This window comes from Clostridium carnis (genome assembly GCF_054657435.1).
Genome location: NZ_BAAHYS010000001.1, coordinates 230,686 through 461,371 on the forward strand (window position 1 = coordinate 230,686; position 230,686 = coordinate 461,371).

Below are 230,686 nucleotides of genomic sequence, written 5' to 3' on the forward strand. Positions count from 1 at the left end.
TATTCCAACACCTTCTGCTCTCCTCATATTCAAAATCTTCTCTTGTAATAATTTTACCAGTTAATCTATCGTAATTGAAATCTATCATTTTATTCACCTTCTTATAATTACTTTATATCTTATTAATACTTAATTAATTACTTAACTATTATATTTGTTTTATGTCCACATATCTTACATTTATAATATTTATTCCCATATTGTTTATTATCATAAGCATAAACATACTCTTCCATTACTTCTCCACAAATAGGGCACTTTATACCTTCGTGATTATTCAAAATACTTCCTCCCCTATATAAAAACTATATTTTAAATTTATTATATCACTATTAAAAATCTTGTTAAATTATAAATTACATAATAATATACAACTTATGTTAATGTGATATAAAATTCTTATATTTAATAAGTTGTTAAAGCTTTAAATAATAAAATAATTCCTATTAAAATTTATTTTTAATAGGAATTATTTTAAATTTATATATTATTTTTCTTTCCAAATATCATTTATTACTTCGTCTATTTTTTCTATAGCTTTTTCTATAGCTACAGTTTTTTCCCCTTCTGTTGTACCTGTTCCATCAACTAATAACTCTTCAAATTTCTTTATCCCCATAAACTTCATTATATCTTCTATATAATTTAGTCCTTTATTAAGTACCATTTTCATAATCCAAGGAATTTTTCCACCTGATGATTGTATATATACCATCCCTCTTGGTTTATCATCTAATAAGCCTTCTATTTTATCTTCATTTATACTAACTGTTTTTCCATCCATAACAATACAATCAATATATTCTTTTAACGGTGCTGGAAATGATAAACTCCACATAGGTGCTGCTATTACATATACATCCGCTTCTTTAAATTGATCCGTAAGCTTAATAATTTTATGAATTTCCTCTTGTTGTTTACTATCTAAATTATTAAATGCTTCTTGTTCTATCATACAGTTTCTTTTATTAAAATATGTATACTCTAATCTTGGTATATAACATTCATACAAATCTAATTCTTCTAACTTAAAATTATCATACTTTTCTAAGAACTTATTTATAAATGCTCTACCAACCGTTTTACTTGCAGATAAATTTTCCGGTTTTGAATTTACTGTTATATACAACAACTTTTTCATAAAAACACTTCCTTTATAATTAGCTTTATACTAATTATTATCCGCTTAATTATTTTTTTTACTTACGTTTTTTAAAATAATTCATTAATTTTATGTTAACCATACTCTTTTATGTACTATATTTATTCCATACTTCTATATCTATATTAAATTCCAATTCATTACATTACTTTTTTAGATGTTAATTTAACTTTTAAAACACTAACTATAGGCGGTAAAATTGATATAATTATAATTGCTATTATTACAGTAGAAAAATTATTTGCTACTACTGGAATATTACCAAAAAAGAATCCAAGTAAAGAAACTGAAAATACCCAAAGTACTCCACCGATTGCATTATAAGTTAAAAACTCTTTATATTTCATTGAACCTATTCCTGCTACAAAAGGGGCAAAAGTACGAACTATAGGAATAAACCTTGCTATAATAATAGTTTTTCCACCATATTTATCATAATATGAGTTTGTTTTATCTATATATTCTTTTTTTATTAATTTTGAATCTTCTTTTCCTAAAAGCTTTCCTCCAAAATATTTTCCTATATTATAATTTATAGTATCTCCTAAAATTGCTGCTACTAATAGTATTACTACTAATACATATATATTAAGTACACCTAATGCTGCAAATGTAGCTGCTGCAAAAATTAAAGAATCACCTGGCAAAAATGGTGTAACAACTAATCCTGTTTCAAAAAGTATTATAAAAAATAATATAATATAAGTTAACATTCCATAATTAAGTATAAGCATTCCTAAATGCTTATCTAAGTGTATCATTATATCTACAAATTGATTTAAAAATCCCATTTTTATTCACTCCTATTTTAAATTACTGTTAATATTTTTTTCTTTTCCCTTACTCATTATAGAATTATATTTAATAAATCCTTTTATTTATATTTGTATAAATTCTAACACTAGTTTGTTAATTTTATGTTAATAAAAATAACAATTTAATTATTATTTTAACTTATATAAATAACATTTTCTACTCCTATAAAATAATAATACTAAAGTAAATTTCTTATATTAACAAATACACCATTTTAATTCATTAATTGTATTTTAATTTCAAAAAGCATTATATAAATCAAATCATCTTATTATTTTTCTAATTAAAACTTTTTTATCTTCTCATAGCATTTCCATGCATATTAGACTCTAGTAGCCTTCACATCACCTTAAACGATAATATAGTACTCTTGTACTTTGACTTTATCATAATATAAAGTTATACTTAGAATACAAGTTAGCAAAGGCGACTTGAAAACTTAATATCGCGGGATGGAGCAGTTGGCAGCTCGTTGGGCTCATAACCCAAAGGTCGTAGGTTCAAGTCCTGCTCCCGCAACCAAAAACCTTACTCTTACTGTAAGGTTTTTTATTATTTTATATTCATATTTATAAATATAAAATAATAAGAGCCAGTTTCCTAGCTCCTACTTTATAATATTATACTATTTTAAAGGTTAGTACTCTTTTTAATTATGACCCTACCTTCTCAGTAAAGCCTAACAAATCCATCTGTAACATAAAAATATCATTTGCAGTAAGATTGTTTAGACTACCTGACATAAACTGAGATTCACCAGCAGAATTAACACTATCTTTTCTAACATCTCCACCAGCAATAATTGTTGGAACTCCATCACCCGTATGATCTCTTACTTCACAAGGGGTAGAGTGATCAGCTGTAACTGCTATATAACATTTATTAAGGTCAATTTTCTTTAGAATATATCCAATTATGCTGTCCACTTTTTCAATCATATCTTTCTTTGCAATTGGAAGATTATCATGTCCTGCTAAATCTGTAGCTTTAATATGCATTACAACCCAATGGTACTTCTTCTCATTGAGAAGATTAATAGCCATATCTGCTTTACCTGTTAGATTGGTGTCAAAGCTTCCAGTAAAACTCTCATGAGAGAAGTAGTCAATACCTACAAGTTGCGCTATGCCTCCAACAGTTATATCACCTGCTACACATGCTGCTTTTATATTATAAAGTTCCTTTATAGATGGCATATATTTCTTTTGACCTGCACCTCTAGTTATTATAGCGTTGGCTACATATAATTCTTTAGAAAGACGTTGCTTGTTTATAGGATGCTCCTTCAAAATTTCATAAGAACGGATTGTGAATTCCCATAAGTTTTTTGCTGTTTTAGCAGCACTGCTTGTGTCATCTAACGGACTTGGAACAACAAGCTTCTCCCCTTCTACTGCTGTACCTGGATCAGTACAGGATATTTTATCACTTAAATTATTACCTCTTAATACAATTGCAACTCTATGTTCCGTAAGCTCTTTAACAATTACTTGTGTGCCATCAGATAATATTAAACCATTAATGGCAGCTGCTAATTCTTTTGTACCTTCACGAATTCTACCAGCACGTCTATCAATAACTGTATACTTATCATCAATAGTTCCAAAATTACCTCTGAAGGCAACATCTCCTGGCATCAATTCTATTCCCGCACTATAGGCTTCAATGGGGCCTCTTCCAGAGTATACCTTATTGCTGTCGCACCCAAATATATGGAGATGACCAACATCAGTACCTACTCTTAACCCTGGGGCTATTGGATAAACATTACCACACATTCCCTGTGAAGCAAGAAAATCTAGGTTTGGAGTTTTTGCTCTCTCAAGTGGCGTCATTCCATTTAACTCCAGATTAGGACGGTCTCCTAATCCATCTAATATCATAAGTAATCCTTGTTTCTTTCTCAACTGATTCATCTCCTATTTTACAGTGTTAGCCTTTTTCTCTTTAGTTAATTCTTTAGCTTGTTTTAGCATTTCTTTATTTTTATACATAAAGAATGAAGAAATTAAAACAACAACTCCCCAAAGTATGAAAGTAAAAGACTTTCCTGTCTTATATATATTAATTGAAAACTTACTCTCTTTCCCTGCAGATAGTTTTCCAAATTCGAAGGCTCCGTACTTGCTACCATCTTTTGAAAACATACTATATGCCTTCTCTGGATTGTAGCCTACTATATTATAAAGTTCATACTCCTCAGGGATAGCCATTTCTAAAGCATATTTTTCTATTTCAACAGGCGTGTTATTTGTCATCTTATATGTAACCATTTTAACATTACCTGGAAATGTGTCTTTTTGCTTTGATGCATTAATTTCAAAAGTATTCTTTTGAGCTTGAGAAATAACTAACTCAACTTTATCTTCCTTTTCTTCAAATTTTGCAATATAGTATTCAAGACTTCCGTTTTTTTCTTTTTTCAACTCTTCTATTAATTTACCAGTTTTTATATCAATCTTTTTAATATCAGCATTTTTATAACAAGGTATTCTTAAAACACCTTCACTATCTGTAGTACCTTTGATAGTTGTAGTAATAACACCATCCTGTCCATTAGGTACAACAACATCCTTCACATATTCCAACTCTTCTATACTGCTTGCAAAAGCTACAGTTGAAAATGAAAAACACATTATAAAAATAGATAATATTGTTAATAATTTTTTCATACAATTTGCCTCCTTACACTAATCCGATTACTTTGAACCATGTAAATGATGCAACTAACATGATTCCCCATTTTGCAAGAAGAACCGCTACTCCATAAACAAACTGCTCAAGAACTGTGAAGTTACCTGTACCGTAATATATAAGGTTAACTTTGCTATGAGGTGGTAATGTAATACAATCTGCAATCATAATTGAAGCTGGAAGTGCAAGCGCCACTGGATTAACCCCTGCAGTCTTTGCAATTGCGATAATCGCAGGAATAAGTATTATAGTTCTAACAGTTTTACTTGTAAATACTATATGTGAAAAACTAGCTATAAATATAACTATTGCATACAGAGTGAAAAAGCTCAGATTTTCAACTCCTAGACTTGAAAACATTTTGTTCAATGCCCAAGATGCAACTCCTGAAGAATCAAGTGCTAAACCACCTGCATAAGCACCACAGCTAAATACCAAAAGGTTCCAAGATATTTTAGCTTCCTTCCATTCCAATATACCTATATGAGGTAAAAAGAACATAATAGCCGAAAGTATAGAAACCATAACAAGACTAAGCTGGAATCCAAATACTTCAAGTTGTGCACTATCCATACACCAAAGTAATATTGTAATAACAAACATAATAAGCGCCTTAATTTCGATAGCATTCATTTTACCTAAATCTTTATATTGTTTTTCAAGAGCAGCTATCTTTTCTTTAGATGCCGATTTATTATCAGTCTTAAACATTACTTTACCAATTAAAAATGAAGCAATCAGTGTAATTATAGTAATTGGTGCAGCAGCAATAAACCAGTCCATCCATGAAACATTATTTCCTGTAAGATCCTTAATAAAACTCACGGCAAGTATCTGTGATGAAGTTGCTGTTACAATGGCAGCAGTAGAAAGATTATTAGCTTGAATTCCTTGAAGAGCCAGTAATTTTGCAAAATTTCTATCACTTTTATTCCCATGATTAATCTCAAATACTTCAGCAATCATCATAACAATTGGTAATAGCATAGCAGCCCTTGCAGTTGTCGATGGAACAACAAACGAAATTAAAAAGTTAGTAATCATTAATACAATAAGTACTGAGTTAGTACTCTTTCCTAGCTTTGTAATAAGAAATAGTGCAAGTCTTCTAGCAAGTCCGCTTTTTTCCATACCGGAAGCGATTACAAAAGCTGCAATCATCAACCATATAACATCATAGCCAAATACCCCCAGCACCTCTCGTTCTGTCCAAGCTCCTGTAACTGGCAAAAGAACTAATACTAAAAGTGATGTTACATAGTTTGGAATTCCATTAGTAACCCAAAGAATTAGTGCGAATGCAAATATACCCATAGACATTTTTGCATTATATGCTAATCCTTGTGGTGTTTCCATGGTCCAAATAAGAGCCAAAACAATTAATGCAATTGGCAATCCAAAGTAAGCCATTCTTATCTCAAATGGACTTTTCACTTTTTTAACCTTAACACTTTCGGTCATAATTTAAATCTCTCCTTTACTAAATAAAAACTCTATCAAAAGTTAACTATCTGATACTTTAATAATACTGAAAAAAATATAAATTAACCAATAACCTTTATTTATCATAATGATAAATAAAATTTATAGTTATTAAAAATTGTTATAATCATAAATTATATTTATAACTCTGGTAAAAAACTGCTATAATGGAATTTATTTATGTACTTTATATAAAAAATTATCTATAATATAATAAATAATATTTATATATAAGTGAATTAACACTCTAAAGAGGAGGATAAGAAATGGACTTAGAAACACTTGAAACCTTTCTACTTATAGCAAAAAATAACAGTTTTACAAAAACAGCAGAAGCAATGTTCTGTACACAAGCTGCAATTTCACTGAGGATTCGTCGCTTAGAAAACTATCTTGGCTGTAGTTTATTTAATCGTAAAACAAAAAAAGCTGAATTAACTAAAGACGGCCTCCTTTTTTTACCCTATGCTCAGCAGATAGCCAATACTTTTATAAATGCAAAAGAACACTTACTGCAAGCAAAATTGATGGAACAATCTGAGATATCTATTACATCCTCTAACACACCTGGAACATACATGTTACCAAATATAATGTTCTTGTTCAGACAAAAATATCCTTTTATCACAGTAGTTAATCATGTGCAGTACACTAAAAACGTAATTAATAGTGTATTAAATAAAAACTATGACCTTGGAATAATTTCACAACCCTATCTCTCTGATACCCAGGACATATTATGCGAACCTCTATTAGAAGATCCCCTTGTTGTAGTTGTGAATAACAATCATCCATGGGCCACACAAAAAAGAATATTTATCAATGATATAAAAAACGAAACTTTCTTAATATCCAACCCAAATACCTCATTAATATCTTATTTAGAGAAAGTAGGTAACTTTAAATTTGTTTCAAATAATATATGCGCAGTTGGAAGCATTGAAGCAATAAAACAGAGCATATATGATAACTTAGGAATATCCATAATATCGGAAAATGCTGTAAAACAAGAACTTAAACTAGGATTGCTCAGTAAGATTGACATAATTGATGACATAAAGTTAATACGCCATATATATTATATAAAACATAAAGATATCAATCTGCCCCTTTCAACGGAACTATTTTTAAAATTTATAAAAGAACTTATGATTTCCAAAAGTAAAGAGCATATAAAATAAATCCAAGAGCATGTAAATAATTTTGTGTAAACTGAATAAGGGAGACTTCTTCTTGGCGATAATTAAGATAATAATTAATTACCAGGAAGGAGTCTTTTATTATGTCAGATTTATCAAAAGAATTATTAAGAGCTTATATTAATGAACAAAATTTCACTAATCCTAACGAGGTTCTATCTTCATTAAAAGAATTATTTAAGGATGTATTACAAGAAGCTTTAGAAGCTGAGTTAGATGAAACTCTTGGGTACGGAAAGCATGAAGTAAGTGAAAAAGTGAATAGTAGAAACGGATACTCCAAGAAAACAATTAAGACAGAACTAGGAGAAATAGCATTAAATATACCTCGCGACCGCAACGGCGAATTTGAACCACAAATAGTACCAAAGCATCAAAGAAACGTTAATGGCATAGAAGATAAGATATTATCTCTTTATTCTAAAGGAATGACTACTAGAGACATATCAGAGCAAATAAAGGAACTATATGATGTTGAAATAAGTGCTGAAACAGTATCTAATATAACTAATAGAATTTTACCATTAGTGTCTGAATGGCAGAATAGACCATTAGAAAAGACTTATTCATTTATTTTTATGGATGCTATTCATTATAAGGTTAGAGATGATAAACGCGTCTGCATATGTAGTTATAGGCGTTGATTTAGACGGAAATAAAGAAGTTTTAGGAATATGGATAGGCGCTAATGAAAGTAGTAAATTTTGGCTTTCAATACTTAATGACCTTAAGAATAGAGGAGTTCAAGATGTTTTAATATTCTGTGTAGATGGGTTAAATGGCTTCAAAGAAGCTATCGGAGCTACTTTCCCATTTGCTAAAATTCAAAGATGCATAATACATCAAATAAGATCAAGTATGAAGTATGTACCTTATAAAGATAAAAAAGCTTTTGTTGCTGATTTAAAAACTATTTATACAGCTGTAACCGAAAGCGAAGCTATGGAAAATCTTATAGATGTAAAAGAAAAATGGGTTAACAAATATCCTAATGCAATAAAAAGTTGGGAAGACTGGAGTGTTCTGAGTAGATTAGACATATAGAATATACGATTTTTTTCTGATTTTCTTAGGATTTCTCAATTTTCTATTTTTTTATATATTTATAACTTTTTGTAAGTGTAGTGTGCATTTTATACAAGTACCACATAATTAAATTTTAAGCAACTTCTTTTAAATTATTATAATAACTTTTTCTATACTCCCTTGGTGACTTATACCCTAAGGTAGAGTGTAATCTTTTTGCATTATAAAATAATTCAATATATTCAACTACAGCTTGCTTTGCTTCCGCTCTCGTTTTAAATTTTCTTCCATAAAGAAAGTCCTTCTTTAAAGATGAGAAGAAGGATTCTGCACAAGCATTATCATAACAACATCCTTTAGCACTCATACTTTGGATACATCCATTCTCTCTTAATAAATCCTGATAATCATAAGATGCATACTGAACCCCTCTATCAGAGTGAAAAATAAAACCTTCATTTGGCTGTTCTTTTAGTATAGCAGTATTAAACGCATCTATAACTAACTTTCTAGTCATAGTAGAATCCATTGACCAACCAACAACTTCTCTATCAAACAGATCAATTACAGTCGCTAAATATAGCCATCCTTCTTCAGTTCCTATATAAGTAATATCACCAACATAAGCCTTTTTAGGTGCTTCTACGTTAAAGTCTTGTTTTAACAAATTAGGTGCAACAGCATAATTGTGATCTGAATAAGTAGTAGCTTTGTATTTTCTAGTAATCTTGCTAGAAATATTATTTTCCTTCATTAATTTAGAAATCTTATTTTTACCACATTCTATTCCATAATACTTAAGTTGAGCCTTTATCCGTCTAGCACCATAGGTGCCATAAGATTCTTTATGAACTCTCTTTATTTCTAAAACGAGCTTTTCATCATTAATTGTCCTTTCAGATGGCGGTCTTTTTAACCATGCATAATATGAGCTCCTCTTTATATCTAATATATTACACATCTTCTCCACTCGAAATACGGAGCTATTATCAAGAATAAATTTATATTTTATTTCTCTGGCTTTGTGAAGATGCGTATAGCTTTTTTTAGTATTTCATTTTCCTCTTGAATATCTGCTAATTTCTTTTTTAATATTCTTAATTTTTCATCTTCTGGTCTTAGTTTTCCGCTACCTGGAAAGGCAGTTTCTCCATGCTCTTTATATTTTTTAACCCACCCTCTAACAGTTGCTTCACTAACACCTATATCTCTTGCAACATGAGTTGCTTTTTTACCTTGATCTATTACCAACTTAATAATTTCTTCTTTATATTCCTTAGTAAATCTTCTTTGGTTTCCCATTTAATAAACACATCCTTCTTAATTCTTATTATACGTACTTTCTATGTGTCTATCAAATTGGGTATACTCCAGACAATTGGGATAACTTGAGTACGTTCTTCGAATTTTCACCATATATAAGAAAAATAATTTATACAACTAACGTTATCGAAAGTTTAAATAGCCAATTTAGAAAAGTTACCAAGACTAAACTAATATTTCCTACTGATGAAAGCCTATTAAAAATGTTATATTTAGCTACTGAAAGAGTTCATGCTAAATAGACTAGAAGTTATGCAAACTGAGATTTAGTTATCAATGAATTAAAAATAATATTCTCCGATACTTTTTCAAAAGGAGCATAAAAAAACTTCAACAAAGGTTTCCCAATGTCAAAGTTCTTTTAAAAGAAATCTTCTATCTACGTATATTATTCACCTTAATTGGTGAATATATACAATGACTTGAAGACACAATATAAATCAAAATTTCTTTAATTATTTCTAAGAAGAAATTTCAGATACACAAATTTTTTTACAGTCTCTGATGGTAAAACAAATTATGTAAGCCTTAATATCAATTACACTCTTTTTAGGTTAATAGGATAGAAGGATATGCCATCTATCCTATTAATCATAAATTTTCTCATTAGCTAATATGCTATCTGAATTAATCTTTCAAAAATATTTCTTCTTTCTCCATTATCCTTTTTGGCAAAAATAACATTTTGATACCATTCAATTACTTTTGACTTTTGAACATCCATTAGTTCATTTTCATCTAAATAAACAAATAGTCCTAACAAATAAGTTACATAATCTATCCTCTCTGGTTCTAGAAGATTATTATCTTCAATAAACTCAATAGCTCTATCTAATGCTTTTAATGTTATTGAAAACACTTCACGTATTTCTTCCTTTTTGCCAACACATCTAAAGGAGCTATCTGTAGTGCTCTAATTTATAGCATAATAGAAACAGCAAAGTCAAATAATTTAATTATAGAAAAGTATTTAGTATACTTATTTGAAAATCTAGTTGGCTTAGATCCAACCCATAGCGAATGCTTAGAGAATTTAATGCCTTGGTCAAGCACCCTTCCAGATACATTGAAAATTAAAGAAATAATTAAGTCCCAGTGAAGCAAATTAATTTGCCTTACTGGGACATTTTAATATATTTTAAAAATAAATAAAATACGCTAAATCTTTTACGCTTACAAAAAAAGAGATAGATTTTCTCCATCTCTCTTCTAAAAATTTGTCTATATCAAATGAGTAGGCCTTACAACTTCATCATTATCATCTATCAATTTTCCATTTAAGTATTTTTCAAAAATATTTAAACATAAAAATGTAACTACTTTATCATCATCTTGAAATTCAAGTTCTAATGGTTTGGATGATATAAATAATAAATGTACTTTAATATCTCCTTCAACACCTATAAAACTTTTAATTTTATCTACCTCATCTAATACAATATCATATCTTCTCCTACATTTAAAATAATATCCGTCGTCCTTAAACATTTTTTCATGATCATTTACTATACCGCTACAATTTAATGAATCTGAAAAATATTTAGCTTCAATTAAAAATAATTCTCTAGTCTTTTCTGTGTAAAATATTAAATCAAAATCTCCATAGTCTATATCTCTATATCCATAAATCTTGTGATATTTTACTTCAATTACATCAAATGTTGCATAATAGTGCTTCCTTAATTTTTCTCTTATTTTATCAACAAGTATATGTGATAATTCATCATTTCTTTTTTCAACAGCTACTTTTAAATAATCAACACAATTACTATATACACTTCCGCCATTACTTAATATCGAAACCCATAATTGTTTTGATTGTTCTAATCCTGAATAAGTAAATATCAACATATTGTTTTCTAATAGTACAAACGGGCATAGTTCATGTCTTATTTTGTTAACTCCAATAGTCCATATTATAGGATCTCTACCATTTAATTGTGACTTAACTCTATTCTTTGTTAATGTAAAATTCTTTATTATGTCATCACCTTTAATTTGATTATTAGTATAACTTTCAATTAAATCGATGAATCTTTGTTTGTCAACAATCAATACACCTGACTTATCATTTCTTAATTCATTGGCTTGAAATGTGCTAATTAACCTTAAGTAGAGAATAAAATCTACATTAAATTGTTTATTAAATCCAATCCCAAATTCAGTCTTATTCGACTCTTTTGTTATTGGTATGGGTGATAAAACATTTTGGTTACCAGTCATTAATGTATTAAAGTAAATTATAGGCTTATATTTCAATATTTCAATTGGTATATCTTCATCATAGTTAATACTTATACCATAATACAATTCCTTATCATCAAATTTTTTACTTAACTGAAGTAATGATATAGCTTGAGATGCTAATCCATAAACATACATATCTACCATTACCATAGGATCAAACTTTATAGTTCCGTCTATATTCTTATTGCAATTTTGTAGCAAAACATAATTCTCAATCCATAGGTTTGTTGCATCAATTATATTCCTACAAATATTCCTATTTTGCTCTAGTACATCTGTTATTGCAACAGATTGAGCATTTAAATTTATTAAATCATTTCTCATTTCCTTTTGTATCATATAGAATAAACTAGATTCATTCAAAACGGCATATAAATTTTTTATAACAAAATATGATTCATCTTTTAAAATTTTATCAACCATTTCTGATTGAATTCTATTTGTAACACCAATTAATACTTTTATTGCTTCTTTCCTATTTTCAATATCCAACTTTTTACTACCAAAATAATCTTTAAATTTATTTTCTATAACCTTCTTAGGAATATTAAACTCTTTCCAAATTATTCTACTACAAAACATATTCATCAAACTTATCACCTCTCAACTATGATACTTTAATTATACATTTATTAACATATTTATTGAATAGACAATATTAAAATATATATACTGTATTTATCTTGATTTTAAAGTGAATCTCAAATTCAATTTTTATTAATACTATTTTTATTTTATATTTTTGATCAACTCTACCATCTTATATCTACCAATTAAGGCATAAAAAAACAGATAGCCACTCTAACTGAAGCTACCCGTCCTAAAATACTATATTTTAATATACATACTTGTGTAATTTCTTATAAAACCAATCATTTCACTGACTTGTCTAACAAAGTTTAGTTGTCCAATCCTCACAGTTCCATATTTCTGTTACAACATCTTTATAGAATTCTGGTTCATGGGATACTAATAGTATAGATCCTTTATATTCTTTTAAGGCTCTTTTTAATTCTTCCTTTGCATCTACATCTAAATGGTTTGTAGGCTCATCTAGTATTAGTATATTTGTTTCTGTATTTAATATTTTACATAATCTTACCTTTGCTGCTTCTCCACCTGATAAAACCATTATTTTTGATTCTAGTTGCTTTGTTGTAAGACCGCATTTTGCTAGTGCTGCTCTTATTTCGTATTGTGTTTTACTTGGGAATTCTTGCCATACTTCTTCTATACAAGTATTTGTATTTCCTGATCTATCTTCTTGTTCAAAGTATCCTATATGTTGATAGTCTCCTCTATAAACCTCTCCAGATAGTGGTTTTTGTATTCCAAGTAAGCTCTTTAGTAGTGTTGATTTACCAAGACCATTTGCCCCTACTAAAGCTATTTTTTGTCCTCTTTCCATATAAAGATTTAATGGTTTTGTTAATGGTGAATCATATCCTATTACTAAGTCTTTAGTTTCGAATATAGCTTTTCCTGCAGTTCTTGCAATTTTAAAGCTAAATTCTGGCTTTGGTTTTTCCTTTGAAAGTTCTATTACTTCCATTTTATCAAGTTTCTTTTGTCTTGATTTAGCCATATTTGCTGTAGCTACATTTGCTTTATTTCTAGCAACAAAATCTTCAAGTCTAGCTATTTCTTTTTGTTGCTTTTCGTATGCTTGTTCTAGTCTCTTTTTATTTTCTTCATATAATCTTTTAAACTCGTAGTAATCTCCAACATATCTTGTAAGCTTTCTCTCTTCCACATGATAAATTAAGTTAACTACAGAATTTAAAAATGGTATATCATGAGATATTAGTATAAATGCATTTTCATAGTTTTTAAGGTATCTCTTTAACCATTCTATGTGTTCTTCATCTAGATAGTTAGTAGGCTCATCTAAAAGTAATATATCTGGGTTTTGAAGTAATAATTTTCCTAGAAGTATTTTTGTTCTTTGTCCACCTGATAAATCATCTACATCTCTATCTAAACCTAGGTCTAAAAGACCAAGCCCTTTAGCTACTTCTTCTACTTTAGGATCTATTACATAAAATCCATTATGATCTAAAAGATCTTGAATTACAGCTGTTCTTTCTAGCATTTTTTCTAATTCTTCTGGAGTAACTTCTCCCATTTTTTCATATAGAGAGTTCATTTCCGCTTCTAAATCAAATAGATATTTAAATGCATCTCTAAGAGCATCTCTAATACTTTGTCCTTTTGTTAATGCTGCATGTTGATCCATATATCCAACTCTAACATTATTTGACCAAACAACTTTTCCTTCATCTGGCATAAGTTTATTTGTAACTATATTCATAAATGTAGATTTACCTTCTCCATTAGCTCCAATTAATCCAACATGCTCTCCCTTTAATAATCTAAAAGAAACATCTTCAAATATAGCTCTATCTCCAAATCCATGATTCATGTCTTTAACTAATAAAACACTCATTTAATATCCTCCGTAGTTATGTATTTATAATTAATTTTTTAACTTCATATAAAAATAAGATGTGAAAATAATCACACCTTATTTATTATAAACTATAATTCTACAAAATAAAGAGAATTTTTTTAGCAATTTTTATTTAATATACTAATACTCATAATCTTTAGCTTCTTCACAAATAGAAATATTAAGTTGTTTATTATCAACTACCTTTTTATATGAACATAAAAACTCGTTTAACTCTAAATCACCTAAATCTATTTTGGAAAAACTTTTTAAAATTACATTTTCCCCTTCAACTATAATGTCTACATTATTTTTATCATTTTTAATAAAATAAGTATTAATAGTCTTTACTTCAATTCTATCTTTATATTTTTCTTGAAAACTCATAGTTTTTCTTGCTTGATCTATATCTCCAAAAGATGAATTAATTTTATCAAGTCCCATAGCCTTTATTTGAGCTTCTAAGCTTGATGCATCAAATCCATATCTTTCCATCAATTTAGTTTGCATTTTTAAAAATTTATCTTGAGATATATTGTTATTTTGCATATAAGCTGTCATTTCCTTACTAAAGTCAGCCATTGAAAGCTTACCTGCTGTTACATCATAATATAATGAATATATATATGATTCAAATTTATCTATATCTTTATCAAAGCCTTTTTCTTCAGCTTTATTTTTTAACTCATTAAAATCTATTATTCTATCCATACAATTCACCCTCCTACTACCTTAAATATATTGTTATTATTATACTATAACAGTATATTTTATTCTATACTTTTAGGATATTGCATTTAAACTTAATTATATTTTAATAGTTAATCTACTTTTATTGCTTTTACTTCATTCCATATATCTTCATATAATCTTAATTTATCCTGTGGTAGATATTTATATACTTCACATTTATCCATTACTTCCTTTGGCATATATGCACCTTTATTATTTCTAACTTCTTCAGGTTGTTCTTCCATTGCAAGTTTATGTGGAGTTGTATATCCTATTTCTTCTGCTATTTTAAGTGCATTTTCCTTTTCACTTAAAAAATTTATAAAAGCTTCTGCACTTTCTTTATCATTTGCATTCTTTGGAATTGCCCATGAATCTAGCCAAAAATTAGCACCTTCCTTTGGGACTACATACTCTAAATTATCATTTTCATCAGCTAATGTTAATCCTTCTCCAGACCAAATCATTGCAATTGAAGCCTCTCCCGAAGTCATTAAATCCTTAACTTCATCTGCTCCATACTTTAAAACTAATGGTTTTTGAGCTATTAAAGCTTGTTTTGCCTCTTCTAATTCCTTAGGATTAGTGCTGTTTAAAGAATATCCTAACTTTTTAAGTGCCATACCTATTACATCTCTTTGGGCATCTAAAACAAATATTTGTTTTGAGTATTTTTCATTCCACATTATATTCCAGCTATCTACTTTATCCTTGACTAAATCTTTATTATAGACTATTCCAATTGTTCCATTCATATATGGAACAGTATAATCATTATTTGGATCAAAAGCTTGACCTAAATCATCTTCATTCATGTCTTTAATATTTGGTATATTATCTTTATTTATTTTTTGTAATAAGTCCTCATTTATCATTCTATCTGCCATATAATCGGCAACTAAAATTGCATCCCATTTTGTTTTTCCTGATGTTACTTCTATATACATAGTTTCCATATCATCAAAAGTTTTATAGTTTACTTTAATATTATACTTTTCCTCAAATTCCTTTAATAAACCTTCTGCTATATTTTCTCCATAGTTTAAAACATTTATTGTTTTCTTATTTTCTCTTTTGCCACATCCAACAAATAAAGAAATAACTAAAGTTATACTACATATTAATGCAATATATTTAATTGATCTTTTCATTATTTACATCCTTTCTTTTTAATATTAATTATTATATAAACATAAATATTATATATTTATTATTTAATGTTGAAAAGAAAAATTTATTAAATAGATAATATTTTATTATTAGAAAAAATAAAAATCCCATAAAATATGAGATTTTTAAAATACTACAATATACTTTTTAAACTTCAACTAACTTTGCAGTAACCCCTTTAATTTCATTTAATTCATTGTTAAGTTTAGCTATCTCTTCTTTTTCCTCATGGATTAAATTTAAAATTACTAATCCAGAATTAGAGCATGTATTCTTACTTGCCTCATGTAAACCTAATCTAGTTTGAATTATACACCCATACTTTGTAAGGATTTCTTGCACTTTTGGTGCAGATATATTTCTTGGATCAATTTTTATAGCCATAATTGTAAACATATAATAACCTCCTTATATATTAAGTTTTAATAATAACCTAATAAAATCTTTATTTCTTTTCTATAATCTCCCTTTTTCCCTTGCTTTATTCATTTAGTAATAAAGAAGCTCATCACTTCCATTTAATACATTTTTACACTTTTTGTATATCTTATAATATCCAATACATGAAATTGGAACAATAAATGCCCCTATAACAAACCACTCAACATTTATTTCATATCTTTTTGATATTTCTATAAATGTTATCATTTTAAATACTATAAACCAAGCTATGTATAATGCCATTGCCAATATAATAGCTTGTATAGATACTACTATAGGTAAAAAAGCTGTACTTAATTCTACAACCGTTGCTGCAACTAGAATAAAAATTAAATCTGAATTTTTTCTTCCTATTTTTAATGTTAACCACGAATTTGCATATGGTATAAATGCAATCCATGGATTATCATATTCCTCTACTTTGGCAGCACTATACATTGCAATTGATTTAAAAATATATTCTAAAATATTACATACTGTTTTTATAAAGATAAAAGTTTTAAATAACATATGTAAGAATTCCATTTTTATCCTCCATTTCTTTATATAAATAATTTTACCATTTACATATTATATATTCTACATAAATTTATATACCCCCTTGCAATACGAACATTTGTTCTGTATAATTTATCTAAAGCTTTAAAATTTATAATAATAAGGTGATATTAATGGATATAAAAGAAAAGTTAAATATCTTATCTGCAGCTGCGAAATATGATGTGTCTTGTTCATCCTCTGGCTCTAAAAGAAAAAATAAAAATCATGGTTTAGGTAATTCACAAAATAGTGGTATATGTCATAGCTTCACTCCTGACGGAAGATGTATTTCACTACTTAAAATATTACTAACAAATTATTGTATTTATAATTGTCGATATTGTGTAAATGCCTCGACAAAAGATATTCCTAGAGCTTTTTTTACTCCGGACGAAGTAGTTGATTTAACTATTAATTTTTATAAACGTAATTATATAGAAGGTTTATTTTTGAGTTCTGCTGTTTTTAAATCTCCTAACTATACAATGGAATTACTTTTAATGGTTGTAAAAAAACTTCGATTAGAAGAAAACTTTAATGGTTATATTCACTTAAAAGGAATTCCAGGCGCTGATGAGCTTTTAATAAAAGAAGCTGGTAAATATGTAGATAGAATGAGTGTAAATATAGAACTACCTTCTTCTAATAGTCTTAAACTTCTTGCTCCTCAAAAAAATAAGGAAACTATTCTTACACCTATGAAAATTATTAAAAATTCAATAATTGAAAATAAAGAACTTAAAAGTAAATTTAAATCTACTCCGTTATTTGTTCCTGGTGGGCAAAGTACACAATTAATTGTTGGAGCTACTCCAGAAAGTGACTATAAAATCCTAAATTTATCTGAAAATCTTTATAATACATTTAATTTAAAAAGAGTATATTATTCTGCTTATGTTCCAGTTGTAAAGGATAATAAATATTTACCAGATATAACTCATCCCCCTTTAATTAGAGAACATAGACTTTATCAAGCAGATTGGCTTTTAAGATTTTATGGCTTTAAAGCAAAAGAACTTTTAGCCAATGAAAATGATAATTTTGATTTAAATTTCGATCCTAAAACTTCTTGGGCTTTAAATAATATAGATAATTTTCCTGTAGAAATAAATAAAGCTTCATATGATATACTTTTGAGAATTCCTGGAATAGGAGTTAAATCAGCAAGACGTATTTTAATAGCAAGAAAAGTTCATACCTTAACATTTTTAGATTTAAAAACTCTTGGAGTTGTTTTAAAAAGAGCTAAATATTTTATAACCTGCAAGGGAAAATATTATGGAGATGTTTCCTTTGATAATGAAAAAATACGAAATAGATTGCTTTATATTGATAATGTAAAAAATGAAAAACAAAATTCAATGCAATTATCTTTTTTTGATAATGAAAAAATAAATAGTGAGATATTTATTCCAAACTCTAATAAAATAATTTTACCTAGTGATTCTATTACTTCCTTAACGGGACAACTATAAGAGGAGATGTTTAACAAATGATAGTATATATTTATAATGGATCTTTTGAAGGCTTATTAACTTGTATATATGATAGTTTCTATTCTAAAACTCCACCCTTTTCAATTTGTACAGAAACAGAGGAAACTTATAATTTATTAAATGAAACTGTATATGTACATAATAATATTGATAAATTTAAGAAAGTAAAAAGAGCTATAATCACTAAAATTGATCCTTTAGCTTTAACTAAAGTTTATACCGTTTACTTATCTAATCACAAGAATAAAGGTATTTTAATATATAATTATTTAAAACTGGCCTTTTCTAGAGGCTCTGATATACACAAGCATCTTTATATTGATGTTGTTAAAACCGTAGATTTAATAAATAGACAAGTGAATTTAGAAGCTCATAGATTTACGGGTTTTGTACGTTTTAAAAATATATCCAATAAGTTTCTATACTCTTCAATTGAACCAGATAATGATATTTTAGAAATAATATCTCCTCATTTTCAGAGAAGATTTTCTAATGAATATTGGATAATTCATGATATTAAAAGAGGTTTAGCATCAGTTTATAATAGAATTTCCTGGGAAATCATCGAAATAGATAATAATTTGTATAATAATACCAAAAATTATAATGATGATTTTGAAGATTTATGGAGAGAATATTTTAATTCTACTACTATAAAAGAAAGAATTAATTTTAAACTTCAAAAAAGATCTATGCCAAAAAGATATTGGAAAAATCTTATTGAAACTAGTAATTAAAATTAATAAAGTGATTATGTTCTAAAGCTTTGTATTATATTGTTAAGGGTTTATAATACGACTTTCACATAATCACTTTATTTTTAAACTTATTTAATTTATATTATTAGTGTATATCCACTTTTTAAAAAAAGTATTACTTTTCTTATTTTAGACTTCGAATATCCAACCTTCTGGTGCTTCAACATCACCAAATTGTATTCCACAAAGTATTCTATATAATTCCTTTGTTACAGGTCCAACTTCTGTTTCACTATGGAATACATGAAGATTATTTTTATATTCTATTCCACCGATTGGCGTAATAACTGCTGCTGTTCCACATGCTCCAGCTTCTTTAAATTCATCTAGATTTTCTATAAAAACATCTCTTTCAAAAACAGGCATTTTTAAATAATCTCTAGCTATATCCATAAGAGAGTATTTTGTTATACTCGGTAATATAGATGGTGAATTTGGTGTAACAAACTCATTATTTTTAGTTATTCCAAAGAAATTAGCAGCTCCAACTTCCTCTATTTTAGTATGAGTTGCAGGATCTAAATATATACAATCTGCAAATCCTCTATCTGCTGCAATTTGATGTGGATGTAATGATGCAGCATAATTTCCTCCAACTTTTTGTCCACCAGTTCCATGTGGTGCAGCTCTATCATAATCTGCTATCATAAAGTTACAAGGAGTTAATCCTTCTTTAAAATATGGTCCTACTGGAACTGCAAATACAGAAAAGATATATTCTGGTGCTGGTTTAACACCTATATTATTTCCTACCCCTATCATAAAAGGTCTTAAATATAATGTTGCACCTGTTCCATATGGCGGAACAAAATGCTCATTAGCTTTCACTACTGCTTTACATGCTTCTATAAATTTTTCTTCTGGTATTTCTGGCATTAGAAGTCTTCTATTACTGTTATTCATTCTTGCAGCATTTCTATCTACTCTAAATAACTGTATTTTTCCATCCTTTCTCCTATATGCTTTTAAACCTTCAAAGCATTGTTGACCATAGTGAAGTGCTGTAGATGCCTCACTTATAGTTAACATATTATCTTCTACTAATTTACCTTCATCCCAATTTCCATCTTTCCAAACTGAAATATATCTATAATCAGTTTTTATGTAGCTGAAACCAAGATTGTTCCAATCAATGTTTACATTTTTACTCATACAAATACCTCCATTCATGGTTTCTATAATACCTAATTGTACCATTATTAATGCAAACCTTAAAGAGAAAGTTTATAATTTGTTTTAAATTAAAATTATTTGAAGTTATTTTCGAAAAGGTGTATATTAATGTTATGTGAAAAAGACAGAAAATTAGGATGATTAAAAGCTTAAGAGATATTTGAACCAAAATATTAGCTTTTAACCATCCTTACTGATTATTAGAGGACTGAATTAAAGGTCGCAGTTATCTACTTCTTCTCCATAACGTACAGTGCCCTCTGAAGAAAAATCCTTTGTATTATTATCAATAAAAACACCATCGTTATTTTTAGGAGAATTATTTTTGCAGTACTTATTATTTATTTTTGTATTTAACTTGTTTTTAGAATTATTTTTACCCATAATATTTCCTCCAAATAAGATTATTTGTAGTTAGTATGAGTAAAAATTTTTTTTATATACTATTACTTTAAAAGGATGTGTAGAAATGAAAAAGGAAATTATATCAACTAATAATGCTCCACAAGCAATTGGCCCATATTCACAAGGAATTAAAATGGGAGATCTTGTATTTACATCAGGACAAATCCCTATAAATCCAGCTACTGGTGAACTTGTAAGTGAAATAAAAGCTGCAACAAAACAATCTCTTGAAAATGTTAAAGCTATTTTAGAAGCTGCTGGAAGTAGTTTAGATAAAGTTATAAAGGTTTCTGTCTTTGTAAAAGATATGAATGATTTTGCTAAAGTAAATTCAATTTATGCTGAATACTTTAAAGAAAATGCACCTGCAAGAAGTTGTGTAGAAGTTGCTAGATTACCAAAAGACTCAATAATTGAAATAGAAGCTATTGCAACAATTTAAAATTTTTTTAAATTTAAATAAACCTACTATAATGAATTTTTATAAAAATCATTATAGTAGGTTTATAAGTTTTTAAATATATTTTACTTGTTTTTTCTATTATCCATAGTTATGTAATAATATGGTAATCCTAAAAATAATGCTCCACCTATAAAGTTTCCTAGGGAGACTAATACTATATTATACATATACCCACCTATTGTTATTGTAGATGGATCAATCATATATCCCATTGCTAAAAATCCCATATTGGCAACACTATGCTCAAAACCTGCTGTTATAAATGTAAATAAACACCAGAATATCATTAAAATCTTTGCTGTTTCTTCCTTTAATTTATAGCACATCCAAACTGCTAAACATACTAATATATTACATAATATCCCCTTTAATACTAGTTGAGTAGCTGGAGTATCTATTTTTGCAAGTGCATTACTAACTATAAATTCCCCTATATAATCACCTTTTCCTGATGTTAAACCAGCCTGTACAAATAAAGCTGCTCCTACAATTCCACCAAGTATATTCCCAATCCAACTTGCAAACCATATCTTTATTGCATCTACCCATGTTACTGTTTTTTCTAATGCTCCCATTGTCATTATTAATGCATTGCTTGTAAATAAGTCTCCACCAGCCATTAATACTAAACTTAAAGCAACACCAAATGATACTCCCATCATTATTTTATAATATGGAGAACCACCATGATGCATTATTCCTCCAATAGAATAAATAAGCATAATACCTAAACTAATAAAAAGACTACCTAACATAGCACTAATTATGTACCTTGATTTGCTTCTTCTTAATAAATTGCTTTTAACTTCTGCCGAATGAGCTAAATTATGAATTTCTTTACTATACATTTTCCACCCCGTCTTCAATTATACTTTATTGTTATTTTTTTAACAACTTTTCCCCTATGAATAGGATTTTTCTATTCACAATAATATATTCTACAACCAAATTAATATTATTTCAATGTTTTTCTATTTATTAAAGAAATAAATTGAGCCTATATAAATAAACTTTTAAAAATTCTATTTATATAGGCTCTATTTTATTAATATATTATTTAACTAACTACATTTTTTATTTGATTTATATAAATTTCTCTAACCTTTTCATATTCTAAAAGAGATTTTAAATTTAGTTCTACTTTAATATCATTTTCTTCAAAAAACTTCTTCCAAGATTTTTCTTCTCCTCCAAGATCTCTTTGAACATGATTTCCTGATAAAATTAACAACGGCATTAAAAGTACTTCATCTATATTTTCCTTTTTAATATGTTTAAGTACCTCTTCTTTTTTTTGCATACCTTCTAATGTACCAATAACTAAATTGCTGTAACCTCTTTCTCTAAACTTTTTTTCTAGTATATTATAAGATTCAGTATTTATGGTTTTTGATCCATGACCAACTAATACTATATTCTTATCCTTTGGCAATTCACTTTCCATTGCATCTACTAATCTATTACATGCTTCATTAAGTTCTTCACCTATATAACCTAATAATGTTTTTAAAAATCTTACTTTTTTAAAAGAATAATAGTACTCATTTACACTTTGCTCTAAACCAATATATTCAGTTCCTTCAATTACATGAATTGGTTGAATATATACCTCTTCAAAACCATCATTTACTAAATTAAAAAGCACCTCATCAATTCTTGGAATAGAGATACCATGTTTGCTATTTAATAAATTTACAATAACTTTAGATGTAAATGCCCGCACAACAAGGTATTTATTGTTAAATGTATTTCTTACTTCCTCTTCTATTTTATCTAATTCTCTTAACGCGTTTAAATTTGTAGTTCCAAATGAAACCATAATTATTGCTTTTGACATAATAACCCTTTCTTATACCACATTTGTATTTAAGTATTTTTAATTTATATTATAAATTCGTTAAATGCCTCTAAGAACTTATCTATATGTTCTTCTTTATGAGTTGTTGATAAAAATAATGCTTCATATTGAGATGGAGGTAAATTAAATCCATGCTTTAACATATGAATAAAATACTTTTTAAACATTTCTGAATCGCACTTCTTAACATCTTCATAAGATTTAACTTCTTTTAATTTTGTAAAGAATATAGTCATCATTCCACCATATCTATTAATTACTAGTGGAATACCTTTTTGTTTTGCTATTTCAAGCATTCCCTTTTCAAACTTTTCACCTAATTTGTTTATATAATCATAATACTCAACATTTTCCTTTAATTTATTTAATGTTGCAAGACCAGCTGCCATTACAATTGGATTCCCAGACATTGTACCTGCTTGATATACTCCTCCTAATGGAGATAATTTTTCCATTATCTCTTTTTTTCCACCATAAGCTCCACAAGGAAGACCTCCTCCAATTATTTTGGCATATGTTACTAAATCAGGATTAATATTGAATAAGCTTTGTGCACCTTTAAATGCTACTCTAAATCCGCTCATTACCTCATCAAATATAAGTAATGAACCATATTTATCACAAAGTTCTCTTAATGTTTTCATAAAGTCATCTTCTGCTTTTATAACTCCCATATTACCTGCTACTGGCTCTATTATAATTGCTGCAATATCTTCTCCATATTTTTCAAAAAGTTCAGTTACTTGTTTTTTATCATTATAAACTCCTATAAGAGTATTTTTAACACTATCCTCTGGTATTCCTAAAGAACCTGGTATTCCTTCTGTTAATACTCCTGAACCTGCTTCAACTAAAAATCCATCAAAGTGACCATGATAACAACCTGCAAACTTTATAATTTTATTTTTCTTTGTATATCCTCTGGCAAGCTTTATGGCACTCATAGTAGCTTCTGTACCCGAATTAACCATTCTTATCATATCTATATTATCTAAGTTATCACATAAGAATTTTGCCATTAATAATTCAAGTTCTGTTGGTGCTCCAAATGCAATTGCACTTTCTGATATTTCTTTTATACATGTAACAACATCTGCATCACAATGCCCTAATATCATTGGACCCCAAGCTAATACAAAATCTATATACTCTTTACCTTCTTCATCCTTTATTATAGCACCTTTTCCACTTTTTATAACTGGAGGGGTTATTCCCATATCCTTATATGCTCTAACTGGCGAGTTAACACCACCTGGCATATATTTTTTAGATTCATGAAATATAACTTGATTTTCCACTTTTAAACCTCCTCAATCCATTTAGCTGCTTGTAGTGCATAATAAGTTATTATCATATCTGCACCTGCTCTTTTCATTGAAAGTAACATCTCTAAAACAACTGATTTCTCATTTATAAGATTAGCCTTAGCTGCTGCTTTTACCATTGCAAACTCTCCACTTACACTATAAGCACAAATAGGAACAGAAGTATTTTCTTTTGCAGATTTTATAATATCTAAATATGATAAGGCTGGCTTAACCATTATTATATCCGCACCTTCTTCAATATCCATATCTATTTCTTTTAAGGCTTCTCTACTATTTGCTGGGTCCATTTGATAAGTTTTTCTATCTCCAAATTGAGGTGCTGAATGTGCTGCTTCTCTAAACGGCCCGTAAAAAGCAGAGCAGTATTTTGCTGCATAGCTCATAATTGCAACATCTTTAAATCCATTTTCATCTAATGCATTTCTCATATACAAAATTCTTCCATCCATCATATCTGATGGTGCTACCATATCTGCACCTGCTTTTGCATGTGAAACTGCTATTTCAGCTAACTTTTCTAAAGTAGCATCATTATCAACTTTAGTACCATTTAGTATTCCACAATGGCCATGACTTGTGTACTGACACATACATACATCAGTTATTATATATAAATCTTTTGAAAGTTCTTTTATTTTTCTAACTGCTTTTTGAACAATTCCATTATGATTATAGCTTTCAGATCCACATTCATCCTTCACATTTGGAAGCCCAAATACTATTACACCTCTTATTCCTAAGGTTTCTATTTCAGAAATTATTTCTTCTAACCTATCTAATGACCAATGATAATTCCCATCTAGTGAGGATATTTCTTCTTTTATATTTTCCCCTTCAACTACAAATATAGGAAATATAAAATCATTTTTACTTAAAGTATTTTCCCTAACTAAACTTCTTATAGAAGAATTTTCTCTTAACCTTCTACCTCTTTTTATCATATTATTCACCCTTACTTTCTTTATTAAAAATATCTATTTTATTTCAGCTATCTCTTTTAAGAATCCATCTTCTGAATGTTTTTTACACATATATGAATCTATGTTTCTTTCTGTTAAAGCATTAAATGTTTGAGGCCCTATTGCTATATTTCTCTTTTCCTTTATTTTATCTACTCCAAACATATCAACCATATTATTTACTGTACTTGGACTTGTATATAAAATTATATCAACTTCTTCAAAAGCCTTATGGTTTTTTACAGTTCCACATACTGTATTATATGTATGAACTCTATCTACCTCTAAACCTAATTTTTCAATTTCATCTTTTAGATACTCTCTACTTGATGATGAACATGGAATTAATACTTTTTCTGAAGTTTTAAGATTAGGTTTTAATACTTCAAATAAGCCTTCTCCAACAAACTCTTTAGCCATAATAAAAGGAACTATTCCCCTTTTTTCTAATGCTTTTCTCGTTGCTTTTCCTATTACAGAAAATTTAGCCTTTATATTTCTTATATCATACTTTATATATATTAAATAATCAAAGAACATATTAACTCCATTTACAGACGTTAATATTATATGATCATAACTGTTTAATTTATCTATATAATCCTTTAAATTTTCTTTAGTACTCTCTATTTTTATAGAGTTTATTTCTGTAACCTCTGCACCCATTTCTCTTAATTTATTTTTTAAATTAGAGGATTGCTCTCTTGATCTTGTTACACAAATATTTTTCCCAAATAAGGGCTTATTCTCATACCATGATAAATCTTCACTTAAATTTACCACTTCGCCAACAACAATAATACAAGGTGATACTAAATTTGCCTCTCTAACTTTTTCTTCAATATCTTCTAATGTTCCAATAACTTTTCTTTGCTTTGAAGAGGTTCCTCTCATAATAACTGCTGCTGGTGTATTAATATCTTTACCATTAGTTACTAAATTGCAAATAATTTTATTTAAATTAGAAAGCCCCATCATAAATACTAAGGTACCTTTTTCTTTTGAAAGTGCTTCCCAATTTATATTTAAAGTTCCAGCTGTCATTCCTGTAACTATATGAAAGCTTTGCGCAATTTTTCTATGAGTTATTGGTATTCCTGCATAGTTAAGAACTGATATAGGTGAAGTTACACCTGGAATTACTTCAAAATCTATATTTTCTTCAACTAGTGAAAGAACCTCTTCTCCACCTCTTCCAAAAACATATGGATCTCCACCTTTAATTCTTCCTACAACATTTCCTTCCTTAGCTAATTTTACAAGCATTTCATTAATCTCTTCTTGTGTTTTGTAATGACATCCTGGCTCTTTTCCACAATAATAAATTTTACAATCATCTTTTAAATAATTTAATATATTATTAGACACCAGTCTATCATAAAGAACTGCTGTACATTTTTCTAACGCTTTAGCAGCCTTAATTGTTAATAATTCTTCATCTCCTGGACCTGTTCCAATTATATAAACCTTACACATTTTACATTCACCTATACTCCTAATATTTTATTAGCTAGTTTAATACCAAGTTCTATATTATCCTCTTTACTTCCAATTATATCTTTTTTAATTATCCTTCCATTAACTTCAAAGGTTCCTATGATATACAAATCATTTCCACAAATCTCTGAATATGCACCTATAAGGGTATGACATCCCCCATTTAACTCTCTCATGAAACTTCTCTCAGCTTCAACCATTATTCTTACTTCTTTATTATCTAACTTTTTAAAATAGATATTCTCTAAAGATCCCTTTAAACATTCAATTCCAAGTGCTCCTTGACCAATAGCAGGAATAAATATTTTAGGATCAAAATAATCTGTAATTATATCCTCTAAGCCTAATCTTTTAAGACCTGCCGCTGCAAGTATTATTCCATCTAATGATTCACTTTTCATTTTTTCAAGTCGTGTTTGAACATTTCCTCTTATAGGTATAATATCTAAATCTGGTCTAAGTTCTTTTAATTGTCCAGCCCTTCTAATGCTACTTGTTCCTATTTTTGCTCCTAGCTTTAAATCCTTTATTTTCGTTCCATCTATAGATATAAAGGCATCTCTTATATCTTCTCTTTCTGGCATAGCTATTAATTCGAACTCATTTGGAAGTTCAAATGGAACATCTTTCATACTATGTACAGCTGCATGAGCTTCACCATTTAATATTGCAAGCTCTATTTCTTTTACAAATAAGCCTTTTCCACCTATTTTATTTAAAGAAACATCTAATCGTCTATCTCCTTCAGTAACAACAAGTAATTTTTTCGAATCTATATTTTGACTCTCTTTTATTAACTTCATAACCTTATCAGCTTGAACTTGTGCAAGCTTGCTTTTTCTTGTAGCAATTATTAATTCCATTTCCTTTACCTCATAAATAACTTATCTATAAATTTTTTCTACTATTTCTTTACCAAAAAACATTTCTAATATTAGCTTATCTTTTCCTTTTTCATTTATAAATTTAAAATCTTCAGAACAAATAAAATTTATAATATCATTTTTATATTTACTAATATTTTTAGAGTTTTTTCTCATTTTTCCTGTTTTAAATATAAAATCATCATATTCTTCTAATATTTTCAAAACATTTTTAGCTACCATCATAGCACCCTTAGGATTTCCAACTGATGTACTAATAGCTAAATTTAAATATTTACTACTTCTTTGTACTGGAACAATTGCCATACCATCTTCAAAAGAAGCTGAGTTTATATATATTTTATATTCTTCTTTACAATGACTAATAATCTTATTTACTAATATTTCATTATCAATAGCTATAATAATAATATGCTTATCTTTAATAAACTTCTTATTATATTCTCCTTCTAAAAGTACTATGTCATTTGATAAATTAATTAGTTCATTACTAAATTCTTTTGATAATACTTCAACATAACATTCATTATTTATAAAATTTCTTGCTTTAATAAAAGCTGCTTTTCCTCCGCCTATTATGCCAACTCTTAGTTTCTTTGATTCTAATGCTAAATATGTATAGTTTATTGATTTATTTGAAATATCTTTTGAAGCATTCTTATACATTCATCTTCACAACCCTTTAGTTTTTCTTCCTTTAAAACTTCTATAGCTTTATTTATATAAGCATCTGAAGTACTCTTAATTAATATTTTAGCAAGATCTATATCATCAGGATTTTTACATTTATCTGAAAACTTTTTACATCTTTCATCTACTACTTTGCTTCCTGCACGTTTTAACTCCTGAATATTATCCGATAAACCTCTAAGCTTTTTCCAAGTTATAAATTCAGATTTATATTTATCTGGTATATATTTAAAATCTTGCATTCTTTTAATTCTTAAACTTTTATTTTTATCATCTAAAACACTTATATCATCTATATCTAATAATGTAATTCTATCAATTGTTCCTATTTCAACATCTATATCTCTAGGCACTGCTAAATCAAACATTTTTATAGGTTTTCCTTCTTTTGATATATGTTTTTTTTCTATAATTAAGTGTGGTGCTGAAGTACATGATATTACTGCATCCATATCATTAATAACATTTCTTCCATCTTCATAATTCATAACTTTTATTTTGTTATCATTTAAATATTTAAGTTTATTTATATCTCTTACAACAATTATTAACTCCTCTATTTCATTTGTATAACAATATTTATATACAAGCTTACCAACATCACCATATCCTATTAACATTATCTTTTTAGCTCCTGACTTTATTGCAGCATTTGCAGCAATTGATGCCGATGATACTGGTATTTCATATAATTTCCCCTCTGTTCTAAACTTTTTTCCGCAGGAAATTGCTTCTTGAAATAGTCTCTGTAATTCTGATTTTACTGAATTACTTTTTAAGGCTTGTTGATATGCATATTTGATTTGCCCCAATATTTGATCTTCCCCTAATATTCTTGAGTGAAATCCACAAACAACTTCCATTAAGTGCTTTATTGTCTCTTCTTCTTCTAAATAAAAGCAAGATTCTATTAATTCTATATCCCAGTTTAAAACTTCAAAAATCTTTTTTAATCCTTCTTCCTTTGATAAAGAACCATTAAAATAAATTTCTGTTCTATTACAAGTACTTATTATAACTACCTCTTTAAAAATTTTTAAAAGCTCTCCTCTATAAATATCTTGCTTTTTAGGATGTAATGATAGCCTTTCTCTTATCTCTATCCCTATATTCTTTTTTATTCCAAGTAGCTGTATCATAAGGTCAACTCCTAATTATTATTTATAACGAATTTATTATATACCATTATTATATCATTCTAATACATTTTTCATAATCCCATAATACATTTTAGCGGAGGTCTCTATAAAATAATAAAAACCTCCGCTAAAAAGAATTATTAATGATAGTTTATATATCATATATTTTAAAACATTAAGTCTATTATGTCTAATATACTTAACTTATTATTATAATAGGTAAAATATTATATATTAATATCTTATCCCACTCCAATAAACATTTTCCTTTAAAATAGCTTTATCTGAAAGATTAACTCCTTCTAAAGCCCATTTTTTAAATTCCATAAATCCTGTTCTATCTACTATATATCCTATATGCTCTTTTCCACCTGGAGCAGTTCTATCTATATAATTTTCAACATATTTATACGTATTTAATATAATTTTTATAATACTTTCTTCATCAACCCAAATAATAAAATCTTCTGCAAGTCTTGGATTTTTCTTTCCTGATCTTCCCATTATAGCTAATCTATAATATTTCTCCTTGCTTCTAGTCCATGCACCTGTTGGGCAATTGATTACACATTCTCCACAACCTATACACTTACTATGATCTCTTACTGGTTTATAATTTTCAGCATGTAATGCTTCTGTAGATTTTCTTCTACAAGCTTTAACACAAGCTCCACAAGATACACATTTATCTTTATCAAATTGAGGTTCTGTCATTCCTATAATTCCAAAATCATGCATTCTAGCCTTTATACAATCATTTGGACATCCTGTTAATGCTACTTTAAAATGTAAATCATTTGGGAAAATTGCCTTTTCTACTTTCTTTGCAAAATTAGTAGTATTATAATTTCCAAATGGACATACATTGTTTCCAATACATGCTGATACATTTCTAGTTCCTGCTGATGTATATCCTTTTCCAGGTATTTCTTGATTTATTTCAAGACCTTCTATAATTGGTTGAATAAGATCATTTACAATCTCCATATTTTGCATTGCTATCCCTGGTATTTCAAAACCTTGTCTTGTAGTTATATGAACTGATCCATTACCATACTTTTCTGCAATTTCTTGAATGAGACCTAAATATTCAGCCTTTAGGAATCCACCTGGAACTCTTATTCTTGAAGCTGTTAGTCCTCTTTTTTTGGTAACTCTAAAAGCATTCTTTTTAAGCTTTTTAGTATTAATATCCATAGTAAATTCCTCCTAATCTAATAATTCTTTACCTTTTGAGTAATTAAATACTGGTCCATCTAAACAAATATAAGTATCATCTATCTTACAGTGTCCACATTTACCTATTCCACAACACATTTTTCTTTCTTGTGATATCCAAATGTTTTCTTCTTTTATTCCAAGTTTTAAGAACTCTAAAACTGTGAATTTCATCATCATAGGAGGTCCTACTACTATAATTTGTACATTTTCTTTATCTTTTATATTAATTTCTGGAACATATTTTGTTACTAATCCAGTATTACCTTTATATTCTTCTTTTGCACTATCTACCGTTATAATAACATTAGATGTTTTCTTCCAATTTTCTATATCATCTTTAAATAATATATCCTCAGGAGATTTAAATCCTGATATTAATGTAAATCCATTTGAATCATTTATATTTTTAGCAAAGTGATCTACCACTGCTTTAACTGGTGAAAGTCCTGTTCCTCCAGCTACAATTATAAGCTCTTTATTCTTATAATTTTCTATATCAAAACCATTTCCGTATGGTCCTCTTAAAAACAGTTTATCTCCTACATAATTATTAAATACTTCGTCTGTAACTTTTCCTACTTTTCTTATTGTTAAATCTACAGAACCTTCTCCTATTCCACTAACTGAAATAGGGGCTTCACCATACTTTGGAATTGAAACTTCAAAGAATTGTCCTGGTTTAACATCTCCCTCAAAATCCATTCTAAAGGTATATTCTATTTCTGTATGTTTAATAACTTCTAATATTTCTGATATAAATGGTATATATTCGTTTTTACTCATTTATTTCACCTCTTCCATAGCTTTTTCTAGTTTATTTATACAATTTGAAAATGAAATATACTCTGGACATATATCATCACATCTTCCACATCCAACGCACATATTATAGCCCCATCTTTTTTTATAATCATAAACCTTATGAAGCACCTTAAATCTCATTCTTTGTCCCTTAGAATTTCTAAAGCTATGTCCACCTGCCATATCAGTATATCCATCTACTTGACATGATGCCCATACTCTTCTTCTTTCTCCAGCCTTTTTATTATCTTTATAGAATAAATCTTGCATAGTAAAGCATGTACAAGTTGGGCAAACAAAGTTACATCTTCCGCATGCAATACATCTTTCTGAGTATTCGTCCCATACACAAGAATCCATAACTTTAAGTTCTAAATTATTAGGAATATTAACCTTAACTTCATTTTCTATAACATAGTCAGGCTTGACATTATATTCTTCATTTTTAAAACTAGTAAATACTTTTTCTAGTTCACAATTCTTTATATCCATTACAACGCTATTTCCTTCTACTTTTAAATAAGCGTCATATTCTTCTGTTTTGTTAGTTCCCATATTTACACAGAAGCAATTTTCATAGCTTTCTTTACATCCTATTAATACAAATTTTGCTTTTTCTCTTAGCTTTTTATAGTATGGATCTTCGAATCCATTTCTTAAATATATATCATCTATTCTTTTTAATGAATGCATATCACAGCTTCTTAAGAATATAAGTAATGATTTTTCTTCTACATCTGCTTCTTTTACTTCATTTTCAGTAAAGAAAAATAATGTTTGTGTTATTGGAAGTAATACTTCTTTATATGAAAACTGAGATTTTTTATTAAATTCTATCTCTTCAACTGATGATACTTCTCCGTATCTTACTATATCTGTATCTGAAAATGTTCCTTTTCCTTCTAGAACTTTAGGGGCATATATTTTATATTCCTTTGAAAGTTCTAAAAGTGCAAGATTTAAATCCTGTATATTAAATTTATATCCCATTTTAAACACCTCTTAGTTTGATTTCTTTTTTCTTGATATTAAATAATATGGAACAGCCATAAATAAAACTCCACCTATCATATTTCCCAAAGTAACAAGTAAAATATTATATATATATCCTGATACGCTAACTGCTGCAGTATGAGGTGCAAGTACTCCTATTGTAAGTAATGTCATATTTGCTACACTATGTTCAAATCCAGCTGTTATAAATACAAATAAACACCAGAATATCATTATAAGTTTTGAAGATTCTTCTTTACATTTAAATGTACACCAAACTGCTAAACATACTAACATATTACATAAAATACCTTTAAATATTAACTCTGGTGCAGGTGCTCCCATTTTTGCTGCTGATGTATTTGCAATAAATTCACCAACTGGTCCTTTTGCAAGTCCTGACATAAAGAACATTGATCCTGCTAATATTGATCCAACTAAATTACCAAAAAAGCTTACTATCCAAACTTTTGTTGTATCCATCCATGATACCGTTTTATTTAAAGACCCTACTGCCATAACAAAATTATTTCCTGTAAATAATTCTGCCCCTGCAAATACTACAAGACTTAATGCAACACCAAATGATGCTCCCATAACAACTTTAGTAGCTGGAGAACTTGCTGAATTTAGTAATCCACCTATAGTAAATATAAGCATTATTCCAAAACCTATAAATACCCCTGCAAGCATTGAACTTACAAAATATCCTAATTTGTTTTCTTTTAAAAGTGATACCTTTGCCTTTGCTGCTGTCGCAACTTTGTTAAACTCTTCATTAAACATTAAAATCTCTCCCTTATTTGTTATTATAATAACAATCTTTATATCGTTATTATAATAACAATCTAAAAAAAAGACTGTGATAATTATCACAGTCCTTTAAAAAACTTAGCAAGTTCTTCTTTGTCTTTAACTACTATTTTTTTGTTTTTATATACTATAAGCTTTTCATTTTGTAGTTTTTTTATAGCTCTTGATATGGTTTCTCTAGGCATTCCAAACATATCTGCTAAATAAGTTATACTAATAGTTAAGTCTATTAAAACTCCTTCTTTATTTTCTATACCATAATCTTTGCATAGCTTCCACAGCTTAGCTGCCACTCTTTTTTCAATTTTTATAGGAGTTGAATTTTTCATTTGTCTATATAATCTTCTTACCTTCATACTCAAAGAAATAATTACTATTTTTGTTAATTCAAAGTCCTTCTCCATAAGCTTTGAAAATTTCTCTCTATCTATAGATAAAATTTCTGCATTTTCAAATATTTCACAATTTATAGATGCTAGTAATTCATCTAATATTACTGCATTTATTATCTTATTTTTCCCTAATATAAATATAACCTTTTTTTGAGCTGATTCATTTAATTTATATAAAGCTACCTTCCCACTACAAATTATATGTACTTTTTTTACTTCATCTTTATCTCTAAATAAATGTTTTCCTTTTATATAACAATTTATCTCACCAAACTCTAATAATCCACTTATTGTTTCCTCTGAAACATCTTTAAATAATTCCATTTGTCTAATTATACTTTCCATACTCCACCTTAAAACTATAATTATTTATTTTTACTATATTATATTTTATTAAATAAGTACACCTTATAATTTAAATATATAAAATTTAAGACTGCCAGTTTAAAATGACAGTCCTAAATTTATTAATAATTTAATTATACTCTCTAGTAAAGTATATATTTTTTATTTTTTTATTAATTTTCACCTCTAATTCCTAAAGCTTTGTCTATTTCTGATAATTTGAAACGGACACCCATAATATATGTTTTATTGTTAGTATTTTCATCAAAATTACCATATGCATTTAAGAAATATGTTCCATCCTTCATAACAACATTTCCAGCATATCCGCAATCCCCTGCACGTGCTGACTTAGTATAATCTTTTCCTAATATAATTCGATATTGCCCTTCATTTCCATTCATTAAATCATCGTAAGTTCCTACCCAGCCTACCCAATCGCCTGCCATCCAATCATTGTCTGAAGTACTTCCATTATTATTAGTATCTAATTTAATCTCTCTAAAGCTTATTAATAATCTACCACTTATTGGATCATAAGTAGCCTTATGTCTCTCACCATTTAATGAGCCTTGTACTTGTCTTGGTCTGCTCCATGTCTTACCCTCATCATCAGAATAAAAAATCATTGATGTATGCTTATGTGATTGGCTTCTAGCTAAAGCTACAATACGACTTTCATCTGGTGATCTGAACATACCAACTTCACATATTTGAGCTTCTTTTTCAATATCTCTAAACTCACTTAAATACGGAACTGCTGTTGACCATTGTTCTTGTCCATTATCATCAAAAGTTAAATAAGTTTTATAGTTTACATAATTATAATCGTGGTATATTCCCATCCATTTATCTATATAATTACCATTTTCATCTTTTAATTGAACTAGACTTGCCATAGCAACTATAGTTTCTGTTGGAACTGACCATTTTTTATAATCACTCCATGTGTTACCTTCATCTTCTGATATGGATGTTTTAAAGCCCTTAAAAGTACTTCCATGCCAACCTGGACCACCAGAAATAGATATTATCTTTTTACTACCATTTGTAAAATTCAATTTAAAAATTGTAGGGGTTTCTTCTGATAACTTCCAAGTTTCATTAGTTGCTAATCTCTTTTCCCATGTTAATCCACCATCTGTACTTTTACTCAGTAGAGCTTCTCCAAAGCCATGTCCCTTTGGATAAACTGTTAATATAGTTTTATTATCATCTAATAGAATACTATCTGGTTGTCCTAAATATTGTTCAGCCTCTCTATCTACAACTATTTGCTTATTTCTATCAATTTCATGAGTTTTTAAAGTATTATGAAGATTAATTTTTTTATTAACACGTATATTCACTTTTTCTAAGTATCCAGAAGCTTTGTTTTCAACAGTAATAACTGTATCTCCATATGCAACTCCTGTAAAAGTACCATCTGAATCTACTGTTGCAATATTAGGATTACTACTTGTAAATTCAACAGTTTTATTATCTTTATCAGTGATTAATTCAGCAATTATTTTAGTTTTTTCACCAACTAAAACTTCTTTATAATTACTATCTACATTTAAACCATTTATAGCTTTAACTTCACTTATTTCTGATAATGTTAGTGCTCTATTATATATCTTTACCTCATCTAACTCTCCAATAAATCCTCTTCCACCTATAATTTTTAATGGAGCTTTAAAATGATTTGTTTTAGTATATGCATTAGTATCTCCTATTTTATTCCCATCTACAAATAATGATAATCCTTCATTTGTAGAATTAGTAACTGTCATATGAACCCACTTATTAGTTGGAACTTGATATTTAAAGGATAAAGTCCCATTATTAACATGAACTCCTGCATTATTACTATTTAATCCAACACCTAATGTTAAATCAATAGACTCTGAATTCTTTTGTGCTGATTCTGTATAGTTACGTCCATTCCACATAACTGAAGATATTCCCGTACTATTACCTTTCTTAACCCAGAAAGCAATTGTCCAATCATTAGCTAATTCTGCTGGTGAATCAATAACTACTTCATCACTATCCTTATTAAACTTAAGAGCCTTTCCTGATTTACCATCAACAACTTCTGCTCCTATTAATTTACCATTATAAGCTTTTCCATTAGTGAATATATCATTTACTAATGTTCCCTTAATATCATCAAAGCTATAATATGCTACTTTAGCAGAATCTTCTATAACTTTTTTATTAACGACTATGTTTATAGTTGAAGTTTTTGTGATATCCTTAACTGATGTTGCTGTAATTTTTGCAACTCCTATCTTAACACCAGTTACCACTCCATCACTATCTACTGTTGCAATATTAGTATTACTAGATGTCCATTTCACATCTGGATTTAATGTATTTTTTGGTAAAACACTTACTGTTAAATTACTTTTATCTCCAACAAATATGTTTTTATCTCCTTCATTTATTTTAACTGATTCTATTGTATTTGAACCTGAACTTCTTAATGAAATATATTTTTTACTTATATTTTTTATCTCATTTCTAATGCTTTTCATATCTTCATTTATTTTTACTATTGTTTCTGGTGTTGCATATTTTGCTCCTCCATGTTGTCCAATACCATTTTTTACTGCTGTATAATTTAATTCAACTGTTTTAAATAAATTATCTATATCTGCTTTTAAAGCTGGTATTTCCTTTTTCATTAAATATAATTTATTAACATCTCTTACACCTTCTGATATTTTTTCTAATCTTACTGATGTTTTAGAAACTTTATTAGCAGAATCTTTTTCATCAGGATAAATTAGAAATGGATCTCCCGCTTCAAAAGCCCAATGTGTTGTATCTCTTAATGGATCTTTAACCCATGCATCATATGCCCAACGTAAATAACCAGTAGATCCTTGTGCTGCCGTAAACATCATAGTCCAATAACTTTCTCCTGGTGTGCTTAATACTAGTGAATTGGGGAAGTGTTCTGTACATGTATAAATTGTAGTTTTATATTCTTTATCTGAATTTTTTCTTTCTTGTACAAAATCTCTATAACCTTCTAATGATTGTTTTGCAGCTGTAGAACCAACACTTAAATCATCTACTCTATCAGTTATATACTTTTTACTTGCATCAAAATGATCCATTGCTGCTGATTTTTTTAATGATTTATCATGTCTATTTTTTACTTTATCGATTACATCAAAGGCCTTATCCATATTACTTCTTTCATCGATTCCTATATAAGTATAATCAAACCATGCCTTTTCATCTAAATGTGAAACAAACTTATTTAAAAATTGTAACCAAACTTCTTCATATCTACCTGATCCTGGTGTTAATGTTTCTGATTTCTTTTGATTGCTTGCTTCATCATAATATGATACTTTATTTCCCCAAGGTATCATACTGTATGCTATAATTTTATCTCCAATTCCCAAATCTCTATTAAATTGAACCCATTTATCAAAATCAGTAAAATCAAAAGTGAATTTACCATCAGATTTTCTTGTCCACTTTACCATAGATGGATATCTAACACTGTTTTCACTATAAGTTTGTCCTCCCCAAGCTTCTTCAACTATTGAAGTTGTAATAGCATGTCCACCTAATTCCTTATACTTTTCCATATGAGGTCTTAAAATATTGAAATGTTCTTCTGAGAAAGGTTCTACTCCATAATATTCTGCTGAACTATATGGATATTGCCATAACTCAATATCAAAATCATATTTATTACTTTTTGGCATAGATATATCTAAAACCTCTAATGAATATTTAAAATTAAGATTATCTATTCCATCTGCACTTACTGTTATTGTACCAGTGTACACTCCTGGTAATGCATTTTCTGGAATATTCATTTCAACCCATACTGGTTGAACTTTATTTGCTTCAATATTCATTGGTTCTGATGAATATAATATATCTGGAATATCTTTTTTTAAATTATCATCATTTGGCGTTTGGCTTGGACCTGAATTAGGACTATTATGATATCCTGCATCACCAATATATGCTTTTGTTTCTTTAATGAAAGTAGTTACTATACTATCTTTAGAAATTACATTTTCTCCTGATATAAAATCACTAGATGATATACTAACATTATTTAATCTTCCATCTTTAGAGGCTAAAGCTATTTCTGAAATAACCTTATCTGCCTTCCAACCATATAAATCTTCGCTTACTGTACCAAGCTTCATAACTTCATTATATCTATCTTGAGTATAATGAGTATTAGTATCTACAATAGATCCATGAAGTAATCCATTAGATTTTTTAACTGTTATCGTTGTAGATGCTGATTTATTAAATTCGCTAGAAGTAACAGTAATTTTAGCAATTCCTTCTGAAACCGATGTTATTAATCCTGAGGATGAAACTTTAACAACACTTTCATTATCACTTGAATATACTAGATCCGTTACTTTAGCATAACTAGGAGTAACTGTCGTTTCTAATTGTTTAGTTGCTCCTTCTATTAACTCTATATTAGATTCTAAATTGATTGAATTTACTGAATATTTTTTATGTGAAATTTTTACTTTATCAACTTGAATAACAGCTTGACTATGACTTGTATTAGAGTTAATTCCTGTAGCTTCTGCCTTTAAGACATATTTCCCTTCTGGTAGTCCTCCCCATGCATACATTGGGTTTGTATTATCAACTCTAGCATCAACTATAACATCACTTTTAGGTATAAGCTCACCACCTTCATTAAAGATAGAAAATTTTATTTTACCATTTTGAGCAGTTTTATTTCCATAAACCTCAATACGATTTCCTATAAAATCTACTGTATAGTACTTTTCTTGTGGATTTTTTTCGCCATTTTTAAGAACATTATAATGTTCTGTTCCATTACCAGAACCAGACGCAACCCATCCTTCTCCATAATATCTAAAATAGTTACTATCCCCAATAGTTACTGTATCATCAATAATAGTCTCAATATTACTACTTAACTCTGCTGCATAGGAAACTATAGCTCCATTTTGGATACTATTTACTAGAAATAAAAAACTTAACATTAATACTTTAAAACTTCTTATTAACTTTTTCTCCATTTCTTTACTCCTAACATCTTAAAATTTATTTTCTTGACAATATTTTTTCTTCCCTCCTTTCAACATTTTTTGTAAACTTTTCCATCCACTTTATTTTAACATTTTTCTTATATTTTTTCTATATTTTAAATTAAAAATTTATTTTTATTAAATTTACTATTTAATTATTTTATTAAGCATAAAAAATAGAGTTCTTAGAATACTATACTTCCAAAAACTCTAAAAATATTTACATTTATTATTCTAATTTTAAAGACTTATTGACAATAACTACAAACCATATAAGCGCAACTCCTAACATTGCATGTCCTAAACCTGCTATATGGCTTAATCCTGCAAAATTCTTTGAAGTTACTTGGAATATTCCTCTTGCTGTTAATGCAAAAATAACATAAATCAATGATATATTATAAAATACCACCCATTTATTAAAATGCTTTGAATTTGATAATTTAAAATTCTTTTCTAATAATAATACAATTATAAAAAATAAAAATCCTAATACTAATGTATGAGAATGTACAGCACCTAAAACTGTTACTCCCTCAAATTCATTAAACTTTGTAAACTCTCTATAAAATACTCCTATAGCTAGTCCTAATATCAAATACACTACTGATAAATTAAAAAGTTTTTTCATAAATCTATCTCCCCTTACTTTAATAATAATTATTACTAAATGATAATTACAATATAATATTAAGGCTTTTTTATAAAATAATCAATATTTTTTTAAAAGTTATTTATAACCTTATGTATTATATAAATAATCCTAGGTAATACTCTAAATATATCAATTTACAGGGAGATGAATTTATGAGAATACCAAACCACATAGGGATTATCCCAGATGGTAATAGACGTTGGGCTGTAGATAATGGTTTATCAAAAGATAAGGGATATATATCGGGAATAAATCCTGGTCTATCACTTTTTAAATTATGTCAAAAAATAGGTGTCAAAGAAATAACTTATTATGGCTTTACTACCGATAATACCAAAAGGCCATCAGTACAAAAGTATGCATTTATCAAAGCATGTATAGACGCAGTAAAACTTTTATCTAAAGAAGATGCTGAATTGCTTGTTATTGGTAATGTAGACTCTAAAAGTTTCCCAAAGGAACTTATTCCATATACTAAGAGAACTATATTCGGTAAAGGCGGTATTAAAGTAAATTTTTTAGTTAACTATGGATGGGAATGGGATTTAAACTCCTTAAAAGAATCTGATTTAAAAAGAAAAAATATAACAAATAATATTAAGTCAAATGATATATCTCGTATAGATTTAATTATTCGTTGGGGAGGTAGAAGAAGACTTAGCGGTTTTTTACCTGTTCAATCTGTATATTCAGACTTTTATGTTATCGATGATTTTTGGCCAGATTTTAATGAAGCTCACTTTTATAAAGCCATTAATTGGTATAATCAACAGGATATTACTTTAGGTGGATAATTTATATATTATCTTCTAATTAAAAAGCACCATAATAATTGTGAAAATAATTATTATGGTACTTCTATTTTCTTAAACTTTTAATTTCTCTTTATTTAATATTGTGAATATTAAAAGGAGTGTTTTGATATATACAATAATTCAACCAATTTCCAAATACAATATTTGCACTTCCTCTCCACTTAACCATTGGATTATTTTTTATATTGTTATCTGGAAAATAATTTTTAGGCATATTTACTTTTATTCCTTTTTCAACATCTCGAATATATTCATTCTTTAAAGTATCTCTATCATATTCTAAATGACCAGTTATAAAAATTTGCCTTCTATCTTTTGTAGCAACTATAAACACTCCTGCTTCTTCAGATTCTGATAATATTTCTAGTTCATTTACTTTTTCTATTTCTTCTTTAGAAACTTCTGTATGCCTTGAATGTGGTGCATAAAATATATCATCTAAGCCTCTAGTTAAATCTGAATTAACATTGTTTACCCAATGTTTAAATACCCCAAACATTTTGTTTTCTAAAGGCAATTTATTAATATTATAATGATAATATAATGCCGCTTGAGCTCCCCAACATATATGTAGTGTTGAAAAAACATTTTTCTTTGTCCACTCCATAATTTCTTTTAACTCACTCCAATATGCTACCTCTTCAAAATTTAAATTTTCTACAGGTGCTCCAGTAATTATTAAACCATCAAATTTAGTGTCCTTTACTTCCGAGAAATAACTATAAAATCTTTTTAAATGATTAATAGAAGTATTTTTAGAAGTATAACTTTCTGTTTGAATTAAAGTTATTTCTACTTGAATTGGTGTATTTGATAAATATCTCAGCAACTGGTTTTCTGCTTGAATTTTAATTGGCATTAAATTTAATATTGCAATTTTCAACGGCCTTATATCTTGTTCTTTAGCTCTCTCTATATTCATAACAAATATATTTTCATCTGATAAAACTTTAAAAGCCGGTAATTCTACTGGAATTTTAATTGGCAAAGATCCCCCCTCCTTATATAAATATTAAATCACATATTATGGAAATTTAAAACACCTATCTATTAAACACTTTTACATTTAATAGATAGGCATTAAACTATTATTTATTTTTTACTATTCATATATAAAAGATATAAAAATGTTGCTTCTTTAAAGTTTCTTATATCTAAACCGGTTTCTTTCTTTATCTTTTCTACTCTGTACATTAATGTATTTCTATGTACATACAACTTTTTTGATGCTTTTGTTAAAGAAAGATTACATTTTAATATTTCTTCTAAAGTTAATATTAATTCATGATTAAAACCCTTGAATATTTCTTCATATTGCTCTTTAAGTTCCATAGAATACTCATCTTTTAAATTAAATATAGCTTTTTCTAAAACCATTTCTGATAGTAAATATACCTCCGGTTTTATCTTAAAATTCAATCCTATTTCTATTGCTTTTGTAGCCTCTTTATATCCTCTTAAAAACCCTTTATATTCTCCATCTAAACTACTTATTCCTATATATATAGTTATACCCAGAGTTTGTAATACAGTTTCCTTTAAAGAAAATGCATATTCTTTTTCTTCCTCTATATCTCCTATTATAAGTATTTGTCCATATATTTCCCCAATAAAAATTTCATTATCAGAATAGCTGTTTTGTATTATTTCCATAACTTCTTCTTTATTAGTACATTTAACTACTAAAATACTTCCTTTACTGGTTAAAGGTCCTTCTTCTAACCTATCCCATGTCTGCCTTCCATTTAATAATTCTTCAATAATATTTTCCTTTCCATTAAGTTTATTTAAAGTAAACTCTAAAAACTCTATTAATTTTATATCTTCAGCTCTTAATTCCACTCTATATTCATCTTTACCTACTTTTAATTTTTTCATTATTTTTTTTTCATCTAAAACTAAATTATTAAAGATTTCTCTACCTAATTTATCACTTAATTTTAATTTTAAAGATGTTTTACTACATATTTCTTTTATTAAATCTAGCGTTTCTCCCATATAATCCTCCTAAGTTACCCTTAAATAATTAAACTAATATCTATATTATATATGAAAATTCAGATAATTATATATAATATAATAAAAAAATAGGCTAAGATATATCTTTAAACTACTCTCTGTCTACTTAACAGAAATCAATCATACCTTGACCTATTTTTTAATTATTTATTTTCATTTAAATATTTTTCAATTTCCTCTGCAACTAACTTTGCATGTGCAGCTGCTTTAACTACAGTTTTAGCTCCTGTTACTACATCACCTGATGCAAATACACCATCTCTAGTAGTATGTCCACATTTATCTGTCACTAATAATCCCCATCTATTTGTTTCTAATCCAGTAGTATTTGAAACAATATTATTTTTAGGTGATTGACTAACTGCAATAATTATTGAATCACAACTAAATATTCCTTCGCTTCCTTCTATTGTAACTGTATTTACTATTTCATTTTCTCCAATTTCATTTTTAGTTTCAATATATTTTACTCCCTCTTCTGTTAACTCAAGGGGTGCTTTAAATAACTCAAATTTCACACCGTCTTCAATTGCCTCATTTAACTCTACTTTTGTTGCTGGTATGTTTTCAAATCCTTTTCTATAAAGAATATAAACTTCCTCTGCTCCATTTTTCTTTGCAGTTCTTGCTGCATCCATAGCAACATCTCCAGCTCCTATTACACAAACTTTTTTCCCTAAGTTATAAACATTAGGAGCTTTTAAATAATCTATTGCATAATGAACATTACCTAGACTTTCGCCTTTTATATTTAAAGTTTTAGGGTTCCATACACCTGTACCTATAAATATAGCTTTATATCCATCATAAAATAGCTTATCTAAAGTAATTACAGGACCTATTAATGTGTTTGGCCTTATTTTTACTCCTAATTGAAGTAATCTTTTTTCATAATTATCTAATATACTCTTTGGTAATCTAAATTCAGGAATACCATATCTTAAAACTCCACCTATTTTTTCATGAGAATCAAATATAGTAACTTTATATCCTTTCTTAGCTAATATAAATGCAATAGTTATACCTGCAGGTCCACCACCAATTATTGCTATATTTTCTTTATCTCTATTTCCAATTTCAAAATTAGTGTTTTCTAAATAATAATTTGAAAGATAACTTTCTATTTCACAGAATCTAACCGGTTCACCTTTTATTCCTCTTATACAATTACCTTTACATTGATCTTCATGAGGACAAACAATAGCGCATACTGCTGATAACGGATTATTATTAAATAATGTCTCTCCTGCTTCTAGCATTTTTTCATCTTTAAATAAATTTATTATTTCTGGTATTGGTGTATCTATAGGACAATTGGTTCTACATCTTGGATTTTTACACATAAGACATCTATCTGCCTCTAATTTTAATTCTTTCATTTGTACCCCTCCACATTTCTTTAACTTATCTAATCTCTATATTTTCTATCTATAATACATTTTTAATAGTAATTTATCAAGCTATTTTTTTAGTTTTAAAGTATTCCACGCAATATTATCCCCTCTTGTAACTTCAACTTCAAAACCAGCTCTTCTTATTCTACCTTCTATACACATTCTACATTCCGCTGCTTCATCTCCAGTACATATTTTCCCATCATATAATGAATATTTTTCTCTTACACTAGTTGGTGAGAGATTAGGCATTACAACATTTCCACCTGCTTTAATACCTTTTTCTCTTCCTAACTTATCAATACTTCCTAATGCTGTTGTTGATGGAAGTAATATATTAGGAAGCATTAACCTTATTAGTGATAACATTATAGTTGTCTTCTCTACTGTTCCAGCTTTTTCATCTTTTAATGGCGTATCTTTATGAGGAATAAACGGTCCTATTCCACACATATGAGGTTCTAGTTCTTTAACAAATATTAAATCATTTGCTAGATCTTCATTTGTTTGCCCTGGTATCCCTACCATAAAACCTGCACCTACTTGATACCCTATTTCCTTTAAGTTTTTTAAGCAATCTCTTCTATTTTCAAAGCTTGCACCTGGATGAAGTGATTCGTAAAGTTTTTTTGTTGCTGTTTCATGTCTTAATAAATATCTATCTGCTCCAGCCTCAAACATCTTTTTATAAGATTCAAAGCTTCTCTCCCCTAGTGATAGTGTTATAGCATTATTAGGATATTTATTTTTTATTCCCTTTATAATTTTAATCATTACATCATCAGTGAAATAATCATCTTCTCCGCCTTGAAGTACATAGGTTTTATATCCAAGCCTATCTCCAATATCAGCACACTCCATAATATCTTCAAATGAAAGTCTATATCTATCTGCATTTTTATTACTTCTTCTTATTCCACAATAAGTACAGTCTTTTTTACAAAAGTTTGTAAATTCAATTAAGCCTCTCATATATACTTTGTTTCCATAAGATTTCATTCTTGTTTCATGTGCCTTTTCAGTTAAATATTCTATATCCTCTTTACTTATATTATCTAATAAAAATATAAGTTCCTCTTTGCTTGCATTATTAGTTGTATATAACTTGTTAATAATATCTTTTATATTCATTATTTTAAACTCCTTATATTTACTTAACTACACTAACTCCTTTTTAGCAATTGCAGTTTTCACTGTTACTCCTTCTATATTTCCAAGCTTTCCTGTCAAACTATTTATATCATTTAATTCACCAGTTACAGTTATAGAGATAACTGATATCCCCTCTTCAAAAGGAATACCCATTCTTCCTCTTATACTTCCTCTAAAGCTTGAGACTATATCATTAAATTCTGTATTACATTTATGTGGTTCTTCTAAAATTGCGCTTATAACAGCTATCTTTTTCAACTTAATTCATCTCCTTAAAAAAGCCTAGCTTCTTTATATAAAAGAAACTAGGCATATAAAATATTGATAATACCTGTAAGATATTATCATCCTTTACTATTACTAATTTTCTTTCAAATAAGATTTCTCTACATTGTTAGAATTTTTAAAGATATTTATAAACAAATAATTAAAGATATTCTCTAAAACTATTTGAGTATTTTTCTTTAAGTATATGATAATTATTTTTATCATATACTGTCAAGAAGTTTATATTATTAAAGTAATAGTTTATAAAAAGTAAAGAAGTCATAAAATTTTATGACTTCCTAAATTTAATTATTATAATAGCTTATTATCTTTTCTTTTTCCCCTTGTGCAAAATCATAATCATCTAAATTTCTTTCCGATACCCACTTACATTCAACTATGTCTGCATGTGTAGTTACTCTTTCTTTAATTGAACCAGTATATAGTAAATATGAGTCTAAAGTTGTTTCATCAACTACATATTCTTTTAAAGGCGCTAAATCAAATATTATAGATTTTAAATCTTCTTTAATAGCACGATTAATACATTTTTCTGTTGTTTCTTTTCCTCTTAAAGTTCTTCCAAATATATACCATAATTTAGGTTCATTTTTCTTTACTTTTTTCCTTGCAATTAAAACATTATTGAAGTCATCCTTAATAATTATAGAACATCCTATTATTTTAGCCATTTGTAAGTCCCCCTTATAGTAAAAAAACTAGAATAAAATTTAAATATATTGCTAAATTTATAAACTTTTCTTAATATTTAATATTCTATTATATTCGCTTATTTCCTCTAACATAATTTTACAAATAGCTATTTTTTATTTTTTAAATATATCTACTACATCGTCTCTAAATTTATCTATTCCTATTCTATCTATAAAGAAACTTAGTTTCTCTCCTTCTTCAGCCTTTTCTTTATAATAATCAAAAATACAATCTACTAATAAAAGTGCTTCTTTTTCATTTAAATCTTTCTCAATAATATCTGCTATTCTTGGATTGTAACCAGCTGATCCACCTGCCACAACCATAATTCCATTTTTATCAGCTATAATTCCAATATCTTTAGCATAAATACTTCCACAAGCATTTCTACATCCTGCTACCCCTATTTTAGTTCTACAAGGCATTTCCATCCACTGATACTTTTTAGATAGCTTTGTTCCCATACCTATAGTATTATATTTAGATCTTTTACAAAATCCTGCTGGACAAATTTCAACATTTTTAACTGAATTTTGTGATTTAACTGCTGGTTCCATATTAAGTTCTTTCCAAATATCTTCTAGGTCTTCTTGTTGCAAATTTGTTATAAGTATTCTTTGTCCTGATGTAATCTTTAAAACTCCATTATATTTTCTTGCAACTTTAGCTATTTTTTCTAAAGTATCTGGTGTTACGAATCCCCCTCTTATATGAGGTGTTATTGCATAAGTTCTTTTTCCATCATAAATCTTTTGAAGATTTCCATATGTATTTATAGTAATCCACTCCTTTTTATTAATAGGTGTATTTTATATCTACATTTTACTATATAGTAATTATTTATGCAAAATTAATGAATAAATTAAATTTAATAAAAGGTAAAGCTCTTTGCTTTACCTTTTATTAAATTTATATAATATCATACCCATTTTTAACAATATCTAATTTACCAGTCTTAGGATCCATAACTAATCCATGTATTACTATATTTTTAGGCATTAATGGATGATTTTTTATTGATTCTACACTATGCATTATGGATTCTTCAACTGAATCAAAACCATGTAACCATTGCCTTACATCTATTCCTGAATTAAATAAAACTTCTATAATATCTTGTGAAATTCCTCTATCTACAATTTTCTTTAAAAGATCCTCTGTATTTAAATTACACATTCCACATCCATGATGCCCTACAACTATAACTTCATCTGCCTCAAACTCATATATTGCAACAATAATACTTCTAACTATACTACCAAATGGATGCATAACTGTAGCTCCTGCATTTTTAACGATTTTAACATCACCATTTTTTAAATTCATAGCTTTAGGTAATAGTTCTGTAAGTCTTGTATCCATACATGATAATATAACCATTTTTTTGTTAGGATGCTTTGTTGCAATATACTTTTCATATTCCTTATTCTCAACAAAATTACTATTAAATTCTAATATTTCTTCTAGTTTATTCATATTATACCCCATATTTTTTGAAATTTTTTAATATTATATCATATATATATATTGAAATACTAGCTAAAATGAAAAAACTCTAAAATCATTATAATTCTAGAGTTTTCTTTATTAAACATTTAAAATAAACTTTTCTATTGCTGTTGCCACACCATCATTTTCATTAGAATCTGTTATATAATCTGCAATTTCTTTTACTTCATCAAAAGCATTCTCCATAGCAACACCTAATCCTGCATATTCTATCATATGAATATCATTTCCAGCATCACCAAATGTAATAATTTCTTCTCTTTTTATTCCTAAGTGTTTTGCTAAAAGTTCTACACCAGTTCCTTTATTTGCACTACTATTTAAAAATTCTAAGAAATACGGAGTACTTTTTACTACGGTATACTTATCATAAACCTCTTTAGGAAGCTTTTCTATCGCTGGTCCTAATACTTCAGGTTCATCTATCATCATAATCTTTATCATATTTTCATCATTACTTATTGTTGAGAAATCTATCTCTGTAACTTTTATATTATTAATTTCTGCTTCTACTTTTGTATATTTACTATTTTTCGGAGTAATAAGCCCTTTCTTTTCCCAAAAAGCATGTATATTTACTCCTAATTTATCACTTAAATCTTTTAAATAGTGTAAATCGCTTCCCTTTAATGTAACTTTTGATACAATTTCTTTAGTCTTTGTTTTTTGAACTAATGAACCATTATAGCTTAATACATAATCTTCTTCTCCAAGCATATTAAGCTCCTCTAAATATCTTAACACACCTTCTATTGGTCTTCCTGTTGCTAATACAACAGTTACTCCTTTATCTTTAGCAGCTTGGATTGCTTTTTTAGTTCTTTCTGATACACTCTTATCTTCTCTTAATAAAGTACCATCCATATCTATTGCAACTAATTTGTACATACTTAATCCTCCGTAAATTAAATTCAGTAAGATTATATCATAAATCTTTATATTATGTCATTAATGTGCTTTTACTTCCTCTTTATCATATTAGTTTATTTATCATGTTCTATATATGCTCTTAATACATTGTTAAATCCATCTCTTTTTAAAATTTCAAATACGACACCTACAACTTCATAACTTGATGTAGCACTTAAATCTTTTCTTGTATTTTCTAATGTCCTTTTAATATCCTCCACTAATATCTTTAAATCTGATTCATTAAGTATAGTTTCTGAATCTCTAGCTGCATTTTCTAAGCTTGTAAATATCTTCTTTGCTTCAAACTCTTGTAGTCTTCCATCTTTCTTTATTACTTTCATTTTTTCCACCGTCCTTCACTTATATTATATGGTAAATTTAAATTTGTTATTAAAACCTGTAAAAAGTTTTATTTTTTAAGCATAAGTAATACCTATTTTTATGATTTTTTCTTCTATTTTATTAAAGTTAATTACAAATTCATCAAAATGCTTTACTCTTAAAGGTCTACTAATATAATAACCTTGAACTTTATCACAATTTATTTCTTTTAATAAATTTAGTTGACTTTTTATTTCAACACCTTCACATATAACATCTAAGTTTAGTGTATGACATAATTTTATTAAAGTCTCTATTATTGCAACAGTTTTTTTATCTTTTTCTAAACTCATTAATAAACTTCTATCTATTTTTATTGTATCTAATGGCAATATTTTTATATGATTAAAAGAAGAATATCCAACACCAAAATCATCTAAAGATATTTTTATTCCAAATTTTCTAATTTTATTTAATATCTCTATTGTATATTTTGTATCATCTATTATCTCATCTTCTGTTATTTCAAGTTTTATTGCTTTAGGCTCTACTCCTACTTCATTTATTATTGTCATTACCCTATCTATAAAATTGGGTTGCTTTAAAAAAATATATGATATATTAACTGAAATCTTAAAATCCTCTTCGCCTTTTTCTATCCACTTTTTGCAATACTTGCAAGCTTCTCTTAATACAAATTCATCTATTTTAATTATTTCACCATTTCTTTTTGCTATTTTTATAAATTTATCTGGTGGTATAATTTCTCCATCTTTTATCCATCTAATTAAAGCCTCAGCACCTACAATTTTTTTATTATTTACATCATAAATTGGCTGATAATATACTTCAAACTCATTATTTTCTATAGCCGATATTAAATTACCTTCTAAAATTACACTTTCTAACATTTCTTTGGCAAATATTCTAAATCCATTTCCTCCACTATTTTTCACTTCGTACATTGATATATCTGCATATTGTAACAATGTAAAAATATCATCTGTATGTTGTGGATAATAGCTTATTCCTAAACTTGCTTTTAACTCAAAACTAATATTATTAAATTTAAAAATTCCATTTAGAGATTTTAAAGTTTTATTGGCTAATAATTTAATATCTTCATCATCATTTTCACCTATTCTAACAATAATAAACTCATCTCCACCTAATCTTCCAACTAAAATGTTATCACTTTCTAAATCTGTAAGTTTATCTGCTGTAATTCTTAATATTTCATCTCCTGTATTATGACCTAATGTATCATTTATATTTTTAAAATTATCTAAATCTATAAAAAAAACACTAAATTCCTTACCTATACTTATTAATTCAATTAAATATTCAAATAAGTTATGTCTATTAATAAGATTTGTTAAAGTATCATACCTAGCTAAATGTTCCATATCATCTGAATATCTTTTTATATCTGTTACATCATTTATTATAATAGAAAAATATCCATCTTGAAGAAAGTATATAGATATTATCCCCCATTTATCTTTTGTTATATTAACCTCCTTAGCAATACATTCTGCCTTAGATATTTTAATTCTTTTTAATATATCTTTTATTTCGCACTCAAACTCCTGATAATTTTTATAAACTTCTGACAACTTTTTATTTATTATGTTGCTTTTATCTACTTCAAATAAATCAATTGCAGCTTCATTAACATCAACTATTACTCCATCTATAAAATTTCCACTATTATTTTCTATAGCTTTTAAATGAATAAATGAATTTGACATTGCATTTAATATATTAGTATAGTTTCTTTCTTCTTGTTTTAAATGACTTTCTGTACTTTTAATTTTATTTATTAATACTTTTATCTTTTCACATATATTAGAAATTTCATCAGAGTTGTTTAAATTAATTTTATTGTCCTCTTCTGAAGTTTCAACAAAGTTTTTTATAGATTTATCAACTATACTTAATCTATTTATAATTCTATTATTTATATATAAATATATTCCTATATTTATAATACCAATAATCATGCTAGCTATTATAATTGAAGTTCTAATATTAGTAGTATAAATACCTGTTTCTAAATAAATTATTTTTGTTATTGCATTTATAAGAATTATAATAATCAATAATATAGTAAGTGTGGAAGTTAAAAGTATTATAGCCATTTTTTTTGAAAGTTTCATTTTCCATCACCTCAAATTTAATGAAATAAAATTTCAATATATAATAATATTATATATTCACTTTGATATCTTTGGCAAGTTATCCATATTTTTCTTAATAAAAATCTACCAGCTTAGCTGGTGGTATTTCCTAAGCCCTATAAGGGCCTCTTACCTGCATTGCGCCTTAAGGCGCTTAAATTGGTTCGCCAGCCGCATACTATGTTACTTGCTACCCTTAAAAGGGTCCATATATTCTTTCATACTTATTTGATCTGAAATCATATCTTCTTTTTCTTGATTTCTTATATATTCTTCAATTGCCTTTCTATTTCTTCCTACTGTATCCACATAAAATCCACGACACCAAAAATGTCTATTTCCATACTTATACTTCAAGTTTGCAAATCTTTCAAAAATCATAAGACTACTTTTTCCTTTTAAAAATCCTACAAAGCCTGATACACTCATCTTTGGTGGTATCTCAACCAACATATGTATATGATCAACGCATACATGCGCCTCGATTATAGTTACACCTTTCCACTCACATAACTGTCTTAATATTTTACCTATTTCTTTTTTCTTTTCTCCATATAGCTCTTTCCTCCTATACTTAGGCGCGAATACTATATGATATTTACAATTCCATTTTGTATGTGATAAACTATTACTATCCATTACGGATGCCTCCTTTGGTTATTAAATTTGGCTGTCGAACCTAGTTTAATTATACCAAAGGAGGTTTTTATTTCCTACTGACCGCTAAAGCTTTTCGGAACTCACCTGCATAGCAGGTGGTTTTCATTAAACAACAAAAATGTAACTCACCCTTTAACTAGGTGAGTTACATTCTTAATCTATAATTTTGAAATCTTTATTTAAAAAATTTTTATCTTTTATAAAAACACTGTTGTCTAATGGCTCATCTCCATTATTTTCTCTTTCTGCACACCAAATAGTTAAATTATTTATATCTCCCTTGATTTCTATTTCATATATTTTCGGTGGTGAAGTTACCATATATCCAACATCTTTCCCAAAAGCTAATGTTTTACTACAGGTAACCTCTTCATAGGGCTCTGAAGATAAATCTCTCATTGTTACTTTTACATAGCTAATTGCCATATTAGAATTTTTAATAATAATAACTATACTTTTTGTATTTATATCTTTATATATTGGTACTGTTTTAATAAGTTCTACTTTCTCAACTTCTTTAGTATTATTATCCTCTAATAAATCATTAATCTCTATTTCAATACCAATTGATGATATATTATAGTTACTTCTATTTCCTGGCATAACAAGTAATAAATTTTCCTGTCCATTAGATAATATTCCTGAAATGTTTGTATTTAAAATTCCCCAAAAGGTTTCTCCCTCATCATATATACTTATATTATTATAAGAGCTTTCTAATATATATTTATTTTCATCTACATCTATGTTCCATGTTAATTTATCCTTTGTATTTTTCCATAATCCTATTGCTAATTTACCTTTTACCTCACTATTATAAGGTGTAATAAATTTATCTAAATATATTCTTTGATTTTCCTCGTCATTCTCTTCTATACTATATACATTTATAAATTTTTTACTTTCTTCTATTTGATTACAAACACTTATAATATTCCATCCACCAAATAAACTTATAGGAATATTTAATCCTAGCAATTTAACTTCTACTAAAAATTTCTCTTCATTTAAATTTATATTTGATAAAATATTTGTTATATCTATGCTTTCACTATATACTTTATTTTTATTACAAATTAATATTTTATTTTTATAAACTTCAAAACTTTTATTTTTTAAACGTATAATAATTTCACATTCTACTAATTCTTCTATTTCTTCATTTTTCAAATTTTTATTCTCTACTACTTGACAAAGGGAAAATGTAAATTGAGAATAAACTATTTTACTATCCTTAGTAATTTTAAAATTTCCTTTTGATATTGATTTATAGGTATTATCATTTTTGCAGTTTAAAAACTTTAACTTGTTTCCAATATTTGATAATACTCCATTGATATTTTCGCTGTATTTTTTTATTACTCTCATTTATCTTCTCCTTACATATATTTTGATTTAATCTAATGTACCTAGCATTTATTTAAGTATCTATTACTAAAGTTCCAAACACTCTATACAGTATATGTAAAAATTTCTTTAATGTATAAAATAAATTTGTATTTCTTTTTAGCCTTTATTAAAAGAAAAAAGCATACCTTATTAGATATGCCTTTAAATAATTTCTATGACTTTTTAGCCTCTGTAATTTTAACTTTTTTCCCTTTAATTGTTACCTCTTTAAACTTTTTTAATAATGCCTTACCTTTTCCATTTAAAATATCAACATATGAAAAACCATCTTGAACATCTATGATTCCAACATCATCACCTGTAATACCCTCTAAATTACTAAAGCAGCCTACTATATCTATAGGTCTTATTTTTTTCTTTTTTCCTGCTGTAATATGTACTTTTGTTATATCACTATGAATATTTTTCTTTTTAGTTCCAATATTTTTACTCATCTCTTTTTGAGATTCTCTAAAAATATTTCTTCCAGAAACTACATCAGAGTATTCTGGGATTATTCCCTTTTCTATTTTATATCCTATATACTCCTCTACTTCATGAAAATATTTTTTATCATGGCTTGATACTAATGAAATTGCAAAGCCTTCTTTACCAGCCCTACCTGTTCTACCTATTCTATGAACATAACTTTCTTTCTCCATAGGAATTTCATAGTTAAAAACATGAGTTATATGATCTATATGAATTCCCCTTGCTGCTATATCTGTGGCAACTAGAACTTTAAATTCCTTATTTTTAAATCTCTCCATAGTTTGTAATCTATCTTTTTGCTCCATATCTCCATGAAGTTGTTCTACTTTTATTCCTTCTCTCTTTAAGTTGTTAAATACATTTTTAACTTTATCTCTTGTATTACAAAATATTATTGCAGCCTCTGGTGCATTAGCATATAGGTTTCTACAAAGTTCACTTAACTTATCCTTTTCTTCTACCTCTAAATAGCTTTGTTTAATTTTATCTCTATTTAATGCTTTAGCCTCTACTGTAATTATTTTAGGATTTTTCATATATTTAGAGCATAATATTTCTATTTGTTCTGGAAGTGTAGCTGAAAATAATGCGGTATTTCTTTCCTTAGGGATTTTTTCTAATATTTCTCCTATTTGATCTATAAAGCCCATATTTAACATTTTATCTGCTTCATCGACAACAACAAATTTTATATCTTCTAATTTCAAATTTCCTCTATTTATATGGTCACTTATTCTTCCTGGTGTACCAGCTACTATATGAACTCTTTGTTTAAGTTCCCTTACTTGCTCGTTAAATGGTTGCTTTCCAAAAACAGCTGCACATCTTATTTTCTTTATTCTTCCTATATTAGATATATCCTCTTTTACTTGAAGCGCTAATTCCCTTGTCGGAACTAGAATTAAGCCTTGTACTTTACTTTCTTCAACTTTCATCATTTCACACAACGGTATTCCAAAACTAGCTGTTTTTCCACTACCTGTTTGTGACTTTACAATAATATCTTCTTTTCTTAACATATATGGAATGGCCTCTTTTTGAACCTCTGATGGATTTTCAAATCCTAAATTATTTAAAGCCTTAAGAATTTCATCACTTAATCCCATAGATTTAAAGTTTTTATCTTTCATTTTTTCTCCTTGTTTTAAAAAATCATATAAATATATTATATTTTTTTAATTCCTCTATTAATTTATCTGGTGAAGTAAAAAGTATTGTATTAAATCCTATATCTTTTGCACCATCTATATTTTCTTTAACATCATCTATAAAAATAGATTCATTTGCTTTTATATTGTAATTTTCTAATATTTTTTCATACATTTCTTTTTCTGGTTTAATTAAATTTTCTCTATATGAAACAATTCCGCCATAAAAAATACTAAAAAATTCATATTTATTAATAACATGTTCAAATGCTAATAAATGAAAGTTAGATAAGTAATATAAATTATAGCCTTCTTCTTTTAATTTTTTTAGAATTTCAACAGTTTTTTCTATTGGTGTTAATATATCATACCAATTTTCAAAAGCTATCTTTATATTATCTTTATTTTCCCTACTTCTATTTATTAAAACCTCAATAGCATCTTTTTCTTCTATTATTCCCCTATCAAGCATTACCCATTCTTCACTTTGGAAAACTTCTTTATAAACCTCTTCAACTTTTTCTTCTTTTATTTTGCCTTTAAGATACTCCCTTGGATTAAAGTTTAACAATACATTACCTATATCAAAAACTATATTTTTCATAATAAATCTCACCCACCATTTTATTTATATATAAGCTTAAATTCGTTATTAATTATTTCTAGTGTTTTTTTTGTTATTCCCTTCATAGAGTACTTATTACAATCTCTAATTTCTATAATTTCAGTATTTATTTTATTAATTTGCAAGTTTTTTTCTTTTATTTTTTCCACTAAATTATATCTAAAATCATCACCCCCAACAACTATTATATTAGGGTTAATAATACAATTTAATATTGAAATTATGTTTATAACTATTTCTATATAATAATTATCACTTATTTCTTTAGATATTAATTCATTTACATAGGAATTCTTCATAGGAATAAATCCTAATTCACCTGCAAAGTTATCCTTACCCTTTACTAACTTATCATTAATAAGAATCCCTGCTCCTACCCCTAATTTAGAAAAATGAATATACACTATATTTAAATTTTTCGCTTTATCTTTCTCTAATGACATTTTATAGTCATCTGTAAACCCTAAAACTGCTGAATTTAGATCATTTTCCATTACTACTTTAATATTGTATTTTTCTTCTATAAATTTATTTATCTCAATTTGTCTCCACTTTTCTATATTTTTCCCTGTTAAATAACCATTGCTATTTATTATTCCAGGAACATTTATTCCAATTGCCTTTATTTTTTTATATTTATTAAATAATTTTTCCAGAAGACTATCCATTACTTCTTCAATATTATTTTCTTTTATTTCTATATTATCTGATTTAACTATTCCTCCAAGTATATTAACAATATTATAAAATAAAAATTCACCAGTAATTAAGAAAACCACAATATACTTTTTGTTTATATTTAAAGTATATCGTTCTGCCCTTCTCCCGCCACTTGATTTATCTAAACCAATACTTATAATTTCATCCTTTTCTAAAAGCTCTGACAATAGATTTCTTACAGTAGTATGACTAATTCCTGTATCTTTTACTATTTCACCTCTAGTAGCACTTTCTCTTTTCTTTATTGATTCTAAAACAATGGAAGTGTTAACCTTCTTCAATTCTTCTGGCTTCCCAATTAGCTTTTTCATTATATCACCTACCAATAGTCTTATTATTAGTCTATTATACTTAATAAATCCATAGGTTCATTTAATTCATAATCTGCATTAATTTCATTTATATCAAATGCCCCCCATAGTGCTAAAGCAAAATCCATTCCAGCTTCTTTTGCTGCTTTATAATCTGCAATTGTATCTCCTACATAAATTGAATTCTTTGGCTCTATACCAATTAACTCAACAGCTTTTAGTAATGGCTCTGGATGTGGCTTATGATTTTGTGTATCATCAGCTAAAACTATGCTTTTCATATATTCATGTAATCCAGTTGGTATAAAATCTATTTCATACTGCTTTTTTAACTTTGAGCTTGCTATTCCACATGCTATTCCTCTTTCATCTAGTTCTTTAATAACCTTATCAAATCCATTATATAAAGTTGCACCCTCTTCATGCTCATTTACATACTTAACCCAAGTTTTATATGATTCATTAACATTTTCAAATCCTAGTAACTCTAATGTTTTAAGCCCAGGATATGCCATATATTTAAATAATTCTTCAACTTCAACTTCTTTACCTTGTACCTCTTTTATTAATCTCTTTAATGGTATAAGATTCATATTTCTTGTATTTAATAAAGTTCCATCTAAATCAAAAATAACACTTTTATATTGTTTTTTCATATATATCCCTACCTCCCATAAAACATTTAACTTTTGAAAGTTTATAATAAAAGTTTATCATACTTGCTATATCTCTTCAACTATATAATATGAACAAAAAAGTAGCATTAATAAAACGCTACTTTTAATATCCTATTTAATAGTAACAGGTTCCTTATAATCTGTTCCTTTTGTATCTACTGTAATTGATTCTATTATCACTTCATCAACTGGTCTATCATTAGAACTTGTTTTTACAACTCCTACTTTCTCTAGTATATCTATTCCTGAAATAATTTTTCCAAAGGCTGCATATTCACCATCTAAATTACTAGAAGTTCCTGTCATAATAAAGAATTGACTTCCTGCACTATCTGGAATTTTTGTTCTAGCCATTGATAAAACACCTAATTCATGTTTTAAATTATTTTCAAATCCATTAGATTTAAACTCACCTTTTATTGAATATCCTGGGCCACCTTCACCAGTTCCTTTTGGATCTCCACCTTGTATCATAAATCCTTTTATAATTCTATGAAAAGTTAATCCATTGTAAAATCCTTTATTAGCTAGACTTATGAAATTATTAACAGTATTTGGTGCTATATGAGGATATAATTCTGCCTCCATAGTTCCATAACCTTTAACTACAATTGTTGCTATAGGTAGATTTTCTGGTTTCTCGGGTCTTTGAACCTCTTCACTTTTCTTTGATTTTGAACATCCACTTAACATAGCTAAAGTTAGTATAACAGCACATGCAGCAGATATATATTTTTTAGTTTTTTTATTGAACATACTAAACTCTCCTTTTTCTCTTAAGCTTTTACCATTAATTATATAAATACATTATATATATAGTATAAAGTAAATTAAAGTGAATTTTCAGTAAAAAATTTTATTATATATAAAAAATAGATATTATTTGTACAAGGTTTTATAAAATATAAACTATTGCACATATAATATCTATTTCTAAGCTCTAAAGCATTATATAAGATTTTACTTATTTAATTGGATTTCCATTAAAATCTGTATATTCTGCTTTATTTTTTTTATTTCCTATATTATTTTGATTTCCATGTAATCTTTGTCTTCTTTCACCATCTTGTATAGAGTTATTTGACTTTGCATCCTTTGACATATTAAACACATCCTTTCTCTAGATATTTTGCACCTAGATAAAGATTTTAATTCATTGTTATTTTATAGTTCAAACTCCTCTATTTCTATAGAATATGTTCCACAACTTCTGCACACTATTATTGTAATTATATAACTACAATCAACAACACCTTCTCTATAAAGTCTAGTAAATGACTTTCCTTCATAATCATCATCTATGCTAGATGTTATAAATTTGCCATTTTTACTGTATCCATAAAAGTAAAACTCTAGAAAATCAAACACTTTCTTTTTTTCTTCTTTTCCTGCTTTACATTCTTCACAACATGTTTCATAATATGCTGGTATAAAATCAACTTTAGTGCTACTTGAAAGTATTTCTAATATTTTTTTTGTATCTATATTTTCTAATTCAAACTCTTCATCATTTATAAAACTTTCTAAATTATCTTCTCTTAATTCATAATCTTTTCCATCAAAATTAAATTTATATTTCATAATTACCATCCTTTTTTAATCTTTTTACTAAGGTAAGTTTATCATAATATGTATTAATATGCACTATACTTAGAACTTATTAAGATATTTCATTTATAAATATTTCTCCTATTTTAGGATCAAATTGTGTTCCTAAATTCTTCTTAATCTCATTCAAGGCTTGTTTTTTTGTAACTCTATTTTTATAAACTCTATCATTAGTCATAGCATCATAAGCATCAGCTACTGAAACTATTCTAGCTACTAATGGAATATCCTCTCCCATTAACCCTAATGGATATCCTTTTCCATCCCATCTTTCATGATGTGTTAATATTCCTCTAGCTATATGAGCTAAATCTGGAGTTGTTTGTGCTATTCTAAATCCTTTTTCTGTATGAGTTTTCATAATTTCATATTCTTCTTTTGTTAACTCTCCAGCTTTCATAAGTATTTCTTCTGGAATTGCTATTTTACCTATATCATGTAATGATGCAACTAAAACTAACTCATCTAATTCTGATGTATTTAACTCTAACTTTCTACCTATTTTTATAGCATTTCTAACTATTCTCTCTGTATGTTGTTCTGTTTCTAAACTTTTTTCTTCTAATGATTTTTTTAGTGATTCTATTAATCCACTTCTCATACTTTTATGTTGAAGCAATTTATGCCTATATAGCTTATCTTCTGCTTCTTTTAAAAGTTTATCTATTGAATCTAAACCAACATATGTAGTTGCATTTCCTAATGAAATACTTAAAGGTATAGGCTCATGTGGAGTATTTATACATGCTTTAGCTATTCTTTTACATATACCTTCTGCTTCATCTTCTTTAGTATTAGGAAGTAATATAGCTATTTCATCGCCACCCCATCTAAATATAATATCATTTTTTCTACATACACTTTTAACTACATATGATATTTTTACAAGTAGTTTATCACCTTCTAAATGTCCAAAGGTATCATTTACTATTTTTAATCCATTTACATCTCCCATAATTATACTAAATGGTAAATTTTTTTTATCATTTAATTTTTTAATAGATTCTTCAAAATACGCTCTATTGTATAAACCTGTTAGCTTATCTGTATAGCAAAATTTCCTTAACTGATACTCCATTTTCTTTCTTTCAGTTATATCTCTTGATACACAAACAACACCCCAAGCATTCCCTTTATCATCTATAATTGGAGCTTTAATGCTTTCCATATGCCTTACATTACCATCAGTTGTTATAAATACTGACTCTGAGTTATGTATTTTCTTTTCTTCAATTACTTTTTTATCTATTTCTATAAAGTTATTAGCTTGTTCATTATTTGGATAAAGTTCCTTGTCTGTTTTACCTATGATTTCCTCTTCTGATTTACCTATAAATAATTCTGATGTAGTTTTATTACAACCTAGATACACACTATTTTTATCTTTGTAAAATATAGAATCTGGAATTGTATCTATTAATGTTTTCATTAGATTTTTTTGATATATAATATCATTTTCATATTTAATCCTATCTGTTATATCATGAGATACACCTACAAATGCTACAACTTTGTCCTCATCAATTATAGGAATAATATTAACTTCAAAAAATTTTTCTCTTATACTAGCATTGAACTTAACTGGCCTTTTAGACTCAAAAACTTTTTTATAATATTTTTTATATTCATTAGCTTTCTCTATTCCTAGTATACATTCGCTAGTTTTTTCTATTATCCCTTCACTAAAAACCCTATAGTATTCCTCAAAAAATTTATTTATAAATTTAAATTTTCCATCTATCCCTTTTAACCATATAGAAAAAGGAATTACATCTAGTAACTTTTTTATAAGAGCTAAATCTTTCTCCATTTTACACCTCTATATATATAAATAATCATTATATAATTATTGACAATAATTATATATTTAATCCATCTTTGTTTTCAATTCTTATTTGTATTTCAGTTATAAATTCTTTTTCTATTGATGTTTCATGAACATCAATTTTATATATTTCTATAGGATCATCTAAAATAATAAAGTTATTATTATTTATAAAATCTATTATATCTTTAATATGAGCTTCATTATTTTTATATGCTCCTCTATATGAATATGTAAGATATAACCCCTCTTTGATAGTTAAATTATACTTATTATCATTATCTTCTAAAAAACAAAAAACAGCTTTATACTCATTGTAAATATTATCATTTATTTTTTGTAAATCATATATTGCACCTATATTATTATTTCCTAGTAAATAAAATTTTTCTTCATATTTCTTTTGAAGTTTTTTAACTAAAAAATCAACATCTGCATCTCTTGAAATATTTCCATTTAATTTTAGTGCTTTTCTCTCTTTTAAATTTACTAACTTTATATTATATAATTGACTATTTTCAATTACTTCCTCAATATCATTAAGTCTTTTTTCTATATTATTCTTTTGTTTATTTAATTCTTTTATTTTATTGTCTATAAAGTTAATTTCTTCATATAACATTTCCTTAGTAGAATTTACGTTTCTATTATTTATATAGTCTTTTATTTTTATCATAGGAAAATTTAATGCTCTTAATTCTTTTATTAGATTTAATTTCCAAATATCCCTAATACTATATAATCTATATCCATTTTTATCTCTTGCTGGACGTAATATTCCTATCTCCTCATAATACATTAATGAGTCTCTACCTATCCCATATATTTTAGATATTTCTCCTATTTTATAGTAATCTTTCATTTTTATACTATTTCTCCTTATAAGAATGTTGACCTTAGTATTATACCATAGTTTATATTATTTATAAGGAGTGATTAGATGACAGACCAAATTAATAATGTTTCCTTAAAGAAAAAATTTATCCAGTATCTTTTACCATCAGTAGCTGCAATGTGGATTTTTTCTTTATATACTATGATTGATGGGATTTTTGTTAGTAGAGGTGTTGGACAAACTGCCTTAGCTTCTATTAATATTTCAATGCCTTATGTTAACTTTATTTTTGCTACTTCTATGTTATTTTCTACAGGGGTATCAACTATAATAGCTATTTATTTAGGAAAAGGTAAACTAAAAAAAGCTAAAGAAGTATTCTCTTTTAATATTTTGTGTATGATTGTAGTTTCTTTAATTATAACTATTTTAAGTTTAATTTTTCTTGAAAATATCGCTTTATTTCTAGGAGCTACAGATTCTACCCTTTTAATGGTAAAGGATTATCTTAGAATTATCATTATATTTAATGGATTTTTTATAGTTTCATATTGTTTAGAAGTATTAACTAAAACTGATGGATTTCCTAATTTAGCTATTATAGGAATGATTATTTCAGCTATAACTAATATAATATTAGACTATATTTTCGTAATTCACCTAAGCTACGGGGTGAAAGGTGCAGCTATCGCTACTATAATTTCTCAAGGAGTATCTTGTTTATTCTTTTTAAGTCACTTTTTAAAAAGTAAATCAAAATTAGGTTTTGTAAAGTTTACTTTTAATTTTAAAGCCCTTAAAAGAATATTATCTATAGGATTTCCAGATGCAGTTACAGAATTAACCTCTGGAGTTGTAATTCTTTTATTTAATCAAACCATATTAAGATATATAGGTGAAAATGGTGTAGTAACCTACAGTATAATTTGTTATGTGAATACTTTAGTTATTATGACTATGATTGCAATTACTCAGGGTATGCAACCTTTATCTAGCTACTACTATGGTAAAGAAGAATTTATTACTATAAAAAAATTGTTAAAGATGAGTTTAAAAACAATTTTAATTTCATCTATAGTTATATTTATTATTTGCATAATTTTTGCTAAAGGAATTGTTTCTATTTTTATAAAAGATTCTAATCCTGAATTATTTTCATATTCAGTAACTTCCTTTAGAATATACTCTAGTGCATTTTTAGTTCTTGGATTTAATGTTCTTATATCTGGATTTTTTGCATCAGTTGAGAAACCTTTAAGTGCTACAATAATATCCTTATCTAGAGGTTTTATTATTATAACTATATGTTTATTTTCCCTTACTACTTTATTTGGTGAAAATGGTATATGGATTTCAACATTAATTTCAGAAATATTATGTTCCTTAGTATCTATATATCTATTACGAAAAAATAAAGAATTATTAGAATTTCCTAATAAAAGTAGTATTGCTATTTAGCCTTAATCTTAATAAAAATTTAATCCCCATGAAAAATTTATTTCATGGGGATTTTTAAATATCTTATATTCTTTTTAATATTTCATTTATTTCTTCACTTATTTTTATTCTTTCATCGTAAATCCATTGTGTATCAAACTCAAGGTTAAACACTTTACAAAATGAATAATACATATTTATTCTTTGATAATAACATTCTAGTTCATCTAAATTTCCTTTAAAGCATTGTGGTTTAGTAATAGTTTTATTTTTAATTACAAATAATTCCTCTACATAGTCTAAAAATGTATTCATAAGCTCATCTTTAGAAATATCAAATGGTACTTTTAACAAATTCCATTGTACTTCTTCTTTTAATTTATATCTTTTTATATTTTCTAAGATAATAAGATATTCATTTATATCCATTTTTCTATAATAATCTAACTTTTCTTCTCTGGTAGCCCATAAGGCTAACTTTTCATTTAAAGGTAAATTCTTAATATTTAATATTGCCTCTGATGGACCTATTACAGCACTATTTATTATCCTATCGCTTTCTTCTAACTTATCTTTAATAAACTTTTGATTATCTCTTACAGTAGCAACGTAACCAACTTCATATATTCCTTTTCTTCCTGCTCTTCCTGCTACTTGTTTAACTTCTTGAGATGTTAATGGTCTAATTTCCTCTCCATCAAATTTTTGGTTATCTAAAAATATTATTCTTTTTATAGGTAAATTTACGCCCATTCCAATAGCATCAGTTGTAATTAATATTTTATTTTTTTTATTTATAAATTCTTCATATTGCTTTCTTCTAACTTCTGGTGGTAAATCTCCATATATAATACTTGGTTTTATTCCAAAACCTGAATATTGCTCTGCTAATTGAAGAACCTTCTTTTTAGAAAATACTACAATAGCATCTCCTTCTTCAGCCTCATTACTACTAAAATTTTTATCTTCTACTTCTAAAGGAATGCTTCTTTTATATTCTTTAAAATCGTATTCATCATTACAATCATTAATTATTTTTTCTAATATTCTCTTTGCATTTAAAGCTCCACAAATATGAATTTCCTTGCACCTAAGTCCAAGAACAGCTCTACTCCAAGCAGCTCCACGTTGAGAATCATCAATCATTTGAATTTCATCAATAACTGCTATATCATATTCTTCATGTAAATTTGCTTTTTCAATTGTACAAGATACATGAGTAGCGTTATCTTTAATAAGCTCTTCTTCTCCTGTTAATAGATTGCATATAACACCTTCATTATTTAGTCTTTCATAATTTTCAAGTGCTAATATTCTAAGTGGTGATAAATATATTCCCTTTTTAGCTACTTTAAGTCTTTCCATAGCATTATAAGTTTTACCTGTATTTGTATCACCTAAATGAATAAAGAATTTTCTTTTAAAACTTCTTGCAACCTTATATTCATCCTTAGGATTACTTGGGAAATTTTCTTCAAAATCTTTAGATATAATCTTTGGTATATGTTGTTTAGTTAATACAGACATAAAGCCTGAATTTATAAAGCTATTATAATTCCCTCTTATAACTTGATAAAAATCAAAATCAGTATTATTTTTTCTATTATAATCTTCTAACATTCTTTTTGATATATATTCTAATAACTCTTCGTATCTCTCATATACGTTATCATATTCTTTAAAGCCTTCTTTTTCCATATCTTTAAGTTGCATTATTTTTTTCTTACAGATGATTCATGTTCTATTAAAGCTCCAGCTTTAGAATTGTGAACTATCTCTTCTATTTGATTTATTTGAGACTTTAACTTTTTAAAATCTCTTTGAAATGTGTTTTTTTTCAAATCCTCACCTCATAGCTTTATATAATTATGTTATTAATATTATTATATTTTGTTTCATTTATACCATTTATTTATTACATATTAAATTTAAAGCGTTAAATGTTAATTTTATTTCATAATAAACTCTAAGTTATTAAAACTTAACATCTAACGCTTTCATATTAGAATATGAAAATTATTTAATTTAGGAATTTAATCCAGTATTTGTACCATTACTATCTTTTACTTTATTTTCTTTTTTATTAAATATAGACTTTACCAATTTATAGTATTTAGCTATTGATTTTTCTTTAGTTTCTTTAATTAACTCTTCTTTTATTTTCATTTCCATCATTATCATTACAGGCTCTAATAAACTTATGGTGTCATCATAACCCTCTTTTATTCTAATTTTTTTTGCTTCATAATCTAAATTTAATGTTCCTGTAATTACAGTTTCCACTAATTTTTTAGGTGCAAGCTCTATTATTTTAGTATTTGGATAAAGAGATCTATCTATTTTGGCTTCTTTTGATAATAATACTACTATTATTATATCACAGCCTTCACCATATACAGGCTGAATCGGAGTGTTGTCTACTACTCCTCCATCTATATATTTCTCCCCTAATATTTCTGTACAATCATAAATTAGTGGTAATGAAGCTGATGCTATAATCATTTCTCGTGCAAGTTCATCATCATATTCATTTATTTTAAAATATTTAACATTAAAATCTGGAAGTTGTGTGCAAGCAGCATAGCATATCTTATTTCGCTCTTTTACTCTATCTACCCTTAGATATTTATTTATTATTTCTTTAGCACCATCTTTAGAAACTGCACCCTCTTCTAATTTTTGTGACATATATTTTTTAGCAAAATTAATATTCTTAGCACCAATAATTAGGCCTAACCCCTTCTTAAAAAGTTCGAATTTACTAATTGGAACTAATTTATCCATAGTAACTTCATCCCATAAAGCTTCTGCAGCAGCTATATCATCTTGTGCAAATAATACTGCATTAAATGCTCCAATTGATGCTCCTGAAAAAACATCTATGTATTTATCTATTCCTAACTCCTTTAATGCTTTCCAAACTCCAAGTTCATAAGCCCCTTTTCCGCCTCCACCTGATAGCACTAACCCAATTTTCATATTTATCGCCTCTTTTATGAATAGTTGCTAATTTAATTATATTATAGTTATCAACCATTTGTTAATATAATACTATTTAATTAAACTATTAAAATAAATATTATATATTTCTTCATATGTTATAGCTTCAGTATGATTTTTTAACTTTGCTTTATTTTCTATCATAGCCTTAGAATACTCTTCTATTTCATTTTTAGTTATATTTATTTCTACTTTGATTAATTTTTCTAAAATCTCCTCTAATTCCTTATGTGAACTTAGCCCCATTAACTTATGAATATTCTCAACTCTATCTCTTTCTTTAAATACATTTAAGTATTCTTTGTATAAACAACCATTAGCCAATCCATGTGGAATATCTTTAAAGTAAGTTAATGGATACCCCATTCCATGAGGAAGTGATGTACCTGTTTGGGCAATTATAATACCTGCCATCATAGAAGAAATCATAAGCTTTTCTCTAACTTCATAATTTATTTCTCCTGATAATAATGAACTAATACATTCCCCCCATAATTTAAGGGATTTTTCTACTAATGCATCTGTTACTATATTAGCGTTAACATTTAAATATCCTTCAACTATATGACTTAGTGCATCTATTGCTGTACTTATAGTTGTATTTAAACCCATACCTTCTGTATAACTTGGATCTAATAATGCTAATTTTGCAAATGTTTCTTGCCCAAGATTCTTTTTTGTTTTATTTTTATGATCTGTAACTATTGAAAAATGTGTAGTTTCTGTTCCTGTTCCTGATGTAGTTGGTACTGCAATTAAATCAATAGATTCTAACTTTTCTGTAGTTATTAATGTGTCTCTATTTAAATGTGGGTTTTTAATCATTACTCCAATTGCCTTAGCTGCATCTATTGGAGATCCTCCACCTATTCCTATAAGAAATTCCACCTTCTCATCTATACCTTTTTTAGCTGCTTTTTCTACAGTTTCTAGAGATGGATTCTCTTCTACCTCATCAAAAATAACATAATCTATATTTGCTAATTCTAATGCTTTTATAACATCGTTTAATGAACCATTTTTCCTTGAAGAATTTCTTCCTGTAATTATAAAAGCTTTATCTCCAAATGTTTTAAGTCTATTATAACTTTTTGTTATTATACCTTTTCCTAATAATACTCTTGTTGGCATAAAATATCTTAACTCCATAATACTCCTCCTAACTTTTATATAGTTTATTATACATTTAAAAATTACTATTTTCTATTAAATAGTAATTCTATACTCTTATTTAAATATTTTTTGATTTAAATATATAATAATTTTGTGTCAAAATATAGTTAAATTGCTTTTTTTATAAAAATAATTACTTTACATCAATTATTAAATTATACTTAATTATATACTTTTTAATATGTGAGGTTGAATAATGAATACATTTGAAATAAAAGAAGATTTCTATTTAAATAATAAAAAATTCAAGATTATTTCTGGTGCATTGCACTATTTTCGAGTTGTTCCAGAATATTGGAGGGATAGATTAGAAAAATTAAAAGCTTTAGGATTCAATACAGTTGAAACTTATATTCCTTGGAATTACCATGAAAAAAAGAAAGGTGAATTTAATTTTAGTAATGATAGAGATTTTGTAAAATTTATTAAAATTGCAGAAGATTTAGGGTTATATGTTATTTTAAGACCTACTCCTTATATATGTGCTGAATGGGATTTTGGTGGATTGCCATCATGGTTATTAAAAGATTCTAATATCAGAATTAGAAGTAATGATCCAAAGTTTCTAGAAGCTGTTGATAACTATTTTGCTAAATTATTTAAATATATTACTCCTCTACAAATTACTAATGGTGGTCCTATTATTATGATGCAGGTTGAAAATGAATATGGTTCATTTGGCAGTACTAAAAGTTATATAAAAAATATTAAAAATTTAATGATAAAACATGGTGTAACAGTTCCACTTTTTACTTCTGATGGTGGATGGAACGAGGCATTAGAAGCTGGTACTTTAATTGAAGAAAATCTGCTACCTACAGCTAATTTTGGTTCAAAAACTGAAGAGCAATTTGGAGCTCTTTTAAACTTTATGAAAAAAAATAATATAAAAGCACCTTTAATGTGTATGGAATTTTGGATTGGATGGTTTAATAATTGGGGTGGGGAATTTAAAAGAAGAGATGCTAGTGATGCTGCAATGGAACTGGATAAAATATTAAAACTTGGACATGTTAATACTTATATGTTTCATGGCGGAACTAATTTTGGTTTTTTTAATGGTTGTAGCTATCATAATGGAATTGATCCTCAAACAACAAGCTATGATTATGATGCATTACTTACGGAGTGGGGGGAAATTACTCCTAAATACAATGCCTTTAAAGAAGTTGTTTCTAAATATACAACTGCTCCAAAATTTGACTTTACAAACAAGATAAACTTTATTGATATTGGAGAAGTAAAACTTAGTAATAAAGTTAGTTTATTTAATACATTGCATACTTTATCGTCACCTAAAATATTTGAAAATACTATGCCTATGGAAAAAATTGATCAAGGCTATGGATATATTTTATATAGAACTAACGTAGGAAAAAAACGTTTTTTAGAAAATTTCAAATTAATTGGAATGGATGATCGTGCTCAAATTTTTATTAATGAAAAACTTATAGCAACTAAATATAAAGAGGATTATATTGGTGAAAATATTGAAGTAGATCTTCCAAATGAAGATAATAATATAATCGATGTCTTAGTTGAAAATTTAGGTAGGGTTAACTATGGTTCAAGTCTTTTATCACCTAGACAAAGTAAGGGAATTAAAGGTGGTATAATGATAGATATACATTTTCAAGATAATATTGAGCATTACTCTTTAGATTTAGAAAATATTGATAAAGTAGATTTTTCTTTAGGCTTTAAAGATAATACACCTTCATTTTATGAATATACTTTTAATATTGATAAACTAGGAGATACATTTATAGATCTTAATGGTTTTGGAAAAGGTTGCGTCTTTATTAATAACTTTAACCTTGGTCGTTTTTGGGATATAGGACCAACTACACACATATATATACCTGCTCCACTGCTTAAAATATCAGAAAATAAAATAATTATTTTCGAAACTGAAGGGAAATATAAAGATAAGATACTTCTTAAATCTAGCTGCATATAATTTATAAATTTGAAATATTTATTTTAAACTAGTATTTATAATTAAAGAAAAAGCTATCCTATAAATAATTCTTATATTCTTTTATATAATTTAAAGGTTTCATGATTTATAATTCATGAAACCTCTTATTGTATACTTAAATCTTATTAAACTAAAACTTTAACTATAACTTTTCTTATTTTCTTAGTTTCTATATTACTTATCCCAGGCATATGTCCATCTTCTGGAAAATAAACAGCTGCATATTCTTCTGCAAGAAGTATGCTACCATTATCTTCGCCTTTTAGCATATAAAAATCGTTTTCTTCATTATATTCAGTTACTACTTCCAAATCCTTTACATTGTTATAGTAAATTCTTTCTTCACCTGATTTCATATATTGTATATCAATATATTTTTTATGAGCTTCATACGCACCATCTTCTTTATTTTTTGTTTCATATTCTGATACTACATAATAAAAATTTTCTCCATCAATTTTATGAACACCTAACTCATCCTTATCAAAATCATGGTCATTCATAAATGCAACTGCTCTTTTCATATTTTCTGTAACACAATATGAACTTAGATTATTAACTTTATCAATTATCATTTTTCTTCCCCCTATATTCTCACATTCAATCCTTAGTATTATTATCAGTAAAATTCTATTTAAATTTATACTAATAATATATAATTATACACCCATTTTATAGTAAATAATACACATTTTATTAATATTTCATTAATAAAATGTGCATTATTGATTTAATAAATATTAATCTATTAACCCTTTATAATCTAATATACCTCCTCTTAAATTATAAAGCTTAGTAAATCCACCTTCCTCTAAAATATTACATGCAACACTACTTCTAACTCCAACTTTACAGTAAACTAAAACAGGCTTATCTTTATATTCTTCTATTTCATCAAGCTCATATTCTAAATCATCAACTGGAATATTTATTGCATTAGGAATTTTACTTTCTTTAAACTCATTAAATCTTCTTACATCTAAAATTAGTAACTCTTCATTTGAATTTATTAAACTTTCTGCTTGTAAACTATTTATTGATTTTATATTATTCATATTTCTTCTCCTATTAAACAACTATTATGTACTAATTATAATTCTCCATTCAAAGCAATACAATACTTTTATATTTCCATATATCAAATAAGGATAAGTATTAAAAATAATACTTATCCTTATTTAATATAATTTTCTTATATCTCAATTATGCAAATTTCTTCCTAGTTTTTGAAAAAAATATGCTTAATAAAAATAGTACTATTGACAATAATATAAGAGCTAATATTAATGGTACTATTTCAATAAACTTTCCTCCAAACTGTAATTTTTCAATTGCGGCCATAGCCCACCTTTGTGGACATATATATCCTATTTTCTGCATATAGTCTGGCATTAAATAAAAATCCCAATACGCTCCTGATAACATTGATGTTGGTATTATTATTAAAATTCCAACATTTGCTGCTACTTCTGGCTTTTTTATAAAAGAAACTATACATAAATTAAATGTTACTGCAAGTAAATTTACAACTAATAATATGATTAAGAAATATATAGTATTTTCCATTTCAAAATCAAAATTAAGCATTTTACATATTCTATAATAAACAATTGATGTTATTGAAGAACAAAGATAGAAAACTGTTATTATCCCAGCAAAATAACTTTTTTCAGATATGCCACTTAAAAGTATTCTATTTTTAGTACCATTTTCTTCATCATCAAGTATAAATTTGGTTATTATTTGTCCAGATATAAATATCATCATTATAACTATACCAACTGACCTCATAACTGATATAGCTTTATTGGTATCATTTATTTTATATTCTGGCATATTATTTTTATAATTATCTTGAAGTTCTTTAAATTTATTTATATCCCCATTTGCCAGCTTTGATATTTTATAAATATTATTGCTTTCTGACTCTATAATTAAATTAACAATTTCTTTTACATCTGTTTCAGAAATAGATTTTATGCCAATTGCATTTTCCTTTTCCTTTAATACATCTTCTTGAAAGTTTTCTTGTATAGTTACTATTATCTCTACTTCTCTTCCAATTAATAAACTGTCACTTCCAGCTTCCTCTATTTCTTCTATGTCTATACCATTTATACTATCTAGTTTATTTTTAATTAATTGTGATATTTCGCTATTGTCCTTATCTATTATGCCAACTTTATAAATTGATTCTTGCCCTAGCATATAGCTAAAAACTATAGTAAGTGCTGCTGGTACTATTATAGACAATATAAAAAAACTTTTTTTCTTCATTAATATTTTAGACGTATTTAATAATACCTTAAGCAATTGCCTTCCCCCTTCTTACCTTTCTTATAGCTATATATACTATGATTAATGATAATGACAATAAAATAGATGTTATTATTGATATAATTGCATTATTATCTGAAATACCTGTATTTAAACTTATTAATGCATTATTAACCCAATAAACTGGGCTTATCCAAATAATATTTGATATTCCTGGTATTAATTTTATTATAGCTAAAGGAGCATAGCATCCTCCAAGCATACACATAAACATTATTATTGTATTTAACATACTTCCCATATTCTTAGAATCTTTTATTGAAAGTCCAACTATTATTCCAAGAACTGATGAAAAAATTGATAAAGATATTAAAACTAAAAACATCATAAGTAGATTATTACCCCAATCAACATTTAATATAAATGTTGAATATAGGTAAACTAAAATAGTCTGCATTACTCCTATTAAAACTCCTACCGTAGCCTTTGATAAAATAAGTTGAAAATCATTTGCTTTAGACATTCTGATTCTATTTATAGTTAAAAATTTCTTTTCTTCATAAACTGACTGGGATACAGTAGTTGATATATATAAAATTATTAATGCAAGTTCTGCAAAAGTATAATATTCAAAAGATGTAATTCCCTTTAATCCAACAGAGTCCTCACTACTATATTTTCTACTTTCAGACTTTATAATCTCATCTAGTTTCATTGGATTTTCCTCTATAGTTGTATCTATTAAAGCATAATTTGTTAGTGATTGTTCAAAGATACTTCTAAAAACTTTTCCACGTATTCCTTCTCCATTTTCTGATCTAAAATAATCATATCCATCTTTCTTTATAGTTATAAATGCAATAGCTTCACCTTTATTTACATATTCTCTTGCTAAATTCTCGTTATCAATTTCTTCAAAGGTTAACTCTACTGATTTATTAAATTCCTTCTTAAATTCTACAAATCCAGTTGAATATTTAGATTCATCTTGAATATTATAAAGAACCTTTGCCTTTTTAAATATATCTACACTCTCCCCCATAAGTCCCTTTAAAGCAAAGGCTAAACATGTAATTAATACTATTGGAAAAATAAATAACATTATAACTGAACTAGTAGATCTAAAAAATTGTTTTAACTCCTTATTTATCATTGATAATAATATCATTATTATTCTCCTCCTAGTCCCTTAATTTTTTACCTGTTAATGCTAAAAATACAGTTTCTAAACTTGGAGCTTCATTTTTAATATTTTCTATTATTCCATTTTTAGATGCTATTGTTGAAACTATTTTTTCAATAATATTACTTTCCTTTAAGTAGTAGCATTTAATTTCATTATTTTCTACAATTACTTTTTCAACTCCAGTAATTCCTTTTAAGTTATCTTCTAATCCTTCTACTTTTTTCACTAAAGAAATTGAAAATATATTTTTATCACTAACTAAATTTTTTAGATATTCACTATCTCCTTGTGCAATTATTTTTCCATGATCCATAATTGCAATTCTATCGCAAATTTCATCTACCTCCTCCATATAATGAGAAGTGTATATTATTGTTGCACCATCTTTTTTTAACTGTTTGACTGACTCTAAAATATGATTTCTTGATTGAGGATCTATTCCTACTGTAGGTTCATCCATTATTATAAGCTTTGGTGTATGAGCTATTGCACAAGCTAAATTTAATCTTCTTTTCATACCACCTGAAAACTCTTTAGCCTTCTTCTTTCTTACAGATGTAAGTCCAACAAACTCTAATGCTTTATCTACTTTGTTTTTTAATTCTTTTCCTTTAAATCCATATAGTGAACAAAAAAATTTAATATTTTCTTCAGCTGTTAGCTCCCAGTATAAAGCAAAATCTTGTGGTACAAGTCCAATATTCATTTTCCACTTGTTAATACCTAATCCTTCCTCTTCAAAAGTTATATTTCCATCTGTTAACTTTGTAAGTCCAGTAATCATACTAATAGTTGTACTTTTCCCTGCACCATTTGGCCCAAGCAATCCATATATTTCTCCTTTATCTATTGAAAAGCTTATACCATCTACTGCAAATGTACTATCATATTCTTTATATAAATCTTTAACATCTAATATTTTCATATCTATACCTCCATCTTTAATATTATTGTATAAAAAAAGTAACCTTTCTGTAAGTTAGAAAAGTCACTAATTTATTATTACAAATGTCATATTATTATAAATTTCCTTTTAAATAATTAATAGCTATTTGAGTTCTATGCTCTAATTCTGTTTTATTTAAAATTGCTGTAATATAGTTTCTTACAGTTCCCTCAGATATAAATAACTTTTTACTTATATCCTTATTATTTAATCCATCAGCTATAGCAATTATTATTTCCTTTTCACGTTCTGTAAATTCATAGTTTACCATTTTAGGATTTAATTCTTTTCCATGGATTTTCCCTAAAATATTTTCATGGATAACTATAGTTTCATTATAAACTGATTTTATTGAATTTTTTATTTGATCTGGTGAATTGTTTTTTAATATATATCCTTTTGCGCCATAGGATAATGCTTCATTTACAAATTGCTCTTCATCAAATGTAGTTAATATAAGGCACTTAGTATTAGTTTCCTTTGCAATTACTTTTACAGCTTCTACCCCATTTAAATTTGGCATTCTTATATCAATAAGAGCTACATCTATATCCATTGACTTACATTTTTCTATACATTCGATTCCATCTGAAGCTTCTGCTACTACATCTATATTTTCATCTAATGGTAATAATATTTTTAAGCTTTCTCTAATTAAAATATCATCATCACATATTAAAACTTTTATACTCATATTAACTATACCCCTATAATCATAGATATTATAAATCCATTACTCCCTATAAATCTTATAGTTCCACCTATTGACTTTACTCTTTCTTCCATTCCTCTTAAACCAATCCCCTTCTTTAAAACTTCTACCCCTACTCCATTATCTCTTATATCTGCTCTTATAAATTTATTATATACCTCTATTATAACCTCTACCTCTGTAGCTTTAGAATATCTACAAATATTAGTTAAAGCCTCCCTTAAATTATCTTCTATAACCATCCAAACTTCATTATTTATTGATGATAAATCTCCTGTTGTTTCTAATTTGTTTTTTATACCTGTATTACTTCCAAATTCATATAATAATGATTTAATGTTTTCTATTCCTATAATTTCATCTTTTGGTTTTATATCTCTTAAAACTAATCTTATATCATCTATTCCAAGTCTTAAATTTTTTATTGCACTATTTAAATATTTCAAAGATATTTCTCTATCTTTATCAATCATTGCTTTAGTAACTTCTAATTGCATTATTGAGCTTGTTACACTATGTCCAATTTTATCATGAAGTTTTTGTGCTATATAATTTCTATCCTTAAGTTTTTCAATTACATCATTATGATTTCTATATCTATCTATATAAACTAATTTTTGACTTAGCTTATGTCTTTCTTCTCTTTCAATTCTATAAGAACTTTTAAGTTCTTCTTCTGCTTGCCTTTTTTTATTTAATACATCCATATATAAATAAATAATTATGGAATATGATATAAAAATAGCTATATATTCAAATTTAATAAACTTGCATGTAATTAAAATAAATATAAAATAGACCATCATTCTATTTCTTTTACTTATTAACATATATATTGTTGAAGGAACTAATATAATAAAATAGTACTTATCAAAATAAACACTTAATCCAAATATTAAAATTTGAAATATCCTTAAAGGATATTTATATTTTTTTATAAAAAAACTAATTAATTCAATTGATATAAATATCATTGTAAATATTATACATATTATTATATCATTATTAGAGTAACTACTATTCCATAAAAATATTGAAAGTGCAAATATAGAGCATAATATTTGTAATATGGTTTCTTCCTTATTCATAAATCCTCCAAAATAAAATAGGTATTATTTTTATTATACATTAGTGATTCTTTTCTTGAAATATATAGTAATTTTTTTATCTCATATTTATATTCTAAAAAGTAAAGCTGTTACAATATGTAAATCAATGCATATCATAACAACTTTTTATTTTATCTAAACTCTTCCATTCTTATAATATTATTAACTTTATAAATAGAGTCTAACTTATATATTTCCTTTAAGGCTTCTCTTATATTTCCCTCATTTGTATAATGAGTTACAAGAACTAATGTTACCTTTTTATCATGTTCCTTATCTCTTCCTCTTTGTATAACTGAAAGTAAGCTTACATTTTTTTCTCCAAATAATGAAGTTACTTCACCAAGTACACCTATCTTATCTTCAACTGTAATTCTTATATAGTACTTACTTTCTATATCATTAATACTTTTTATTTCTTTATTCCATAAATTATTCTTTAATACAGGAACTAAGTTTTCTATATCCATATTATTTCTCAATATTGATACTATATCAGATACCACTGCACTTCCTGTTGGTAAATCACCTGCTCCTCTTCCATAAAACATTAAATCTCCAACTGCATTTCCACGAATAAATACTGCATTAAAAGAGTCATATACATTGGCTAGAGGGTGATTTTTAGATATCATTGTTGGATGCACCCTAAGTTCTAGCTTTCCATCATTCTCTTTAACAATTGCTAATAATTTAATAACCTTTTTAAATTCCTTAGCATATTCAATATCTATTGATTTAATTCCTGTTATTCCTTCTCTATATACATTTTCAACTTCTATTTTTGTACCAAATGCTAAAGATGAAAGTATAGCTAGCTTATATTGAGCATCATATCCTTCTATATCAGAAGTTGGATCTGCTTCAGCATATCCCATCTCTTGTGCTTCCCTTAATGCTTCATTAAAATCTAAGCCCTCTAATTCCATTTTAGTTAATATATAGTTTGTAGTTCCATTTACTATTCCGTATAGCTTTTCAACTTTATTTGCTGTTAAACTTTCATTTATTCCATTAATTATAGGAATACCTCCAGCAACGCTCGCTTCATAATGAAACATTACTCCTTCACTATCTGCTTTTTTAAATAACTCATCTCCACCTGTTGCTAAAAGCATTTTATTAGCTGTTACTATATGTTTCTTCTTATCCATAGATTGAAGCATATATTCTCTAGCTGGTTCTATTCCACCCATTACCTCAACTATAATTTTAATACTATCATCATTTATTATGTCCTCAAAGTTTGTAGTAAGTATTTCTCTTGGTGTATTAACACCTCTTTCTTTTTCTAAATCTCTTACTAAGATTTTAGCTACTTCTACCTCATAACCTGAGCGTTTCATAATTTCCTCTTTGTTCGAATTTAAAATTCTCCAAACTCCACGGCCAACATTGCCAAGCCCCAATAAAGCAATTCTAACCTTTTTCATGATAAATTCCTCCTATTCTATTTATTGTTTATTGCTAATAAAACTATTATACGATGACTAAATATTATTTTCTATACGTTTATTGCAAATAATTATATTTTTTACATAAACAACCATAAAAAAAGATGTATAAAGAATTTATCTTTATACACCTTTTTATAATAACTAAATTTTACTTTTTTATAAAATTATTTATCTATCTCTTACCAGCATCAAATGGCTCACCGGCTGCTTTTGGTGCTTGAGATGATTTAGAGAATATTACTAAAGCTATTAATGTTACAATATATGGGAATGTCTTTAGTACTACTCCTGGTATAGAAGCTAATGATGGTATAACTTGAGAAACATTTGCTATAGTTGAAGCAAATCCAAAGAATAATGTTGCTCCCAATATACCAAGAGGTTTCCATTGACCAAATATTAAAGCTGCTAAAGCCAAGAATCCAAGACCTGCTACATTACCATTAAATTCTCCTGAATAAGTAAGTAACATAATAGCTCCTCCAAGTGCTGAAAATGCTCCTGAAATCATAACTCCTATATATCTCATCTTAAATACGCTAACACCCGCTGCTGCTGCTGCTTGTGGGTGTTCACCACATGCTCTTAATCTAAGACCAAAACTTGTTTTATATAATACAAATATAGATATTATTAGTATTGCTAAAACTAACCAAGTTGTAGCATAACTTTTTGTAAAGAATAATGGTCCTAAAACTGGAATTTTTGATAAAACTGGAACATCTTGAGGAATAAATGTATTAGTTACTCTTATATTACCACTACCAGTCATATTTCTAGCTAGGAATATTGTTAATCCACCAGCTATCATATTAATAGCTGTACCACTTATAACTTGATTTGCATTTAAATTTACACTTGCAAATGCATGTAATAATGAGAATATAACTCCTACTATCATTGCAACTAAAAGTCCAATCCAAAGAGCTCCACTTGTTCCATTTGCTTGTAATTTAGAAACTGTATAAGCACCTGCAAAAGATCCAACAATCATAAGACCATCAAGTCCTATATTAACAATACCACTTCTTTCACAATAAAGTGCACCTAATGCAGTAATAAGTAGCGGTATTGTAAAGGATATTGCATATGGAAAAATTTGTTGTATTATATCCCACATTATTTTTCCACCACCCTTTCACCATTATTTGTATTATCTTTTTTTAATTTTTTAAATCTTTTAATTACCTTATCCATAATAACACTTGTTGCTGCAAAGTAAATTATAGTAGCCATAATTGTATCTGCAAGTTCTGGTGGAACTTTTACCGCTGCATTCATAAATCCTTTTCCTACATAAAGTATCCCAAAGAATAATGCTGAGAAGAAAACTCCTATTGGCGTATTAGCTCCAAGTAATGCAACTGCTATTCCATCAAAACCTTGAGTTGGCATTACACCTATTTGCATAATATTAGCATTACCTGTGTATTGTATTACTCCTGCTAAACCTGATAGTGCTCCTGCAATCATCATAGAAATAATTATATTTCTATTTACAGGCATACCTGCGTATTCTGCTCCATGTCTATTAAATCCAACTGCTTTTAATTCATATCCTAAAACAGTTTTATTTAATATAAACCATACTGTAATAACTGCTAATATAGCAAAGATTATACCTAAGTTAATATATGACCCAGGAAATAAATCAGAAATTAATTGTGTTTTTAAAGTAGCTGGTTCTGGAAGCATTCTTGATTCTGTTTCTAAGAACTCACCTTTAAAGTACTTTGGTACCATATAATAAACTATCCAATATGCAACCCAGTTCATCATAATTGAAGAAACAACTTCATGCACATTAAATACTGCTTTTAAAACACCTGGAACTAAAGCCCATAATGCTCCGCCTAAAATCCCCACTAAAACCATAGCTGTTAGAAGAATCCCTCTAGGTAAATCAAATGTTAACCCTACTGCTATTGAACAAAATCCACCAAATAATAGTTGTCCTGGTGAACCTATGTTAAATAAACCTGTTCTAAATGCGAAAGCTACTGAAAGACCTGTTAATATAAGTGGTGTTGCTGTTGCAAGTGTATTACCGATTCTTTCAATATTCATTAATCCGCCTTTAAATAAATAAGTATACCCTTCAACAGGATTAAATCCCATTATAATCATTAATATAGCACCTGCTATTAATCCTAATAGTACTGCCATTAAAGATTTTAATCCTTGATTTTTATTCATTAGGACTCACCTCTCTTTATACCAGCCATCATTAAGCCTACTTCATTTTCATTCGTTTCCTTAGCATTAACTATTCCTATTAACTCACCATTATTTACTATAGCAATTCTATCAGAAACATTTAATATTTCATCTAATTCTAATGATACTAAAAGTACCGCTTTACCATTATCTCTTTGTTCTACTAATCTTTTATGAATATATTCTATAGAACCAACATCTAAACCTCTAGTAGGTTGAACTGCTATTAACAAATCAGGATTTGATTCTATTTCCCTACCTATAATTCCTTTTTGTTGATTACCACCTGATAAAGTTCTAGCTAAAGATTGTCCACCTTCCCCTGACCTTACATCAAAAGTTTCAATTATACGGTTTGAATATTTTTTAACTTCTTCTTTTTTAATTAATCCATTTTTAGAAAATGGTTTTTTATCATAAACCTTTAATACCATATTATCTTCCATTGTATAATCAAGTATCAAACCTCTTTTATGTCTATCCTCTGGAATATGAGCTATACCATCATCAATTCTTTTCTTAATTGATGTTTTAGTAATATCTATATCCTTAAATTTTATAGTTCCACTTTCTACATTTCTCATTCCTGTTAAAGCTTCAACCAGTTCTGTTTGCCCATTTCCTTCAACACCGGCAATACCAACTATTTCTCCTCTTCTAACATCTAATGAAAAATCCTTTAAGCCTAAAACTTTTTTATTATTTTTAACTGAAAGATTTTCTATCTTCAATACTAATTCACCAGGATTTGCTTCTTTTTTATCAACCTTAAATGATACTTGTCTACCAACCATCATTTTTGCCATTTCGGCTTGATCTGTCTCCTTTACATTAACAGTTCCGATATATTTCCCTCTTCTTATTACAGTACATTTATCTGCTGCTGCTTTAATTTCTTTTAATTTATGAGTAATTAGAATTATAGATTTTCCCTCTTTAACAAGATTTTTCATTATTTCAATTAAATCTTCTATTTCTTGTGGTGTTAATACTGCTGTAGGTTCATCAAATATTAAAACCTCTGCATTTCTATAAAGCATTTTTAATATTTCTACACGTTGCTGCATACCTACTGAAATATCTTCTATTTTTGCATATGGATCAACATTTAAACCATATTTTTTTGATATTTCTTCAATTTTTTTTGCTGCTCCTTTTATATTAATTGATAAGAACTTCTTTGGTTCTAATCCTAAGATTATATTTTCAGTTACAGTAAAGTTTTCAACTAATTTAAAATGCTGATGCACCATTCCTATACCTAATTGATTTGCAACATTTGGGTTTGATATTTTAACTTCTTTCCCATTTATCTTTATAGATCCTTTATCAGGTTGATACATTCCAAAAAGCATTCCCATTAATGTAGATTTACCAGCACCATTTTCACCTAATAGAGCATGTATTTCACCTTTTTTTAATTGAAGTGTTACATTGTCATTGGCTACTATACCAGGGAATTCCTTACGAATATTAAGCATCTCAACTACATATTCCATTCAACTTCCTCCTTAAAATTAATGTTACATATTTAAAGCTATTTATGTACTATAATTATACCTTTTTTTTCTTATTTTGTTAAATAAAAGTATATTGCTCTTTACGCGAGAAAAAGACGGGATATCCGCCTTTTTCTCTATTGTTTTTTAAAAGAATTATAATTATTTAATAAATTACTTTATTAAATCCCCTTGTTTGTCGCTTACTGTAATTTTTCCATCTTTAATCATATTGTAAATTTCAGCTACTTTATCAGTAGTTTCTTTACTTAAGTTTGGATTCTTTTCTGGAATACCAACACCATCATTTTTAGCATCAAAAACTAAAGTTTTTCCACCTGGGAATTTGCCATCTAATTCATCTTTTATAATATCATAAGTAGCAATATCTATTTTTTTCATAGCGGAAGTTAATATAATTGACTTATTTTCTTTTTCATCATATACACCATCAGCATATTGGTCAACGTCAACACCTATAACCCAAGCTTCTTTACCAGATTTTGCTCTAGCTTTTGCTTCATTTATAGCTCCAACACCTACTCCACCTGCTGCAGTAAATATAGCCTTAACTCCATTATCAAACATTGTAGCTGCTAATTGTTGTCCTGCTGCTACGTTATCAAATGAACCTTGATATACTACGTTTTCTGGTTTAATTACCATTTTAGTTCCTAAGTTTTCGTTAGCATATTTAACACCTTGTTGGAATCCCCAGTTGAACTTTTGAGGTGCTGGAATTTCCATTCCTCCAATGAATCCTAGTTCTCCTTCTTTTAATTGTAAAGCTGCTGCAACACCAGCTAAGAATCCTGATTCTTGTTCTGCAAAGAATACAGCTACTGAATTATCAGCAATTGATGGCTTATTATCTCCACTATGTGGATTACCATCTATAAGTACAAATTTTGCATCTTTATATTTTTCTTGTGACTTAAATATAGCTGTTTCAAATTTATATCCAGGAGTTACTATAAACTTATATCCTGTATCATAAAGATTTCCTATTTCTTTAGTGTAATCAGCTTCTGTTGTTCCTGCTGGTTTTAAATAGTTAGTATCTATTTTAAATTCTTCTCCAGCTTTTTTAATACCTTCCCATGTCCCTTGGTTGAAAGATTTATCATCGATAGTTCCAGCATCTGTAACCATACCTACTTTTAAGTCTTTCTTATCGGCAGTCTTTCCATCTCCACCTTTGTTTCCACATCCAACTAATCCGGTTACCATAAGTGCTGAAAGTGCTAATGCAATTGCTCTCTTTTTCATTTTAAATTTCCCCCTTAACTCTTATAATATAACGTTTCCTTGTTAAATTTTGTTTTTTCTCGAACTTTCAAGTTGATTATACAACACATAATTCGCAATTTCAATATTTTTAACTAATTAAATTTTAATTTCATTATTATTTTTTCATAAAAATATTAAACTTTATAATACAATTATATCTGTTACCGTTTTCTTTTTAACTTTAAATTATTACTAACTATTCTGAATAATTAGTAATAATTTTATTTACGAATTTTATTTTTTGGATATAATTACTTTTTATTACTTTTTGTACTGCTTAGTATAATTATATATTAAATCTTTAAAAAATATAATCCTTTTCAATAAAATTTTTGTGGTATATTATTGGAATATTGCTAATATTATGGGTATAAATACTGCTGGCAATAAATTTGCAACTTTTATTTTTGTTACACCAAGAACATTTAATGCTAACCCTATAATAAGCAAACTCCCAATAGCTGACATATTATTTATTACTGTTTCACTTAATATTGATGATAACACCCCTGCTGCTAGAGTTATTGCTCCTTGATAAACAAAAACTGTTCCTGCTGAAAGTAATACTCCTATACCTAAAGTAGAAGTGAAAATAATCGAAGATACTCCATCTAATATCGACTTTGCAAAAAGTGTCGTATGATCTCCTCTAAGTCCACTTTCTAAAGACCCTACAACTGCCATTGCCCCTACGCAAAATAGCAAACTTGCTGTAACAAAACCTTCTGAAATCGATATTTTCCTTTCATTTTTACTTACCTTTGATTCTATTTTTTCACCTAATCTAAATAGCCATTTATCTATATCTATTAACTCACCAATTAAAGCTCCAACTGCAATTGATATTATTGTCATTAATATATTTGTCCCTTTTAAGGCTCCTGAAATACCAATATACAATACACTAAGCCCTAATCCGTGCATTATTGTTGTGCTTATTTTCTCTGATATCTTTCCTTTAACTAACAATCCTATAAAACAACCAATTATTATTGTTATACAATTAACTATAGTTCCTATCATAATTACCTTCTACACCCTCCTTCTTTAGTATTAAATTGCTTTTAAGATTTTATCATATAGTTATTTTCATATCTACATAATATATTATAAATTAAAAATATTAACATTTTATTCAAATATAGCTTTAAAGTTTTCTATATTCATTGGTGCAATTCTTACTCTTTTTAAACTATAGTTACCGTCTTTTATAGTTGCTATTCCACCTTCTGTTGTAACAGCTCCATGTAATCCTAGTTCCTTTGCAACTGAAATTGTTTCATCATCATATCTTCCTACAGGATAGCAAAGAAACTTACTTTCTACAGAAACCTTTTCCCTAAGTGCATTTATACCATCTTTTATAGCTTTTATTTTTTCTTCTCTTGTCATTTTATTTAACTCTCTATGAATGGATGTATGATTTTCTATCCCCATACCATTTGAATGCATTTCTTTTAACATTCCTGAATTCATATAATAACTATCTGCATCTGTATTATTAGTTATTATAAAGAAAGTTCCTTTCATTTTATATTCTTTTAATATTCTGTAAGCATCAGTATAATTATCTGCATATCCATCATCAAATGTTATAGCAATAGGCTTTTTAGGTACTTTTCCTGTTTTAAAGGCTTCTATTACTTCATCAAGTAACATAGGTGTAAATTCTTTTTCCTTAAGCCATTTAATTTCTTCTGTAAATTGTGAAACTGAAACTACTAATCTATTATTTGGATAGCCGTCAGCAATTGAATGATACATTAGAATAGGTATCTTAACCTCCTCTGGCTTCAAAGATAAGTACTCTTTATCTTCTTTTTTCTCTTCTTCTTTTATATCTTCCCTTTCTTTATTACTTTTATCCTCTATTTTATTATCACTTATTAAAGTTTCTTCTTTTTTTTCTTCAATATTATTATTTTTTTTAATCAATTCAAATGACTTATTTTTTATAAATAATCCACAAACTAATACTAGTAAAATTACTAATATTATTTTAATAAATACTTTCACTTTTCCATCTCCTTCCTTTTAAAATATACTTCTCTATTATACTTTCTGTCAATATATGGTCATTTAAATTATACTTTTTTTATTTGTAACTAATTCCTTAATTATTTCTTATTTAATTTATAAATGTTGTTAATAATTATTAAATTCTGTATAATTAATAATTATTAAAAATTATTCTTTGTTAAAGAATAAGCAATTTTAGGAGTGTGTTATATTGTTTGGATATGTAACCCCATTAAAAGCAGAGCTTAAAGTTAAGGATTTTGCTAAATTTAAAAGTTATTATTGTGGTTTATGTTTCCATATAAAAAAAGATTTTGGAAATATACCTAGAATGGCATTAAATTATGATATGACTTTTTTGGCAATACTTTTAGATGCTTTATCTATAGAAGATTCCTCTATAGAAATAAAACGTTGTATGCTTCATCCAACTTCTAAAAAACCAGTTATTAGTAATAATAAAGCCTTATCATATGCTGCAGCAATGAATTTATCACTGTTTTATTATAAACTTTTAGATGATGTAAATGATGATAATAATATTAAAAGTAAATCAATAATGAATTTGCTTTCTCCTTACATGAAAAAAGCAAATAAATCTATAGATAAGATAAATAATATAACAAATATAAATCTTACTAAACTAAATAATTTAGAGAAAAACAAGAACTTTTCCTCTATAGATGAAATATCTCATCCATTTAGCCATATAGTTGGAAATATATTAAAAAGTTATCCTAATCCATTAACTAATGATAATGATGTATTAAGACAAAATCTTTATAACCTTGGTTATACTCTTGGTAAATGGATATATTTAATAGATGCTTTAGATGATTTGAAAGAAGATATAGAAAAAAATAAATTTAATCCTATAAACTTTTTATATAACAAAGATAATCTTCCTTATAAAGAGTTGCTTCCAAAAATTAAAGATAGAATTGAATTTACTATATTAAACTGTTCTTATAATTGTAAAGAATGCCTATTAAAACTTCCATTAAAAAGAAATAATGATATTCTTTTTAATGTTTTAGAATTAGGCATGATGGATAAATATATTAATGTACTAAATAATACAGACGAAAAGAAAAGGAGTGACTTTAATCATGAATCCATATGAAGTTTTAGGTCTTAAACCAGGTGCAAGCCAGGATGAAATAAAAAAGGCATATAGAAGCTTAATTAAACAATATCACCCAGATCAATACGGAGATAATCCATTAAAAGATTTAGCTGAAGAAAAAATGAGAGAAATTAACTCAGCTTATGATGAATTAACTAAGAATGGTGCTTCATCATCTCAAGGTTATAATAACTCTTCTAGTTCTTCTAATAGAACTTATGAATTTAATGAAATAAGAAATCTTATACAACAAGGTAACATGGGTGCTGCTGAAGCCAAATTAAATACTATAACTAATAAAAATGCCGAATGGAATTTTCTATATGGTGTAGTATTAACTAACAAAGGTTGGTTTGATGCTGGAATTAACCATATTACAACTGCCGTAAATATGGAACCAAATAACTTTGAATATAGACAAACCTTAAACTCTTTACATCAAAGAACTAGTTCTTATAGCAACAATTACTATAGAACTACTGGAGGTAATAACCAAAGCACGTGTGACTGTTGCCTTCAACTTTGGTGCTTAGACTCAATATGTGAGTGCATGGGTGGAGATCTTATAGGTTGTTGCTAATACTAATTTAAGAGAGGAGTAAAATTTATGAAAGCAAGGGATATAACCCAAAGTGGTATATTAATAGCTCTAACACTTATTATACTTTACTCAACTTCATTAATCCCAATAAGTACATTAAGCGTTCTTACATTAGCATCTTGTTTAGTCCCTATCGCCATAATGAGAAGTTCTATCAAGAATGGTTTTTTAGTTTATATAGCATCAACATTAATAGGATTCTTATTTATTCCAATTAATATAATTATTTTCTACGGATTATTCTTTGGAATATATGGAATAATAAAATTTTATATAGAGAAAATTAATAAACTGCCATTAGAAATAGCTTTAAAATTAATATTTTTCAACTTAATATTTTTTATAATATTTTTACTTTTAAATAATTTTATAAAAATCAATTTTACTGTTATCCCATTATGGATAATATGTCTTTTAGCACAACCAGTATTTTTAATATTTGATTACGCATTAACACTTATAATTTCTGTTTATTTAGAAAAAATTCATAGACGAATATAGTTAATAAAAATTAGAATTTCAATAATTCTAATTTTTTTATTTTAATATGAATATTAATTATTAATTAAGTATAATTATTGACTATTATGCATATACTATAATATAATATTAGTATATTATATTAAGTTTAGTAAAAGAGGTGTTTTTATGGATGGAATTGCATGTGCATTAAATAAAAAATGTAGAGAATCCAAATCAAAAGAAATTGTTGAAAAAATGGCAGAAGAAGAAAAGGCTTTAGAAGCTATTTACTCTTCAGATAGCAATGAAAATAATAAATAGTTCCTTTATAATTTCTTTAAAAACAAAGTAAATTTACTACCTAAAGAGATATTTCTTTAGAAAAAGATATCAGAAATGATATCTTTTTATTTATTTAGTAACAATATAATATATTATAAATATAATGGTTATAAATCAATATCTTAGGAGTTTTATTAAATGAATTATAATGATGATGATTCTATTTTAGACCCTGAAATCAAGACAGATTCTTTTTACAATTCAGATACTAGACAACCTCCTTTTAACAATTTCCCTATTCCCGGATTTCCTAACATAAATTTTCCTGGAGAAAATTTCCCTGGTTCTCAAATTCAAGGTTCTTCTAATGTTGGTTTAGGTGCTCCACCTCTTTTTGTTCCTTCCAAAAGCGGTTCAGAGGTAGTTCATATGAATTCACTTACTTATGATGGACCTAAAACAAAAGCAGTAAGTCAAAACTCAATACGATTTTGTTTATTTAAATTTATATATATTTGGGAAACAAGCGGTAGAAGATATTGGGCATATCTAATAAATGTTGATAAAGTATCTATATCAGGATTTAGATGGTTCCGTGGTAGATGGGTGTATTTCGGTTTAGATCTTAAGAAAATAGATTCTTTTATATGTTATCGCAGTACATCTCAAGACTCTTGTACAGATAATTATACAAAACCTATTGAAAAAGAAATAAAACTTAGCAGAAAAGAACACTCCTTAAATTCTACAAAGGATATTTATACAAAGACGTTAGCATCACTTGATATTCCTGAAATTAAAGATGATTTTGTTACTGAATCAATCGGTATTGTAGATGATAGCCATTTAACTAGTAAAATACCTTGTATGAAAAGTAGAATAGCAAGCTATAGAATTACTTTAGAGCTTAGCTATCCTTCTAATATTGATAATGATATAAAAGAAAAAATAAATAAAATTGCAAGTGATGCAGCAGAAAAAGCAATTGAAACTTTATCTAAAGAAAGAGCTAGCTCCTCTGAAGCTAATCCATTAGAAAACTTTAATAATTCTATTAAATTAATTAATTCTGCCTTAAGTACTTTTTCTAATAATTTCACTTCAAAACTTAAAGGGATTATACATTCAAAAAATTTATCAAAAAAAATAAATTATTCTATAAGAGAAGAAAAGTTTACAACTGGTTGGACTATAATATAAAAAGGCATGAATTTCATGCCTTTTTATTAATTCTTTATATTTTCTATTCTATATCCTATTTCTTTATTAGCTAATCTATAACCTTCCTCTATCATTTCCTTAGTTGACATCTCTTTACCAAGTAAAGTATCTATTGTTATCTGATTCCTATGACTAAAATATTTATCCAAAATATTTTCTTCAATAGTCTCTTGAGAAATAACTGAATAATCATCTAATATATGCTTAACATTAAATCCATTATTCCTTAAAGCTCTTCCAACTAATATACTCCTATGGCATCTTATAGGATCTTGCATAGCTCCAAGTAATGCGATTTTATATCCTTTTCCACATCCAACCTTTAATCTTTCCATTCCTTTTATAAAATCCTCTTCATATATTACTTTTTCAAAATCTGAATACCCTTCTGAATTATATGATACCTTATTTTCTCTTTTGGCAGCTAATTCCTTTGCCATATAAATATATATAAATCCTTCTTTTGTTAAAGTATATTTTATTGTCTCTTTATCAAATTGAATATTATATTTTGAATAAGGAGTTCCTCTAATATCTACAACACAATTAATATTATAAAAACGTAACATATCTACAAGCTTCTCTACTTTATAATTAGAATGTCCAATTGTAAATATTTCCATATAAAATTCCTTTCTACTAATTAGAAACAATTAACTTTAATACTTCTTCACCATACTTTTCAAATTTCTTTTCTCCCATTCCTCTTATATCTAATAATTCCTCCTTGCTGATCGGTTTCTTATTAGATAATTCTATAAGTGTAGAATCTGAAAAAATTATATATGGCTTAATATTCTCTTTAAAAGCAACTTCTTTTCTCCATACTTTTAACTTATTAAACAGTTCTTTATTAGAAATTTTTTCTTCTATATTTTCTGATAACTTACAAATAACTTTTTCCTTTGACTTTAAAACCTTTATAGATTTATTATTCAACTTAAGCATTGAATATGTTCCATCTTTTAAATTTACATAACCTAAATCTATTAATGTTTTTATTAAATCTCTAATAAACTTACTATTATATTCTCTCATTATTCCATAGGTTGTTAATCTATCTAATTTATTTTGTATTATTTTAGGACCTTTAAATCCTCTTAATATATCTATAAGAACAGAAATACCATATTGTTCTCTTGTTCTATATACACATGATAATATCATTTGTGTTTCTATAGTAAAATCTTTTAATTCATCATTATTAAAACAGTTACTACAATTATTGCAATAATCTCTAGAATTCTTTTCTCCAAAGTACTTTAATATAAAACTCCTATAACAATCAGTGCTTTCACAAAAATCAACCATACTTTGAAGTTTTCTAATATCTATTTCTTTTCTTTCTGATCCAGATGTTGTATATATTAAATATTCTAAAGTTCTAATATCTGATCTATTATAAAGTAAATGACACCCTGTTTTTTCTCCGTCTCTTCCACCTCTACCTATTTCTTGATAATAATTTTCTATATTCTTACAAATAGTAAAATGAATTATATATCTTACATTTGATTTATCTATTCCCATTCCAAAAGCATTTGTTGCTATCATAATAGGAATGTTATCTTTTAAAAATTCATTTTGATAATAGTTTTTTTCTTCATCCTTCAATCCACCATGATATTTAGCTATATTAAATCCTAAATCTTTTAAATAGTAAAACAGTGAATCTACTTCTTTTCTTGTTGCACAATATATAATTCCAGCTTCTTCTTCTCTATCTCTAATAAAATCTTTAACAAACTCTACTTTATCTTCTTCCTTATGAACATATAATGATAAATTTTCCCTATCAAAACTCCCTAAATATGTATATCCATTACTTAAACCTAACAACTTTATAATATCTTTTCTTACTTCTTCTGTTGCCGTTGCTGTAAATGCAGTAACAATTGGTCTCTTATCTAAACTTTTAATAAATGGATCTATGTATCTATAACTTCTTCTAAAGTCATGTCCCCACATAGAAACACAATGAGCTTCATCAATTGCTATTTGGCTTATAGTAAGTTTTCTTAGCATTTTATTAAAATACTCATTTTCTAACCTTTCTGGAGCTATATATAAAAGTTTAATTTCTCCTTTATAACAACTTAATATAATCTCCTTTATTTCCTTCATAGATTGAGTACTATTAATGTATTTAGCACTTATTCCAACATCATTAATACTATCAACTTGATCCTTCATTAAAGATATAAGGGGTGATACTACTAATGTTATTCCATTTAAGATTAATGCAGGTATCTGATAACATATTGATTTTCCTCCACCTGTAGGCATAATACAAAATGCATCTCTCCCTTTTAGTATATTATCAATTATTTCTGATTGTCCTGATCTAAATGAATCATACCCAAAATATTTTTTTAAAACCTCTAATGAATTTTTCATATCTCCCCTCCTTTTTATCTTATTTCCCTTATCTTGATTTTAGTAAATTATATCATAATTATTGACTTTTTGTATTTATATTAAGCATTCTTATTATTTAATAGTTAAATTTAATTAAAATTTTAAATAATATTAAAAAATCTATTGACATATCCTCTCCATAAGACTATACTTACAACATAGCTTAGGAAAGCTTAAAAATTAATATCGCGGGGTGGAGCAGTTGGCAGCTCGTCGGGCTCATAACCCGAAGGTCGTAGGTTCAAGTCCTGCCCCCGCAACCATAAAAAAGTATTATCAAATTTATTTTTGATAATACTTTTTTTAATTCATTTCTTTTTTATTAAAAAATCTCACCTAATACTTCTGTAATTATATCTATAATAATCTCTCCAACTTTTAAACCTATTTTCCCTAATATAGAAAAAATATTTTTATCTTTTTCTTTAACTTCATATTTTTCATTAGCTCTATTTGTACTTTCTATTCTTTTAGGTAATGCTTTTCCATCCTCAGAATTGTATCTATACGCATCTTCATATGTTAATACCTCTCTGTATAAAATGTTACTATTTCCAATTAATTTTTCTATATCTTTATCCATCCTAAATACCCCATTTCAATTTTAAATTTATATTAATATAAATTTAAAATTTTATCTTTAATAACATTTTATACTTATTATATTATTTATATCAAGATTTAAATAAATAATATAATTATATATTTATAAAAATAGTTCTATTTTTAAATAGTTTTTCTCATATCATTATTATTAAAATTTTCTTCTTTTTTAAAGGTTTTTCTATAAAAAATAGTAAAACACACTATTGTTGTAAGAGCTGATGTTATATCTGAAATTGGTTCTGCTAGTAATACAGCTCTTAATTTATTTTCTAAAAATATTGGAAGTATAAATACAAGTGGTACTAATAATACTACTTTTCTTAATAAAGCTATTAAAAGTGATATCTTTGCCTGTCCTAAAGCTAAGAATGTTTGTTGGCATGCCATCTGCACTCCAAATATTCCTATTCCTGCAAAGAAGATTCTTATACTCCATGAAGTAATTTCCACAAGTTCAGGTTTATTATTAAATATACCAACAAAAACTCCTGGGAAAGTCATAAGAAGTAACCACATAATAATAACATAAATTAATGTACTCTTTAGTAAAAGTTTAAATGTACTTTTAACTCTCTCCATATTTTTAGAACCAAAATTATAACTCATAATAGGTTGCGCGCCTTGAGCTAACCCCATAACAGGAAGTATTATTATTTGCATTATGCTACTCATAATAGTCATAGCGCCAACAGCTAAATCCCCACCATACATTTGTAGTTTATTATTTAAACTTATTAGAACTAAACTTTCTGTTGACTGCATTATAAAAGGTGATACACCTAATGCAGTTATTGATAAAATAATACTTAAATTAGGTATCAAATATTTCTTTCTAACTTTAATAACACTTTGTTTTCCAAATAAAAACTTTAATACCCATATAGCAGAAACTATTTGCGCTAATATTGTTGCTAAAGCTGCTCCCTTTACTCCCATATTAAATACAAAGATAAATATAGGATCTAAAACTATATTTATTACAGCTCCTATCATTACAGTAAACATACCTACTTTTGCAAATCCTTGAGTATTTATAAAAGGGTTCATTCCTAAAGCTATTTGAACAAATACAGTTCCTAATAAATAGTAAGTTAAATAATCTATTGAATATTCAATAGTTAATTCACTAGCTCCAAACATCCATAATATAGGTTCTTTAAATATTAAAAATACAATTGTTAAAATACTACCAATTATTAAAAGTGATGAAAAGCTATTACTTAATATTTTTTCTGCTTCGTCATTCTTCTTTTCTCCCATTTTTATAGCTGCTAATGGTGCTCCACCATTTCCTATAAGAGCTGCAAAGGCAGATACTATCATTATAATAGGAAATGCAACTCCAACTCCAGCCATTGCTATATCTCCATTTGGTATTCTACCTATAAATATTCTATCTATTATATTATATAGAACATTTACAAGTTGTGCTATAATAGCTGGAAGTGCTAATCTTACTAAAAGTTTTCCTATTGGTTCTTTCCCCAGATCATTTGTTGTTTTAGTCATTAAATCATCTTCTTTCTAAATAATTTATAATTACACATAAATTTCTTCTGCTTCAATACTATATGATACTACTAAAGATTAACTCAATAAACTTTTTTTATTATTAGATACAAAAAATTAAAAATTAAAAGAAGCAGAAAAAATTTCTACTTCTTTAATTTTTGTGTTCGTGATTTTTTATATGTTCAATACAATAGCATTGTTTTCCACTACATTTAGAACAATATCTAAACTCCATATTTGGATCATCCTTTTCCGTTATTCCACAAACCACACATTTATGAATTGTTTCCTTTTTAGATATTTGAGCATTATACTTTTGCTTTCTCCTATAATTTTTTGCACTATTAGTTCCATCCTTAAAATTACTCTTACCAAAAAATATCAAATAATTAAAAACAGGTGCTAATACGAGAAGCATTCCTCCAATTGATCCTGCTGTAAGGAAATTATATATAATAAATATCCAGTTAAATATAGCTAAATACTTTACTTTTATAGGTATAATAAAAAATAACAACAATTCAAAATCAGGATATATCTTTGCAAAAGCTAAAAATAAAGAAAGGTTTATATATGCTCCAGTAGCTGGCATATCCGTAATAAATGATACTAATATCGTTGAAAGCATTCCTACTAAATAGTAAATATTAAATTTAAAGCTTCCCCATTCATGCTCTAATCCATTCCCTGCTAAATAATAAAAATACAGTCCAAATATTAACCAAAATATAGATCCAGACATAGGTATAAATAGAAATGTTATTAATCTCCAAACTTCACCTTTCATAACTAATTGTGGATTAAGTATTAATTTATTTAAAAAATCATAATTATTAGAAGCATATGTCAGGAAAAATACAAAAGCATTTAATAATACTATATATAACATCAAATTCTTAATACATATATTCCCAAACTTTCTTTCTAATTTATTTAACCAATTCATGCAATACCTCCGTCTTATTTTCTAGTTATTTATATTATATATTAAAAGTATCTAAAAATAGTAAAAATACTTTGAAAATTATTTATTAATATTAATTTCTTTTTAAATTTATTATCTCTTCTTCTGTAAGATAACGCCATTTTCCATATTCAAGTCCTTCAAGCTTAATATTTAATATTCTTATTCTTTCTAATTTAACAACTTTAAATCCAAAAGTCTTACTCATTCTTCTTATTTGCTTATTTAATCCTTGAGTAAGTACAATATTAAATGTATTTTCATCAATTCTCGTAACCTTACAAGGTCTTGTTTTAACTCCATTTAGTTCAACACCTGCTGCCATACCTCTAATAAAATCGTCATTAAAAGGTTTATTTACTGTAACTATATATTCTTTTTCATGCTTATTATCAGATTCTAATATCTCATTTGCTAACTCACCATCATTAGTCATTAATATTAAACCTTGAGATTCTTTATCTAACCTACCTACTGGAAAAATATAATTTGAGTAATTCATAAAATCTATTATATTATTTTCAATTTCTTTAGCCGCTGTGCAAGTAACTCCTATTGGTTTATTTAAAGCTATATATATAACTTCTTTTTTTGAAATAGGCTTATTATCTAATAATATATTATCTTCTTCCTCAACCCACTGTCCTGGTATACAAACTTTACCATTAACTAATATTCTTTCTTCTTCTATTATTCTATTTGCTTCTTTTCTTGAGCAAATACCATAATTACTTAATAATTTATTTATTCTCACTTTTAATGTGTCCTTTCATCAAATGTATACTTTCTTATTTTATTTAAGCTAAAGCTATTATAAATAATAAAAAAAGAAAAATCTACACCTTATAAAATCAAATTAAAAATCCTTCTAGTATCTATTATTAATTATAAATACTAGAAGGATACAGCACTAATAAATTGATGTTTAAATTATCTATTATCACCAGCTTAGTATATTTTGAGTTGCAATATGCTGATATCTTATATATGGGATTACTTTACTTTCTTCATTTATATTATTTGAAAAATATAATATCTCTTCCTCTAACTCTTCAATTACTTCAATATCTTTATTTAAATACTGATTTAATCTAAATATAGTTGAATTAATTCTTTCTTTTATACCACCAAGTCTTATATCTATTACTTCAAAGCCTTGCCCTTTACATTCACTATACCATAACTTCCTAAAAACATTATGAAATTCTTCTAATTTAACACTTAAAGCTGGCAAATCATTATTTAAGATATCTTCTAATTCACTATTATCCCTTGCTACATATGCTTTTCTTAAATCAATACCTATTTCAGATTTTATTGATAAAAAATCACTTATCTTAGCAAATAATTTAAACATTTGATTATAATCACTAGTTTTTGTAGATATTTCTTCATATTTACTAGTAAGCTTCTTATAATAACTCTTTAAATCTAATCCTTCAATATGTTTATCAAAGGCTCCTAATAATATATCCTGATAAATTAAATATTTTGAAGGATTAACTTCCTTCAAATTAGGATATTTAACAGTTGGTATTAAATCTAGTTCTTCTAAAGTTAAGAAATCATTACTTGAAAGTCCTGTTAAAAATTCACATCTTTTATTTAACCATTCATTATCTACAGTGCTATAATATGAATGCTCTGAATATAACATTAATCCTAGTAATATAACATTTAAAGGTGCCTCTGCTCCATCATCACCCCAAGTTGTTACAAAAACTTCATTTATTCCTCTTTCTTTACATTTTTTTAGTGCAGCGTTGGTTGTACTAAATGTTTTTGAATACGTTGGTGCATATCCCATCCATTTCCATGAACCACCTGCAAAAATTATTTTATTATTGAATTGTTCCCTAATTTCAAACAATCTGTCATATTTCTCTTCTTCTGATGTATAGTAATCCCAATATACTAATCCTATTTCCTTCGGTATATTATTTGCTATTTCATCAGTTATTACTGTATTTACATCATAATAACTTCCGTTAGGTGCACCAGCCCTTAAAAACATATCATCCCACATCATAGGTTTAAAATTATATTTTTTAGCTATTTCACATACTTTATTTAAATGCTTAATCATTAAATACTGATGTGATTCATATCCATTCTTAACTATATACTCTCCTCTTCCTAAGTCAAAAGCCTCATCCATACCTATATGACAATTTCCACTTCTAAATACCTGTCTTAACGTACTCATCATTGCTTCTATAAATTTATATGTTTTTTCTTCATCAACTAAAAGTACATCCTGTGTATCTTTCATTCCATTTGCGTATTCCCATTTTAATGTTTGCTTTAAATGAGCTAGGGTTTGGATACATGGTATTACTTCAATTCCTAAGGAGTAAGCATACTCATCTATTTCCTTTAATTCTTTTTTTGTATATTTTCCTCTTAAATATCCAAAATATTCGTATCCATCTAATTCATAAGTGTCTTCTGTATATAACATACATCTACTGTAACCCATTAATGCCATTTTCACTAACATTTTTTTAATTTCTGATACCTTATATACTGCATTTCTCGATGCATCAATCATAGCCCCAACAAATTCTATAGTGGCTTTTTCTTTTATATCAAAATTTTTCTCTCCTAAATTTCTAAATTGAGTATATAATCCTAACGCTCTAAAAAAATGATGTTTTTCTTTATACTTAATATAAGCTTTTTCTCCTTTTAAGATTTCTATAACATTTTCTGAATCTTTACTAAGAATGGATACTTCAATTTCATCCTCTTTAATTAACTCTAAATTGACAATATTACTTATATCTTTATCTATAATGTAGATTGTTTCTTTATCTAATCCATATAACTTCATATTAATTATCTCCCATTTTACTTTATTTTAATATTTATTTCTTTGCTTATTCCAAAGGAACTACTTATTTTAATAGTTGCCCTACTATCATTAAATTTCCCTAAAGTTTTTATCCAAAACCCAATACTACCACCTATTAATGAAACTCCCTTTGGTCCTATTACTTCTATATCACCAATTGTATCTACAGTTATAAATCCTGTTGCATATGGAAGTATATTATTTTTATCATCTACAGCTTTTACAACAACTCTTGTAGCATCAAATTCATTTCCATTAAGTGCATAATCATCAATAATTACCTCTAAATTAAAAACTACTGGATCTGCAGAAAAGCTTTTTTCTATTACTTTTTTCCCTTTTAAATAACCAATAAATTCAGCGGCTGTCCACTTTGCCCCCCAATCACCAACATTTCCTTGTACCTTTATTGGTGGATACTTTAAACTTTTAAGATTTTCCTCTAGATTATTATCATCTCTTTTAAATCTATTAATTGTTTTACCATTAAATTTCAATTCAATCTCATCACAATTTGTACATACGTAGACAGGAAATATTAATCCCCTATTTCTTTCACCTCTAGACCAATAGGTTAATGGATCTAGTACAATCTTCTTATCTGGATCTTCTTGACTTTTATAAATACTAGCAGCCATTTTAGGAATTCTAAACATATCCATTACTCCATGATAACAAATTCTATCCCCAGAACCAAAGTCAAAATGAGTGTTATAATCAAATGCACACCATCCTATAGCTCCTAAATATTCTTCACTCTCTCTTGATTTGCTTAAAACTCTAGCATGCCTTAGTGAATGTTCTATTAGTCTTTCTTCTTGATCAAATTTTTTTGTTGGGTATATATGTCCACAAAATTCAGTTACTAAATAAGGAACTTTTTTCTTAAGTCCCGTTACTGTTTCCCTATCTCTTAAAATTATTTCTTCTCCCCAATGAATAAAATCATTCATTGTATAAATATCTTCTAAAAGTTGACTTTTTTCTATAAATCTAATCCCACATGTCTTCCTACTTTTATCTATACTTCTTGCTAAATCATTAGTTTTTTTGTAAAGTTCTTCATCATCAGAAGATTCATTGATTCTAACCCCCCAACTAATTATAGATGGATGATTATAATCTCTTAAAATCATAGTTTCAATATTACTTATTACCTGCCCTCTCCAATCCTCTCTTTTACTTACAAATTGCCAACCTGGAATTTCTTCAAGAACTAATAGTCCTATTTCATCACATTTATTTAAAAAATGAGGTGATTGAGGATAATGTGAAGTTCTTACTAAATTTAATGCGAGCTCCTCTTTTAATATTTCTGCATCCTTCTCTTGAACTCTCTTTGGCATAGCATATCCAACATACGGATATGATTGATGTCTGTTAAGTCCAAAAATTTTAATTTTTTTATTATTCAAATATACTCCATTTTCTTCTATTTTTAATTCTCTAAATCCTAACTTAATAATATTACTATCTAAAATATTTTCATCATTTGTAATTTTACAACTGGCATTGTATAGATGTTTATTTTCTAAACTCCATAAATTTATATTTTTTAATTTAACACCGTCTAATTCATACCACTCTAAGCCTTGTTTAACTTCAATATGGTAAGTAATTACTTCATTATTAATATTAAATTCTAACTTATAATTTTCACTCTTACTATTATTGTTTATTAATATTCTAGGTGATATATAAACATCCCCAACATCATATTTAATATTTGATACCTTATAATCGTATAAAATATTTTCAATAAAAATATTATTTAATTCATAAAGATAAACATCTCTATATATTCCACCAAAGGTTAGATAATCTATCACTCCTCCAAAAGGTGGAATATCCTCTCTTTCCGTTGAATCAACCTGTAGATATATTTCATTTTCTTCATCATATTTTATATATTCTGTAATTTCTATAAAATGTGGTATGTACCCTCCTTTATATTCTCCTATAATAATATTATTTATAAAAAGTTTAAATGAAGTCATTACACCATCAAACTTTAAAAACAATCTCTTTCCATTACCTTTTATAAATATATTTTTCTTATATTGGGAAATAAATTGATACGTTTTTTCTTTAAAATAATTATATGGTATTTCTTTATTTGTATGAGGTATATTTACTATCTCATACTCATTACTTTCATTATCTTTATATAGCCAACTATTATTAATTAAAATCTTATGATTTGAAATCATACTATATTTCACCTACCTATAAACTTAAATTTATACTTCTATATTAATAAATATAAATTTAAGAGAGTGTAAATTATAATACACTCTCTTAAATTATTAGTTCTTTATTTGAATTAATCTTTATTTTTGCATTTGATATCTATCAAATGCATCATTGTAAATTTTTATATAATCTTCAACTCCCATTTTATTTAATCTATCAATATATCCATCCCAATCCTTTTCAACATCTGCTTGACCTGTAACCCATTTAGCCTTCATTTCATCAACATAGTTATTTAAATCAGTTTTCATTGTTCCAATTTTATCAAGTTCTTCCTTTGTAAAACTTAGTATTGGTAATTGTTCACCTAAAAATGGTTTATATTGCTCATAAAAACTATTCTTCTTAATTTGAGTTGCAGATTGAATCATTTTATTACTATATGTGTCTACTGAAACGATTCCTGGGGCATAAGGTCCCGGACAATTTTCCCATTTAGCTTTATTATCAGGATTTACAACTTTAAATTTATCTCCTTCTTTTTCAGTTATAACACCATTTTGTCCAATATGAACTTCTACTGTCTTATCATCTTCTTGATTAAAGAATTGATCAACCCATCTAATAGTAGCTTCAATATTTTTATTAGCATTTGTTATAACAAATTTAGCTCCTCTATTATCTTTTACGTAATTTCCCCAAAGTTGATCTCCATTTGGTCCTTTTAATGGCTCTAATGCAATATAATCATCTGCACGCTCCAATCCTACTGTTGGATCTGAGTTATAAGATAAAAATGAACCTAAAGTATTTTCTTTACCTTTACTTGTATACATCCCTTGTTCTTGAGTGAATACTTCACTATCCATTAACCCTTGAGTATATAGTCTATTAGCCCATTTTATATATTCTTTATATCCATTATCTGTAGCTGAAAATATAATTTTTTCATTCTTAACCAGTACATGCTCTAATCCATCAATTACACCAAAAGAACCACTTAATGAGAAATCACCATTATACACATTTTTTGCTCTAAAACTTAATGGAATTTCATCATTTTTGCCATTTCCATTGGGATCCTTATCTTTAAATGCTTTCAAAACTTTTTCATATTCATCAATTGTCTTAGGAATTTCTAGACCCAACTTATCTAGCCATTTTTTATTTATAAATAGATGATTTACTGTATCTTCTGGCTTATATCCATCTATATATGGCAGTATATAAATATGTCCATCAGCTGCAGTTGATTGTTTTTTAAACTCTGGATTTTCTTCAAATAATTTTTTAATATTTGGAGCATACTTATCTATATAATTTTCCATAGCTACAAAAGTTCCCATACTACCATATTTAGCTATATCACTGTTAGATAAACCTCCTCCAAAGAATATATCTGGAACTTCTCCTGATGCTAAAATAAGATTTTTCTTTTCCTCCCAAACATTTCCTGCTACACATTCATATTGAACATCAATATTTGTTCCATCATCGAAATTCTTTAAAATTTCCATTTCATTAAAATCTTTACTTAATGGATCTACTTGAGCTAAAGCTTTAATTATTATTGGCTCATTAACTATAGCTCTTCCTTCTTTATTAAAATTCTCTACACTCTTATCCTCATTTTTTCCTTGTTCACTCCCTTTAGAACACCCAATCATTAAGCTAGCTCCTAATACAAGAACTAAACTTAGTGATATTAAACTTTTTATTTTACCCCTTTTCATAATATAACCTCCATCTATTATTAATTAAATATTATCTTTTTATTTATTTTCAATAGGAATTTTCCCTTCTACATCCTTTATCCATTTTTTCAGTTCATCTAAAAGTTCAAATGTTAATCTTTTATTTTTGTTTGATATATCTTGTCTTTCACTTATATCTTCCTCTAAGTTATATAAGCAAATTTTTTTATTTTCATAAAAATATATTAATTTATACTTTTCTTTTCTAATTGATGAATATGGAGTCCCTCCCTGATTACCATAATGTGGATAATGCCAAAATACTGAAGTTTTTCTTTTATCATCATCATTGTTATTAATTATAGTATCATAAAAACTTTCGCCATCAATTCCTTCATCTTTATTAGCTTTAATATTTGCTACATCTAAAAAAGTTTTATAGAAATCTGTACTTATTACTATTTTATTTGAAATTCTATCATTCTTAATTTTATTTTTCCAATACAATATAAGTGGTACTCTAACACCACCCTCATATGACCATCCTTTGCCTTCACTTAATGGAAAATTACATGTAGGTGATGTTTCAGCTGTAGATAAACCTCCATTATCTGATGTAAATACCACCAATGTATCTTCTAATATTCCTTCTTCAATTAATTTATTAATTAGTCGTCCAATATTCCAATCAAGATTATATATCATAGCAGCATATTCAGGAGAGGATTGAACAATTCTTCTTGTAACCTTCATATTTTTTTTGTGTTCACATGGAAAATTTTCACCTTCTACTAATGGATTAATCTTATTTAGTCCAAGCTTTTTTAACTTATCCTTAAAATACTCTATATCCGAAAATTTAGCTTCTATAGGTGTATGAACTGCATAATACCATAGGTTTAGAAAAAATGGCTTATCTTCATCTCTATTTTTTATAAGATTTAATGTCTCATCTGTTAATCTATCAGTTAAATATTCACCATCTATTTTATCTTCAAGATTTTCTATTTTATATGGACTAAAATATCCATTCATAGGTCTACCACAATGCCCACCTGCTATATTTATATCAAATCCATGTTTTTCTGGATAATACTCTTGTTCTCCTAGATGCCATTTACCTACATGCCATGTAGTATATCCTGACTCTCGTAGAGTTTTAGCTATAGTCATCTCTTTAAGTGGAAGTTCCCTTAAATAATCTGCATCTATAAGTTTTCCTCGTGTATGTGCACCAATCCAATCTGTTACTTGTAACCTAGCTGGATACTTTCCAGTTAATATACTTGCTCTTGATGGTGAACATACTGGGCTAGCTGCATAAGAATTTTTAAAGGTTAATCCTTCCTTTGCTAACTTATCAATATTTGGAGTTTCATAAAATTCACTTCCATAGCAACTTAAATCTTTCCATCCTAGGTCATCAATTAATATAAATATAATATTAGTTTTAGACTTCATTTTCTTCCTCCATTAAAATTAGTCTAATATTTGTATAGATTTATCCGAAAACTCTCTTGGATGTTTTTCCTTAAGTTTTTCAACAGCCCAACCTCTTCCTGTTTGCTCAAGCCTTTTACAATAATCCTTTAAATACCCTTTTGCATGAAGTGGACCACCTTCTCTCATAACAGACCATAATGGATCAACATCATATTCACTTGACATCATCATATCATCTGTCCAATTTTGAAGTATATATGCTGCTCTAATACATAAATTTCTGTTTTTTTCAGCTAGATTATATTGCTCATGTGGGTCTTCCTTTATATTAAACAACATTTCTTTTGGAAATAGATGAAATCCATCATGATAAGTTCTTATATATATATAATCATCAAATCTTACTGAACGTTGACATACATGAGCACATTGCCCAAGAACTAAAGAATCTCTTCCAGTATCATCTCCATTTAAAATTGTTTTTGCATAGCTTCTTCCATCCCAGTATTCTTTCTTATCCTTATTAAATAATTCTGCTAAAGATGGTGCTAAATCTAAATTATAATGTAATCCATCATCATAATAGTTTCTCTTCCCCCCTGGCCATTTTACTATCATAGGTATTCTAGTAGTTGTATAGTCTGCTGTTCCATGTTCTCCATATATTCCAAATTCACCCATAGCCTCACCATGATCTGATGTAACTATAATAGCCATATCATCATATATACCCTTTTCCTTTAGAATTTTAATTATACTACCTATATAGTCATCCATATATCTTATTCCACAATCATAACCATCAAAGCAGTCTTTTACATCTTCATAAGTTACAAGTTCTGTTTTATATCTTGGATGATTAGTAGTTTCATTTGTAAACATATTAATCTCTCTTGCTCCATGTGGACCAACTTTATTTTTTCTATGATCCTGAAATACTTCTTTAGTAAGCCATGATGGCATATTAATATCGTTGAATGGATTTCCAAATTCTTCCGGAGTCCTATATGGTGTATGAGGATCCCAATAATTTACATGCAAAAACCAATTATCACTATCACAATTATCCTCTAACCACTTCAAAACTACCGGTGTAACTTCCTCTGCTGATTCATGTCCTGATTTTCCTGTATTAAAAACTTCATTAAAACCTGCATTAAACCACCAAGCACTATGTCTCTCTGCAAAGGGACTTATCGTGGCAGTATGTATGCCTTGTTGTCTTAAAAATGCTGGCAAACTATTTCCTGCTAAACAATCTTTAAATCCTCTTTTTTCACCTACTAATCTAAAGTCAGCTGCTATCCCGCCATGATTTACTACTCCTGTATGAATACCAAATCTTCCAGATATTAAGGCAGCTCTTGACGGTAAGCATGGTGCATCTGAACAATAGTAGTTGTTAAATACTACTGAATCCTTTGCAATATTATCAATATTGGGTGTTGTATTTCTATTATATCCATAACATCCCAAATGATCCGCTCTCAATGTATCTAAATCTAACATTAATATTCTCATTTCCTCACTCCTTTTAACCCTTAACAGAACCTATCATCATACCTTTAACAAAGTACTTTTGTACAAATGGATACATACATAAAACTGGCAATGACGAAACTATAATTACCCCATATTTAAGCATATCAGCTAATCTTTGTTGCTCTGCTGCTGAAATTGCATCTTGGCTCAAACCGGCTGCTGATTCCTGTTGAATTAATAATTCTCTTAAAATAACTTGTAATGGATATAATGCTCTATCTCTAATATAAATAAGGGCATTAAAATAAGAATTCCAATGTCCTACAGCATACATAAGAACCATTACTGCAATAATTGGCTTAGATACTGGTATTACAACTTTGAAAAAAAAGCTAAAATATGAGCATCCATCAACTTGTCCTGCATCAAATAATTCTTCTGGTATATTTTGTAGGAAGAAGGATCTTGAAACAATTAAATTAAAAACACTCACTGCTCCTGGTAGTACTAAAGCCCACATAGTATTATTTATTCCAAGCTTATTAACTAATAAATATGTTGGGATTAAGCCACCACCAAAAAACATAGTAAATGTAATTATTGCCATTATATATTTTCTACCAACCAATTCATTTCTTGATAATGCATAGGCTGCCGGTATTGTTAATGCTATGTTTATAGATGTCCCTATAACCGTATATTTAATTGAGTTCCAATATCCCATCCAAATATCTTTATTTTTAATAATTTCTTTATACCCATCTATATTAAAACCTTTAGGTATTAACCATACATCTCCCCTTGAAACTGCACTTGGATCACTTATCGAAGCAATTACTATAAAATATAGAGGGTAAAGTATAGCAATTAACACTAAGAATAATATTATATAGTTTATAATATCAAATGCCTTATCTCCCTTTGTCTGTCTTCTAAATTCTTTAGTAACAAAAGTGTTTATCATATTCAATCCCTCCTTTTACCATAATCCTGATTGACCCATTTTCTTAGAAATTTTATTTACCAATACTAATAAAGTACAATTAATAGCTGAGTTAAATAATCCAACTGCTGTAGAGAATCCATATTGAGCATTTATTAACCCCATTTTATAAACATAGGTTGGAATAATTTCCGAAATACCTATATTCAATGGATTTTGCATCAAAAATGACTTCTCAAATCCTATACTCATTATTTGTCCACAGTTCAATATTAATAATGTAACTATCGTAGGTAATATTGAAGGAATGTCAATATGCCATATTCTTTGAAGTTTACTTGCTCCTTCAACTACAGCTGCTTCATGTAATTCTGGACTAACACCTGATAAAGCTGCTAAATATATTATTGCACTCCATCCCATATTTTGCCATACTCCAGACCATACATACATATTTTGATAATATTCTTCTTTTCCTAGGAAATATATTGATTCTCCTCCAAATGTCTGTATTGCTTCATTTACTAATCCACCATTAGTTGAGAAAAATATATTAAGCATTCCTACCAAAACAACTATTGAAATAAAATGTGGTGCATATGTTACTGTTTGTACTAATTTCTTAAATTTAGCATGTCTTACTTGATTTAATGCTAATGCTAAAATTATTGGGAATGGAAAGCTTACTACTAACTGATATAGGCTAAGTGTGATTGTGTTCCATAATAATTGTTTAAATTGATAAGAGCTAAAAAATCTAGTAAAGTTATCAAATCCAATAAATGGACTTCCCGTAATTCCTGCAACAGCGTTGTATTCTTTAAAGGCAAGTTGCACCCCATACATTGGTCCATAACAAAATACTATAAAATATATTAATGTTGGAATTAACAATATATAAAGCTGCCAACACTTACGAATATTATTTAGAAGTTTTCCTTTGTTTTTATTAATCTTTTTGTTTGTTATTTCTTTTCTTTTATCTTCAATACTAACTTGCATTTAGACCCCCCTTAATTAATAATTCCATAACCGTTTTCTTTTCATCTCCTTTTAATTTTATTTGACCTTTAAATTTTATTTTAAGTTATCCCTCAGTAAATTTATATCATGTAATCGTTTATTTTTATATGCACATTATTTTTATACATTTTTTCATTACGCTTAATAAAAATACTGTATATTTAAAACTACTTATAAATATTAAAAAATGATAACATTTTTTTCTTGTTAAAACAATTTTTGTAATATAAAATAGTTATGAAAACTTTTAAGGGGGATGCTATATGATCAAAAAATTTTCACATTCATCTACGTATAGTAAATTCTTATTTTCTTACGTAGTACTACTTATTCTTCCAATACTTATAATTACATCTATAATGTCAGGAATTATTTTCAATATTTTAGAAAACGTTATCTCTCAAAAAGATGAATCATCTTTACTACTTTCAACATCACACTTGAAAAATGAAATAAAATCTTGTCATCAAGTTACTGAAATGTTGAATACTATTGATGAGGTAAAACCTTTTAAATATTCAGACAATGTATATGGAGCAATAAGCTTAATTAATACATTAAGTAAATATAAAGCTACTAATTCATTATTTGAAAATGTTTTTATAAGCTTTTATGGATATGATTACATTTATTCTGATAGCGGTGCTTATAAACTAGATTCTTTTTTGAAATTTTCTTCCTCTAATGAGGATATACAATATAATTTAAGAGCATCTTTTACTTCTCTTAGTTATCCTAAAATAATATACGATAAAGATAACAATAGAAATTATTATACTATCCCTTATATAGTTAATAGTGAGATAGTTGGAACTGTTGGTTTTATTCTTGATAATAAAACTATTTCAAATATACTTTCTATAAACTCAACAGCGAAAACAATGCTATTAATTGATTCAATAGGTAATTTCGCTAACTTAAATAACAATACTAGCTCTAATGATATATCTCCTATAAAATTACTTAATGACCATAATTCCGAGTTAACAGAAAAACAACATATATTTAAATCACTTGGAAATGAAAGTCTATTTATTAGTAAAATTCAACCTTATAACTTATACTTTATTTCTATTAAATCATCAAATATTCTTTTTAAAGAATTAAGAGATGTACGATTTTTATTGTTTATTTCTATATTTATTACTTTTACCTTAGGAACTTTAATAATATATTTCTTATTGAAAGTTAATTATAAACCAATTTTACAACTTAAGGATATCTCTAAAAAAATGTATAAAGACACTTATAATAATGAGGGCTATAATGAAGTTGAATATATTAAAAGTACATTAAATTATCTAAATGATAGAAATACTGAACTAGAGTATCAATTTTATGAAAATATTCCAATTAGGCAAAACTTCTTATTAAATAAGCTAATTAATGGAGAAGTCTTTGAGGAAACAGATTTTTCATCCAAATGTAAAGAAATTAATCTATCTATTGATGCTGCTTTTAATATCATCGTAACTGTAAAATCAAATAATAAATCCTTATCTTTACTATCTTTATTAGAAAAAAATAATATGCATATTTTTAGTAGTCAATATGAGTTTATAGTAAATTCAGATGTAAGTGGACAATCTATTTACTTAATTGGCTTATCTGATAATACCATTAACTATAAGGGTAAATATCAATTAAGTGATAATACAGTTATATCCTTTGGATCTGTACAAAGTAAGCTAACTTTACTTACAAAATCCTATATAGATTCTAGAACCTACTTAGATTTTGACTCAAAAGATACATTTAATAAAAATGTACAGTTTTTAATAAACAAATATACTAAACAATTAAAAGAACTATGTAAATATAATTCATCTGATAAAATTAATTTAAATTTTGATAAAATTAAGAATTTAACTATTGATTTAAATAATGAAGATTTACCTTTTAGTATAATAAGAAACATATATCTTGAAATAGTTATTGTTATTAATTCACTACTTAATAATCAACATTTAATTAACTATACAAATATTGAACTAACAAGTCTATTTGAAATTGAATCAAAAGAAGTTTTACATGAAATTATTGTAGAATCTTTAACTGAAATACTTGATATATTAAAAAATGTTGATGAACATTCATTACCAAAATTATCAGTTGATGAAATTAAAAATTGTATTGATTATAACTACACTGACTATTCATTCTCTTTGCAGCTTGTTGCTGATAAATTTGGTATATCTCTATCATATTTAAGTCAATTCTTTAAAGAAAAAACTGGTTCAACAGTTTTAGATTATATAACTAATTTAAAAATGAACAAGGCTAAAGAACTTTTGTTAAGTACAAGCCTTCCTTTAAAAGATGTTGCAGAACAAATTGGTTATATTAATGTTTCTAGTTTTATAAGAAGATTTAAGCAAGTTACAGGTATGACACCTGGAGAATATAAAAAAATACCTCTAAATAATGAAAGGAGCCCTATATAATGAAAAGATTAAAATATCTTTTAGATTTTTTAGTAATTTTTTTAATTTTTGATGCTTTTATAATTTTAAAAAATTATATAATTGCAATTCCCCTTTTTTGTCTTTATATTGCGTATAAGTTATATCAAAGCAAATCTTCTATTTATGCTTTTAAAGGTAATTTATCTTTCGAGAAAAAAGAGTATGCTGCTGCTTTATCTTATTACAGTAAAGCTTGTTTGAATGTTAATGTTGATTCAGCAATTAAACTAAAATATGCCTATATACTTCTCTATTGCGGTAAACTTAAAGCTTGTGATGAAATTCTTAAAACTATAAGCTTTGAGAATTTAGAATTAAACTTGAAAAACTCCTATATAATAACAGAAGCTTTATATCTATGGAAAACAGGTGATTTAAAATCTGCAATTGAAAAATGTAAAAATATAGATATTGAATTTAAGAATACTTTAATTTATGAAACCTTAGGATATTTATTTATATTAAATGGTAATTATTCTGAAGCTTTAGAGTATAACAAAACTGCTTATGATTATAATAGTTCAAGCTTAGTTATCGCTGATAACCTTGCTCAATGCTATTATTTTTTAGAAAATTACGAAAAGGCTCAAGGTATTTATGAAAATATACTTATTAATAACCCTACTAAGCCAACATTTTCAGAACCTTATTATTATTATGGCCTAATACTAAAAAGTAAAGGAGATATTGATAACTCATTAAAATATTTTAATATTGCATTATCAATGAGAGAATCCTTTTTATCAGCGCTACCTCATAATAAAATAAAAGATGAAATTAACTTAATCGATTTATCAATACAACATTAACTTATGTAGGAGGAATTTTTATGTCTATATCAATACTTATAAAACCGGCATCTTCCCTTTGTAATTTAAACTGTAAATATTGCTTTTATAAAGATGTTGCCTCTAATCGTGATTCCTATTCAAATGGAATTATGACAGAAGAAACAGTGGAAAATTTAATAAAAAATGTTTTTTCTTCTTCTTATAAAGCTATTAGTTTTGCCTTTCAAGGTGGAGAACCAACCTTAGCTGGTTTATCATATTTTAGTAATTTTATTAATATTGTAAAAAAATATAATACACAAAATGTGTATATTAGATATTCAATTCAAACTAACGGCTACACAATCGATACAGAATGGGGAGAATTTTTTAAAGAAAATGAATTTTTAGTCGGTATATCTTTAGATGGTCCTAAAGATATTAATGATGAACTAAGAGTAATTCATGGATTTAAGGGAAGTTTTAATACAGTTATGAAATCAATTAACATATTAAAAAAGTTTGATGTTCCTTTTAATATACTTTGTGTACTTACAGCTTTTAACTCTAAACATATAAACAAGGTTTACAACTTTTATAAAAAGGAAAATCTAAACTACCTCCAATTTATACCTTGCCTTGAACCATTAGATTCAAATTCAGAAATGAATAAATACTCTTTACAGAATAATGACTATACACATGCATTAAATACATTATTTAAGTTATATAAAAAAAATTATTTTGATGGTAATTATACTAGTATAAGACTTTTTGATAACTATGTTCAAATGCTACTTGGTGAACCCCCTGAAAATTGTGGTGTATCTGGAATATGTAGTTGCTACTTTGTAGTAGAATCAAATGGTGATACTTATCCTTGCGACTTTTATTCATTAGATAAGTATAAACTTGGTAATATAAATATTAATTCATTCGAAGAAATGAGAAACTCTAAAACCGCTATAAACTTTATAAATGAATCCAAAAATATTGATTCTAAATGTTTAAATTGTAAACACTTTAGACTTTGTCGTGGAGGATGTAAAAGATATAGAACTAGCCTAAGTGAAAATGTAATACCTTTTAATTATTTCTGTGAAAGCTATTATAATTTTTTTGAAAATAATACTAAAGATCTTATTGAAATAGCTAATGCTGTAAGAAGCAATATACTTATAAATAATAGATTACTTTAACTATTTATTTTAACAGTATATTTTTATCCATAAACAATATAAAATAGAAGTCCCTCAAAAGTAAAACTTTAAAAGGACTTCTATTTTTTATGCATGCCTTATACGTGGCATCCACATAGGCTCCTTTTCTAATTCCGCCCAGCAATATTTTAATATAAGCTTTAATTTTAAATCTTTATATTTATTATTATTCCATAAATTATTTTTTTCTTCAGGATCTATTTCTAAATCAAATAATTCTCCATACTCTTGCCCATAATATATAGTTATTTTATACCTTTTATCAACAAAAGTTCTAAGATTCATTGTTTTATCTTCATGTCTATTTTCAACAATTATATGATCTCTTATATTTTCTTTTTCATTAAGCCATACCAAACTTTGATCTAATCCAGTCATTACTCTTGGAATTTTTTCACCACATAAACTTAAAAATGTAGGTGCTAAATCTACCAATGATTGCATTGAGTCACTTACTTTATTTGCCTGTATCTTATTAGGATACCTAACTATAAAAGGAATCTTAATCATATCTTCATAATGAAAGGGACCTTTTCTAATTAACCCATGTTGTCCTAAAAAATGACCATGATCTGTTGTAAATACAACTATTGTATTTTCTGCTAATCCAAGTTCATCTAGTTTATCTAAAATTTTTCCTATATACTTATCCATCATTGAGATCATTCCATAGTATAATGCTATGTCTTTTTTAAGTTCTTCTTCCTTCTGAAGATGTGAATGGAATCCATGTATTCCAAACTCTGTAGAATAATAACTTGAAAAATCTGGCTCTAATTCTTGTGTCATTCTAAAATGAGGGGGGTTTTTATCATGCTCTCCTTCAACTAAAGTATTCTTTAATGTAATTTTATCTGGGTTATACATTGATGCCCATGGCTCAGGTACAAAATACTCTGGATGAGGATCAATGAAACTACTCCATAAAAAAAATCCTTCTTTATTTTTTTTATATTCTTCTAGTAAATAATTAGTTCTTTCAGCTATCCATGTATTATAATGATATTCCTCTTTTATATCCCATTTCCCCCAATTTCTTTTTGCATTATAAAATCCTCCCTTTTCTCTAGCTAATCTCTCCATACGTTTATATTTATTAGGATCCATATTTCCTGTTGGCTTAAGAAAGTAATCTCTCCAATTTTTACATCCTTTCTCTTCAAGCCATAAAGCATAATGTTGACCTACATGAGATTCATTTGTATGATTTCTTGCTAATTCATAATGATCAAATCCATAAAATGGTTCATTGTAATTTCTCCAAAATTCTAAATCATTTATAATTGGATATGACTCTAATGATGAGAATTCTTCGGTCGATGCTAATGGTTGAAAATGCGCCTTTCCTATTAAAGCCGTCTTGTATCCATGTTTCTTCAAGCATTGCCCAATTGTTATTTCTTTTTCTGATACTTTTGTTCCTAAACTCCATCCCCCATGCTGACTCGGATATCTTCCTGTAATAATACTTCCTCTTGATGGAGTACATGTTGGATTAGTACAATATGCTCTAGTAAAGGTTGTTCCCTCTTCACATAACCTATCTAGATTTGGAGTTTTAATTTCACTATTAAATTTTCCTAAAGTATTATAATGTTGCTGATCACTTGTTATAAGTAAAACATTAGGCTTCATATTTTACCCCCCTTTTTTTAATAATTATTAAACTAATACTTTGTTAAGTCTATTATTTTTTTAAATAAATTAGACTTAATACAAATTGAAAACATTATCAAATAAAATTGTAATCTCTTATATTTTCTTTTACAATATTCACTTTTTTATATGTACAATTTTTAATAAACTATGCATATTTTTAGTAATAAAAAAACTATCTATAATAATTATTATAGATAGTTTTTAATTCAAAATTATATTTTTAGTTTCCTTAATTTTGAATAATATTTATAACCTCTTCCACAGTTGCCTTAATTGTAAATATTATGTCTTCTCCAATTCTTAACTTACATTCTTCATTGTTAACTTTTATTTGATTAATAGTTAAAGTATTTGAGGAAAGCTCTTTATATCTTGTTGATGCAATATCTATATTAAACACTTTATTTTTAGCGCCTGTTATTTTAATTAATGCACCCTCTTTATTATCAGTTTTTACTCTTATATCTATAATATTGTTACTTTTTCCACTACAACCTACCACAACTTCTTTAGGTACAGACTCAATTTCAGCCGAACCATTCATTGTCATCCAACCACCACTTAAATTCATTTTTACTAAAACATCTAAGCTGTATTCCTTTTCTAATTTTTTTAAAGCCTGACCTAATTCGTATATTTCTAAATCTAATTTCATAATTTCTCCTTTTTTCAACTTAAAACATCTATATAGTTATTTTTATAATTAATTTACTTCTTAAAATTAATTATACATTCTATTTTCAATAAATCAATATATTTAATAATAACTATTTTTAAATAGTTATTATCTTTGAGTTTTATATAAAAACTCAATTAGAGCTACAGAAACCCTGCAGCTCTAAAATATTATTTAAAGAACACTTAGGTTACGCTAGAAAACATTTAATTCTATTACGCCCTACTAAGTCTCTAAATAAACAAAATTTTAAGCAATTATTTTTGTGTTATACTTTTGAAAGTTTACAATAAAAGTTTATATTAATAATCTTTCTATGTCAATATTACCTTTCTTTCATAATTATCTATTATTTGTTAAATTTCTCTATTTACTCTCTTGTTCTTATTAAATATAAAGAATTTAAAACTTTTCCTTCTTATACTATTTATTCTACTACTATATAAAGTTATCTAAAGATTTATCTATATTCTATTTCCTAAAAACAAAAAAGACAACTATTAACTAATAGTTGTCTTTAAAATTACTTGCTTAATTGTGCTTTTGCTACTTCTACTAAGTCTGCAAATGCTTTTGGATCATTTATAGCTATTTCTGATAACATTTTTCTGTTCATGTCAATCCCAGCTAATTTTATTCCATTCATGAATTTTGAGTATGAAAGACCATTTATTCTTGTAGCAGCATTTATTCTTGCTATCCAAAGTCTTCTAAAATCTCTCTTCTTTAATCTTCTACCTACGTAAGCATTTCTTAAAGCTCTTATTACTGATTCATTAGCAGTTTTAAATAATCTGCTCTTTCCACCGTAATATCCTTTTGCAAGCTTTAGTACTTTTTTATGATTCTTACGGCTGTTAACCGCTCTCTTAACTCTTGCCATGTTTCAATTCCTCCTAATGTATCCTATAGATATGGTAATAATTTTTTCATTGCTTTTTCTTGAGTTGTTGAAACATAAGCAGCTTTTCTTAAGTTTCTCTTTCTCTTAGCGCTTTTCTTTGTTAAGATATGGCTTTTGAAAGCTTTAGCTCTCTTAAGCTTACCTGTACCAGTCTTTCTAAATCTCTTCGCTGCACCTCTGTGTGTCTTCATTTTTGGCATAATAAAAATCCTCCTCTCAAGTTATGCTTTCTTAGGTCCTACCATTATTGTCATGTTTCTACCTTCTTGCTTTGCTGGTTTTTCAACAATGCAAACATCTTCAAGCTTAGAAACAAAGTTTTCAAGGATTTTCTTACCCATGTGTCCTAATTGAGCCTCTCTTCCTTTAAACCTAACAGTAATCTTAACCTTATCCCCATCTAATAGGAATTTTCTAGCATTTTTAGCCTTAATTGCGATATCATTTTCTTCAATTGTAAGGCTACATCTTATCTCTTTAATAACAGTTATTTTTTGATTTTTCTTAGCTTCTTTCTCTTTCTTTGATTGCTCGTATATATACTTCCCTAAGTCCATAATTTTACAAACTGGTGGGTTAGCAGTTGGAGAAATCATAACTAAATCTAATTCCTTCTCATCAGCTATTTTTTGTGCTTCTACAGTAGTAATAACCCCTAACTGACTTCCATCACTATCAATAACTCTTAATTCTTTTTCTCTTATATTTTCATTACAAACAAATTTTTTACTAATATTAATTCACCTCCAAAATTTTTCCTTAACTATAATATATAATTCAAATAAAAAAGGATGACCATAGTCATCCTTATCTTCATATACTTACCCGAATAAAATTCAGTGATATTCAAACAATACTACCCTACTAAGCTAATGCCGTAAGGTGGGAATGACTTTTCCACTTCACTTGAATTATTATATACTTTTATTTTATATATGTCAAATAAAATTTATTTGAATTATAAATTATATACTTTATTCAATTATATTTTTAACTTTTTCTTATCTAAAATATACATAATTTTTAGATATTTTTATTTTTATATCTCTTTAATGCCAAAAGCAAAATTACAAAATTCCTTTAATGTTTTTATTTGCATATCTATTTTAATTATTTCATTTCCTATAGAAAGTACACTACTTATAATACCTTTAATGGTAATTATAATAAAACTTGCAATACTCTCTTTAGAAAGTCTTAAATTAAATTCTCCTCTTTTTACACCTTCATCTATTAAATCTAATATAAAGTTTAATTTATTATTATATCTATTTTTTAAAACTATTGATCTATTTGGTTCTCTCCATGAAGCTCCTGAGTATTCATATATAATAGGCTCTATTCCGTAATTTAACTTTTTAATATATTCCTCTATATATTCAATATAGCTTTCAAATTGTTCTAAAACTGTTTTTTCTTTAACCATATTAATATTAACTTCTCTTTTTATTTCTAAAGCCAAAATATTTAGAAATATCTCTTCTTTACTTTTAAAATAGGTGTAAAGACCTCCTGCACTCATTCCGATATGTTCTCTAATATCCTTCATAGTAGTTTTTTCATATCCTCTTTTTCTAAAAACATCTTTTGCTCCAGATCTTATTCTCTCTTTTTGATATTCCTTTTTTTCATCTGATATTTTTGGCGACATCTAAACACTCCTTAAATTTACTTGCTAACTCCTATTACTATTAATTTATTTTATTTAACTAATTTAATATTTTTTCTATTAACTGTAACTCTTCTTTTGAAAACTCCATATTTTTAAGAGCTAAAATATTTTCTCTTATTTGACTTGCTTTACTTGCTCCAACTAATACTGTTGAAACTACTTTATTTCTTAAACTCCAAGAAATAGCCATTTGAGCTAATGTCTGATTTCTTACTTTAGCAACTTCATTTAGTTTTCTTATTTTTTCCATTAAAGATATATTATTAATTGTATCTACAAAATACTCTGGAAAAATAGCTGCTCTTGAATCCTTTGGAATTCCATTTAAATATTTACCTGTTAATAGCCCTTGTGCAAGTGGGATAAATGCAACCATTCCTTTTTTTTCTTTTTCTAACAATGGCATTAAATTAAATTCACTATCCCTATTTAGCATTGAATATGGTATTTGATTTACTATAAATGGTGTACCAAGTTCATTAAATATTTCAATTGCTTCAGAAGTTTGATTATTATCATAATTTGATATTCCTATATAAAGTGCCTTTCCCTGTTTTACAAATAGGTCTAATGTACTTAAGGTTTCATATAAAGGTGTATTATTATCAGGTACATGATGATAAAATATATCAACATACTCTACCCCTAACCTTTTTAAACTTTGATCAATACTTGCTACTAAATGCTTTTTAGAACCATAATCTCCATAAGGACCATCCCATGTATCAAATCCTGCTTTAGTTGCAATAGATATTTCATCTCTATATCCATTTAGTTCAGATTTTAATATCTTACCTAAATTTTCTTCAGCAGCTCCATATGGTGGTCCATAACAATCTGCAATATCAAAATGATTTATTCCATTGTTAAAGGCTTCCTTAACTATCTCCTTCATATTTTCATATTTATTTTTTTCTCCAAAGTTATGCCAAAACCCTAAAGATATAGCTGGTAACATTAATCCACTATTACCACATCTTCTATACTCCATATTTTCATATCTATTTTTATTAATATACCTCATAACTCCTCCTATAATACTTTTAAAATGTTAAAATTTAGTGAATTTAAACTTTCTCCTTACTATCCTTAATGACTATATATACATTTTTCTAAATTAATGTTACTTAATAAAATCTTTTTCTTTACTTATTAACTTTTTAAATAATATAATTTTAAAGTAATTAAAATATAAATAAAGGGAATTTTATTATGGAAGAACAATATTATGAAAATTTACTTAATATAAAAACTTGTGGAGATCAAAAAGTTTTTAATGAATCTCTTCACTATAATAGATATGAACCAACTTCGTATTTTGCTTTTAAAAATTTATTTGAAAATATTGAAATAAAAAATTCTGATACCATAGTTGACTTTGGATGTGGGAAAGGAAGGCTTAATTTTTTTGCAAATTATTTTTATGATATAAATGTTATAGGTATAGAAATGAATAATTATTTTTATAAAGAAGCCCTTAACAATAAGGTCCAATATCTAAAAAAGCATAAAAAAATAAATGATAAAATATCATTCCTAAATTGTTTTGCAGAAAACTATAAAATAAGTCCATCTGATAATAAATTTTACTTTTTTAATCCATTTTCTATTCAAATATTTATAAAAATTATAGGAAATATTTTAGACTCACTTCAATCTAACGAAAGAGAAATTGAGATTATTTTATATTATCCATCAGATGACTACATATATTATCTGGAAAATAATACAGCTTTTGAAATAAAAAAAGAAATTAAATTAGATAATCTTTATAATTCTGATTATCGCCAAAAATTTCTAGTTTACAAGTTAAATTATTTATAAAAGTAACGGGCTATCTAAGCAAAAAATTTAATCTATAGCTTCTAAATTTATTTAAACACTATATATTATATCTTTAATGAAGATAGCCCATACTAAATAATTAGTTTATATATGAATTTCTTAGTAATTCTATTTCTTTTGCATAACCATCAAGTTCATTAGGTGTTTCAAGGAAAAATGGTAAGTGCCTTAATTTAGGATGATTTATAATTCTAGTTATAGCTTCTAATCCTAAAAAGCCCTCTCCAATTTTTTCATGTCTATCTTTATGACTTTTAAATGGATTTTTACTATCATTTAAATGAATTGCTTTTAACTTATCTAATCCAATTATTCTATCAAACTCATCTAACACACCGTCTAAATTATTAACAATATCATATCCTGCATCATAAATATGGCAAGTATCCATACAAACTCCCATATGATCTTTTAATTCTACTTTGTTAATAATCTCTGCTATTTCTTCAAAGCTTCTACCAACTTCTGTACCTTTTCCAGCCATAGTTTCCAATAGTATAGTTGTTGTTTGCTCTTTTTTAATTACTGAGTTAAGTAACTCTACAATATAGTTAATTCCAACTTCAACCCCTTGCTTAACATGACTACCCGGATGAAAATTATATAAGCTATTTGGTAAATATTCCATTCTAACTAAATCATCCTCCATCATTTCCTTTGCAAATTTTCTAGTATTCTCATCTGCTGAACACGCATTTAATGTATATGGTGCATGAGCTAATACTGTAGCAAATTTATTTTCTTCCATTATTTCTAAAAGAGCTTTTACATCCTTTTCGTCTATTTCTTTTGCCTTTCCTCCTCTTGGATTACGTGTAAAGAATTGAAATGTATTAGCACCAATTTCAATCGCTTCCTTTCCCATATTCTTAAATCCTTTAGTAGTTGATAAATGACATCCTATATTTAACATCTCATATTCCTCCATATTTATAATTACATTTAATTTTAACTATTATAATCTACTTTTTAACATTTAATTTAACTAACTTTAAATAAAATAATACTACAATTTAATTATCTTATGCAATGGATAATTTTTATTATTTAAAATCAATTACTAGAAAAATGTTTTAAATTACTTCTTACTTTTAATTTTTAACATATACGCTCTCTAAAGTTTTCCTTAGTGGAAGTTGTATCGACTGAATTTTATTCTTTAATATTTAAGTAATTATGCCTTGATATAAAATTAAAAAAGGTATCTTATTATAAAAATAATAAAATACCCGTTAATATTTAGATTAAATTATCTTCTTTTAATAAATTAAATAATGTTGGATTAAAGTTAAATTGCTTCATTAAATCACTAACTTCATTTAAAGACTTTTCCTTTTTGCTCTTTGATATATTAGATTTTGATGCTCTAATTAATATATTTTTAGGTGAATGTGCTATATCTATAAATTCTAAAAGCTGTGTTTTATAGCCAGCACATTCTAAAAGATTAGCTCTTACTGAATCTGTCATAAGAGCAGCAACCCTTTCTTGAACTATACCATACTTTGTTAATATAGATAATGATTCTGCCTTCATTTGATGATTAAATTCATGTTGGCAACATGGAACTGAAAAAATCATTTTACTATTCCATTTTATTGCATTATATAAAGCATAATCTGTAGCTGTATCACAAGCATGTAGAGTAATTACCATATCAACCTTATTGTTATATTTAAATCCATTTATATCTCCAAGTTCAAAATGTAGATTTTCATAATTATATCTCTTTGCTATATCATTGCATTTTTTAATTACATCTTCTTTAAGGTCTAATCCAATCATTTTTACATTAATATTTTTAATTTCTACGAAATAATAATATAATACAAATGTTAAATAAGATTTTCCACATCCAAAGTCTAATATAGTGAGCTCTTTATACTCATTTTTCTTAATTTCATCATCAATAATTTCTATAAACCTATTTATTTGTTTATACTTATCATATTTTGAATTAATTACTTTACCCTCTTTTGTAAAGACTCCCAAATCTATAAGCGGCTCAATAATCATTCCCTCTTTAAGAATATAATTTTTTTCTTTGTTATGACCTTTTTGAACAATTTTAATATTATCACTTTTTTTCTTACTTAGAAAAACTTTTCCCTTTTTAGATATTTTTAAATCAAATGTTGTTTCATTTGACCAAGCAGCAACTTGTTTATAATTTTCTGATACTAATTCTAAAACTTTACTTTCTAAGTTTTCTAAATTAATATTTTCATGGAATACCTGCTTATCTGTGTACTTTTCTATTTGATAATATTTATTTTTTTTATTTTCTTTTAACATAAATGTTATTTTATTATATTTAACATCTTTATTCATTTTATTACTTATTACTATTTTTATAATATCTTCTTGTATAATTTCATTTATTGAATTCTTTAAGTTTTCCATTTTAACACACCTTGCTATTTATTTTAAAACTAATTTTTATACAATAATAATATTATATATATTAATTTAATTAAAGTATTTTTTTATTTATATACATTTGCTTAATACTACATTATTGTTTATTTTATAACCATAATTCACTTAATTATAAAATAAATCAGTATATCATTAGACATACTGATTTATAAAAACTATAGTTTAAGGCTAGATATTTGCTTAAACATATTTATTTCTTTTTCTGAATCTACCTCCACTAAGGATTCATTCCAATCTTTATCAAACTTAATTTTATAAAGTTCTATGTGGGTAGTATCCTTAACTGGTGCCAATGCTATATATTCATTACCACAAATTAATCTTTGTTCTAAAATTGCATAATCTACCTTATTTCCATTATCATCACTAAAGGACATTATTCTTTCTTCACTCATAACCACAACTCCTATTTAATTTGATGTGATTATTTTTTCTCTTTCTTTATAAAAGTATTCATTTCTATACGTCTTTTATTATAGATGTCATTAAAATTTAAAATAAGGTATTTTATTCACTTATTTCCCATCCCAAATATTAATTTATCAACAATTTTAAAGGGCTATCTTGAATATTATTTAAAATCATTTTCAAGATAACCCTTTTTTACTTTTCTACATCATTTAAGTTTATTAATTATTTTACAGCTTCTTTAGATGATGGAAGAATTACTTCTACCTCAGAGTGTGGACGTGGAATAACGTGAACTGAAATTAATTCACCAACACGTTGTGCTGCTGCTGCTCCTGCATCAGTAGCAGCTTTTACGGCTCCTACATCACCTCTTACCATAACTGTTACAAGACCACCACCAACATATTCTTTACCTATTAGATAAACATTTGCAGCCTTAACCATAGCATCTGCAGCCTCAATTGAACCAACTAAACCCTTTGTTTCTATCATTCCTAATGCATCATATTTCATTTTAAAATCCTCCTATTTTCTTTCATTTTATTTAATATTTTTTATTAATAACTTTTGTATTTAAATTTTTATTTTTCACTTTATAATTTTTATTTTTGAACTAGAATTAATATTCATAGCATTTGCTTCTTCAGTATCAATATGGCATTCAAGTTTAGAAGCATCTGTTGCTCTAATAGCTACATTACTATAAATTCCACCTCTTAGATCATCAAATTTAATTGAAACTATATCTCCGTCAGAAACTTCAAATCTTCTAGCCTCTTCTGGTGTCATGTGAATATGCCTTTGTGCAACTATTAATCCTTCCTCTATTTGAACTGAGCCATTTTTCCCAATTAAAGTTATCCCTGGTGTCCTACATAAATCACCAGATAATCTTGGATGTGAAACAACACCAAGTTTAAAACAATCTCCTGCTAATACTTCAACCTGAGTTTTACTTCTTGTAGGACCAAGAATTCTAACTTTTTCAATAGCACTTTTGGGACCACAAATTGTTAAAGTTTCCTTACATGCATATTGACCAGGTTGTGACAAATCCTTTATTTTTGTCAACTGATAATTCTCACCAAATAAAGTGTTTAAATCTTTCTGTGAAAGATGTATATGTCTATTTGAAACGCCCACTGGAATTTCCCATGAATTACTATTCACTACTGTCTTGGCTGAATTAGCTTGTACAGCTTCCAGTAAAAGCTTCAATATAGCTTCACATCCATCCATTTAGATGTCCCCCTTCATTGCCTTTACTATCTCATTAACTAATTTCATAAGCTCTTCATTATTAGTGCATGTACTATTATTAGTAACATTACTATTGCACTTTGATGCAGCTGCATATTGAGAAGGGCTTAATGTTTCACATTGATTATGTGTAGAATGACAGTTATCAGCAGTTTTTATGCAATTAAAAGTTGAGTCAGCAGAAGCTAATGTTGCACAATCCTTCAAACCATAAGCAACTCTCTTTATATTAACTAAATGCATTGGGGTAACATTTTCAGATACTGAACTACCTCCCCAAGTTCCACAACCTAGTGTAAATGATGGTATAAGACCTGTGCTTCCACCTGTTCCACCTTGGCTACCTCCTGTATTAACTAAAATACGTGAAGCTGGCTTTCTAGCAAATTTCATTACTATATCTCTATCCTCAGTATGAATACTCATTGTATGACCAATTCCATTTTGAAGTAATTGAATACTTAATTCACATGCTTCTTGCCAGTCTTTTACTGTATAGAAACCAAGCACTGTAGTAAGTTTTTCAAATGATAGAGGATAACCATCACCTACACCTTCTTGCTTTCCAATAAGTACTTTAGTTCCTTCTGGAATAGAAATTCCTGCAGCAGTTGCAATAACCTTTGGTGATCTACCAACAAACTTAGCATTCATATTGTGTCCATTCTTAAACAACAAGTTACAAACCTTATTAGTTTCTTCTGTTGTCATAAAATATCCACCTTGTTTTTTAAATTCTTCAACAACTTCATTATAATTACATTCTTCACATATAATTGATTGCTCTGATGCACAGATTGTACCATTATCAAATGTCTTACTTGCAATTATATTTGTAACAGCTTGCTTAACATTAGCACTTCTTTCTATATATGCTGGAGAGTTACCTGCTCCTACTCCAAGTGCAGGCTTACCAGAGCTATAAGCTGCTTTTACCATTCCTGGGCCTCCAGTTGCTATAATAATTGCAACTTCTTTACTTTTCATTAGTTCATTTGTTGCTCCAATAGTTGGTATAGAAATACATCCAATAATATCTTTAGGAGCTCCTGCTTCAATTGCTGCCTCATTCATTAACTTAGCTGCTTTAATTGTACATTCTGCAGCAGATGGATGTGGTGAAAATACTATAGCATTTCTAGATTTAATTGCAATGATAGATTTAAAAATAGTAGTTGATGTTGGATTTGTAGATGGTACTATTCCCATTACTAAACCAACTGGTTCTGCAATTTCAATTAATTTATTTATTTCATCTTCTTTAATTACACCAATAGTCTTCATATCTTTTATTGCGTCATACAAAATTGTTGATGCCATATGGTTCTTATAAGTCTTATCTTCAACTTTACCAAAACCAGTTTCTTCTACAGCCATTTGAGCTAAACATACTGCATTTTCTGCAGCAACTTTAACCATATTACATAAAATTCTATCAATTTGTTCTTCACTATAATCAGCAATTTTTCCTGCTGCAACTTTTCCTAGTCTCGCAAGATCTCTTGCTTCTTGAATAGATCGTAAATCTTTATCAAAATTCTCCATTTTGTCATTCCTCCTTTTAGAATATGCGTGTATTAAAGCTATTTATAATATTCTTCTATTTTAGTAATTAGTGACTTTTTACTTGCTTTAGAAATTGCGTCATTTTCTATTCCTAAATCATTATATTGATTAGCTAAATTTCTAATTTTTGTTAATTTAAGCTTATTTAAAATCTCAATAGCCTTTTCTATTCCACTCTCTTTTACTAAATTATCTATAGTATCTTTTTGTAAATTATCTAAATCTACTTTATTAGAATGAATTTTGCTTTCATTTTCTAAAGTATCAATTTTTAAAGTGTTATCTTTAAAACTATTATCAAATAAATTATCTACTATAACATTTGACTCATCATTACTACAATTTTCTTTTATATTATTATCATCATAGTTATACTCTTCTTTTATATCTTCAATTTCCTTTTTAATATTAGAATTATCTATATTAATTGTTGTACATTTAATTCCAATAATATTGTCTATTTCCTCATGTGGCCTAGGTATTACATGTTCTGAAACAAGCAATGAACTATCAAGTTTTTTAACAGCTAAAACTCCAGCTTCTACAGCTGCTTTTACTGCTCCTACATCTCCGGTTACTGCTACTGAAACAAGACCACCACCAACATAGGTTTTATCAAAAATACTAACATCTGCTGCTTTAAGCATTGTATCTGCACTTTCAATTGCTGCTAATAGTCCTTTTGTTTCTATTAATCCAAGTGCCTTCATAGCTTAATCCCCCCAAAGTTTACTATAAAAGATCCGCCCAGTTTGCAGGATACGTAGCATAAAATACTCTTGCTTTATTAGGTGAACCCCAAACTACATTAGAGCCTGATGGTACAAATAGTACATCACCAGGATATGCAGTATAGGTTTTTCCATTAATTTCTATTGTTAAAGTACCTTCAATTACATAATCAATTTCTTCATAGGTTAATTCCCAATCAAAGCGTGAATTTTCTATTGTTAAAAATCCTGCACTCATTTTAGATTCTTCTTTACTAACTAATTCTTGATAATAAGCTTTTACATTTGGGTCACCTGTATCAAATACGTCCATTTTAACTGTATTACCTCTAACAACCTTTAAACCTCCCTTATCACTTTCAAATGTATAAGGCTTATTAGGTTTATTTAGACAATTAAGCATTTCTTGTAAAAGCCCTTTATCCATCATAGTCTTAAAGAAAGCTAAAAGCATTTCGTTATCCATACCATCTAGGCAAGCTTTTGGCAGTGATTCAACTACTTTTGATTCACATTTAGGTGCTTCTGTAGTAAATTCTATACCATTAGCTTTTGCTAAATCTTTAGCTGCTGGTGTAATAATTACATTACTATCAATATAAAATTTTGTTTCACCTTGTTTTATTAAGGTTTCGATATCTTTTGCAATGACTAACCTTTTCATTTATTCACATCCTTTCATTATAAAATTAATTTTATATAATGTTTTTACTTATCTTTAAAGTAAAGACTGTAGTAATCTATCTGAAGGAGATGGTATAATCTCTGCATTAACTAATAAACCTTTTTCTTCCATAATGGACTTTCCAGCCTCAATTCCAGCTTCAACTGCAGCCACATCACCAGTAAAGGTAAAGAAAGATTTCCCTCCTAGTCCAGTTCCTAATCTAAGCTCTATTGGATCTAAATTAGCAGCTTTCAAGATAGCATCTGCTGCTATAACCATATTTGCTATAGAAAAGGATTCTAAAATTCCTAGTGCTTGTATGCTATCAGGCATTGTTGCTCCTGTAATTGCTGGAAAAACTAATGGACTTACATTTGGGATAACTATTGAATCAATCCAAAATTCATTTGCCATCTTTTCTCCTACATCTACAGATTCTTTCACAGCAGCAACATCACCATTAACTATTGCAATGTATTTTCCTGGACAAACAGAAGTAGCTGTAACTATTTCAACTTCTGAAGTTTTAAGCATTTGATCCGCTGCATAAATTCCACGTGCAATGCTTGTAAATTCAACCATTCCTATTGCATTAGCCAAATTAATCCCTCCTTATGGTTATAAAATCATTTCCAATGTCTAAAATACTTCCTGAAATACTTGCATGAATATTAGCTCCTAAGCTTCCCTCTTTAACTTTACCTATTAAATCTCCTGCCTGAACATGATCACCTATAGCTACTGTACAAATAGCTGGTGCGCCTACATGTTGTTGCTTTAAAATACAAACTGTCTTAGGTTCTAATACAATATCTACTAAAGGAGCTTGTTTATCAAAATCTCTTAATCCTAGCCTTGCAATAAGTCTTTTACTTGGAACTAATCTATATTCACGTGCTTGTCTTACTTCAAATTTATCCTTTGTTGTCTTATATCTAATATTTTTTTCAGCAAGCTTTTGCTTAAAATATAAATTGGCAGCTTTAGGATAAAGTCCAGCTGGACATGAAAATAATTCACATAAATTACATTGACAACATAGCTGTGATATTTTTTGTTCTTCTATATTATCTACATTGTATGCCATAGCTCTCATCATCTTATGTGGCTGAGTATTATGACCTAGTAAATAACGTGGGCACATATCTGTACACATTCTACATTGTTCACAAGCTGATCTATTTACTCTTTTGGCTTGATTTATTTCAACAGATTTTTTACGTATTAATAAGTGACTTTTTTTAAGTATTATAAATCCCTTATTTTTTTTTGTTATATATCCATCTAAATTTTTCATTACAGGGCCCATCATCGGTCCCCCATCAATAACTGCATAATCATTAAAGTTTTCTATACCACTAAGCTTTAATACATCTATAATCTTAGTTCCAACTGGTACTTTTACAGTTACAGACTTTGGAACATCACCTGAGATAGTGATATATTTTTCTGTAACTGCCTTACCTAAAGAAGCGTTATAAATATTTAATGCTGTTTCACTATTAACAACTACACAACCAACTTGAATTGGAATGCCTACTTCCGGAACAACTCTTCCTGTAAGTTCATAAACAAGAACCTGTTCATCGCCTGCTGGATAAATATCTGGAAGTTCTTTTACCTCAATTAAATCCCCTAGTTGTAAATTTATAATTCTATCCTTTAAAATAGAAATTACCTTTTTATGTTTTCCCTTTATTCCTATAATTCCTTTCTTTGCCTCAACTAACTCTCTAGCTGCTTCAAATCCTTTAATTATTTCATCTGGAAAAATCTCCATCAACTGTTGATCAACTCTTAAAAGAGGCTCACATTCAGCTCCATTTAGAAGTATATATTCTGCTTTGGCTGCTAATTTAGCATGAGTTGGAAACCCTGCACCACCAGCCCCAATAACTCCTGCATCCTTTACTTTATCTAAAAGACTCATGGTTATACCTCCTAAAATTATAAATTACAATCTTCATCAATAATGCCTACAATAACTGCATCAACTGGAATATTATCATCCTCTAACATTCTACGAGCAGAGGAACCAGTACATATAATTACTCTATCCCCGATACCTGCACTAATGGTATCTACTACTATTAATCTTCTTCCTTCATTAATTCCACCAAATTCCTCAGCTAGCATAAGCTTAAATCCACTAAGAGATTCTGCTTTTCTAGTTGCCCACACATTACCAATCAGTTTTGCTGTTATCATAATGCTCTTCCTTCTTCCATCTTCATTTTAATTTCATTAATTGCTGATTCTACTGAAGCCGTATCTCCAAAAATAGCAATTAAAATCATATTTTGAGGACAACTTCCTCTTATATCCGCAACTGTGACTCCAACAGCTTTTTCTGCAATATCAGCTGCATAAATCATTTCTATCATTCTTCCTTGAACAAGGCCAACTGCATCAGCAGTATTTAAATCTGTTTTACAGTTAGTTCCCATACGTCTTTTTAGAATATCCATAGTCCCTTCAGAAGGTGATTTTATAATCCTAAATTCCACGTTTATCACTCTCCTTATTCAATAATTTCCTTTGTACAGCTAAGAGCTATCCCTAATGGTGTAACAAACATTGGATTTTTAGGTTTATGTGTATATATTCCAGTTTTCTTTTCTATTATTTCTTCTATCCCAGTTAAACAACAAGTTCCACCTACTAAAGAAATTTCTTTAACATCATGTCCCTCTATATGTTGATTAATAATAGATGAAACTTTTTCCACTACAGGCTTTAACACTGGAAGTAACTCTTTATGCTTTGTATTATCTCTTTTAAATTTATCTGCTTCTTTAAAAGGCATACCATAAGCTCCTGAAATAACTAATGAAAAATGAGTTCCTCCTGTTGGTTCATCTGCTACATATACAACTTTTCCATTTTGTAATATAGAAATGCCTGTTGTTCCACCTCCTATATCTACAACTGCTCCATTTTCAATTTTAAGCACTGCATTGGCAGCGGTAGGTTCATCTAATATACTGGTAAGTTCAAACCCAGCTGCTTGTACTACATTTTTAATAGCACCTGAATCTAAAGCATCAGTTCCTGGTGGTATAGCTGCTGCTGCATAAATTAGCTCTGCACCTAACTTTTCCTCAATCTCTTGCTTTAATTCTCTTACAATCTTAACTGCTCCAATATAATCAACAACCATACCATCACGAACTACATCTGCGTATCTATAAGCTCCTGCAACTGGTTTGTAGTTTTCATCTAAAACTGCTAGAACTATACATGCAGTTCCTAAATCAACTCCTGTATAGTAAGTTGATGATTCTGTTTTAATTGTTTTATTTATAACCTCTTCAAAATCTTGAACAAGCTTATCACAATATTCAAAAGTTAATTTTTTCTCTGACATCTTTTCCCTCCAATAATTGAACAAATCATTTGGGATAATGAATTAATAATTGAATTAATATTTTTAATAACTTCATTTCCTAAATTATTTTCTTCATTTTCATACACTTCAATAACATATGGCTTTAATTCATGAATACTACAACGAAGTGCATGTAATCTTAGAATCTCTTTGCTTCTTTCAAGTTGCATAAAAAACTCTGTAATCTCAAAGCAGTCCTCAATGTCATCGTAAAAATTTGTTTCATTTATTCCAGTACAATATTGACAACTAATGCTCTCTATTTTACCTTTTCCCTCTATAAATTTTCTTATATTTGTAATATTTTTTCCTAAAGTAATAATACTTTGAGCTAGTGTAATATCTTCCTTTAAAATGTCACTACTTGTTACAAGGAATAATGCTTCTATAGATTTTAATTTATAATAAAGTTTCTTCTTATTATTTTTATTTCCTACTGGCAATGTTTTTGATTGCTTTACTTCAGAAATTTTCTTATTATTGCATGAAACATCATTTAACATTTTTATACCTTTATCAGACAGATATTGTTTTGCTCCAGGTGTAAGACGTTCTCCCTGATTTAATTCATAGGTACTAAAAGGTTCTTTCTTATACAAATCTCTTAAATACTCTTCAGTAATAAATTTCATCATTGCCCCCTTTAACTTACCTTTTTTCAAATAAATACTTTTTTAAAGCATCAATCCCAATTCCATTAGAAAAGCTAATATGAAAATATGGTTCTGAAATCCCTATCATTTTTAACTGCCTTAAACAATTTTCCTTATTCTCTGGCATTAAATCACATTTAGTTATTACCCCTATCACAGGACATCTAAAAGACTTTGCAAACCCATGAGAATATACATCTGTACATCTAGATTGATCAACTAAAATTAATACATGAGAAGCATCTTGAGCTGCTGCAATTATATGCTTATACATCCAAGAATTTTCTATATACGATCCTGGTACATCAATAGTATTTTCACCATAAATCATATCTTGTGTCCTTCTTAATTCACCATGATAATTATTTAATTCATTTACTAATGTAGTTTTTCCACACCTTGAAGGGCCTATTACCATAATTCTCTTCTTTCTCATGTTCTTGTAATGGGAGCAGTTGTAAATCCAAGTAAATTCCTAAGTGTATCATTTACAGCAATAAGCGCAGTTTCAACACTCTGTACATCACCATTTATAACTAAAGATCCAGTAAATCTATCTAAGAAACCAATTTCAACATCAGCAACCTTTGTTGCAATATCAGCTGCAATAATAGCAGTTTCATATGGTGTTAATGTTAAAATTCCTATAGCTCCCTTTTCATCAATACCTAACCGTTCATATATATCTGGCATAGGTGAGGCAATAACATGAGCTATTGTAATTTGCTTACCTGGTACTGATTCCTGTATAACACGTTGTATATTTCTTTCAAAAAACTCTCCCATAAACCTTACCTTCCATTTTTATTTATTTGAAATTATTTAGTGACGAATCACTTGAACAGGCAAATCGTATTTTTTAATCCAACTTTCAATTTTGTCTAAATCTTCATTGCTTAAGCTTGGATCTCCTTTAATTGGATAATCAATTCCTAACTGATTATATTTATTTACCCCCATCTTATGATATGGAAGTAAATCAATTCCTTTAAAGTTTTTATAATCCTTGAAAGGAATTAAAAACTCCATAGCATTTTCAATATCTTCTTTACAATCATTTACACCTTTTAATAACGGCATTCTGATTTTAACATTATATTTACGACGAAGAATTTCCTTTAAATTTTCTAGTATCTGTTCATTTCTTACTCCCGTTAATTGGAAATGCTTATCTGAATTAATATGCTTTATATCAAATAGAAATAAATCTGTAAACTCTGCAACTTTTAATATTGATTCTTTTTTTGCATATCCACAAGTTTCAATTGCAGTATTTATACCTTCTTGTTTGCATGCCATAAGTAAATTACATGCAGCTTCTGGTTGCATTAAAACTTCACCACCGCCTAATGTAACACCACCACCTGAAACTTCATAAAATGCCCTATCTTCTTCAATAATTTCTAAAAGTTCAGAAATAGTTTTTACTTCTCCTACTATAGATAAAGCTGATTTTAAACAAGCATCAACACATTTTCCACATCCAGTACAATCAATATTACGATTTACCTCATGCTTTAGGCTTTCGTTGGAAATAGTATGTATTCCAACAGGACAAACAGAAACGCAAGCACCACAATTAACACATAAATTGCTTTTAAACATAACTCTAGCTTTTTTTATCATTCCTTCCGGATTGGCACACCATTTACAACGTAGTGGGCAACCTTGAAAAAATATTAGAGTTCTTACTCCTGGTCCATCGTACATATTGTATTTTTGAACATTAAAAATTGTTGCTTTTCGTTCGATTATACCTAAGTTTTTATTTCCCATACTATTCAATCTCCAGTCTATTTTATTACTCTGTAATTTCTAAAATAATTTTTTATATTTTAAAAATGTGTTAGCATTGTTCTACTAATTATTTCATCTTGAACATCCTTACATAACTCAACAAAGAATGCACTATATCCTGCAACACGGACAATTAAATCACGATATTGTTCTGGATGCTTTTGTGCTTCAATTAAAGTTTTATTATCTAAATAATTAAATTGAACTTCACCAAGGCCAAGAGCGCAAGCACTACGTAATAATGTTATAATTCCATCTTCACCTTCTTTAGTATCAAGAAGTCCAGCTATAAGCTTAAAGTTATGAACCATACCAATATTCATATTTTCACAAGCCATTTTAGATACTGACTTAATTATTGCTGTAGGTCCCTTATAATCTGAACCTTGTGATGGACTTATACCATCAGATAATGGCATCCATGCTCTACGTCCATTTGCTGTTGCACCAGTTATTTGACCAAATGGTGTATTATTTGAAATTGATAAAGTACCATGACTAAGGACTGAATACAATGTCTTATATTTACGATGCTCCATTTCAGTAAAATTAGTTAAATCAGCAGCAATATAATCTGCATAATCATCATCATTACCATACTTAGGTGCTTCTAAACAATCTTTTCTAAGCTTTTCAAATCCAACAAAATCAGCTTTTAAAGCTTCATTTAGTTCTCTTAATGTATATTTCTTTTCTTCAAATACTAATTTTTTAATAGCTGCCATAGAATCTGTATAAGTTGCTAACCCGCTCCATATTACTCCTGGTCCGAAGTTATACATTGCACCACCAGCTTCAACCCCTTTACCTTTTTCCATACATCCTTCATACATAACAGACATTAAAGGCTTTGGTGCAAGGTCTTTATGAACACGTTGTGAAATTACAGTAGCAACACTAGTCCACTTTGTTATATATTTAATTTGTTCTTTAACTGCATTTTCAAACTCTTCATAGGTTTTAAAATTATCTATATTACCCATATCTGGACAAACTTGATTTCCATACCAAAGTGGAACGCCATTATTAAGTACAAGCTCAATACATATTGGCCATTGAGTATATGCAGTTGATGTCCATTGATATAATCTACCAGATTTTTGTGGTTCAACACATCCCATTAAACAGTAATCTCTTGCATCTTCAATAGAAACACCCTTAGCTAACATCATTTTTATATGAATATCATCAAAGTGACAAGCTGGGAATCCCATTCCTGCACGAACTACATCAACTATCTTTCTAAGATATTTATGAGGTGACTTATTATGAATACGACATGCTAATGATGGTTGATAAATTTTAACATGACGAACTGCATCCATAAGTAAGTAAGTTAAATCATTAGTAGCATCACGACCATCTCTTGTAACACCACCAATACACATATTTACAAATGGTTGATATCCTGCGAAGAATTTAGATCCACCTTCACTTGTAATCCACATCATTTCAGACATTTTAATAAGCATACAACCTGCTAATTCAAATGCTTCAAAATCATTCATTCTTCCTGACTCAATATCAGCTTTATAGAATGGATACATGTATTGGTCCACACGACCTATAGACATACCTGTTTGATTTTCTTCAACTACTAATAAAGATTCAATAGTCCAAACTGCTTGAATTGCTTCCCAGAATGTGCTTGGTTTATGTGCTGGTACTCTTGCATTAACTTCAGATATTTTTTGTAATTCAGCTTTACGCTTAGGATTTGTTTCTTTAGCTGCTAATTGTGCAGCATATTCTGATAAACGCTTAGCATAAATCATTACACCTTCTGTAGTATCTATAACGGCTTTATAGAAGTAGATTTTTTCTATATCTTCAGGGTTTTCATAATCAAGCTTTGAAAGGTTGTCCCTTGCTTCTTGTTGAATATCTAACATACCCTTTTTCATTAAAATAACATCATATCCTGGGTTTGAATCTCCCCCACCATTAATAGCATGGTAAGAACAATCTGAAACAAATGATTCTCCTGAAAGTTCCCAAACACCAGCTTCACGATATTGGTCTTCACAGTATTCATCAACTGATTTACCTGACCAATATGGGAATAGTTCCTCACGCATAATCCTCTTATCTTCTTCTGAAATATAAAATGGATCTTGAGCACGAGTACCAATAGTATCAATTTCATCCACCATCCATCTCCATGCTATATCAGGAGAAAATGCCCCTGCACGTGGTGCTCCACAAGGTGCTCCTACAATTAATTCATTATCTTGAATTACTAGTGGTGCAGTTTCACAACAATATTTAAAACATTTAGCACGTAATAAAATTTTAGGCATACCTGGATTTTCTTTAGCTATTTTTGTAATAGCTCTTGCACGATATGTTGTTATTGTTGGAACTTGCTTTAAATAATTTTCCTTTAATCGTGTTAAACGTTCTGTTATTCCATCTGGAATTTTATCACCTTCAGTATTTACAGATACTTTTGTAGTAGGCTCTTCTTTTATAATTCCTTTTGAAATACTTTCAAACATCTTCATTAAACAATCACGTTCTTCAGAAGACATATTTTGAGTAGCTTCTTTAAACTTATTTGAAAATTCATGAATATCCAAATTCTTACCTCACATTCCTTATATATTTTTAGATTAATAATCTAATTTATTTTAAATTTTCTAATACTTTCTTTAAAATATTTTCTAAAAATTCTGTATTTTCTAGGTTGTAGTTTTTATTTGCTTCACATTCTTTAGATAGTTCTGTATTTTCTACTGATTTATAGTTAATTATTTCATCAACTTTACGAACTCCATATCCAACTTTTCTTATATATATTAGATTCTTTGGAGAAACGTTATCAGATGTCATTCCCTGACCTGCTGATCCACTACCTAATGTCATTGAAGGAAATAAATTAGTTGTTGCTCCCATACTCCCTAAAGCTCCAGGTGTATTCACTAATACCCTGCCTACTGGTTTTTTAAGCGCAAATTGACGAATAACTTCCTCATCCTTTGAATGTATTACTAGAGTATGGCCATGCCTTTCACTTAATAATAATTCTATACACTTCTCACAAGCATGCATCCAATCATCTTCAATGTAATATGCAAGTACTGGACAAAGCTTTTCCTTAGAATAAGGATTATTTTGTGAAACATACTTTTGTTTTGAAATTAGAACCTTGATATCATTAGATACACTAAAGCCTGCTCTTTTGGCTAGCTCCTGTGCTGATTTACCAACAACTTCTGGTTCTGGACTTCCATCATTATGAAAGAAAAGTAACCCTAGATTATTTGATTCTTCTTCCGTCATAAAATACGCACCATTTTTTTCTAGTTCTATTTTCACTTCTGATTCAATGCAACTATCTACAACAATTGACTGTTCTGCCGCTGAAACAACACCATTATCAAAGGTTTTGCTAGCAATTATATCTTTAACAGCTTGTCTTATATCTGCTGTACGTTCTATGAAAGCCGGCCCATTACCAGTTCCACCATATATTACTGGTTTTCCTGATTTATAAGCTTCTTTTAGAATACTTGGTACACCTGTATTTATTATTAATGAAGTATCCTTATGATTCATTAACTCTAATGTTCCACTAACTGTTACATTATGAAGATACGTAAGTGCTCCTTCTGGTAATCCATATCCTTCTGCTGCACGAATTAAAATATCTAAAGTTCTTGAAATAGTTTTTTTAGCTCTTGGATGAGGTGAAAATATAATTGCATTTCCTGATTTTATTGCAATTAAAGCCTTGTATATTGTAGTTGAAACTGGACTTGTTGATGGACAAAAGGCAATTATTACCCCCATAGGTACTCCTACGTCCATAGTTTTCTTTTCTTTATCCTCACTAATTATTCCAACACACTTCATACCCCTAAGCCTGTTACGTAAATACTTACAAACAAAGTTATTTTTTATATGCTTATCTTCAAATTTTCCATAATCTGTTTCATCACTAGACATCATTGCAAGTTCATAAGTATGCTTCTCTACCTCTTCAATCATCCTTTCAACAATTTCATCAAGCTTTTCTTGTGAAAAGGTTGCTAATTTTCTTTGAGCTTCTCGAGCATTTTCAACAAGAATTCGTGATTCTTGTATGGAGAGTAAATCGTTATCAACTATATTCATTTTTTTCTCTCCTTTTCATTAAAATAACCATAATATACTCTTTTATATTTTGTATTCAATACCCACTTTTTTATCTTTAAGGTATTAAATTAGTAATTTTATAACGTTCAATAATTTTACTAAGATCTTGATGAGGCCTTGCAATAACAACTGAACTATAAAGGTTTCCACCTTCCATTTCTTCAACTGCTTTAACTCCAGCTGCTACAGCTGTTTTACATGCACCTACATCACCACTAACAAGTACCGATATATATCCTGATGCGACATTTTCATAACCTATAAGTTCAACATCAGCTGCTTTACACATAGCATCTGCTGCTTCTAAAACAAAAACTAAACCAAAAGTTTCAATTAACCCTAAAGCTTCATGACTTGCCATTTAAACACCTTTCCCTTCATTAAATTTATGAATCTATGTCATGTACTGAAACAATATCTCCTACTTCTCTAATAGGACGTGGCATAACATTTTTTGCTGTTAATTTTCCTATTTCGGCTGCTGCTTCAGCACCTGCCTCTACAGCTGATCTAACTGCTGCTACATCACCTTTAACCATAATTGTAACTAAAGTAGATCCAACATTTTCATATGATATTAATTCAACATTTGCAGCCTTTAGCATTTTGTCAGCCGCTTCAAGTGCTGGGACTAACCCTATTGTTTCTACAAGGCCTAGTGCCTCATCACCATAATATCTCATTTACAGTTTCCCCCTCTCCCTAACAAATTCTCTAATTCATTTTAATTTTTATTATGCTCTTTCTTGTCCTTAAATTTATTATATCCCCTTCCCTTTGGGGGAAAGTCAATATCTTTTTAATAACTAAAACTTATATCTTTCTTTAAGTAAACATATACATTGTTTTATGGATAAATCCTATATTTCAAAGTTTAGCCTTATAAAAATATAGATTTTAAAGTAATTATTTTTTAAATTTACACATAAATAGCTTTAATTTTTTGTTTAATTTATAAATAATCATTCCCCTTGGGGTAATGTTATCTTTATTTCTAAAATAAAGACTCTCTTTAAACAGATATTATTTACACTTTTTATCAAAGAGAATCTTTACAAACAATAACTGGTTAAAAATATTACTAGTCTTTAATATACTTATTTATTGTAGCTGCACCTTCTTCTGGTGCATGATAATAAACTCTTAATTCTCCATTAATATCCATATCGAATCTTGTTTCTTCAAGCAGTCCATTTGCCTCTGCTGTCATTAAAGCTGTAATTACATCCTTTTTATTAAGAGCTTTAAAGTTACCATATACATCTTTTAATGAATTAATTACATCATCTGCACAAGCTTCTTCTACATTTGTAAAATATTTTAATATAGCATAATTAAGTGGCTTCATAATGGTCTACCTCCTTTTTTCTAAATAAATCAAGTGGATTCATAGCAATAACTAAAATACCAAAAACCATTAATACAGCTGCAAGCCAAACTATAGGAGGTAATGCCCAACCATCTATGCCAGCAAATACTCCAAGTACAATCCAACAACAGAATGGTCCCCAGAATGAAAAAGTACCATTACATGCCATACCAAGTGCGGCACCACACATACTATTACCGTTATACCAACACATGTATGAAACAAATGCACAAAGACCACTTAATGCAAACCAAATCATAGCAGATCCGCTTGTAAAGGCTCCAACAACTAATTCATTTGCAAAACCAATACCATCACCAAATATCATACCAAAGACAGGAACTAAAATTATTAAGTTTGCTAATCCTGATGTTGCTTGACGTATTGTTATACCAATTTCTGAGTCAATCATTGATGTACCATATCCTGCTACACAACCTTCAAATCCCCATCCAAGAGCAGCTATAAATGCAATACATATTCCTAAAAGCATTCCTTCTGGTGCATCTCCTGAAAAGCTTGTACTACCAATCATAAAACTTGCAGTAACACAAATTAAAATTCCAAGCATCATACGCTTGTTTAACTCTTGTTTAAATAATATTCTTCCTAATATTGCTCCAATAGCTGGACAAAGAGCAGTAATAGGGATAACAATAGATCCAGCCATTTGAAGTCCAACAACATAAGCTGTACTTGAAATTGGACCTCCAATAAGAGCTGCTAAAATCATTACTCCACCTGGAGTTGTCTTAATACATCTAAAGAAATCCCCAAGTTTTCCTTTTACAGCTGCATAAAGTATTGCCCAAATAGCACTGCAAGTATCATTTACTGCACTTCCAAGCGCACCTAGCAAATACGTAATTACAAGTAATGATAGTGCAGTATTTTCCCCATACCAATCGGCCCAAACGCCTTTGGTCATTCCCAAAGTCATAAATGCTGAATAAAATCCATACATAAGACCTGAGAATAATGCGATTGAAATACCTTTTTTAAGGAAATTAGATGATAGTTTCTTTTTAGCAGCAATTGCAGACGAATTAACTGCTCCTGACATTTCACTCATAAATAAAACTCCCTCCATTTAAACGTTATCACGTTTGATTGTATATTATCATTAAATAAAGATTTATAATGACCTTATTAAAATTTGTTATAATTTTATCTATGGATAGTTTATTTGTTTTGAAATTATCGAATAACTTTTCATCTTATGTATTTTTATTCTTTAATTAAATTATATTCCTTTCCCTATGGGGTAAAGTCAATATATATTTGAATTACATTTTTTTCTTTTTATATATTGTATTTATAATTTTTTAACAATGATTCTTTCTTATTAATAGTATTCTCAAGTTATGGCTAACACTTGTATTTTAGATGGCTTTAGTACCATTAATTAAATTTAAAGTTTCAAAATATCTATATAAATATTTAAAGTTTTCAAATAAAAAGCATTTTAAGTAATAAATTTGTTATATATTTATCACTTAAAATGCTTTTACTTTTAAAGTATATCTACCCTATAGGGAAACCTTTTCAATGCAATGTTTATTTTTTCCCCCTACTAATCTTAACCATTACTTCTGTTACAAACTTATCAGTATTTTTAGTTGTCCAGTAATCTGTAACATATCTTTCATATGATTTATCTTCATAATTATATCCATGTTTTTGTATCCAAGCCCTTATTTTTTCATATGTTTCATTAATTGTTTCATGAGATCCTATATGATAACAAGATGCTACCATAAAACCTCCAAAATCAACAGTTTCATTATCTTTACACTTTAATATTGTTTCTTGCATTATTTTCATCTTATTACACTTTCCATTCATTTTATCTTCAAATGATGGAAACTGTATTATTACAGGACCTGTTATTGCATTATTTATATTTTCTATATAATTAGTAAATTCAATATTTATTATAGAATCCATATAATCATAATTAAAATCTTGATTTAAGTATATCATTCTAGAACTGTCCAAATATTTTGCTGATACTTCTTTAATCTCATTTTCTATAACCATCTGTGCTTCAATTATAAGATCATACCAATCTTTTATAGATTTAAGCTTTAAATTTATCTCACTTTCTATATCTTCAAGCTCATCTATTTTATTTCTAAAGCATTTTTCAAAAACTGAATAAGTTGTCCCTTCAAGCAACGCCTTCATTTCTTCAAGCTTAAATCCGCTTTGTTTATAATATTTTATCATTGGTACAGACAATAAGGTTTTTTTGCTATAATATCTATACCCACTTTCATCTGATACTTTATCAGGTGATAATATTCCCATTTTGTCATAATATCGAAGCGCTTTCCTTGATAACTTACATATCTCTCCCACCTTTCCTATACAATACAATTCACTTTCTCTCATAAACAACCCTCCCCTATTTTCTCCCCAGAAATTTAGATGTAATGAAATTCAGTTATGTATTTTGTGTTCAATATAAGTTTACATAAATTTCATTTATTTTTCAATATTTAGAAACTATATATAAATATGTATTTTAAATATATAAACTTTATGTTACCTTTAAGCTAATACAATTAGTAAATATACTAAAAAGAAATTAAAATTAGAAACCTTCTATAAATCTATAAAAAAATTATTTATTTCTTTATGTATATTTTATGAATTATAAATAATTCATAAAATAAAAAAAGTAGATTCAATAAATATGAATCTACTTTTTATATTAAAAATTATTTAATTCCTGAAACTTTATTTAAAATACTTAATAATTCTTCTCGTGTTACTTCTCTAGGATTTGACATTGTGCAAATATCATTCATAGCAGCATTTAATATTTCTTCTTTTACGTCTTCTAATAAATTTAAATCAGCACCTTGTTCCTTTAATGTAGTTGGAATCATTAATTTCTTTTGTAAATCAACTATGCATTTAATTAAATTATTAACTCCAATAGTTACTGTAGAAGCATGTAAATTCAACACTTTTGCTAATCTTTGATATTTTTTAGCAGCTGTTTCATAATCTTTATTATAGATATCTTTATTTAACTTTGCATTATATTCTATTATATGTGGAAGTATTATTGCATTACTTCTTCCATGTGATATATGAAGTTTGCCGCCTACTGCATGTGCTAAACTATGTGTAATGCCAAGTCCTGCTGAATTAAATGCCATCCCTGCTAGACAAGATGCATTGTGAATTTTTTCCCTTGCTAATAAATTAGCTCCATTATCAAAAGCCTCTGGTAAAAATTTAACTGCTAAAGAAATCGCCTTCTCTGCTAAAGCATCTGAAAAATCATTAGCATCCTTTGAAACGTAAGCCTCTATAGCATGTGTAATTACATCCATTCCTGTATCTGCTGTAATAGCCTTTGGTACAGAAGTTACAAGTTCAGGATCAAGTATAGCTACCATAGGAAGTAGTGACTTATCTGATAAAGCATATTTTAAACCTTCTTTTTTATTAGTTATTACTGCATACTGAGTAGCTTCAGAACCAGTTCCACTTGTGGTAGGTATAGCAAAACATTCTTCTACTTCGGCATCTTGTCCTAATAGTTTTTTAGAATATTCCCTTATGGCTTTTGCTGCATCGATTGATGATCCACCACCAAGAGCTATAATTATTTTTGCTCCACAAGCTTTTAATGTTTGAATTCCAGCAGCTATAATTTCTACAGAAGGGTCTGGTACTATATCACTAAATATAGTTACATCACAATCAACTAATTTTTCTTGTATTTTATGAGCCATCCCTGAAGATTCTATGAATTTGTCACATACAATCATTACTTTTTTATTTTTAATTTCACTTAATCTATTTAAAGATCCCTCTCCAAAATAAATATTTGTGCTAATACTAAATTCCTTCATATATATCTTCTCCTAATTTTTAAGTTTATAAAATATGAATAATTTAGTTACTTTTTAATTTTCAAAACAGTACTTTCCTCTAAAATATAACAATTATAATTAACTTAAGATAAATCTTTATTGTTTTTATTATACTACAATAAAATAATAATGGCAAATGATTACAATTTATAATAATTACTTAATCCTAGAATTTTATCTTCAAATTAAATTGCTATATACTTTATATTATTAATTTTAATTTGATAAATCTCCCTACTAAGGTTAAAATGTTATTAACATAATTAATGAAATATATTGGAGGTATTACTATGATAAGCGAAAATTTACTTTCTCACCTTAATGATCAAGTTAACTTTGAATTTTATTCATCTTACACTTATTTAGCTATGGCTGGATATGCAGAATCTGTTGATTTAAGTGGATTTGCAAACTTCTTTAGAGTTCAAGCCAAGGAAGAACTATTTCATGCAATGAAGCTTTATGATTACATATTTCAAAAAAATGGTACTGTTACTTTAGAGCAAATTAATAAACCTACAGGAAATTATGATAGTATTATAGATGTTTTCCAAAAAGGTTATGAGCATGAGCAACTTGTTACTAGAAAAATTTATGAACTTGCAGATATTGCTCATGATGAAAAAGAACATGCAACTATGAGTTTACTAAAATGGTTTATTGATGAACAAGTTGAGGAAGAAAATAACTTTCATTCTTTACTAAAAAAGGTTAGAAGATCTGAAGGAAACCCAGCTGCAATTTATATGTTAGATGAAGAGCTTGCTAGTAGAGTTTATACTCCACCAACTACAGCTTAATATTAAAAGGATGTTATACAAAAGTTTGTTTCTTTTGCATAACATCTTTTTTTTATTTATTTATCTTTGCTTCTAATTCATTAGAAATTGCTAAATTATAAATATATGCATTACTAATTTCATTAATAAAACTCTTCTTTAATTCTTCTGATAAACTTACCTCACCTAATTTATTATGATAGTTCATTACATATCCTCTTATATCCCCTAAATTATCAAACTTATAATAATTTAATCCTTCTTCTTTTATGCTATACTTTTCACTTAATAATGTAAGGAAAGTTCTTCCTCCAAATAAATCTGCAAGGAATCTTGTATAAGCATAAGCAATTATTAACTCTGGTTGAGTTCTAGATATTTCTTTTATTCTAGAAACACAAGATTCTGTAGAAGAAAGTAATTTCATTGAATTTAATTTATCACCTAATAAAAATTCTAAATCCTTTTTTATTAACTCTGAACGATATAGTTCTTTAGTTACAAAATTTTTAACTACTTCATTTTCTGAATTTTCCTCTAAACTTTCTTCTATAACCTTATACATAGGATAAAGATTAAACAAATATTCTGCATATCCATCTTTTGATGCTTCTCCATCAACTATCTTTTTTATATATCCGCTATGTTCAGCTGCACTATGTAATGCTGAAGTTTTTTCTCTTATTTCCATCATAAATTCCATTTATATCACCTCATATTAAATATTTTTTATTCGCTAATAATTATTATCGCTTTTAATTTAATAACAATATACTCTTATTGATAATAATTATCAACGTTCTTTAATCTTTATATTTTAGCTTTAAATATAATAAAACTATATTATCCTCAATATAGCTTTAATATTCATATTTTTTTGTTAAAGTTATAAGTTATTTATGTTTTTCATAATAAATATAAACTATTTATAATATCTAAAACTAAAAAGGACTGTTGTATAAGAAAATTTAAACACAATATTTTATTATGTTATATTATTTAAACACAATATATTGTAAATATATCTTCTAAGTACAACAGGCCCTTATACTACAGCTATAATTTATATTTTAAATTAACTAAAAAATATTTTTTAGTTCTATCATTACCTTTTGTTTTTTATTTCAATTCCTTCTAATCTTCATAATACATAGCCATTTTTAATGTACTTTTATTAAAATATCCTTTGGTTAATTATCTCTCTAAAGATATTGAGTATCTTGTTTCTTTAATACCATCTTCTGATTTTATAAATACCTCTATATTTTCATTTGGATTTACCGTATAAATAGTTGATACTGAAGCATTATTAGTTACATCTACTTCTATTTTAGGTAAATTTTCATTTTTATTGATATTAATTGTGTAATTAAATTTATTTGTTTCAAAGCTTTTTAAATTCTCCCCATTAACTTTAATACTTTTTACATTAAAATCTGAATTTAAAACTACCTTCTCTTCAAAAGCTTTTATTTCTGTTATAGCTAATGCCATATTAGGTTTAGATTCCATTTTTATTCTTAGTGCATAAGTTTTAACCATATCAAATTTATACTTATTAGTTTCTGTACCTGATATTTCTTGTAAACTAGCTTTTAAATTATTTACATCTGCCCAATTATTATCATCATTTAATTGTGAGGCCTCTTCATTTGCAACATGTGCTGGATTTTTAGGAATAGATATTTTTTCTCCAATATAATATTGTATTTTTACATTTTTAGGTACCTTTGCTCCTTCATCTTCAAAAAAATCTACATTTAAGTTATTTATATATTTTTGTTCTGGTTCTCCTGATCCAAAAATCACACCAACCCAATCACTTGAATTTTTATTTGTTCGTTTCCAGTTTGACCATCTATTATTAGCCTCATTTGGATTATGCTGAATTACATCATCATTAACTTTTGTAATTCTATCTTCTGATGCTTGATCAACAATTGTATCATTAGTGTATGATGCAATTGCCATAGGTAAATCATATCCATTTCTTGCTCGTGCTATATTATCTCCCTTTATACTTTTTTGTGTTACTCTAATGTTAGCTTTGGAGTTAATATCTATTCCACTTACAGTACCACTTACGACAAATGCCCCTTCTTTATTTAATAAATTCTTATTGTAATTCTCCCATGTAACAGCCATCTCTTTACTGCTTCCATCTGTATAATATACCTTAACTACTTCTGGAAGACTTGGCTTAACACCAATATTAGTTGCAATAGAAATATTTCCTACCGAAGAAATTCCTCTTACAATAACTTTAGCTTCTGCTTTTAACGCTTGTCCTTCTACATTTCCCTTTACATTAAATACTCCATATTCTTTATACCTTTCTGCTTTTACTTCTTCCCAAGTAACCTTTACATCTCTTGATAGTCCAACATCATAAATTGCTTTTATTTTTTCTGGTAATTTCGGTATAACTCCCTTTTCTGTTTCAACTGTTACTTGTTCATAAGAAGTTATAGTTTTTTCTCCTTTATATTTTTCAATCTTAATATTTAATGGTTCTATATTTTTAGTAACTCCATTATAAGTTATATATGCATATACACTTATCTCTCCTTCTTTATATGCATATAGCTTATTATCTATTATCTTAGCTTCTCCACCATTTTCTGAATTAACACTATATTTTATATCTAGTTTACTAAAATCAATTTTACTTCCATCTTGTAATTTAGCATCTAATATAATAGGTATTACATCATCTTCTATTACATTTTCTTTTTCTAACGAAATTTTTATACTTTCTAAAACAGGATCTTGTTCTTTAAACTTAACTAAATAAGTTTTAATTGTTCTTCCATCTTCTGCAGTTACTAAAATTTTTGTAACGCCATTTTTATTAAGTGTTGGTATTACAAATACACTACCATTATCCTTTTCCATTCCAATAACTGTTGGAAGTTTTTCTCCATATGGAATATTTACTACATACTCTAAGGTATTTTCATTAAAATTATCTACACTAACATCATTTACTTTTATATCTTTTAATAATGCTGTTCCTTCCATTTGTATAACATTTGAATATACTTCAAACTCAGTAACACCAACAGCTTTGTTAAATTCTTTATTTCCTCTTAATAATGCTCTTATTTTGTTTGTTTTTATAGTATTAAAAGATATTTCTTCATTACCTTGAACTGAAAATGTTTTTGTTTTACTTTGATTCGATACAGCTATCCACTTCTCACCATCAAAATACTCAATTAAAATTTCACTTGGTATTTCTACTCCCCCATCTTTATAAAGAGATATTCCAACTTTATTAATAGTGTATTCTCTATCAAATTCTATACCTACATACTCATCATAGTTTGCTCCTGGTTTACCCCAGTTTGTCCATCTATTATTTGGTAAATTAGCCTTAGAAATTATACCATCATTAATATTGTTTATATTGTCTGGTCCTTCATAAGTTGTAAATGCTCTTGGATAACTTCCACCATTATTTAAGGCTATATTTTTTACTTTATAATTTCTTGATACAACTACTATTAATTTTGCCTTAAGACTTGATGTTCCTTCAACTTCTCCTTTAATTTCAATAGTCTTAGCTTCCTTAACATCTTCTTCTGTTAGACCTCTTTCCCATTTTACAGATCGATATTCTAAAGTTCCATCATTATATACTAATGATACTTTCTTTGGAAGTTCTGGAATTTCTCCAACTGCTACTAACATTCTAGAATCTAAAATTCCAATGATATCTCTAACTACTACATTTATTACAACTGGTTTATTACTTTTATTAGTTTTTCCAATAACTTTAAAGGTTCCTACAGTTGCTAATTTTTCTTTAGAAACTTCCTCCCATTTAACATCGACTTCGCCTTTATTTCCATCACTATATAATGCATTTACCTTGTTTGGAAGAATTAATTCTCCATTTATAGGTACTGTAATATCACTAACATCATACCCAACTATTTCTTTTTTATTTATATCTTCTTTTGCTACAGTATAAATGGCTGTATTATTTGAAGAAAGGCCATCACTTTTTGCTGTTAATGTAAATGATCCATTATTTTCAGTTGATTGAACTATAACTAAAGCTTTTCCATTAAATGATTTTCTCTTATTATCTTTATACCTTTCTACACTTGCAGCATTCCCATTATCAACACCAACAATTTTTCCATTTCCTGATATCTCAAAATTAATTAAGTTATCTGCATTTGGAACTAATGTACCATTTTCATCAACAATCTCTACAGTAATAAATGAAAGATCATTTCCCCCTGCTGCAATAACTTGTCTATCTGCATTTAAATTTATTTTCTTTGCTTTATTTGCTGTTTTAACTACATCTCTTGCAATTTCTTCTCCTTTTTCATTTTTTGCAATTGCTGTTAATTTTCCTTTTTTATATGGTACTTTAAATTCTAAGTGAAGTTTCCCTTCCTTTGTTTCTTTGTATTTTCTATTGTAACCTGCATTAGTAACATCATATATATCTGTTCCAACTAATTTACCTAACTCCTTACTGTTTACATCTTCGTTATAATATAAGTCAACGCTGTTTGCATTTGTATATGCATAGACTAATATCTTATCACCATCTACTTTTATACTATTATCATTTTCAAAGCTCCAATGTGGTAATAAATGTACCATTGGTTTATTAGACCATTGACTTTGATAAAAATAAAATATATCTTTTTCAAATCCAGCTGTATCTATAGCTCCAAAGTATGATGATTTAGATGGAAAAGAACCATAATAAGGTGTTGGCTCCCCTATATAATCAAAACCTGTCCAAATATACTGCCCTGCAACATATCCTCTATCTCTATCCCTTTTCCATGACTCTTCTGCCGTTTTTCCCCATCCAACATAGTCATTGTCATAAGATGATTGTTGTTTATCAGGATGAGTATGCATTTGTAATAATCTTTCTGGATGATCATAAATACCACGACTTCTTGTTGCTGAAGAAGTCTCTGACCCATACAAATTCCAATTAGGATACTTAGAGTGAAATTTATCATAGTTATCTTCTGCATAATTAAATCCAACTACATCTACTACCTTGGCAACGTTTTCGTGATTGCCACTACCATTTCCCACCCTAAATTTATCTTCACCAAATGTTGTTGGTCTTGTAGGATCTACCTCTTTAATCCAATTATTTAAGTTTTGTGCTGTTTGAACTGCCTTTGATTGATTCGATTCCCATATTTCATTTCCAATAGACCACATTATTACACTTGGAGCATTTTTATCTCTATCAACCATTTGTTTTATATCATACTCTGCCCAAGTCATATCTCCATGAATTGATTTCTTCTCAAAAAATCTTCCATAATCATAAGTTTTCTTTCCACCATACCATGTATCAAACGCTTCTTCTACAAGCAATATGCCTTCTCTATTACATATATCTATTAATTGTTTAGCTGCTGGGTTATGAGTAACTCTTATTGAGTTTACTCCCATTTCCTTTAAAGTTTTAACCTGTCTTTCTATAGAAGCTTCCTTTGCAATAGCACCTAAAGCCCCTTGATCATGATGCATGCATACACCTTGAAGTTTTATCTTTTCTCCATTTAATAAGAATCCATTATCACTAGTAAACTGAAGCCATCTAACTCCAAAATCCGTTTCATATTCATCTACAACTTTATCATCTATAATTACAGTTGTATTTAATTTATAAATATATGGATTATTAGTACTCCAAAGAGTTGGATTTTCAATTTCTATATCATTATTAAATTTCTTCTTACTTCTTTTAGAAATAGTTTCTATACTTGTTTTTTCCCCTTTACTTTTTCCATTAATATCATATATAGTTGATTTAACTTTAACTTCTTTATCCTTACTTTCATCATTTACAACATCTGTTTTTATATTTACTGTAGCTTTTCCTTGTGAATATTCACTTTGTAAATTAGGAGTTGTTATAAATGTTCCATTTTTATCTACATGAACTTTATCTGTTACTGTAATATTAACATCTCTATATATTCCACTACCTGAGTACCATCTGCTACTTGGTTGTTTATTATTTACTTTTACTGCAATAACATTTTTAGTAACTCCATCGCAAATTAATTTATCACTTATATCAAATGAAAAAGGTGTATATCCATATGGATTATTACCAACTTCAACTCCATTTACATAAACATAACTATCCATATAAACTCCATCAAAATCTATTGATATCCTTTTACCATTAATAGAACTTGGAAAAGTACAAGTTTTTCTATACCATCCTATTCCTCCATCTAAATATCCCCCTTCATGTGTAGATGGAGAATTTTTATTAAAATCTAATTCGATGCTCCAATCATGTGGTAAATTTAACTTTCTCCAATCTTCATCATTAAAATCTTTATTCTTTGCTCCCTGAACATCTCCTAAATTAAATGTCCACCCATCATTAAATAATAATGATCTCTTAGAATATCCATCTACCTCTTTAGTTGCTTTTACATCATTATTAATATCTTTTGCAAATGTAGTGATTCCTGAAGATGTAGTAATTACTAATGCTGAAAGAATTGTGTATAATATCTTCCTATACCTCATAATTTCCTCTCCTATTCTAGTTAATATTTTTATACTACTCTCTGTTAACAATTTCATCTGTCACTTTGCTAGATATAATTTTAGATTTTTTAATTTACTTTAAGAACATATTTTTAGAAATGTAAATCTAGGTTTTGTAAAGCATTATTTCTCCCTCCTATCTCATTTAAGAATTTAAATCAACTTAAAAGTTAATTGTTAATTTATTAAAAATTAACCAAATATTAACATTCGTAACTATATTATATCACCTCTTTTATACTAACGTCCAATTTTTAATATATAAATAAGATTATCCTTTGTAAAAAATCACTCCATTTTATCATAAATAAAAAATTAGCTAACTTTTTATATTGATAATGAAAATAATTTTCATTTTTTCTTAATATGTATAGATTTTATTTAATATGTATATTATTATTAATGTAAATATTAATTTAAGGTGGTAAATATATGACAGTTTATGCAATTACTTATTATTTAAAAGAAGACTTACATTCATGTGGTTGTGAAGATCACGAAGAAGAGCACCATCACCATCATACTCGTGATGATTATGAAATAACAGGAAATATCAAATCATTTGGAGCATGGGCTCATTTTATGCCTACAAGCTTTTTAGTTAAAACAGATTTAACAGCTAGTGAGATTTCAGAAAAGCTTAAAGATTTTCTTCAAAATAACGATATGCTTTTTGTTACTAAAGTTGATAAAGATGATGTTTCCTCTTTAACACCTGGCGTAGTTGAATGGATAAACAACTAAAATTAAACAATAAAAAAGATGAGTATTTAGACTCATCTTTTTTATTGTTCTGATGATATATTAAAATCTTCTTTTACATCAACCTCGTTCATTTGCCTTATTATATCTACAACCCATTTATCATTTACTTTTATAAACTTCCAAAATTCAATAAAACTACTATTTCTAGTCTTACCATCAATAATTTCATTACTTTTTTCATTTATAATATAATCAATCATAGAACCTTTAATATAAAACCAAACAATATCTTTGGATTTATCAGTATAATGCTCTACCCCTACTGGTTTTGCATCTAATAATCTTATTTTTTCTAAAATATTTCTTTCATTTCTTAGCTTCATCCAACCTAATTTTGTAGTATGACCACTATAGATAAAGTCACTCATATACTCTTTTGATATTTCTGTATTTAAATTAGTCCATGCTTCTTGCATTTTAAAGTATGTTTCTTCAACTCTATTTTGTAGCATATAGTCTGAATAACTATTATCTATTTTTTGTAGTCTTTTAATAAGTCTTTTTGCTTCTCTACTTTTATTAAAAACTTTCGCCTTACATATTATTGAATCCTTTTTATTAGCAAAAATAATCATTGATACCCCAAAGATTATACCAAAAGGGCTAGCGGTTCCTCTTGATGAGCTATGTCCACCTCTACCAGCTGATGAACTTCCGCCACCGCCTCCGCCACCTCCGCCTCCTCCACCACCTCCACCGCCTGATCTAGCAGATGTTATTAGTGATGCTTGAAATATAAATAATATACTTAATAAACCTATAAAAATTATCCGTTTTCTCTTACTCATATATTCTCTTCCTTACTTTATATCTTATAATCTCTTAATATGAGTATATAATAAAATTTTAATCTTTAAAATATAAAATCCCCAATAATTTATTGAGGATTTTATACTTAATATTTTTATTTCCAAGCTATATCTGCATCTTTTCTTGGTACAGTTCTTGAATATTTTACCGCTGGATGTCCTATTACCATGCATGTAACTATTTGTTTAGTTTCATCTAAACCTAGATAATCCATAATTTTTTTGTTGCCCTGAGCTGCTCTTATAAAGAAGCCACTAAAGAATGTTCCAAGACCTAGTGCATTAGTCATAAGCTCCATATTTGAAGAAGCTAATGCTGCATTTACCTGTGACTCAGATACAACAAGTATTATAGCTGGTGCATTAAAAAACAAGCCATCTTTTCCTTTTGGATTTTCTTTGTATTCTTTATACATTTTAATCCACATTTGGGCATATCTCTTAAAGGGAATTGTTTGTGGATTTAAGTTATCAAGCATATATTTCCCTGTTTTATCTAGACTTTCTAATGCCATTTCTTTTAGTTCTTCTATTCCCTCTTTTACTACTATATAAGATACATTTTGACTATTACTTCCTGTTTGAGTAAATCTCCCTGCCTCTATAATTTTAGAAAGCATTTCTACTTCTACATCTTTATCTTTAAATTGTCTTATAGTTCTTCTATATTTAATAAAATTTAATAGATTATTAGCATCTATTGAAAAATCTTCTTTATTATATTCTTTTACATCTTCCATATTATATTCATTTGTTGATATAGCATTTTTAGGGCAAATAGCTATACAATGTCCACATTTAAAACAAGCCATATTTTTAACTTTTGCTTTACCATCTACAAGTTCTATATCCCTTACAATACAATCCTTAACGCATAATCCACAACCTATGCATTTATCTTTATTTACATTCATCATAAAATATTACTCCCCTAATCTTCATTTATTATTTTTAACTTTTATAACATATTATTTAAAACTTAGTATTTTATAATACTTTCATCACCCTATCCAAGATATAACATAATTATATTTAGTATCTATTTTAGGATTTTTAAATTCAAACTTTCCTTTTATATCTTGTTCCTTTACTGTTAAATGAAAATTACACATTGCAATTCCAATATCTATTTTATTTACTTCTTTACTTCCATCTGTATAAAAGTGCAAATCATTGCCCTTTCTCAATACTCTCCATGGTTGCTTATTAACAGCTGATGGTGCTATTCTTATCATTTCTAAAGCCTCATAATATTCTTCTGATAACTCTTTTGAAAGAGAAGTATTAAAATCATTGTAAAAGAATATTTCCGAATAAGCTTTTCTTTTATTTGTATTACTTCCCATAATTGTTGCTAAAAATGATTTTTTACCACCTTCATACCCCACCGGTGATACTATAGGAAGCTTTTCATTGCTACTTATATTCATAGCCTTTGCAAATTCTCCCTTGTTAAAAGTTCCACCAAGCCAAACAGTTCCAAGACCTAATGATGTACAATATAAAATTGCCTTTTGAAATACATATCCTAGTGTTTCTAAATCAAAATCTCCATTTTCACAAGCAACTGCTAAATAATAATTAGCTCCTTTTATTACTCCATAAGTTCCAAGTTTAGTTTCCTTACTATAATCATCTTTTTTTATTAATTTAACTCTCACCTTAGCATTAAAAGGATTATCTATATTTCCTATGTACTTTTCTATCTTTTCAACTATATCTTTTGCTAAAGGTTTATTTTCATAATTTCTTACTGAGTGTCTTAACTTTATAACTTCAGTTACATTTTTATTAAAAATACTACTCATGTAAATTCACTCCTTAAATATATATTTTGACATAATTATAAATAAAATTTATAATTGAAAAATATAATTAACTTTAATTTTAAATTACATATTGTGATTATATCACTGTAAAATTATATATGTCTAATTCATATTTTTCATATATCAATAACTTTAAGTTATATATTAATAATAATCTTTATATAAAAACTAAGGAGTATATAAATGAATTTACAACAATTAGAATATCTTAAAGTAATATCTGAAACCGAAAACTTCACAACCGCTTCAAATTTACTTTCAGTAACTCAACCTGCATTAAGTAAAGCTATATCAAAATTAGAGGATGAATTAAATGTTCCTTTATTCGAAAAAAATGGTCGTAATATTAAACTTACTCGTTTTGGGAAAATTTTTTTATCTCATACAAATATAGCTCTAAATGAAATTGAAAAAGGAATTAAAGAATTACAAGATATAATAAATCCTGATACAGGAACTATTTCTATTTCCTCTACCTCTAGTATAGGAAAATATTTTATGCCCTTTATAATTAGTGACTTTTTAAACAACAGTCCAAATACTAAGTTTCAATTTAATTATCAATCTATACCTGAAATAATAAGAGATTTAAAAACAGGTAAAATCGACTTAGGCTTTTATTATGATTTAGATAATATTGATTCTCATAATGAAATTGAATCAATACCAATAAAAAAAGAAGAGCATGTTTTGATAGTTCCTAAAAATCATTCTCTTTCAACTAGAACTGAAGTTTCTTTAAAAGAACTAAAAGATGAGTCTTTTATTGCATTTTGTGAATCAAGCAAAGATAAAATGCTTTCTTATGCTAAGTATTTAGGATATACCCCTAAAATATCCATACATCCTAGTGAAGCTAGCATGCTTGAAGGTCTTGTTGCTGCTGGAGCTGGTATATCTATAGTTCCTAATACACCAATTATTAATACAAATACTATTTCTATTATAAAAATTAAAGAGCCTTTAAAAGATAAAGTTATTTATATGGGGTGGTTAAAAAATTCTTATATGTCCCCTATTACCAAGGTATTTAAGGATTATGTTATTTCTTCTTTATCACATAATATTTAAAAAATATAGTCTGTGCCTCTTTCAGAAGGTAATTTATTACAGTACCTTCTGAAATTTGCACAGACTATTTTAATCTCCAACACCAAAGTCAGTATTATTATATAAGACTTCTATATTTTCCTTACTACTTAAAATATCCTTATACTCTTTTACAAACCACTTTACAAGCTCATTATCTCTTTTAATATTTGTACTATTATCCACAAATATATTTACTGTTCCATGAGTAAAATTATTTATTAGTATTTCAATATCCTTTGAAATACTTTCCTTTGTTTGGCCTTTTATTCCTACCATTATACATGGTGAATCAAAGTATTCTTTTAACTCTTCAATAGTTTTAAATTTAGCATTTTTATTTAAAAAATTATTTCTAAAATCATAATCAAAAGTTTCTACACCTATTTTAAAGGTAATAGGTATTTTAAAGAAATCTCTCATTTCTTTTATTTTATTTTTATAACACCAATGACTTTCTAAAAATAATCTTTCTATTCCCTTTTCTTCTATAATATTTCTTATTTCCTTTAAAGTTTCTTTTGGAATCTCAAAGCAACTGCCTGAATTAATTACTTCAAGAACTTTATATTCTCCTGTTATATTTTTAAGAACTTCCCTATTTACTTTGTTAATTTCTTCTTCATTATTAGAATTATCTAATATATAATCACAAAAAGAACATTTCCCCCAAACACACGGAAATCCCTTTAATAAAACTATTTCTCTTTTAATCTTATCTTCAATTTTACTGTATCTATTCATTTTATCCATTTACCCTTTCTTTAATAAATAAAGGTAATTTTTTTATAGCTGAGTTTACTAAAAGTACTGAAATAAGCCTGTCTGCATAATCCATAATAAATTGAATTATAAATACACTTGCTACTTTGCTTACACCAATAGCTGATAAAATTTGCACTATATATGATGATCCTGAAGAAGTAACTCCATCAAATACATAAGCAGCTATTATAGCTCCAAGAAGTGCTGACATTGAAGAAAGTAAAATTACTGAAACTAGGACTTTTCTTCCTTTAAGCATGTCCCTTTTATAAAGCACACCAGCAATAAGCCCAACTATAATTTGTACTGGTGCAAAGTATAATGAGTAAATATCATAAGTGACTCCACTTATAATACTTGAAGATAATCCAGTTATAACACCATATACTGGACCTAAAAGTGCTGATACCATAATAGTACCAATTGAATCTAGAAGTATAGGTAGTCTTAATATTAGTGCAATAAATGCTCCTAAAATATTTAAGGCAACACATACCCCCATTAAAGTTAATTTTTGTGTCAGATTTTTTTTCATCTCTTTTCCTCCTAATTTTTTATAGGAGAACCATACAGCTTTTATAATACAAAAAGCTGTATCCAAGGATACAACTTATATACTGCCACTATATAAATCCTTAGTTTTTTATACTGGGAGTTCTCGAACCAGTCCTCTAAATTTAGAGATTTATGAATTTATATTTCTCTATTAAATTCATTTTATTAGAGATTATTATAATAACCTAAAATTTTATAATTGTAAATATTATTCTTCTCCAATTAGTTCTCTTACAAAATCAGTTTTAGGATTATCTTTAAGTTCCTTTGGGGTTCCACATTGAACTATCTCTCCATTATCCATAACTACTACTCTTGTTCCAAGCTTTAAAGCCTCTTTAATATCATGAGTAATAAATAAAATTGTAACACCAAGTTCTATATGAATTCTAAGTATTTCATCTTGTAGTTGCTTTCTCGTAATTTCATCTACTGCACCAAATGGTTCATCCATAAGCAAAATTTCTGGAGATGCTGCAAGAGATCTAGCAATTCCTACTCTTTGTTGCTGTCCACCTGATAGCTCACTTGGATATCTTTTTAACATATCCTCTTCTAATCCAACTACTTTTATAAGTCTATCTACTGCCTCTTTTGTTTTTATTTTATTTTTTTTATTAATAAGATTTGGAACATATCCAATATTTTTTTCAATTGTCATATGAGGAAATAATCCTGTACCTTGAATTGAATAACCAATATTTCGTCTTAGCTCTATTAAATCTTCATTTTTAATATTTTTACCATTTACATATATATCTCCTTCATCTGGTTTATTAAGACCGTTAACCATTTTTAAAATTGTAGTTTTACCACTTCCAGAGCTACCAATTATAGTAACAAATTCTCCCTTTTGAATTTCTAAATTAAAATTTGGAAGAATAATTTTATCGTTATATTTCTTTTTTATATTTTTAAACTCAATTATCACATTATTTTTCATTTTTATCTTCTCCCTTCTTTTAATAAACCCTTTTCTTGTAAAAATTCATTAGCTACTTTTTTAGGTTCTTCACCTTCTGATTCTACTTTATAATTTAATAATGCCATATCTTCATCTTTAATAATATTATTAAACTTTAAAAGAACTGTCTCTATTTCTGGATGTATTGAAATTATATCATCTCTTACTACATTTCCACTCATATAAGATGGATAGAAATTTTTATCATCTTTAAGTACAACAACATCTGATGCAGCAAGTTGCCCATCTGTTGTAAATATATTCATTACATCAATTTCTCCACTATTAATGGCTTGATACTTAAGACCAATATCTAAATCAACTTCTTTTTTAAACTTATATCCATAAGCATTAGAAAGTTCCTGATATCCATCTTCTCTTTCATAAAAATCATATTCTGCTCCAAACACCAACTTATCTGAAATTCCTGCTAAATCAGAATATGTTTTAATATTATATTTTTCTGCTATTTCTTTTCTAATAGCTAATCCATAAGTATTATTAAATCCATACATACCAACCCATGAGAATTGATACTTATCTTTATAAGATTCTTCTAATTGACGAAACATTGATTCATTATATAAATTTTTTTCCTTCAATACATAGTTCCATGCTGTTCCTGTATATTCTGGATAAATATCAAATTCACCTTTTTCCATTGCTGGTTGAATATTGGCTGTTCCACCACCTACTCCTTGCGTTAATTCTACCTTTAAATCTGTATCTTGCTCAATTAAGCTTTTCATCATTTCACCAAGAATATATTGCTCTGTCATAGGCTTTGTAGCAATTTTAATACTATTTTTATTAAATCTGAAGTTTGATATTACTATTGCGATTATACTAACTATCAATATTGTAGAAATAACCTTTTTCAATGTTTTTCTCTTATCTGTATTTGTATTTTTATCTCTTTTTGTTAATTTTTCCATTTTCCCTAATATAGCATCTAATACTAAGGCTATTATAGCTATAAGCAAGCTTCCAGCTATAGTCATAGCTGAATTATTAGTTGTAATACCTCTATATATAGCAACTCCTAATCCTCCTGCACCAATAAAAGATGCAATACCAGCAAGTGCAATTGTCATAACTACCATATTTCTAATTCCAGACATAATAACTGGAATAGCTAGTGGAAGTTTTATTTTATATAAAATTTGACTCTTTGTACTCCCCATCCCCTTGGCAGCTTCAATAATTGCAGGGTCAATATTTTGTATTCCTGTATGTGTACTTCTTACCATTGGAAGTAATGCATAAACTGTTAATGTAATTATAGCTGTTGTATTACCTATTCCAGATAACGGAATTAAAAAACCTAGAAGAGAAATTGATGGAATTGTATAAATAAAATTAACTACTCCTAACACCATACCTGAAGTTTTTTTGTATTCACTAATAAATACACCTAAAACTAATCCTAATATGGTTGCAAGTAAAATTGCACTTATAGATATCCATAAATGTTCTACTGTAAGATTAAGAAAAAACTCCCATCTTTCTACATATATTTTCACAATTTCTTCTAACATATATTTCTTCCCCCCAAACTATATTTATATAATTTAATTATATAAAAAAAGCTTAATATACTTTTAAGTATATTAGGCTTTTATTTTTCAATTTATTTAAGCTAATAGTATTTATAAGATATACTATTTTAACTAATATTTACACCTTAAGCATTAATTGGACAATTATCAACTAGTTACTTTTTAGTAACCTACTTTCTTAAAACATTAAACTATACTACATAATAAACTTTTCACTTTTATATTATTCAAATATCGAAGTGAAAATTTAAAATAATAAAAAAATTATTATTTTGTTCATATTTAAAATACTTTCTAATCCCCCCTTTCTAATAGTACACAGTCACCGTTTCATTAAAAGCTTTATTTTATTAAAACTAATGATGTACCTTTATTTCTAAAATTCATAATTTAATTAATCTCAATAATAATTTTACTGTAAATAACTATACTTGATTTACAAATATTATATATTTTTTAGGTTTCACCTATGTTTATACTATAAATCTTAAATATCGAAGTATCAATTAGGTACTTTTTTGTAACCAAATTAATTAAACTATAAAGAAAATTCCTTAAATATTTTTTTATTAAGTTAATAAAAATTAAACTTTATTTTCTAAATTTGAAATAAAGTTGATATTAACATTTTATAGTGTTATTATCTATAATGTTTTAAAATATTAAAATAAAAAGGGGGGCTATTTATGACAAAAGATATGACAACAGGAAATCCTGTAAAACTCATTTTAACTTTTTCTATTCCTTTACTTATAGGTAATATATTTCAACAATTTTATAGTATGGTTGATACTATAATAGTTGGTAGATACCTTGGAGTCGATGCACTAGCTGCAGTAGGTTCTACTGGTGCTATGGCTTTTTTAGTTAATGGCTTTGTTATTGGACTAACTGGCGGCTTTGCAGTTTTAGTTGCTCAAAGGTTTGGAGCTAATGATGATGAAGGGGTAAGGCGAGCTGTTGCTAGCTCATTAGTTTTATCTGCAATAATGACTGTTGTTGTTACTTTTATAAGTATTATCTCCGCAAGACCTTTGCTTGAACTTATGAATACACCATCTAATATTATTGATGATTCTTTATCTTATATAATCGTAATATATGCTGGTAATGTTGCTATAATTTTTTACAATATTCTTTCAAGTATATTAAGAGCTCTTGGAGATAGCAAAACGCCTTTATACTTTTTAATTGTTTCTTCAATTTTAAATATAATTTTAGATATTGTATTTATTGTTAATTTTTCAATGGGAGTTGCTGGTGCTGCTTATGCTACTATTATTTCTCAATCGGTATCTGCTATTTTATGTGTAATATATATAATAAAAAGATTTCCTATTTTAAAACTTAAAAAGAAGCATTGGAAAATCAGAAAAAACTATGTTCAAAAGCAATTAAGAATTGGTATCCCAATGGCTCTTCAATTTGCAATTACTGCTGCTGGTGCTATGATACTTCAAGGCGCCCTTAATGCCTTTGGATCTACAGTAATTGCTGCATATACTGCAGCTTCTAAAGTTGAACAACTTGTAATGCAACCTGCTGTTACCTTTGGGGTTACTATGGCAACATATGCCGGCCAAAATCTTGGTGCTGGCAAAATTGATCGTATAAAAGAAGGAGTTAAAAAATGTACTATGATAAGTATAACTGTAAGTATTGTATCTAGTATAGTAGTTATACTATTTGGTGGAGCATTTACTAGATTATTTATGAGTGGAAACGATCCTTCTGTTATAGAATATTCAAGACAATATTTAAATACAGTTTCTATATTCTTTATTCCTCTAGGACTTATATTTATATATAGAAATACTCTACAAGGAATTGGTGATAGTTTTATCCCTATGATGGCTGGTGTTGCGGAATTAGTTGCTAGAACTGCTGTAGCATTTATACTTCCAAGTATATTAGGCTTTGCTGGAATTTGTCTTGCTGGTCCTGCTGCTTGGATAGCTGCCGCAACTCCACTTGGAATTACTTACTTTAAAAGAATTAAAGAAATGCTAAATGAAAAAGAACTTATTGCTTAAACAATAAAAAAGGGCTGTTGCACTAAGGAGTTTACATACAATATATTGATTTGCAAATTTAAAATTAGCATAATATATTGTAGTATTTATTCTTAATGCAACAGCTACTTTTTCTATATCTATTAATAAAGTATTATCTACTTACTTTCTAATAATATTCTATATTTTAGTTAAATTGCTTTTTTCTTTGTTGACCATTACTTTGCTTTCTTTTTTTGTCTGCATACCAATTTCTTCTTGGTTTTTTAGAAGCAGTTTTCTTTTCAGCTTCTTTCTTTATTAATGGCTCTTTATCTATAACTATTCTTTCAAATTCAACATTATCCATTATAGGAATGTTCTTTCCTATTACTTTTTCAATAGCCTTAAGATCTTTTCTTTCCTCATTATCACAAAATGATATTGCTACACCATTATGTCCAGCTCTACCAGTTCTTCCAATTCTATGTACATAAGTTTCGGGTACATCTGGTAAATCATAATTAATTACATGAGACAACTCATCTACATCAATTCCTCTTGCCGCTATATCAGTTGCTACTAAAACCCTTATTTTACCTTCTTTAAAATTACTTAAGGCAAGTTGCCTTGCATTTTGAGATTTATTTCCATGAATTGCTTGTGATTCTATTCCTACCTTACAAAGATCTCTTACAATATTATTTGCGCCATGCTTTGTTCTTGAAAATACTAATAATGATTTAATATCTTCGTCTTTAAGTAGGTGAACAAGTAAAGACTTCTTCTCTTTCTTTTCAACAAAATATACACCTTGAGTAATAGTATCTATTGTGGATGAAACTGGCGCTACAAAAGCTTTCACCGGATCTTTAAGAATATCATTTACTAACTTCATAACTTCTGAAGGCATAGTTGCTGAGAATAAAATATTCTGTCTAACCTTTGGTAACTTAGCTACTATCTTTTTAACATCACGAACCATTCCCATATCAAACATACGATCAGCTTCATCTAATACAAAATGCTTAACATTGCTTAAATCAATATATTTTTGATCTATTAAATCAAGCAATCTACCTGGAGTTGCAATTAAAATATCCACTCCATTTCTTAATATCTTAGTTTGAGGCTTTTGTGATACACCACCAAATATTACTGTATTTTTAATATCAATATACTTGCCATAAACAGTAAAGTTCTCTTCTATTTGAATTGCTAATTCTCTAGTAGGTGCTAATATTAAAGCCTTTATTTCCCTTAATGAATTTTCCTTTTTTTGATTTTGCACAATATTTTGTAAAACAGGAATAGCAAAAGCAGCAGTCTTACCTGTGCCTGTTTGTGCACAACCTAAAAAGTCTCTTCCATTTAATAATAATGGAATTGATTGCTCCTGTATTGGTGTAGGCTTTGTATAACTAGCTTCATTTAAAGCCCTTTGAATTGGTTCTATTATATTTAAATCTTTAAATAACATTTTTTCTCCTTGTTTGAAGGCATTATAAAATTTTATCGCCTTCACCTAAATATATTATTAAAATAACTTCTTATATTTATTTCTCCACAAAAAATAAAAAAAGACACTACATATATATAAGTAACAAACCCATACATATAGCGAGTGTCTCTCATAACTATTATACCCTTCTTTTAGTAAAATAGCATTACTTATTTATTAAAATATCAAATACCTTGTTTTTTGCCTATTTTAGATAAAACTATTATCTTCTTCTTTTCCCTAGTAGGAAATACTTTTATTGCTCTATTTTCATATATTTTTAAGTTTAATTTGATATAATGCTTATTAGAAAATAATTAGAGGAGATAAAAATGGATATCCTAAATAACACTTATTCTTTAACTAAACTAGGTGGACTTAATAATTTAAATTATTTATTAAATTTAAATGATTTAAATTATGTTTTAAGAATACCTGGTAAAGATAATATCAATAATTTTTCTAATGAAAACTACATATTAAATTTAGTTGAATCAAACGGTATTTCTCCTGAAATAATATATCACAATAAAGATACTGGAATTCTCTTAAGTAAATTTGTAGAAAATTCTAAAGTTACTATAAATATCTATAATTCAAATGAGTTTATAAAAGCTCTTACCTTAACATTAAAAAATTTACATAACTTAAAATGTGATCATATATTCAACCCTTTTGAAGTTATTGAAAATAACATATCATTTTTAATTAGTAACGATTTTGATTTTAACCATAATATAGATAAAATCCTTAATAAATTAAAACTTCTTAAAGATAAATTAACTGAAGAAATACATTACGGACTTTGTCATAATGACCTAAATATATCTAATATTCTTTATAATAATGAAAAAGTTTATTTTATAGACTTTGAATTTTCTGCTATGGGGGATATATTTTTTGATTTAGCTACCTTATCTTGGTTTTTAAATGAGGATTCTAAAAAGAATTTACTTATTAATTATTTTGGATATTATTCAGATAATTTAAAAGAAAAATTAGATGATTACTTATTTGTAGTTAAGCTTTGGAATTCTACTTGGAGTCTTATAAAATCAATTAATAGTACCTATGATTATGATTATAAACTTGGTGGGAATATGATATTAGATGACTTAATTGAGAATTTATAGATTCTTTATATATATACTCTTCTTCAAAAGAAATCATAGCACGTATCTTTTATTTTTACAGCTAATAATAGCTATTAAATTATATTTAAGTTATCTATGATTTATGTTTTGATATAATTTTCTAAAAAATAAACTAGATATTAGCATTAATCCTTTAACTAATGCTAATATCTAGTTTTATAATAAACTTTTATTATACTAAATAAGAATATCCTTATTTTTAAAGTTAATATGTGCAATTAAATATGCTACTATAGTTGTAATAACCATAACAATAATTCCATTTAATACTGTCATATTTTCATTGTTAAACATTGCTGCACTACTACCTGTAAATATTCCTATTGCATCACCATAGTTTGTAAATACTAAATGTGCAATACTTTTTAATGGAGCTATCATTTGACTAGCTACTGTTAAGAATACTGTAACCACTACTGATACTGCCATAGTTATCATACTACTCTTTATTAAAGTAGATATTAAAAATACTACTGCACAAGCTGCAATAATAAATAACGCTTGGAATAAAATAGCCTTAGTAAATAGTTCTAAATTAGTTCCAACATGCCCTGCACCTGCTATTTTAGATAGTTCCATAAAGCCTTCTGAATTTACTATCTTTTCGTATTTAGCTCCTATACTAACTGGAGAATTTGAAGCACTAAAATTACTAGTTAAATTTATAAATGTAAATCCAATAAGTTCTCCCCCTATAATCATAGTAAGAACTGTTAACGTAACGGCTATAAACTTTGATAATAGTACTTTACCTCTAGTTATAGGTTGAACAAGTAAAAATTTTAAAGTTGCAGGAGTACATTCTCCAGATACTATGTCACTCATAAATACAGAAATACCACAAAGTAATAATGCCATTCCTAAAATCTTCATAAGATTAGTCATATAGTTGTAAGCTTCATATTCCCATCCATATAGTGGTTCTATATTGTTTTCTTTAGAATAATTAAGTCTTTCTAGCCTTTCATTTAATTCTAAAATATATTTCTTTGACCATTCATCTTTATATTTCTCATATGACGCTATCATTGTGTTAGTTTCTTTAATTTCTTCATCTAATTTAATCTTCCAATCATCTTTATCTTTACCATTTTTAATTATATTTTCATAATCTTTTATTTTATTTTTGGAATTTTCTATCGATGTCTCTAAATGCTTAATATATTCTGGATTTGCATCACTATTGTTATTCGCCTTTAAATCTTCAGTATAATTTTTTAAATTTTCCTTTGCCATCTCTAATTGTTTTTCTGGAGAATTCCATAATCTAGTTTTTTTATCACCATTATATTGTGCAAATATTGTTAATCCTATAAAAGCTGCAAAAAGTATAAATATAATCCAAGTTTTAGCCTTTCTAATAAGTTTTATTAACTCATTTTTAATTAGTACAAATAACATTATCTTATACCTCCTTCAACTAACTCCATATATCTTTGCTCTAATCCTTTTCTTACTTTATAAACTTCTTCAATTTTAAAGTTATTCTCAACTAAATGTTTTACTAACTTTGAGGTTGAATTAGCTTCTAATATTATTTGTAATCCTTTTTCATTTATATTACATGCTGAAATATAACCTAAACTAGAAAGTTCCTTTTCAATAGCTTTATTATCATCATTTGAAATTAAACAAACTATATCTTTATCTGTTTCCATAGAATGTGTATCTTTATTTATTTCTTCAACCGCCTTAATTACACCATCATTAATAAAAGCAACCTTATCACAAAGATTTTGAACTTCTGATAATATATGTGATGATACAAATACAGCCATTCCTCTTTCTTTAGCTGCTTTTTGTACAACTTCCCTAAAATCTAATATACCTGAAGGATCAAGTCCATTAGTAGGTTCATCTAGTATAAGTAATTTGGGCTTTGATAAAAGCGATGCTGCAAGCCCTAATCTTTGCTTCATTCCTAAAGAATATTTTCTTACTTTATCATCAATTCTATTTTCAAGTCCAACTAATCTTATAGTTTCTTCAACATCTTCTTTTGATACTTTTCTAATTCTTGCAATTTGCATTAAGTTCTCTCTTCCTGATAAATATTTATATAATTCAGGATTCTCAACTACTGCTCCAACTTCTCTTAAAGCATTGCTTGTATCACTATTTAAGTCATGTCCACAAATTTTTATATCACCACTACTTGGCTTAATTAATCCAACCAACATTCTTATAGTTGTAGTTTTACCAGCTCCATTTGGTCCTAAAAATCCAAATATTTCTCCCGATTTTATATTAAAAGTTACACCTTTAATAATTTCTCTTTTACCTAATGTCTTTTTTAAGTTATTTACCTCTAAAACATTCATCTATGTTTCCTCCAACTTCTCTTTTAATACATCTAGAATTATATTCCTAAAATCTTAATATACAATTTATAATTTCTTATTTTTTCCTTAAAGAAATTTATATAAACATCTATAAAACTTACTAGATTTTTTATTAACTAAAAAAAATAGTCTATGATATTATAAATTCATAGACTATTTTCATACTAATTATTCAATTTCATGACCTGTATTTTGTATGCAACTTCTTATAATCTCTTGTGTTGCTGGTTCATTATAAATTACTTCAACTGATTTTCTTGCCATGTCAACACAAACTTGATTTACACCCTCAACTTTTTCTAGAGAATTTTTTAGTTGTGTTTTCATATTTTCATTAGCTATTCCATTTACTTTGCAATGTAATCTCTCCATAACTATACTCCTTTCAAAATTGATACAAATATAGTATGTTCCAAAATCTTATAATATATAAATAGCTAATTTTTGTTAATTCTTTTAGAAAATAACCATTTAATTATATAATTACAAGTAAATAATCTATTTATATTTTTTTAATTACTTTACAAACTAACTATTATATATTATTAAAATCAATATATTTTTTAAGTATTTCTACTGATTTTTCCAAGTAATCTTTCTCTAATTTTGTAAATCTTTCTAACTCCATGCTATCTAAATCTAATACCCCATATAAAATATTATCTTTTACTATTGGTAATACTATTTCAGAATTTGAAGCTGCATCACAGGCTATATGTCCTTCAAAATTATGTACATCTTTTACAACTATGGTTTTTTTATTTAAAGCTGCTTTACCACATACCCCTTTACCTATTTCTATTCTTGTGCATGCTGGCATACCTTGAAATGGCCCTAAAATTAGTTCATTACCTTTAGCTAAATAAAAACCACACCAGTTAATTCTTCCTATAAGTGCATTAATTAGTGCTGAAGCATTACAAAGTTTTGTAAGATTTGAGTCATTTTTATCTTGAACAACCCCCTCAAGCATAAGTAACATATTCTTTAGTTTTTCTTCATTATTCATATTATTAAAAATTGATATATCAAACATAAATTATATTTAGATATAATGTGTATTAAAATTACCACACTATCTCTAAATCCCCCTTTCTTTCTTAATATTTATTTTTTAATACTTAATAAATTACTAGTTCTATATTTTTCCCTACAACTTCAGCTTTAAAAACCGTAGATGCTTTTTTTAAATCAACTAAATCTACATCTCTTTTAAATATATCATCAAGTTTTTGGGCCTTCATAAATACATTATCTCATCTACTTGAATAAATTTAAGTTAAAAGTAATTTCATTTCTTACAATTTTATATGTTAATGTAAATCCATTTTTTCTTGCAAGCTCACTACATAAATATAATCCCAGGCCTGAGCTACTGACCTTTTTGGATATTTCTTTATATTTATTATATTTTACAAATGGTTCTAGCAATCTATATTTTACTTCATTTGGGAAATCTACACATTTATTTTTAATTTCTAAGTTTATCTCTTCATTATTTTCATATAACTTTATATAAATTTTTTTATTAGTTGTATATTTTATACTATTATCTAAAAGGTTTAGTATAATTTGTTCAAAATCCTCTAGAACTCCATAAACTTCTACTTTTTCTAGTTCTTTTATTATAGAAATCTCGTTGTCTTTTAACATTAACTCTAAATCTTCTAGTATTTCTTTTACTACATTAGTTATCGAAAATTGAATTGTATTTTTATTGCTATCTACACTTCCCCTAGAACAATCTAATATTTTCTCTACTAACTCTTTCATTTTTTCACATTCAATGGTTATTCTATTTGTTGCTCTACTTAAAAACTCTTCATCTATTTCCTTTATATTTTCATCTCTTAATATTTGAGAATAAAGTGATATCGCTGTAATAGGTGTTTTTAATTCATGTGTAGCATTATTAAAAAATTCCCTTAAAGCTTTTTCTTGCTTATTTAATTGGTTCTTCATAGAATTATATGTTTTTGTTAAATCTGCTATTTCATCATTTGTATCTATCTCTATATCTTTAATATCTTTTCCTAAATTAAACTCTTCCATTGAATAATTTAAGGTTCTAATAGGCTTTGTAACTTTTTCTATAATTATAGATATAACCAAAATTATTGTTACAACTACAAAGATTTGTCCTAAAACTATAATTCCTATTGTTTTTATCATATCATTATATTTATTAAAATAATCTTTTTGTATTACTAAATTGCCTAGAAAATTATCTTTATCATAAATAGGATAATTATAAGTTGCAAAATAATTACCATTTAAATTCTTAAACCTAATTATAGATTTTATATTTTTACTTTCATTTAATATTTCTGTAATTTCTCCATTACTAATTATTTTCCCAATAGATTGATTTATATCTCCATTATAATTAGCTATACTAACATACCCATTAGTTATTTCATTTATTGGTGACAACACTTTCCAAATTGGTTCTGATATAACTTTATTTTGATTTATTATATTTAATGATGTTAACTTTATTTTAGTCATTTCTTCTATAATATCTCTTTTAAATGACTTTTCTAAAAATATTGATATAAATATAGTAAAAAATATATTTATTGTTATAACAGATAATATTGTTCCTATTAAAAGCTTTCCTTTTAATGTTTTATTCAAAACATCACCTCATTATATAGCCTATTCCAAATATTGTTTCAATAATAGAATTTTCTTTATCCTCATTAAGTTTTTCTCTTAGCCTTCTTATATGAACATCAACTGTTCGTGTATCTCCTTCATAATCATACCCCCAAACCTTATCTAATAAATCATTTCTTGAGAATACAATTCCCTTATTCTCATATAAAAAGTTTAATAAATCAAATTCTTTTCTTCTAAGGGGTATATCTTTGCCATCTTTTATTACTCTTCTATCTACTTTATTAATTTTTATAGTCTCCCCTTTGAGATTTTTTTTAGAAATAATATTTTCTTTATGCTTTTCTTCATTCCTTCTAAATATTACTTTTATTCTAACTAAAACCTCCTTAATTTCAAAAGGCTTTACTATATAATCATCTGCGCCAAGCTCTAGTCCTAATATTTTATCTATTATATCTCCTCTTGCTGTTAACATTATTACATATGTTACTTTAGATATTTCTTTACATATATCAAAGCCATCAATATCAGGTAGCATTAAGTCTAGTAAAACTAAATCTGGTTTAAATTCCTTAACTTTATCTAATGCATCTTTGCCATTAAATACACTTCTTACGTCATACCCTTCTTTTCTTAATGCAAAAGTTATAGCATCATTTATTGAATATTCATCTTCAACTACTAATATTTTCTTCTTTCCCATAACTCACCAACTAATTTATATTTTATTTATATCAATAAATAAGTATTTAATATCTTTTATAAATTTAACTGCACCTTCTGAAACATCATACTTTACTGATGTAAAAAATATACTACTTCCATCTTTATTTGATACTGCAATAATATTATCATAATTTTCTCCATCAGATAATTTATAAATTAACTTTAAATTTCCTAAAGTATCTAACTCTGAAATATAAGTTCCATTATTATAATTTACTAATAAAAAATTAGTATTTTCTATTTTGCTAATTACCTTCTTTTTATCATCTAAAATATATATTTCATTAGAATATATATTGTATATAGCATCTACTATAAAATCTTTTTCATCTCTTAATTTTAAAATTAAATTATCATCAATTGTATATGTTGATTTTAAAACATAGTTTTCTCCTACTTTATATCCTCTTAAGTTTATATCCTTATAATCTTCAAAGGTAACTTTACTATCTTTTAATATAACTTTACTTACTTTTCCTAATCTATCTATTGTCATAATAGCTTTTTCTCTATAATTATAATAATAGTAATTGCTTTGTAGCTCTATTAAATCTGATGAGTAAAATGTATTATTTTTTATATCTACAACAACTATTTCTTGAATTCCTAAAGCATTTCCTTCTTTCATAGGTTCATTTAGCTTTATATAGTAATCATCATTTATTTGAAATTCTACACTGTGTACTCCTTTATATTCATCTATCATTTTATAATAAATATTTTCATAACCTTCTAACTTTATTTTAATTTCCTTTAGTAAATCTATATAATAAAATTTCTGATCTCTTGTATGAAGCCCTTCACTATATATACCTTTATAAGAAGATCTCCCTGATGATTTAACAAAGTTTAAACCTTGGTTTATAAAGAACTTATTATTTGCTTTTCTAAACTCACCATTTTCATTAACCATATATGGTATATTATGATCTTCCTCATTTATAACACCAAGCTTAGTTGTATCTAAAATTCCATTTACTCCATCTTCATCATAAACTAAAGGTATAAATCTTTTATCTTCAAAATTATTTTTAACAGTTCTTTCAGTTATTTTATATTTATCCCCTAAATTATTCTCCTTAGTATTTTCTTCTAAAACCTTTGTATTACTACAACTTACACTAAAAATTATTAATGTAGTCAGTAAAAATAAAACTGCTTTTTTCATAAAAAAACCTCCATATACTATATTAATTATATAATACATAAAGGTTTTTACATAATTTATTTACTTGTTACAAAGTTATTAACTATTTAAAATAAAATATTTATATAATCTTATTTTCTTTGTAAAATTTTTAGTTTTATTACTTTAACGTTCTTACTAAAGTACCTCTTGCTTTTGAAAGAAGTTCATTTTTAATTAGAAAGTTCCATACTGGCTCAAATTTTTTCCATGATCCTGCATATGTAAAGTGTTTTAATTTCATTCTAAGTTCTTCATGTTCTTTTGATGCCTTATATATATTTTTCCACCTGTAGAAATCCTTATAAGCTTTATTATATCCCCTTTCCATTTCTTCTTTTGTAATATTCGGATGATTAAATACTAAATGTCTAGTATCATATAGTCTCCAATCTTTAGTAATAATTCTATTCTTTTCATCCATTTCATTATATATTCCAGTTCCAGGATAAGGTGTTAATATATGATTAGTTGCTGTAGCTATACCATTATTTATAGCCCATTCTGTAGTTTGATCGAAAACATCTAAAGTATCACTATCTAATCCAAATATAAAGCTTCCATTTATCATTATTCCTAAATCATCTAATCTTTTTATTGCTTTACTATAATCTTTTCCAATATTAGACCCTTTATTTGCTTGAATTAAATTTTGTTTATCAATACTTTCAAACCCAATAAAAGCACTTCTAAAACCAGCCTCACGTGCAAGTTCTATTGTATCATCTTGAAGAATAGAAGCTACAGTTATTGCCCCTTGAAATACTTTATTCATACCTTTCATTTCCTTAAAAATTTGCCTTGATAGCTTTTTATCTGCAAATATATTATCATCAAGAAAATATAAATGGCTTCCCTTCATGCTTTCAATTTCTTCTAATATCCTGTCCACTTTATATACAAAAAATGATTTTCCACCTTTATAAAATGAACTAACATAACAAAAAGAGCACTTATTAGGACACCCTCTTGAAAAGACCATGGAATTTGGAACTAAATATTTATTTTGTTTAAATAAATCTCTTCTTGGAAGTGGTAAATTATCTAAAGAAACTTCCCCTTGATTATAGAATTCTTTAATCTTTCCATTTTTTAAATCATTTAAAAATATAGGAAAGCTAGTTTCACCTAAGCCAAGTAATATAGAATCTGCATGTTTTTTTGCTTCACTAGGTAATGAAGTTGCATGTAACCCTCCAATAGCAACTTTTACTCCTTTTTTTCTATATGCATCTGCAATTTCATATGCTCTATATGCATTAGTTATGTAACTTTCAATACAAACCAAATCTGGTTCATCATCTAAATTAATTTCCTCTACATGCTCGTCTACTATTTCTATTTCATCTGATTCATCACATAATGATGCTAAAGTCGCTAAGCCTAAAGGAGGAAATAATGAATATTTTATTGGCCTCCAATATGGGCTTTTCGCCTCTTCTAGTGCTGGTAAAATAAATTTTATTTTCATTTACATCTCCTTATTCTCCATTTTATACCATTATATCTATTTTAGTTTAATTTATCCATATTTTTATAAAACACTCTATTAAAATACAAATTTCATTAAATCAGTATCTTAAATACTATATAATTTTTATAGCCCTAACCCATGTGGAACCTTTGGATTTTCCCATATTGGCTCATTAAAATCTTCATTATCCAAAACTCTATTTATTTCTTTTATAAAATTTAATTTTTCTTTATTAAATACGCCTGATAAATTTATACAATTAGAAAGCTTATTACATCTAAACACCATTTCATCTACATTTAGGTTTTCTACTAATAATTTTATTTCATTTACAGATTCTTCTAATGATAATTCTGTAAACTTCTCGTCTTTTACCATTTTTCCAAGTTTAGTATTTTCATCTATCATTACTTTTAATACGGCTAAATCATTAGGTTTTATTTTATTAATTACTTTAGCACTTTCTAGTGCATGCTTATTTGTATATTTAGTGCCACCTAACCCTGTAATTAATGTTGCTGATAATTTAAATCCACATTTTTTAATCTTTAAGCCTGCCTCTATCATTTCCTTTTGACTAACACCTTTATTTATTAATTTTAATACTTCTTCACTACCACTTTCTACACCTAAATATACTATTTTTAATCCTAAGTTATATAGCTCCTTTAATTCCTTTTCTGATTTTAATAATATAGATTTGGGAGACCCATAAATTCCTACACTTTTACATTCAGGATAAATCTCTTTAATCTCTTTCAATATTATTTTTAAGTTCTCTGTTTTAATAATAAGTGCATCTCCATCAGCAATAAATATTTTTTCTACAAATAAATTTTCTTTTCTAGATTTTCTTATGTCATTAATAACATCTTCTATATTTCTTATAAAAAATCTTTTTTCCTTATACATATTACAAAAAGCACATTTATTATGAGAACACCCTAAAGTAGCTTGAATTATTAATCCAAAAGCCTCGCTTGGTGGTCTATATACTGGTTCTACATATTTCATCTTTTTCTCCTACCTACTTATTAATTTACAATAAATATTTTTTCTAATATATGAATAATCTTGTATATATTTATATACTAAATAAAACATCTTTTATTTTTTCTTATATATTATATAATATTAACATAATGTATTTTGGGGAGGTTCGATTTTTTTATGAATAACCAACTGACAGAGGAAAATATAAAAAAATTAAGAGAAGAATTAGAATATAGAATGACAGTAAAAAGAGCTGAAATAGCAAAGGAAAAAGCAATAGCTGCTGCTCATGGAGATAGGTCAGAAAATGCTGAATATAAAGAAGCTTGTGCAAACTATAGAGAAAATGATAATAGAATTCAATATTTATTAACTATGATTTCAACAGCAACTATAATAGATGATATAAATATAGATAAATCAGCACTAGGAATTAATAGTAAAGCTAAAATTAAATTTATAGAAGATGACTTTGAAACTATTGTTACTCTAGTAACTACTATGGATTTAGATCCTGAAAATATGCATATAAGTATAGAATCAGATTTAGGCAAAGCATTGTTAGGAAAAAAGACTGGGGATATAGTTGAGGTTAATGCTCCTGCTGAAAAATACTCAATAGAAATATTAGAGATGTTCTAAAGCTATTTTTAATGGGACAGTATATAGACTTTTGTGTAATTTTAAATCTATCTACTGTTTTTTTTATAAAAAGAGAACACGTTGAAATCTACTTCACCGTGTTCTTTTAAAACTAAAATTGTTTAATTAAATTCACCATTTCTATTGCTGTTACAGCTGCATCATACCCTTTATTTCCTGATTTTGTTCCAGCTCTTTCAATAGCTTGTTCTATTGTATCAGTTGTTAAAACTCCAAATATAATTGGTTTCTCAGATGATAATGATACTGATGCAATTCCCTTAGATGTTTCAGCACAAACATAATCAAAGTGTGGTGTTGAGCCCTTAATAACTGCTCCTAAACATATTACTGCATCATATTTTTTATTTTGTGCCATCTTTTTTGCTATTAATGGAATTTCAAATGCACCTGGTACCCATGCTACTTCTATATTATCTTCATTAACACCATGTCTTTTTAATCCATCTAATGCCCCACCTAATAATTTAGATACAATAAACTCATTAAATCTCCCTACAACAATACCAACCTTAATATCCTCTGCTACTAAATTTCCTTCAATTATTCTCATTTTATATCCTCCTATATTATAAATATTTAAAATATTTTTTAACAATAATTTCAAATTATCACATTTATTAATTTATTTAATGTTTAAAATATGATTTAACTTTTCTTTTTTTGTTCTTAAGTAAAATTCATTGCTTTCATTATGATTCATTTGGATTGCTACTCTTTCAACTACCTCAATATCATAATCTTCTATTCCTTTAACCTTTTTTGGGTTATTTGTCATAATCCTAAGTTTTTTGGCTCCTAAATTTTTAAGAATTTGTGCTCCTATACTATACTCTCTCATATCTGCTAAAAATCCTAATTTAATATTTGCTTCTACAGTATCATAACCTTCATCTTGCAATGCATAAGCCTTTAATTTATTAATAAGCCCTATTCCTCTACCTTCTTGTCTCATGTATAATAAAATTCCTGATCCTTCTTCAGCAATTCTCTTCATTGCCGCATCATATTGCTCTCCACAATCACATCTTTTAGAGCCTAATGCATCTCCAGTTAAACACTCTGAATGTAATCTAGTTAGTACAGGCACATGTTCATTTATCTCTCCTTTTACTAAAGCTACATGATGCTCTCCATTTAATTTATTAACAAATCCATACATCTTAAAATCACCATATTTTGTTGGCATTTTTATTTCAACTACTCTTTCAACTAATTCCTCTTCTCTTTTCCTATAATTAACTAAATCTGCTATAGTAATAATTTTTAAATTATGAATCTTGGCAAACTCTAGTAGTTCTAATGTTCTTGCCATAGTACCATCTTCACTCATAATTTCACAAATAACTCCTGCTGGCTTTAATCCTGCTAGTTTAGCTAAATCTACAGCTGCTTCAGTATGTCCAATTCTTTTTAAAACGCCACCTTTTTTAGCTATTAAAGGGAATACATGTCCTGGTCTTCTAAAGTCATCTCCATTTGAAGCTTCTAATAATTTTTCTATTGTTAATGCTCTTTCAAAAGCTGAAATACCAGTAGTTGTATCAATATGATCTACAGAAACTGTAAAAGCTGTTTCATGATTATCAGTATTATTTTCTACCATGGGATTAATATTTAAAGTTTTAAGTCTTTCTTCCTCCATTGGCATACATATTAATCCTCTACCATACTTAGCCATAAAGTTTATTGCCTCTGGCGTTACCTTTTCTGCTGCCATTAACAAATCTCCTTCATTTTCTCTATCTGGATCATCAATTACTATAACTATTTTTCCTTTTTTAATATCCTCTATTGCTTCCTCAATACTATTAAAATTCATTTTATATTCCTCCCTTTATTCCATTAAATAAATCCATTATTTCTAAGAAAGTCTTCACTTATAGAACTTTTATTTTTATTCTCATTAAACATTAAAAGCTTTTCTACATATTTGCCTATTAAATCACACTCTAAATTAACAGTTTCTCCTACACCTTTAATAAGTAAGGTTGTTTCTTTAGCAGTATGTGGAACTATTGATACCTTAAAATCTTTATCATCAACCTGTGCTACTGTTAAGCTTATTCCATCTATTGTTATTGAACCCTTTTCTACTATATATTTTAAAATACTATACTTTGCTGTAATAGTAACCCAAACAGCGTTATCTTCTTTTACAAGGGAAATAATTTTACCAATACCATCTATATGTCCACTAACTATATGTCCACCTAATCTACTTTCTAAACTAAGAGCCCTTTCTAAATTAACTTTACTTCCAATAGTAAGTTCTCCTAAATTACTTCTTCTTAACGTTTCTGCCATTACATCAGCTTCAAATATTTTCCCATTTAAATTAGTTACTGTAAGGCATACTCCATTGGTACAAATGCTGTCACCTAAAACTGTTTTTTCTAAAACCTTATTTGCTTTTATTAATAGTTTTGATGATTTTTCTCCTTTTTTTATTCCCTGTATTATACCTATTTCCTCAACTATTCCAGTAAACATTTAACTTTTACCTCCTAAAATGTATCCCTCAATTAAAATATCTTCTCCAATAGTTCTTAATGTTATATCCTTAACTTTATAGGCATCTTTCAATAGCTCTATACCATTTCCCCCTACTGGAGTTTTTGAACCTGTCCCACCAATTATTTTAGGAGAAATATAAAATTGTACTTTATCTACTATTCCACTTTCTAAAGCTGAAAAATTTAATTTAGCTCCTCCTTCTAGAAGGATACTATCTATTTTTAAATGTCCTAATTTAATCATTAAATCATTTAAATCAACTTTGTTATTTTTTGATTTTATAGTTAACACCTTAGCTCCTAAAGCTTCTAATTTAACTAATTTATTTTTATCAGCACTTTCAGTTGTTGCAATAATTGTTTTTACATTACTTATATCCTCTAATACCTTTGACTCCATTGGAATCCTAAGTTTACTATCTACAATTATTCTTGTTGGACTTTTACCTTCTTTTAACCTACAAGTTAACTGTGGATTATCTTTTATTACTGTATCTATGCCCACCATAATTCCTAAAACTTCATTTCTTAATCTATGAACCTTTTCTCTAGATTCCTCTCCTGTTATCCATTTTGACTCTCCTAAGGATGTAGCTATTTTGCCATCTAACGACATAGCTGTTTTTAATATTACAAAAGGCTTTTTATAAGTTATATATTTAATAAATACTTCATTAAGTTTTTTACACTCATCTTCTAAAACACCTATAACAACTTCCACTCCAGCCTGTTTAAGCTTTTTAACTCCATTCCCAGAAACTAAAGGATTAGGATCAACCATTCCTATTACAACCCTTTTAATTTTATTTTCTATAATTTTTTCTACACATGGTGGTGTTTTTCCATAATGAGAACAAGGCTCTAACGTAACATAAAGTGTAGCTCCCTTTACATCATAAACTGCATTGTTTATTGCATTTACTTCTGCATGAGCTTTACCATACTCTTCATGATAACCTACCCCAATTACTTTTTCATTTTTTACAATAATAGCACCTACCATTGGATTAGGATTTACTCGTCCTCTTCCTTTTTTAGCTAATTCCAAAGCCATTTTCATATATCCCTTATCCATATTTATACCCCTTAAATATTAATAATCATTTAATAAAATCCTAGGCTTTTATAAAAAATAAAACCCTAAGTAAAAATACTCAGGGCATTAAATATACAACAATAAACAAACATATATTTTCATATATAAAAAACTCTGAAATATCAAATATTTCAGAGCTATAATACACAAAAAAATATATAGTTATACAAAAATTGCTATACTTTATATTTACCTTCTTCCATCCAGACTATACTGTCGGCTTCGGAATCTAACCGAATCATGCCAATAAGGCTCGCGGGCTTTACCGCCGGTAGGGAATTACACCCTGCCCTGAAGATTTATTAAATTGTATACCTTAATTTTATCTACTTTTCATTTTTCTGTCAATACTTATTAATACATTCATTGTTTTTTATAGTTTTTTCTAATCCTATTTTTTAGTTTTATTTATAACTCTAATAACTAAAATTAAATATTAAATATGTTTAAAAAAAATATCAAAGCCAATTAATTTTGACTTTGATATTTTCATTATTTTATCCAAGATAAGCAAAAGCTTCTTCTTTTTTATATAATTTAAGCACTTTTTCAAATAATACTAATGATATTATTGCTACTACTGTAGGAATAACAAACCATATTATTACTGCTAGCGCTACATTTAATCCTGCATTAATTGATGCTAACGGTCCAACTAATCCAACTAATCCAAATCCAGCTGATGAAGGTATTCCCATAACATTAAATATTGCAACTGGTATTGCTGAAATAGCTGAAGTAAATAAAATAGGTACTAAAATAATTGGATAACGGAATAAGTTTGGCATCATCATTTTCATTGCACCTAAACCAACAGCCATTGTAAGTCCTGGTTTATTAACTTTCCAAGAGTGAACAACTAATACTATTGTTGTTGCTGCAACTCCCATTGCTGCCGCACCTGCTGATATACCATTTAATTGAATTGCCATACCAATAGCTACTGTTGATATTGGCGAAATAATTAATACAGCAAATGAACAAGCTATTAAAATACTCATTACTACAGGTTGTAAATTTGTAAATGAATTAATTCCATTTCCAATAAGACCTGTAAAACTCTTAACATAAGGAAGAATAAGTAAGCCTATTAAGCCTGATCCAGCTCCTATAAGAATAGGTGTTAGGATTATACCTACTGAACCGAATTTCTCTCCCACTAATAATATTAAAATTACTGCTAATGATGCAGTAAGCATAGTATTTATTATATCACCAGTTCCTGCACTTACATATGCACCCATAACTTTATTTGCCATATTTTGCATTTGTGGATTAAACATAGTAACACCTGAACCTACAAATGCAGCTCCTGCAACAACAGCCATTTTCATTGGATTTAATCCAAATTGTAATGCAATAAGTGCTCCTATTAATAATGGAGTAGTTAATTGAAACATAACAACTGTTCTAGTTAATAAAACTACAAAATCTGTTTGTTCAAATAATTTTAAAATAGATGCTAAAACAGCATTTGGAATAAGTCCAACTATAATTCCTAAAGCTGTCCCTGCTAGAACCTTGTTTAAAAAATCCTTAGGGGTAAGTCTTTTATTTTCAGACATATTTAAATATCTCCTTTGCTATTATTGTGCTATTAAAATTTCTTCTTTTGCATGAACTAATAAAGTTAAGAATTGACAGTAAGGTGTTGAAACATTATATCTTGCACCTTTTTTACATACTGCTCCATTAATATAATCAATTTCTGTTAAACGATTATTTTTAATTAGATCTTGATGCATAGATGGATAATGCTTACCTACTCCGTTTGGATCAAAAGTAGTTTTAACATGACTTACAATTTCTTCACGATCAAGAATAATGCCTTCTTTTTCTGCTACATCTGCAAATTCGTTAATAATTGTACGAATTATTTTATCCGTTGCTTTAGTTGCTCCAAAGTTTGCAATATTTGAATCTAAAACAGTACATGTCCCATTTAATGTTCCATTTACGCAAGCTTTTCTCCATATAGAATACTTTACATTTTCACTATATTTTGCATTTAATCCTGCTTCACTTAGTACTTTTACAACTTCTAACGCAGCTTCTTTTCCACCTTCATATACGTTTTGAAGTTCTACTTCTCCACTTCCAAAAAGTTTTGCTTCACCAGGACCTGTTAATCCAGCTGTCCACATAGTGTTTCCAAGTAAAATATTATCTTCAGCCACATAATTTTTAACAGTATCTTCATGGCCTAATCCGTTTAATAAACATAATACTTTAGTGTCTTTTGATAATATTGGTTTTATTGATTGTAACATATCATCTAATTGCATAGCTTTTGTAAATAATATTACAGTATCAATAGTATCTGCATATCCTTCCATTTCACTTGGGAAAAATGCTGGTATTTGTTCAACAACATCCTCACCATTAAAGTTCGCTTTTAAACCTGATTCTTTTATTTTATTTACATGATCAGCCCACTTATCAATTAATATAACTTCGTTACCTGCTCTATGTAACATAAGTCCAAATCTACTTCCCATAGCTCCAGCGCCAGCAATTGCTATTTTCATTTATATCACCTCTTCTTTAATATGTTAAAATAATAACATGCTTCTAATTGATATTCTTTATCTCTAAACTGATTCTAATCTAATTAAATTATCCCTTCTAACTCTTTCTTTGTTTTTCTACAAAAATCGACTTTTATTGATTGTCTATATCTTAAAATTCAACTTTTTCTAAAAATTATTAATTTTTTATGTATTTTAATTAAATTTTATATGTATATTATATTAATTATCTAAAGTTAATAAGTTAATTTGATGATTTTAATTTTTTAATATAATATTATTAAGAATTTATTCTAAACAAAAAAAAACTCATATCTTAGTTGATATGAGTTTTTTAAAACCATCATTTTTTCTTTTATATTAATTATATTTTTTCTAAGTTAAAATGTTTTTAATATTATTTCTTAAATATTCTAACTCCATAAGCTTCAATTTCTATATTCTTTTCTACCTTTTCTCCAGTTTCTACATTTGTTAATTCCATACCATTAGTATTTATAACTTTGTTTTCATCAGAGAAGTTTAATAAGAATATAAATTCATTTTTTTCATCTCTACGAACTTGTGCATTAACTCCTGTTGGTAATTCTAAATCTATAGCTTTCTCTAATTTTATCTTTTTAGCTAAACTTCTATAGAAATCTCTTAAAAATTCATCATTATTTCTAAAAGCTATATAGTATGCTTCTCCCTTTCCAAACTTATTACAAGTTAAGGCTGGTCTTCCTTTATAGAAATCAGTTTTATATGTTGCAAGAACTTCAGCACCTTCAGAGTGTATTAAATCACAGAATATTCTTGCTTCATATTCTCCATTCATAGTAAGACTATTTTCACTTTCCATAGCTACATAGTTTACATCTTCATCATAAAGAGCATCTAACTCTTCTGCCCATATTCCTGTAACCTTTCTAAGAGGTCCTGGGAATCCATTTAAGAAGCATAGATCATTCTCGTTAACAATTCCGCTCCAATAAGTAGTTATTAAAGTTCCACCATTACTTACAAACTCTTCAAGTCTTTCCCCCACACCTGGTCTCATTAAATAAAGCATTGGTGCAACAACTACTTTATATTTTGAAAAATCACAATCCATGTTTATAACATCAACTGGAACTGACATATCCCAGAATGCTTTATAATGCTTTTGACATGTATCATAATAATCTTTTTTCTCAATTCTTGGTCCTTGTGCATCATCAATAGCCCAGAAATTCTCCCAATCATAAATAACTGCTACTTCTGGTTCAACAGATGTTCCAATTACTTCATCAAGTTTAGATAGTATTTCTCCAACTCTAGTTACATCTCTAAATACTCTTGTATTCTCATGCCCACAATGATCTACCACAGCTCCATGGAACTTTTCTGAAGAACCTCTGCTCTTTCTCCATTGGAAGTATTGAACAGTATCTGATCCATGAGCTACAGCTTGAAGTGAAGATAATACATGCATACCTGGACGTCTAAGCTTTGCAACTGGTTGCCAGTTAGTTGAGCTTGGAGAACTTTCCATCATCATAAATGGCTTACCGTTTAAAAGCGCTCTATTTAAATCATGAACAAATCCGATTCTACTTCCTTCATGATCATCACTTCTTTCACCATGCCAATATGGATAGTTATCCCATGATACAACATCTAAATACGGTGCAAATTTCCAATAATCAATTCCTCTTTGAAGAGATACATAATCGTGGAAATTAGTAGTTACAGGAATATCTGGTGTAATCTCCTTTAAAATGCTTCTTTCATGTTTATAATAATCTAATGTTTGGTGAGTAACAAATCTCATCCAGTCTAAATTTAATCCATGTAATGCTGGCTCTCCATGAGGCGCTGGAGCCTCAATTTCATCCCATGATCCATAAGTATGACTCCAGAACTTAGTCCACCATGCTTCATTTAATTTATCTAAACTATTATCATATTTTTCCTTTAAAAACTCTCTAAATGCTTTTTCACATAAAGGACAACTACATTGACCTTCAAATTCATTAGAAATATGCCACATAATTAAAGCTGGATGATCTTTATATCTTTCTGCTAACATTCTATCTATAATAGCAATCTTTTCTCTATATATAGGAGATGTATAACAATGATTATGACGCTCTCCATATAAATTTCTTACTCTGTTTGGTGCAACTCTTAATGTTTCTGGATATTTATGGGCCATCCATATTGGCTTAGCTCCACTAGGTGTTGCAAGTATAACATGATTTCCATTTTTATGCATTAAATCCATTACTTCATCTAACCATTCAAAGTTAAATTTACCTTCTTCTGGCTCTAGCATTGTCCATGAAAATATTCCTACTGCTACAACATTACTATGAGAAAGCTTCATTAATCTAACATCTTCACCCCAAATACCTGGAACATCAATCCATTGTTCAGGATTATAGTCTGCTCCATGAAGCATTTTATCAATCTTAGAACTTATTGGTCCGAAATTTTTCATTTTAATCCCCCATTATTATTTATTATTTTTCTTATTATTGAACTGAACATGAATTATCAACTTCATTTGCTACATCTTTTCCAACTCTTTTTTCATATCTCTTCCAACATATTAAAGCAAATCCTAAGAATACTACTAATCCTAATATATTGTATATAAGTACGAATATTGGGTTAGCTGCACCTGCTTCTAATGTACCATTAAAATATGCCATTATATCTGTTGGTGATGGTACTGATGAGATAACAAATACGAAAGTAAATAATGCAAGTAATAATGCACCTATAGCTACTCCAAACTTTCTTGATCCTACTTTAAAAGTTCTATCTACAATGGTATCTTTCTTAAGTCTTAATACAATATATCCAACTAAGAAGAATAAAACTGGTATTAATGATGTAGATGCTGTCATATTAATTAATATTTCTAATAATGAATCTACTGAACCTATTCCTAATGCTGGTATTATTAAAAGTATTGTAACTATAACTGCTTGAAGGTATAATGCATTAACTGGATTTCCTTGATTATCAGTTTTAGCAACCCATTTTCCAAATATTCCTTCTGGTATTTCTGAGAATAAAACTTTAACTGGTGCAGCTGTCCATAATACTAATGAACCTAAACTTGCAAGTAACATTATAAATCCAACAATATTTGTAATAATATTACCAATTCCATAATGAGCACCTAATAAAACGAATGAATCAAATAACCCATTTGAGAAATTTCCATGTAATGTACTTTCTGGTACAACTATACCTACTGCTGCTGCCCCTAATGCATATAATAATCCAACAACTAATGTTGATAATAACATAGTTTTTATGAAGGCTTTATTTCCGCCTTTAACATCCTTTATATAAACCCCTATACTTTCTGCTCCACCTACTGCTTGTAATATCCATGCTAATACCATGAAATATTTCCAATCAAACTTTGGTGTCATAGATTGTACTGTAAATTCTTGTGCTGGTGATTCTCCTAAGAAAATTATAATTCCGAAAGAAAAAACTATAAATCCTATTCCTAATAGTATTCTTGCTATTCCTGATAAACTAGTTATTTTAGATACCCAACTAACACCCTTTGTAGATATTATTGTTACACCCCAAAATAGAATTATTGAAATTACTGAAATTAAAACTGTTTTTCCATCAAAAACATTTCTTCCTACCATTGCATAAGATCCGTAAATTAATGTTTTTGGTAATAGTGATGTAAAAAAGAATAAATTTACAAAGAAATATGCCCATGATCCTAAAAATGCCCATTTTGCACCTAATGCTGTTTTTATCCAACTAGTGATTCCTGATTCTGATTCTCCATTAGCTGAAGCAAACTCTCCTATCATTAACGCAAATGGAAAGAAATAGAATATTGTTCCAAATAAGTATGAAGGAATGGTAGCCAGTCCTACATTTACACTACTATCAATAATATTTCCAAATGAAAATACTGCTGTAAAAGTCATTAACATTAAAGCTCCTGAGCTTAAGGTTTGTCTTCTATTACTCATTACAATTCTCCCTTTTCTTTATTTGTACTTTTGTTTACAAAATGTTTTTTTATGCTTTTATAATTCCTAAAATTTGAATAATATTTTTCATATCCTCCCCTCGTATAATATAGCTAATTTTGTTATAAAATCGTTTACTTGATATGCTAATTATATTATGTTATGGTTATTGTAACAATATACGAATGTTGCTAAAACTTGTACTTATGTTGCAATTATCTATTTTGTTTGTAAACATTTACCTTTAAAGGAGTTTTTTATATGAATACCCAAATTCAAGTTTTTACTACCGATAAACAAGCTAGCAAAGAATTATATATATACGAATGCGGCTATGAAGAATGTAAACCTCGTATCCCTTATCAATATGAACAAATAGACTACTATTTGATACATTATATTTTATCTGGAGAAGGTCTCTTTTTTATGAATGGTGAAGTCTATAAATTAAAAAAAGGTGATGGATTTTTAATTCCTCCATATACTGATAACAATTACTATCCAGATACAGAAAATCCTTGGTGCTACCGTTGGATTGGTATTAATGGAAGTGAAGTTTCAAAAATTTTAAACTCTTGTGGATTTAACGATTCTAAATTTACTTTTAATTATACTGATGATAATTTTATCAATAATTGCTTTAAAAACATTTTAGAAGGTTGTAATAGTGATCAATATTTTCAAGCTATAGGAAACCTCTATTTATTCTTTAATAAGTTAATCGTTAAAAATAATAATCTCCTAACTATTGAACCTACTTCTTATGAAAAATATATATCACTTTTTATTGATTATATACGTGATAACTATGATCAGGATATTTCAATTTCTGATATATCTAATCATCTAAATATAAATAGAAGTCATTTATTTAAATTAATAAAAAAGCATATGAATATAAGTCCACAAGAATATCTAATAAATTATAGACTTAATAAAGCTTGTGACTTACTAAGAAAAAGTAGCTACTCAATTAGTGAAATTAGTTATTTAGTTGGATTTAATAGTCCATCTTATTTTTCAAAAATATTTAGTAAATATTTAAATAAATCTCCATTGGAGTATAGAGGTATGTTTATAAAACACCCTGTAGTTTAATAAAACTATTTAAAGTTGTTATATATTTATAAAGACAAAAAGAGTAACTTCTCAAATCAAGAGAAGTTACTCTTTTTAGTTAAAGTTATGATATTTTCATACGATAATTAACCTCTAGTTGTATAATAAAATCCTAGGGGTTAATTAGTATACATCCAATTCCAATGCCCAAATCATCATGAATTTTTAAATATTCCTTTGCTTTTCTTCTAAGGCTTGTTTCTTCTGAATATTTAGTTTTATCTTCTAATACTTCTCCAAATATTCTTTCTTCTGCTTGCCTAGATGTATAAATAATATCTATTATCAAAAATCTATTTTGAAATTTTATAATATTACTTTCAGCTGGTAATATATCTTTTAAATTAGGTGATAATAACCATGATTCACAGAAAAACATTGTATACTCCGTACCAAAAAATTTTATTGCCTCAAGAAAAGACTCTTGGCATTCCTTTTCTTCAAGAGACTTTCCTTCTGGAATATGAACTTTTAATATTTTCATTCCCTTCTTATACCACTTACCATTTATATTTCTATCTTTATTTAATACTGATATTTCAAACTGTAGTCGTCCAAGTCTAAATAACTTCATTTCTGTATGTGCTATAAACCATGGTAATTCTGCTAATCCAATTTTCCCAGTTTTATTTTTATAATAATTGCTCCATAAAGTAATATCATGGAATGTATCAAAAAATATTTTCTTTGAAATACCCTTTTCTAAAAACCTTTCATATATATCTAATGACTTCATTACATAAAATATTAATCCTATCTCTTCTTTATTTTCTTCATTATCTAATTTATAAAGAAATTTATTTTTGTCAGTATTAAAAAGTTTATTATACTCTTCAAATACATCTTTAGATAAAATTTGTTTACTAATCATAACTTTAGTTTCCTCATTAATTTTAATACCTTTACAAAACTCATCTAAAGTCATACTATCTCTCCTTATAAGTAACATCACTATATTACTGATTTTCATAATATATTATTCTATTTATTAAGTCTACAATATTTATTATACACAAAAAATATTAAACTATATGTTACTACCTTTTAGGTAGTAAAACAGTTATTCTTGTACCAATGTCTTTCCTACTTAAAACACTAAAATATCCTTTATGAATATCAACAATCCATTTAGCAATGGAAAGTCCTAGTCCTGTACCACCATTTTTTCTAACTCTTGAAGTATCAGCTCTAAAAAATCGCTCAAATATGTGTATTACATCTTTTTCATCCATTCCTATTCCATTATCTTGAATGAACAAATAGGGCTCATTGTTATTATTTTTTCCAGACTTCAATTATTGTAGTAATTTCATTATTTTCTATTTTTCCATTTCTCTCTAAATATATTATAGAATCTACAACATCCCAGTTACATTTTTCAAGCACTTCTATTGCCTCTTCACGAGTTACATTAGCCTTTTCAATTATAATTTTAATCATTTCATTTCTTTCCATTTAAATTACCTCAATGTATTTGTTAATCATTCATCATGGTTATATAATACTTTTAGTAGATTAATCTAAAATATAAGAAAGATTAAAATTAGATTAAAATTTAAAGGAAGAGATAAAATACCACTTCCTTTAATTTAACTTTTATTCTATAGATTTTAATGCATCAACCATATTTACTTTTTTTAGTTTTATATACATCATTATCATAACTAATATAGCAAAAAACATTGTAATTAAACCTGAAATTATATAACCATTAATACCTACAGTTGGTATCATCATCATATTATCCATTTCTGCTGTGCTTACTAAAAATACATATAATATTTTCCCAAGAAATGATCCTAGAAGTATTCCTAGTATTGTTAGTATTATGTTTTCTCTAAATATATACATTGCTACTTCATTATCATAAAAACCTAGTACCTTTATTGTAGATATCTCTCTTATACGCTCAGATACATTTATATTTATTAGATTATATAGAACAACAAATGCCAAGCTTCCTGAGGCAATTATTATTACTATCATAACTAATCCTAAATCGGCAGATTCACTTAAACTTCTCATCTTTGAAGCTAAAGTAACATTTACTACTTTTTCATTGTTCATAATAGCGGTAGCTAATTTATTATCATCTTCTCTATCTGAGTTTAAATTTAATAATTGTGCATTATATGTTGGATCAGTATTAAATATCTTCTTATAATATGATGGTGATAAATATATATAGTGTCCAACATAATTTTCTACTATATTATCTACCTTAACTTCATGATTATTATTATCTGAATCTGTTACAATTATATTATCACCTACAGATACATCTAAAATTTTTGCAAGCTTTTCATTTATAATTGCACCATTATCTGATAGTTTATACTCAATGCTAGTTTTCCTATCATTTAATAATATATATTTACTTAACTCATCTATATTCTCTGGCACATATATAGTAGCATTTTGCTTGCTTATCCCCTCTTTACTAAAAGTAACTGAATCTTGATAAATATTTAAACTACTTTCATATCCTTTTAAATTCTTTAAAGATTCATTGTATTCTTCATCTTCTTTTATAATATTCTTGTTATTAAATACTACAATAGCATCATACTTTAGTAATTCACCAAATTGAATATCCATAACTGAAGAATTAGATTTTTCAAGAGCTAGTCCTGCAACAAGCATAGCCATACATCCCGATATACCAAGTATTGTCATTAACATCCTTTGCTTATATCTAAAAAGATTTCTAAACGTTACTTTTTGATTAAAGTTTAATCTTTCCCATATTGGTGTAATTCTTTCTAATACTATCTTCTTACCAAGCTTTGGAGCTTTTCCTCTCATTAAATTAGAAGGATTTTCTATTAATTCGCCCTTTAATACAATTAATGCTGCCCCTACTGTGCAAACTATTGAAACTAATAAAGATTGAATTATGTATGATGGATAATAATTTATTTTTACATTTGGTAAAGTAAATGCAGATGTATATGCTTTATTGATTATATAAGGAAGTATATTGCTTCCAACTACTATTCCAAGTACACTTCCTATAATACTAGCTAATGCCGCATAAACTATAAATTTTCTAGCTATTTCCAAATCTCTATATCCTAATGCCTTTAGTGTTCCTATTTCTACTCTATTTTCTTCTACCATTCTAGTCATTGTAGTTAAACATATAAGTGCTGCAACTAGAAAGAAAAAAACTGGAAATACTGATGCTATTTTATCTAAACTTTCAATTGACCCCTTATAAGTTGTGTAACCTGGATTATCTTCTCTATCAAAGAAATAATATTTGCTATCATCTAACGCATTTAATTTTTCTTTAAGCTTAAGCTTGCTATTATCTATTTCCTTTTGTATTTCTTCTAGATTTCTTTCACCAAATTCCATTTCTTTATAAGCTTTATTAAACTCTTTTTGTACATCTACTTTTATTTCTTCAATTCTCTCTATAACTCTATTGGTATATAAATCTTCGAGATACTTATTATTTTCTTCCATCTTTTCTTTATACTCATCACTATATGAACCAAGCCTCTCTACATTTTTAAATCGTACATATATCTCAGTATATGCATCCATTGATATATCACTACTATTTAAAATTGCAAAGTAGTCTACACTTCCTTTTCCAATGGTTGTTGTCCCTCTAGATATATTCTCTATATACATAGGACTTTGTATAAATCCAACAATCTTGAAAGCTTTTTTATTAAAGTATTTATCTAAATCTACATTAGATTCTATTGTGTAATTATCACCTATTTTAAAATTTTTATTTTCCTTCAAAGCATTTTTATCTAAAGCTATCTCTCCACTATTTTCTGGTAACCTACCTTCTATAACAATAGGTTTATTAATAAAATTATTAGTGTTATATTCCATAAACCTAACTACGTTATTTGTATTAGTTAAATTTACATCTACACTATGCCCTCCATAATAATCTAAAATTTTATCGTTATTTTCAAGTAACTTTAAATCATTATCATTAAGACCTATACTAGATACTATCTTGCTATCCATTAAATTTTGTTTACTAAAAAATTCATTTATGGACTCTTTTAAGTCTGGTCCACTTGATTTTATTCCAGAATAAAAAGCTACTCCTAAAAATATTATTGCTAATATAGAAATAAACCTTGCTTTTGAAGATAATATTTCTCTTGTTATTGATTTTTTATATGCGCTATTTTTCATATTTTATCCTCTACCACTCTATAGATTCAACTAAAGCAGGCTTTTCATTTACTTCAACACATCTAACCTTTGCATCTTTGATTTTTATAACTCTATCTGCAATTGGTGCAAGAGCTGAATTATGAGTTATAACAATTACTGTTGTTCCTGTATTTTTACATGTATCTTGTAAAGTCTTTAAAATCTGCTTTCCTGTTTTATAATCAAGAGCACCTGTTGGCTCATCACATAAAAGCAATTTAGGATTTTTAGCTATTGCTCTTGCTATAGCTACTCTTTGCTGTTCGCCTCCTGATAGTTGAGATGGAAAATTCCCCTTTCTATGACTAAGTCCAACTAATTTAAGAGTTTCATCAACATCTAAAGCATCTTTTGTAATTTGTGTAGCAAGCTCTACGTTTTCCTTTGCAGTTAAATTTTGAACTAAATTATAAAATTGGAATACAAAGCCTACATCATACCTTCTATAATTTGTAAGCTGCTTATTGTTAAACTTTGATATATCAACCTCATCAATAATTACCTTGCCTTCATCACAAGTATCCATTCCTCCAAGTATATTTAATACAGTTGTTTTACCAGCACCACTGGGTCCTAAGATAATAACAAATTCACCCTTTTCTATTGAAAAATCAATACCATTATTTGCTATAATAGTGTTTTCTCCAATTTTATATCTTTTATATGCATCCCTTATCTCTATATACGCCATATTTCTCTCCTTTATCTAAATCTAATTTAATACTAATTGTTATTAAATAGACACTTTGTTTAGCTAATGCTATAATTAAGTATAAATAATATATACTCTAATTACAATAATCACATGGTTTTATAATGTTATTAAATATACATTTTAGTTATTTTTGTCTATTTATTAACATATAATTAATTTTTATAAATATTTAAAAAGGATGAGTTAAATGACAGGTATTAAAGGAAATAGAAGAACTTTATATACTAAAAAAATAATAAAAGAAAGTCTAATTGATTTACTTCAACATAAAAGAATTCATGAAATTACTGTTACTGATATCTGTAAAAAGTCAGATATTAATAGAGGAACCTTTTATGCTCATTATAAAGATGCCTATGACCTACTTAAATCAATAGAAGACGAACTATTTAATCAAATTTCTGAATATATTGATGAAACCCCAGCTCAAGATTATAAAGATGTGTTATTACTTAAAGCACTTGAGTTAATTGAAGAAAATAAAGAATTGTGCAAAATATTATTTAGTAAACATATGGAAAATAATATTATGGATCGTATTATATATGTAGCAAATAAAACTCAAATTGATAAGCTTGTTAACAATTCAAAAGTTGATGCTGTCTTTTTAGATTATTTTATAAAATATGCTATAGGGGGAGTAGTTTCTGTTATTCAAACATGGCTAGAAAATGATTTAAATGAATCTCCTAAAGAAATAGTTAATATTATAAATAAAATTACTTATTTCCAGCCTTAAACTTATCATATATGAAAGATACTATTTATCTATAAAAAACAGTGATAATATTTTCAAATACTATCACTGTTTTTTTAATATTATATTGTTTTTATACAATAAATTTAAATATTTAATTTTTTATTATTTATATTATCAATCCAACAATAGTTGCTGTTAACATACTTACTAATGTTGCTCCATATAGTAGCTTTAATCCAAAACGTGCAACTACATTTCCTTGTTCTTCATTAAGTCCCTTTACTGCCCCTGAAATAATTCCAATGGATGAGAAATTTGCAAAAGAAATTAAGAATACAGAAACAATACCAATTGATCTTGCTGATAAATGTATACTTCCACTTGATAATAAATTCATTGCCACAAATTCATTAGATACTAATTTAGTTGCCATTACACTTGCAGCTTGTATTGATTCCTCTAAAGATATTCCCATTAAAAATGCAAATGGAGAGAATACATATCCCAATATTTCTTGGAATGTAATTCCAAAAATCCCCTTGAATAACATATTAATTATAGCAATTATTGCTACAAATCCAATTAACATAGCTGATACTATAACAGCTACTTTAAATCCATCTAAAATATATTCACCAAGGACTTCAAAAAATGTTTGTTTCTTCTCTTCACCAACTACTACAATATCTTCTTCTGCTGTTACAGTATATGGATTTATAATTGATGCTATAATAAATCCACCAAATAAATTTAAAATAAGCGCTGTTACAACATATCTAGGTTCTAAAAGAACCATATAAGAACCAACTATAGACATAGATACTGTTGACATAGCTGATGCACAAAGAGTATATAATCTATGTTTAGGTAATAAACCAAGTTGCTTTTTTACTGAAATAAACACTTCTGATTGACCTAATATAGCTGATGCTACTGCATTATAAGACTCTAATTTACCCATACCATTAATTTTACTTAAAACTAACCCTATATATCTAACTACAACAGGAAGTATCTTGAAATATTGTAGAATACCAATTAAAGCGGAAATAACGACTATTGGTAGAAGAACACTAATGAAAAATGAAAATTGTTCATTATTAACTAACCCACCAAATACAAAATTTACTCCTTCTCCTGCACACTTAAGCAACACTTCAAAACCATTTGCTATACTACTTACTAAATAGTTTCCAAGTTCAGTGTTCAATAAGGCAAACCCCAATATGAATTGTAAAATAATCATTATAATAATTGGTTTATATTTTATATTTTTCTTATCACTACTTCCAATCCATGCAAGGGCTAAAACAACAACTAATCCTACGACTCCAATAATATACTTCATTTTCATGCTCCTTTTTTTAATAGTATAAGTTTGATATTATTATGTTCAATATACACTATAATAAATACATTTTATTTTTAGTAAATTGTTTTTCGAATTATCTTTAACCAAAATTTATAATTATACTTTACAAATTATAATAATTTAAATATGGATTAGACATTTTTCCCCATAATTACAAACATATCTATTATAAATATCTTCTTAGCATTTGTAAATCATTCATTTAAAATTTGTTCATATAAAATTTAAATATTTATATATTTAATGAAATTTTTATATATAAAAAATATAATCATAAAAAAATAGTGGTCTTATATCCAATATATTGATATAAGACCACTATAAAAACATCCTGTTCAACTCTTTTGATTCCAATCATTGCTATATCGAATCCATTTTCAATGAAAATGTCTCGTGGTAATTTTCCAGCAATATATTCATCTATAAACAATCTTTTAAATTCAAATGTATAAGTTATAGATTTTTTACTAGCTCTAGCTACATTTTTATTCTTATTCAATTTCTCAATATCTTCTTCTGTAAATAAAATCTTACTCATTAGCTACCTCCAATTTGTTCTTTTAATTATATAAAAAATACCTATAGACTTAAACACTTTTTTATAAGTGTCCAGTATATAGGTATCAGTTTAATTACTATTTCTTTTTAAATTTATTTATCAAGTCTAAAAATTCTTCATATAATCAATTATATCTCATTAGTTTTAACATATGCTTTATATAAAATAGGAATTAAATTAAAGTTATCTTTAACAGCACCTTTCATTCTATAATACTTTATTCTACATATCACACTTTCTATTCCAAAAACTCTATAAATATAATAATTATCTGCAAACTCCTCAGATACTCTGACCTCATTATCACTTATATCAAAAGGAGTGTTTATATCTCCCTCAGTTGTTTTAACTTCTATATATATCTTCTTCCAATCTCAATTTTCAATATTCCATGAAATAATATCATATCCCAATCCATCGCCCTTATCTTTAGCTATCCATTCAACTTGTTCACTTAAATCCTCTCTCCCTAACTTAATCAACTTATTTTTCTCAAGTAAAACAATAGCTTCTTCACCCATATCTCCTTTACTCTTATTTCTCTTACTTTTTTTATAATAATTAATTTTTCTACCTTTTTCTTTTCTTTTAACAGATGATTCTCTTATTTCTAAACCATGAGGGCTATCATATTCCTCAAACTCTAAATTATCCATATCTATTATAAACTCATCTATTTCATCTTCTCTATCACTTAAATCATAATTTATATCTAAATCAACAGAAACTTCACTTTCAATTTCTTTATTATTAAAATCTTTTAATCTATATTTTTGTGGTCTAAAACTTTTATCTATTTCAAATTTATCCCTATGCCTTTGTGATAATTCTCTTGATACCATATTTTTATGACCTATTGAACCTTTTATATTTGGTCCCCAATTAAACTTTCTTTCATTTAAAGCATTAAATACCTCTGTATAAGTCATTCTTTTATTTTGATTATCTTTAAATATTTGTATTATATCATCTATCATTTAGTTTCACTCTCCAAGAAAATATATACTTATTATTCCATTTAATCATAATTATATTTATTTTTTAATATATTTTATAGATAAAATAATTCTATTGGTGATAAATATGCGTAGCCCAATAAAATGGGTTGGTGGAAAATCTAAATCTCTAAAATACCTTATACCTTTAATTCCTTCTCATGAAGGTTATGTTGAAGTTTTTGGTGGTGCCGGTTGGTTATTGTTTGCAAAGACCCCTTCTAAATGGGAAGTAATTAATGATTTGGATGAAAATCTCAGTAATCTTTGGGTTGTACTTAAAGAAAAAGAGAAAGAATTTATTGATAGTTTTAAATATGAAGTAATTAGTCGTTCTATATTTAATAATTATAAGGAAATTTATAAAAATAAATCTTATATTGATAATGTTAATAAAGCTCATATTCTTTATTATCTATTAAAAGCTGGAACAGGTGCAAGTTTACCAGATGGCGGTGGGTGTGGTTTTGGTAAATCAAAAGGAGTAAGTCGCCTAAGATTAGACAAGCTTTCAAACGATATTGCCCAAGCCCATAACCGTCTATTAAAAGTAACTATTGAATGTAAAGATTTTAGAGAAATAATATCATACTATGATACTGAAAACACCTTTTTTTACCTAGATCCACCTTATAGAAATACCTCTCGTTCATCTTATCCTGTTGGAAAATTTACAGACGAAGATTATACTGATTTAAGTAATCTATGTAAAAATATAAAAGGAAAGTTTCTGTTATCAATAAATGACGATGACTTTATTAAATATCTTTTCGCAAATTTTAATATTAGACACATAAATATTCCTTATAGCGGAAGTAATCAAAAAACTGGCCGTGAAAATTACCCTGAACTAATTATCTCAAATTATACTATTAATTAAATTTCTCAAAATCAGGACCACCCGTCAAACGGGTGGTTTGCTCTACGCCTATAAGGCTATGCTACTCGCACGTCGAACGATTTGCCAACCGCATTGGTCTTACGTCAATATCTTGGACACAAAAAGTCAAACTTTTTTATGCTACACTTCTAGCTAATAATTCACATTGATTTGGAGTCATGTAATTAATAGAAAAGTTTAGCCTTTTTCTGTTATACCAGCCTTCAATATATTTAAATATAGCTATATTGGCTTCTTCGAAGGTACGGTATGTATTTCTATAGATTTCTTCCTTCTTTATTGAAGAATGAAAAGATTCTATACAAGCATTATCATATGGACAACCTTTTTTACTAAATGATTGTATAATATTAAACTGTATACATAGCTCTTTTAAATCATTACTAGTATATTGAGAGCCTAAATCTGTATGAAATATTAAATTTTTATTTTTATCTGGATTTTGGCTGTAGTAGGCATTTTTTAAAGCTTTAATAACTAAATCATTAGTCATTCTTTTACCGAAGGCGTAGCCAATTATTTTTTTTGAATGTAAATCAAGAACTGAAGCTAAATAGCACCAACCATCTTTGATAGTATGAATATATGTAGTATCGCCAACCCATTTTTCATTAATAGAAGTAGTTGCAAAATCTCTATTTAAAACGTTTTCTAAATCTTCTACTACTTTCTTATTTGAATGAGGCTTATATTTTTTTACAGTTATTGCACAAAGACCAAGTTCAGTCATTTTTCTTTGAACTCTCTTTATTGACACATTAAAGCCTTCTGTACCAAGTATATGATGAATCCTAGGAGCACCATATATTCCTTTATTAGCTTTATATATCCTTGTAATCGCTGCTTTTAATGCATCATTTTCTATTGCTCTTGAAGATTTAATTTTATCAAAATATTTATAATATGTACTTCTGGCTACGCCTAGAACGGTACACATAGTCTTAATATCATGATTGTTTTTATTATTATCTATAAATAGTATTACTTGATTTAATTTCTTGTTGCAAATATGGCCATAGCTTTTTTTAATATTTCATTTTCCTCTTTAATCCTTGCCATTTCCTTTTTTAAAGCCTTTACTTCTTTAAGTGTCATAGATTCATTTTCATCTATTTTAACTTCTTTTACATCTTTAACCCAGCCGTTGATTGTTGATTTTGCAATGCCATATTCGCTACTTAGCTCTGCTAAGCTCATTCCTGATTTAAATAAATCTACTATCATATTTTTATATTCTTGATCATATCTTTTGCCACTTCCCATAATGGACACATCCTTTCTTAACTAAATATAATTTTACTTAGTTCGACTTAATGTGTCCACTACTTTATACTAACACCACTGTTATGGATCACCCAAGAACAACTTATCAAAGCGGAAAGGTAAATAATAAATTTCAACAGTTTGCAGATGATTATGGTTTTAAAGTACGTCCCTGCATAGCAGGTAGACCGAATACAAAAGCTAAAGTAGAAGCACCAATGAAATTACTAGATGAGATTAGAGCTTATAATGGTACTCTCAACTTTGATGAATTACATGAATTGATTTCAAAACTTAATAACAGAATTAATGGGACATGCCATACTTCAACTGGAAAAATTCCTGTTCTACACTTAGAAAAAGATTTCTTATTTGCGCTTCCAACAGAACAAATAAGAAATCAATACAACATCATAACTACAAGTGTTAAGGTTAATAGCCAAAGTATGATTTCTTATAAATCAAACCAATATTCTGTACCACCAGAATATATAGGCAAAAAACTTAAACTGCAAGTATATGACAATCAACTACATTTGTATTATAGCACAAATTTAGTTACTATCCATGAAATTAAAAATCAAAAATTAAATTATCATAATAATCATTACTTACAGATTAGTTCTTTAACATTAAAAAATTCTAAATATGAAATGAATGAAATAGCTAAAAATAATTTAAAAGTGATAGGAGAAATATATGGTAACTAATAGTGCGTATATGCAATTAATTAATAATTTAGAGTATTTAAAATTAAAGCAAATGGTTAATCATTTAGATGAAGTTATTGATTTTTCAACAAAAAACAATTTATCATTTGTTGATACTCTTATAAAACTTACATCTCATGAAATAGATTGTAAAGAAGCAAATATGATTAGATCAATGGTTAAAGTAGGGGCATTTCCCCACACTAAAGAACTTAAAGACTTTGATTTTAATTTTCAACCATGTATAAATAAAGATCAAATATTAGATTTTGCATCATTACGCTTCTTACAAGCAAAAGAGAATATTGTATTTTTAGGAACAAGTGGAGTTGGAAAGACTCACCTGTCCACTTCTATAGGTATCGCTGCCGCGAAGCGAAGATGTAGCACATATTTTATTAAATGTAATGATTTATTACAGCAATTAAAAAGAGCTAATTTAGAAAATAGGCTTGATTCAAGGCTTAAGCATTTTAGTAAATACAAGCTTTTGATTATAGACGAATTAGGATACTTACCTATAGATAAAGAAGATTCAAAACTATTTTTTCAACTTATAGATATGCGTTATGAAAAGAAAAGTACTATTATAACTACTAATATAAATTTTAATGCTTGGGATGAAATATTTTGTGATCCTATAATAGCTAATGCTATTTTAGATAGGGTACTTCACCACGCTCACGTAGTTTCTATTACTGGAAATTCTTATAGATTAAAAGATCATTTTAATTTTGAGGAGAACTAAAAACAACACTCTTAAATGATCAAAAACTTACAGCATTAAGGTTCTTCCGTATTTATCCGTTCGGAGCTAACATTAGTTTTGCTGTAAGAAGTTTCTTACTGCATCTTCCATACATAGTTCTTTTTATCATTTTTAATTTACTATTAGTACCTTCTACAAATCCATTACTTAAATCACTACAAATAGAATTTTCAACTGCTTCAATATCTTTTAATAATCCATTCGCTAAAGATGATAATTCACTAATATCTATATTTATATATTTCTCAATAAATATATAAAACAATGCAAGATTCTTTTTCTTAAATAGTTCTCTAAATTCCATAATACACTTTTTCAAACTAAATACCTTTGGATAATTAGCATATATATGATTCTTTTCTATTTCAGATAGTTCAGAATCCATCCATAAGTAATCAAATATATATTTTCTCTTTAGATAAATATATTTTTCATCTCTAGCACCATTTTTAGTTTTAACACTTTCACTAACAGGAGAATACTTATTTATCTTTAGATTATTTTCTTTAACAACCTTACGAATCATATGCCTTGCATTGCTTTTTGAAAGTTTATAACCCTCTGATAACAATATATCTACAATCTGTTTTTCAATATATCCTATATTTATTAAACTAATTACTCTATTTTTATATGGGTTATTTCTTTTTCTGGGATGTTTACATAAATCATTTACATCTCCTTGAATGTATCTTTTAATGGTACGTCTATCTTTACCTAAGAGTCTTGATATTTCACTAATTGAATATCCATTATTTTTCATTTCTTGGATTTTATATATTAATTTAATGCGTATCTGCTCAGCATCTGTAAAGTTATCCACAGTTTTTAGGATTTTTTTTACCGTGGTCATTCTGTTCAGAGTTACATTGAGTTTTAATATCATTTTCAATTTTTATAGTTGAAGGAATTTCTTTGTAAAGAGCCTTTTTTATAGCTTGCAATAGATTTTGGTGTATATGGAATCTATCTGCTATTTGCATAGCGCTCGGCAATTCTTGCTCAATAACTTTAGCATATGCACTTGCACGATCTCGTGTAACTACTTTTAGATGCTTATTATCTTTTAACCAAGTTGATAAAGTTTTACCATCTCTACCATCTAATATGGCTATTGGTTTATGAGTTTTTTCATCAACAATAATAGTTCCATAATTATGTCTTTTTTTAAAAGCAAAATCATCTATTCCAACAGTACTGCTACAAGTATTTATTTTCATTTCATCATATTTTTTTAGTAATATTTTTATAATTGTATCCCCACTAACTTTGATATTCATATTTTTAGCTATACGTGCAGCCCCTTCACAGCTTGTTTCCAAAGCTAAGGTACATAAAAAATCAGATAAACGCTCTGTCATTCTGCTATAATAACTAATAAAACCATCAAAAGATTCTACTATAGTTTTATTAGAACAATCAATATTTTTACATTTATATTCATATGAATTGATTTCTAATAATACTTGCTTACCTAATATAGGTAAATCCTGAACTTTTCTTATATATGTTCCATGATATTTGTTCGATATGATATTGCATTTAGGACAAATACAATTATTACTTTGTGATTTTAAACTTATCTTAATCACTTTTGTATCTTCTAATATATTAGTAATTTTTAATTTGTTAGTTGGAAAAAAGTTTTGCAGATCTATTGATGAATTACACATTATTAATACCTCTTAAATATATGATATATTAATTATATCATATATACGGAAAAATACGGAAGAACCAGCATTAACTTGACATTTATAATTCCCTTTTCATCACATAACTTTCTCAATATTACTCCTATATCAGTTTTTATTTTCCCATAAATTATTTGTCTTCTATACTTTGGTGCGAAAACTATATGATATTTACAGTTCCATTTACTATGTGCTAAATTACTATTATCTATATTGGATACCTCCTTGCATTATAGTTATGGTCGGTAAACCTACCATAATTTTACAATTGGTTTTTTTTATTTCTACTCACCGTTCGAAGCTTTCCAGAACCGCAGGTCTAACCTGTGGTATTCTAAATACAATAAAAAACCTCGACAACACATCTCTGTATTGTCGAGGTTTTCATGGTGGAGGCGACGGGTGTCGAACCCGTGTCCGAAAGCAGACCAGTTTGACTTTCTACGAGTGTAGTCTGTATATTAGAATTCGCTCCTTATGGCGCCTACAGACAGGCTCATAATTTGCTAGCTTCATAAATACCCCTTTAGCTCAAAGCTTTGCTAAACTTCGTTCCCCACTTCAATGACACCCGTTATCCAAGCCGTGGGAAGCCTGGGCGGATGAGTAGCTTATATTAAGCTGCTAATGCAAAATTGTCTTCTGCGTTTACATTTAGTGCATAACTGATTTACGAGGTGCCATGCTTGCCTCGACCCGCTTATCAAACCCATCTTACCCCCGTCGAAGCCAAAACGCCCCCAAGTTAAAATATAGGTTTAACGCAAATTTATTCAATTTTGTAATTTCTCTTGTGTAGTAATTATATATTATAAAATTTTTTCTGTCAACTTCTCAAACACTAGGAAATCCTTGAGAATTAAAGCTATTTCATCCTATTTTTTCTTACTTGAATTTTTCAAAAATATAGAAATAAAAAAGTAGATAATGAATTTGTAACTCTTAATTTACATATTCATATCTACTTTTTAATAGTTTTTAAATCTTCTATATTAGTTAGGTGTAATATAGAAGTATATGTATTTTTTACTTTCTTTTAACTAAAGATCTTATTGCATTTTCTAAACCTATAGTCATTGTATCAACTATTTTTTGAGTTGAACAACTTATATTAAGTATATATTTAGCATGTGTTAGTTGTTTTTCAACTTCTATAAAGCTCATTTGTGTATAATTTTCTTTTTTTAAACTTTCTGCTTTAGCTATTTGTTCTTCTAGCTTACTTTTATCTATTTTATATACTAATTGTGATATTATTATTGTAAATCCACGGTTTAAGTTAGCTACTTCTAAGGCTCCTACATTTATATCTTTATAAACTTCTGTTGATATTCTGAACATTTTTTCAAATGTATCCCAACTATTTTCTTCATACTCTTCTTTTATTTTAGTAGCTGCTACATTTAATAATAGCTTTAACTCCTTTTTCTCTTCTCTTTCAATTAATCCTTTAATTTTTAAATTTAACTCTTCATATACCTTATCAATTTCCACTTGTGATGATAGATTATTTTCTATTATAGCCATAGCTATATTTTTAATTTTTTCTAATTCTGTCCATGACTCTAAAGTATAGTTATAAATTATTAGTGACTTACTCCATGCTAATAACTTTTTAAGATTTGTATTATTTCCTATAACTAAACCTAAGTTTTCATCTTTCAATGATTCAGGTTTTATATCTTTGATTTGTTCTTTATTATTTTCATCCTCTAACATAGCTTTTACTTCTAATTTTATATTCATTTTTAATGCTTTACCTCCTGAAATTTATCTATAGATTTAGCAATAAATTTAATAAAAATAAAAAACTACCCTAGAGGGTAGTTGCTATCAAGAAGTACCTTTTTAAATTCAACTGATAACAAAAAGACATATACTGACTTTTTGGCAACTGGCTGGCATAGTTATCAACCTTAGCCCCTTTAGCTTTGCGTCTTTAGATTTCTCTAAATTTGCCTATTAAATTATATTTTATTATGCTAATAATCTATATTATAAGATAATAATACATTACAATATAATTCTTTAACAGTCCCTATTTTACAAATTATGGTCCCTATTTTATATTATTCTTTTAAATCTGCCGGAAACTTAATTCCAATTTGTAAGCGCGCTTCATCCATAATATCTATTACATCCTTTGAATTTTTCAAGGCTTTATCTAAATCTTCTTTACTATTTTCTTTAATTAATCTTATAAAATCTTCAACTTCATAACACATATTAGCTTCATTTTGCTTTATTGATAAATCTATTTTTTCACCAGTTCTTAAAATAAGCTCTATTTTGTTAAAGTTATTTATTTTTTCAATTATTATACTTCCATCTTCTCCTTGAATTTCTGATGGTAAATATGAATTACTAATTTTTGAGTATATTACAGTTGCATCCATATCATCATATCCAAATACAATACTACCTTCACCATCTACCCCTGACTTTAGCATAAGTCCTGTAGCTTTTATAGTATTGGGTTTACCAAATAAATTTACCATTGGTGCAATACAATAAACACCTATATCCATTAACCCACCATTAGAAAGTTCTGGCTTAAATGCATTTAATATTTCTCCTGCTTTATACTTATCATATCTTGAAGAATATTGACAAAAACTTGCAAAATATCTCCTTACTTTACCTATTTTATATAGATTATCTTTTATAACTTTAAAATTAGGAAGTGATGTTGTCTTCATAGCTTCCATTAAAACCATATTATTTTCTTTTGCTACATCTATCATTTTATTCACTTCATATGAATTAGAAGCAAAGGCTTTTTCACATAATACATGTTTTTTATTTTGTAAAAATAATATACTTTGTTCTGCATGCAATGCATTAGGAGAAGCTATATATACTGCATCAATTAAATTACTTTTTGCCATTTCCTCCAAATTAGTAAACACATTATATATTTCAAACTTTTCTGAAAATTCCTTTGCTCTTTCTTCAGTTCTTGAATAAACTGCTGATATTTTAACATTAGGCACCTCTCTAGCACCATTAATAAACCATTCAGTAATAAAATTAGTTCCTATTAGCCCAAACCTTATTTCTTTCATATAAATACCTCTCCTTTATCACAAAATTATTATTATAATATATTACTAATTATATCTTATTTAAGATTAACTTCTAACTATTTTATTTATATATTTTAATTTTATATTAATATTTTTTTATCGCTAATATTTAAAATTCTAATGCACATACTATTTTTATAATCATCTTAGAGGAGGAACTGCTATGAATTTAAGAAATAGAATATTTCCAAAAGTTCTTTTATCTCTTTTATACTTTTTATTACCCTCAATATTATTTATTAATCTTTTTAACTCAATTTCAAAAACAAAAAATATCCAAATGGTTCCTTCATATTTAGCTGAAGATAATCTAGAATTTGAAGAAACCTCTAATGTAGGTTCCTTTTTAACAGATGTTTCTGAAAATACATCTGATTCAATATTACCATTTATAAATGATTTATTTTCCACAAGAAACTCCTCTTTTTCAACTGGTAATGTTGAGAATTTATATAAGTACTATGATATTACTCAACTATATGGAAAATATTCTTTATCCCATGAATTCAAAAGAATATCTTATCTTAGAGATTGGGCAAGCGAAAGAGATGTTTCTTTTTCTAAAATAGAATCTTATCCTCATATTATTTCTTTAAAAAATAAAGATAACATTTATAAATTAACACTTCGTGAGGAATATAAATTTAGTTACTTTTATAATGATTTACCTAATATAAATAACGATTTTGGATTTTCTATTTTTCATACAATTGATCTTGAAAAACTTGGAAACTCTTACGCAATTATAAAAGATTATTATTTAGATTGTTTTCAAGAAGGCTTAAATGATTATAAATTTACACTAAAAGAAAAGGAGTTACCTATTACTAAGTTCAAAACATATGATATTAATTATAAATTTAAAAATAACTCATTAGAAAACAGTACTGATTATGATAGAAAATCAGCAGTTGAATATGCAAATAAATATTGTGGTATTTCTTTCGCAAATTCTACTGACTCTAGATATAACCCAAACTATTATACTTGTATTTCAAGTTGTGGTAACTGCACAAACTTTGTTTCCCAATGCTTATCTGATAATATAGCTGGTGGAAAGTTACCTCAAGATAATCTTTGGAATTATAATTATAATGAATCAAAAGGAGTTGTTGCTAGTGATGCTTGGGTTAGCTCAAGTAAGCTAGTTAATTACTTACTTGATAGTAAAAAAGGAAGTATTGTTTTAAGTGGTTCACTAGAAAATATTCTAAAGGCTTTAAATAGTGAGGAGCTAAATATAATGCAGGGTGATTTAATAACTTACAATATTTACGACTCCATTGAGCATAGTGCAATTATTACTGATTTTGATTCTAAAGGTTATCCTTTAGTTAATTCAAACTCAATTGATAAATATAAAGTTCCATTTGATTTAGGGTGGACTAATAAAAATACTAGTTTTAATATAATAAGTATAAAATAATTTTCTTTTACAATACTAATTAATGCTTACACATTTTTAAGTTTATATAAACTTAATTGCTACTTAAAAATAGAGACTATGCCATTAAAATCTAAATACAATTTGTATCGTTTAAACAAACTAAAATATTGTATTTAGATTTTTTGTGCCATAGCCTCTTTTATTTTTAATTTATAGTATATCTTCCAATGTATATTTTGAAAATTCCTCTATAAATGCAATTAAAGATTTATTCATTATTCCCTTTAACTTACATCCACCCTCTATGAAAGGACAAGTATCTCCTTTATTAAAACATTCAGCAATATTTAAATTATCCTCAGTATTTTTCAAAACATCACCAAGATTAATATCCTTTGGTTCTAATCCAAGCTTTAACCCGCCAGTTCTTCCCTTTACAGAAGTTATATATTGAGTTTTTGCTAATTTATTCATAATCTTTTTTAAATGATGTTCTGATATTTCTAACTCTTTTGCTATTTCCTCTACTGTGTATAATTTATTTCTATTTATCGCCAAATATATTAATGCCCTAAATGCATAATCAGTAAATTTAGATAAATACATTTTAAATCCTCTCTTTCTTCTGATATTATAAATATATTGTACCTATTTTACTTCTTAGTTTAAAGCTTTTAAATAATAATATTCTATTAAATATAAAAACTGTTGTTATATTTAAATTATAAAAAATAAGATTATTGATAGAATTCCTCCAAAAATAATTCCAGCTAATATAATACTATTATCAAATTTAATAGGTTTCTTACCTCTTTCTATTTCCTTTTTCTCAACCTCTAAATTTGCATTTGTTACATATTGTGCATTAACATTTCCTAATGGTTGTAAATTAAAGCCTCTAGAATCCCCGCTTATTGATGAAAACCCTCCTATAATAACTGATACTATTCCTAAAATTAGAATACCATCTTTAAATGTTAAATTTGTAGTTCTTTCTAAAAGTAATGAAATAACTACTATAGCTCCTACCAAAGTAATTCCAATTAAGCCACATTTCATTAAGGTTTTAATTTTGTGATTATCCATAATAAACAGCCCCTTTATATACTTTTATTTATTATATCATAAAAGGTAATATATGTAATATTTTTACTGTATAAAAAAAGTTGTGTCTACAATTTAAACACAACTTTTTTATTATTTATAATACTATTTTCCAGTTAAATATTCATTTATTGCTGCTGCTGCCTTCTTTCCAGCTCCCATTGCAAGTATAACTGTAGCAGCTCCTGTTACAGCATCTCCACCTGCATAAACACCTTCTTTAGTTGTTAATCCATCTTCATCTGCAACAATACATTTCCATTTATTTATATCTAATCCTTTAGTTGTTGAAGAAATTAATGGATTTGGTGAAGTACCAAGAGACATTATTACTGTATCTACATCCATTACAAACTCAGAGTTTTTCTTAACTACAGGTTTTCTTCTTCCTGATTCATCTGGTTCTCCAAGTTCCATTTCAACACATTTCATTCCTTTAACCCAACCATTTTCATCTACTAATATTTCTGTTGGGTTTGTTAATACATCAAAGATTATTCCTTCTTCTTTTGCGTGATGTATTTCTTCTAATCTTGCTGGAAGTTCTGATTCACTTCTTCTGTAAACTATATGAGTTTCTGAACCTAATCTTAAAGCAGTTCTAGCAGCATCCATTGCTACATTTCCTCCACCAACAACAGCTACTTTCTTTCCAAGCTTAACTGGAGTATGGTATTCTTCTTTAAATGCTTTCATTAAATTTACTCTTGTTAAGAATTCATTTGCTGAAAATACACCATTTGCATTTTCTCCTGATATTCCCATAAATTTAGGAAGACCTGCTCCTGATCCTATAAATACAGCACTAAACTTTTCCTCTTCTATTAACTCATCAATTGTAATAGTTCTACCTATTATAACGTTAGTTTCTATTTTTACGCCTAAGCTTTTTATATTTTCAATTTCAGCTTTAACAACTTCTTCTTTTGGTAATCTAAATTCTGGGATTCCATATACTAAAACTCCACCAGCTTCATGTAAAGCTTCAAATATAGTAACTTCATAACCCTTTTTAGCAAGTTCTCCTGCACAAGTTAACCCTGCAGGACCACTTCCTATAACAGCCACTTTTTTCCCCTTAAGAGGTTCTCTTTCTGATAAATCAACTTTATTTTTTCTTGACCAATCTGCTGTAAATCTTTCTAATTTACCAATTGAAACTGGTTCACCTTTTATTCCAAGTACACATTTACCTTCACATTGACTTTCTTGAGGACATACTCTTCCACAAACTGCTGGTAAAGCACTATATTTAGCAATATCTTTAGCTGCTAATTCAAATTCTCCAGTTTTAAGACATGAAATAAATCCTGGTATATCTATAGAAACTGGGCATCCTTCTACACATTTAGGATTCTTACAACCTAAACATCTATTTGCCTCTTTAACTGCTTCTTCTTCATTATAACCTAAACAAACTTCTTCAAAATTCTTAGCTCTAACCTCAGGTGCTTGTTCTGCAACAGGGGTCTTTTTCATTCTATCTTGCATATTCATAACTATTCCTCCTTACATCCACAACCACCATGGCTATGAGTATCCCCTTCTTCTATTCTTAATTGAGCCTTTCCTTCTTCTGTCTTATACATAGTTTGTCTTCTCATTGACTCATCAAAATCTACTAAATGTCCATCAAATTCTGGACCATCAACACATGCAAACTTAACCTTTCCACCTACAGTTACTCTACATGCACCACACATACCTGTTCCATCTACCATAATTGGATTTAAACTTACCGTTGTAGGAATATCTAACTCTTTTGTTAACATTGACATAAATTTCATCATTATCATAGGTCCAATAACTACAGCATGATCATATTTATTTCCTTTAACTTCTACTAGTTCTTTTAAACAATCAGTAACTCTTCCGTTAAATCCATATGAACCGTCATCTGTTGAAACATAAAGATTTCCTGCAACATTCTTCATTTCTTCTTCTAGAATAAGTAAATCCTTTGTTCTACTTCCTACTATAACATCACAATTAATTCCATTTTGATGCATCCACTTTACTTGTGGATATACAGGTGCAGCACCAACTCCCCCTGCTATAAAGATTATGTTCTTTCTCTTAAGATCTTCTAAATTTTCATGTACAAATTCACTAGGTTGTCCTAAAGGTCCAACGAAATCACATACATAATCTCCTTCTTCAAAACCTGCTAGTTGTTTAGTACCTTCTCCTACAGTTTGAAAAACTATAGATACTGTTCCCTTTTCAGAGTCATAATCAGCTATTGTTAAAGGAATTCTTTCTCCTTTATCATCATTTTTAATAATGATAAATTGTCCTGGTTTTGCTGACTTAGCAACTCTTGGAGCCTCAATATCCATAAGGAATATATTATTTGTTAATTCCCTCTTTTTTACTATTTTGTACATCCCCGTACCCCCTAAAAATTTACTATTATTTTAATATTAGCATAATTCATATTCTTTGTGTATTTTTTGTCAGTAATTTATTCTTGTTTTTACTTTAACTTTATAAATTGTATTTTATTGTAATATTTCAGTTTTCAATGATAAAAGCTCTCTTATCGAGAGCTTTTATAATATATGCAAATAAATTACAAATTAGAATTCAACTTTTGTTCCATAGTATGTGCATTCAAATAATTTTTCCATTGTTGCATCATCTATTTCTCTTGGATTTGATCCAGTACAAGCATCAAGTACAGCATTATGAGCTACAAATTGAAGGTTTGCTTTGAAATCTTCTTCTGCTATTCCGTATTCTTTCATTGAATGAGGAATATTTAATTCATTATTTAAACCGTTAATCATTTCAATTAATGAATCTGTAAGTTCTGCATCTGTATTACCTTCTAGTTTTAATGCTCTAGCTATATCTGCATATCTATCTTCACACTTAACTCTATTATATTGAATTACATATGGTAAGAATATTGCATTTGCACATCCATGAGGAATATGGAATACAGCTCCTGTTTTATGTGCCATTGAATGTACTATTCCAAGTAATGCATTTGAGAATGACATCCCTGCTAAACATTGAGCTTCATGCATTAAGTTTCTTGCTTCTTTATCTCCTGCATATGATTTAACTAAGTTAGCTTTAACCATTTCTATAGCTTTCATAGCTAATGGATCTGAGAAGTTTGATCTAAGTGATGCAGTATACGCTTCAATAGCATGTGTTAATGCATCCATTCCTGTATGAGCTACTAATTTAGCTGGCATTGTTTGTGCTAAAGCAGGATCTACTATAGCTATATCTGGTGTTATATTAAAGTCAGCTAGAGGATATTTAATCTTAGCTTTATAATCAGTTATTACTGAGAATGCAGTAACTTCTGTAGCTGTACCACTTGTTGATGGAATAGCTACGAATTTAGCTTTTTGTCTTAATTCTGGTAAACCAAAAGGAATTACTGCTTGTTCAAAAGTAAAATCTGGGTATTCGTAGAATATCCACATTGCCTTTGCTGCATCTATTGGTGATCCACCACCCATAGCTACTATCCAATCTGGTTTGAAGTTTCTCATAGCTTCAGCTCCACTCATAACTGTTTCTACTGATGGATCTGGTTCTACTCCTTCGAATAATTCTACTTCCATTCCAGCTTCTTTTAAATAATCTTCAACTTGTTTTAGGAAACCAAATCTTTTCATTGATCCTCCACCAACAACTACCATTGCTCTCTTACCTTTTAATGTCTTAAGAACTTCTAATGAGCCCTCTCCATGATATAAATCTCTTGGTAATGTAAAACGTGCCATAATTATCCTCCCTAAAATATATTCAAAATTTTTGTTATTTGTATTTTAAACTTTACATTATTTTATATAGCAATAGTCATGCCAAAATAGTTATTTTTTTATCAACATTGTTAAATTCTTGACTTTATCGCTATAAAAATATTTCTTATAAAAAATTATGTCCTAAAAACTAACACTTTATTCTTTAATATTTGTTAGTTTTTAGGACACTGTCTTATTTTATTACACTTCTAAATTATATTTCTTTATCTTTAAATATAATGTATTTCTACTTATACCTAAAATCTTAGCAACTTTACTCATATTGTGATTATATAAACTAATAGCTTTTTCTATTGCTTTCATCTCTAATATTTGTAAGTCTAATATTTCTTCATCTACTGCTACTTCTTCAATAGACTTAGTTTGAATTTCTTCTTTCTTAATATCTATATTTTTAACTTCTTGATCATCCAATAAATCAAAGGATAATTTTCCATCTAAATTAACTATATTTTCTATATAGTTTTCTAACTGCCTTATATTTCCTGGCCAATTATATGAAAGTAATTTATGCTTCAAATCTTTATCTAGTTCTGATATGTTTTTATTTAATTTAAAGGACTTTATCATTAAAAAGTATTCTATAAGCTTTTCTATGTCTCCCTTTCTTTCTCTTAATGGAGGAAGTTTTATTGGAATAACACATAATCTATAGTATAAATCTTCTCTAAAATTTCCTTTTTTTATTTCCTTCTTTAGGTTTTTATTTGTTGCCGCTATTACCCTAACATCTATTGGTATTTCTGTTGTACCACCTAACCTTGTAACTCTTCCTTCTTGTAATACTCTTAAAAGGTTTACTTGCATATCAAGTGGCATTTCACCTATTTCATCTAAAAATAATGTTCCTCCATTTGCAGCTTCAAATTTCCCTTGCTTACCACCTTTTTTGCCACCAGTAAATGTTCCATCTTCATACCCAAATAATTCACTTTCAATTATATTGGCAGGAATTGCACCGCAATTTATAGCCACAAACTTATTATTTCTTCTTAAGCTATAGTTGTGCATAGCTTGCGCTAAAACTTCTTTTCCTGTTCCACTCTCCCCTTCTATTAAAACAGTTGAAGGGCTATTAGAAATAATTTTTGAATTTGTAATAACATTTGTTATTGCTGCACTTTCTCCAATAATATCATTAAAAGTGCAAAATGCTCCTGTTGTATTATTTAACTCTTTATATTCTTTTTCATTTTTCATTGTTACTACTATACCAACAAGCTTGTCTTTATGTTTTATCCCTTTAAAGAAGGTTTTAGTTTTATATCTACTTGTATGCTTAATTTTTATTTCCTTTTCTATTGTTTTATCATCTTTTTCTATTTTTTCTAATATATTTTCAAAATTTTGAACTATATGATGAATATCTTCATTTACTAAATCTTCTTTAGGCTTATTAAGTATTTTAGCACCTAAGTCATTTATATTTGTAATTTTCCCAGCAGTATCAACAATCATAATACCTTTGTCCACATTATCTATAACACTTTGCATATAATTGTAAGCTTCATTTAGAATATGATTTATATTTCTTTTATCAAGCTCATTTTCTATTGCTTTAACACCAAATATAGCTAATCCTAATGTATGAGGATGTTTCATATGGCTTTTACCTGTTAAATTCAATGTTCCTATTACTTCTCCTTTTATATTGTGAATAGGAGCTGCAGAACATGTTAAGCTTTGAAAAATTTCAACATAGTGTTCATTTGCTGTTATTTGTACGCATTTATCTTCTTTTATTGCAATACCCATAGCATTTGTACCTATATTTTGTTCATCCATATAAGCTCCAACCTTTAAATCTAGCTTTTCTAAAGCACTTGTTATATCATCAGCACCTTTTATATATAATATACACCCCATACTATCTGTTAATATAATTATATAATCATTATCTTCAACGGCTGAGAATACCATATCAATATATACTTTTGAAACATCAATAAGTTCCTTATTATTAGCTAAAACCTTTGTTAAATCTTCTCCTGACAATATTTTTTTAGAATGATTCGACTTTTTTTGTATCCCATAAAATTCACTTCTTTTATGAGAATTCTCAATTAATAACTTTTTTTTATCCATAAGACACCTATCCCTTATATTACTTTTGCCTTAATTCTCATAATATTAGTCTACTATTTTATTGTAATTTTTTCTATAACCTTATGGTTATTTTCCATTTTTATAAATAAATTCATAAATATTTATTTATTATTTTGCATAAAAAAAGAAGCAATATTTTTATATTACTTCTTTTATCATAAATTTTATTAAGCTGTCACCTTGTAAAATTTAGCTACAATAATATAGTATTTTAATAAAGTTAAATCATTAATACATTTATTAAAACTTTCTTGTGGACAGCTTCATTTTAATATCTTCCATTATTTTTCATTTGTCTTTCAATATCTCTTTTATGAGCTTTTTCAAGCATGGAATCTCTCTTATCGTAATTTTTCTTACCTCTACATAATCCTAAAGCTACCTTTACTTTACCTTCTTTTAAATATAAGGATAAAGGAACTAAAGTATATCCTTGTTGTGCAACTAAGCCTGCAAATCTTGATATTTGTTCTTTATGAAGTAATAGCTTTCTATCTCTTAATGGATCCACATTAAATATATTTCCTTGCTCGTAAGGACTTATATGCATATTTTTAATAAATATTTCTCCATTATAGATGTCTGCATAACAATCTTTTAAATTACATTTTCCACCTCTAATTGACTTTACCTCTGTTCCAACTAGAGCTATTCCTACTTCCATAGTTTCTTCAACAAAATAATCATGTCTAGCTTTTCTATTATCAGCTAATGTATTACTATTCTTCTTTCTTACCATTTTTATCACCACTTCAGTTTTTATATCTTTATTATACATTATAACATAAAAAAGAGTGAATAAGCATTAAATTTCTCACTTAGCATATAAGCTACAGTTAGTGAAATCAATGATTATCACCCTCTATATAAAAGTTATACCTAACTATATATATTGAAGCTATAAATTCATATTATTTCTCTTCTTCTACTTCATCTTTATAGTTAGCTTTCATTTCTTCTTTAACTTCTGGTAATTTTTCTACAAGCTCCTGTGTTGCTTTTATTTCTTCTTTTGAATATTCATCTTCAATTAAATCAAAATAAACTTCTCTATTATCTATATCTACTCTACTACATTTAACCTTAACTTCATCACCTAATTTGTATACTTTCTTTCTTCTCTCTCCAATTAAGCATAAATGTGCTTCATCATAAATATAATAATCATCATCTAAAGCTGTAATATGAATTAAGCCTTCTATAGTATTTGGAAGTTCAACAAATAACCCAAAGGAAGTAACTGATGAAATTATTCCATCAAACTCTTCACCTAATCTATCTTGCATATACTCAGCTTTCTTTAAATCATCTACTTCTCTTTCAGCTTCTTGTGCTAATCTTTCCATTTCTGATGATTGTTTTGAAGCAATTTCTACTATAGAACTTAATTTAGTACTTCTCTTTTCATCTATTTTTCCATTTAATTGTTCTTTTATAATTCTATGAATTTGAAGATCTGGATATCTTCTAATAGGAGAAGTAAAGTGACAGTAGTATTTTGCTGCAAGACCAAAATGACCTACACATTCTGGAGAATATTTAGCTTGCATCATAGAACGTAATAATAATGTACTAACTACTGTTTCTTCTTTCTTTCCTTTTACCTTTTCTAAAAGATCTTGAAGAGCTCTTGGGTGAGTTTCTTGCCCCCATTTAACTATATATCCTAAATTGTATACAAATTCCTTAAATTTCGTTAATTTTTCTTCATCTGGTTCTTCATGAATTCTATATACAAATGGAAGATTAGTCCAGAACATATGCTCTGCAATAGTTTCATTACATACTAGCATAAATTCTTCAATTATTCTATTTGCAATAGCTCTTTCATATGGTTTAATATCAATTGGTTTTCCAAGTTCATTTAATATTATCTTTGACTCTTCAAAATCAAAATCTATTGCCCCTCTTTTTCTTCTTTTTTCTTGTAATATTTTACAAAGTTCTTCCATAGCCTTAAAGTCTTCTATTAAATAGTCATATTTCTTTATAAGTTCTTCATCATTTTGTTCTAATATTTTAGTAACATCAGTATAAGTCATTCTTTCATCTGTCTTTATTATTGTTTCTTCTATTTCATGACCTAATACCTTACCTTTACTATCAATAGTCATAAAACAACTTAATGCAAGTCTATCAACCTTAGGATTTAATGAACATATTCCATTTGAAAGCTTTCTTGGTAACATTGGGATTACTCTATCTATTAAATAAACTGAAGTTCCTCTTTTTAAAGCTTCCTTATCTAGTGGATTTTTTTCTCTAACATAATGAGTAACGTCGGCAATATGAACTCCTAGTCTATATCTATCACCTTCAACTCTTTCAATAGATACTGCATCATCTAAATCCTTTGCATCCTCTCCATCGATAGTCACCATTCTTAAATTTCTTATATCTTTTCTTCTTTTATATTCTTTTTCCTCAATTTCCTCGGAAATATTTTCTGCAAAATTAAGTACTTTATCAGAGAATTCTTCTGGCAGTCCATACTTTTTAATTATTGTTAATATATCTAAGCCTTTTTCTCCTTTTTTACCAAGTACTTCTTTAACTATACCTTCTGGACTTCTTCTTTTTTCTGGCCACTTTGTTACTTCGCAAATAACAACATCACCATCTTCAGCTCCGTTTCTATCTTTTTTGGAAATAAAAATATCTTGGTTTAATCTAGTATCTTCTGGAACTACAAATCCAAAGTTACGACTATTTTCATAAATACCAATGATTTTAGTATTGGCTCTTTCTAAAACTTCTTTTATTTCCCCTTCTCTTTTCTTTCCACTTTGATCTTCTCTTGTAACTTGAGCTAAAACCTTATCACCATTCATAGCACCATTCATGCAAGAACTTGGAATAAAAACATCTTTTTCTCCTTCAACTTCCGGTATAAGGAAACCAAATCCCTTTTGATGAACTTGAAGTTTTCCTGTTATTAATCCAAGCCTTTCTGGCAATGCAAATTTATCTTTTTTTGTTCTTACTATAAGACCTTCTTTTTCCATTGCTTTTAATACTTTTTTAAATGATTTATATTCGTCTGTATTAATATCAAAAACAGCAACAAGTTCTTGTATATCCATTGGTCTATATGCTTCTTCTCTCATGAAGCTTAATAATGTTTGTTTTATTCCCATATATTTAAATTCCTCCAAAAATTATTTGCTATACTATATTGTATCCATATTATTCTTTTATTACACTTTTATAATACCATAACCAGTATATTTTATATAGTTAATTGTCTTATAAGTTAGTATTTACTCTAAAGCAATATTTTTATTCTTTTCAAATTTAAAAAGTTATAATATTTTAAATATTAGCAATATTGTTTACTAGTATTTATTTTAAATTGCACAAAAAAAGCTACTATCTTATTTTTAGTAGCTTTTATATCTATCTCTTATTTTTTATACCATCTTACATTAAGTTTAATGCTACGGTATTAATAGCAAATAATGCCATTGATATACCTGTTACCTTTAAAAGCATAGCTTCTTTAGTTCTAGCTTTATTTTTTGAGAAGAAAGTTTCTGTTTTACTTCCTTGAATTAAGCCACTTAAAGCATCTGCTTTACTTGGTTGTAATAATACTGATATTATAATAGCTAAACCTAAAATAACTTCTAATACTAATAGAAAAGTCTTCATAAATTGCACCTCCCACACGATGTATAAATAACCGTATTTACATAAGGTTATCTTAACATATCAAATACTAAAAAACAAGTATTTCATTGTAATTAAGTAAGGTCTTTTCTTAGTTTAACTTAAGAATTTAAAAGGAAGTAGAATCTAAAAATTCTACTTCCTCTAGTAAATTAATTATTATTTTTTAATGTTAAAGAATGCTTTTTTACCTCTGTATTCTGCAACATCATCTAATTCTTCTTCAATTCTTAATAATTGATTGTATTTAGCAACTCTTTCTGATCTTGCTGGAGCTCCTGTTTTAATTTGACCAGCATTTACTGCAACAACTAAATCTGCAATTGTAGTATCTTCTGTTTCTCCTGATCTATGAGAAATAACAGCTGTATAACCTGCTCTATTAGCCATTTCAATAGCATTTAAAGTTTCTGTTAAAGTTCCTATTTGGTTAAGCTTAATTAGAATAGAGTTAGCAACTCCCATATCTATTCCTCTTTCAAGTCTTTCTGTATTTGTAACAAATAGGTCATCTCCAACTAATTGAACTTTCTTTCCAAGTCTTTCTGTAATTAGCTTCCAACCTTCCCAGTCTTCTTCTGCCATACCATCTTCTATTGATATAATTGGATATTTATCTACCCATTTTTCAAGGAAGTCAACCATTTCAGCTGCTGTTAATGTCTTTCCTTCATTTTCTAAAACATATTTTCCATCTTTATAGTATTCTGAAGATGCAGCATCTATAGCAATAAACATATCTTCACCTGGTTTGTATCCAGCTTTTGTAATAGCTTCTAAAATAACTTCTATTGCTTCTTCATTTGATTTTAAGTTAGGTGCAAATCCACCTTCATCACCAATTGCTGTTGAATAACCTTTTTCGTGAAGTGTTTTCTTTAATGTATGATAAACTTCTGCACACATTCTTAAAGCTTCACTAAAGCAGCATGCTCCAACTGGCATAACCATAAATTCTTGTAAATCTACTGAGTTATCAGCGTGTGATCCACCGTTTATTATGTTCATCATAGGAACTGGTAATACTTTAGAATTTACTCCTCCTACATATTTGTATAAAGGCATTCCTAATGAATTAGCTGCCGCATTTGCAACTGCTAAAGAAACTCCAAGTATTGCATTTGCTCCTAATTTACCTTTGTTATCAGTTCCATCTAATTCTATAAGCATTTTATCTATATATGTTTGATCATAAACGTTGCAACCTATTAATTCTTCTGCAATAGTGTCATTTACGTTTTGAACTGCTTTTAAAACACCCTTTCCAAGGTATTTATCATTATCTCCATCTCTAAGTTCTACAGCTTCGTACATTCCAGTTGATGCACCTGATGGTACCGCTGCTCTTCCCATTGTTCCATCCTCTAAATATACTTCTACCTCAACTGTTGGAAAACATCTAGAGTCAATAATTTGTCTAGCTACAACATCAACTATTTCACAATAATCCTTCATTTCTTTTTCCTCCTTATTTTAAGCATAATAAATAATACTATTTTATTATTTTCAAAACATAGTAATAATATTTTAGTAATTACTGCCTATTTCTATTATTTCAAACCTATATGAATTTATTCATATTTATATTTATTTAATATGATTTTCATATACATTTTAAGCTAAGTAATTAGATATTTTTACTACATACTCCATTTAACTCCATAATATCACAATTAATTTAAGAGTCAAGAGTTTTTGATAACAATTCTCAATATTCATTAAAAAATATTATTTTCACATTAAAATATTATTTTTTACTCTTCATCTTCTTCTCTTTCATTTTCATTATAAAAATCTAGCTCTGAATTTATTTCTGTTAAAATTATATCCTTGTTTGTTTTTGTTTGTATATATTGATTTTTTATATAACAATATTTACAGTAATTTTGACTACATCCATCTAATGTCTTTATAAGAGAATCTATTATTTCTCCTAATTTCTCTGCTCTTTCAATTGCATCTTTTACTTGGCTCTTTTTTGCTGGAGCTATATTATTTAACTCTCCAGCTCCACCAATTAATAATCTATAGGAATTAACCATAGAATTAAGCATTGTGTTTAAATTACTTATTTCTGAATAATTTTTACTCATAAAATCTCTATAAGGCATTTTTATCTCCTTTCTTTTAACTTTTAAAGAAAAAATGAGTAACTAAGATTTAATTTAAAACACTCTTAATTACTCATCTCTAATTTTACTTTGTCATTTCATCTGAAAATTCATCATCAATTATAGAATAAATTTTATCATTATTATCAAAGTTATTTTTTACATCAATTCCTTTTTCGCATACATCTCTTCTATTTATTATGATAGAATTCACTTCTTCCATGTGCTTTCTTAAAACTTCCCTCATATGCTTAATGTGATCACTTAATAATTTTTCAATTACATCTTTACTAAAATCGTTGCAATTAAGCTTTTCTAAATGTTTGTTGAATACATTGGTAAATCTATTTATGTGATTATCTATTATTCCATCTATATCTGCTGGTGATAGCACTTCTGGTAAATCTTCAAACCTCTTTATATGGATATCATAAACTTTTTTAAAGTTTGCAATATGCATATTTAATTTATTTTTTGCTTCTCCCTCACTAAGCTTTAAACAATCTACTTTATTGACATGATTTAAAAAATTTTCTGTGAATTTAGAAATATGTGCATCTAGCTTTTCTTCTGCTTCATTAAAATCATTTCTAGTCTTACACTTAATTTCTTCATTAACATCAGTATCATCAAGGTCAAATAGTTTACTTCTACTCATTGATCTATAACTATTTTTAAAATCACTATCATATTCCATTTGTTGTGTATCTTCATTTAAATTAAACTCTTCACTAAATAAAACTGGGACAAAAAAATCTTTTGGTATAGCTAAATACATAAGTTCGCCCCCTTACGCATTTTCTATCTTACAATATGGTTTATAATAAGCTCTCGGATACTTACATAAAGGACAAATCATTGGTGCTTCTTCTCCTTCATGTATATATCCACAATTCATACATATCCACTTAGAGTCTTCTGGTCCCCTAAACATAGTTCCATCTTCTATTTTATCAAATAACTCTTTAAATCTAATAGCATGACCTTCTTCTGTTTCTGCTAAGTCCTTATAAAAGTCAGCTATTTCTTCAAATCCCTCTTCTCTTGCTTCTTTTTCAAAATTCTTATATATAACTTTAAATTCTTCTGTTTCTCCCATAATACAATCTAATAAATTATCCTTTGTACAACCAATTAAATTTAAGAATATTCCATATACGTGTCTTGCATGAGCTAACTCGTTATGTGCTGTTTTATCAAATATTTCAGCAACCCATTGATATCCATCTAATTTTGCCTTTTCTGAATATAAAGTATATTTATTTCTAGCTCTTGATTCCCCTGCAAAAGTTTTAAAAAGATTTTTTTCTGTTTTACTTCCTTTTAAATTCATTTTATTCTCCTAAAAATTTATCCACTAATAAAATATTCAAAAGAATCTATATTGCTACATATTAATCTATTTCATTGTAATATTGATTTATTTTTTTTTGCCAGTCCTCGCCTAGTTTACTATCTATATCTTTTATATCCTCTAAAAAGCTATCTAAAACATCAATTTTTTTAAGCCCCTTCATTAAGTGTCTTGGATAATTTACTTTTCTTTTATAACATTGTTTTGGATCTATAACTCTAACACTTCCATCATCTAAAACATATATATCTCTACATCTTGCATCTATTTTTGTAAATTTTAATTTTTTAAATTCTTTAATTAAGTAATATAAATTTTTTGAAAGATCATAATTAAATCCATTTTTTTTAATATAGTGATCTAGTCTTTCTCCACCTATTTTTTCTCTTACTATATAATATCTACCTGTAGAATATACTGTTGGAAAATATGAAGATTTATTTACTTTCTTTAAAATATCTCCTTCTTCTCTGCAACATTTAAAATCTTGAAATATTTTTACAGCTTTATTACCTGGCAGTTCATAAACAATTCCATTATGTCCCTCTCCTAAAAATTTAGCATCTCTAAAAAGCTTTTCAGTTTCTGAGTCAAAATCTGCTGAATAAGCATATGTTCTAACCATTTTTATACCTCACATGTAGTTCTATTATTATATTATATTCATATAGGTTCATAATATTGTCATAATTACTTTTTAAATATAAAAAGGTAGAATAATTTTTTGTTATTCTACCTTTATATATTAATTTAAAATTCTTTAACTTCTAATTTTTCTTTATCTATGTTAGTAGATTCAGCCCAGTTAATGCTACAATTAAAAATTATAGATTCTTCCACTTCCTCTTTTTCTTCTATCATTTCTATTAATAAATTTGCTGCATAGGTTCCTTCTTTATCAGTTGGTTGGTCAATTGTTGTAACTGATGGAACTGCATAAAAAGTCCAATCCCAATTATCGAAACCTATTATTCCAACTCTATTAGGTACGTCCCATCCTTCATCTTTTGATGCTCTAAATACCTTTTGAAGTGTTTTCCCATTAATAGCAAAAATAAGTGTCTTTTTATCTTTTTTTATTTTATCTCTTAAAACATCTGCAAGCTCTGGATGTTTTATATTATTTTCTACAGTAACTATTGAGTAATTAATCTTCTTTTCTTCTAAAGCAGCTATAAAACCATTTTTTCTTTCAACTCTAGCCATTAAAAGATTTATATCTTCTGCTACTAAAACAAATTCATCATAGCCTTTTTCTACTAGCTTCTTCGTTGCTTCATATGCAATATCATAATTATTAGTTTTAACCCATTTACCTGTAAATTCTGTACTAACACTATCTAGGAAAACAAGCTTCTTACCTCTTTCCTGAATTTTCTTTATTAGCTTATTAAATTTCAGTGTAGGTTGAACAATAAATCCATCTACTCCCATATCAAGCATTCTATCTATATATTTCTTTTCATTTTCATATTGAAAATTACTACTTCCAACTAGTATCTGATACCCTTGTTTTATTGCTACATTATCAATTCCTTTTACTATATTATTACTAAATGGATTTGTTATATCTGCAACAACAACCCCTATTAAGTTGGATTTTTTTGATTTTAAGCTTCTTGCCATAATACTTGGGCTATATTTAGTTTCTTGAATTGCTTGCTCTATTCTTCTTTTTGTATCTGGTGACATTTTATCAAATTTGCCATTTATATAAAAGGATACCGTTGTTTTAGACGTATTCGCTTTTATTGCAATGTCATTTATAGTTACTTTATTACTTTTTCCCATTATTTAGTTGCCTCATCTTTCAATAATTTTAACCTCTTAATCTTACAACCTTTAATTTAGTACCACTTTTATGAATTACAACTACCTTTCCGTATATAGCTATGTCTTCATAAAAATATACTTTTCCACCCTTATAAGTTTCTTCGTTAAATATTATTACTACATAACTTTCATCTTTTCCTACTATAATTTCTTTAACTATTGCAACATCTTCTTTTACTCTAACGGAACTATTATATTGTTTAAGTTCACCTTCTCTAATACTTATATTATCTCCGGCTGTTTCTCCTATAATTATATCATAATTTCTTATATAATTTATAAATTTACTACTTGTTACAATTTTTTTATTGTTTTTTATTTCATTATAGTTTGTAGATATATAACCATTTTGTATGTTTATGTCATCTACCTTGTAATTATAGATTCTAAGTTTTGCATCTTTATTTGTTGCTAATAAGTACTCATTATGTTTTTCTAATTTAACTAAACTATCTAAATTGTAATAATTCTCACAATAATGTTCCCCATTACATCTAACATCATTTGCTACAACCCATATATTAGGTGATATAAATAAAACTTTTCTAATTGCTATATAATTTGTTCCATCATTTAAATTTGCTATATATGGTACTTCTGCATAGCTTATATTTTCTTTATTTATAAAATAATTTTTTAATACATCACCATATTTTTTATATCCCCATGATTTATCTGGAATTGAAAAAGGATCTTTATCTATCACTACAACATTATGAGCCTTTGCACATTTTAAATATTCTCTCATAATATCTTCTTCAACATAAGTATATCTTCCACTATCAACTAGAAATGGCTCTCCTTTATAATATATTGAAAAATGTCCTAAATCTGAATGACCATGCCCACTACCCAATGTTCCATTTTGAACATAAGTGAAGCTTGCATCTTTTTCAAAACCGCTTCTTATATATATATTTCCTGAGTCTACAAATGACTTATTTAACTCTTTTGGTAGCTCAGCTTCTATTTTACTATATTTCTCAAAGCCTTTTCTACCTAGGCTATAAATACTACTTAAATCTATTTTCTTGAAAGCAAGAGACTTTAGCTCCTTATCATTAAATAATATTGCTGCTTTTACTAAAACATCTCTTATGTCAGTTCTATCACTATCTCCTTGTGCTTCTTGAATAGATTTTGGTCCTCCACAATACATAAAATATCGTGCCATTGAATGTACTTTTTCCTTGTACTCTTTACTTAACTCAAAGCCAAAATTTTCACATGTGTTAATTACTTTCATAGAGCAATTTAAAACTTCTACATGATACATTACTGATTGCTCCCAATGAGACCCGTCATCAAATACTTGAATTTCAATTTGATTATAAGCTTCCTTTAAAGCCCAGTTAAATAATTCTTCATTATTAATAAAATCCTTAAACCATAGATAACATGACATTATTGATGTTGTTTGTAAAACACCCCAGTTACTTAATATATACTTATCTATATACGCATCTTTTAAATATTCTAATTGTTCTTTTATACTAAGTATAATTTTTATCAAATCTTCATCATTTATTCTATTATTATTTATTATGTGTATTAATCCACTTAACCAGCTATTACATCTTATACCTGTATCTATTGTTCTTATAGTCTTTCCGCCTGTTTTTACTATCTTGTTATTATCTATCCAATTTAAAACTAATTGTTTCCATTTATCTATATAAATATCATTATTTTCAATATAATACGCTAAAATTAGCTTATTTAAATACTCATGTCTATTTAACATAAATATCCACTCTTCATCTCCATTTGGAGTAAAATCCCACTTTATTGGAGAATTTACATATGGAATTCTACACTGCTCCATATCCCATGTTTCATCAAAAATAAAGGAGTCATTCATAAGCAGCTTTGCTCCAAGTAATTTTTTCTTATATTCTTCATTACATTCTTCTTTTATATAGTTTTTAACAAAATCAACATCATAATTTTTCATATAAGTTTTAATTTTCATTTTTAAAGATATTAATTCATTTTCAAACTTTTTATTCATAAAGCCAACCCCTTTAATAAAAAAAGCTACTTGATTATCAAATATTCAAGTAGCTTTAAAATTTATAAATTTATCTGTTTACGCTTCCTAAATTTTTATTATTCATTAACTCTTGTACATCTGATACTGTTGATAAACTTACATCTCCAATTTGAGTTTGTTTTAAAACTCCTGTAGCAGTTCCAAATTCTATAACGTATTGCATATCACAGTTTTCGTTAAGTAATTCTTTAATTACTCCTGCTGCAAAAGCATCTCCGCCTCCGATTCTAGAAACCATACCAAATTCATATTTAGATGATGTATATAATTTATCTCCATTAAACAGTACTCCTGTTAATGAATGATGGTTGTACGGAGAACCTGTTCTTAATGTAGTTGCTACATTCTTTACATTTAGTTCTTCTGTCATATACTTAAATTCATTAATTAGCATATCATCAGTTACTTTTTGACTTGCTGGATCTAAAACTTTAAAGTTTTTTACATCCTTACTAAGCCATCCAAAGCATAAATAGCAATCTTTAACTACAGGTTTTAATATTTCAACAAATTCTTCATAACTGTTAAATAATTTAGCTCTGTAGTTTAAATCAACACTTACTTTGATTCCTCTATTTTTTGCTTCATTTACTATTCTTAATGCTAACGCTCTTACTCCGTCTGATAAAGCAAATGTTATTCCTGAAACATGTATAAGCTCAACGTCTTTTAATGCTTCATCAATATTTATATCTTCATACTTAAGTTCTGTGATTGAAGAATTTTTTCTATCATAAATAACATTGGCTTTTCTTGCAGAACAACCTTCTTCATAATAGTATAACCCTAATCTTTCGCCTTTTGAAACTATGCTTTCACAATCAACTTTATGTGATCTTAGAAAACTTTTAGCTGAATTTCCAAGTTCATTTGGAGGTAAACTTGTTAAAATTCTAGTATTAACCCCCAGATTACTAAGACCTACAGCAACATTTGCTTCGGCTCCTCCAAAACAAGCATTAAAACTACTTGTTTGGCCTATTTTTAAATTGTCCGGCGGAGTTAATCTTAATAATACTTCTCCTAATACTAAAACTTTTTTCATATCTTGCTCCATTAACTTCTTATTTCTTTCACTCTAGTTATATACTTTCTAGTTTCTTCTTCAACGATCTTAGGGTCTTTAAGGTTAACAATAGCACTTCCTATGCTAACAACATCACATCCGTATTTAAACCATTCACTCATATTATCAAAGCTTACACCACCAGAAACCATTACACTTAATCCTTTTAATGGTGCTTTGAAATCTTTTATAATAGATGGTTTAAAGGCTGATCCTGGGAATAACTTAACCACATCTACTCCCATTTCTTTGGCCTCAACTATTTCTCTTACTGTAAAGCATCCTGGTATATATGGTATTCCATATCTATTGCAAAGAATTGCAGTTTCTTTATTAAAGCTTGGGCTTACTATAAATTCAGCTCCAGCAAGTATTGCTATTCTTGCTGTTTCTGAATCTAATACAGTTCCTGCTCCAATAAGTACATTTTCTTTCTTTTCTTTGCAAAGCTCTGTAATTACAGAGCTTGCATTTGGTATTGTAAATGTTACTTCAATAACGTTACATCCACCATTTATTGCAGCGTTTGCAACTGTTACTCCTTCTTCTTTTGTATTAGTTCTTAAAACTAATACAAAGGCTTCATCTTCTATACCTTTTAATATTCTTACCTTATTTATCATCTTGCTAACCATCCACCATCAATTGCAATTACATGTCCATTGATATAGTCTGATGCTTTACTTGAAAGGAATACAACTGTTCCCATTAAATCTGAAATTTCTCCCCATCTTTCTGTTGGAATTCTTGAAAGTATTTCTTTATTTCTATTTTCATCAGCTCTAATTGGAGCTGTATTAGCCGTCTTTATATATCCTGGAGCCATTGCATTAATTTGAACATTGTGTACTGCTAATTCGTTAGCAAATGCTTTAGTAATACCAACTACTCCATGTTTACTTGCTGTATATGGTGGTACAAACTTTCCACCTTGGAATGATAACATTGATGCAATGTTTATTATCTTTCCTGATTTTTGTTCAACCATTAATTTTGCAACTTTCTTTGAAAGATGGTAAACTGCATTTAAGTTAATATCCATAACTGCATTCCAATCTTCATCTTTGTATTCTAATAAAGGTGCTCTTCTAATAGTTCCTGCATTGTTAACTAATATATCTATTTTTCCATATTCTTTAATACAAGTATCAACTACTTCTTGAATAAATTCTTTTTTTGTTAAGTCTCCTTGAACAAAAACAATTCTCTTTCCTAAACCTTCAACAATGTTTTTAATTTCTTCTACATTGTTATCAAATGTTGTTACTAATATATCTGCCCCTGCTGCTGCTAATGCTTCTGCATAAGCCATTCCAAGTCCAGTGTTTCCACCTGTTACTATAGCTACTTTACCCTCTAGATTAAAGAAATCTAGTGAAAATTTATTTAATTCATTCATTTATTAACATCTCCTTACTATTTCAAAGCTCCCATTATACTTGCTTTATCTACTTCTATTTCTACACCTTTAGCTACTTCTAATCTTACAATATTATTGTGGATACCTTTAATAGTTCCATAAATACCTGATATAGTAACCACTTTATCTTTTATCTTTAATGATGAAAGATATTCATCTCTCATTTCTTCTTGTTTTTTTATTTTTTTTCTATTTAGTATTGGCATAATCATTGAGATTATTATCGGATAAGCTGCTAAAAATATTATTACACCAAGCAATCCTTTGCTCATATACTACATTAAATCCTTTCTACACATTACTGAAGCCATATCTTTAAGCCCTTCAAGAGCATTATCTATAACTTCTCTAGTGCTTTGTTCTGATCCAATAACTATTGTATTCATTACTATTTCAAGAATACAAGCTACTGAAACTCCCCCAATAACATATTGATCATCTGAATTTTCATTTAGTAAAACTTCTCTTGATGTTATTTGGAATGGTGCACCTCCTGTAATATCTGCAATTATTATTAATTTTTCATTTTCAGCTACATATTTTTTTATCATAACTGTAAAATCTTCATGTGTTAATTCATCATTAAGATTTATTGCATCTATAGCTTCATCTACCCCTGTTAATAATTTTATTGCTGATTTTATTCCTGTTGCATATTCTCCATGTCCTACTACTAATACTTTCATAACTTTCATCCTCTCTCGTTATTATACAACTAATACTACTACTAGATAATAGTAGTAGTATTAGCTAATGCTAAATTAGAACCTTTTAATATCTTTTATGCAAAAACTCCAACTAGAGATCCTAAGATACCTATGATTATTGTTAATACAACTAATTTATAAGTTGACCATTTATGTTTCTTTATTAGATAAAATACAATAATTGTAAATAATGCTGGTAACATTGCTGGTGCTATTTTATCTAACATCTTTTGAATTGATACTATGTTTTCTGCTCCATCTGGCATTGTAGCAACGTATTGAATTGGAATGTTTATTTTAACAAATGATACTGCTAAACCTGATATAACAGTTACACCTATCATACTAGCTACTGCTGATATTTGAGCCATCTTGTCACTTAAAGTTTCAATGATGCTTGTTCCTAATTTATATCCGTACATACCTGTTAATAACTTAATAGTTGTTAATATACCATTCATTGCTAAGAAGAATAGTATTGGTCCAGCAATCATTCCATCTTGAGCTAAACTTGCTGCAATTGTTGAGAATAAAGGAGCTAGACAGAATTGTGATAATGAATCACCAATACCTGATAAAGGTCCCATTAAAGCCATCTTTATTGAACGTGCTTCATCTGAAGATCTTCCTGATTCAAGCATTACTAAGTGTAAGCTTGTTATAAATGGTAGGAAGTGTGGATTTGAATTGAAGAATTCAATATTTTCTGTTAAAGCGTTTTGTAATCCTTCTTCATTGTTTTTATATATTTTTCTTAATGATGGATATAAAATATTTGCATATCCTAATCCTTGGTAATTTCCATAGTTGAATCCATTTTGTAACCAGAATGCTCTTAAAGTAGTTCTTAAATAATCCTTTTTAGTTAAAATCGCTTTAGATTCCATCTTCAAATACTACCTCCTCTTCTTCTGCTGATCCATTTTCTGAACCGCCATTATTTCCTCTTCTGAAATATTCTAATAATGCAAATGTAGTTCCTACAAATGCTATACCTATAACTGGTAAGTTTAAGTAAGCAACACATACATATCCTAATATTACGAAAGGTATTAATTCTACCTTAGCCATAACTGATAATATCATTGCAAATCCGATTGCTGGTAACATTTTACCTGCTACTGATAATCCTGTAATTAACCATGCTGGAATCATTTCTACAACTGCTTTTAGTCCATCAACACTATAAGCTCCTGCAAATCCGATAACAAAACCAACTAATGCAAATACCCAAACTGTTGAGTTAGCTGCTGCTCTGAACTTTCCATATTGTCCTTTTTTAATAGCCTTTTTAGCAAATTCAGTTGAACCTGAAACTACTGTATAAGTTGCTGTAATTAAGAATTGGAATGCTACTGCAAATGGGAAAGATAATGCTAATGCTGTTGCAGGGTCCATTCCTTGACCTTTCATTGTAATAGCCATTAATGTACCTATTATTCCAGGTCCCATTGGGTTAGGTGGCACTGTTCCACCAGCTCCTACACCGAATCCCATAAATGCAATTTCTGAAACAGCTCCCATTGCTAAAGCTGTTGGAATATCTCCTAAGATGATACCTACACCAAGTGATAAAATAATGCAACGATTTGAATAAATTCCAAGTAACATACCTGATAGACAGAATGCAGTCCATAATCCAATCAGGATACATTGAAGTAAAGTAATTTCCATTTGAATTCCCTCCATATTTTTTTATTTCAACCTCCTAAAGTTTCTTTAGGAGGTTAATAACAATCCCAAAAGTTAATTAATCTAAATATTTAGTTATATCTACTTGTAATGCTCCATCGTTACCTGATGGTGTTGTCTTAGTATTAAATGTAACTCCATATTTTTCTGATAATTCTTTTAATGCAGCCTTATCTTCTTTTCCTAAGAATATTGAACGAGTTACTTGTTGCTTTCCTTCAGCATTATGAATATTTCCTATGTTAATTTCTTTAACTGGAACTCCACCTGCAATTAGTTTTAATGCATCTTCTGGTGTTTGACAAACTAAGAATATTTTTTGTTTTGGTGATGCTTTGTGTATGATTTCACAAGTATGTTCTACTGAGAAAAATCTCATTGCTATTGACTTAGACACAACCGTTTTCATTAAAGTTTGTTGAATTTTATCTTCACTTGCTTCGTCGTTAGCTACTATTACAGTGTTAACTCCTAATGAATTTAACCACATTTGGCCTTGTCCGTGGATTAATCTTTGATCTATTCTCATCATTTCAATATTTACATTACTCATTTCACTATCTCCTTCTTTTACCAATATAATTCCCAATCTTTATAGAATCTTATTAAAGCTTCTAGGTAGAAATAATCTCCCCATATATTTCCTTCATCTACACCTTTACCTGAATGCCATGAGTAAACCCCGTGTAATAAAACCGGTTTGCCTGCTTCTACATCTTCGTGAGTGTAGTTTTTAATTAATGATCTTAGTATATTATGCATTGCATATTTGTAAACTTCTTTTTCTTCATCAACTTCTGGTATATATTTATTCATTTCATGCATTCCACAAACTGCAATTGCTGCTGCTGAAGAATCCTTTGAATGTCCTGAACCATCGTTGAATATTAAGTCCCAATAACAAACATTATCTTCTGGTAATCTATTTAAGAAATAGTTTGTCATTCCCTTGTATAAATTAAAGCTATGTGGGTTTTTAGCACTCTTATAGTTTAGTGGTATTCCATAAACTCCCCAAGCTTGTCCTCTTGCCCAAGCTGAATCATCACTATATCCTTGTCTTGTTACTCCCTTAAGAGGTTTTCCTGTTTCAGGATCCATATAGAAAGTATGGAATGCTGAAGCATCATCTCTTATAACATTATTACATGAAGTAACAAAATGCTTATCTGCCATTTCTCTATATTTATTATCTCCAGTTGCTTCTGAAGCCCAGTATAATAGTGGTATATTTAATAAACAGTCTATTATAAATCTATAGTGATCTTTACTTCCAAGTTCTCCCCAAGCTTGTATAAACTCTCCCTTTTCTTGATATCTAGAAATTAGTTTATTTGCAGCTTTTATTGAAGCTTCCTTTGCAACTTCAGATCCTGTTAACTTATATCCACTTACACATGATAATGAGTAAAGGAATCCTAGATCATGATGATCTATTTCTATGTCTTTATCTACTCTGTTCTTAAAAGATGCTACGTTTTTATCAGCTAGTTCTCTATATTTTTCGTTTCCAGTGTACTCATATGCTAACCATAATAAGCCTGTCCAGAAACCATCTGTCCATTCGATGTTTTCTATAATTCCATATGTATTTTCTTTAGTTGCTGATGATGGGAACTTATCTTTAAAGTATTCCATATTAGCATCGATTTGTTTTATTGTATGTTCTATAGCTTCTTTAACTTCTTCTTTAGTAAGAAGAGGAGTTTTAAGAAACTCTTCTCTCTTCTTAATTTCTTCTACATTTATTTCTTTAATCATTTTATCCTCCAGATGTACTATCTTAAAGTATCCATAGATACTGCATCCATATCATCAAATGTTTTATTTTCTCCACACATTCCCCAGATGAATGTATAGTTGCTAGTTCCTACTCCTGAATGTATTGACCAACTTGGTGAAATTAAAGCTTGTTCATTTTTAACAACTAAGTGTCTTGTTTCAGTTGGTTCTCCCATTAGGTGGAATACTCTTGTATCTTCTTGCATATCGAAGTAGAAGTAAACTTCCATTCTTCTTTCATGAGTGTGACATGGCATTGTATTCCAAGCATTTCCTGGTTCTAACATTGTTAATCCCATTAATAATTGGCAGCTTTCACAAACATTTGGATGAACATATTGATATATAGTTCTTTTATTTAATGTAGCATTATCTCCAAGTTTTACTGGATTAGCTTTTTCTATTTCAATTTTCACAGTTTTATATTCTTTATGAGCTGGTACTGAATTAATGTATAACTTTGCTGGCTCATTAGAATCTACTGATTTGAAGCTAACTTCTTTATTTCCTTTTCCTACATATAACCCATCTCTCTTGTTTAAGTTATATTCAACACCATCTATAGTAACTATTGCTGCTCCACCGATATTGATTATTCCAAGTTCTCTTCTTTCTAAGAAATAATCAACTCCCATTTCTTTTCCTGCTTCTAGTTTTAATTCATTGTAAACCGGTTTTATTCCACCAAAAATTATTCTATCTACGTGGCTGTAAGTAAGTTCTATTTTATCATCAACAAATATTTCTTCTACTAAGTAATGTTCTCTTAACTCACTTGTTGTATATTTTTTGGAATCATTTGGATGATTTGCATATCTATTATTCATAACTACCTCCTAAATCAATTAGTAAACGGTTTTCGTAAACTGGTTTACTAACTTCTATGGTTTTATTATATCTATGAGTGAAAAGGTTGTCAACATTTTCTTAATAATAATTTAAAATTTTTTATATTGTATTTTCTCTTTTTTTCTTTTTTATACTACTTATATCTATATAATAAAAGGCTTAGAGCCAAAATATCTCTAAACCTTTTATATTTTTTAAGATTATTTAAGCTATCTATTCTCCCCCATAAACACTACCGCTAAAGTCCCTGGTCCTCCATGAGTTCCTATAACAGCTCCCATTGAATTTAAAATTATATTTTTAACTTTTACTTTTTCTAATATCATTGTTTTTAATTCCTCTGCATCTTTTTTGCAATCTGCATGACATATAAATATTGTTTGATTTTCTAAGTTTATACCTTTAGTTTTAACTTCCTCAGCTAAATACTTTATAACTTTCTTTCTTTCTTTAATTTTTTCTCCTGGAACAACAACACCATTATCATCTAAGGTTAAAGTTGGTTTAATCCCAAGTAAACCTCCTATTACAGCCACTGACGCTGATATACGTCCTCCTCTTTTTAAATGATTTAAGTCATCTACAGTAATTGCATGTATAACCTTTCTTTTATTATTTTCTACAAAGTTTACTGTTTCTTCTAATGTTGCTCCATTTTTAATCATTTCACAAGCATAGTAAACTAATGCACCTTCTCCAAGAGAAGCGCTTAAAGAATCAATTATCTCTATAACTGCCTCTCTTGATTCTTCTAATATCATTTGTTTTGCTATATTTGCACTATTAAATGTACCACTTAAAGCTGAAGATAATCCTATATATAAAATTGAATCTCCATTTTCAATAGTTTTTTTAAATACCTCTTCGAAGGTAGCTACATTTACTTGTGCAGTTGAAGGCATTGCACCTTCCCTAACCATTTTATAAAATTCATCATATTTTAATGTTTGTCCTAAATCATCTTTTAAAAATTCTCCATTTATATTAACAGTTAATGATACAATTTCTATATTATTTTTCTTTACATATTCTATAGGTAAATCGCAAGCTGAATCTGTTATAATTTTAATTCCCATTTTATCACTCCTATATATTAACTTAAAAATCTTTTCTTTAAATTATACATATTTTTATTTTTCAAGTCAAATATTTTGAATATCAAAATTTTAGACTAAATATATAATCTAAAACTTACCTATATATATTTCTAATAATTAATTATATACAGGAAAATATTAAAAAAATTAGTAAGCTTTATACCCATATTATCTAGGTATAAAGCTTACTAATAACTAGCTTTTTATTTATTTTCTATTTATTAATTAACTTGTGCTATTTTTAAACCAAAGTCTATACACTCTGAAGATTCGTCCTCTGGCTCATAGTTTATAATAAGTCCACTATCTATAAGTTCACAACCATAAGATGCCATTCTATCTTCCCATTCCTTCATCCATTCTCCACTTCCCCATCCATATGATCCAAATAGCGCTACTTTTTTTCCTGATATTTTTGAAGAAATTCCTTCTATAAATGGTTCGAATTCAGCTTCTTCTAATACTTCTGCTCCCATAGCAGGGCAACCTAAAACTACTATTTCCTCATTATCAAATATGTCTAAAGCTGCATCACTTACATTAACTAAATCAGCAACCTTACCACCTTTAACTATACCTTCAGCAATTATACTTGCCATTTTTTCTGTATTTCCCGTCCCAGACCAAAATACTATTTTCATTTTGACTCCCCCTTTTAATAATATTGAAATTCATTATCAATTAAATAATATGATAATATTCTTATTTTGTCAATAAAATATTGTAATAAAATAGAAAATACCTTTAGCAAAATTTCATAAGAATAAAGTGGCGAGCCATCCTAAAGAATAAAAAAGACACTGAAATTATATGCTTCCTTTTTCTTTAAGGCGCAGTTCAAAATCAGTGTCTTTTAAATTACATTATTTATTTACGATTAAACATTCCCCTGTCATTTCAGTTGGAACTTCTAATCCCATTTCATTTAACATTGTTGGAGCTATATCTGCAAGCTTTCCTTCTTTCAATGTCTTTCCTTCTGTATGGTTTGATATCCATACAAATGGAACTGGATCTGTTGTATGAGCTGTAAATGGATTTCCTGTTGAGAAATCTATCATAGTTTCAGCATTTCCATGGTCAGCAGTTATAAATACTGATCCATCTTTTTCTAAAACTTTATTTACAACTTTACCTAAACATTCATCTACTGTTTCTATAGCTTTAATAGCTGCTGAAACTACTCCTGTATGACCAACCATATCTGGGTTAGCATAGTTTAGTATTATCATATCGTATTTATCTTGATCTAATCTATTAATTAATTCATCTGTTACTTCGTATGCACTCATTTCTGGCTTTAAGTCATAAGTTGCAACCTTAGGTGATGCAATAAGAGCTCTATCTTCACCTTGGTTTTCTTTTTCTACTCCACCATTAAAGAAGAATGTTACGTGAGCATATTTTTCTGTTTCTGCTATTCTTAATTGATTTAACCCCTTACTAGATACATATTCTCCTAAAGTGTTAGTTATACTTTCTGGTCTGTAAGCAACATTAACACCTTCTAAAGTCTTATCATATTGAGTCATAGTAACAAAAGTTAAGTTTAATGTTTCTCTATTAAATCCATTAAATACCTTATCATTTATTGCTCTAGTTATTTCTCTTGCTCTATCTGGTCTAAAGTTAAAGAATATTACTGAATCTCCATTTTTTATAGTTCCTACAGCCTTACCATCTTCAGTTATAACTGTTGGTAATACAAATTCATCAGTTTTATTATCATGGTATGATCTTTCTATAGCTTCTACAGCTGATGAAGCAGTTTCCCCCTTACCTAATACCATTGCATTGTAAGCTAGTTCAACTCTTTCCCATCTATTATCTCTATCCATTGCATAGTATCTTCCTGATACTGTAGCTATTTCTCCTAAACCAATTTCTTTCATGTAGTTTTGGATTTCAACTATAAAGTCTTTACCTGATGAAGGAGCAACGTCTCTTCCATCCATAAAGCAGTGAACATATACTTTTTTAAGTTCAGCTTTTTTAGCTAAATCTAATAATCCTTTTAAGTGATCAATATGTGAGTGAACTCCACCATCTGATAATAATCCCATTAGATGAAGTGCTGAATTATTTTTTTTAGCATTTTCTATAGCTAAATTTAATGATTCATTTTTAAAGAATCCGCCTTCTTTAATCTCTTTAGTTATTCTTGTTAATTCTTGATATATAATTCTTCCTGCACCAATATTTAAGTGGCCAACTTCTGAATTACCCATTTGTCCTTCTGGTAATCCAACTTCCATTCCACTTGCTTGTAATTGAGTGTGAGGATATTTTGCAACAAATCCATCAAAGTTTGGTTTTTTAGCTGCTTCTACAGCATTTCCATCTGACTTTGGAGCTATTCCAAATCCATCTAATATCATTAACATTACAGGTTTCTTCGCCATAATTCCCTCCATGATTATATATATTTGACAATATCTCTTATAATATTATCTTTCTTTAAATCATATATTATTATACTATATTTATAACACATAAACAATAAATCACTATTTAAGTAAACATTTGCATTAAATAATAATTTTACTTAACCGTTAAAATAAAAAATAGGGTATCTTAAACTCTCTATTTAAAACACCCTAAATTATTAAACTTTATTAAATTAAACTTTATTAAATTAACCTCTTAACAAAATATCCTTCTTTCATAATTACATCCATTTTATCAGCATCTACCTCATGGATATCATCTAGAGGATTTCCTTGAAGTACAATTATATCTGCATACTTTCCTTCTTCAATTGTTCCTGTAATCTTATCTATTCTAAGCATTTCTGCTCCATTTTTTGTAGCAGCTAAAAGAACTTCTTTTTGAGTTAATCCAGCTTTATTTAATGCATACATTTCTGTAATTGCATATTTTCCATAAGGAGTAAGTGAGCTACAGAAAGAATCTGAACCTACAGTAATACGAATTCCCTTTTTATTAGCATTTAATAAATTACTTGTTATTCTATTTAATTCCTTTTCTGCTACTGTATCTCCTGGGAAATTATCAAGTATTGGTCTATATGGAGGCTCGTACACAGTAAACCATTCAGTAAAGAACTGATATGTTGGGCAAAATGTAATGTCTTTTGCTTTCATTATGTCCAAACATTCCTCATTTAACTCTTGTCCATGAATTATTGCACTTACTCCTGCCTTACATGAATCTAAAGCCCCTTGATAGCCTTCAGCATGAGACCATACTGGTAATCCAACCATATTACATTCATCAACTACGGCTTGTATTTCTTCCATTGAATAATGTGAATCTGCCTTTGCATCTAATCTCCATATACCACCACCAGTTGACCATATTTTAATTGCATCTGGATTTTCTCTAATTCTATGACGAATAGCTTTTCTTAAATCCCAAGGTCCATCAACACGTTCTGCCCATGGATGTGAAGCATTATTATACTCCCAAGGAAGATTGTGAGAATCTCCATGTCCTGCTGTTCTACAAAAACCTAATCCAGTTGTTACAACACGAGGTCCTGGAATTATTCCTTTTTCTATCATATTACGAATGTGTATTCCTGACCTTGAAATTTCTCCTACAGAAGTTAGCCCATGATCTAGAGCTTCTTTTGCTTGAGCTACAGCAACTACTGTTTTTTGTATAGGATTTTCTAAAACCCATTCCATATCACTATCTGATAAATTACCACTAAAATGAAGGTGTGAATCTATTAGCCCTGGCATTATTGTCTTTCCACTAATGTCAACTACTTCATATGAATCATCAAATTCTATTTTTTCTCCTGCATATTTTATTTTTTTATCTTCTACTAAAACTAAAGAATTTTTTACTGGTTCTGCTCCTGTACAATCTATTAATAATCCTCCTAAAAAAGCTACTTTACTCATATAAACCTCCTAAAATTATAATATTTTAATTATTTATTAAACTCTCTTTCTACTCATCATAAAAATCATACCTAATAGAAACCATATAATAACTATACTCCATTCAACAAGATTTAAAGCTGCTGGACTAATTGGAATAACTAATAATGCAATTATAATTGATGCACTTAAACATGCAGCACCAATTCCAACCTTACCTCCTGGAACTTTATATGGTCTTTCTAAATTCGGTTCTGACTTTCTCATTTTTAAACATGCTACACTTGCCATAAAACACGCAAAAATAAATGCTAATGAGCTAACATTAGTTAATGGAACTAACATATTTTTTCCTAAGAAAGGTCCTATTACTGTTAAAACTGACATTAATATATTAGCTACTTTAGGTGTTCCTGTCTTCTCATCTATTTGTGCAAATTTACTTGGTAATTGTTCTTTTCTAGCCATTGCAAGTAGTATTCTACTTGAAGCTGCAAAAAATGAATTCATTGGACCTAGCGGACCCATTATTGCAATAAACATCATTATCTTATAAAATAATCCAAGGCCTATTACTGATAGTATTGTTAAAGCTGGAATATTGTGAGTTATGAAATCTTGCCAATTAACAATAGTTCCAAATGAATAAATACAAATAATATAAAATACACCAGATGCTAATAATGCTAGTGATATTATTTTCCCAAATTTATTCCAATCCAATCCGTCTGAAGCTTCTTCTGCTTGTTGTGGTATTGTATCAAATCCAGCATAAAAAAATGGAGTCATTACAAGGACTGGTAATATACCCATCCATATACTAGACCCTTCTTTAGCCCCTGCTGTTGCTGCATCATATACTGGTAAAATATTTGATGGTCCGCCTTTAAACAAAGAAATTCCCATAGCAATAAGCATTCCACCTAACAATAATTTTGCCAAAAAGCCTTGTAACTTTGCTGCTGAAGAAGCACCTTTAAAATTAAGGTAAATAACATAACCTGCAAATATTAATGAAATTGCTAATGGTGGAAGATACACTGTTGCTCCCATAATTTCATATAAGGGAATAACATTTAATGCTGGTATAAACTCTCCTATTAATGTTGAGATGGCAATTGCCTCCCAAGGGCATAATATAGCATTTCCTAATACTAAAAACCATCCTGTAAAATATGATAATTTATTACCACAAGTTCTTGATACATATTCAACTATTCCACCTGAAATAGGTATAGCAGAAGTTAATTCACCAAAAACTGCTCCAATTGGCAATAAAAAAATAGCGCCTATCATAAATGCTATCATTGCTGGTATAGGGCCACCACCTATCTTCATCCAATCACCAACAAGTAATACCCAACCTGTTCCTATAATTGCTCCAAACCCTATAGTAAAAAAGTTCCACAAAGATAAGGATTTTTTCATTCCATTTTTCTCTTCCATTTATCCCCCTCCCAAATCACATAATATATCTTATAACCTCAATATAATCTTATCTTTAGAACCTATTATCGTTGTTAACGTTCTCATAAATCACCTTCTTTTCAGTCATAAAACCATATATTAGTTTATACCACAACTTCATTATACTCTTACATTAATGATTTTCAATTATTTTCCTTTTCCATTTTCTCTCTATTTATACTCATAACTTACAAAACAATATATAAATTAATTATATTCACCTTATTTTTATTCTTTAGATCAAATCACTTATATTTCTTAATATGTTATACTTATTCTCAATTAGTCTGTAAATATAATTTCCTAAAGAATAAAAAATAACCTTGCAGAGATTTATTATCTTCTACAAGGTTATTTAAAAATTTAAATTATTTTCTTAGTAATTAACTATTTGTGAGAAAT

At 27.6% G+C, this 230,686-nt stretch carries 213 protein-coding genes, 2 tRNA genes, 1 other RNA gene, 9 pseudogenes and 3 riboswitches (2 of these 228 running past the window's edge); of the genes and pseudogenes, 33 read left to right on the forward strand and 192 right to left on the reverse strand.

The features are described from left to right. From ACYQ1T_RS01210 to ACYQ1T_RS01225, 4 genes are all read right to left on the reverse strand, one after another. Positions 1–88 carry the start of an FAD-dependent oxidoreductase gene (locus ACYQ1T_RS01210; RefSeq protein WP_459830946.1) on the reverse strand. It extends 1,265 nt beyond the left edge of the window, so the window shows 88 of its 1,353 coding nt (coding positions 1–88); it begins with the start codon at positions 86–88; its stop codon lies off the left edge, out of view. Between the two features lie 49 nt (positions 89–137). Next, complete coding sequence (locus ACYQ1T_RS01215; protein ID WP_459830948.1) at positions 138–281, reverse strand: hypothetical protein; 144 nt, start codon at positions 279–281, stop codon at positions 138–140. Between the two features lie 206 nt (positions 282–487). Further along, a complete protein-coding gene (locus tag ACYQ1T_RS01220; RefSeq protein ID WP_459830950.1) occupies positions 488–1,141 on the reverse strand; it encodes an FMN-dependent NADH-azoreductase in 654 nt (217 codons plus the stop codon). A gap of 161 nt (positions 1,142–1,302) precedes the next feature. After that, positions 1,303–1,953, reverse strand: a complete 651-nt coding sequence (locus tag ACYQ1T_RS01225; protein ID WP_459830951.1) for a DedA family protein — start codon at positions 1,951–1,953, stop codon at positions 1,303–1,305. A gap of 471 nt (positions 1,954–2,424) precedes the next feature. Here ACYQ1T_RS01225 and ACYQ1T_RS01230 point away from each other — a divergent pair. Beyond that, positions 2,425–2,500 (forward strand) — tRNA-Met (locus ACYQ1T_RS01230). 131 nt (positions 2,501–2,631) lie between these two features. Here the strand turns inward: ACYQ1T_RS01230 and apgM are convergent. From apgM to ACYQ1T_RS01245, 3 genes are read right to left on the reverse strand one after another with little or no spacing between them, the layout of a single operon-like run. Further along, the gene (apgM, locus tag ACYQ1T_RS01235; protein ID WP_459830952.1) at positions 2,632–3,885 is read right to left on the reverse strand and encodes a 2,3-bisphosphoglycerate-independent phosphoglycerate mutase; all 1,254 of its coding nucleotides are present in this window, start codon (positions 3,883–3,885) and stop codon (positions 2,632–2,634) included. A gap of 12 nt (positions 3,886–3,897) precedes the next feature. Continuing rightward, positions 3,898–4,650 (reverse strand): hypothetical protein, encoded by a 753-nt coding sequence (locus ACYQ1T_RS01240; protein WP_459830954.1) that lies wholly within the window; start codon positions 4,648–4,650, stop codon positions 3,898–3,900. 13 nt (positions 4,651–4,663) lie between these two features. Beyond that, positions 4,664–6,133 carry an SLC13 family permease gene (locus ACYQ1T_RS01245; protein WP_459830955.1) on the reverse strand — a complete coding sequence of 490 codons (1,470 nt, stop codon included), beginning with the start codon at positions 6,131–6,133 and terminating at the stop codon, positions 4,664–4,666. A 287-nt stretch (positions 6,134–6,420) separates the two neighbouring features. Between ACYQ1T_RS01245 and ACYQ1T_RS01250 the strand changes: the two genes are divergently transcribed. After that, positions 6,421–7,335 carry a LysR substrate-binding domain-containing protein gene (locus ACYQ1T_RS01250; protein ID WP_459830957.1) on the forward strand — a complete coding sequence of 305 codons (915 nt, stop codon included), beginning with the start codon at positions 6,421–6,423 and terminating at the stop codon, positions 7,333–7,335. A 101-nt stretch (positions 7,336–7,436) separates the two neighbouring features. Then, a pseudogene (locus tag ACYQ1T_RS01255) lies at positions 7,437–8,382 on the forward strand (IS256 family transposase); the annotation flags it as partial. Positions 8,383–8,512: 130 nt separating this feature from the next. Here ACYQ1T_RS01255 and ACYQ1T_RS01260 read toward each other — a convergent pair. Next, a protein-coding gene (locus tag ACYQ1T_RS01260) for an IS3 family transposase (protein WP_459830674.1) occupies positions 8,513–9,681 on the reverse strand; the annotation gives its coding sequence in 2 pieces (ribosomal slippage) (positions 8,513–9,417 and positions 9,417–9,681; 1,170 coding nt in all). Between the two features lie 71 nt (positions 9,682–9,752). Between ACYQ1T_RS01260 and ACYQ1T_RS01265 the strand changes: the two are divergent. After that, positions 9,753–9,965, forward strand: a pseudogene (locus tag ACYQ1T_RS01265) (transposase); the annotation flags it as partial. Between the two features lie 347 nt (positions 9,966–10,312). On the opposite strand, the gene ACYQ1T_RS01270 reads toward ACYQ1T_RS01265, so the two are convergent. Further along, positions 10,313–10,561 (reverse strand): hypothetical protein, encoded by a 249-nt coding sequence (locus ACYQ1T_RS01270; protein ID WP_459830958.1) that lies wholly within the window; start codon positions 10,559–10,561, stop codon positions 10,313–10,315. A gap of 69 nt (positions 10,562–10,630) precedes the next feature. Here ACYQ1T_RS01270 and ACYQ1T_RS01275 point away from each other — a divergent pair, with 69 nt between their 5' ends. Then, positions 10,631–10,801 (forward strand): hypothetical protein, encoded by a 171-nt coding sequence (locus ACYQ1T_RS01275; RefSeq protein WP_459836413.1) that lies wholly within the window; start codon positions 10,631–10,633, stop codon positions 10,799–10,801. A gap of 122 nt (positions 10,802–10,923) precedes the next feature. Here ACYQ1T_RS01275 and ACYQ1T_RS01280 read toward each other — a convergent pair whose 3' ends face one another. The 6 genes from ACYQ1T_RS01280 to ACYQ1T_RS01305 all read right to left on the reverse strand — a co-directional run bounded on the left by ACYQ1T_RS01280 (position 10,924) and on the right by ACYQ1T_RS01305 (position 17,266). Then, positions 10,924–12,540 (reverse strand): hypothetical protein, encoded by a 1,617-nt coding sequence (locus ACYQ1T_RS01280; protein WP_459830959.1) that lies wholly within the window; start codon positions 12,538–12,540, stop codon positions 10,924–10,926. Between the two features lie 298 nt (positions 12,541–12,838). Next, complete coding sequence (locus ACYQ1T_RS01285; RefSeq protein WP_459830961.1) at positions 12,839–14,395, reverse strand: ABC-F family ATP-binding cassette domain-containing protein; 1,557 nt, start codon at positions 14,393–14,395, stop codon at positions 12,839–12,841. 144 nt (positions 14,396–14,539) lie between these two features. Continuing rightward, on the reverse strand, positions 14,540–15,109 hold the full coding sequence (locus tag ACYQ1T_RS01290; protein WP_459830962.1) for a DUF3867 domain-containing protein: 570 nt from the start codon (positions 15,107–15,109) through the stop codon (positions 14,540–14,542). A gap of 110 nt (positions 15,110–15,219) precedes the next feature. Next, complete coding sequence (locus ACYQ1T_RS01295; RefSeq protein ID WP_459830964.1) at positions 15,220–16,281, reverse strand: ABC transporter substrate-binding protein; 1,062 nt, start codon at positions 16,279–16,281, stop codon at positions 15,220–15,222. Between the two features lie 166 nt (positions 16,282–16,447). Further along, entirely contained in the window at positions 16,448–16,696 is a 249-nt protein-coding gene (locus ACYQ1T_RS01300; RefSeq protein WP_459830965.1) for a CPF_0552 family protein, read from the reverse strand. A gap of 93 nt (positions 16,697–16,789) precedes the next feature. Continuing rightward, positions 16,790–17,266 (reverse strand): hypothetical protein, encoded by a 477-nt coding sequence (locus tag ACYQ1T_RS01305; protein WP_459830966.1) that lies wholly within the window; start codon positions 17,264–17,266, stop codon positions 16,790–16,792. Between the two features lie 146 nt (positions 17,267–17,412). On the opposite strand from ACYQ1T_RS01305, the gene ACYQ1T_RS01310 reads away from it, so the two are divergent. Together ACYQ1T_RS01310 and ACYQ1T_RS01315 are read left to right on the forward strand one after the other, a co-directional pair. Continuing rightward, positions 17,413–18,756 carry a putative DNA modification/repair radical SAM protein gene (locus ACYQ1T_RS01310; protein ID WP_459830967.1) on the forward strand — a complete coding sequence of 448 codons (1,344 nt, stop codon included), beginning with the start codon at positions 17,413–17,415 and terminating at the stop codon, positions 18,754–18,756. Positions 18,757–18,773: 17 nt separating this feature from the next. Next, a complete protein-coding gene (locus ACYQ1T_RS01315; RefSeq protein WP_459830968.1) occupies positions 18,774–19,514 on the forward strand; it encodes a TIGR03915 family putative DNA repair protein in 741 nt (246 codons plus the stop codon). Positions 19,515–19,664: 150 nt separating this feature from the next. Here the strand turns inward: ACYQ1T_RS01315 and ACYQ1T_RS01320 are convergent, their stop codons facing one another. Then, positions 19,665–20,687, reverse strand: coding sequence for a branched-chain amino acid aminotransferase (locus tag ACYQ1T_RS01320; RefSeq protein WP_459830969.1), 1,023 nt, complete (start codon positions 20,685–20,687; stop codon positions 19,665–19,667). A gap of 234 nt (positions 20,688–20,921) precedes the next feature. Further along, positions 20,922–21,092 (reverse strand): hypothetical protein, encoded by a 171-nt coding sequence (locus ACYQ1T_RS01325; RefSeq protein ID WP_459830971.1) that lies wholly within the window; start codon positions 21,090–21,092, stop codon positions 20,922–20,924. Positions 21,093–21,177: 85 nt separating this feature from the next. Here ACYQ1T_RS01325 and ACYQ1T_RS01330 point away from each other — a divergent pair, with 85 nt between their 5' ends. Then, entirely contained in the window at positions 21,178–21,555 is a 378-nt protein-coding gene (locus ACYQ1T_RS01330; RefSeq protein WP_459830972.1) for a RidA family protein, read from the forward strand. Between the two features lie 83 nt (positions 21,556–21,638). On the opposite strand, the gene ACYQ1T_RS01335 is transcribed toward ACYQ1T_RS01330, so the two are convergent. The 15 genes from ACYQ1T_RS01335 to ACYQ1T_RS01405 form a co-directional block, all read right to left on the reverse strand. Further along, the gene (locus ACYQ1T_RS01335; protein ID WP_459830973.1) at positions 21,639–22,424 is read right to left on the reverse strand and encodes a formate/nitrite transporter family protein; all 786 of its coding nucleotides are present in this window, start codon (positions 22,422–22,424) and stop codon (positions 21,639–21,641) included. A 209-nt stretch (positions 22,425–22,633) separates the two neighbouring features. Next, positions 22,634–23,413: a sirohydrochlorin cobaltochelatase gene (locus ACYQ1T_RS01340; RefSeq protein ID WP_459830975.1), complete on the reverse strand. Its 780-nt coding sequence runs from the start codon at positions 23,411–23,413 to the stop codon at positions 22,634–22,636. Positions 23,414–23,457: 44 nt separating this feature from the next. After that, positions 23,458–24,732, reverse strand: a complete 1,275-nt coding sequence (hemL, locus tag ACYQ1T_RS01345) for a glutamate-1-semialdehyde 2,1-aminomutase (protein WP_459830976.1) — start codon at positions 24,730–24,732, stop codon at positions 23,458–23,460. A 2-nt stretch (positions 24,733–24,734) separates the two neighbouring features. Further along, positions 24,735–25,703 (reverse strand): porphobilinogen synthase, encoded by a 969-nt coding sequence (hemB, locus tag ACYQ1T_RS01350; RefSeq protein ID WP_459830977.1) that lies wholly within the window; start codon positions 25,701–25,703, stop codon positions 24,735–24,737. A gap of 33 nt (positions 25,704–25,736) precedes the next feature. After that, on the reverse strand, positions 25,737–27,197 hold the full coding sequence (gene cobA / locus ACYQ1T_RS01355; protein WP_459830978.1) for a uroporphyrinogen-III C-methyltransferase: 1,461 nt from the start codon (positions 27,195–27,197) through the stop codon (positions 25,737–25,739). 11 nt (positions 27,198–27,208) lie between these two features. After that, positions 27,209–28,081 carry a hydroxymethylbilane synthase gene (gene hemC, locus ACYQ1T_RS01360; protein WP_459830980.1) on the reverse strand — a complete coding sequence of 291 codons (873 nt, stop codon included), beginning with the start codon at positions 28,079–28,081 and terminating at the stop codon, positions 27,209–27,211. A 21-nt stretch (positions 28,082–28,102) separates the two neighbouring features. Then, a complete protein-coding gene (locus ACYQ1T_RS01365) occupies positions 28,103–28,768 on the reverse strand; it encodes an NAD(P)-dependent oxidoreductase (protein ID WP_459830982.1) in 666 nt (221 codons plus the stop codon). Beyond that, the gene (gene hemA, locus ACYQ1T_RS01370) at positions 28,726–29,931 is read right to left on the reverse strand and encodes a glutamyl-tRNA reductase (RefSeq protein WP_459830984.1); all 1,206 of its coding nucleotides are present in this window, start codon (positions 29,929–29,931) and stop codon (positions 28,726–28,728) included. The genes ACYQ1T_RS01365 and hemA overlap by 43 nt, the downstream gene beginning before the upstream one ends. Before the next feature lie 234 nt (positions 29,932–30,165). After that, complete coding sequence (gene asrC, locus ACYQ1T_RS01375) at positions 30,166–31,128, reverse strand: sulfite reductase subunit C (RefSeq protein ID WP_459830986.1); 963 nt, start codon at positions 31,126–31,128, stop codon at positions 30,166–30,168. Positions 31,129–31,140: 12 nt separating this feature from the next. Then, complete coding sequence (gene asrB, locus ACYQ1T_RS01380) at positions 31,141–31,935, reverse strand: anaerobic sulfite reductase subunit AsrB (protein ID WP_459830987.1); 795 nt, start codon at positions 31,933–31,935, stop codon at positions 31,141–31,143. Next, complete coding sequence (asrA, locus tag ACYQ1T_RS01385; protein ID WP_459830988.1) at positions 31,936–32,943, reverse strand: anaerobic sulfite reductase subunit AsrA; 1,008 nt, start codon at positions 32,941–32,943, stop codon at positions 31,936–31,938. Positions 32,944–32,955: 12 nt separating this feature from the next. After that, entirely contained in the window at positions 32,956–33,732 is a 777-nt protein-coding gene (locus ACYQ1T_RS01390; protein WP_459830989.1) for a formate/nitrite transporter family protein, read from the reverse strand. An 86-nt stretch (positions 33,733–33,818) separates the two neighbouring features. After that, entirely contained in the window at positions 33,819–34,496 is a 678-nt protein-coding gene (locus ACYQ1T_RS01395; protein WP_459830990.1) for a Crp/Fnr family transcriptional regulator, read from the reverse strand. 173 nt (positions 34,497–34,669) lie between these two features. Further along, the gene (locus ACYQ1T_RS01400; RefSeq protein WP_459830991.1) at positions 34,670–39,532 is read right to left on the reverse strand and encodes a glycoside hydrolase domain-containing protein; all 4,863 of its coding nucleotides are present in this window, start codon (positions 39,530–39,532) and stop codon (positions 34,670–34,672) included. Positions 39,533–39,770: 238 nt separating this feature from the next. After that, on the reverse strand, positions 39,771–40,172 hold the full coding sequence (locus ACYQ1T_RS01405; protein ID WP_459830993.1) for a DUF2871 domain-containing protein: 402 nt from the start codon (positions 40,170–40,172) through the stop codon (positions 39,771–39,773). 176 nt (positions 40,173–40,348) lie between these two features. Between ACYQ1T_RS01405 and ACYQ1T_RS01410 the strand changes: the two genes are divergently transcribed. After that, positions 40,349–40,990, forward strand: coding sequence for an undecaprenyl diphosphate synthase family protein (locus ACYQ1T_RS01410; protein ID WP_459830995.1), 642 nt, complete (start codon positions 40,349–40,351; stop codon positions 40,988–40,990). A 91-nt stretch (positions 40,991–41,081) separates the two neighbouring features. Here the strand turns inward: ACYQ1T_RS01410 and metA are convergent, their stop codons facing one another. The 22 genes from metA to ACYQ1T_RS01520 form a co-directional block, all read right to left on the reverse strand. After that, entirely contained in the window at positions 41,082–41,999 is a 918-nt protein-coding gene (gene metA, locus ACYQ1T_RS01415) for a homoserine O-acetyltransferase MetA (protein ID WP_459830997.1), read from the reverse strand. Positions 42,000–42,103: 104 nt separating this feature from the next. Then, a complete protein-coding gene (locus ACYQ1T_RS01420) occupies positions 42,104–43,009 on the reverse strand; it encodes a PucR family transcriptional regulator (protein WP_459830999.1) in 906 nt (301 codons plus the stop codon). 164 nt (positions 43,010–43,173) lie between these two features. Further along, positions 43,174–44,409: an NAD(P)-dependent oxidoreductase gene (locus ACYQ1T_RS01425; protein WP_459831001.1), complete on the reverse strand. Its 1,236-nt coding sequence runs from the start codon at positions 44,407–44,409 to the stop codon at positions 43,174–43,176. 81 nt (positions 44,410–44,490) lie between these two features. Beyond that, positions 44,491–45,549, reverse strand: a complete 1,059-nt coding sequence (hydE, locus tag ACYQ1T_RS01430; protein ID WP_459836416.1) for a [FeFe] hydrogenase H-cluster radical SAM maturase HydE — start codon at positions 45,547–45,549, stop codon at positions 44,491–44,493. Between the two features lie 33 nt (positions 45,550–45,582). Beyond that, positions 45,583–45,834: a TM1266 family iron-only hydrogenase system putative regulator gene (locus tag ACYQ1T_RS01435; RefSeq protein ID WP_459831002.1), complete on the reverse strand. Its 252-nt coding sequence runs from the start codon at positions 45,832–45,834 to the stop codon at positions 45,583–45,585. 314 nt (positions 45,835–46,148) lie between these two features. Next, complete coding sequence (locus tag ACYQ1T_RS01440; protein WP_459831003.1) at positions 46,149–46,535, reverse strand: NUDIX hydrolase; 387 nt, start codon at positions 46,533–46,535, stop codon at positions 46,149–46,151. A 135-nt stretch (positions 46,536–46,670) separates the two neighbouring features. Further along, positions 46,671–47,333, reverse strand: a complete 663-nt coding sequence (locus ACYQ1T_RS01445) for a nitrite/sulfite reductase domain-containing protein (RefSeq protein ID WP_459836419.1) — start codon at positions 47,331–47,333, stop codon at positions 46,671–46,673. Between the two features lie 133 nt (positions 47,334–47,466). Beyond that, positions 47,467–48,033 (reverse strand): beta-class carbonic anhydrase, encoded by a 567-nt coding sequence (locus ACYQ1T_RS01450; protein ID WP_459831005.1) that lies wholly within the window; start codon positions 48,031–48,033, stop codon positions 47,467–47,469. A gap of 111 nt (positions 48,034–48,144) precedes the next feature. Continuing rightward, positions 48,145–48,954, reverse strand: coding sequence for a sugar-phosphatase (yidA, locus tag ACYQ1T_RS01455; protein WP_459831007.1), 810 nt, complete (start codon positions 48,952–48,954; stop codon positions 48,145–48,147). A 95-nt stretch (positions 48,955–49,049) separates the two neighbouring features. Continuing rightward, the gene (locus ACYQ1T_RS01460; protein WP_459831009.1) at positions 49,050–49,319 is read right to left on the reverse strand and encodes an ATP cone domain-containing protein; all 270 of its coding nucleotides are present in this window, start codon (positions 49,317–49,319) and stop codon (positions 49,050–49,052) included. Between the two features lie 75 nt (positions 49,320–49,394). Next, positions 49,395–51,458, reverse strand: coding sequence for a sensor domain-containing protein (locus tag ACYQ1T_RS01465; protein WP_459831010.1), 2,064 nt, complete (start codon positions 51,456–51,458; stop codon positions 49,395–49,397). A 204-nt stretch (positions 51,459–51,662) separates the two neighbouring features. After that, positions 51,663–52,118, reverse strand: coding sequence for an IS200/IS605 family transposase (gene tnpA / locus ACYQ1T_RS01470; protein WP_459831012.1), 456 nt, complete (start codon positions 52,116–52,118; stop codon positions 51,663–51,665). Positions 52,119–52,292: 174 nt separating this feature from the next. Continuing rightward, positions 52,293–53,507 carry a hypothetical protein gene (locus ACYQ1T_RS01475; protein ID WP_459831013.1) on the reverse strand — a complete coding sequence of 405 codons (1,215 nt, stop codon included), beginning with the start codon at positions 53,505–53,507 and terminating at the stop codon, positions 52,293–52,295. A gap of 194 nt (positions 53,508–53,701) precedes the next feature. Beyond that, a complete protein-coding gene (locus tag ACYQ1T_RS01480) occupies positions 53,702–55,150 on the reverse strand; it encodes a DEAD/DEAH box helicase (protein WP_459831015.1) in 1,449 nt (482 codons plus the stop codon). 22 nt (positions 55,151–55,172) lie between these two features. Continuing rightward, positions 55,173–55,775 carry an HAD family hydrolase gene (locus tag ACYQ1T_RS01485; protein WP_459836422.1) on the reverse strand — a complete coding sequence of 201 codons (603 nt, stop codon included), beginning with the start codon at positions 55,773–55,775 and terminating at the stop codon, positions 55,173–55,175. A 17-nt stretch (positions 55,776–55,792) separates the two neighbouring features. Continuing rightward, on the reverse strand, positions 55,793–56,824 hold the full coding sequence (locus ACYQ1T_RS01490) for an ROK family protein (RefSeq protein WP_459831016.1): 1,032 nt from the start codon (positions 56,822–56,824) through the stop codon (positions 55,793–55,795). Between the two features lie 26 nt (positions 56,825–56,850). Continuing rightward, positions 56,851–57,480 (reverse strand): HAD family hydrolase, encoded by a 630-nt coding sequence (locus tag ACYQ1T_RS01495; protein WP_459831017.1) that lies wholly within the window; start codon positions 57,478–57,480, stop codon positions 56,851–56,853. Between the two features lie 132 nt (positions 57,481–57,612). Then, positions 57,613–58,194: a peptidylprolyl isomerase gene (locus ACYQ1T_RS01500; RefSeq protein ID WP_459836425.1), complete on the reverse strand. Its 582-nt coding sequence runs from the start codon at positions 58,192–58,194 to the stop codon at positions 57,613–57,615. Positions 58,195–58,465: 271 nt separating this feature from the next. Next, a complete protein-coding gene (locus tag ACYQ1T_RS01505) occupies positions 58,466–58,603 on the reverse strand; it encodes a clostri-philic family protein (RefSeq protein ID WP_459831018.1) in 138 nt (45 codons plus the stop codon). A 62-nt stretch (positions 58,604–58,665) separates the two neighbouring features. Beyond that, positions 58,666–59,082, reverse strand: coding sequence for a DUF3785 family protein (locus tag ACYQ1T_RS01510; protein ID WP_459831019.1), 417 nt, complete (start codon positions 59,080–59,082; stop codon positions 58,666–58,668). A gap of 79 nt (positions 59,083–59,161) precedes the next feature. After that, the gene (locus tag ACYQ1T_RS01515) at positions 59,162–60,919 is read right to left on the reverse strand and encodes a sensor domain-containing diguanylate cyclase/phosphohydrolase (RefSeq protein ID WP_459831020.1); all 1,758 of its coding nucleotides are present in this window, start codon (positions 60,917–60,919) and stop codon (positions 59,162–59,164) included. A 49-nt stretch (positions 60,920–60,968) separates the two neighbouring features. After that, positions 60,969–61,796 carry a MerR family transcriptional regulator gene (locus ACYQ1T_RS01520; RefSeq protein WP_459831021.1) on the reverse strand — a complete coding sequence of 276 codons (828 nt, stop codon included), beginning with the start codon at positions 61,794–61,796 and terminating at the stop codon, positions 60,969–60,971. 78 nt (positions 61,797–61,874) lie between these two features. On the opposite strand from ACYQ1T_RS01520, the gene ACYQ1T_RS01525 reads away from it, so the two are divergent. Next, positions 61,875–63,227 (forward strand): MATE family efflux transporter, encoded by a 1,353-nt coding sequence (locus ACYQ1T_RS01525; RefSeq protein WP_459831023.1) that lies wholly within the window; start codon positions 61,875–61,877, stop codon positions 63,225–63,227. Between the two features lie 63 nt (positions 63,228–63,290). Here the strand turns inward: ACYQ1T_RS01525 and ACYQ1T_RS01530 are convergent. From ACYQ1T_RS01530 to ACYQ1T_RS01540, 3 genes and pseudogenes are all read right to left on the reverse strand, one after another. Continuing rightward, positions 63,291–65,047: pseudogene (locus ACYQ1T_RS01530) on the reverse strand (SUV3 family DEAD/DEAH box RNA helicase). Between the two features lie 184 nt (positions 65,048–65,231). Next, complete coding sequence (locus tag ACYQ1T_RS01535) at positions 65,232–66,185, reverse strand: patatin-like phospholipase family protein (protein WP_459831024.1); 954 nt, start codon at positions 66,183–66,185, stop codon at positions 65,232–65,234. 72 nt (positions 66,186–66,257) lie between these two features. After that, complete coding sequence (locus tag ACYQ1T_RS01540; protein WP_459831026.1) at positions 66,258–67,355, reverse strand: iron-containing alcohol dehydrogenase family protein; 1,098 nt, start codon at positions 67,353–67,355, stop codon at positions 66,258–66,260. Positions 67,356–67,575: 220 nt separating this feature from the next. On the opposite strand from ACYQ1T_RS01540, the gene ACYQ1T_RS01545 reads away from it, so the two are divergent. After that, positions 67,576–69,339 carry a glycoside hydrolase family 35 protein gene (locus ACYQ1T_RS01545; protein WP_459831028.1) on the forward strand — a complete coding sequence of 588 codons (1,764 nt, stop codon included), beginning with the start codon at positions 67,576–67,578 and terminating at the stop codon, positions 69,337–69,339. Between the two features lie 146 nt (positions 69,340–69,485). Here ACYQ1T_RS01545 and ACYQ1T_RS01550 read toward each other — a convergent pair whose 3' ends face one another. From ACYQ1T_RS01550 to ACYQ1T_RS01615, 14 genes are all read right to left on the reverse strand, one after another. Continuing rightward, positions 69,486–69,935, reverse strand: a complete 450-nt coding sequence (locus ACYQ1T_RS01550) for a NanQ anomerase/TabA/YiaL family protein (protein ID WP_459831029.1) — start codon at positions 69,933–69,935, stop codon at positions 69,486–69,488. 165 nt (positions 69,936–70,100) lie between these two features. Next, positions 70,101–70,415 (reverse strand): rhodanese-like domain-containing protein, encoded by a 315-nt coding sequence (locus ACYQ1T_RS01555; RefSeq protein WP_459831030.1) that lies wholly within the window; start codon positions 70,413–70,415, stop codon positions 70,101–70,103. 148 nt (positions 70,416–70,563) lie between these two features. Then, positions 70,564–71,673: an ABC transporter permease gene (locus tag ACYQ1T_RS01560; RefSeq protein ID WP_459831031.1), complete on the reverse strand. Its 1,110-nt coding sequence runs from the start codon at positions 71,671–71,673 to the stop codon at positions 70,564–70,566. Continuing rightward, complete coding sequence (locus ACYQ1T_RS01565; RefSeq protein WP_459831032.1) at positions 71,666–72,805, reverse strand: ABC transporter permease; 1,140 nt, start codon at positions 72,803–72,805, stop codon at positions 71,666–71,668. The genes ACYQ1T_RS01560 and ACYQ1T_RS01565 overlap by 8 nt, the downstream gene beginning before the upstream one ends. A 13-nt stretch (positions 72,806–72,818) precedes the next feature. Continuing rightward, entirely contained in the window at positions 72,819–73,748 is a 930-nt protein-coding gene (locus ACYQ1T_RS01570) for an ABC transporter ATP-binding protein (protein WP_459831033.1), read from the reverse strand. A 94-nt stretch (positions 73,749–73,842) separates the two neighbouring features. Next, complete coding sequence (locus ACYQ1T_RS01575) at positions 73,843–74,463, reverse strand: response regulator transcription factor (protein ID WP_459831034.1); 621 nt, start codon at positions 74,461–74,463, stop codon at positions 73,843–73,845. A 5-nt stretch (positions 74,464–74,468) separates the two neighbouring features. Beyond that, entirely contained in the window at positions 74,469–75,569 is a 1,101-nt protein-coding gene (locus tag ACYQ1T_RS01580) for a sensor histidine kinase (protein WP_459831036.1), read from the reverse strand. A gap of 152 nt (positions 75,570–75,721) precedes the next feature. Next, on the reverse strand, positions 75,722–77,023 hold the full coding sequence (locus ACYQ1T_RS01585; RefSeq protein WP_459831037.1) for a homoserine dehydrogenase: 1,302 nt from the start codon (positions 77,021–77,023) through the stop codon (positions 75,722–75,724). A gap of 196 nt (positions 77,024–77,219) precedes the next feature. Then, the gene (locus ACYQ1T_RS01590; RefSeq protein WP_459831038.1) at positions 77,220–78,167 is read right to left on the reverse strand and encodes an ABC transporter permease; all 948 of its coding nucleotides are present in this window, start codon (positions 78,165–78,167) and stop codon (positions 77,220–77,222) included. Then, entirely contained in the window at positions 78,167–79,243 is a 1,077-nt protein-coding gene (locus ACYQ1T_RS01595; protein ID WP_459831040.1) for an ABC transporter permease, read from the reverse strand. The genes ACYQ1T_RS01590 and ACYQ1T_RS01595 overlap by 1 nt, the downstream gene beginning before the upstream one ends. After that, on the reverse strand, positions 79,243–80,763 hold the full coding sequence (locus ACYQ1T_RS01600) for an ABC transporter ATP-binding protein (RefSeq protein WP_459831041.1): 1,521 nt from the start codon (positions 80,761–80,763) through the stop codon (positions 79,243–79,245). The genes ACYQ1T_RS01595 and ACYQ1T_RS01600 overlap by 1 nt, the downstream gene beginning before the upstream one ends. A gap of 174 nt (positions 80,764–80,937) precedes the next feature. After that, a complete protein-coding gene (locus ACYQ1T_RS01605; RefSeq protein ID WP_459831043.1) occupies positions 80,938–82,032 on the reverse strand; it encodes a BMP family lipoprotein in 1,095 nt (364 codons plus the stop codon). A gap of 363 nt (positions 82,033–82,395) precedes the next feature. Then, entirely contained in the window at positions 82,396–83,076 is a 681-nt protein-coding gene (locus ACYQ1T_RS01610; RefSeq protein WP_459831044.1) for a DUF554 domain-containing protein, read from the reverse strand. Positions 83,077–83,184: 108 nt separating this feature from the next. Then, positions 83,185–84,069, reverse strand: coding sequence for a polysaccharide deacetylase family protein (locus ACYQ1T_RS01615; RefSeq protein WP_459831046.1), 885 nt, complete (start codon positions 84,067–84,069; stop codon positions 83,185–83,187). Positions 84,070–84,283: 214 nt separating this feature from the next. Between ACYQ1T_RS01615 and ACYQ1T_RS01620 the strand changes: the two genes are divergently transcribed. From ACYQ1T_RS01620 to ACYQ1T_RS01640, 5 genes are all read left to right on the forward strand, one after another. Further along, on the forward strand, positions 84,284–85,195 hold the full coding sequence (locus tag ACYQ1T_RS01620; RefSeq protein WP_459831047.1) for a DUF5685 family protein: 912 nt from the start codon (positions 84,284–84,286) through the stop codon (positions 85,193–85,195). Beyond that, complete coding sequence (locus tag ACYQ1T_RS01625) at positions 85,182–85,778, forward strand: J domain-containing protein (RefSeq protein WP_459831048.1); 597 nt, start codon at positions 85,182–85,184, stop codon at positions 85,776–85,778. Before ACYQ1T_RS01620 ends, ACYQ1T_RS01625 begins: the two co-directional genes overlap by 14 nt. A 27-nt stretch (positions 85,779–85,805) precedes the next feature. After that, complete coding sequence (locus ACYQ1T_RS01630; protein ID WP_459831050.1) at positions 85,806–86,300, forward strand: hypothetical protein; 495 nt, start codon at positions 85,806–85,808, stop codon at positions 86,298–86,300. 147 nt (positions 86,301–86,447) lie between these two features. Then, positions 86,448–86,582: a hypothetical protein gene (locus ACYQ1T_RS01635; RefSeq protein WP_459831051.1), complete on the forward strand. Its 135-nt coding sequence runs from the start codon at positions 86,448–86,450 to the stop codon at positions 86,580–86,582. 159 nt (positions 86,583–86,741) lie between these two features. After that, positions 86,742–87,743, forward strand: coding sequence for a hypothetical protein (locus ACYQ1T_RS01640; RefSeq protein ID WP_459831052.1), 1,002 nt, complete (start codon positions 86,742–86,744; stop codon positions 87,741–87,743). A 26-nt stretch (positions 87,744–87,769) separates the two neighbouring features. On the opposite strand, the gene ACYQ1T_RS01645 is transcribed toward ACYQ1T_RS01640, so the two are convergent. Together ACYQ1T_RS01645 and recQ are read right to left on the reverse strand one after the other, a co-directional pair. Continuing rightward, a complete protein-coding gene (locus tag ACYQ1T_RS01645) occupies positions 87,770–88,387 on the reverse strand; it encodes a DUF488 domain-containing protein (RefSeq protein ID WP_459831053.1) in 618 nt (205 codons plus the stop codon). Between the two features lie 16 nt (positions 88,388–88,403). After that, the gene (recQ, locus tag ACYQ1T_RS01650) at positions 88,404–90,161 is read right to left on the reverse strand and encodes a DNA helicase RecQ (RefSeq protein ID WP_459831054.1); all 1,758 of its coding nucleotides are present in this window, start codon (positions 90,159–90,161) and stop codon (positions 88,404–88,406) included. Positions 90,162–90,369: 208 nt separating this feature from the next. Between recQ and ACYQ1T_RS01655 the strand changes: the two genes are divergently transcribed. Then, positions 90,370–90,445: transfer RNA gene (locus ACYQ1T_RS01655), tRNA-Met, on the forward strand. Between the two features lie 59 nt (positions 90,446–90,504). Here the strand turns inward: ACYQ1T_RS01655 and ACYQ1T_RS01660 are convergent. From ACYQ1T_RS01660 to ACYQ1T_RS01710, 11 genes are all read right to left on the reverse strand, one after another. Beyond that, positions 90,505–90,765 (reverse strand): hypothetical protein, encoded by a 261-nt coding sequence (locus ACYQ1T_RS01660; RefSeq protein WP_459831055.1) that lies wholly within the window; start codon positions 90,763–90,765, stop codon positions 90,505–90,507. A gap of 143 nt (positions 90,766–90,908) precedes the next feature. After that, the gene (locus ACYQ1T_RS01665; protein WP_459831056.1) at positions 90,909–92,297 is read right to left on the reverse strand and encodes an MATE family efflux transporter; all 1,389 of its coding nucleotides are present in this window, start codon (positions 92,295–92,297) and stop codon (positions 90,909–90,911) included. 154 nt (positions 92,298–92,451) lie between these two features. After that, entirely contained in the window at positions 92,452–93,246 is a 795-nt protein-coding gene (locus tag ACYQ1T_RS01670; RefSeq protein WP_459831057.1) for a rhomboid family intramembrane serine protease, read from the reverse strand. Positions 93,247–93,337: 91 nt separating this feature from the next. Beyond that, positions 93,338–94,018, reverse strand: coding sequence for a pseudouridine synthase (locus ACYQ1T_RS01675; protein WP_459831058.1), 681 nt, complete (start codon positions 94,016–94,018; stop codon positions 93,338–93,340). 186 nt (positions 94,019–94,204) lie between these two features. Then, complete coding sequence (locus ACYQ1T_RS01680; RefSeq protein ID WP_459831060.1) at positions 94,205–96,097, reverse strand: beta-N-acetylhexosaminidase; 1,893 nt, start codon at positions 96,095–96,097, stop codon at positions 94,205–94,207. 17 nt (positions 96,098–96,114) lie between these two features. Continuing rightward, positions 96,115–98,328, reverse strand: a complete 2,214-nt coding sequence (locus ACYQ1T_RS01685) for a glycoside hydrolase family 2 protein (protein ID WP_459831061.1) — start codon at positions 98,326–98,328, stop codon at positions 96,115–96,117. A gap of 120 nt (positions 98,329–98,448) precedes the next feature. After that, the gene (locus tag ACYQ1T_RS01690) at positions 98,449–100,044 is read right to left on the reverse strand and encodes a type 2 periplasmic-binding domain-containing protein (protein WP_459831062.1); all 1,596 of its coding nucleotides are present in this window, start codon (positions 100,042–100,044) and stop codon (positions 98,449–98,451) included. 39 nt (positions 100,045–100,083) lie between these two features. Further along, a complete protein-coding gene (locus ACYQ1T_RS01695) occupies positions 100,084–101,466 on the reverse strand; it encodes a sulfatase (protein ID WP_459831064.1) in 1,383 nt (460 codons plus the stop codon). Between the two features lie 18 nt (positions 101,467–101,484). After that, complete coding sequence (locus ACYQ1T_RS01700; protein WP_459831066.1) at positions 101,485–102,969, reverse strand: sulfatase family protein; 1,485 nt, start codon at positions 102,967–102,969, stop codon at positions 101,485–101,487. Positions 102,970–102,982: 13 nt separating this feature from the next. After that, positions 102,983–103,894 (reverse strand): carbohydrate ABC transporter permease, encoded by a 912-nt coding sequence (locus tag ACYQ1T_RS01705; RefSeq protein WP_459831068.1) that lies wholly within the window; start codon positions 103,892–103,894, stop codon positions 102,983–102,985. Positions 103,895–103,909: 15 nt separating this feature from the next. Continuing rightward, the gene (locus ACYQ1T_RS01710; protein ID WP_459831070.1) at positions 103,910–104,875 is read right to left on the reverse strand and encodes an ABC transporter permease; all 966 of its coding nucleotides are present in this window, start codon (positions 104,873–104,875) and stop codon (positions 103,910–103,912) included. A 284-nt stretch (positions 104,876–105,159) separates the two neighbouring features. Here ACYQ1T_RS01710 and ACYQ1T_RS01715 point away from each other — a divergent pair, with 284 nt between their 5' ends. From ACYQ1T_RS01715 to ACYQ1T_RS01725, 3 genes are read left to right on the forward strand one after another with little or no spacing between them, the layout of a single operon-like run. Then, a complete protein-coding gene (locus ACYQ1T_RS01715) occupies positions 105,160–107,340 on the forward strand; it encodes a helix-turn-helix domain-containing protein (RefSeq protein ID WP_459831072.1) in 2,181 nt (726 codons plus the stop codon). Further along, positions 107,340–108,170: a tetratricopeptide repeat protein gene (locus ACYQ1T_RS01720; protein ID WP_459831074.1), complete on the forward strand. Its 831-nt coding sequence runs from the start codon at positions 107,340–107,342 to the stop codon at positions 108,168–108,170. Before ACYQ1T_RS01715 ends, ACYQ1T_RS01720 begins: the two co-directional genes overlap by 1 nt. Before the next feature lie 20 nt (positions 108,171–108,190). Further along, positions 108,191–109,330: an anaerobic sulfatase maturase gene (locus ACYQ1T_RS01725; protein WP_459831075.1), complete on the forward strand. Its 1,140-nt coding sequence runs from the start codon at positions 108,191–108,193 to the stop codon at positions 109,328–109,330. An 87-nt stretch (positions 109,331–109,417) separates the two neighbouring features. On the opposite strand, the gene ACYQ1T_RS01730 is transcribed toward ACYQ1T_RS01725, so the two are convergent. The 7 genes from ACYQ1T_RS01730 to ACYQ1T_RS01760 all read right to left on the reverse strand — a co-directional run bounded on the left by ACYQ1T_RS01730 (position 109,418) and on the right by ACYQ1T_RS01760 (position 115,286). Beyond that, positions 109,418–110,986 carry a sulfatase family protein gene (locus ACYQ1T_RS01730; RefSeq protein WP_459831076.1) on the reverse strand — a complete coding sequence of 523 codons (1,569 nt, stop codon included), beginning with the start codon at positions 110,984–110,986 and terminating at the stop codon, positions 109,418–109,420. A gap of 253 nt (positions 110,987–111,239) precedes the next feature. Continuing rightward, positions 111,240–111,665, reverse strand: a complete 426-nt coding sequence (locus tag ACYQ1T_RS01735; RefSeq protein WP_459831078.1) for a UDP-N-acetylglucosamine pyrophosphorylase — start codon at positions 111,663–111,665, stop codon at positions 111,240–111,242. A 544-nt stretch (positions 111,666–112,209) separates the two neighbouring features. Continuing rightward, positions 112,210–112,569, reverse strand: coding sequence for a 50S ribosomal protein L20 (gene rplT / locus ACYQ1T_RS01740; RefSeq protein ID WP_459831080.1), 360 nt, complete (start codon positions 112,567–112,569; stop codon positions 112,210–112,212). Positions 112,570–112,592: 23 nt separating this feature from the next. Continuing rightward, a complete protein-coding gene (rpmI, locus tag ACYQ1T_RS01745) occupies positions 112,593–112,790 on the reverse strand; it encodes a 50S ribosomal protein L35 (RefSeq protein WP_459831081.1) in 198 nt (65 codons plus the stop codon). Positions 112,791–112,811: 21 nt separating this feature from the next. Then, a complete protein-coding gene (gene infC / locus ACYQ1T_RS01750) occupies positions 112,812–113,330 on the reverse strand; it encodes a translation initiation factor IF-3 (protein WP_459836428.1) in 519 nt (172 codons plus the stop codon). Between the two features lie 299 nt (positions 113,331–113,629). Beyond that, positions 113,630–114,241 (reverse strand): TetR/AcrR family transcriptional regulator, encoded by a 612-nt coding sequence (locus ACYQ1T_RS01755; protein ID WP_459831083.1) that lies wholly within the window; start codon positions 114,239–114,241, stop codon positions 113,630–113,632. Positions 114,242–114,299: 58 nt separating this feature from the next. Then, the gene (locus tag ACYQ1T_RS01760; RefSeq protein WP_459831084.1) at positions 114,300–115,286 is read right to left on the reverse strand and encodes an aldo/keto reductase; all 987 of its coding nucleotides are present in this window, start codon (positions 115,284–115,286) and stop codon (positions 114,300–114,302) included. Positions 115,287–115,474: 188 nt separating this feature from the next. Between ACYQ1T_RS01760 and ACYQ1T_RS01765 the strand changes: the two genes are divergently transcribed. Then, positions 115,475–116,086 (forward strand): methyltransferase, encoded by a 612-nt coding sequence (locus ACYQ1T_RS01765; protein ID WP_459831086.1) that lies wholly within the window; start codon positions 115,475–115,477, stop codon positions 116,084–116,086. A 100-nt stretch (positions 116,087–116,186) separates the two neighbouring features. On the opposite strand, the gene ACYQ1T_RS01770 is transcribed toward ACYQ1T_RS01765, so the two are convergent. From ACYQ1T_RS01770 to ACYQ1T_RS01890, 25 genes are all read right to left on the reverse strand, one after another. Next, positions 116,187–117,020 carry a deoxyribonuclease IV gene (locus ACYQ1T_RS01770; RefSeq protein WP_459831088.1) on the reverse strand — a complete coding sequence of 278 codons (834 nt, stop codon included), beginning with the start codon at positions 117,018–117,020 and terminating at the stop codon, positions 116,187–116,189. Between the two features lie 326 nt (positions 117,021–117,346). Next, entirely contained in the window at positions 117,347–118,510 is a 1,164-nt protein-coding gene (locus ACYQ1T_RS01775) for a class I SAM-dependent methyltransferase (RefSeq protein ID WP_459831090.1), read from the reverse strand. Between the two features lie 191 nt (positions 118,511–118,701). Beyond that, positions 118,702–118,941 (reverse strand): DUF1292 domain-containing protein, encoded by a 240-nt coding sequence (locus ACYQ1T_RS01780; RefSeq protein ID WP_459831091.1) that lies wholly within the window; start codon positions 118,939–118,941, stop codon positions 118,702–118,704. 238 nt (positions 118,942–119,179) lie between these two features. Then, entirely contained in the window at positions 119,180–119,470 is a 291-nt protein-coding gene (eutM, locus tag ACYQ1T_RS01785) for an ethanolamine utilization microcompartment protein EutM (protein WP_459831093.1), read from the reverse strand. Between the two features lie 75 nt (positions 119,471–119,545). Beyond that, positions 119,546–120,196: a phosphate propanoyltransferase gene (locus ACYQ1T_RS01790; protein WP_459831095.1), complete on the reverse strand. Its 651-nt coding sequence runs from the start codon at positions 120,194–120,196 to the stop codon at positions 119,546–119,548. Beyond that, positions 120,197–121,762: an acetaldehyde dehydrogenase (acetylating) gene (locus tag ACYQ1T_RS01795; RefSeq protein WP_459831096.1), complete on the reverse strand. Its 1,566-nt coding sequence runs from the start codon at positions 121,760–121,762 to the stop codon at positions 120,197–120,199. It abuts the gene before it with no gap. 38 nt (positions 121,763–121,800) lie between these two features. After that, on the reverse strand, positions 121,801–122,493 hold the full coding sequence (locus tag ACYQ1T_RS01800; protein WP_459831098.1) for a BMC domain-containing protein: 693 nt from the start codon (positions 122,491–122,493) through the stop codon (positions 121,801–121,803). Positions 122,494–122,515: 22 nt separating this feature from the next. Next, on the reverse strand, positions 122,516–123,178 hold the full coding sequence (locus ACYQ1T_RS01805; protein ID WP_459831100.1) for a cupin domain-containing protein: 663 nt from the start codon (positions 123,176–123,178) through the stop codon (positions 122,516–122,518). Positions 123,179–123,232: 54 nt separating this feature from the next. Then, positions 123,233–123,781 (reverse strand): BMC domain-containing protein, encoded by a 549-nt coding sequence (locus ACYQ1T_RS01810; protein WP_459831101.1) that lies wholly within the window; start codon positions 123,779–123,781, stop codon positions 123,233–123,235. A 1-nt stretch (position 123,782) separates the two neighbouring features. Next, entirely contained in the window at positions 123,783–125,111 is a 1,329-nt protein-coding gene (locus tag ACYQ1T_RS01815; RefSeq protein ID WP_459831103.1) for a 4Fe-4S dicluster domain-containing protein, read from the reverse strand. A 17-nt stretch (positions 125,112–125,128) separates the two neighbouring features. Beyond that, entirely contained in the window at positions 125,129–125,389 is a 261-nt protein-coding gene (locus tag ACYQ1T_RS01820) for a EutN/CcmL family microcompartment protein (RefSeq protein WP_459831104.1), read from the reverse strand. Continuing rightward, positions 125,386–125,688, reverse strand: a complete 303-nt coding sequence (locus ACYQ1T_RS01825; RefSeq protein WP_459831105.1) for a BMC domain-containing protein — start codon at positions 125,686–125,688, stop codon at positions 125,386–125,388. Before ACYQ1T_RS01825 ends, ACYQ1T_RS01820 begins: the two co-directional genes overlap by 4 nt. A 14-nt stretch (positions 125,689–125,702) precedes the next feature. After that, positions 125,703–126,548, reverse strand: coding sequence for an ethanolamine utilization protein EutJ (gene eutJ, locus ACYQ1T_RS01830; protein WP_459831106.1), 846 nt, complete (start codon positions 126,546–126,548; stop codon positions 125,703–125,705). Beyond that, complete coding sequence (locus ACYQ1T_RS01835) at positions 126,530–127,204, reverse strand: cobalamin adenosyltransferase (protein WP_459831108.1); 675 nt, start codon at positions 127,202–127,204, stop codon at positions 126,530–126,532. The genes eutJ and ACYQ1T_RS01835 overlap by 19 nt, the downstream gene beginning before the upstream one ends. Before the next feature lie 13 nt (positions 127,205–127,217). Further along, complete coding sequence (locus tag ACYQ1T_RS01840) at positions 127,218–127,658, reverse strand: EutP/PduV family microcompartment system protein (protein WP_459831109.1); 441 nt, start codon at positions 127,656–127,658, stop codon at positions 127,218–127,220. Continuing rightward, positions 127,655–128,008 (reverse strand): BMC domain-containing protein, encoded by a 354-nt coding sequence (locus tag ACYQ1T_RS01845; protein ID WP_459831110.1) that lies wholly within the window; start codon positions 128,006–128,008, stop codon positions 127,655–127,657. The genes ACYQ1T_RS01840 and ACYQ1T_RS01845 overlap by 4 nt, the downstream gene beginning before the upstream one ends. A gap of 36 nt (positions 128,009–128,044) precedes the next feature. Continuing rightward, entirely contained in the window at positions 128,045–128,998 is a 954-nt protein-coding gene (gene cutD, locus ACYQ1T_RS01850) for a choline TMA-lyase-activating enzyme (protein ID WP_459831112.1), read from the reverse strand. 59 nt (positions 128,999–129,057) lie between these two features. Then, positions 129,058–131,598 (reverse strand): choline trimethylamine-lyase, encoded by a 2,541-nt coding sequence (cutC, locus tag ACYQ1T_RS01855; RefSeq protein ID WP_459831114.1) that lies wholly within the window; start codon positions 131,596–131,598, stop codon positions 129,058–129,060. Positions 131,599–131,644: 46 nt separating this feature from the next. Next, entirely contained in the window at positions 131,645–133,135 is a 1,491-nt protein-coding gene (locus ACYQ1T_RS01860) for an aldehyde dehydrogenase family protein (protein ID WP_459831115.1), read from the reverse strand. Between the two features lie 76 nt (positions 133,136–133,211). Further along, positions 133,212–133,517, reverse strand: coding sequence for a BMC domain-containing protein (locus tag ACYQ1T_RS01865; protein ID WP_459831116.1), 306 nt, complete (start codon positions 133,515–133,517; stop codon positions 133,212–133,214). A gap of 25 nt (positions 133,518–133,542) precedes the next feature. Continuing rightward, positions 133,543–133,839, reverse strand: a complete 297-nt coding sequence (locus ACYQ1T_RS01870) for a BMC domain-containing protein (protein WP_459831118.1) — start codon at positions 133,837–133,839, stop codon at positions 133,543–133,545. Between the two features lie 398 nt (positions 133,840–134,237). Then, positions 134,238–134,504 carry a hypothetical protein gene (locus ACYQ1T_RS01875; RefSeq protein WP_459831120.1) on the reverse strand — a complete coding sequence of 89 codons (267 nt, stop codon included), beginning with the start codon at positions 134,502–134,504 and terminating at the stop codon, positions 134,238–134,240. Further along, positions 134,491–135,597 (reverse strand): hypothetical protein, encoded by a 1,107-nt coding sequence (locus ACYQ1T_RS01880; protein WP_459831121.1) that lies wholly within the window; start codon positions 135,595–135,597, stop codon positions 134,491–134,493. The genes ACYQ1T_RS01875 and ACYQ1T_RS01880 overlap by 14 nt, the downstream gene beginning before the upstream one ends. 485 nt (positions 135,598–136,082) lie before the next feature. Beyond that, the gene (locus ACYQ1T_RS01885; protein ID WP_459831122.1) at positions 136,083–136,919 is read right to left on the reverse strand and encodes a MerR family transcriptional regulator; all 837 of its coding nucleotides are present in this window, start codon (positions 136,917–136,919) and stop codon (positions 136,083–136,085) included. 329 nt (positions 136,920–137,248) lie between these two features. Then, positions 137,249–138,397, reverse strand: coding sequence for a 1-propanol dehydrogenase PduQ (locus ACYQ1T_RS01890; RefSeq protein WP_459831124.1), 1,149 nt, complete (start codon positions 138,395–138,397; stop codon positions 137,249–137,251). A 311-nt stretch (positions 138,398–138,708) separates the two neighbouring features. On the opposite strand from ACYQ1T_RS01890, the gene ACYQ1T_RS01895 reads away from it, so the two are divergent. Further along, complete coding sequence (locus ACYQ1T_RS01895) at positions 138,709–139,218, forward strand: ferritin (RefSeq protein WP_459831126.1); 510 nt, start codon at positions 138,709–138,711, stop codon at positions 139,216–139,218. A 52-nt stretch (positions 139,219–139,270) separates the two neighbouring features. On the opposite strand, the gene ACYQ1T_RS01900 is transcribed toward ACYQ1T_RS01895, so the two are convergent. Beyond that, positions 139,271–139,900, reverse strand: coding sequence for a biliverdin-producing heme oxygenase (locus ACYQ1T_RS01900; RefSeq protein ID WP_459831128.1), 630 nt, complete (start codon positions 139,898–139,900; stop codon positions 139,271–139,273). A 491-nt stretch (positions 139,901–140,391) separates the two neighbouring features. Then, positions 140,392–145,743 carry an Ig-like domain-containing protein gene (locus tag ACYQ1T_RS01905; RefSeq protein ID WP_459831129.1) on the reverse strand — a complete coding sequence of 1,784 codons (5,352 nt, stop codon included), beginning with the start codon at positions 145,741–145,743 and terminating at the stop codon, positions 140,392–140,394. Positions 145,744–146,196: 453 nt separating this feature from the next. On the opposite strand from ACYQ1T_RS01905, the gene ACYQ1T_RS01910 reads away from it, so the two are divergent. After that, positions 146,197–146,508: a hypothetical protein gene (locus ACYQ1T_RS01910; RefSeq protein WP_459831131.1), complete on the forward strand. Its 312-nt coding sequence runs from the start codon at positions 146,197–146,199 to the stop codon at positions 146,506–146,508. 41 nt (positions 146,509–146,549) lie between these two features. Here the strand turns inward: ACYQ1T_RS01910 and ACYQ1T_RS01915 are convergent, their stop codons facing one another. From ACYQ1T_RS01915 to ACYQ1T_RS01925, 3 genes are all read right to left on the reverse strand, one after another. Then, on the reverse strand, positions 146,550–147,317 hold the full coding sequence (locus ACYQ1T_RS01915) for a Tim44 domain-containing protein (RefSeq protein ID WP_459831132.1): 768 nt from the start codon (positions 147,315–147,317) through the stop codon (positions 146,550–146,552). 116 nt (positions 147,318–147,433) lie between these two features. Next, entirely contained in the window at positions 147,434–148,255 is an 822-nt protein-coding gene (locus ACYQ1T_RS01920) for a nitroreductase family protein (protein WP_459831134.1), read from the reverse strand. Positions 148,256–148,339: 84 nt separating this feature from the next. Next, positions 148,340–149,146 (reverse strand): nitroreductase family protein, encoded by an 807-nt coding sequence (locus ACYQ1T_RS01925; protein WP_459831136.1) that lies wholly within the window; start codon positions 149,144–149,146, stop codon positions 148,340–148,342. Between the two features lie 204 nt (positions 149,147–149,350). On the opposite strand from ACYQ1T_RS01925, the gene ACYQ1T_RS01930 reads away from it, so the two are divergent. After that, positions 149,351–150,238 carry a LysR substrate-binding domain-containing protein gene (locus ACYQ1T_RS01930; protein WP_459831137.1) on the forward strand — a complete coding sequence of 296 codons (888 nt, stop codon included), beginning with the start codon at positions 149,351–149,353 and terminating at the stop codon, positions 150,236–150,238. 69 nt (positions 150,239–150,307) lie between these two features. On the opposite strand, the gene ACYQ1T_RS01935 is transcribed toward ACYQ1T_RS01930, so the two are convergent. The 4 genes from ACYQ1T_RS01935 to ACYQ1T_RS01950 form a co-directional block, all read right to left on the reverse strand. Beyond that, positions 150,308–151,000: a radical SAM protein gene (locus ACYQ1T_RS01935; protein ID WP_459831139.1), complete on the reverse strand. Its 693-nt coding sequence runs from the start codon at positions 150,998–151,000 to the stop codon at positions 150,308–150,310. A gap of 1 nt (position 151,001) precedes the next feature. Continuing rightward, the gene (locus ACYQ1T_RS01940) at positions 151,002–151,556 is read right to left on the reverse strand and encodes an ECF transporter S component (protein WP_459831140.1); all 555 of its coding nucleotides are present in this window, start codon (positions 151,554–151,556) and stop codon (positions 151,002–151,004) included. A 94-nt stretch (positions 151,557–151,650) separates the two neighbouring features. Then, positions 151,651–151,694, reverse strand: a riboswitch (PreQ1 riboswitch). 90 nt (positions 151,695–151,784) lie between these two features. Beyond that, positions 151,785–152,519, reverse strand: a complete 735-nt coding sequence (locus tag ACYQ1T_RS01945) for an ATP-binding cassette domain-containing protein (protein ID WP_459831141.1) — start codon at positions 152,517–152,519, stop codon at positions 151,785–151,787. 2 nt (positions 152,520–152,521) lie between these two features. Then, positions 152,522–154,078, reverse strand: a complete 1,557-nt coding sequence (locus ACYQ1T_RS01950; RefSeq protein ID WP_459831143.1) for an ABC transporter permease/substrate-binding protein — start codon at positions 154,076–154,078, stop codon at positions 152,522–152,524. Positions 154,079–154,785: 707 nt separating this feature from the next. On the opposite strand from ACYQ1T_RS01950, the gene ACYQ1T_RS01955 reads away from it, so the two are divergent. Next, complete coding sequence (locus ACYQ1T_RS01955; RefSeq protein ID WP_459831144.1) at positions 154,786–156,132, forward strand: MATE family efflux transporter; 1,347 nt, start codon at positions 154,786–154,788, stop codon at positions 156,130–156,132. 166 nt (positions 156,133–156,298) lie between these two features. Here the strand turns inward: ACYQ1T_RS01955 and ACYQ1T_RS01960 are convergent, their stop codons facing one another. Continuing rightward, positions 156,299–157,570, reverse strand: a complete 1,272-nt coding sequence (locus ACYQ1T_RS01960) for a DEAD/DEAH box helicase (RefSeq protein ID WP_459831146.1) — start codon at positions 157,568–157,570, stop codon at positions 156,299–156,301. Between the two features lie 353 nt (positions 157,571–157,923). Here ACYQ1T_RS01960 and ACYQ1T_RS01965 point away from each other — a divergent pair, with 353 nt between their 5' ends. Further along, the gene (locus tag ACYQ1T_RS01965) at positions 157,924–158,724 is read left to right on the forward strand and encodes a phosphotransferase (RefSeq protein WP_459831147.1); all 801 of its coding nucleotides are present in this window, start codon (positions 157,924–157,926) and stop codon (positions 158,722–158,724) included. 198 nt (positions 158,725–158,922) lie between these two features. Here ACYQ1T_RS01965 and ACYQ1T_RS01970 read toward each other — a convergent pair whose 3' ends face one another. The 10 genes and pseudogenes from ACYQ1T_RS01970 to ACYQ1T_RS02015 form a co-directional block, all read right to left on the reverse strand. Further along, positions 158,923–160,146, reverse strand: coding sequence for a DUF2705 family protein (locus tag ACYQ1T_RS01970; RefSeq protein WP_459831148.1), 1,224 nt, complete (start codon positions 160,144–160,146; stop codon positions 158,923–158,925). Beyond that, positions 160,146–161,066: an ABC transporter ATP-binding protein gene (locus ACYQ1T_RS01975; protein WP_459831150.1), complete on the reverse strand. Its 921-nt coding sequence runs from the start codon at positions 161,064–161,066 to the stop codon at positions 160,146–160,148. Before ACYQ1T_RS01975 ends, ACYQ1T_RS01970 begins: the two co-directional genes overlap by 1 nt. A 189-nt stretch (positions 161,067–161,255) precedes the next feature. Then, positions 161,256–161,459 (reverse strand): heavy-metal-associated domain-containing protein, encoded by a 204-nt coding sequence (locus tag ACYQ1T_RS01980; RefSeq protein ID WP_459831151.1) that lies wholly within the window; start codon positions 161,457–161,459, stop codon positions 161,256–161,258. 163 nt (positions 161,460–161,622) lie between these two features. After that, positions 161,623–162,123: a GAF domain-containing protein gene (locus ACYQ1T_RS01985; RefSeq protein WP_459831153.1), complete on the reverse strand. Its 501-nt coding sequence runs from the start codon at positions 162,121–162,123 to the stop codon at positions 161,623–161,625. A gap of 112 nt (positions 162,124–162,235) precedes the next feature. Beyond that, positions 162,236–162,337: pseudogene (locus ACYQ1T_RS01990) on the reverse strand (type VII toxin-antitoxin system MntA family adenylyltransferase antitoxin); the annotation flags it as partial. A gap of 10 nt (positions 162,338–162,347) precedes the next feature. Further along, a complete protein-coding gene (locus ACYQ1T_RS01995) occupies positions 162,348–163,724 on the reverse strand; it encodes a HAMP domain-containing sensor histidine kinase (RefSeq protein WP_459831155.1) in 1,377 nt (458 codons plus the stop codon). 4 nt (positions 163,725–163,728) lie between these two features. Beyond that, the gene (locus ACYQ1T_RS02000; RefSeq protein WP_459831157.1) at positions 163,729–164,412 is read right to left on the reverse strand and encodes a response regulator transcription factor; all 684 of its coding nucleotides are present in this window, start codon (positions 164,410–164,412) and stop codon (positions 163,729–163,731) included. 15 nt (positions 164,413–164,427) lie between these two features. Next, positions 164,428–165,603 carry a hypothetical protein gene (locus ACYQ1T_RS02005; protein ID WP_459831158.1) on the reverse strand — a complete coding sequence of 392 codons (1,176 nt, stop codon included), beginning with the start codon at positions 165,601–165,603 and terminating at the stop codon, positions 164,428–164,430. A 139-nt stretch (positions 165,604–165,742) separates the two neighbouring features. Continuing rightward, positions 165,743–167,092, reverse strand: a complete 1,350-nt coding sequence (locus tag ACYQ1T_RS02010; RefSeq protein ID WP_459831160.1) for a B12-binding domain-containing radical SAM protein — start codon at positions 167,090–167,092, stop codon at positions 165,743–165,745. 126 nt (positions 167,093–167,218) lie between these two features. Continuing rightward, a complete protein-coding gene (locus ACYQ1T_RS02015; protein WP_459831162.1) occupies positions 167,219–168,109 on the reverse strand; it encodes a radical SAM protein in 891 nt (296 codons plus the stop codon). A 156-nt stretch (positions 168,110–168,265) separates the two neighbouring features. Here ACYQ1T_RS02015 and ACYQ1T_RS02020 point away from each other — a divergent pair, with 156 nt between their 5' ends. Next, on the forward strand, positions 168,266–168,730 hold the full coding sequence (locus ACYQ1T_RS02020) for a GreA/GreB family elongation factor (protein WP_459831163.1): 465 nt from the start codon (positions 168,266–168,268) through the stop codon (positions 168,728–168,730). 112 nt (positions 168,731–168,842) lie between these two features. On the opposite strand, the gene ribH is transcribed toward ACYQ1T_RS02020, so the two are convergent. From ribH to ACYQ1T_RS02060, 8 genes are all read right to left on the reverse strand, one after another. Next, entirely contained in the window at positions 168,843–169,304 is a 462-nt protein-coding gene (gene ribH, locus ACYQ1T_RS02025; protein WP_459831165.1) for a 6,7-dimethyl-8-ribityllumazine synthase, read from the reverse strand. 72 nt (positions 169,305–169,376) lie between these two features. After that, positions 169,377–170,573, reverse strand: a complete 1,197-nt coding sequence (locus ACYQ1T_RS02030; protein ID WP_459831166.1) for a bifunctional 3,4-dihydroxy-2-butanone-4-phosphate synthase/GTP cyclohydrolase II — start codon at positions 170,571–170,573, stop codon at positions 169,377–169,379. A gap of 23 nt (positions 170,574–170,596) precedes the next feature. Beyond that, positions 170,597–171,244, reverse strand: a complete 648-nt coding sequence (locus tag ACYQ1T_RS02035; protein ID WP_459831167.1) for a riboflavin synthase — start codon at positions 171,242–171,244, stop codon at positions 170,597–170,599. After that, positions 171,245–172,342 carry a bifunctional diaminohydroxyphosphoribosylaminopyrimidine deaminase/5-amino-6-(5-phosphoribosylamino)uracil reductase RibD gene (ribD, locus tag ACYQ1T_RS02040; protein WP_459831169.1) on the reverse strand — a complete coding sequence of 366 codons (1,098 nt, stop codon included), beginning with the start codon at positions 172,340–172,342 and terminating at the stop codon, positions 171,245–171,247. It abuts the gene before it with no gap. Between the two features lie 208 nt (positions 172,343–172,550). Then, positions 172,551–172,666, reverse strand: a riboswitch (FMN riboswitch). 194 nt (positions 172,667–172,860) lie between these two features. Beyond that, a complete protein-coding gene (locus tag ACYQ1T_RS02045; protein ID WP_459831170.1) occupies positions 172,861–173,928 on the reverse strand; it encodes a PTS sugar transporter subunit IIC in 1,068 nt (355 codons plus the stop codon). Positions 173,929–173,949: 21 nt separating this feature from the next. Continuing rightward, positions 173,950–174,891 carry a 2-dehydropantoate 2-reductase gene (locus tag ACYQ1T_RS02050; protein WP_459831172.1) on the reverse strand — a complete coding sequence of 314 codons (942 nt, stop codon included), beginning with the start codon at positions 174,889–174,891 and terminating at the stop codon, positions 173,950–173,952. A 397-nt stretch (positions 174,892–175,288) separates the two neighbouring features. Continuing rightward, positions 175,289–177,355, reverse strand: coding sequence for a beta-galactosidase (locus ACYQ1T_RS02055; RefSeq protein ID WP_459831173.1), 2,067 nt, complete (start codon positions 177,353–177,355; stop codon positions 175,289–175,291). A 34-nt stretch (positions 177,356–177,389) separates the two neighbouring features. Then, on the reverse strand, positions 177,390–178,874 hold the full coding sequence (locus tag ACYQ1T_RS02060; protein ID WP_459831174.1) for an amino acid permease: 1,485 nt from the start codon (positions 178,872–178,874) through the stop codon (positions 177,390–177,392). A 261-nt stretch (positions 178,875–179,135) separates the two neighbouring features. Between ACYQ1T_RS02060 and ACYQ1T_RS02065 the strand changes: the two genes are divergently transcribed. Further along, positions 179,136–179,972 (forward strand): AraC family transcriptional regulator, encoded by an 837-nt coding sequence (locus tag ACYQ1T_RS02065; protein WP_459831176.1) that lies wholly within the window; start codon positions 179,136–179,138, stop codon positions 179,970–179,972. 133 nt (positions 179,973–180,105) lie between these two features. Here ACYQ1T_RS02065 and ACYQ1T_RS02070 read toward each other — a convergent pair whose 3' ends face one another. The 5 genes and pseudogenes from ACYQ1T_RS02070 to ACYQ1T_RS02090 all read right to left on the reverse strand — a co-directional run bounded on the left by ACYQ1T_RS02070 (position 180,106) and on the right by ACYQ1T_RS02090 (position 184,875). Then, positions 180,106–180,918, reverse strand: coding sequence for an acyltransferase domain-containing protein (locus ACYQ1T_RS02070; protein WP_459831177.1), 813 nt, complete (start codon positions 180,916–180,918; stop codon positions 180,106–180,108). A 112-nt stretch (positions 180,919–181,030) separates the two neighbouring features. Next, positions 181,031–181,288 (reverse strand): annotated as a pseudogene (locus ACYQ1T_RS02075) (ATP-binding protein); the annotation flags it as partial. Further along, positions 181,281–181,448, reverse strand: a pseudogene (locus ACYQ1T_RS02080) (UBA domain-containing protein); the annotation flags it as partial. The pseudogenes ACYQ1T_RS02075 and ACYQ1T_RS02080, both read right to left, overlap by 8 nt. A gap of 141 nt (positions 181,449–181,589) precedes the next feature. Further along, complete coding sequence (locus ACYQ1T_RS02085; protein ID WP_459831179.1) at positions 181,590–184,163, reverse strand: FtsX-like permease family protein; 2,574 nt, start codon at positions 184,161–184,163, stop codon at positions 181,590–181,592. 10 nt (positions 184,164–184,173) lie between these two features. Continuing rightward, positions 184,174–184,875, reverse strand: a complete 702-nt coding sequence (locus ACYQ1T_RS02090; protein WP_459831180.1) for an ABC transporter ATP-binding protein — start codon at positions 184,873–184,875, stop codon at positions 184,174–184,176. Between the two features lie 211 nt (positions 184,876–185,086). Between ACYQ1T_RS02090 and ACYQ1T_RS02095 the strand changes: the two genes are divergently transcribed. After that, entirely contained in the window at positions 185,087–185,638 is a 552-nt protein-coding gene (locus ACYQ1T_RS02095; RefSeq protein ID WP_459831181.1) for a TetR/AcrR family transcriptional regulator, read from the forward strand. A 127-nt stretch (positions 185,639–185,765) separates the two neighbouring features. Here the strand turns inward: ACYQ1T_RS02095 and ACYQ1T_RS02100 are convergent, their stop codons facing one another. The 4 genes from ACYQ1T_RS02100 to ACYQ1T_RS02115 all read right to left on the reverse strand — a co-directional run bounded on the left by ACYQ1T_RS02100 (position 185,766) and on the right by ACYQ1T_RS02115 (position 188,507). Beyond that, positions 185,766–186,947: a NupC/NupG family nucleoside CNT transporter gene (locus ACYQ1T_RS02100; RefSeq protein ID WP_459831183.1), complete on the reverse strand. Its 1,182-nt coding sequence runs from the start codon at positions 186,945–186,947 to the stop codon at positions 185,766–185,768. 295 nt (positions 186,948–187,242) lie between these two features. Continuing rightward, positions 187,243–187,509, reverse strand: coding sequence for an HTH domain-containing protein (locus tag ACYQ1T_RS02105; RefSeq protein WP_459831185.1), 267 nt, complete (start codon positions 187,507–187,509; stop codon positions 187,243–187,245). A 149-nt stretch (positions 187,510–187,658) separates the two neighbouring features. Further along, positions 187,659–187,892, reverse strand: a complete 234-nt coding sequence (locus ACYQ1T_RS02110; protein ID WP_459836432.1) for a protein NO VEIN domain-containing protein — start codon at positions 187,890–187,892, stop codon at positions 187,659–187,661. A gap of 12 nt (positions 187,893–187,904) precedes the next feature. Further along, positions 187,905–188,507 (reverse strand): hypothetical protein, encoded by a 603-nt coding sequence (locus tag ACYQ1T_RS02115; RefSeq protein ID WP_459831186.1) that lies wholly within the window; start codon positions 188,505–188,507, stop codon positions 187,905–187,907. A gap of 106 nt (positions 188,508–188,613) precedes the next feature. Here ACYQ1T_RS02115 and ACYQ1T_RS02120 point away from each other — a divergent pair, with 106 nt between their 5' ends. Beyond that, complete coding sequence (locus ACYQ1T_RS02120; RefSeq protein WP_459831188.1) at positions 188,614–189,405, forward strand: DNA adenine methylase; 792 nt, start codon at positions 188,614–188,616, stop codon at positions 189,403–189,405. A gap of 136 nt (positions 189,406–189,541) precedes the next feature. Here ACYQ1T_RS02120 and ACYQ1T_RS02125 read toward each other — a convergent pair. Then, positions 189,542–190,689, reverse strand: a pseudogene (locus ACYQ1T_RS02125) (IS3 family transposase). A 77-nt stretch (positions 190,690–190,766) separates the two neighbouring features. Here ACYQ1T_RS02125 and ACYQ1T_RS02130 point away from each other — a divergent pair. Then, a pseudogene (locus tag ACYQ1T_RS02130) lies at positions 190,767–191,395 on the forward strand (Mu transposase domain-containing protein); the annotation flags it as partial. Continuing rightward, on the forward strand, positions 191,389–192,147 hold the full coding sequence (gene istB / locus ACYQ1T_RS02135; RefSeq protein ID WP_459831189.1) for an IS21-like element helper ATPase IstB: 759 nt from the start codon (positions 191,389–191,391) through the stop codon (positions 192,145–192,147). The pseudogene ACYQ1T_RS02130 and the gene istB, both read left to right, overlap by 7 nt. A 52-nt stretch (positions 192,148–192,199) precedes the next feature. Here the strand turns inward: istB and ACYQ1T_RS02140 are convergent, their stop codons facing one another. The 6 genes and pseudogenes from ACYQ1T_RS02140 to ACYQ1T_RS02165 all read right to left on the reverse strand — a co-directional run bounded on the left by ACYQ1T_RS02140 (position 192,200) and on the right by ACYQ1T_RS02165 (position 196,927). Further along, the gene (locus ACYQ1T_RS02140) at positions 192,200–192,991 is read right to left on the reverse strand and encodes a transposase (RefSeq protein ID WP_459831190.1); all 792 of its coding nucleotides are present in this window, start codon (positions 192,989–192,991) and stop codon (positions 192,200–192,202) included. Then, positions 192,984–193,841: an ISL3 family transposase gene (locus ACYQ1T_RS02145; RefSeq protein WP_459830629.1), complete on the reverse strand. Its 858-nt coding sequence runs from the start codon at positions 193,839–193,841 to the stop codon at positions 192,984–192,986. The genes ACYQ1T_RS02140 and ACYQ1T_RS02145 overlap by 8 nt, the downstream gene beginning before the upstream one ends. 86 nt (positions 193,842–193,927) lie before the next feature. Further along, positions 193,928–194,074 (reverse strand): annotated as a pseudogene (locus ACYQ1T_RS02150) (transposase); the annotation flags it as partial. Between the two features lie 175 nt (positions 194,075–194,249). Next, positions 194,250–194,604, reverse strand: a transfer-messenger RNA (tmRNA) gene (gene ssrA, locus ACYQ1T_RS02155). Positions 194,605–194,888: 284 nt separating this feature from the next. Beyond that, positions 194,889–195,608, reverse strand: coding sequence for a hypothetical protein (locus ACYQ1T_RS02160; RefSeq protein ID WP_459831192.1), 720 nt, complete (start codon positions 195,606–195,608; stop codon positions 194,889–194,891). A 140-nt stretch (positions 195,609–195,748) separates the two neighbouring features. Beyond that, positions 195,749–195,832, reverse strand: a riboswitch (cyclic di-GMP riboswitch). A 99-nt stretch (positions 195,833–195,931) separates the two neighbouring features. Continuing rightward, on the reverse strand, positions 195,932–196,927 hold the full coding sequence (locus ACYQ1T_RS02165) for a Gfo/Idh/MocA family protein (protein WP_459831193.1): 996 nt from the start codon (positions 196,925–196,927) through the stop codon (positions 195,932–195,934). A 184-nt stretch (positions 196,928–197,111) separates the two neighbouring features. Here ACYQ1T_RS02165 and ACYQ1T_RS02170 point away from each other — a divergent pair, with 184 nt between their 5' ends. Then, on the forward strand, positions 197,112–198,374 hold the full coding sequence (locus ACYQ1T_RS02170) for an amidase domain-containing protein (RefSeq protein ID WP_459831194.1): 1,263 nt from the start codon (positions 197,112–197,114) through the stop codon (positions 198,372–198,374). Between the two features lie 171 nt (positions 198,375–198,545). Here the strand turns inward: ACYQ1T_RS02170 and ACYQ1T_RS02175 are convergent, their stop codons facing one another. From ACYQ1T_RS02175 to tpiA, 32 genes are all read right to left on the reverse strand, one after another. Further along, the gene (locus tag ACYQ1T_RS02175) at positions 198,546–198,941 is read right to left on the reverse strand and encodes an RrF2 family transcriptional regulator (RefSeq protein WP_459831195.1); all 396 of its coding nucleotides are present in this window, start codon (positions 198,939–198,941) and stop codon (positions 198,546–198,548) included. Between the two features lie 111 nt (positions 198,942–199,052). Next, complete coding sequence (locus ACYQ1T_RS02180; protein WP_459831197.1) at positions 199,053–199,421, reverse strand: hypothetical protein; 369 nt, start codon at positions 199,419–199,421, stop codon at positions 199,053–199,055. Positions 199,422–199,544: 123 nt separating this feature from the next. Continuing rightward, positions 199,545–200,936 carry an NADPH-dependent glutamate synthase gene (gene gltA / locus ACYQ1T_RS02185; RefSeq protein WP_459831198.1) on the reverse strand — a complete coding sequence of 464 codons (1,392 nt, stop codon included), beginning with the start codon at positions 200,934–200,936 and terminating at the stop codon, positions 199,545–199,547. Positions 200,937–200,938: 2 nt separating this feature from the next. After that, positions 200,939–201,826, reverse strand: a complete 888-nt coding sequence (locus ACYQ1T_RS02190) for a sulfide/dihydroorotate dehydrogenase-like FAD/NAD-binding protein (protein ID WP_459831199.1) — start codon at positions 201,824–201,826, stop codon at positions 200,939–200,941. A gap of 192 nt (positions 201,827–202,018) precedes the next feature. Beyond that, on the reverse strand, positions 202,019–203,185 hold the full coding sequence (locus ACYQ1T_RS02195; protein ID WP_459831200.1) for an iron-containing alcohol dehydrogenase: 1,167 nt from the start codon (positions 203,183–203,185) through the stop codon (positions 202,019–202,021). A 222-nt stretch (positions 203,186–203,407) separates the two neighbouring features. Then, positions 203,408–205,312: a sigma-54-dependent Fis family transcriptional regulator gene (locus ACYQ1T_RS02200; RefSeq protein ID WP_459831201.1), complete on the reverse strand. Its 1,905-nt coding sequence runs from the start codon at positions 205,310–205,312 to the stop codon at positions 203,408–203,410. A 289-nt stretch (positions 205,313–205,601) separates the two neighbouring features. Beyond that, entirely contained in the window at positions 205,602–206,072 is a 471-nt protein-coding gene (gene smpB, locus ACYQ1T_RS02205; protein ID WP_459836434.1) for an SsrA-binding protein SmpB, read from the reverse strand. 172 nt (positions 206,073–206,244) lie between these two features. Continuing rightward, the gene (rnr, locus tag ACYQ1T_RS02210) at positions 206,245–208,470 is read right to left on the reverse strand and encodes a ribonuclease R (RefSeq protein ID WP_459831204.1); all 2,226 of its coding nucleotides are present in this window, start codon (positions 208,468–208,470) and stop codon (positions 206,245–206,247) included. Between the two features lie 283 nt (positions 208,471–208,753). Then, complete coding sequence (gene secG / locus ACYQ1T_RS02215) at positions 208,754–208,984, reverse strand: preprotein translocase subunit SecG (RefSeq protein WP_459831206.1); 231 nt, start codon at positions 208,982–208,984, stop codon at positions 208,754–208,756. Between the two features lie 177 nt (positions 208,985–209,161). After that, positions 209,162–210,457, reverse strand: coding sequence for a phosphopyruvate hydratase (gene eno, locus ACYQ1T_RS02220; RefSeq protein ID WP_459831209.1), 1,296 nt, complete (start codon positions 210,455–210,457; stop codon positions 209,162–209,164). 299 nt (positions 210,458–210,756) lie between these two features. Then, positions 210,757–211,113: a hypothetical protein gene (locus tag ACYQ1T_RS02225; RefSeq protein WP_459831212.1), complete on the reverse strand. Its 357-nt coding sequence runs from the start codon at positions 211,111–211,113 to the stop codon at positions 210,757–210,759. Positions 211,114–211,198: 85 nt separating this feature from the next. Next, entirely contained in the window at positions 211,199–211,891 is a 693-nt protein-coding gene (locus ACYQ1T_RS02230; RefSeq protein WP_459831214.1) for a hypothetical protein, read from the reverse strand. 12 nt (positions 211,892–211,903) lie between these two features. Continuing rightward, complete coding sequence (locus ACYQ1T_RS02235) at positions 211,904–212,446, reverse strand: rubrerythrin family protein (RefSeq protein ID WP_459831217.1); 543 nt, start codon at positions 212,444–212,446, stop codon at positions 211,904–211,906. Between the two features lie 61 nt (positions 212,447–212,507). Beyond that, on the reverse strand, positions 212,508–213,092 hold the full coding sequence (locus ACYQ1T_RS02240; protein WP_459831219.1) for a protein kinase family protein: 585 nt from the start codon (positions 213,090–213,092) through the stop codon (positions 212,508–212,510). 125 nt (positions 213,093–213,217) lie between these two features. Further along, positions 213,218–214,258, reverse strand: a complete 1,041-nt coding sequence (locus ACYQ1T_RS02245) for a LacI family DNA-binding transcriptional regulator (protein WP_459831222.1) — start codon at positions 214,256–214,258, stop codon at positions 213,218–213,220. A 28-nt stretch (positions 214,259–214,286) separates the two neighbouring features. Next, a complete protein-coding gene (locus ACYQ1T_RS02250; RefSeq protein WP_459831225.1) occupies positions 214,287–216,311 on the reverse strand; it encodes a heparinase II/III family protein in 2,025 nt (674 codons plus the stop codon). 70 nt (positions 216,312–216,381) lie between these two features. Next, a complete protein-coding gene (locus ACYQ1T_RS02255) occupies positions 216,382–217,398 on the reverse strand; it encodes a sugar kinase (RefSeq protein ID WP_459831227.1) in 1,017 nt (338 codons plus the stop codon). Positions 217,399–217,409: 11 nt separating this feature from the next. Then, a complete protein-coding gene (locus ACYQ1T_RS02260; protein WP_459831230.1) occupies positions 217,410–218,042 on the reverse strand; it encodes a bifunctional 2-keto-4-hydroxyglutarate aldolase/2-keto-3-deoxy-6-phosphogluconate aldolase in 633 nt (210 codons plus the stop codon). Beyond that, positions 218,039–218,818 carry a 2-dehydro-3-deoxy-D-gluconate 5-dehydrogenase KduD gene (gene kduD / locus ACYQ1T_RS02265; protein ID WP_459831233.1) on the reverse strand — a complete coding sequence of 260 codons (780 nt, stop codon included), beginning with the start codon at positions 218,816–218,818 and terminating at the stop codon, positions 218,039–218,041. The genes ACYQ1T_RS02260 and kduD overlap by 4 nt, the downstream gene beginning before the upstream one ends. 17 nt (positions 218,819–218,835) lie before the next feature. Then, the gene (gene yajC / locus ACYQ1T_RS02270; RefSeq protein ID WP_459831236.1) at positions 218,836–219,111 is read right to left on the reverse strand and encodes a preprotein translocase subunit YajC; all 276 of its coding nucleotides are present in this window, start codon (positions 219,109–219,111) and stop codon (positions 218,836–218,838) included. A 3-nt stretch (positions 219,112–219,114) separates the two neighbouring features. Further along, complete coding sequence (locus ACYQ1T_RS02275) at positions 219,115–219,525, reverse strand: PTS sugar transporter subunit IIA (protein ID WP_459831238.1); 411 nt, start codon at positions 219,523–219,525, stop codon at positions 219,115–219,117. A gap of 95 nt (positions 219,526–219,620) precedes the next feature. After that, positions 219,621–220,433 carry a PTS system mannose/fructose/sorbose family transporter subunit IID gene (locus tag ACYQ1T_RS02280; RefSeq protein WP_459831241.1) on the reverse strand — a complete coding sequence of 271 codons (813 nt, stop codon included), beginning with the start codon at positions 220,431–220,433 and terminating at the stop codon, positions 219,621–219,623. Further along, positions 220,423–221,220 (reverse strand): PTS mannose/fructose/sorbose/N-acetylgalactosamine transporter subunit IIC, encoded by a 798-nt coding sequence (locus ACYQ1T_RS02285; RefSeq protein ID WP_459831243.1) that lies wholly within the window; start codon positions 221,218–221,220, stop codon positions 220,423–220,425. Before ACYQ1T_RS02285 ends, ACYQ1T_RS02280 begins: the two co-directional genes overlap by 11 nt. A 76-nt stretch (positions 221,221–221,296) precedes the next feature. Next, positions 221,297–221,791 carry a PTS sugar transporter subunit IIB gene (locus tag ACYQ1T_RS02290; RefSeq protein WP_459831245.1) on the reverse strand — a complete coding sequence of 165 codons (495 nt, stop codon included), beginning with the start codon at positions 221,789–221,791 and terminating at the stop codon, positions 221,297–221,299. Positions 221,792–221,808: 17 nt separating this feature from the next. Next, positions 221,809–222,999 carry a glycoside hydrolase family 88 protein gene (locus tag ACYQ1T_RS02295; RefSeq protein WP_459831248.1) on the reverse strand — a complete coding sequence of 397 codons (1,191 nt, stop codon included), beginning with the start codon at positions 222,997–222,999 and terminating at the stop codon, positions 221,809–221,811. Positions 223,000–223,016: 17 nt separating this feature from the next. After that, on the reverse strand, positions 223,017–223,847 hold the full coding sequence (kduI, locus tag ACYQ1T_RS02300) for a 5-dehydro-4-deoxy-D-glucuronate isomerase (protein ID WP_459831251.1): 831 nt from the start codon (positions 223,845–223,847) through the stop codon (positions 223,017–223,019). Between the two features lie 231 nt (positions 223,848–224,078). Beyond that, positions 224,079–224,945, reverse strand: a complete 867-nt coding sequence (locus tag ACYQ1T_RS02305) for a DegV family protein (RefSeq protein WP_459831254.1) — start codon at positions 224,943–224,945, stop codon at positions 224,079–224,081. Positions 224,946–225,187: 242 nt separating this feature from the next. Beyond that, positions 225,188–225,607 (reverse strand): flavodoxin, encoded by a 420-nt coding sequence (locus ACYQ1T_RS02310; RefSeq protein ID WP_459831257.1) that lies wholly within the window; start codon positions 225,605–225,607, stop codon positions 225,188–225,190. A gap of 222 nt (positions 225,608–225,829) precedes the next feature. Further along, entirely contained in the window at positions 225,830–227,368 is a 1,539-nt protein-coding gene (gpmI, locus tag ACYQ1T_RS02315) for a 2,3-bisphosphoglycerate-independent phosphoglycerate mutase (RefSeq protein ID WP_459831259.1), read from the reverse strand. Between the two features lie 228 nt (positions 227,369–227,596). Next, positions 227,597–228,838 carry a metal-dependent hydrolase family protein gene (locus ACYQ1T_RS02320; RefSeq protein WP_459831261.1) on the reverse strand — a complete coding sequence of 414 codons (1,242 nt, stop codon included), beginning with the start codon at positions 228,836–228,838 and terminating at the stop codon, positions 227,597–227,599. Positions 228,839–228,874: 36 nt separating this feature from the next. Next, on the reverse strand, positions 228,875–230,263 hold the full coding sequence (locus ACYQ1T_RS02325; RefSeq protein WP_459831264.1) for an APC family permease: 1,389 nt from the start codon (positions 230,261–230,263) through the stop codon (positions 228,875–228,877). 397 nt (positions 230,264–230,660) lie between these two features. Then, a protein-coding gene (tpiA, locus tag ACYQ1T_RS02330) for a triose-phosphate isomerase (RefSeq protein ID WP_459831267.1) crosses the window boundary here: on the reverse strand, positions 230,661–230,686 show its 3' end. Its footprint extends 721 nt past the window's final position; the window shows 26 of its 747 coding nt (coding positions 722–747); its start codon lies beyond the right edge, outside the window; its stop codon occupies positions 230,661–230,663.

Excerpts from the sequence above, each read along its gene's own strand:
- rpmI (WP_459831081.1), bottom strand. The coding sequence starts at position 112,790 with ATGCCAAAAATGAAGACACACAGAGGTGCAGCGAAGAGATTTAGAAAG.
- ACYQ1T_RS01900 (WP_459831128.1), bottom strand. The coding sequence starts at position 139,900 with ATGGAATTTATGATGGAAATAAGAGAAAAAACTTCAGCATTACATAGT.
- ACYQ1T_RS02190 (WP_459831199.1), bottom strand. The coding sequence starts at position 201,826 with ATGTACAAAATAGTAAAAAAGAGGGAATTAACAAATAATATATTCCTT.
- ACYQ1T_RS02295 (WP_459831248.1), bottom strand. The coding sequence starts at position 222,999 with ATGATTAAAGAAATAAATGTAGAAGAAATTAAGAAGAGAGAAGAGTTT.
- ACYQ1T_RS01770 (WP_459831088.1), bottom strand. The coding sequence starts at position 117,020 with ATGTTAAATATAGGATGTCATTTATCAACTACTAAAGGATTTAAGAAT.
- ACYQ1T_RS02085 (WP_459831179.1), bottom strand. The coding sequence starts at position 184,163 with ATGAAAAATAGCGCATATAAAAAATCAATAACAAGAGAAATATTATCT.
- ACYQ1T_RS02310 (WP_459831257.1), bottom strand. The coding sequence starts at position 225,607 with ATGAAAATAGTATTTTGGTCTGGGACGGGAAATACAGAAAAAATGGCA.
- ACYQ1T_RS01680 (WP_459831060.1), bottom strand. The coding sequence starts at position 96,097 with ATGAAGTTATATGGATTAGATAAAGAAACAATCTACATTATAGATAAA.
- ACYQ1T_RS01640 (WP_459831052.1), top strand. The coding sequence starts at position 86,742 with ATGAATTATAATGATGATGATTCTATTTTAGACCCTGAAATCAAGACA.
- ACYQ1T_RS01220 (WP_459830950.1), bottom strand. The coding sequence starts at position 1,141 with ATGAAAAAGTTGTTGTATATAACAGTAAATTCAAAACCGGAAAATTTA.
- ACYQ1T_RS02195 (WP_459831200.1), bottom strand. The coding sequence starts at position 203,185 with ATGGCACGTTTTACATTACCAAGAGATTTATATCATGGAGAGGGCTCA.
- ACYQ1T_RS01475 (WP_459831013.1), bottom strand. The coding sequence starts at position 53,507 with ATGAGAGTAATAAAAAAATACAGCGAAAATATCAATGGAGTATTATCA.
- ACYQ1T_RS01520 (WP_459831021.1), bottom strand. The coding sequence starts at position 61,796 with ATGAAAGATTACTATAAAATAGGAGAAATATCTAAAATATATGGGATA.
- ACYQ1T_RS01450 (WP_459831005.1), bottom strand. The coding sequence starts at position 48,033 with ATGAATAAACTAGAAGAAATATTAGAATTTAATAGTAATTTTGTTGAG.
- ACYQ1T_RS01630 (WP_459831050.1), top strand. The coding sequence starts at position 85,806 with ATGAAAGCAAGGGATATAACCCAAAGTGGTATATTAATAGCTCTAACA.
- ACYQ1T_RS02230 (WP_459831214.1), bottom strand. The coding sequence starts at position 211,891 with ATGTATTTAGCTATACCAAAAGATTTTTTTGTCCCAGTTTTATTTAGT.
- gpmI (WP_459831259.1), bottom strand. The coding sequence starts at position 227,368 with ATGGCGAAGAAACCTGTAATGTTAATGATATTAGATGGATTTGGAATA.
- ACYQ1T_RS02175 (WP_459831195.1), bottom strand. The coding sequence starts at position 198,941 with ATGTATTTATCTAAATTTACTGATTATGCATTTAGGGCATTAATATAT.
- ACYQ1T_RS01595 (WP_459831040.1), bottom strand. The coding sequence starts at position 79,243 with ATGAATAAAAATCAAGGATTAAAATCTTTAATGGCAGTACTATTAGGA.
- ACYQ1T_RS01710 (WP_459831070.1), bottom strand. The coding sequence starts at position 104,875 with ATGCAAGTTAGTATTGAAGATAAAAGAAAAGAAATAACAAACAAAAAG.
- ACYQ1T_RS02165 (WP_459831193.1), bottom strand. The coding sequence starts at position 196,927 with ATGAAAGAAATAAGGTTTGGGCTAATAGGAACTAATTTTATTACTGAA.
- ACYQ1T_RS02115 (WP_459831186.1), bottom strand. The coding sequence starts at position 188,507 with ATGATAGATGATATAATACAAATATTTAAAGATAATCAAAATAAAAGA.
- ACYQ1T_RS01425 (WP_459831001.1), bottom strand. The coding sequence starts at position 44,409 with ATGAAAGAATTAAAATTAGAGGCAGATAGATGTCTTATGTGTAAAAAT.
- ACYQ1T_RS01540 (WP_459831026.1), bottom strand. The coding sequence starts at position 67,355 with ATGGAGTTAAGATATTTTATGCCAACAAGAGTATTATTAGGAAAAGGT.
- ACYQ1T_RS01790 (WP_459831095.1), bottom strand. The coding sequence starts at position 120,196 with ATGGATGGATGTGAAGCTATATTGAAGCTTTTACTGGAAGCTGTACAA.
- ACYQ1T_RS01405 (WP_459830993.1), bottom strand. The coding sequence starts at position 40,172 with ATGAAAAAACTTTTTAATTTATCAGTAGTGTATTTGATATTAGGACTA.
- ACYQ1T_RS01965 (WP_459831147.1), top strand. The coding sequence starts at position 157,924 with ATGGATATCCTAAATAACACTTATTCTTTAACTAAACTAGGTGGACTT.
- ACYQ1T_RS02200 (WP_459831201.1), bottom strand. The coding sequence starts at position 205,312 with ATGGATAAAAAAAAGTTATTAATTGAGAATTCTCATAAAAGAAGTGAA.
- ACYQ1T_RS01600 (WP_459831041.1), bottom strand. The coding sequence starts at position 80,763 with ATGGAATATGTAGTTGAGATGCTTAATATTCGTAAGGAATTCCCTGGT.
- ACYQ1T_RS01665 (WP_459831056.1), bottom strand. The coding sequence starts at position 92,297 with ATGACTAAAACAACAAATGATCTGGGGAAAGAACCAATAGGAAAACTT.
- ACYQ1T_RS02070 (WP_459831177.1), bottom strand. The coding sequence starts at position 180,918 with ATGACTTTAGATGAGTTTTGTAAAGGTATTAAAATTAATGAGGAAACT.
- ACYQ1T_RS01335 (WP_459830973.1), bottom strand. The coding sequence starts at position 22,424 with ATGTATAGTAAAGAAATTCATAATTTAGCTCATTCGGCAGAAGTTAAA.
- ACYQ1T_RS01315 (WP_459830968.1), top strand. The coding sequence starts at position 18,774 with ATGATAGTATATATTTATAATGGATCTTTTGAAGGCTTATTAACTTGT.
- ACYQ1T_RS01480 (WP_459831015.1), bottom strand. The coding sequence starts at position 55,150 with ATGAAAGATAAAAACTTTAAATCTATGGGATTAAGTGATGAAATTCTT.
- ACYQ1T_RS01545 (WP_459831028.1), top strand. The coding sequence starts at position 67,576 with ATGAATACATTTGAAATAAAAGAAGATTTCTATTTAAATAATAAAAAA.
- ACYQ1T_RS01930 (WP_459831137.1), top strand. The coding sequence starts at position 149,351 with ATGAATTTACAACAATTAGAATATCTTAAAGTAATATCTGAAACCGAA.
- ACYQ1T_RS01795 (WP_459831096.1), bottom strand. The coding sequence starts at position 121,762 with ATGGAGAATTTTGATAAAGATTTACGATCTATTCAAGAAGCAAGAGAT.
- ACYQ1T_RS01940 (WP_459831140.1), bottom strand. The coding sequence starts at position 151,556 with ATGAAAAAAAATCTGACACAAAAATTAACTTTAATGGGGGTATGTGTT.
- eno (WP_459831209.1), bottom strand. The coding sequence starts at position 210,457 with ATGAAGGATTATTGTGAAATAGTTGATGTTGTAGCTAGACAAATTATT.
- ribD (WP_459831169.1), bottom strand. The coding sequence starts at position 172,342 with ATGGATAAGGGATATATGAAAATGGCTTTGGAATTAGCTAAAAAAGGA.
- ACYQ1T_RS01420 (WP_459830999.1), bottom strand. The coding sequence starts at position 43,009 with ATGGGAGAAACGCTAGATTTAATAAAAGAAATATGTAGTAAAACATCT.
- ACYQ1T_RS01305 (WP_459830966.1), bottom strand. The coding sequence starts at position 17,266 with ATGGAATTCTTACATATGTTATTTAAAACTTTTATCTTTATAAAAACA.
- ACYQ1T_RS02005 (WP_459831158.1), bottom strand. The coding sequence starts at position 165,603 with ATGAAAAAAGCAGTTTTATTTTTACTGACTACATTAATAATTTTTAGT.
- ACYQ1T_RS01400 (WP_459830991.1), bottom strand. The coding sequence starts at position 39,532 with ATGGAGAAAAAGTTAATAAGAAGTTTTAAAGTATTAATGTTAAGTTTT.
- ACYQ1T_RS01765 (WP_459831086.1), top strand. The coding sequence starts at position 115,475 with ATGGAAGAACAATATTATGAAAATTTACTTAATATAAAAACTTGTGGA.
- ACYQ1T_RS01970 (WP_459831148.1), bottom strand. The coding sequence starts at position 160,146 with ATGTTATTTGTACTAATTAAAAATGAGTTAATAAAACTTATTAGAAAG.
- ACYQ1T_RS02020 (WP_459831163.1), top strand. The coding sequence starts at position 168,266 with ATGAATAACCAACTGACAGAGGAAAATATAAAAAAATTAAGAGAAGAA.
- eutJ (WP_459831106.1), bottom strand. The coding sequence starts at position 126,548 with ATGTCAGAGAAAAAATTAACTTTTGAATATTGTGATAAGCTTGTTCAA.
- ACYQ1T_RS02105 (WP_459831185.1), bottom strand. The coding sequence starts at position 187,509 with ATGAGTAAGATTTTATTTACAGAAGAAGATATTGAGAAATTGAATAAG.
- ACYQ1T_RS02255 (WP_459831227.1), bottom strand. The coding sequence starts at position 217,398 with ATGAAAAAAGTTTTAGTATTAGGAGAAGTATTATTAAGATTAACTCCG.
- ACYQ1T_RS02225 (WP_459831212.1), bottom strand. The coding sequence starts at position 211,113 with ATGCCTTATAGAGATTTTATGAGTAAAAATTATTCAGAAATAAGTAAT.
- ACYQ1T_RS01760 (WP_459831084.1), bottom strand. The coding sequence starts at position 115,286 with ATGAGGTATATTAATAAAAATAGATATGAAAATATGGAGTATAGAAGA.
- istB (WP_459831189.1), top strand. The coding sequence starts at position 191,389 with ATGGTAACTAATAGTGCGTATATGCAATTAATTAATAATTTAGAGTAT.
- ACYQ1T_RS01725 (WP_459831075.1), top strand. The coding sequence starts at position 108,191 with ATGTCTATATCAATACTTATAAAACCGGCATCTTCCCTTTGTAATTTA.
- ACYQ1T_RS01805 (WP_459831100.1), bottom strand. The coding sequence starts at position 123,178 with ATGAAAAGGTTAGTCATTGCAAAAGATATCGAAACCTTAATAAAACAA.
- tnpA (WP_459831012.1), bottom strand. The coding sequence starts at position 52,118 with ATGGATAGTAATAGTTTATCACATACAAAATGGAATTGTAAATATCAT.
- yajC (WP_459831236.1), bottom strand. The coding sequence starts at position 219,111 with ATGAGCAAAGGATTGCTTGGTGTAATAATATTTTTAGCAGCTTATCCG.
- ACYQ1T_RS01340 (WP_459830975.1), bottom strand. The coding sequence starts at position 23,413 with ATGTCAAAAGCAATAATTATGGTTTCATTTGGAACTACAAATTTAAAC.
- ACYQ1T_RS01885 (WP_459831122.1), bottom strand. The coding sequence starts at position 136,919 with ATGAGAGAAAGTGAATTGTATTGTATAGGAAAGGTGGGAGAGATATGT.
- ACYQ1T_RS02325 (WP_459831264.1), bottom strand. The coding sequence starts at position 230,263 with ATGGAAGAGAAAAATGGAATGAAAAAATCCTTATCTTTGTGGAACTTT.
- ACYQ1T_RS01395 (WP_459830990.1), bottom strand. The coding sequence starts at position 34,496 with ATGGAAAGTATAATTAGACAAATGGAATTATTTAAAGATGTTTCAGAG.
- ACYQ1T_RS01730 (WP_459831076.1), bottom strand. The coding sequence starts at position 110,986 with ATGAAGCCTAATGTTTTACTTATAACAAGTGATCAGCAACATTATAAT.
- ACYQ1T_RS01780 (WP_459831091.1), bottom strand. The coding sequence starts at position 118,941 with ATGAGTGAAGAAAGAATAATGTCCTTTAGTGATGATAATGGAAATAAG.
- ACYQ1T_RS02290 (WP_459831245.1), bottom strand. The coding sequence starts at position 221,791 with ATGAGTAATGTAAATATTGAAATGATGAGAATAGATCAAAGATTAATC.
- smpB (WP_459836434.1), bottom strand. The coding sequence starts at position 206,072 with ATGGTAAGAAAGAAGAATAGTAATACATTAGCTGATAATAGAAAAGCT.
- ACYQ1T_RS01920 (WP_459831134.1), bottom strand. The coding sequence starts at position 148,255 with ATGATGAATGTAAATAAAGATAAATGCATAGGTTGTGGATTATGCGTT.
- ACYQ1T_RS01410 (WP_459830995.1), top strand. The coding sequence starts at position 40,349 with ATGAGAATACCAAACCACATAGGGATTATCCCAGATGGTAATAGACGT.
- ACYQ1T_RS01525 (WP_459831023.1), top strand. The coding sequence starts at position 61,875 with ATGACAGACCAAATTAATAATGTTTCCTTAAAGAAAAAATTTATCCAG.
- ACYQ1T_RS02055 (WP_459831173.1), bottom strand. The coding sequence starts at position 177,355 with ATGAAAAATTTCGGACCAATAAGTTCTAAGATTGATAAAATGCTTCAT.
- ACYQ1T_RS02015 (WP_459831162.1), bottom strand. The coding sequence starts at position 168,109 with ATGAAATATGTAGAACCAGTATATAGACCACCAAGCGAGGCTTTTGGA.
- ACYQ1T_RS02120 (WP_459831188.1), top strand. The coding sequence starts at position 188,614 with ATGCGTAGCCCAATAAAATGGGTTGGTGGAAAATCTAAATCTCTAAAA.
- ACYQ1T_RS01590 (WP_459831038.1), bottom strand. The coding sequence starts at position 78,167 with ATGTGGGATATAATACAACAAATTTTTCCATATGCAATATCCTTTACA.
- rplT (WP_459831080.1), bottom strand. The coding sequence starts at position 112,569 with ATGGCAAGAGTTAAGAGAGCGGTTAACAGCCGTAAGAATCATAAAAAA.
- ACYQ1T_RS02260 (WP_459831230.1), bottom strand. The coding sequence starts at position 218,042 with ATGATAAATAAGGTAAGAATATTAAAAGGTATAGAAGATGAAGCCTTT.
- ACYQ1T_RS02320 (WP_459831261.1), bottom strand. The coding sequence starts at position 228,838 with ATGAGTAAAGTAGCTTTTTTAGGAGGATTATTAATAGATTGTACAGGA.
- ACYQ1T_RS02000 (WP_459831157.1), bottom strand. The coding sequence starts at position 164,412 with ATGGGAAAGAAGAAAATATTAGTAGTTGAAGATGAATATTCAATAAAT.
- asrC (WP_459830986.1), bottom strand. The coding sequence starts at position 31,128 with ATGGATATTAATACTAAAAAGCTTAAAAAGAATGCTTTTAGAGTTACC.
- ribH (WP_459831165.1), bottom strand. The coding sequence starts at position 169,304 with ATGAGAATAATTGAAGGAAATTTAGTAGCAGAGGATATTAAGGTTGGT.
- hemB (WP_459830977.1), bottom strand. The coding sequence starts at position 25,703 with ATGATAAAAAGAGGTAGAAGGTTAAGAGAAAATTCTTCTATAAGAAGT.
- ACYQ1T_RS01840 (WP_459831109.1), bottom strand. The coding sequence starts at position 127,658 with ATGAGAAAGAAGAGAATTATGGTAATAGGCCCTTCAAGGTGTGGAAAA.
- ACYQ1T_RS01495 (WP_459831017.1), bottom strand. The coding sequence starts at position 57,480 with ATGAAAAAACAATATAAAAGTGTTATTTTTGATTTAGATGGAACTTTA.
- ACYQ1T_RS01695 (WP_459831064.1), bottom strand. The coding sequence starts at position 101,466 with ATGAAGTCTAAAACTAATATTATATTTATATTAATTGATGACCTAGGA.
- ACYQ1T_RS01960 (WP_459831146.1), bottom strand. The coding sequence starts at position 157,570 with ATGTTATTTAAAGATTTAAATATAATAGAACCAATTCAAAGGGCTTTA.
- ACYQ1T_RS02045 (WP_459831170.1), bottom strand. The coding sequence starts at position 173,928 with ATGTCTGAAAATAAAAGACTTACCCCTAAGGATTTTTTAAACAAGGTT.
- ACYQ1T_RS02285 (WP_459831243.1), bottom strand. The coding sequence starts at position 221,220 with ATGGAAATTACTTTACTTCAATGTATCCTGATTGGATTATGGACTGCA.
- ACYQ1T_RS01555 (WP_459831030.1), bottom strand. The coding sequence starts at position 70,415 with ATGAATAATATAAAATCAATAAATAGTTTACAAGCAGAAAGTTTAATA.
- ACYQ1T_RS01865 (WP_459831116.1), bottom strand. The coding sequence starts at position 133,517 with ATGGCAAGTCATGAAGCTTTAGGGTTAATTGAAACTTTTGGTTTAGTT.
- ACYQ1T_RS01580 (WP_459831036.1), bottom strand. The coding sequence starts at position 75,569 with ATGAATAAGGAAGAAACCATATTACAAATATTATGCTCTATATTTGCA.
- ACYQ1T_RS01755 (WP_459831083.1), bottom strand. The coding sequence starts at position 114,241 with ATGTCGCCAAAAATATCAGATGAAAAAAAGGAATATCAAAAAGAGAGA.
- ACYQ1T_RS02060 (WP_459831174.1), bottom strand. The coding sequence starts at position 178,874 with ATGAGTAATAGAAGACAAACCTTAAGCTCAGGAGCTTTAATGTTAATG.
- ACYQ1T_RS01875 (WP_459831120.1), bottom strand. The coding sequence starts at position 134,504 with ATGAAGCCACTTAATTATGCTATATTAAAATATTTTACAAATGTAGAA.
- ACYQ1T_RS01460 (WP_459831009.1), bottom strand. The coding sequence starts at position 49,319 with ATGAAAGTAATAAAGAAAGATGGAAGACTACAAGAGTTTGAAGCAAAG.
- ACYQ1T_RS01935 (WP_459831139.1), bottom strand. The coding sequence starts at position 151,000 with ATGAATAGATACAGTAAAATTGAAGATAAGATTAAAAGAGAAATAGTT.
- ACYQ1T_RS02170 (WP_459831194.1), top strand. The coding sequence starts at position 197,112 with ATGAATTTAAGAAATAGAATATTTCCAAAAGTTCTTTTATCTCTTTTA.
- ACYQ1T_RS01390 (WP_459830989.1), bottom strand. The coding sequence starts at position 33,732 with ATGTTTAATGAAGAGTTTAACAAAGTTGCGACAGCAGCAAAGGCAAAG.
- ACYQ1T_RS01605 (WP_459831043.1), bottom strand. The coding sequence starts at position 82,032 with ATGAAAAAGAGAGCAATTGCATTAGCACTTTCAGCACTTATGGTAACC.
- ACYQ1T_RS01910 (WP_459831131.1), top strand. The coding sequence starts at position 146,197 with ATGACAGTTTATGCAATTACTTATTATTTAAAAGAAGACTTACATTCA.
- ACYQ1T_RS02035 (WP_459831167.1), bottom strand. The coding sequence starts at position 171,244 with ATGTTTACTGGAATAGTTGAGGAAATAGGTATAATACAGGGAATAAAA.
- ACYQ1T_RS01500 (WP_459836425.1), bottom strand. The coding sequence starts at position 58,194 with ATGTTAAGTGGATGTTCAAAATCAAAGAAAAGTGAAGAGGTTCAAAGA.
- ACYQ1T_RS01775 (WP_459831090.1), bottom strand. The coding sequence starts at position 118,510 with ATGGAAAACTTAAAGAATTCAATAAATGAAATTATACAAGAAGATATT.
- ACYQ1T_RS01535 (WP_459831024.1), bottom strand. The coding sequence starts at position 66,185 with ATGAAAATTGGGTTAGTGCTATCAGGTGGAGGCGGAAAAGGGGCTTAT.
- ACYQ1T_RS01290 (WP_459830962.1), bottom strand. The coding sequence starts at position 15,109 with ATGGATAGAATAATAGATTTTAATGAGTTAAAAAATAAAGCTGAAGAA.
- ACYQ1T_RS01815 (WP_459831103.1), bottom strand. The coding sequence starts at position 125,111 with ATGAGTCTTTTAGATAAAGTAAAGGATGCAGGAGTTATTGGGGCTGGT.
- ACYQ1T_RS01890 (WP_459831124.1), bottom strand. The coding sequence starts at position 138,397 with ATGAAGGAATTTAGTATTAGCACAAATATTTATTTTGGAGAGGGATCT.
- yidA (WP_459831007.1), bottom strand. The coding sequence starts at position 48,954 with ATGTACAAATTAGTTGCAATAGATATGGATGGTACTTTATTAAGAGAA.
- ACYQ1T_RS01295 (WP_459830964.1), bottom strand. The coding sequence starts at position 16,281 with ATGAAAAGATCAATTAAATATATTGCATTAATATGTAGTATAACTTTA.
- ACYQ1T_RS01250 (WP_459830957.1), top strand. The coding sequence starts at position 6,421 with ATGGACTTAGAAACACTTGAAACCTTTCTACTTATAGCAAAAAATAAC.
- ACYQ1T_RS02145 (WP_459830629.1), bottom strand. The coding sequence starts at position 193,841 with ATGTGTAATTCATCAATAGATCTGCAAAACTTTTTTCCAACTAACAAA.
- ACYQ1T_RS01550 (WP_459831029.1), bottom strand. The coding sequence starts at position 69,935 with ATGATAATTGATAAAGTTAATAATCTAAGTTCATATTGTGTTACAGAA.
- cutD (WP_459831112.1), bottom strand. The coding sequence starts at position 128,998 with ATGGGAAATAAAAACTTAGGTATAATCGAACGAAAAGCAACAATTTTT.
- hemC (WP_459830980.1), bottom strand. The coding sequence starts at position 28,081 with ATGGAATTAATAATTGCTACAAGAAAAAGCAAGCTTGCACAAGTTCAA.
- ACYQ1T_RS02090 (WP_459831180.1), bottom strand. The coding sequence starts at position 184,875 with ATGGCGTATATAGAGATAAGGGATGCATATAAAAGATATAAAATTGGA.
- recQ (WP_459831054.1), bottom strand. The coding sequence starts at position 90,161 with ATGAAAAATTCATTAGAGGTTTTAAAAAAATATTTTGGGTATGATTCA.
- ACYQ1T_RS01575 (WP_459831034.1), bottom strand. The coding sequence starts at position 74,463 with ATGAGTATAAAAGTTTTAATATGTGATGATGATATTTTAATTAGAGAA.
- ACYQ1T_RS01635 (WP_459831051.1), top strand. The coding sequence starts at position 86,448 with ATGGATGGAATTGCATGTGCATTAAATAAAAAATGTAGAGAATCCAAA.
- ACYQ1T_RS02010 (WP_459831160.1), bottom strand. The coding sequence starts at position 167,092 with ATGAAAATAAAATTTATTTTACCAGCACTAGAAGAGGCGAAAAGCCCA.
- kduI (WP_459831251.1), bottom strand. The coding sequence starts at position 223,847 with ATGAATAATAGATATGCAAATCATCCAAATGATTCCAAAAAATATACA.
- ACYQ1T_RS01700 (WP_459831066.1), bottom strand. The coding sequence starts at position 102,969 with ATGAGAATATTAATGTTAGATTTAGATACATTGAGAGCGGATCATTTG.
- ACYQ1T_RS01870 (WP_459831118.1), bottom strand. The coding sequence starts at position 133,839 with ATGAGATATTATGGTGATGAGGCACTAGGCCTTGTAGAAACAATAGGG.
- ACYQ1T_RS02280 (WP_459831241.1), bottom strand. The coding sequence starts at position 220,433 with ATGGAATCTAAAGCGATTTTAACTAAAAAGGATTATTTAAGAACTACT.
- ACYQ1T_RS01625 (WP_459831048.1), top strand. The coding sequence starts at position 85,182 with ATGAATCCATATGAAGTTTTAGGTCTTAAACCAGGTGCAAGCCAGGAT.
- ACYQ1T_RS02305 (WP_459831254.1), bottom strand. The coding sequence starts at position 224,945 with ATGGGAATTAAAATTATAACAGATTCAGCTTGCGATTTACCTATAGAA.
- ACYQ1T_RS01240 (WP_459830954.1), bottom strand. The coding sequence starts at position 4,650 with ATGAAAAAATTATTAACAATATTATCTATTTTTATAATGTGTTTTTCA.
- ACYQ1T_RS01820 (WP_459831104.1), bottom strand. The coding sequence starts at position 125,389 with ATGATAACAGCAAAACTGATTGGTAATGTGTGGGCAACTAGAAAAGCA.
- ACYQ1T_RS01915 (WP_459831132.1), bottom strand. The coding sequence starts at position 147,317 with ATGAGTAAGAGAAAACGGATAATTTTTATAGGTTTATTAAGTATATTA.
- ACYQ1T_RS01835 (WP_459831108.1), bottom strand. The coding sequence starts at position 127,204 with ATGATGAAATTTATTACTGAAGAGTATTTAAGAGATTTGTATAAGAAA.
- ACYQ1T_RS01245 (WP_459830955.1), bottom strand. The coding sequence starts at position 6,133 with ATGACCGAAAGTGTTAAGGTTAAAAAAGTGAAAAGTCCATTTGAGATA.
- gltA (WP_459831198.1), bottom strand. The coding sequence starts at position 200,936 with ATGAATATGCAAGATAGAATGAAAAAGACCCCTGTTGCAGAACAAGCA.
- ACYQ1T_RS01955 (WP_459831144.1), top strand. The coding sequence starts at position 154,786 with ATGACAAAAGATATGACAACAGGAAATCCTGTAAAACTCATTTTAACT.
- ACYQ1T_RS01365 (WP_459830982.1), bottom strand. The coding sequence starts at position 28,768 with ATGTATAAGAATGCTTCAAAAGATATTTCAAATAAATCAATAAACTAT.
- ACYQ1T_RS01845 (WP_459831110.1), bottom strand. The coding sequence starts at position 128,008 with ATGGGAGAGTTTTTTGAAAGAAATATACAACGTGTTATACAGGAATCA.
- ACYQ1T_RS01950 (WP_459831143.1), bottom strand. The coding sequence starts at position 154,078 with ATGTTAGAAGAAATTGTGAAAATATATGTAGAAAGATGGGAGTTTTTT.
- ACYQ1T_RS02275 (WP_459831238.1), bottom strand. The coding sequence starts at position 219,525 with ATGAAAGTATTAGTAGTAGGACATGGAGAATATGCAACAGGAATAAAA.
- ACYQ1T_RS01645 (WP_459831053.1), bottom strand. The coding sequence starts at position 88,387 with ATGGAAATATTTACAATTGGACATTCTAATTATAAAGTAGAGAAGCTT.
- kduD (WP_459831233.1), bottom strand. The coding sequence starts at position 218,818 with ATGAATGAATTAAATAAATTTTCACTAGATTTCTTTAATCTAGAGGGT.
- ACYQ1T_RS01715 (WP_459831072.1), top strand. The coding sequence starts at position 105,160 with ATGATCAAAAAATTTTCACATTCATCTACGTATAGTAAATTCTTATTT.
- ACYQ1T_RS01975 (WP_459831150.1), bottom strand. The coding sequence starts at position 161,066 with ATGAATGTTTTAGAGGTAAATAACTTAAAAAAGACATTAGGTAAAAGA.
- ACYQ1T_RS01440 (WP_459831003.1), bottom strand. The coding sequence starts at position 46,535 with ATGGCTAAAATAATAGGATGTTCTATAATTATTAAGGATGACTTCAAT.
- ACYQ1T_RS01330 (WP_459830972.1), top strand. The coding sequence starts at position 21,178 with ATGAAAAAGGAAATTATATCAACTAATAATGCTCCACAAGCAATTGGC.
- ACYQ1T_RS02245 (WP_459831222.1), bottom strand. The coding sequence starts at position 214,258 with ATGGGAAAAAGTAATAAAGTAACTATAAATGACATTGCAATAAAAGCG.
- ACYQ1T_RS01860 (WP_459831115.1), bottom strand. The coding sequence starts at position 133,135 with ATGAATATAGTTGATAACGATTTACTCTCCATACAAGAATCACGAATT.
- ACYQ1T_RS01720 (WP_459831074.1), top strand. The coding sequence starts at position 107,340 with ATGAAAAGATTAAAATATCTTTTAGATTTTTTAGTAATTTTTTTAATT.
- ACYQ1T_RS02095 (WP_459831181.1), top strand. The coding sequence starts at position 185,087 with ATGACAGGTATTAAAGGAAATAGAAGAACTTTATATACTAAAAAAATA.
- ACYQ1T_RS01945 (WP_459831141.1), bottom strand. The coding sequence starts at position 152,519 with ATGAAAAATAATGTGATAATTGAGTTTAAAAATATAAAAAAGAAATAT.
- ACYQ1T_RS01285 (WP_459830961.1), bottom strand. The coding sequence starts at position 14,395 with ATGAGTGTTTTATTAGTTAAAGACATGAATCATGGATTTGGAGATAGA.
- ACYQ1T_RS02240 (WP_459831219.1), bottom strand. The coding sequence starts at position 213,092 with ATGGTTAGAACATATGCTTATTCAGCAGATTTTGACTCAGAAACTGAA.
- asrA (WP_459830988.1), bottom strand. The coding sequence starts at position 32,943 with ATGGGATATAAATTTAATATACAGGATTTAAATCTTGCACTTTTAGAA.
- asrB (WP_459830987.1), bottom strand. The coding sequence starts at position 31,935 with ATGAGTAAAAACGAATATATACCATTTATATCAGAAATATTAGAAGTT.
- ACYQ1T_RS01925 (WP_459831136.1), bottom strand. The coding sequence starts at position 149,146 with ATGAGTAGTATTTTTAATAAAAATGTAACTGAAGTTATAAAGTTAAGA.
- cobA (WP_459830978.1), bottom strand. The coding sequence starts at position 27,197 with ATGTGTAAGGTTTATATAATTGGAACAGGTCCAGGAGATGAAGAATTA.
- ACYQ1T_RS01880 (WP_459831121.1), bottom strand. The coding sequence starts at position 135,597 with ATGAGTGAAATGTCAGGAGCAGTTAATTCGTCTGCAATTGCTGCTAAA.
- ACYQ1T_RS01800 (WP_459831098.1), bottom strand. The coding sequence starts at position 122,493 with ATGAAGGCACTTGGATTAATAGAAACAAAAGGACTATTAGCAGCAATT.
- ACYQ1T_RS01225 (WP_459830951.1), bottom strand. The coding sequence starts at position 1,953 with ATGGGATTTTTAAATCAATTTGTAGATATAATGATACACTTAGATAAG.
- ACYQ1T_RS01985 (WP_459831153.1), bottom strand. The coding sequence starts at position 162,123 with ATGTTTGATATATCAATTTTTAATAATATGAATAATGAAGAAAAACTA.
- ACYQ1T_RS01465 (WP_459831010.1), bottom strand. The coding sequence starts at position 51,458 with ATGAAACTTTCAAAAAAAATGGCTATAATACTTTTAACTTCCACACTT.
- ACYQ1T_RS01570 (WP_459831033.1), bottom strand. The coding sequence starts at position 73,748 with ATGAAAATATTAGATGTTAAAGATTTATATAAAGAATATGATAGTACA.
- ACYQ1T_RS01310 (WP_459830967.1), top strand. The coding sequence starts at position 17,413 with ATGGATATAAAAGAAAAGTTAAATATCTTATCTGCAGCTGCGAAATAT.
- ACYQ1T_RS02235 (WP_459831217.1), bottom strand. The coding sequence starts at position 212,446 with ATGAATTTAAAAGGAAGTAAAACAGAAAAAAATCTTTTTAAAACTTTT.
- ACYQ1T_RS02250 (WP_459831225.1), bottom strand. The coding sequence starts at position 216,311 with ATGAATAAAAAGTTTGAAAATGAATTAATATCTTTAAAAATGAAAATT.
- rnr (WP_459831204.1), bottom strand. The coding sequence starts at position 208,470 with ATGGGAATAAAACAAACATTATTAAGCTTCATGAGAGAAGAAGCATAT.
- ACYQ1T_RS01670 (WP_459831057.1), bottom strand. The coding sequence starts at position 93,246 with ATGAATTGGTTAAATAAATTAGAAAGAAAGTTTGGGAATATATGTATT.
- ACYQ1T_RS01505 (WP_459831018.1), bottom strand. The coding sequence starts at position 58,603 with ATGTCAAAGGATGCAAAGTCAAATAACTCTATACAAGATGGTGAAAGA.
- ACYQ1T_RS02160 (WP_459831192.1), bottom strand. The coding sequence starts at position 195,608 with ATGAATATAAAATTAGAAGTAAAAGCTATGTTAGAGGATGAAAATAAT.
- ACYQ1T_RS01980 (WP_459831151.1), bottom strand. The coding sequence starts at position 161,459 with ATGGAGAGATTACATTGCAAAGTAAATGGAATAGCTAATGAAAATATG.
- ACYQ1T_RS02050 (WP_459831172.1), bottom strand. The coding sequence starts at position 174,891 with ATGAAAATAGCAATTGCTGGCGCTGGAGCTATGGGAAGTAGATTTGGA.
- ACYQ1T_RS01565 (WP_459831032.1), bottom strand. The coding sequence starts at position 72,805 with ATGATATTATTATCAATGATAAATAAGGAGTTAAAACAATTTTTTAGA.
- ACYQ1T_RS02100 (WP_459831183.1), bottom strand. The coding sequence starts at position 186,947 with ATGAAGTATATTATTGGAGTCGTAGGATTAGTTGTTGTTTTAGCCCTT.
- secG (WP_459831206.1), bottom strand. The coding sequence starts at position 208,984 with ATGAAGACTTTTCTATTAGTATTAGAAGTTATTTTAGGTTTAGCTATT.
- ACYQ1T_RS01490 (WP_459831016.1), bottom strand. The coding sequence starts at position 56,824 with ATGAAAAAGCTAATTGGGAAGCCAGAAGAATTGAAGAAGGTTAACACT.
- ACYQ1T_RS01510 (WP_459831019.1), bottom strand. The coding sequence starts at position 59,082 with ATGAAATATAAATTTAATTTTGATGGAAAAGATTATGAATTAAGAGAA.
- ACYQ1T_RS02065 (WP_459831176.1), top strand. The coding sequence starts at position 179,136 with ATGAATACCCAAATTCAAGTTTTTACTACCGATAAACAAGCTAGCAAA.
- eutM (WP_459831093.1), bottom strand. The coding sequence starts at position 119,470 with ATGAAATATGATGCATTAGGAATGATAGAAACAAAGGGTTTAGTTGGT.
- ACYQ1T_RS01300 (WP_459830965.1), bottom strand. The coding sequence starts at position 16,696 with ATGTTTACAATTATGGCTATAAAAATTGATCCAAGAAATATATCTGCA.
- ACYQ1T_RS01585 (WP_459831037.1), bottom strand. The coding sequence starts at position 77,023 with ATGAAAAAGGTTAGAATTGCTTTATTGGGGCTTGGCAATGTTGGCCGT.
- ACYQ1T_RS01515 (WP_459831020.1), bottom strand. The coding sequence starts at position 60,919 with ATGGAGAAAGATTTAGCTCTTATAAAAAAGTTACTAGATGTAATTCCT.
- ACYQ1T_RS01690 (WP_459831062.1), bottom strand. The coding sequence starts at position 100,044 with ATGAAAAGGGGTAAAATAAAAAGTTTAATATCACTAAGTTTAGTTCTT.
- ACYQ1T_RS01320 (WP_459830969.1), bottom strand. The coding sequence starts at position 20,687 with ATGAGTAAAAATGTAAACATTGATTGGAACAATCTTGGTTTCAGCTAC.
- ACYQ1T_RS01895 (WP_459831126.1), top strand. The coding sequence starts at position 138,709 with ATGATAAGCGAAAATTTACTTTCTCACCTTAATGATCAAGTTAACTTT.
- ACYQ1T_RS01325 (WP_459830971.1), bottom strand. The coding sequence starts at position 21,092 with ATGGGTAAAAATAATTCTAAAAACAAGTTAAATACAAAAATAAATAAT.
- ACYQ1T_RS01660 (WP_459831055.1), bottom strand. The coding sequence starts at position 90,765 with ATGGATAAAGATATAGAAAAATTAATTGGAAATAGTAACATTTTATAC.
- ACYQ1T_RS01705 (WP_459831068.1), bottom strand. The coding sequence starts at position 103,894 with ATGATAAACACTTTTGTTACTAAAGAATTTAGAAGACAGACAAAGGGA.
- hemA (WP_459830984.1), bottom strand. The coding sequence starts at position 29,931 with ATGATACAGCTACTTGGAATAAAAAAGAATATAGGGATAGAGATAAGA.
- ACYQ1T_RS01610 (WP_459831044.1), bottom strand. The coding sequence starts at position 83,076 with ATGATAGGAACTATAGTTAATTGTATAACAATAATAATTGGTTGTTTT.
- ACYQ1T_RS02180 (WP_459831197.1), bottom strand. The coding sequence starts at position 199,421 with ATGGATAATCACAAAATTAAAACCTTAATGAAATGTGGCTTAATTGGA.
- ACYQ1T_RS01905 (WP_459831129.1), bottom strand. The coding sequence starts at position 145,743 with ATGAGGTATAGGAAGATATTATACACAATTCTTTCAGCATTAGTAATT.
- ACYQ1T_RS02030 (WP_459831166.1), bottom strand. The coding sequence starts at position 170,573 with ATGAATTTTAATAGTATTGAGGAAGCAATAGAGGATATTAAAAAAGGA.
- ACYQ1T_RS01685 (WP_459831061.1), bottom strand. The coding sequence starts at position 98,328 with ATGATTTCAAATCATAAGATTTTAATTAATAATAGTTGGCTATATAAA.
- ACYQ1T_RS01735 (WP_459831078.1), bottom strand. The coding sequence starts at position 111,665 with ATGAAATTAGATTTAGAAATATACGAATTAGGTCAGGCTTTAAAAAAA.